Genomic DNA, 230,686 nt, shown 5'->3' on the forward strand with positions numbered 1-230,686 from the left:
TCCCGAAGACCAAAAGCGACAGGGGCAGATGCCGGCTGGTACCTGCAAGCCCCTTGAGCGAGCTTTCACCGGTAGCAAGAATTAGATTACCTGCGGCCAAAAACATCGCCGCCTTGGCCAGGGCGTGGCCGATCAACTGCAGCCAGAAGCCCTGCCAGGCAAGTGCCTGGGGAATCGGCGCGACGTCCGGGCCAAGCAGCAGTGGAAAGGCGACCATCAGATACCCAAGCTGGGCCACCGTGGACGAGGCCACCAGGGTTTTCAGCGAGTCCGCCCGCCAGGCGATCAACCCGCCCCAGACGATCGCCAGCGCCCCAAGCCAGGCGATGAATCGCGGTGCCCAGAAGGTATCGGGCAGCAAAATGCTCCAGAGCAGAATCAGAATATAAAGCGATGCCTTGATGACCAGCCCCGCGTGCAGCGCGCTGACCGGCGTCCAGGCGTTCTCGTGCACCGGGCTCAACCAGCCGTGCAATGGGAAAAGCGCGGCTTTCAGAGCAAGCCCGGCGCCAAGAAGCGACGCCGCCACCCAAGCGACCGCGCCGGGCTCGACCACCTCGGCCAGCTTCATCAGTTCGAGCTGGCCCCACTCCCCCAGAATGAGCGCCACCCCCATCAGATAAGTAAGCGACCCCACCAGGGTGAGCAGTAAATAGCGCATCCCCGCTTCCAGGGCGGCGGGCTTGTTCGATAACAGCAGCATGGCCACGGCCGACAGGCCCACGACCTCCAGGGCGAAATAGAGCGTCAACAGATCCGAGGCGAACCATAAAAGCGACAGCGCACTGATCTCGGCCCCCATGAGCGGCCAGAGCCAGCGCTGATTCGGGCCCGCCTCGGTCAGGCGCAAATAGCCCGGCGCGTAGAGCGCCGCCGCGGCGCCGACGCACTGAGTGAGCAACAGCAAAAGCGCGCCCAGTCCGTTCAAGCGAAGCGACAGATTCACCCCCGCCACCTCGGCCTGCCAGCGCAAAGTGCCCGCCGCCTGGGCATCCACCATTAGCGCCACCCCGGCGCCCAACACGACAAGGCTGACGACGAGCAGCGCACCCACCCGCCTGGGCGGAAAAACCGCCGCTAAAAGCCCCGCCAGTAGCGGCAGTAACAGCACGCACAAAAGCGCCCAGTGGCTAAGTGGCAGCGGCGTAAAGGTACTTTCCAGTAGACCGAAGCGCCAGCTCATTGCGCGCGCTCCGGGTGTTGCAGGTCTTCCTGGTCCGCTTCGCCTTCGTGGGCGCGTAGCTTTCGAATCACCAGCGCCCCCAAAAGCGAACCGAGCCAGGCGATCATCAGCGCCACGCCGACCAGCGCCTGGGCGCCTTCAACGGTACCGGCAAGGCCGGTCATCAATAAAAAAACGCTGGAGCCCAGTACATTGAAGGCAATCAGCCGGCGCAGGCGATGACGATGCAGGGCGAAGGCGCCCATCGCCGTGCCCACGATCAGCACCGCCACCAGCATCAGCGGATGCTCCGAAGGCGCGTAGGCCATGCCGGGCATGACGAGACGAAGCACCGCCCCGACCATGAAACACCAGGCCACGGTCAGCACCGCCCGGGCGAGGCGATGGCTGACCGGGCCACGAAAGGTATCGATGTGGCGGCTTGACGAGGATACGCGGCGAAAAAAGCCAAAGCGTGGCCATAAATCGCTAACGGTGAGTTCGTGAAAGGAGAAATAGCGAGGGTGATAGCCAAAGGCGCCGAGGGCGTAAAACAGGGTAGCGCCGGTTAGTAGTACACCCAGCACGAACTCCACCAGGGCGAGCCAGGGCGCGCCCAACCACCCCCAAACGAGCACCATGAGCAGGGCAAACACGACAAAGGCGCAGGTTGCCCGCGCCACGTGGCGGTCGAACAGGCAGACAAAGGCGGAAAGGCCAAGGCAAAGAGCCAGGCCCATTTCCAAAAGGTCGATAGACGCTAGCATAGGCCTTTGCGGGTACCCCTCGGCTTGAAAAAAACGACTGTGCCTGCCTTTTATTCGCTTGTCGACGTTGGGCTAACCCAGGCGCGCCTGCAGCCATTTTCCGATATCGTTGACCTGCTGCGGGCAGAGCGCGTGCGCCATGGGATATTGGCGGTAGTTAACGCTATAGCCCTTCTCTTTCAGGCGGTCGGCGCCGGCCCGGCCCAGGGTTTCCGGTACCACCGGGTCGAAGTTGCCGTGGTGTACTTCCACCGGCACCGACTGGTTCGCCGCGGCCAATTCGATGCTCTCGCCAGTGGCCAGGTACGTCGACATGGCCAGCAACCCGCCCAACGGCTGATCGAACGTGAGCGCGGCCTGGTAGGCGACCGCCCCGCCCTGGGAGAAGCCGGCCACGATGATCCGGCGGCTATCCATCCCTTGGTCGAGCTGCTCTTGAATCAGCGCCTGGATGCGCTCGGCGGAGTGCTTGAGCTGTGTTTCATCCACCCGGCGCCCCAGGTCCATCGCCAGAATATCGTACCAGGCGGGCATCACCATGCCGCCGTTCACGGTCACCGGCAAGCGCGGTGCGTGGGGCATGATGAAGCGGATATTCAGGTTTTTGGAAAGCCCCATGGCCGGGATCAGCGGCTCGAAATCGTGACCGTCAGCGCCCAGGCCGTGGATGATGAATACGCAGGCATCCGCGGGCTGCCCGTTCTTGGGCTCGACGATCAACTCACCAGGCTCTGACATAGCGTGATTTCCTCGCAAATAAAAGCGACACCCTAGCGCAAAGTGAGGCGCTGGGCGAGTGGTTCGGCTAGAACGGCCACACCAGCGGAATCAACGCAACGGCAATGGCGCCGGTCAGCACGTTCAAACCGCCGCCTACCTTGAGGAAATCGGTGATGCGATAGCCGCCGGGGCCATAGACCATCAGGTTGGTTTGATAGCCAATCGGCGTCAAAAAACTGGCCGAGGCGGCGAACATGATGGTCACCACGAACGGCATGATGCTCACGCCCAGACTCTCTGCCGCCGCCGTCACGACCGGAAAGATGATCACCGCGGCAGCGTTGTTGGTGACCAGCTCGGTCAAAAGCGCCACGACGCAGTAGGTGCCCAGCAGCAAAAGCCAGGGGCTGCCCGCCACCATCGAAAGCACGCCCCCGGCCAGCGCGTCCGCCGCCCCGGAGCTTGTAAGCGCCGCCCCCACCCCGAAGGAGGCGGCAATGGTCAAAAGCACCTGGGTGTCGAGGCCGCGCTTGGCACCGCCCACCGTGCAGCAGCCGGTCAAGAGCACTAGCGCCGCGCCCAGCATCGCCGCACCCAGCATGCTCAGCACGCCCACCGCCGCCAGCAGCACGGCGCCGAGCAGAATCGCCCAGGCCAACGGGGCTTTTTCGTGCACCGGGCGGGCGGCGCCGTTGAGCTCACTGATCAGCAAAAAATCCCGGGATTCCCGGTGGCGCTCGATGAACGGGGGGCGTGCCTCTAAAAGCAGCACATCGGAAGACTGCAAACGCACCTGGCCCAGATTGCCGGTGACCCGCTCGCCGCCGCGACACACCGCCAACACCGCCGCGCCGTAGAGCGTGCGAAAGCGGCCGTCGCGAATCCGCTGGCCAATAAACTGGCACTGGCTGGAGACCACCGCCTCGACCAGGCGGCGCTCCTTGAACTCTTTCTCCAAATTCGAGCCGCGCTCGCTCGAGGGAATCAGCCCGCGAATCTGCTGAAGCTCCACCGCCGCATCGCTGGTGCCGGCGAACACCAGCCGGTCGCCGCCTTTCAGCCGCTCCCCGGGGCCAACGACGCTGACCACGTTGCCCGCGCGCTCGATCTCGACCAGAAACAGCTCCTGAAGATGTCTCAGTCCCGCCTCCTCGACGCTGCGGTCAACCAGTACGCCGCTCGGGTCCACCTCCATTTCGATGGTGAACTCCCGCGGGTTGGCAAAGACTTTGCTCATCCCTTCCCGGCTGGGTAAAAGCCTGGGCGCCACGAAAATCAGATAGGCAAGCCCCGCCACCGCGACCGGTATGCCCACCCAGGCCAGATCGAAAAGCCCCATGGAGACCTCGGGGTAGCGCTCGGTCAAAAGCCCGTAGACCACCAGGTTGGTACTGGTGCCGAAAAGCGTCACCGTACCGCCCAGAATCGACGCGAAACTCAGCGGCATTAGAAGCCGCTGGGGCGAGCGCTTGATACGCCGGCTCCAGCTCATCACCGCGGGAATATAGGTCGCCATGACCGGCGTATTGTTCAAAAACGCGCTGAGCGAGGCGACCGGCAGCACCAGCCGCACCAGCGAACGCCGCTCGGTGGCTGGCGTCCCCAACACAAAGCGGATGATCAGATCGATCCCGCCGGTTTCCCGGATACCCGCCACCAGCACGTACATGAAGGCCACGGTAAAAAGCCCCGCATTGGAGAAGCCACCCAGCGCCTGGCCCGGGTCGATTACCCCCAGGGTCATCAGCACCACTACCGCGCCGAGCAGGATGATATCCGGGCCCAGGCGTGAGAGCGCCATTAACGGAAACACCGTCAATACGACCCCGATTGCAATCCAAGCATCTAGTGACATGACACGCGCCTTAAACAGTAAACGCTGCCATTGTGCCGCTTGGCAAATATTCTAAAAAGTTATTTTTAGAAACACATTAATATCATAAAAGAATAAGCAAACGAACCGCCTCGCCTCGCCGAACGTAACCCTGTTAGTCACATCCACCGTCTTTGGCGATTCAAAACATAGCGCCTGTATCTTATGTAACGAGTAACGGTCCCGGTAAAAAATAACGGTGCTCGTAAAAAGTAACGATCTTTTTAAAAGTAACGGTCTTTTAAAAAGTAACTAAGCTGATAAACGGGTGGCCGTTACCAAAACGAAAACAATGTCACTGGGTCTTGCCCCCCTTCGTCTTACTTCGCAGCTGTTCAATGCGCTGATCGATCGTGGTGTACGGCCAGATCTATCCGTGAATACTGGGAGTACCCCATGAAAACGCGTCATATCTTCGTCGTCGGCCTCAACGACTTCAATCATGAACGCCTCAAGCGGCTTCGAGGCGCCGAGCATTTTCACTTTCACGGGGTCATCGAACCCGCCGAGGTCTACGACACCGAAATATTTCCCATCGAGTCCATGGTCGAACGCGCCACTCAAACGCTCTCGGCCTTCGAGCACGACATCGACGCAATCGTCGGCTACATGGACTTTCCGGTCTCGACCATGCTGCCGCTTCTATGCAGGCGCTTCGCTACCCGCACGACCACCCTGGAAAGCCTTTTGAAGTGCGAGCACAAGTACTGGAGCCGGCTTTGCCAGCGCGAGGTGATCGGCAACTTCATTCCCCGTTTTACCGCTTTCGATCCCTTCGATGACCAGGCGCTGACCGAGATCGGCAAGGCGGGGCTCTACTTCCCGTTTTTCGTCAAACCGATCAAGTCCTCCGGCTCGCGGCTCGGGTTTCGTATCGACAGCCCCGAGGACTTCGAGTCCGCCATCGCAAAACTGCGCAGCGACATCGGGCTCATTTCCGAGCCCTTCAACTATATCCTCGAACAGGCCGAGATCCCCGACGAGGTGCGCAAGGTCGACGGCGGCTTCTGTATGGCCGAAGAGATCATCGGCGGCTGGCAGTGCACCGTGGAGGGCTACGTATTCGAGGGCAAGGTCGTCCCCTATGGCATCGTGGACTCACTGCGCTACCCGCGGGTACTCAGCTTTCTGTGCTACCACTACCCCTCCACCCTGCCGGATAAAATCCAGGACAAGATGCGTGAGCTGACCACCACGCTGCTCGCGCATATCGGGTTTGATAACGCCGCCTTCAACGTAGAGTTTTTCTGGGACGAGGTGCAAAACCGTATCTGGCTTTTGGAGGTCAACACGCGTATTTCCCAGTCCCATTGCGATATCTTCGAGAAAGTCGACGGCGTCAGCCATCAGCAGGTCACCGTCGATTTGGCGCTGGGACAGACACCGAACATGCCCCATCGCGAAGGCGACTACCCGGTGGCCGGCAAGTTTTTCTACCGGGTGTTCTTCGAAGACGCCACGGTCTACCGGGTCCCCTCCCCGTCAGAGATCGAAGCGCTCGAAGCGGACTTCCCCGGCACCCTGATCGACCTTCAAGTCGTGCCCGGCCAGCGGCTGTCGGCGCTGCCCGAGCAGGACGCCTATAGCTACGCGCTGGCCTATATCTGGATGGGCGCACAAAGTAGCCAAGCGCTGGAACAAAACTACTTGGCGCTTGCCCAGCGGCTCACCTTCGACTTCGCCGAGGTCGTCGGGTAACCCATCGCTTGCGCTTGCAAAGGAGTGTGCTGATGCAGATCGTGGATAATTTGCCCCGCCGGGTTTTCGAAGAGGAGACCTGGATCGAAATGAGCGACGGTACGCGCCTGTCCGTGCGCATTTGGCGACCAGAAGATGCCGAGAGCGATCCGGTCCCGGCGATCGTCGAGTACCTGCCCTACCGTAAACGTGACCTGACCGCCCAGCGCGATGCGGGTATGCACCGTTTCTGGGCCGGTCACGGCTACGCCGGAGTGCGAGTGGACATTCGCGGCACCGGCGAGTCCGACGGCGTACTTTATGACGAATACCTGCCCCAGGAACTCGATGACGGCGTGGAAATTCTGGCCTGGCTCGAGCGCCAACCCTGGTGCACCGGTAAGGCCGGCATGGTGGGTATTTCCTGGGGCGGCTTCAACGGCCTGCAGATCGCCGCGCTCCAGCCGCCCCAGCTCAAGGCGATCATCACCATCTGCTCCACCGACGACCGCTACGCCGACGACGTTCACCACATGGGCGGCTGCCTGCTGGTCGACAACCTCTCCTGGGCATCGACCATGTTCGACGGCAACGCCTGCCCGCCGGACCCGGCACTGGTCGGCGAGCGCTGGCGCGAGATGTGGCATGAGCGCCTGGCAGGCAGCGGGCTTTGGCTCAAGCAGTGGCTCGAGCACCAGCGCCGCGACGACTACTGGAAGCATGGGTCGGTGTGTGAGGACTTCAGCGCGATTCGCTGCCCGGTCTACGCCATCAGCGGCTGGGCGGACGGCTACTGCAACGCGGTGTTCCGGCTCATGCAGGGCCTCGACGTGCCCCGCAAAGGACTCATTGGCCCCTGGTCGCACAAGTACCCGCACCTGGGGGTTCCAGGGCCGGCCATTGGCTTTTTGCAGGATGCGCTGCGCTGGTGGGACTACTGGCTCAAGGGCATCGACAACACCATCATGGAGGAGCCCATGCTGCGGGTATGGATGCAGGAGTCGGCGCCGCCTTCGACGCGCTACGACCACCGCCCGGGGCGCTGGGTCGCCGAACCCACCTGGCCATCCGCCAATATCGTGCCCCAACACTTCATGCTGACCGCCGGCCACGACCTGGTGCCGGAGACCGATGCCAACCGGGAAGCGGCAAGCGACACGCCGCTTTCGCTGCGCTCGTCGCTGTCGGTGGGGCTGCACGCGGGCAAGTGGTGCTCCTACAACGCCCCGCCGGACTTGCCCCACGACCAGCGCGACGAGGACGGCGGCGCGCTGATCTTTCAAACCGCCATGCTGGCATCGCCGCTGGAGGTTTGCGGCCAGCCAGTGCTGGAGCTCGAGCTCTCCTCGGACAAGCCAGTGGCCATGGTCGCGGTGCGCCTGATCGACATTCACCCGGACGACAAAGCCACCCGGGTCTCCTACGGGCTACTGAACCTGACCCACCGTGACAGCAACGAGCACCCAAAACCGCTGGAGCCGGGCAAACGCTACCGGGTCAAGGTAGCGCTCAAGCATATCGCCCAGCAGTTCGTCGCCGGCCACGCCATTCGCGTATCGCTTTCGACCAGCTATTGGCCGATCGCCTGGCCCGCGCCGGAGCCCGCCCGGCTCACCTTTCACCCCGAGGCCTGCCGGCTGACCCTGCCCACCCGGGAGCCGCGTGTCGAAGAAGAGGCGGCCCTGCCGGCCTTCGAGCCGCCGGTGTCCGCACCCGGGCTCGCTACCACGGTGCTTGCTCCGGGGAGCGAGAGCTGGCGGGTGATCCGCGATTTGGCGACCGACGTCAACGAGCTCGAGGTGATCAACGATGAAGGGCGCTACCGTTTCGACGATATCGGCCTCGAAATCGGCGGCAAGGTGACCGAGCGCTACCGTTACGCCTACGGCGACTATCGCAGTATCGAGGGGATAACCGACTGGGAACGCATTTTTCGACGCGGTGATTGGGAGGTGCGCACGCTCACCCATACCAGGCTTACGGCCAGCGCCGACGCGTTTCGTATTCAGGCCACGCTGGACGCCTGGGAGGGGGAAACGCGGGTGTATTCGCAAAGCTGGGACGAATTCATACCGCGGGATCTGGTATGAAAAAGCCTTATATGAAAAAAGCTTGTATAAAAACAAAAAACCCCGCGATTGGCGGGGTTTTTTCGTTCCGTTTACCTTAGCGGCAATCGGACAACATCAACGCTGTAAAATTACAGTACTTTGATGTTGGAAGCCTGAAGGCCTTTTTTACCCTGAGTGACGTCGAAGGAAACCTTCTGACCGTCTTGCAGAGTTTTGAAGCCGTCAGCCTGGATTTCAGAGAAATGCGCGAACAGATCGTCGCCATTGTCGTCCGGAGAAATGAAGCCGAAGCCTTTAGTGTCGTTAAACCACTTAACGGTACCAGTTGCCATGATCGAAAATCCTCGATTTAGCTTAATCTAAAGCCGGGTAATACCCGAGTTACAGTGGGTAGAACAAGAAACTTTCACCAGACTCAACGCTAAAGCGTTTCAATGCTGCTGACAACGTTCGACTTGCTAACCTACTGCTTGAAGGATGTGCCCTACCAATGCACATGTCAAATTATATTTGAAAAAAATGTCAATACGATGACGGCCCTTTCAATGCCCCTCTAAAACCCACCGTGCGGCCTTTTCAGCGATCATCAGCGTGGGTGAATTGGTGTTCCCACTGGTGATCGTCGGCATGATGCCAGCGTCCGCTATACGCAGCCCGGCCACCCCGAAAACGCGCAGCCGACTGTCGACTACCGCCATTTCATCCTCCGCTTTACCCATGCGCGTGGACCCCACCGGATGAAAGATGGTGGTGCCGATATCCCCGGCCAAGCGGGTAAGCTCTTCGTCGCTTTGATACTGCACACCAGGCTTGACCTCTTGGGGCTTGTAACGGGCAAACGCCGGCTGCGCGGCAATGTGGCGGGTGACGCGAAGCGAATCCACGGCCACCTTTTGATCCTCTGCGGTGCTCAGGTAGTTGGGGCTGATCAAGGGCGCCGCTTTGGGGTCGCGGCTTTTCAGTCGCACCGTGCCCCGGCTTGTGGGGTTCAAATTGCAGACGCTTGCGGTAATCGCTGGAAAAGGGTGCAGCGGCTGGCCGAAGGCCTCCAAACTCAAGGGCTGCACGTGGTACTGGATATTGGGATGGGCGTAGTCGCTGGAACTTCGCGTAAAGGCACCCAGTTGCGAAGGCGCCATGCTCATCGGCCCGGTTCGCCTGGTCAAATACTCCCAACCGATGCCCATTTTGCCCCATAGCGTGGCGGCGATGGTATTGAGCGTTTGGGCATGGCTGACACGATACACCGAACGGATCTGGAGGTGATCCTGCAGGTTTTCGCCCACCCCGGGGAGCTCCTTTACTACCTTTATACCGACGCTTTCCAGCGGTTTTCGCGGGCCGATACCGGAAAGCTGTAAAAGGTGCGGCGTGCCGATCGCCCCGGCGCAGAGCACCACTTCTTTATCGGCGCTCACTCGCTGCACGCGCCCACCGCGCAGTACTTCAACCCCCGTGCAGCGAAGCGCCACCTCTGATTGATCGACGCAGAGCGTATTGACCTGAGTCGAATACCAAAGCGTCAGATTCGGGCGCTCGAGCGCCGGGCGCAGAAACGCCTTGGCGGTGTTCCAGCGCCAGCCCGCGCGCTGGTTCACATCGAAGTACGCCACCCCTTCGTTGCAGCCGCGGTTGAAATCGTCGGTGGGCGGAATACCCGCCTGCTGGGCGGCCTGGGCGAAATCATCCAGTACGGGCCACTTGAGCCGCTGCTTTTCGACCCGCCACTCGCCGTCTTTACCGTGAAACTTGCGATGCTCGGTATCGGCGCCGCCCGCCTCGTCCATACGGTAGTGGCTTTCATGGCGGATAAAATCCTCGAGGCACGCCTCCCAGCGCCAGGCCGGGTCGCCGGTGACACGGGCCCAGTGGTCATAGTCGCGGGCTTGCCCGCGCATGTAGATCATGCCGTTAATGCTCGAGCAGCCCCCCAAAACCTTACCCCGAGGGTAAATGAGCGAGCGTCCGTTCAAGCCCTGGGCCGGTTCGGTCGTGAAAAGCCAGTCGGTGCGTGGGTTGTTGATGCAGTAAAGGTAGCCCACCGGCACGTGAATCCAGTAGTAATTATCGCGCCCGCCCGCCTCTATCAAAAGCACCCGGTTAGCGGGGTCGGCGCTTAGCCGGTTGGCCATCAAGCACCCGGCGGTGCCGGCCCCGATGACGATGTAGTCGAACGGCTGATCGATTTGGCGTGCACCCTTGTTATTGGTCTTGGCCATAGCGCCTCCCGGACGTTGATTATCTGGCATCGCACCTTTGAAAGCGCCACTGCCAGCTCCTCTTCATCAAGGCTTAAAAGCGCCAAAAACGCAAACGGCGCCCGAACGCGGCGAAGGGGCCAGCCAGGCCTTGCCGGCCAAGCCTTGAGCCTGGAACACCGCCGTCAGGAACCTTCGCGCTTGGTAAATGATCAAAACGAGCTACCTTGAAATCGTCGCTTTAAAAAACAGGTTTTGCCAAAGCAGGATTTCTCTACTAAAGTATCAGGCGAGTCAATTAGACCAGTCGGCTAGTAGTTCTTCATTGCACCGTACTGGTTGCGGTGTCTTCGCCACCGCGACATCAAACAAGCGTTGATCTATAGATAGGAGATCTTATGAGCAACAGCATCACGACAGTCAACCCGGCCACCGGCGAGAACCTTGAAAGCTATCCGTTGATGGATGAAAGCCAGGCCCTCAAGGTGGTCGAGCAGACCCATGAGGCCTTTCTGCAGTGGCGCCTGAAGTCGCTCGACGAGCGTGCCAAGGTCGTCAAGGCGATCGGTAAAGCACTTGCCGACAACAAGGAAGCGTTCGTCAACCTGATGGTCGACGAAATGGGCAAGCCGCCGGAAGAAGCGCGCGGGGAAATCGACCTGTGTGTCGGTATCTGCGACTACACCGCCGAGCAAGGCCCGACCAAGCTTGCCGATGAAGAGCGCAAGCCCGGCAACGGTGAGCGTGGCTTCGTCACCTACTCGCCGATGGGCGTGATCTACGGCATTCAGCCGTGGAACTTCCCCGCCTACCAGGCGGTTCGTTACTCCATCGCCAACATCATGGCGGGTAACGCGGTGCTGCTCAAGCACGCCGAAAACGTCACCGGCAGCGGCCTGCTGCTCGAGAAAATCTACCGTGAAGCCGGCCTGCCGGAAAACGTCTTCCGCACGCTGGTCATCTCCCACGATGTGTCGGACAAGATCATCGAGCACAAATACGTGCGCGGTGTGACGCTGACCGGTAGCGACGGCGCTGGCCGCAAGGTTGCCGCCAAGGCGGCCGAGAACCTCAAGAAAACCGTTCTCGAGCTTGGCTCCAACGACGCCTACCTGGTGCTGGACGACGCGGATATGGATCTAGCCGTCGACACTTGCGTCACGGGCCGGGTGTATAACGGTGGCCAGACCTGCGTGGCCGCGAAGCGCTTCGTGGTGACCGAGAAAAACTACGAGGCGTTCAAAGAGCGTTTCGTCGAGAAGATGAAGAGCCTGAAAGTGGGTGACCCGAAAGAGAGCGGCACCAACGTCGGCCCGATGGCGCGTGTCGATCTGCGCGACGGCCTGCACGACCAGGTAGAGCAAAGCGTGAGCAAAGGCGCCAAAATCCTCTGCGGCGGTGAAAAGCCCACTGGTCCCGGTGCGTTCTACCCGATCACCGTGCTGGAAAACGTCGAGCCCGGCCAGCCGGCTTATGATGACGAGCTGTTCGGCCCGGTCGCAGCGCTGATTCGTGCAAAAGACGACGAAGACGCTATGCGCATCGCCAACGACAGCCGTTACGGCCTCGGCGGCGGTATCATCTCCAAGGACACCAAGCGCGCCGCGGAGCTTGCCAGCAAGTACTTCGATACCGGCATGGTCTTCATCAACGGCTTTGGCGTCGCCACACCGGAAATGCCCTTTGGCGGCGTGAAGGACTCCGGCTACGGCCGCGAGCACGGCGGCTTCGGCATGCACGAGTTCGTCAACGCCAAGGCAGTCATCGTCGTTAGCGAGTAATACCGCAACGCCGTTGGCTGGCCAGTTTGACTGGATAGAAACGAAAAACGCCGCAAGCGCTGCTTGCGGCGTTTTTTTATGCCCTGAAAGCGTGGTTACCTGCTTTCGCGCGCCAGACGCTCGAGCTCGGACGCCTGCTCATTGGAGATACCCATCGCGTTGGCAAGCTGGTCGAGCCACGCGCGCCCCTTGGGATCCCCATCATTTATAACCGCCACACTAATCAAGTACATCTCGCGGGCGGCCTCGGGCGAGTCCGCCTGTTCGGCAAGCGCCTCGGCATCCAGTGAAGCGTTTAGCTGCTGCTCGACCCAGGCGTGCAGCTCATCATCGGCACCCAGGGCGTGCATCTTTCCGGTCATCGAGGCGCGTATCTGCTCGTCGTTTTGAACGGCGGCGCGGGCGGCCATGATCATGGCCTGCAGCAGTGCCCGGCTGCGCTGCTCCTGGCGCTCGCCGCTGAGGGAGTCGACGTGTTCGCCCTTCGCTCGGGCCTCGTCGCTTTCCCACTCGCTGTCCGCTGCACCACCACGGCCATTGCGTAACTGGGAGCTCTGCCACGCGTTCCAGGCATACACGCCTATGCCCGCCACAAGGCCATATTTGAGCGCCTTACCGGTCAGCTTACGGCCAGGCCCGGAGCCCATGAGTATCGCCAGGGCGCCGCCGCCCAGCGCACTCTTCGTATCGAAACCGCTCGAACGGGATGACGGGCCCGATGCATGACGGCCCACGCGGTGATCCGGCTGACCATCCGACCGAAGCGCTGGATCATCCAGCACTCCCTTAATAGCGAATTCGCCGTCATCTTGCTGCATCAACTGCTTAAGAATAGTACTCGCGTTCATCCGTGGACTCCTTGAGCTAATGGAGTGGCAACCCGCCACCCTACCAGCAGATTAGACGCTTTCGGCCCCTTTTACCTCAACCCGGCTTCCCAAGCGGCTGGTACTGACCTCTATACGAACCGGCATTTGCTCTTTAAGTTCGCTCACATGCGAGATGATGCCGATCATGCGCCCGCTCATTTGCAGATCGCACAGCACCGCGATCGCCTGATCCAGCGCGTCCTGGTCCAGGCTTCCAAAGCCTTCGTCGATGAACAGCGTATCGAGCTGGATGCCGCCGGCGTAGGCCTGGACCACGTCCGAAAGCCCCAGCGCCAGCGAAAGCGCCGCCATGAAGGATTCGCCTCCGGAGAGCGTGGCCACCGAGCGCTGCTTGCCGGTGTAGGTATCGGCGACGTCGAGCTCCAGGCCGGACGCCTTGTTGCCTTTCGAGGGGTCTTCGCGGCGCACCAGCTGGTAGCGCCCACGGCTCATGCGCACCAGCCGCTCGGAGGCCTGAATCAGCACGTCGTCGAGCAGCACCCCCAGCACGAAGCGCTGCAGGCTGATGCGGTGGCCGGTGCGCCCGTTGGCGACGTCACTGAGCGTGCCCCAGAGCCGGTACTCCGCCTCGAGCTTTTCCTGAGCCGCGTGGGCAGCCGCGAGTTTTTGACGAATGGCGGCCAGGTTGGCCAGCCGAGCATCGAGGGAGCGCCAGGCTTCGAGCCGGGTGTTCTCCTCGTGCTGAGCGGCCTCGACCGCCGCCTCGAGCTCGGCCACGTCCGGCAGCGCTTGCTCGCCCAGTTGGGCGTTGGCGCCGGCCAATGCCCCTTCCAGTTCGGCCAGGCGATTCCGGTAGCTTTCGACTTGCTCGGCAAGCGCCTGGCGCTGGTGGGCGTCGAGCCTGGCGGCCTCGAAGGCCGCGGCGTCCTCGAAGGGGCTTTGGCCCAGCGCCTCGCGCCAGGCGGCGCTTGCCTTGTCAAGGGCGCTCGTACACTCCTCCAGGCGTTTGTCGGCGCCGCTTAGCCGCTCTTCACAGCGGGCTTTTTGGCTTTCGTGCGCGTTAAACGCCTGCTGAGCCTTTTGGTAGGTGCTTTCGATTTGCGCAATGTCGCTATCAAGTGTGGCCAGGCTCGCCTTGAGTGCCTGGGGGTCGCGGGCATCCGCAGGTAGCGCCTCGCTTAGCTGCTCGTAGTGGCTTGCCAGCCGCAGCGCCTCCTCCCGAGCGGAGTCCATCTCGGCGCGGCGGGTTTTGAGCGCTTTGTCCTGAGCCGCCCACTCCTGGCGCAGCGCATCGCGGCTTTGTTGGTGCTGGGTAATCTCGCTTTCTACCTGGCCACGCCGCGCCGCTTGTTCGCCTTGCGCCCTCACGGCGTGCTCGAGTTCGGCCAGGGTCGCGCTCGCCCACTCGCCCAGTGCCTGGCTCACCTGAGCGTGCTGCTCATCGAGGTTTTGGCGTTTCTGGCGGCTCTCTTGCAGCGCGCGCTCGGCGGCGTTGCTTGCCTGGCGGGCGTTTTCTAGCGCCACCCTAGCCTGTTCCACCTGTTCTTTGGTGACCACGTCGACCTGGCCTTCGGCGGGAGCCGGGTGGTCGGGGCTGCCGCATACCGGGCACGGCGTCTCGGCTTGTAAGGTGCGCGCCAACAGCGCCGCCTGCCCCTGGTGCCAGCGCATTTCCTGCTCGGTGGCGTAGCGCTCGGCGCGCTGGGCCTCCCGCTGGCAGCGCTCGAGGGTTTGTTCGCCACCGCGACGCTGCTCGTCGAGCGCCGGGGCCTGGCGGTCGAGCGCCTCCAGCTCCTGGCGTTTGGCAAGCAGCTCCCGGTGGCGGGCAAGCTCCGAAGGCGCCCCTGCCAGGCGCTGGTACTCGGTTTGCAGCGCCTCCAGCTGCGTACTGAGCGCCTCACCCCGGCGCCGGGTATCCTCGAGGGCTTTCTCGTCGCGCTGAAAATTCGCCTCGGCGGTTTGCTTGTGGGCCGCCGCCGCCTGCACGCGGGCGCTTAGCGCGTGAAGCGCCTGGCCTTTCTCCAGATACTCGCCCAGCTGGCGGCGGCGTTCGGTAAGCTCGCCAAGGTCCTGATGACGCCGGCGGGCCGCCTCGAGCGCGGCGTTGGCGGCTTCCACGCGGGTGCGCTGTTCACTCAAGGCCTCGCTGGCCTGGCGCTGCTCCGCTTGCGCGGCCTGCAGCGCCTGATGCGCCTGATGGCGGGCCTCAAAAGGGGCGCGCAGCGCTTGGGCCTGGCCGTCCTGGCTTAGCCGCGCCTGGGCGCGCTCGATCGCCTCGGCCTGCTCGATGTGCGCGGCCTTGTCGTTGACCAGGGCGTCGCGGGCGGCGAACTGGCGCTCCAACGCGGCACCCACGTCGCGGTTTTTCTCCGCCGCGCGGCGCGCCCGGCCGGCGGCTTCGCGCAGGGCGTGCGCCTGCTCGACCCGGGGCGTTAGCGCACTCGCCTCCTCCTCCAGCGCCGCTTCGCTTTCGAGCTCGCCGCCGGCCAGAATCCCGCTAATGTGCTGATGGTGGCTTTTGACCCTGGCGACGATCTCTTTCGAGCGTTCCAGCAACTGCTCTTCGATGCGCTGAAAAATATGCGTTTGAAAGAGTTTGGCGAAGATCTTCTCGCGATCCTTGGACTCTGCGACCAGCAGCTCACGAAACCGGCCCTGGGGAAGCACCATTACCTGGCGAAACTGAACGGCGTCCAGGCCCAGCAGCGTCTGTACCTGGCCGGTGGCTTCGCTCACGCTTTTGGCGACCAGGCACTTGTCCTCTTGGCGGTCCTCGGTCAGGCGCCAAAGCTGGGCCTCGGTGCTTTGGGTGGTGGTGCCCTCGCCGCGCGCTTTTGGGCGCTCCTGCTGGGGTACGCGACGAATACGGTAGAGCGCGCCGCGTAGGCGAAAATCGAGGGTGACCTCGGTCAACAGCGAAGCGTCGGCCTGGTCGCAGCGCATTTGGCTCGCCGTGCGCTCGTCACCGGTGGTTTGGCCGTAAAGCGCAAAGCAGATGGCGTCGAGAATCGAGCTTTTGCCCGCCCCGGTGGGCCCGTTGATCAAAAAAAGCGGGTGCTCGCCCAGGGCGGTAAAATCGAGGCGCTCGCATCCGGCGAAAGGGCCGAACGCCTGCATGGTCAGCGCCAGCGGGGTCATAAGGCGCCCTCCGCTTTACTCAACTCGCCAATCAAATCGCGCATGTGGGCCTGCTGCTCATGAGTCATCGCCTCGCCGCTGGTCTGCTCGAAAAAGTCGCTGAACATGTCCAGCGCGCTGAACTCGAGCTTCTCGCGGTCGAGCTGCTGGGCGCCGCGCGACTCGAGCATGCCGGGCTTTTCCAGGTGCAGCACGTTGGGATACAGCGCGCGCAGCTTGCTCATGGGGTCGAGAATCGCGTGACGATCAGTAAGGCGCACCAGCAGGTAATCGTCGCGGCCCGCGCTTTCGCCCTGGCCGGCGGCCAGGAGCGCTTCGAGCTCGCCTTCCAGCACCCGCACTTCGCGCCTGGGCGTTAGCACGCGGTGCTCGAAGCTTACCTGGCCCTGCCCGTCGACATCCACCAGGGTGACGCCCTTGCGCTGGCGGGCTTCCGAGAAGCTGTATTTCAAAAGCGAGCCGCTGTAGCGGATATGTTCGCCGCCGCGATACTGCGGGCCGTGCAGATGGCCAAGGGCGACGTAATCAAAGCCCTGCATCGGCTCCCAGGCCACGCTCTCCGCGCCGCCCAGGTTCAGCGGGCGCTCGGAATCCGAGGCGCTGGCGCCGTCGACGAAGCAGTGGCTCATCAAAAACGTCGGTGTACCCCCGCGGCGGGCGGCCTCGATACGTTCGAGCAAGAAGCGGTGGGCGCTGTCGAAATCCCGCACGTCACATTTGAAGTGGCTGCGTACGTGGGCAGGGTCCGCGTAGGGAATGCCGAAAACATCCACCTCGACGCCACCGGCGGTGAGCGTGACCGGCGCATCACACTCCGCCAAATCAGAAAGGATATGCAGCCCCGCCTTTTTGAGATGACGGGCGCCAAAGCGAAGCCGCTCGGCGCTATCGTGGTTGCCGGAGATCATCACGACCGGTAAGCCGCGCTTTTCGCAAAGCTCGAAAAGAATGTCGTCGAGCAGCGTAACGGCGGCGGCCGGGGGAACCGAGCGGTCGAAAACGTCGCCGGCGACCAGCACGACGTCCACCGCGTCCCGGTCGACGATCTCGACGAGCTGGTTCAAAACGAAGCGCTGGTCTTCAAGCAGCGAGACGTTGTGAAACAAACGCCCCAGATGCCAGTCCGCGGTGTGAAGTAGTCGCATGGCAGGCTCGCCGTTGTAAAAAGTGCCCGCATCTTAGCACTCTCTAAAGACCATTCTCCAAAGAGCGCTCTTCAAAATGGCGTTGGCCAAAACGGCGCAGGAACCTGCCACGCTAGCGGCTTTTCAAGGCAAGCCAGGGCTCGACGGGCAGGTTGCGCTTGTGCGCGGTACGCCCATACGTTTGCACGATGGTCGCTCGGGCCGCCTCATTGATATTCTCACCCACCAAAAAGGCGTCGATGTCGGCGTAGGTCACGCCCAAGGCGTCTTCGTCGGCCAGCTGCGGCTTCAGCGTTTCAAGGTCCGCGGTGGGCGCTTTTTTCACCAGCGCGTCCGGCGCGCCCAGCTTTTCGCCGATCCGGCGCACCTGGTGCTTGGTCAAACCGGCGAGCGGCACCACGTCGCAGGCGCCGTCGCCGTGTTTGGTGAAAAAGCCCATGACGGCCTCGGCGGCGTGGTCGGTGCCCACCACCAGCCCACCGTGGGTGCCGGCGACGGCGTACTGGGCCAGCATACGCTGGCGCGCCTTGATGTTGCCCAGCACGAAATCGCGCTGGTGCGCGTCCTTGAACTCAAGCCCCGCTTCTTCAAGCTCTTTTAGGGCCGCGTCGCTGGCCGGTTTGACGTTCACCGTCAGCCGATGGTCGGGTTGGATGAACTCGAGCGCCAGCTGAGCGTCCGCCTCGTCCTGCTGGTCGCCATAGGGCAAACGCAGGGCGTAAAACTGCGCGTCGAGGTACTTCTTGCGCGCTTTTTCGACCGCCATTTGGGCCAGCCGCCCGGCGACGGTGGAGTCCACTCCGCCACTGATGCCCAGCACCAGGCTGTGCTGGCCGGCATCGCGCATCGCGTGGTAGAGAAAATCCACGCGCCGCTCTATTTCCTTATCCTCGTCGATAAAGGGGTTAACCCCCAGCGCCTTACGAATTTGGGCCTGCTTATCGGTGTCCTGCTTCATCCTGGTCTCCTTGAGTCTAAGCGCTGAACGATAAATTTCTTCACAGCGTAGTGGATCGCGCACATTAGCCAAATGGGGTTACTTTAGCGCTCATAGGGGGTAAGCGAATAGCGTCGGTTCAATGGCGAAAGGCGTTCGAAGGTTCATCACATAAAAAAAAGCCCCACAGGAAGTGGGGCTTTGATAGGCGTACTTTTAGCGCTCGGTTGCCAAGCGGCTAGTTACGAAACGCGTCCGGGTAGGTGGTCAAATCGATGCCCCAAAGAACCGGCAGCAGGAAGTAGGTCGCCGCCACGATCAACAAGAGCGCGATGATGTTGAGCCAGAAACCGTTGCGCACCATTTCGACGATGGTGATCTTGCCAGTGGCGAAGATGATTGCGTTGGGCGGTGTACCGACCGGCAGCATGAAGGCGCAGTTCGCCGCCATTGCCGCGGGCACCATCAGCACGAACGGGTGTACGTTCAATGCCAGCGCCAACGAGGCCAGCACGGGCAGGATCATCGTTGCGGTGGCGGTGTTGGAGGTAATCTCGGTGAGATAGAGCACCATGGCCGTGGAGAGCAGAATGACCAGCAGGAAGTTGGCCCCTTCCAGCACGCTCATTTGATCGCCCATCCAGGCCGCCAACCCGGAGGAGTTGAAGCCGGCGGCAATGGCCAGACCACCGCCGAATAGCAGCAAAATGCCCCAGGGCACATCCTTGGCGATATCCCAATCCAGCAGGCAGCCCCCCTTGTTGGGCGAGGGAATCAAAAATAGCGCAACCGCCGCCGCAATGGCGATCATGGTATCGCTGATACCGGGGATGTTGATGATCTGGCCCTGCCAGAGAAACGAGCGGGTAATCCAGAAAAACGCGGCCATCAGAAAGACCGCTAGTACCGCCTTCTCTTCGAAACTGGTACGGCCCAGCGCATCCATCTCTTTTTTGATCAGCGCTTTACCGCCGGGCAGATGACCAAGATTCATCGGGTAGATAAACCGGGTCAGCATCAGCCAGCCGACCACCAGCAAAACCACGACCACCGGGAAAGCAAACATCAGCCAGCCGGCGAAGGAGACTTCGTAGCCGAACAGCTCGCTGACCACCGCCGCCAAAATGATATTGGGGGGCGTGCCGATCAGCGTGCCCAGGCCACCGATCGTGCCGCCGTAACCCACGCCAAAAATCAGCGCCTTGCTGAACTTTTCGATCTCGACGCTATGATCGCCCTCGGTTTTGTTGAGCTCCTGGGTGACCTGGTAAACGATCGCGGTACCGATTGGCAGCATCATCATGACCGAGGCGGTGTTGGAAACCCACATGGACAAAAAGCCGGTTGCGGCCATGAAGCCGAACACGATGCTGTTGATGCTGGTGCCCAGAATCGAAATGATCGTCAGGGCAATGCGCTTGTGAAGATCCCACTTCTCCATGGCCAGGGCGATCATGAACCCCCCCAGGAAAAGGAACACGATCGGATTGCCGTAGGCGGCCGTGACCGCTCCCCCATCGAGGGCGCCGGTAATCGGTAGCAGTATGATCGGCAACAGCGACGTCGCCGGAATCGGAATCGCTTCGGTCACCCACCAAACCGCAACCCAAAGCGTCGTTGCCAGCACCATGCGGGCTTCGAAGCTCAGGTCCTCGGGCTGAAAGAACATGACCGTCAAGGCGAACAGCAGCGGCCCAAGCACGAGCCCCACGGTTTGGGCCTTGTTATAGGCGGGCGGGCGCGGCGGCTGGTTGTCCGGTTCGCCACCTTCGGGTTGCCCGGGCGCGCCTGAACCGCCGTGAGGGGCTCCGGGCGCGCTACTTGTCGGCAGCGCGCAGAGTAAAAGATTTTTGGCCTGGTGGTGATAGTGCCAAAGCTGGCCCCAGAGCGTGTAGGTGGCAGTTCTGAGCATAGAGCAGTACCGCTTGAAGTCGAGTGAGCAAAAAGGCGCGTCGCCTTAGCGAACCTTACGGGATGGTTAAAATAGCGTTGCTGATTGTAGCGGGCCCTTTATTCACTGCAAGCGCCCAATAGTCCAGTTAATTAACCGTTTTTGCGACCAAAGTCTAACAACTTTAGTTGGATAGTAAGCTAACGGTCTTTTGTGCGCCTCGACCCGATCAAACCCCTTCTATACCGTGCCGGTCACCGAGGATACGTGCCAGCCCCTCGAACCGAATGCCCGTAGGAAAGATGAACTTTTTGTATAAGTTTTATGAACCACGCGAGTACGTCTTAGTCTATACTTTCGCCAAGACCCAGAGAATGTCTGTATAAGCATCGGGTTTTGAAAGCCGTACACGTTCGAGGGGATAATGTAAGTTATAGACGCTCAAGGAGTTAAGATGATACGCCAACATCTTTTCAATGGAGCACAGCCCGGAAGTCGCGAACATCTCGAGAAATTCCTTAACGAACAAAGGATTAACCGAGAAAAAGAGAGGAAGAACGACCTGATTTGGTTAACCGCCGCCTCTTTTTTAGCCGGTAGCCTCGCGACGCTGGCCTTTGCCATACCGCTTTAGTACCGCGCTTTTCATAACGAAAACCCCGCCTTACACGGCGGGGTTTTTTTATACAGGCAGCTTTTTGCCCGCCCAGCGAAATTGATGATTGATTCTCCTTGAAAGGTGTATTACTGTGAATTGGTACAAGACGCGTATAAATAAATACTTAAGTTAAGTAATCGCATTCACAAGGAGTGGTGGCATGCATAGATTAAAACTGGAAAACATCTCGGAAGCTGGCCTGAAGCTTGCTATTCAAGAACTACGCGAAGAGATGTACGACACCCCGCAGTGTGATTTCACGATTGCCAAGATGCTGAGCCATTGCGGTCATTTCGAAACCGCAGAGCGTCATCTGGATGAAATGCTGCTGAAATGGGGCTCTTCGCCGGACGTCATCGAACTCACCGACAAGGGCTTTGCCATGGTCGATGCGATGAGCGCTACGGCCCACGCCCAGAAAGTCGGCGAGCGCGCTGCTAAAAAAGCGACTCAAACCGCTAAAACAGCCAAAACCGAATCGGCCGCTGCGCTGGTGTAAGGCGCTCTTCTCTATCGACTAGACCGAACGAGCGTATTCCAAAACGGCTTGCTTTCCTGATGAAAGCAAGCCGTTTTGCGTTGTAACGTTCACGTACACGAGCTTGCCTGCTTTTTCCCCGTATACCGCCGCCCGGCGTACACCGTAACGTTTTTTATCATGAGCCCCCTCGCTCACGCCTCAACTGCTAGAATGCTTCGCTTCTCGCGGGCGCGAGCGACTCGCTTCGGCGCCATTTCCAGTGATTGACCATGAGCTCTGCAATGATTGCGACTGCCCAAACGGTGTTTCGGCCTCTTCTACGGCTGGGCCTTATTTCCCAAATTCTCATTGGCATCGTGGCCGGGGTGCTGCTCGCCCTTTGGGCCCCGGCGGGGGCGGCCCGCGTTGCCCTGCTCGGCCAGCTATTCATTAGTGCGCTGCAAGCGGTCGCGCCCATTCTGGTCTTCGTGCTGGTCATGGCGGCGATTGCCGCGCACCAACGGGGCCGGCCCACCCAGATCCGCTCGGTACTGGGGCTTTATGTGGCCGGTACGTTGATCGCGGCGCTGATCGCCGTGGCCGCCAGCTTCATGTTGCCGACCGAAATCGCGCTCGATACGCCCCAGGCCGACGGGACACCGCCTGGCGATATTCTCAGCGTGCTGCGCGACTTGCTGCTCAACGCGGTGGCCAACCCGGTCAGCGCCCTGATGGAGGCCAACTTTATCGCCATTCTGGTCTGGGCCATCGCACTGGGCTTGGCACTGCGCCAGGCAAGCGACGGCACCCGCCAAGCGCTTGCCGACCTTTCCACGGCGGTCACCCGGCTGGTCACCCTGGTGATTCGTTTGGCCCCGCTGGGGATTTTCGGGTTGGTGGCAGGCACGATTGCGCAGTCCGGCGTGGAGGCGCTTCTCAACTACGCCCAGCTGTTGGCGGTCATCGTGGGCTGTATGGCCGTCGTCGCGCTGATCAGCAACCCGCTGTTGGTTTACTTCGTGACCCGGCAAAACCCCTACCCGCTGGTATGGGCGTGCCTTCGTGGTAGCGCCATCACCGCGTTCTTCACGCGCAGCTCCGCTGCCAACATCCCGGTCAACCTGGAGCTTTGCCGCCGCCTGGAGCTGGACGCCGACACCTACTCCATTTCGATCCCGCTGGGCGCCACCATCAACATGTGCGGCGCGGCGATCACCATTACCGTGATTACCCTGGCCACGACCCATACGCTGGGTATCAGCGTCGACTTCCCCACGGCGCTTCTGCTGTGCATCGTATCGGCGCTGGCGGCCTGTGGGGTTTCCGGCGTGGCGGGCGGCTCCTTGATGCTGATTCCCATGGCCGCCAGCCTGTTCGGTATTCCCACGGAAGTGGCCATGCAGGCGGTCGCCATCGGCTTTGTCATCAGCGTGGTACAGGATGCCACCGAAACCGCGCTGAACTCCTCCACCGACGTGCTGTTTACCGCCGCCGCCTGCCGGGCACGCAGGAAAAACACCTAGCTCTCCGGGTTTATCCCATCGCTTCTTGAACGCCGGGTTGACGACTCGGCGTTCTTTGGTTAAAACGTTCCATATATGGAACGCTTGGTATAAGAACGCTTCGACCATCGTATGACACGCCCGGAGCTTAACCCCTATGAACGAAAACGCTCTGCGGGTACTGGGAGAGCATCTACAGCGCCTTCGCCAGGCACGGGGGCACTCGCTTAGTCAGCTGGCAAGCGCGGCGGGTATGGCGAAGTCCAACCTTAGCCGGCTCGAACAGGGCATCGGCAACCCGACACTGGATACGATCTGGCGGATAGCGGTGCAGCTCGACGTACCGTTCGGGACACTCATAGCCCCGGTCAACGAAGCGCTTGGCGATGGCGGCGTCGAGGTACAGCTTATCGAGCAAAGCAGTGGCCCGCCCCCGACCGATGCCTACTGGATGCGCTGCGCCCCCTATACCGAGCGCCGCGCCGACGCTCATACGCCGGGTGCCCGGGAGACGCTGATGCTGATTAGCGGCCAGCTCGAAGCCGGTGAAGACGGCGCGCTGACTCGGCTGTTACCCGGCGACACCCTGAGCATCGACGCCGACCGACCGCACCTCTACCGCACCCAGCGCGATAGTGCTTCGTTGTTCATTACCATTACGTATCACTAAAGGCCCCGCTTTATGCGCCAGTCAACCGATCACCCCGCGCGCCCCCACTCTTTGTGGCGCGCCGCAAGGCAAGGCGTACTCGACGGTATGCCCTTGCTGGGCGGCTACGTGCCGGTGTCGCTATCCTTCGGCCTGGTGGCTTCTCAGGCCGGGTTCACGACCTGGGAGGCCGCGGCGATTTCGGTGCTGATCTACGCCGGCGCGTCCCAGTTTCTGTTCGTGGGCATGGTCGCGGCCGGGGCGCCCCTCTGGCTGGTGGTGCTACTGACCCTTTTGATCAACGTGCGCCACGTAGTGTACGGCCCCAACCTGGCGGCGCTTTTACCGCGTAGCCGCCACTGGCCCTGGCTAATGCACGGGCTGACCGATCAGGTCTTCGGGCTGGCGCTGACAAAGCTGCCCGGAATCGCAACGCCCGACCGTTTTGGCTGGTTTTTAGGGGCTGCGCTGATGGCCTGGGCGATGTGGGTGTTGGGCACGGTGGTGGGCGCGGTAGGCGGTGAAGCAGTGACCGGCTACTGGCCGCTACTCGGCGACATCATGCCCTTCGCGCTGCCCGCCTTGTTCTTGACCATGACCGCGCCGCGCTTTATCGATCTACGCTGGTCGCTGGCACTTGGCACTACCATCACAGCGGCCATGGTCCTCGCTTTAACCGGCGCGAGCAACGTGGCCATTCCGCTGGCGGCGGCCTGCGGGGCGCTTTGCTATTACGCGGTGCGCTTTTCTTATAGGGGGCGCCCATGAGCGTGGAACTTTGGATCGCCGTCGTGCTCTCGGCACTCGGGACGCTTTTGATTCGCGTGATACCGTTTCTATGGATGCAGCGCCGCCTGGATCAAAGCGAAGGGCCCGCGGCGATGCCGGAGTGGCTGGCTATTCTGGGGCCGCTGATGATCGCCGCGGTCCTTGGGGTGTCGATCATACCGGTCAACCCCAGCGCCGTTTCCTGGCTGGGCACCGCCCTTGGGCTGCTCACGACGTTGCTGGTGTGGCGGCGGCTACGCTCGCTGGGCTGGCCGGTGGCGGCCGGCGTCGCGGTGTTCGGCGCGGTGGTGGTGGCGTTCAACGCGCTTTGAATTGACTGTCAGAGCTCACAAGCGCCTTTTCACACCTTCGGCCTCTTGAAGAAAGTTGCCCGCCGCTTGCTGCATATCGGCGTGATAAAGCTGGCACTGGTGGCGTCCGCTTTGCTTGACGGCGTACATCGCCATATCGGCAAGATGGAGGAGCTCGCTTTCGCTCTGCGCATGGTCCGGGTAAAGACTCACCCCGATGCTGACGCTGATCGCGTGCTCGTGGCCTTCGAGCTGGCAGGGTTTGGCGAGCGCTGCCAGAATTTTATCGCCCACGCCCAGCGCGCTAGAGGCGTCGTCGATTTCGCTCAACAGCACGACGAATTCATCGCCGCCCTGACGGCAGATGGTATCCGTGGTGCGTAAGCAGGCCTTGAGCCGCTCGGCCACGACCTGCAAATAGCGGTCTCCCAGCGCGTGACCAAAGGTGTCGTTGATCGCTTTGAAGTGGTCGATATCCAGATACAAAAGCGCCAACGGCTGCTGACAGCGCCGGGCCAGGCTCATGGCACGCGACAGGCGCTCGGCAAACAAAAAGCGGTTGGGCAGCCCGGTGAGCGGGTCGTGCTGCGCCTGGTAGGCAAACCGGGCAGAACGCGTCAGCGATTGGCAGGCATCGTGAAAAATCACCACCGCGCCGACGACCTCGCCATGGCGGTTATGAACCGGTGCGGCGGAGTCCTCTATTTCCAGCTGGCTGCCATCGCGACGCGTCAAAACGGCGTCGAGGGAGAGTTCTATGGGCCGGTTTTCGGCCATGGCCCGCCCTGCGGGGTTGAGCACGCTGGCGTGGGTCTGGTTATCGACCAATGGGAGCACCCGTTCGAGCGGGTTGCCAAACGCCTCTGCTCGCGTCCACCCGGTGAGCTCTTCGGCCATTTTATTGAGGTAGGTAACGCGACTGTGGGTATCCGTGGTCAACACCGCATCGCAAATCGAATTGAGCGTAATGTAGGCCCACTCTTTCTCGGCGTGTAGCGCGGTATCCGCCTTCTCCCGCTGCTCGCTCACGGCTATCTCGCTTTTGCCCGTGTCCACGTCATCGTCATTGCACTCACCGTTCAGCATGACCCCTTTCTCCATGAGTAAGATTGTCCGGCTGCATCTTCTTGACCACCGCTGTACGCCCGCCGGGCGTTGCTTTTACTGCCCTCGCCTTTTTCGAAACATCATGGCTTCAGCGCCGTCCGAAATACCCGGTACGCGAGTAGGGCGTCATCCCTATAGTGTTTAATCTGCCGGTCAACTCGAAAACATGCCGATTGATTGAATAAGCCTTTTATACTTCTACGTGTCTCGTTGCCCAGTGTATACAAAATATAAAAAAATGACACAAACTGTAAACAAACGCCTATGAGCACCTTTGGCTGCCTTGGGCAGCGGTGCAGGCCCAGGGGGTTGAATGCGCAAGGCGCATCTTATCGAGAACCGTTTGCTTGGCTTGATGGCCCAGGATGAGCTTTATCGTCTGCTCCCAAGCCTGGAGGAGGTCTCGCTGGGGCCTGGTCAGCCGCTCTACGAACCAGGCCAGCCGATGGCGTACGCCTACTTTCCCATCGACGCCAGTGTGTCCCTGCTTGGCGTGATGGAAGACGGCGCCTCGACCGAAATCGCCGGGGTGGGCCGCGAGGGCGTGGTCGGCATTGCGCTTTTCATGGGCGATGGAATCACCACTAACCGGGCGGTCGTTCAAAGCGCGGGACGCGCTTATAGGTTGAGAGGTGAAAGGCTGGTCGAGGCATTTGGCCGGGGCGGCACGCTGCAGCGCGTACTGCTTCGCTACACCCAGGCACTGATGACGCAAATGTCGCAAATCGCAGTGTGTAACCGCCACCACTGCGTCGACCAGCAGCTCTGCCGCTGGCTTTTGCTGAGTCTTGACCGCCTACCAGGCCATGAGTTGATCATGACCCAGGAGCTGATCGCTAACCTGCTCGGCGTTCGTCGCGAAGGGGTCACCGAATCCGCGGGCAAGCTGCAAAAAGCCGGGCTGATCGCCTACCACCGGGGACGTATCCTCGTCCTCGACCGGCCGGGCCTGGAGGCCCGGGTTTGCGAGTGCTACGCGCTCGTCAAAAACGAGTACGCCCGGTTGCTCGCGCTCTTTTGAGGCCACGCGCCTCCTTCAAGCGCCTTTTGAGGGTGGCGGCGCATCCGCGCCGGGTAACGTAAGCGTTAGCTGGTGCTGCCCCCCGTCGAGCGCCAGGACCACCTCCCCTGCCACACTGGCGTGTGTTTCGCCATCCAGGCGGGCCTTCAGGCTACTCGAGCCGGCGCCGCCCGCCTCGACCCGAATAGCGTAATGAGTGGCGTCGACGTTCACGGTGATCTCAAAACCTTGCCAGTGCGCGGGTATACAGGGTTTGAGCACCAGGCTTTGCCCCCGGCGGCGAAGCCCGAGTATGCCCTCGACCCCGGCGCGATACATCCAGCCGGCAGAACCGGTATACCAGGTCCAGCCGCCGCGCCCTTCATTAGGCCCCACCGAGTAGACATCCGCCGCCACCACGTAGGGCTCGACGCGATAACGCGCCGCGGCGTCCAGGGTGAGCGCATGGTTGATCGGGTTCAACAGATTGAAAAGCGCCGCGGCCTCGTCGCCCAGCCCTTGCTCGGTAAAGGCGAGAATGCCCCACATGGCGGCATGGGTATACTGGCCGCCGTTCTCGCGAAGCCCCGGGGGGTAGCCGCGAATGTAGCCCGGATCATGGGGCGTTTTATCGAAAGGCGGCCAGAACAGCAGCGAAAGCCCGGCCTCTTCACGTATGAGTTCGCGTTTGTAGGACGCCAGGGCGATGGCGGCTTTTTTCGGGTCGGCGCCGCCGGACAATACCGCCCAGGTTTGCGCGATGGCGTCGATGCGGCACTCGTCGTCGCCTTCAGCGCCCAGCCAGTGGCCGTTGTCATAGCGGGCGCGCCGGTACCACTGGCCATCCCAGGCAGTGGTGTCCAGGGCGTGCTTGAGTGCCTGGGCGTGGGCTTGCCAACGGCCAGCGCGGGCCGGGTCGTACTGCTCGGCGAAGGGAGTAAACAGGCTGAGCGTACGCAGCAACAGCCAGCCAAGCCAAACGCTCTCGCCCTGGCCTTCGATGCCCACGCGGTTCATGCCGTCGTTCCAGTCACCGCCGCCCATTAGCGGCAGGCCGTTTTCACCGGTCAAGGCAATGCTTTGGTCGAGCCCGCGGGCGCAGTGCTCGAACAGCGTGCCGGTTTCATCGGCGATATGGGGTTGGTAAAAGGCGTCATGCTCCTGGGGCGCCAGCGGTGGGCCCTCCAAAAAGCCGACACACTCGTCAAGAATGGCCGCGTCGCCGGCGGTCTCGATGTAAGTGGCGCAGGCGTAGGCGAGCCACACCCGGTCGTCGGAAATCCGCGTGCGAACGCCTTGGCCGCCTCGGGGCAGCCACCAGTGCTGAACGTCCCCTTCCACGAACTGTTTCAATGCCGCCTCGAGCAGATGCGCCCGGGTGATGTCCGGGGCGGCCAAACTCAGCGACATACCGTCCTGCAACTGATCGCGAAACCCAAACGCGCCGCTTGCCTGGTAAAACGCCGAGCGGGCCGTGATGCGACACGCAAGCGTTTGATACAAAAGCCAGCCGTTGAGCATGATATCCATGGCGCGGTCCGGGGTTTTGACTTGAACCGCCCCCAGCCGCGCCTGCCAGTGCGCCTCGATCGCCAAAAGCTCCGCGTCCAGGTCCGCGCCGCGATAGCGCTCGATGAGTTCACTGACCTCGTCGCTCGAGGGGCACTGGCCCACCAGCGCGATCACCTCGACGGATTCACCCGGGGCAATCTCCAACACGCACTGCAGCGCCGCGCAAGGGTCGAGCCCGGCCCCGAGGGCTCCGGAAAGCGGCGCCTGGCCGGTCAAAGCAGCCGGGGCCGCCAGGTTTCCGCCTACGCCCAAAAACTCCCGGCGGTCCGCGGTCCAGCTACTTTGGCGCCCGCCAAGGTCGGCAAAGGCGACCCTACCGGGGAAGTCGTTGCTCCAGGGGTTGCTTGCCAGCAGCGCGCCGCTTGCCGGGTCGCGCCGAGTGACGACGAACGGGGCGCTTGCGCTACGTGTCGTGCCCAGCACCCACTCCACATAGGCCGTAACCGATAACCGCCGGGGCCGGCTCGTGCGGTTTTCAAGCGTCAGGCGCGAAATACGCACCGGCGCGGCAAGTGGGGTGAAGTGCACAAGCGTCGAGGCGATACCGTGAGCCTGGTGCTCGAAGCGGCTATAGCCAAAGCCGTGGCGGGCCGTATAGCGCCCGCTGCCGCGAATGGGCAGCGCGGTGGGCGTCCAAAGCGCCCCGCTCTGCTCGTCGCGAAGGTAGAAAGTATCCCCCGGCGGGTCGACCACCGGGTCATTGGACCAGGACGTTAACTGATTATCGCGGCTGTTGTCCGCCCAGATATAACCGCTGCCCTCAGCGGAGACCTGAAAGCCGAAGCCGTCGTTGGCGATGACGTTGATCCAGGGCGCCGGCGTGGTGCGGCCTTCGCTGAGTAACGTGACGTACTCGCGGCCCTCGCGGTCGAACCCGCCCAGGCCATTGAAGAACTCAAGCGTTGGCAGCGTCGGCTCCTCGAGGGCGTCTTCTCCCGGTGCGCGCACCTTATCGAGGTACCTGGCCGGTGGCGCAGTGCCTGGCTGGGCCGCGGCAATATGCGCAAGCTGGCTTGCCAGCGGCCCACGGTGGGCCAGCAGCACAACACTAGCCACCGAGCGCAGCAGCGCCTGGCCCTCACTGCTCACCAGGTCCGCGCGCAGCGTGGTCACTGCGCCCTGAACGAAGGCGGCTCGCGGCCCCGGGCGCGCCTGGCTGCTCAGCACCGCCGTCTCGATGGCGATTTGTAGATCCTGAACGTAGGAGGCGCCCCGCTCGTTGATAATCACCAGATCTACACCGAGGCGTTTCATCTGCCAGTATTCATGGGCGCGCAGCAACTGGCGCACCAGCGGCAAATCGTCGATAGAATCGATGCGCAGCAGCACGATCGGCAGGTCACCAGAGATCGCATAGGGCCAAAGCCCCGACTGCGCCCCGGCGCCGCGCTCGATCATTGACGGCGACGCCCTAAAAAGCGGGTCGGGGTATAAAAGCGGCGCCGCCAGGCGTTGGAAGTCCGCCGCCTCGCCGGTCTGCACATCGAGATGGCGCAGTTGCACCTGGGCCTGGGTCCAGGCAAGCGTTCCCGCGCGTTCGAAGGCGCTGTAGTCGTGGTGCTTGTCGATCAGGTCGATCAGCGCCTCTCGCGAGGACGCCACCACGGTCCAGAAAGCCACCTGGGCGCTCTTGCCCGGGGGCACGCGCACCCGGCGGCGTAGCGAAAAGATCGGGTCGAGCACCGTGCCGACGCTGTTCGATAGCGCCTGCCCTTTGGCCAGCCCCTGGGCGGTGGCAAGCGACTGGCCGCGGCCGATGAACCGCGCTCGGTCGGTTTCAAACTGTGCCGGGCCTTCGGTGGCCCCCTGGGTGACGGCGAAATGCGCCGCCCACACCGTGGGCTCGTCCGGCGTACGTTTTCGCCGCGTGGCGATCAGCGCCCCGAACTCGGCAAGGTACTCGGTGACCACGAACAGCTTGGCAAACACCGGGTGGGCGTTGTCCGTGGCCGGGGTGGTCAGCACCAGTTCGGCGTAGCTGGTGATATCGATCTCGCGCGCCCTGGGGCCCGCGTTGGTGAGCGATACGCGCCGCACCTCGCCATCGTCTTCGCTCGAAACGAGCACCTCGAGCCGGCTGGTGAGATCGTCCTGGCGGCGCGTGTAGCTTGCGTAATCCTCGGCGAAGATCACCTCGGCGGGGGCTTGCGGCGTCGCGTTGGCATCCTGCAGCGCACGGCCCGAGGCGTACCAGCCCGCGCCGCTTGCGCAGTCGCGCAGGAATATGAAACTTCCCCAGGGGTCGCAGGTAGGATCGGCGCGCCAGCGAGTGATCGCCACGCCCTGCCAGCGGCTGTAGCCGCCGCCGGTGGCGGTGAGCATCACCGCGTAGCGGCCGTTCGACAGCAGGTGGGTAACCGGCGCCGCCCCCACCACGGGCGTAAACCGGCGAACCGTAGGGGCGTCGCCGGGCAGCGCCAGCGCCCCGGCCTTGACCTCCTCCGCCTGGGGGTAGGCGATCGCGATGGTATGCGAGATCCGCTCCTGAAGCAGCAGCTCGCAGGCCTTGATGATCGGTTCGCGGTGAAAGCGCGCGCGCATCAAGCCGTCGTGGGCCGCGTTGGCCAGCGACACGATGGTCATCCCCTGGTGGTGGGCCATGAAGCTACGTACGAGAGCGACCTTTTCGCCTTCCGGCAGCCGTGTCGGGGTAAAGTCCAGCGCCTCGTAAAAGCCAAAACGCCCGAGCGCGCCCATCTCGGCCAGGCGCATGTAGTTTTGATACGCCGCCAGCGGCTCGACCATGGCGGCAAGGCCCGTGGCGTAAGGGGCGATGACGATATCCGCCGAGAGCCAGCGCTTGAGGCCAAGCCCGGGCACGCCGAAGTTGGAGTACTGGTAGGTGAACTCAAGATCCCGGGCGTTATACGCGGACTCGGAAAGCCCCCAGGGCACGCCGAGCGACAGCCCGTAAGCCCGTTGGCGTTTGACCACCGAGCGCGTGGTCTGCTCGAGCAGGCTACCATCCGGGGCGCGCATCACAAGCGAGGGCATCAGGTATTCGAACATCGACCCGGACCAAGAGATCAGCGCCGAGGCGCTGCCTACCGGGGTGGCGGTTCGGCCCAGGCGAAACCAGTGGCGGGTCGGCGCATCGCCTTTCGCCACGGCCAGCAGGCTTGCAAGCCGCGCCTCCGAGGCGAGCAGGTCATAGCAGCTGGTATCCAGCCGCCCCTGGGCCACATCGAAACCAATCGACAAGAGCTGGCGTTCCGGGTCGAGCAGGAAACGAAAATCCATCGCCAGCGCCATGCTGCGCGCCCCCAGCGCCAGCGCGTCCAACCGGCCTTGCGTATCCGCATGATCGAGTGCTTGCCGGTCGCGCAGGTGACAAGCAACCGTTTGGCCAAGCGCATTGATCCAAAAAAGCGCCTCCTGGCGGGGTGCATCGGTGGCGCTCGAAAGGTTCTCCTGCGCCGTTTGGGTCAGCGCCTCGGTCAGGCGCGCAATGGCGGGTAAATCCAGCGCACCATCGGGGCTTGCAAAGGCCGCTTCGACGTCATCAAGGCGCGGGGTGATCGGCGCGCGGAAGGCGCCATCGACAACGTCGAGCGAGCGGCGAGCGAGCTGGAGGGTATCCTGGAGGCCCGGGCGAAGATCCGCCAGCGGCTCGAGATCGCGCCACATCTCACAGGCGTTGGCCATCGCGATGAGATGACCCGCCAGGTTGCCGCTGTCTACCGAGGAGATATACACCGGCTCGAGCGGGCGCACATCCTGGGTGGCGTACCAGTTGTAGAAATGGCCTTTATAGCGCTCGAGTGTTTGCATCGCCTCGAGTGTCTGTTCGAGACGCTCGATGGTGGCAAGCGTTCCCGCCCACCCGAAGTCTCTGGCGGCAACGGTCGAGAGCAGATAGAGCCCGATATTGGTGGGCGAGGTGCGGTGGGCCACCACCGGCTGGGGGTCTTCCTGAAAGTTATCCGGAGGAAGAAAGTGGCTCTGGGCGGTGACGAAAGTTTCGAAAAACCGCCAGGTGCGACGGGCGATCAGGCGAAGTTCGCTGCTCTGCGCCTGATTGATAGGCCGCTGCAGCCTGGCCGTCAGCGGGCGGCTTAGCAGGCTTGCCAACAGCGGCGCGCCGAGCCATAAAAGCGCGATGGGGACGACGAGCGGCCACACATCGATATCATGGATGAGTGCCGCCGCCGCGACGCCGATACCCGCCGCAAGCCCGGCGGCCATGGCGCGATAAAAGCCCAGCGGCGTCAATTGAGGGCCTTTCGAGCTTTGCGCCGCCGTCGTCCACTCGAGCAGGTGGCGACGGCTAACCCCAAGGCGATAAAGCGTGCGCAGAATGGCATCCATCATGCGCGCGGCCTGGTCGGGCAAAAAGGTGAACAGGGTGAGCGTCTGTAACAGCGCTATCCTTGCCAGCAAACCAACCCGGGCAAAATGCGGGCGAAGCTCGAGACCTGGCCGGGCGGGTACGATCGCGGCCAAAAATGGCAGCAGCGGTGGCGTGGCAATCACCAAAAGCAGCAGTAGCGTGCCCAGTGCCGCCGCGGGCAGCGGCAGCCACCAGCACACCGCCAGGCTTGCGAAGGTGGCCGGTATCAAAAGTGAGCGGCGCAGGTTATCGAGCATTTTCCAGCGCCCGAGCAGCGAAGGCGCTTGCTTCTGCGCGCTGAGCGCGCCCCTGGGCCTGCCCAGAATCCAGGGAATCAGCTGCCAGTCGCCCCGTGTCCAGCGGTGCTGGCGTTTGGCGGCCACATCAAACCGGGCGGGAAAATCCTCCATCACTTCGATGTCCGAGACCAGCCCCGCCCGGGCGAAGAGGCCTTCGAACAGGTCGTGACTCAGCAGCGTGTTATCCGGCACGCGCCCGGCCATGGCGGCCATGAACGCATCGACGTCGTAAATCCCCTTGCCGGCGAAAGAGCCTTCGGCGAACAGGTCCTGATACACATCGGAGACCGCGCCGGCGTAGGGGTCGATGCCGCCGGGAGCCGAAAACAGGCGCTGAAAATGCGAGCCCTCGAGGCCGGTGGGAAGCGCTGGGGTGCTGCGCGGCTGCAAAATGGCGTAGCCCGCGACCACACGCTGGCACTCGGCGCTAAAGCGCGGACGATTGAGCGGGTGTGCCATCTTGGCGATCAGACGCGTGGCGGCGTCCCGGGGTAGGCGCGTGTCGCCGTCCAGGGTGATCACGTAGCGCACGTCCCGCGGCGGTGCCGGGGCATCGATAAAGGCGGTGTTCGCCTCGCCGCGCAACCAGCGGTTGAGTTCACAAAGCTTGCCGCGCTTGCGCTCCCACCCCATGAAGCGCTGCTCTGCGGCGTTGAACGTCCGGCCGCGATAAAGCAGCAAAAAGCGCTCGCTTTGCTCGTTTTCAACAGCGCCGTGGCGCTGATTCAGGCGCGCGATGGCCGCCCTGGCGCCGGCCAAAAGCGGCGCATCACTTTCGAGCACCTGATGATGGGCATCGACACCGTCGAGCAGCAGCGCATAAAAAAGCGCCCCGCCGCCGCTCGCCAGGTGGTGTACTTCCAGCTGCTCGATCTGTTCTTCGAGCTCGCTTGCGCTGGTCAAAAGCGTAGGCACCGCCACCAGGGTGCAAAGCGAAGACGGTACGCCAGCGCTCAGGTCCAGACTCGGCAGCGCCACGGGCCCAAGGCCTCGGGTGATCATGAGATTAACGAGCGCCATGGCCACTTCCGTGGCGGGTAGCCAACCCAACAGCGCTAGAAGCATCAGCAGCGCTGCGACCTCCCCCGTTTGCCCGCCAGGGTGCGTGGCGGCCACGACCCAAAGCGCAAGCCCCAACAGGCAAAGCGATAATAGCCCCACCCCTCCCAAATACCCGGCTATACCGCATTGGCGCAGCCGGCGCCCCAACCGCCGCCCTGGCGGTACGCGGTAACCCAGGGTGTGCTCGAGTGTCTGGACGCCATCGCCAATCAGGTAATAGCCCGGGTCGCCCAGGCGCGCCGCCTCGACCGGGTCATCGATGCCCTTGCTTGCGCGCTGCGCCGCGTCGAGCGCCTGCTCGGCGGCCTCTAGCTCGCTACACCCGGCCCCCCGTGAAAGCCGTTCGATCGCGGTGCGGTAGCGGTTGCGGGTGGCGAAGTCCATGGCGGCAAAGCCGCTTTGCGCGCTGAGTTTGGCATCCACCAGGCTGGCACTTTCGACGATATCCGGCCAGTCGATGCTCGAGATCAGGCGCATGCTGTTGATGATATTGCGCATCGAGACGTTGGCCGCCCCCTGGCGCTGCTGCACGCGGTGCACTACTTCCTCGACGGCGTCGCCCTGGCTTGCCAGCCGGGTTTCGAGCCACCCCAGAAGCGGCATGGTGCGTGGGTCCTGGTCGCGCAGGCGCTTGGCCAGCTGGGCGGTAAACGCCTCGGACAATGGCCCGCTAGCCAGCGGTACTTCATCGGTGCCCGGCATCGCCGTATCGTTTCTGACCGACAGCCGCCGCGCCAACTCATCCGCTTCGCTGCGCGCCTTCTGCTCCTGGGTGATTTGCACCGCCAGTCGACGCAGGTTCTCGATCAAGACGATGCGCAGCGTGATCGCGACCGCCCACAGCTCGCCAATGGTCAGGGGCTGCACGCGCTGGTAGGCCGCCAAAAAGCTCATTAGCACGTTCGGGTCGAAGTAGCTATCGGTGTGCGCCACGTACGCCCAGGTCAGGCCAAACACCCGCGGGTAGCCCGCAAACGGGCCTTCGGCGAGCTTGGGGAGCTGGCGGTAATACCCCGGCGGAAGATCAGCGCGCACCTCGCGTATCTGCGCTTCGACGAGGTGATAGTTATCCAGCAGCCAGGCGGCGGCGGGCATGATGTCCTGGCCGCTGGCGAGCGAGGCGGAGCTACTGCGATAGGCGCTGAAAAGCGCGGCCGCGTTATCGCGCAAGCGCGATTGCAAGGTGGGCACACCAGGCGGAGTAGACGAAATCGACTGCGCGGCGGCCAGGCTCATGGCGTGTTGCTCGAGGCGTTCGACGCTGAAAAGCTCTTCTCGAACGGGCGCCTGGGAGTGCCAGGGCAGGGCTTTTGAAGGATGAAGATGACGCCGTAAAAACAGAGGGAGCATGAACGTTACCTGGGCGCCACGGCTCCACGGCGTAGGCCAATAAGGCGCTATCTGAACATAGGTAGATGGCAAACGTCCGTCTGTGCGCTAGCGCACCAAAGGGGCTTGGGTAAGGGCCTGACGGGCGGGCATAAAAAAACCCCGCTTCGTGGAGCGGGGTTATTGGTTCAGGCTTTTAAAAGGGCCCGGCGGCTCAATGGCGGCGCCGGCGCCAGAGCAAAAAGCCCAGCAGCGCGATGATCGCAACGCCCGCCGCTACCATGCCCGCCCGGGCCAGCAGCAGCAGGTCCGAGTCCGCCCCACCGGCGCGCAGCTCGGACACCCGCGCCGTTTCCATGGTGACGTCGCTTTCGCCGAACTCGCTCATCAGGTAGTTGGTGACCTCGGCCACCTGCCCATCGTCGAGCTCGTCGGCGAAACCGAGCATGCCCTGGCGGTGTTCCGGCCAGACACCCTCGAGAATCACCATGGCGACGTTATCCGCGTTGGGTTTGTCGAGCACCGGGTGACCGGCCAGTGGGGGCAAACCGTTCAAGCCGCTGCCATTGGGGGCGTGGCAGGCCGCGCACTGGTCGCGGTAGATGCGCTCGCCAGGGCCGATATCCGCAAGGGCGGCCGGGGTATCGTCATCCATGAGCTGGCCGATGTTAGAAAAGTCAGCGTTGTCGCTGCCCTCTTCATCCGCTACCCCGGCCTGCGCACTGGCTTCTTCGCTCTCGCCTTCCGGCAACAGGTAGACCGCGATCGCTTCGATGTCGTCCTCCGGCATGCGCGAGAAGCTCAGGTCGATCGCCTCGAGCATCGGGCCGGCGGCGGTGGCGCCGTTGTCGGCGTGGCCGGTGCGCAGGTAGTCGACCAGCTGGCTGCGACTCCAACCGCCAATGCCGCTTTCCGGATCATCGGTGATATCCGGCGCGTACCAGGTACCCAACGAGCCGCCGCTGAGCGCCTGGCCGGACTTCTCGGCCATCAGCAAATTACGCGGCGTATGGCAGGTGCCGCAGTGGGTGGCGCCTTCAACGAGATAGGCGCCGCGGTTCCACTGCTCGGAGCGCTCCGGGTCGGGCTCGAAGGGGCCGCTGTCCAGAAACAGCACGTTCCAGGCCGCCATGGAGAAACGCAGGTTGAACGGGAACGGCAGTTCGGTTTCCGGCGCAACGTCATCGGAGGGCGCTACGTCGTGCATGAAGTAGGCGTAGAGCGCCTCGATGTCGTCATCGGTGAGCTTGGCGTAGGCGGTGTAAGGCATCGCCGGGTAGAGGTGCCCGCCATCGGCGCGCACGCCTTCGCGCATCGCACGGGAAAACTCGTCGAGGGAATAGCCACCGATGCCCGCATCCGACGGCGTGATATTGGTGGTGAAGATAGTACCCAGCGGGCTCTCGATGGGGTGGCCGCCGCTAAACGCCGGCCGGCCCGGCTCCGAGTGGCAAGCGGCGCAGTCACCGGCGATGGCCACCGCTTCGCCGCGCTGGATCAGCTCGCGGCTCGGCTCATCCGTCTGGGCCATGGCGACACTCGCAAAGCCGCTTGCGGCCAACAAAAGCCCTGCCTTGAGGCGATTATCCATGCTGGGTCTCCTCCAGAATGCGGTCCGCCGTGCGTAGCGCCAGCGCCGCCGCGGTCAGGGTGACGTTGCAGGTACCCACCGTGGGCATCACGCCGGTGCCGACCATGAAGAGGTTTTCATGATCGTGGGCGCGACCCCACTGGTCGGTCACGCTGGTGGCCGGGTCATTGCCCATGGAGAGCGTGCCGGTGATGTGCTGGCGGTTGGAGAACGCGCCGCTGCGGCTGTGCTTGATGTTGGTGCCCCCCAGCATTTCGGCGATGCGGTCGTAGTGCTCGCGGGTCACTTCGGTGCCGCGCTGCTCGTACTCGCCGATGCTCCAGTGCATGCGCGGCGTGGGCAGGCCCAGGGCGTCGCGCTTGTCACTCAGGGTGACGCGGTTGTTCGGGTCCGGCAGCTGTTCCATGGCGTTTTTGATCCCCAACCGGCGGGCGGCGCGGTAGCGCACCTGCTCCTGCAGCTCACGGCCGTGGTAGCCCTCGGCGAGCAGCTCCTTGGTGACCGTATCGACCTTGGAGCCGTTGGAGATATCGATACGAAACGGCGCGTACTCCGAGCGGAAATCGCCGTCGCGGAAGTCACCGATAGAGCACGGGCTGACCGGGCCGCGGCCGGGCCAGATCGGCTCGTCGACATCGAAGTTGATGCCAATCGCCGGGTGGTCGCAAAGATTACGCCCGACGTTGTCACGCACGTTGGCGATGCCGCTTTCGAACGTGTCGCTTGACGACATCAACAGCAGCTTGGGCGTCTCGATGGCGTTGGCGGCCAGCACCACGGTCTGGGCGGTGACCTTGTGGCTCACCTTTTCCCAATCGTAATAGTGCACGGCGCTGATCCGGCCTTCGCTATCGTGCTCGAGGTTGTAGACCACCGCCTCGGTGATGATCTCGACCCCTTCCCGCTCGGCTTCCTGGGCGGCGATGCCACCGTGATACTGGGCGTCGATCGGGCAGATCGGCATGCAGTTGTTGTTGCCGCAGCACGCCGGGCGGCCGTCGAAGTTGCGGCTGTTGCGCGCGGTGGAGTCGTCGATGACGCGATAATCCGGCGCCAGCCGCTCGGTGACCCGCTGCTGCAAGTAAGAGGCCGGCACGCGCTCCATGGGGTAGGGCTTGGCCCGCGGCGAGCCGTTATCCGGCTCGCCGCCGGTACCGGTGATCACTTCCACCTGGTAGTAGTAGTCCTCGAGATCGTCGTAGCCGATCGGCCAATCCACGCCGACCCCGTAAAGGCTTTGGGTACGAAAATCGTTGGGCACGAAGCGCCACATCTGCGCCGCCCAGTGCCAGGAGGTGCCGCCCAGCATGCGAATGTACTGGGCGTTGTAGGGGTGCGGCCCGGCCTGGTCCAGGTATTCGTTGGCCGTGGGCGAAAAGCGCGGGTGCGGGGCCATCTCCGAATAGGGGTACGGCGCCATGTAATCGGACTTGAAGGCGGACTCGCGGTAGTTCTGCACCAGCTCGCCGCGGCCCTTGCGGGGGCCGGATTCCAGCAGCAGCACGGAGCGCCCGGCCCGGGCCAGCCGCGTGGCCAGCAAGGAACCACAAATGCCCGCACCGACCACGACGACGTCGGCAACTTTATCGTTACTCATGGGGATCACTTATTCTCTTCAAAAAGCTACGGTCTTTGGAAAGCTTTGGTTTTTAGAAAGCCCTGGTTTTTGGCAAGCGTTCTCTTTGGAAAGCTCTGCCTTTGAAAAAACCTTCTTTAAGGGGCTCGATGCCAGCTGCCGCAGGGGCCGTAGGAGAAACTCGAAGGCACCAGCTTGTCGGCGACAATCTGGTTGGAGAGCGAGTTGAGGTAGGTGACGTAGACCGTCTGCTCGCCGGTACCGACTACGCCGGTGTACCAGCCGCTGAGCATGTAACGGGCCGTGGCCTCTTCCACCGCGTACTCTTCGCCAAAATCGAGGCGCGAGGCCTGAAGCAGCGCCGGCTGCTCATCGAGCAGGTTTTTTAGGCGCGTCAGGTGCTCGGTAAAATCCTCCAGGGCGAGTTTGGAGGCATGCACCAAGGCGCTTGCGAGGTTTTCGTCGAGCTCGTCGCGCGCAATCAGCCGGCGCGAGACGTCGAGAAACTCGCTCACTTCATTGGCGGAGGCGTCTTGGGCCCCGGCCAGGGCTTCGGGCACTGCCAGCCAGCGCCCGGCCACGCCCGTAAGCGCAAAGCCGCCGGCCATCTGGATGACGCGGCGGCGAGTAATAGTTGCCATGTTCGTTCGTTCCCTTGCGTACCCGCCGCCGATCAGCATCGGCGGCAGTGGACCGCTTTGCGGCTAAATCAGCGTGCCGATTACGTCTTAACACGCTATTAATCGGCGCATATTATACCTTAGTCGCGCCACACCGACACTATTAGTTATAAGCGGAATTGACCCCATCAATGGCCCTATAACGAGGTCTAGCATCCGTTTTAGGGCTCGATACGAAGTGATCCCCAGCCCTCGAGCAGTGAGGACGCCCAACACTTTGAAAAGCGGCTTAATGTCTGGGTTCGCTAAACAACACGCCGAGGTCGCTGGCCTTTTACGTCTCCATGTTTGCGCCCGATAGAGGCGCCCGACACCGCAGAATCGATAACGCTTTGCATTCTCTTCTAGCGCGTGCCAACATCGCTTTTTTTGCTCGGATACCCTTCGTGGCCAACACACAGCGTTGTCATAGCGGCCGCTTTCAGCGCCAGCGGCTACTTGCCTTGTGTGGCGGGCTGCTGCTCGTAGCGTTTTGCTGTGCCCCTTCGTTGGCCGCCGAACCGACAGAGGATGCTACGCCGCGCATCGTGACGCTTTACCAGGGCGCCACCGATAGCGCCGTCGCTTTAGGCGTGCCCCCCATTGGCGTGGTCGATTCCTGGCTCGAGCCCCCCATGTACCGCTACCTGCGTGATGCGTTGAGCGATGTAGAACACGTGGGGCTCGAGACCCAGCCCAACCTGGAAAAAATCGCCTGGCTTGCGCCGGATCGGGTGATCGCCAGCGACTTTCGTCACGCGCGCGTCGCGCCGCTGCTACGCGCTATAGCACCGACGGTATTCGCCCCCACGGTGTTTGATTTCAAAACCACGCTCATGCTGGTAGCCGATGCCACCGGGCGCGAGGCCCAAGCCGAAAGGCTTCTACAGCAGTGGGATGCGCGCGTCGCCGATTTCCGCCAGCAGATGGCGACGAAGCTTGGCGAGCAGTGGCCTTTGAGCGCGGCCGTGGTGCGCTTTAAAAGCGACCATCTGCGCATCTACACCAGCGGCTTTGCAGGCTCGATTCTCGACGAGCTGGGCTTCGAGCAGCCGGATACGCTGCAAACCCAGGGCTGGGGCATGAAGCTTACCAACAGCGAAAACATTCCGGTGCTGGAGGCCGACGTGATGTTCGTGCTGCTCGAGCCGGATGACCCGGCCATAGCAGCCAACTACCGGCGTTGGCGCGCTCACCCGCTCTGGCAGCGACTGAGTTCGGTGCGCCATCAACGCGTGTTCGAGGCGGACCCGGTGAGCTGGATGATGGGCGGCGGCATCCTGGCCGCCAACGCCATGCTCGATGACCTTTACCGCCACTACGAACTCACTCTCGCAAGCCCTCAGGCATGTTTGGCGTTGGGCGCTGAAGCGCGGGAAGGCCCGCCGTGTTGAGGCGCAGGTCGAGCAAACTCATCGGCCTGCTGGGCGGCGCGGGTATTCTGCTGCTCGCGTTTATATCGAGCGTCATGCTGGGTACGACGTCTATTGCGTGGGGGACTCTCTGGAGTGCGCTGCTGCACTACGACCCGGGCCAGGTCGACCAGATCATTTTACTGACCGAGCGCCTGCCCCGCGCCGTGGTGGCCACCCTGGTGGGCGCAAGCCTGGCGACCGCCGGGGCACTGATGCAGACCATGACGCGCAACCCGCTCGCCTCGCCGGGCATTTTGGGCATCAACGCCGGGGCGATGTTCTTTGTGGTGGTGTCGGTATCGCTACTCCCGCTGCACGCCCCGGTGCACTATGTGGGGGCCGCGCTACTCGGGGCGCTGGTCGCCGCGGGGCTTGTGATTTTGCTAAGCCGCGGCCGCCAGGGCGAGTTTTCGCCGCTGCGCGTGGTGCTGGCCGGCGTGGCGGTCACGGCGCTGTTCGTTTCGTTCAGCCAGGGGCTTTTGGTGATCGACCAGCAAAGCTTCGAGAGCGTGCTTTACTGGCTGGCAGGCTCGGTGGCCGGGCGCGATCTTGCGCTTATTGCCCCGCTGTTGCCGCTATTTTTCGCGGGCTTCGTGCTGAGCGCGATGCTGGCCGGGCGCGCCAATGCGCTGCTGCTGGATGACGACATGGTCACCCAGCTGGGGCTGCAGGCCAACACCCTGAAGCTGCTACTGGGGCTTTGTGTGATCGTGCTGGCGGGCACTTCGGTGGCGCTGGCCGGTATGATCGGCTTTGTGGGGCTGATCGTGCCGCACATGGCGCGCGGGCTGTTCGGTATCGACCACCGCTGGCTGCTGCCCGCCTGTGCCCTGCTGGGGGGCGCCTTGCTGCTGCTGGCCGATGTCGCCGCGCGCTTTTTGATACCGCCCCAGGAGATCCCGGTGGGCGTCATGACCGCGCTGATCGGCACGCCCTTCTTTATTTACCTGGCGCGACGCAGGCTGACGGCGCGATGAAAGCAGGCATTTCGTGTAGCGCCGAGCGCGCCGCCCCGCACGCCCTCTCCTTTTCGCGATGGCTGCTGCTGTTGAGTTGTTTTCTGGCGGCAAGCGCGCTGCATTCGCTATGTCTGGGCAGTTTTCCCACATCACTACGCCAGGTACTGCGCGCCCTGACCGCACCTTCGAGTAGCGATATCGCTTTTATCGTTTGGGAATTGCGCCTGCCGCGCATTGCGCTTGCGATGCTGGTTGGTGCGGCGCTGGCCATCGCCGGGGCGATTCTTCAGCGTATCGTGCGCAACCCCTTGGCCTCGCCGGATGTCATTGGCATTACCAGCGGCGCCGCCTTTGCCGCGGTGCTGTTTCTGACGCTCTCGAGCACGACGTTAAGCATTCAATTACTCCCCTTGGCGGCGATGCTCGGGGCGCTGGTGTCGGCGCTACTGGTCTCAAGCCTTGCCTGGAGAAACGGCCTGAACCCTTCGCGCATGGTGCTGGTGGGTATCGGTTTGGCGGCGGCGATGGGCGCGGCCACCACGCTATTGATCGTGATGAGCGACGATTCCAGTGCGATGGCGGCCTACGTCTGGTTGACCGGGAGTCTTTACGCCGCGCAGTGGAAGGATACCCTGGGGATGCTGGCGTGGCTGGTGGTGACGCTGCCCGTTTGCCTGGCGTTGGCCCGTCACGCCGACGTCATGGCGCTGGGCGATGGCGTGGCGCAGGGGCTGGGGGTGGCGATCATAAAAAGCCGGCTGGCGCTATTGGCCTGTAGCGTGGTGCTGGCAGGCGCGGCGGTGGCGTTTGCCGGGGGCTTGAGCTTTGTCGGCCTGATTGCGCCCCACCTGGCGGCCAGGCTGGTGGGGCATAAACTGGCAAAGCTCATCCCCGCCTCGGCGCTGGTCGGCGCGTTGATCGTGCTCTACGCCGACCTTTTAGGCCGGGTGGCCTTTCTTCCCAAGGACTTGCCCGCCGGTATCTTCGTGGCCGGCATCGGCGCGCCGTTTTTCGTCTTCCTGCTATACAAGATGCGCTAAACGTCAGGGATACAAGCCGCGCTAACCGTTAGACATTCAGCCGTTAGAAATCCAGCCGGTAGCCTAGCGTCAGCGTGCGGCCACGCCCGGCAAAGTAGCGCTCGTCGTTGACCAGCGCACTTTGCGAATAGTAGGTGACGTACTGCTCGTCCAGCAGGTTAGCCACGCCTACATTCACCTGGCCGACCGGCAGTTGGTAGCCCAGGGCGGCGTCCATCAATAGATAACCATCGAACTCGCGGTCGGCTTCGTCGAAGGTTTTATCGAAGGCGTAGTTGGCCTGTACGAAGGTCGAAAGATCGTCGGTCCAGTTGGCCGACCAGCGAGCCGTCATACGATCCGGCGAAACATCCAGCCCGGACAGTTTGGCGTCCAGGTTTCCGTCTTCGTTGCTGTCATAGCGCCCTTTCATCCGCGAGTAGGCCACACGAGCCGAATGCCGATCGGTGAACTGATAGTCGACCGAGGCCTCGAAGCCCTTGATCTCGGTTTCCTGGCGCTGCATGTAGAACACATCGTCCACTTCGGTCAGGCGGCTGCCAAAGTCCGACGACGACTGGTAATAGCTAAGCTCCGCCGCCAACCGGTCGTTTTCGAAACGCACCCCGGTTTCGACATTATCGGTCACGACCGGGCTTAGGTTGTCGATGCTGCCCACGGACTGGTTGGGCGTGCTGATTCCCCTCAAGGCACGGCCTACGTCGGGGATCGAGAAGCCTTCGGAATAATTGGCAAACAGGCTCCAGTGATCGACCGGATTCCAAACCGCGCCCAGGTTATAGAGCGTTTCGTTGAAGCTTGGCGAGCCGCCTTCGACCGCCACGCCGTTATTGGCGGCCACCGTTTGGTAGTCGTCGATATCGAGCTTGGCATACTCATAGCGCGCCCCGAAGGAGAGCAGCAGCGACTCGACCGGGCGCACATCGGCCTGAACGAACGGCGATAGATCGGTGTAGTCGGTTTGCGGCACGTAGGTGCGATCGCTCTGGTATAGATACTGCTCGGTTTCATCGAACAGGGTATCGAAGCCGACGGTAAGCTTCAGGCGCTCCTCCCAAAAATCATCCCTGGTGAGCGACACCTTGGTACCCCACTTGCTGGTGGCGGCCATGGTCTGGTCATAAAACGTGCCGATCGGGGCGATGCTGGCGTCCTGGAAGGTGGCGGAGTCGGTGGCTCCAAACAGCGCTTCGTAGTCCTGGTAGAACACCTGGGCGCTTAGGTGCATGCCGGCCAGGTCATAGTGGTCGTAGCCAAGCCCGGTCGTCCACACCCGGTTGTAGGGCGCATCGCCTTCTGGCGTACCGCGCTCAGAGGTCGTGACCACGCCGCCCGCGCGGTCGCCGGTCACGCTCACGTAATCGTTATGCCCTTCGATGTTGTAGTGGTTGACGCTGAACTGCAGGCGCTGGTCGTCATCCACCCAGTAGGCCAGCTTGCCCAGAATATCGAAAGAGCGAGAATCCATCAGATCGCCCTGGGTGTTATCCACCCCGACCGCGTCACCGTTACCATCCAGAAATAGCCCCTGGTCTTCATGGCTTGCCGAAAACAGGTAGTCGACATCGCCGCTATTGCCGCTCACGCCGTAGCTGGTTTTATAGCTCAGCGTATCGCTGTCGAGCTCGCGGGTGGGCGTGGTGATCTGCGCTTCCACGTGCTGATTGAACGAGCCGGGCTCGGGACGCTTGGTGACCAGATTGATCACACCGCCCGCCGCCCCGACACCGTTGGTGGCATTGGCGCCCTGGATCACCTCGATCTGCTCGACCATCGAAAAATCGATGGCGTGCGCTTCACGCCCGGTCGGGCGCAGCGGGTTGGACTGGGGAATGCCGTCGATCAATATCAGCGGCGTGCGGCCTCTCAGGGTTTCGCCGCTGCCGCTCATCTTTTGGCGGCTGGGCGAGTAGGACGGCAGCAGGTTGCTGAGTATCTGCGAGGAGTCGCTCGAGAACTGGCGCTGCTGGCCGATCTCTTCTTCGCTGATGATACGCACCGTTTGCGGCGAGTCTTGCGGGGTGGCACTGGTGCGCGAAGCGGTCACCACCATGGGCTGTTCAGCGTTGGCGCGCCCCGTTGCGGTCTGGTCGGTCACCGTTTGTTGGGCGTAGCCCTGAGTAGCTGCGACCAGCCCTGCCAGCGTGACGGTTGGCCACATTACCAAGCGTTTTTTGACCTGCACTGTGTAGTTTCCTTCTGCTCGAACGCGCGCCCAACTAAAACACGCTTACAAATGAGAATGATTGTATTACGCATATTAGGCCTTCGTTATGCGCAAAATGGAACACCACGTTCGGCTAAAATCGAAAATAATTTCCGGTCAATGACGCTCCGCTTTTGATACCTCGCCACTGCCCGCCCCGAGCAACGAGGGTTACCATTGAAAATGAGAATATTTTGCCTTAGGGTCTGGCTATCCTGATCACCCGATGAGCCCGCGAATGCCTTCTTCACCTGCTCTTGAGCCGCGCCTGACCGGCGACGATTTACACGTTGGCTACGAGGCTGCACCGGTTTTGAAGGGAGTCGATATCGCCGTCGAAGAGGGTCGGCTTACCGTGCTGCTGGGGCCCAACGGTTGCGGCAAGTCGACTCTTCTCAAAACGCTTGCCCGCACGCTTAGCCCCACCGCCGGCCACGTCTACCTGGACGGCAAGGACATTCACCGCAGCAATACCCGCGATGTCGCCAAGCGGCTGGGCATTTTGCCCCAGGGGCCGGTGGCGCCGGAGGGGCTAACGGTCAAACAACTGGTCGGTATGGGCCGTTTTCCGCACCAGGGGCTTTGGCAAAAAAACACGCGCCTGGACAGCGCAGCGGTTGACGAGGCCATGGCCTACACCAATGTCGGCGAATTCGCCGAGCGCAGTGTGGATGCGCTCTCCGGCGGCCAGCGCCAGCGCTGCTGGATTGCCATGGTACTGGCCCAGCAAACCGATCTGATTTTGCTCGACGAGCCCACCACCTTTCTGGACTTGAAGGTGCAGGTCGACCTGCTCGAGCTACTTTCCCGGCTGGCCCACGAAAAAAATCGCACGCTGCTGCTGGTGCTTCACGACCTGAACCTGGCCGCCGCCTACGCCGACCACCTGGTGCTGATGCGCGACGGGCAAATCATCACCAGTGGCGCGCCCGGCCAGGTGTTTACGGCGGAAAATCTCGAGCGCGTGTTCAACCTCGATGCCCAAATCCTTTTTGACCCGGAAAGCGGCCGCCCCCTTTGTGTACCGCGCAAAGGGCGCGGCGCCGCTAGCCTGCAAGCGACGAGGCGCGCCTCATGAAACAGACTTTCTGCGCTGACTTAAGCCGTGAGCAGAGCGACCCACTCGCGGGTAGCGCCGCCCACGCCGAGCGCAACCTGCTGCTGAGCTGGCCGCGCGCCAAATGGCAGCGCAACCTGCGCCACGCAAACGATATGAGCGATACGCTGGTCGAGATGCTCGACCAAATGGCGGGCAACGGGCGGCGGGTCAATCTCATCCACCGTCAGGGCCAGGACGCCACTCGGCATACGGTCTTTTTAATGCCCGAAAGGCAACGTTTTAGCGTCGCGCGAGATGAGCTGACGCTGTTTTTGGCCGCGTGGCAGAACGCCGACTCGCTTGAACGGTGGGAGCAGGCCCCGCCCGTGCATGACCTCATACTCTGCTGCACCCACGGTAAAAAGGATAAATGCTGCGCCAAATACGGCTATAAAACCTTCAAGGCGCTAGCGCACACCGTTGCCGAGCATCATCTGCCCTTTGACGTATGGGAGAGCAGCCACCTGGGCGGTTGCCGCCTGGCTGCCAGCGTTATCCTGCTGCCCAACGCGCGCAAATACGGGCGCATCACCCCGGAGCAAACGCTGGATTTTCTGCAAACCGAAGCCAACGGCTTGCGCTTTCTACCCGGCTACCGGGGTGGCTCGCAGCTTACCCCCGCCCAACAAAGCGCCGAGCTTGCGCTGCTCGAGCGTTTGAGCACGCAGGCCTCCCAGCCCCAACTTACCCTGCTGGACGAAAGCGGCGGCGAGCATGAACGCACCCTGCGCTGGCGCTGCGAGCAGCAAGGCGCGCAAAGTGAGGCCCAGGTACACTGTCAGGCTACGCCGCTGATGCGTGTCGATTCCTGCGCCGATCTCGATCAAGGGCCCACCGAAAGCCTGGTGTGGCGAGCCACTCACCTCGACGGCCAGGCCCTTCAGGCCTAAGGCCTTGCGACTTGCATAAAAAAAGCCCGGCGTGCCGGGCTTTTTGCGCTTGATGGCGGGCGTTGGGCTTACCAGCGGTAGCTGACGCTTCCGATCACGCTTCGCGAGTCGCCGTAGTAGCAGTAGAAATCGCAGCCGCTGACGTACTCTTTATCAGTGAGGTTTTTAACGTTCACCTGGGCGGACCAGTTCTCGTCGATCTCATAACGGGCCATGGCGTCATAAAGCGTGGTCGAGGAGACGTTGCCTTCGACGCTGCTGCCGGGGCTGGCTTCGCTTTCGCCCAAATAACGCACGCCAGCGCCAATCGACAGACCCGGCAGCGCCCGGCTCATGTCGTAACCCAGCCACGCGGAAGCCGAGTGGCGCGGAATCAGCGGCACGCGCTCGTCCTGCTGGTCGTCGCTTTCGTCATAGCGCGCGTCGGTGTAGGTGTAGGCGGCGGTCAGCTGTAGTTCATCGGTCAGGTAACCCACGCCCTCTACTTCAAAACCGTTGGAGCGGCGCTCGCCCGCTTGTTCCTGCACCGGGGCATCGGTGGAAATCAGCGTATTGCTTTCCTTGATATCGAAGGCGGCAATGGTGACGTAGCCGTCGACATCGAAGGGCGCGATTTTAACCCCCGCCTCTAGCTGGCGGCCTTCCAGCGGCTCGTAGCTTGAGCCGCTCGGGCCGATGCCCGCCACCGGCGTAAAGGATTCGCTGTAGCTTACGTAGGGCGAAACGCCGTTATCGCCCAGGTACATGGCGCCGGCGGTCAGCGAGAGCTGCTCGTCGTCATAGCCTTCGCTGGAACGGCCGGTGGCATCCGAGAAATCGTCGCTGCTGTCGACATTGTCGTAACGGGCCCCGGCCAAAAATACCCAGCTGTCCGCCACGCGCAGCTGGTCCTGCACGTAAAAGCCGAGCTGGCGGCGGTCGACATCGTGCTCGGTGGGGTCGCCGGTATCCGGCGCGCTAAACGAGGCGTAGTCCGGGTTGTAGAGATCCACGGTGTCGATATTGGAGAACAGCGACGAGCCGTCCCCGGCGGTGCGGAAGCTGTCGCGGTTGGTGTAGTTCAAATCGAGCTTTTGGTAGTCCGCGCCGAACAGCAGCGTGTTTTCGGTGTTTTCGGTATAGGTGCGCGCGATCAGGCGGTTGTCGATCGTGAAGCCGTCGTACTCGCCGTCGCGGTCGATCACGCCCCGCGAGATACCCCGCGGCGGCGTCACGTAGGAGTTGGGGTAGACGTTTCTAAGCTCGAGATCGAGATTGGTGTAGCGCGCGTTCTGCTGAAACTCCCAGGTATCGTTGATCTGGTGTTCAAGCTCGTAACCCAGCGCTACCTGGCGCTGATCCAGATGGTCGTAATCGGGCTGGCCGTAGTTGGTATCGCGGTCGATCTTGCCAAAGGGCGAGTCGTTCACCGTGCCAAAAGCGGGGAAGAAGCCCGAGGTGGGGGTGCCTTCATCTTTCTGGACGCTGGCCAAAAACGTGACCGTGGTGTCGTCGCTAAAATCCACAGCCAGGCTCGGCGCGAAGTAGTAGCGCTCTTTCTCGCTGCCGTTGAGCTCGCCGTCCTGGTCACGATAAAGCGCCACGGTGCGATAACGCATATCGTCACGCTCGCCGACCGGGCCGGACACGTCGATGCCCACCTGGCGGTGACCGTCGTTGCCCGCCTCTACGGTGATGTTGCCTTGGGGCTCATCCGTCGGGCGCTTGCTGATCGCGTTGATCACACCGCCGGGAGGCGCCTCGCCGTAAAGAATCGACGCCGGGCCCTTCAAGAGATCGACCCGCTCCAGGCCAAAGGTTTCGTTCATCCACCAGAAGTAGCCGCCGGTACGAAACAGGCGCAGGCCGTCCTGGTAAGTGGCGTTTTCCGCACTAAAGCCGCGCAGGAAGAACCAGTCCGCGTTGTTGTCGTTGCCGTAGGGCTGCGAGGTGACACCAGAGCGGTATTGGAAGGTTTCGTCGTACTTGTTGACGCCACGATCTTCGAGCTCCTGCTCACTGACCGTGGAGATCGCCCGCGGGGTTTCGATATCCGGCGTTGCGACCTTGAGCGCGGTGGCGGTGACCACCGTCGTGCCCATATCCACCGTTTCCTCTTGGGCCAGTGCGGCCAGGGGCGCCATGCTCAGCGCACTTCCCAACGAGATGAGCATTGAACGGCGAACGGCAAACGATAACGGTGCGGCTGCAAACGGAGGTCGAAGCATGAGGGCAGTCTCATTAAAGAGCAAAATGGGCGGTCAGAAAAGCTGAATGATACGGATTATTATTCACAATCACAATATCGAGGCCGACTCAAGCCGCTTTGCCGGAACAAGGCGTTGCACGATCAAACGCCCGCCAGTCTCCCGGCTTTATCGAGAGCACCAACGGGCCTACTTCCCTGCCCTCACCTTCGGCTACCGGCATGAAAGATATCCGCCAGCCGCCGGCGCTCGTGCTCCTCATAAAAGCTCGGGTCATCGAAGAGGTCCGGCTGCACGGCGTCGAACATCATGCCCAGCACCTCGGCACTGCTCTGCACCATCGGCTCGAAGTGGGCGGTATGAGTTTTCAATGCCCGCACCCGGCGCCGACGATAGATCGCATACACGCCCAGCAAAGTGAAGACGCAGGCAATATAGAGCGGCAAGCCGTGATCGCCCACCGCGTGCATCAGCGAGCCCGCCGCCAAGGGGGCTACCGCGCAGCCGGCGCCGTGCATCACCAGCATATCCGCCGAGCCCGCGACGATCTCATCCGGGTGGAGCTGGTCGATCAACTGCGCCACCGCCAGCGGGTAGAGCGAAAACGCCAGCCCGCCCCACAAGAAGTAGAGCGCCAGGAGCACGTTATGACTGGGCGCAAAGGGTATGGCCGCCGCCACCAGCGCCGCGCTCAGTACTACCCAAATCAACACCAGTGGCCGGTCATGCTGATCGGAAAAACGCCCGATGGGAATCTGCAAAAGCGCCCCACCGACGATGGCCGTACTCATCACCAGCCCCACCCCGGCGATATCGAACCCCAAATGGGTCGCGTAGATCGGCGTCATCGACCAAAACGCCCCCATGGCAAGCCCGGAGAGCGCCGCGGACGCCACCGCCAGCGGCGCAAACCCCAAAAGCGCCCGCAGGCTGCTTTTCGGCCGCTCGGAGATCTTCGGCTGCACGCGGCGCGTCAGCGTAATCGGCAGCACAGCCCAACTGATCAAAATCGCGATCATCACGAACAGCAGAAAGCCCTCCGGCGATGACAGCCGCAAAAACTGCTGCGCCGTCGCCAGCGCCCCCAGGTTGACCACCATATAAACGGCAAAGATGCGCCCCCGCTCGTGGCTTGCCGCCTGGCTATTGAGCCAGCTTTCGATCACCGTAATCAGAGTAATGAACGAGAGCCCATAAATAATACGCAGCGGCAGCCACACCCAAGGGTTGATGAAGACCAGATGCAAAAGCGCCATGGTGGCGCAAATAGAGGCACAAAAACCAAAGGTGCGGATATGGCCCATCCGCTTGATCAACCGCCGGCTCATCCAGGTGCCGCAAATAAAGCCCACGAAATACCCGGACATCACCATGCCCAACAGCGTGGTCGAAAACCCCTCGCTTGTGCCGCGCAGCGTGAGCAGCGTGTTGAGTAGGCCGTTGCCCAGCAGCAGAAGCGCCACGCTTTGGAGGATCGACTTGACCGGTCTGAGCATTGTTAGTGAGCGCATGGGCACCCTCGCCGCTGGGTGATGAGCCCAAGCGTATTAAAGGAAAGGAATCAATCCATGTAATGGGGTATGCATAAAGGGTGCCATGGGGGAACGCTGGTGAGTTGGCTGCCGCCTACATAGGGTCGATTCACCGAGACGCCGTACCTGAGGCTCGATGTAAAAAGTGAGGATTCAACTGGAGGTTGAATATCCCCTAACGCATAATAAAAGAGAGCCTCGTATTGCAAACGCCTTTACTGGGCACAGTAGAGGCAGGCAAAGGAGTCACTTCATGCAAGTTCGCATCAAGAAATATCGCACAGTTCGAGCGATCGGGTCTGTCATGGAAATTTGGCCAATTGGCAACTACAGCGAGCACATGCCCAAAGGTACGCCCCCGCAGCGCATGGCGCAGTGCTGGAGTAATGTAGGCAACCAGCTTCAAAAAGCCATCAAGAGCTACGAGCAGTCTGCGACGTCACACCATCTTCAGTAGCATCCGGGTTTAGAGTCAGAAGTTACTTGGCCAATTTGAGTTTTTCCCCCACCGAATTCCTCTGTGTTCCGTCTCACCTATAGCAACATAAGCTAAGCCCGCCGTGGTGGCGGGCCCAAACAAGGAGGCTCATATGGCCAAGCATGATGATGACAACCGCAGCCGACAGTTAGATCCCGAAAACGACGCATACTGGCAGTCTCGAGGAGAAGACGAACGTCCGGATGATTGGGAAGACCTAATCTAATTACGACACAAGCGGGGGACCGCAATTAGCCGCCCCCTGCTTCGGCTATAGTCTGTGACGCTTTTCTATACTCCGCTTCATATACCGAAAATATCTCTTCAATCATGGGTCTAGGCACATCATACATACTAAGGAATGCTCTAAACTCTCTACATGTTTCAAGAAAAATAAAGGCCTTAGCATAACCTTTTGCTATAACATTAAATGCATGATCGCCAAGTAAAGCATGCCTATAAGCCACTGCTTCGATGAAACCCTCGATGGAGGAATGCTCGGGACGTCCACTGTCTTCCCCTATCCAATTTCTTAGTAGCTTTTGCTTCGAAGATATGTCTGCTCCGCGGCCGCTCCCCTCGACGTCTTTCAGGTATTCATGTTCTGCCCACAACTTGCCCAGAAAAGCGCTAGTTGTGCTATTAGGTGGGCAACCGGAATTGGCCGCGATGTAATCCAGGAAGGACGAGACTGGGTTGCTCCACTCGCCTACTTGAGGGCAGAACTGCGGCAGGAGAGTCTCAAGCGGCACTCTCTCTTTATGGCTGCCAGTCAAGTATTCCCATTCGGCTGCTAGCCATGCAGCAAAGCGAAGCAACATAGACGAGAAAGCGCACAGACGGAAGTGAATCAATTCAGGGTAGGCCTCAAAGCCCCCACTAGGCGGATCGATTGACAGTAGGCCTTCCACGTCTTGTCGAGCCAGTAAGCACCCCGGCTCGGAGGCGAGGTTACACGCCAATAAAACCCGCAATTTATTATGAGCACCCACCGTGTTGAGCAACTCTTTGATCAAATCTCGTTCCGCATCGACTCGAGACTGCCAATACTCCTTGCTGACGGTTTCATGAAGACATTTGCTCGCAATCAAGGCAGACCATTCATTATAAGGCTGCCACAAAAATTCAAGTTCTTGTGGATCTTGGCGGAGCGCCTCTAATTCAGGCTTGTCTTTTAGGATACGCTCTATTTTAGCTTGGGTGCTCGGCCTGATTCCCTTGATATGCGAAGGATTCAAAAACTTTATAAAGGTTCGCCAAGTTACCCAGCCAGGGTTTAGCTTTCGCGCCTCTTCGTACCCATGCTTAGGAGCCGTTGGGGCATTCAGCAATACGCAAAGCTTTTGAATTGGATAAAAAAACAAAAAACCTTTCACATAGGGTATTTGCTTTTTGTCGGCCTCCAAAAGCTTCTTAACCATATCTAAAATGCTCCACTCAATTCTCAGCCTTCATAAACTTTTGCCCCTGTTTTATTGTTAGTTCAGCTAATCAACTGCGCAGTTTCTGGCTCATAAACCACACTCATAATCGACCCATCACGAACCCGCTCTACCGCCTCATCAATCACATGCAATGGCACCAAAAACCACTCGCGTGGTTTAACCGGGTGCCCGAAGCGGTCTTGAATTGTCAGCTCAAGCTGTGCGGGGGCGAAGATGCGATGGAAGAGCGCTTCCAGTTTGCGGCGGTTGATACCGGCCAGCTTGTAAGTAGCGACTACTTCAACATCGGCCAGTAAGTAGGTGGCATCATGAGTGGCGTTGGCGATACGAGCTTCGACCTTGCCACCGGTTACGCCGATTTTGTGGATCAGCTCCCGGTGCTCAGCCACAAAAGAGTGCTCTGAGAGGCTTCGCAGCACGTAGATGGTGCCGCTTTCGATGTCGTCGTCTTCCCAGGTTTCGCTGAAACGGTTTTCAATGGGCTGTTGTTCAGCAAACAGAGGCCCGGCATCCGGCTCAGTAATACGGCGGCTGGCCTCGTCTTTGTAGAGCGCTCTTACCAACGATAAGCGCAGTAGATTGCTTTCCGTGCCGTTGGAGAAAATCACCCGTAAGCGGGCATCTTTCTTGCCTTGGGGTGAATCAAACTCCTCACCCTCCTCGGCCACATAAGCCGTCTGTCCATCCACGATGAACCACTGCCCGACCTCGATAGTGGCGTTCTTACCGAAGCGACGCGTGGTTCTTAGCCCACTTTTCAGTTCGTCTTCTACGTGCTCAAACAGCGGCTGGTAGGTCGCAAAATCTTCGCACTTCTCTCTATTTGCCACCTCTTCAGCAGCCCGTTTCTCGGCGCTTGAGCGCACATGCTTTAGCTCGGTTAGCTCAGACGCCCCAGAAATCCCAGAAAGCTCAGTAAGTAAGGCGTCATCACCCATCGTCTCTGTCGCATCTATTTCGCTGATACTGACGTCATCCAGTAAGCCCTGATGATCAAGCGGCGCTACCAAGGTTCGGCATTCCTCAAGCGAACGAATGCGATCAAGACGCACGGCATAGAGCCGCTCAAAAATATCGTTGTCTTCACCATGCTGCGGGGCATGGCTATGCCGATCAACAAAGCGCTGAATCTCTTCAAACCCGGCAATAATGCGCTCTTCACGTGTCGAAAGACCTTTCTTTTTCTCGGCTTGAGCTAGCTCATCAAGCTCGGCGCGCAAGTCGTCCAGATCAGTCATAACGACCCTCATCTTTAAAGCGTACGAATGCAGAAGCGCCTTCGGCCATGCGCTTTTCCCAAGCATCCTGGGAGCTGATAGAAGGCAAGCGCCCTCGCTCTTTCTTGAATTTGACCGCTCTCATCGCCAGCTCTTTGGCTTCATCAGGCGTCAGATTGGTACGTTTGCCAGAGATGACAGCAGCCACTTGCTTCAAGCTGTCTTCGCTCATGCTCTTGGCCAGAATCGCGTAGGCCTCGCTGAAAGGGTTGATGCGATCAATCAAATCAATATCGAGCTCCCGCACGTCCATGGCGAACTTGCGGACCCCTGCTATTAATGCGGTGTTAGGCCTTGGCTCATTGCTACCAATATCGACGGCCTCACTACCCGCTAGCAGTTGCTTGGCCTGCTGGGTGAGGTTGAGCGCAGCGATGGCATGCTGGCGAACGGCTTCTTGGTCTTGCTCGTCCAGATTGGGATAGCGCTCTTTGATGATCTTGCCCATGCGTACCTGGGTGAGCTCTTCAGGCACCAGTTCTTCATCAAACAAACCACGCTCAATGGTGGTCTTGTCCTGCACAAAACCGGTGATCACTTCATTCAGGTCTTCTTGGCAAATCCGGGTCGCTTCTTCGCTTTTGGGTTCTGCCAGCCCCTTGATTTCGATGTGATATTTACCAGTTTCTTCGTTAACACCTACGTTACATTTGCTGGGATTATAGCCTTCATCACCGTAGTCCAACCCCTCTTGCGGGCCGCTGGTGGGGTGCTTTGGCTTGAACTCAAAGCGCGGTGCTAGCACTTGCTCCATCAATAAGCTGGCAGCGATGGCTTTTAGGGTATCGTTAATGGCTTCGGTTACGGCCTGTTCAGCCGCATCCGGCTCAGCGATCAAATTCGTGAAGCGCGCCCGTGTCTTGCCCGGCGCATCCCGCGTGGCGCGACCGATGATCTGCACAATCTCCGTTAGGCTGGAACGGTAGCCCACCGTCAACGCATGCTCACACCAAATCCAATCAAAGCCCTCTTTCGCCATGCCCAGGGCAATGATGATATCTACATGTTCACGGTTATTTTTCTGCGCAGGGTCTTTCAATGCGCTCGATACATGCTCACGTTTGGTTGAATCATCATCTACCAAATCAGCAATTTTAAGCAGCCGCCCTTCTGGCGTTTTCACCAGTTGAAAACCGGTGGCCGGATCAGCCCCCTGCCACTCCCCCAGCGCTTCGATGATGTGTTCAACCTCGCGAACCTTATCTTTAGAGCTCTCGCGAGAGTTGACATTGGGAATATGGAGTATGGTCTTCTCAGCAGGATCAAGCACCTTGAGGATGTCATCAGCATAGGAGCCTGAGTAGAAGTAGTAGCCGATATCCAGCTGCTTGAGATACTCGTAACCGTTGAGCTGCTCGTAATAGGTGTAAGTCACCGTATCAAAGCGCGACTCATCCTGCGGAGCCAACACCGCTTCGGTGTCGCCTCGGAAGTAGGAGCCAGTCATCGCGACGATGTGGACCTTATCGCGATTGATAAAGCCGCCCAGATGAGCACCCAGCTTGTTATCCGGGTTGGCCGAAACGTGGTGGAACTCATCTACGGCGATTAAGCGGTCATCAAAGGCCGCTAACCCAAACTGATCAATCGCAAAGCGGAACGTCGCGTGGGTACACACCAACACTTTGTCGCTGCTTTCGAGGAAAGCGCCTAACGATTTGACCTTGCCGCCATTGTCCGTGCCTGGTGCGTTGCACAGGTTCCATTTAGGTTCTACCTGCCAATCAGCCCAGAAGCCGTAGTTGCTGAGCGGCTCGTCATTAAAGCTGGAGCCGATAGATTTTTCCGGCACTACGATAATGGCCTGTTTCAGCCCCTGGTTGTGCAGCTTATCCAACGCAATAAACATGAGCGCGCGGCTTTTGCCGGATGCGGGTGGTGACTTAATCAGCAGATACTGCTCGCCTCGGCGCTCATAAACACGCTCTTGCATAGGCCGCATGCCCAGTTCATTGGACGTGGTAGAACTGCCATTGCTAGCGTACGAAACAGAAACTGAAGGTACTCTCTTCGTCATAATGCAATCCCTGTCAGGGCTTCTTGCCCTTGTATTTGAGGTCTTGTTCTAGCTGTTCGATTTCTTTTAGGTCAGCGGCATCAGCTGCTTTTGCCTCCGCCGTGCTCCGTTGCTGGTCGAACACCACATAACGCTCACGGGCAATCTTTTCCATATTTTCACGGCTAACCGAGCCTGCGCCTTCGAGGATGGGCTGGTCATTAAACGCCAGCATCTTATCGACATTATTACGCCAGAAATCCAGAGTAAGTTCTTTCTGGTTCTTGACCCTTAGCTCTGCCTGTTCGAGGAAGATCACCACCAAACGGTTCAGCGTGTCGATTTCGTCAGCCTTTAGGTAGTTTTTAGCCACGATGACATCCTGCTTGCGAACCCGTGAGCCGCTCCAGTTGGTTAACGCCATGTTAGGCATACTGGAGTTTGAACGTTTCAAGATCAGCTCGGCAGCTGTGTGGCCTGTGGCCGCATACAGCAGCTTGTTTTGCACCTCAGCAAAAAACTGTGCTGTCTCTCGCTCACGAGCCTGATAGTCGGAGCTAAGGGCAAAGAGATCGCGGACTTTCTGGTAGAAGCGTTTTTCCGAGGCGCGTATGTCACGGACGCGCTCCAGGAGCTCATCAAAGAAATCCCATCCACTTGGGTTCTTAAGGCGCTCGTCGTCCATCACGAAGCCCTTAATCAGAAACTCCTTCAGGTGAGTGCTGGCCCACTGGCGAAACTGCACGCCGCGAGACGAGCGGACGCGATAGCCGATAGCCAAGATCAAATCGAGGTTGTAGTAACTGATCTTCCGCTTAACCTGACGCTTACCCTCGGATTGAACTGTCAAGGAATCCTTGACGGTTGCCTCAGGATCTAACTCATTGTCTTCGAATATATTTTTGGCGTGCAGAGAGACATTCTGCTTGGTGGTTTGGAACAGCTCGGCAATTTCCAGCTGGCTTAGCCAGATGCTGTCGCATTCTACACGCAGGTGCAGTTGGGTGCGGCCATCGTCCGTAGTGTAGAGAATGAGATCACTCATGCATTCCTCCGTGCTGTCCTATTGGTAGACGCTTGACTAGGAACCTCTGCGATCATCTTGGTATACAGCTCAAACAGCTTTTCCAAACGCTCCGTATCGTTCTTGAAGCGACGCCCGATGTAGATTCGCTCCAACACCTCATCATTGCGTTCATGGGCTTCACGCAGATTGGCGGGCATTTTTTCAGGAACGTAGAGATCAGCAATGGTGGCCGGAAAATGCGTTTCACGAGCCAGCAGAATATTTTCGGCGCAGTGAGTCAGGTCGGCTTTGTTTTTTTCGGTCAGGGCTGGAACGGGGAAAGTGTTCCAGCCTAGGGTGTTCGTATAGGAAAAATCAGTTCGCATTCTTGCACAGACCGCTCCAACCCAAGCAATATTTAAGCGTGAACAGATAATTGAGAAAGGCCACAAAGGACTTCCTGGCAATGTGAACGCTTTATTCGATACTACAGTGCCTTCAGGGAGCAAATCAGCTGGGAGATACCGCCTGTTCTCCGAGCTGATAACTGGAACAACAATAATCGGCAACTTAGATATAGGCTTCCGCTCATCAAAACGGTGTGACCAACTTGCAGCCTTGACTGTTGCTGACTTTTTACTGGCCAGACGAAATTTTTTTACTTTTTGTATGCGATCATTAATTACGTTTATTTTTTTCGCTTCATCAGCTTGATCGTCTTCGATCCAGATGCAATAACGTTTGATGCCATTGATAAGCTCTCTAGATCCAACAAACGGCTTAATAAAATTATTACGATCTGAGTTTTCGAGTACTAAAGATGACATTTCGCTGGAATCAAGAACGAGATTCCCCCCATCTGTGGGTGAATTGCCACGAGCCATCTCAGGGAGCCCACTGATATGAGATGGAGATGAGTGAACAACAATGTCAGCACCTGAAATCAGATATGCGTTTATATTGTCGCAAGCTTTTGAAACAAGTTCGCCATCAGAATCTATAGAGTATAAACGGCGCATAGCTGGTAGTTCTGACGATATTGCAACGATTACCACTGTAACCCCTGCGCTGTTACTAGCTAAATTTGCCCACCTAAAGCTAGTATGTGCAAAGACTATTTTATGACCAGTAGAAAAAATTTCTGGCCATAGAGTCGATACCTGCTTTCCTTGACAGATTGAGTTTGTAGATACAAATGCTGTGGTAGTGGGCGTATGAAGACCATAGTCTGCTGCCTTCATAAACCATCCGGCTACATAGTCAAGTGTTCTCCAGCTTGGTAACCGTTCAGCAAATATTTTTTCGAGATCAGTTTTCTGCTCAGGAGACTGCCATTTAGAACCCAGATAAGGAGGATTTCCGCAGATATAGGTCTCCCCACCTTCGTTCTCAAAATCGATTTGCGCCTGATCCAACGGTGATTCAAACAGGTCATCTGCGTGAAGCTTAACGCCGGTTCCTGTTGGCGGACAAATGCTCAGCCAATCCAGGCGCAAAGCGTTGCCACAGGTAATCCAGTTATCGGAGCTGAGGGGTAAAAACTCGGCCAGCGCTAATTTCTTGCCACGATAGTGCAAGTCACACTGGTACTCGGCAATAATCAGAGCAAGCCGAGCGACTTCTGCCGAAAAGTCGCGTAGCTCAATGCCTCGGAAATTAGTCAGCGGAATGTCAGTTGGCCGGTTTGGCTCGCCTCGACGCTGATTGATCTCTGCTTCGATAGCTCTCATTTGCTTGTAGGCGATAACCAAAAAATTACCCGAGCCGCAGGCGGGGTCAAACACGCGAATTTTGGCCATGCGGTTGCGAAGATTTAGCAGCTTGCGGGCGTTATCGCCTGCTTCCTCTAGCTTTTCGCGCAAGTCATCCAGAAACAGTGGATTCAGTACTTTCAAAATGTTCGGCACGCTGGTGTAGTGCATGCCCAACGCACCGCGCTCTTCGTCGTCGGCCACCGCCTGAATCATTGAGCCGAAAATATCAGGGTTGATCTGTGTCCAGTCCAAGCTGCCGATGTGCAGAAGATAAGAGCGCGCGATCTTGCTGAAGCGCGGTACGTCGACACTGCCGGAAAACAAACCGCCGTTTACATAGGGAAACTTCCCTGCCCAACGGGGGATGTTCGCAGCAGCATGCTCTTCTTGCCGCGTGTTCATGGCGCGGAAGATTTCGCTAATCACTTCATGGGTATTGGCAGAATCTCTGGCGCTCATGTCTGACACGGTATCGGTAAACAGCCCGCTACCGGCGAAGATGTCCGTATCTTCGGCAAAGAAGCAGAAGATCAGCCTAGCCATGAAGTGGTTCATCTCATGGCGCTGCTCTTCTGTGCCCCAGCTTGGGTTATCTTTCAGTAGCTCCACATACAGCCGGTTCAGGCGGCTGGTGGCCCGAATATCAAACGAGCTTTCACGCACCTGCTTAACGGTGGTGATGCCCGCCAAGGGCAAAAAGAAACCGAAGTGATCCGGGAACTCTTCATATTTGCAGGCAACCGTCTCGCCGCTTCCCAGCTCCTCGGCTTCTAGCATCTCACCATCGGTGGCAAGCACGAACTTCGCCTTGGCACGCGTAGTCGCTGTACTCGCCTTCAGAGCAGCTAGGGTCTCGGTAACGACACCGGCCTGCGCCACTGCGATATGGATATTGTTTGTCTGCAATACCCCACCAAGATCCGACTTATTGGACGTACCCGAACGCAACCGCTTGATGGTGGTCGCCTTGTTACCAAAGGCCTCCAGAAAGGCATAGGGGAATTCAGCCGGATCAAAGGGCTGTTGTGCCAAGTCAGAAATGGCAGATTCGATTTCAACTGCGTTCATGGAGTGCCGTCTATTCGGTTCGCCATCTGGCGAGTGCTTGTTTCTTGCTGCCAAGCAGTTTGAGCTATATCGGTGAGCATTTTAAAGGGCGATATAGCTCTGCGCGCTCAAGACATATTAAGGAAAATAAATATTCTTTATTGATAGATATCATACACACCCAGCGGCGCTGCTTCAGCGTCTACCATATGTAATAGAGGTGCGAATAATAAATAGATAAACAAGCGGCGGGGAGCCAAGGACCAAGGGATTCATAACCCCCTGCTTTGAAGAAGCATCTAACATAGAATTGGTGGGCCCAGTCCGACTTGAACGGACGACCAAGGGATTATGAGTCCCCTGCTCTAACCAACTGAGCTATGGGCCCGAAAGGCGTGCATATCATAGCGAATGTGGCCGGGCGAGGCTACCCCTGGGGCGCTATCTTGATCTTATTGCGGCACTTTTGCACTGTGGGCGAGTCTGCTGATGAGTCCTTACTATGGAGACATGCCATGAAAGCCTTGTTTGCTCTTTTACCGCTGGTGCTGGCGATGCCGGTGTCGGCGGATTGGCAGCTGGATTCGAGCCAGTCCCAGGTGCAGGCGAGCATCACCCAGCTCGACGGCGGCTCGCCGCAAACCCATCATCATCAGGTGCGTGACTTGCAGGGCGAGATTTCGCCGGACGGCACCCTGCGCCTGCCGCTGAAACTCAGCCAGACCGACCTGCTCTCGCGCTTTGGCGAGCTGCCGGTATGGGCGCGGCTACTCACTGATTCCACGCTGGTGACGTTGACCGCGCAGATGCCGCCGGAGCGCCTCGATCGTCTGGATATCGGCGAGTCGATGGTCGAAACGCTCACCTTTCGCGTGCAAACGGAGGGCATCAATCAGCAAGAAGACGTGCCGCTGCGCTTCACCCGGGAAGGCTTGAACCAGGTGCGCGTGACCCACGCCGAGCCCATGGCCTTGAATGGCAGCACGCTCATGGCCAACAACACGGTGCGTACGGTGATGTCGCTGCTGGGCTATCAGCAAATTGCCGACCATGTGCCGGTCACCCTCGATGCAGTGCTGATCAACCGCTAGCGCCTAAGTAGCCGCCGCTCGGCGCACGCTGGCAATCAGGGGGCTGCCGGTGTCCGGGTCTTTCAAAAGCGTGCAGTCTACCTGGTAAAGCGTACGTACCAGCGCCGGGGTCACGACCTCGGCGGGCGTACCTTCGGCGACGATACGCCCTTCACACATGGCAATGAGATGGTCGGCGTAGCGGCAGGCGCTGGCCAAATCGTGCAGCACCATCACCACGGTGCGCCCTTCACGGGCAAGCTTTTGCACCAGTTCGAACACCTCGATCTGGTGGCCCAAATCCAGCGCGGAAGTGGGTTCATCGAGCAGTAGCAGCGGTGTTTGCTGGGCGATGGTCATGGCGATCCAGGCGCGCTGGCGCTGCCCGCCGGAAAGCGCCTCGAGCGGCCTGTCCGCCAGCGCCTCCAACCCGGCGGCCTTGAGCGCGTACTCGACGACCTGCTGGTCCTCCGGCGACCACTGGCGCAGCCACCCCTGGTGGGGCTGGCGGCCAAAGCGGATCAGCTCGGTGACGGTAAGCCCTTCCGGCGCCACGGCCTCCTGGGGCAGCAGCGCAAGCTTCTTGGCAAGCGCTTTGGCGGGTAATGCCTGGATATCGGCGCCGTCGAGCAGTACCGCACCGCTTTCCGGCTTGTGCAGCCGGGCAAGCCCCGAGAGCAGCGTGGATTTACCGCAGCCGTTGGGCCCCACAATGGCCGTCACCTGGCCGCTGGGCAGGTGAAGGCCCAGCTCGTTGATCACCCGGCGTGCGCCGTAGTTCATGTTCAGCGCCTGGGTGGCAAGCGTAGGTGTGTCGTGCGAGGTGCTCATGGGTGGCTCCGTTGCGGGCGCATCAAGATCCATAAAAGCCAGGGGCCGCCCACCACGGCGGTCACGATGCCCACGGGAATTTCGATGGGGGATAAAAGCGTTCGCCCGGCCAAATCCGCCAGTACCATGACCAGCGCCCCGGCAAGCGTGGCGGCCAGCACCGGTACGTGGCGTGAGCTTGAAAGCGAACGGGCGATTTCCGGGCCGATCAGCGCGACCATGCCCACCGGGCCTGCCACCGCGACGGCAAGGCCTGTAAGCACCACGGAAAGCGCCAACACTTGTATGCGACAAACCTTGACCTTCACCCCCAGCCCGCTGGCCACGGCGTCTCTAAAGCGCAAAAGCGTGAGCGAGCGCGCCAGCACCATGGCCAGCACGATACCCACCGCCAACCCCAGGGCCAGAAGCAGTACCGCATCGGGTGAACGGGCGTTGAGGGTGCCGACGGTCCAAGGGTAGGCGGCGTTGGCATCGTCGATGGGTACCCGAGCCAAAATGAACTGGGTCAGCGCGCCAAACACCGCGCCCACGCCAATGCCCGCCACGATGAACCGGTACCCTTGGGTGCCGCTGCCTGCGGAAAGGCCAAAGGTAATCGCCGCGGCGGTGGTGGCCCCGGCCAGCGCCATGGCGGGCGGGGCGATAGAAGTCCCAATACCGATGACCGAGGCGACCGCGAACGCCGTCGCGCCGTTATCGATACCGATGATACCAGGCGTTGCCAGCCGGTTGCCGGCCAGCGTCTGCATCAGGATACCCGCCAGTGCAAAGGCCCCGCCGGTCAGGCAGGCGCCAGCCAGGCGAGGCAGGCGAAGCTCCTGCACCATGAAGGTGGTCATGATGTCGCCCTGGCCCGCCAACGCCGGAATCACTTCGCTAATCGAAAGCGGCACGCTGCCAAAGGCCAGATACACGACCCCGGCTACCAATAGCGCGAGGACGAGCGCGCAGTTGACCCATACCGCGCGGCGCTCGAACAGTACGCTGTACGCCTGCCCATTGGCGTGCCAGGCCAGGCGCCAGTAGCCAGGCAGCGCCGGGTCGCTCGCTTTGAGTGCGCGCACGTCGTCCACCGCCTCGTGTTGGGAAGAGAGCTCCGGCATGTACTCAGGGCTCGCTGTCGTTTTGGTTGCCATCGTCACTGTTAACAGTAATTACCGTGTAAATAGTTATCGTGTAAATAGTTACCGTGGTAAAAGACCACGCCGCAAAGGCGCGGGCTCAAAGCATGGGTAAACGGCGGGCGCGTACTACCGCGATCAGCACCGGCGCGCCGCAAAGCGCGGTCAACACACCCAGCGGTAGCTCCGAGGGCGCGACCACGACCCGCGAAATGATATCGGCGCTCAGCACGATCAGGGGCCCGATGGGCAGACAGAACCAGAGCGTGCGGCGAATGTCCGGCCCGGCCAGTGCCCGGGCGACGAACGGTACCACCAGGCCCACGAACGCAATCGGCCCGGCGATTGCCGTAGCCGCGCCGACCAAAAGCGCCACACAGCCGATCACGATCCAGCGGATCAGTGAAGGATGATGGCCAAGCCCGGAGGCGGCGCGTTCGCCCAGCGCCAGCGCCGCCAGCGGGCGGGCAGTGAACACCACCATTACCGCGGCCACGGCCAGGCTTGGCAGCACGGCGGCCAAATCCTCGAGACGCCGCCCGGCCAGGCTACCCACGACCCAGAAGCGGATCTCGTCCGCGGCGCGCTGGTCATAAAGCAAAATCAGCGAGGTCAGCGAGCCCAAAAGCCCGGAAAACGCCGCACCGGCCAGCACCAGGCGCACCGGGTCGTTGCCCACGCCGCGAAAGCGCGCCACGCTCAGCACACAGACACACCCGGCCAGCGCCCCCAGCTGGGCCACGGAAATACGCAGGGTCGCCGCGCTCGCGCCGAGCACCAACGCCAGCGCAACGGCGAACGCCGACCCGGCACTCACGCCCAAAAGCCCCGGCTCGGCCAGGGGGTTACGCGATACCGCCTGTAAAAGCGCCCCGGCCACACCAAGGGCAACCCCCACCACGATGCCGATTAGCATGCGCGGCGCGCGAAGCTCCTGCACCACAAAGCGCGCCTCGCTGTCGGCGCTGCCCTGCAAAAGCGCCAGCACTCGCACCGGCCCTACGCTTCCGGCGCCGATCAACAGGCTCAGCACACTCACCGCCACGAGGGCGGTGAGCAGATACATCATCAGAACACGGGGCGTTTGGCGCGTGACCGCCCCGCTAAGTGCGTGGGCGATTCCGGTCACGGCAGCAAGGCGTTTTCGATACTATCCAGAATGGCCATGGCCGCCAACGGGCCGCTGGCGCTGCTCCAAAGCTGGCCATCGACCGGTATCACTCGGTCTTGCTGTACGACGTTCAGGCGGTTGAAGGCATTGCTCTGTTTGGCGGCGTCCAGCGCCTCCTGGCCGTCTTCGTTGAGCGTGGCCAAAAACAGCCAGTCGCCGTCGACCATGGAAATATTCTCCAGGCTCAGCGCATCGCTGTGGGCGCTGCCCTCTTCGACCAGCCCGGCATCACTCACATCGATACCCACGCGGTTGAGAAGCCCGGTGGCAATCAGGTTTTGCGACATGACCATGGGGCCGCTGGGCATCCAGCGCACCACGAAGGCGTTCTCGTCCGGGTGGTTTTCCTGAATCCTTTGTGAAAGTTCTTCGACCCGCGCTTCCACCGCCTGAATTGCCTCTTCCACCGCCTCCTGGCGGTTGAGCGCTTCGCCAAACAGGCGCGCTTCGGCCTCCCAGTTGTCCGGCTTGAAGGTCTGGGTCGGCGGCACGATGGTGGGCGCAATGCGCGAAAGCAGCTGGTACTGCTCTTCGGGGAGCTGGGCGGCGGCCAGGATCAAATCCGGTTTTTGGGACAGCACGGCTTCGATGTTGATTTCACGTACCACGCCGACCATCTCCGGGCGCTCATCGTCGAAGTACTCGGTCACGTAGTTGGCCACATCCGTGCCACCACGGGTACTGACAGCGCCCAGCGGCATGATACCGGCGGCAATGGCGGTGTCCAGCGCGCCTTCGTAAACTGTCACCACGCGCTCGGGGGTGCCTTCGACATCTACCTCGCCAAAGCCGGTTTCGAGCGTCCGCGCCTGGGCGTGCCCCGCGAAAAGTGCGCTGACCAAAGCACCCGCCATTGCCAAACGGCCTACCGTGTTACCCCGCGCTGTACCCGCCATCGAAACTCTCCTGTTTGTTAGTGCCATTGATAGTAACGATTCTCAAAAGCAATTGCATTACCAATTTATCCTCTCCCCCGCCCCTCTTTGCAAAAATGCCGGAGCGCCGTTAGCGGCGGGCCGGCGATGCAGCGCACTTTTCGCCAAGCGTTCCGTATAAAGCAACACGGTGTTCCTCAATTTTCGCTCGATATCGGGAACTATTATTTTTAGACTTCCAATTACATTTGATAACAAGTCTCATTAACAAGATAACCACTTTCATCGCAAGGGTTCTTCAATGCCTCGTTTTACTCGCACCGCCATTGCCAGCGCCGTCGCCCTGGGCGCTTTTGCTACTGCCGCGCACGCCCAGCAGGTGACCAACAACCTCGACGATATGGTCGTGACCGCCGCCGGGTACGAGCAAACGCTGAACAATGCGCCGGCCAGTATCTCGGTGGTCACCCGCCAGGAACTCGAGCAGAACCAGTTCACCAACGTGGCCGAGGCCATTGCCGATATTCCCGGCGTGGATACCCGCGCCGGTACCGGCAAAACCGGCGGGCGGGAGATTTCGATTCGCGGCATGCCCAGCGACTACACCTTGATCCTGATCGACGGGCGCCGCCAGAACACCTCCGGCGATGTCACGCCCAACGGTTTTAGCTCGACCTCCACCAGTTTCATGCCGCCGCTTTCCGCTATCGAGCGTATCGAAGTCATCCGTGGGCCGATGTCGACACTTTACGGCTCCGACGCCATGGGCGGGGTCATCAACATCATCACCCGCCGGGTGGGGAGCGAATGGGCAGGGTCGGTCAGCGTCGAGACTTCCTTCCAGGAGGACCGCGACGAAGGCAACAGTTCCACCCTCAACCTCTACGCCTCGGGCCCGCTGGTGGAAGACACCCTCGGCGTCCAGCTACGCGGGCGTTTGTTTGACCGCGCAAGCTCCGAGCGCCTGGTCGAGGACAGCGTCGGCCGTGACCCCCGCCCGGCGGAGGCACGCATCTACTCGATCGGCGGCCGGGTGAGCTTTACCCCGGACGACACCCACGAAATCTGGCTGGACGCCGAGCGCGCCCGCCAGACCTACGATAACGACGACTGCCGCCTGGGAAGCCTGGACGGCCTGCGCCGCAGCGACTGCGAGACGCCAGAACCGGACGCCTACTTCGGCTACGAGGACGAGCTGCGCTTCAACCGCGACCAGATCGCCCTGGGCCACTCCGCGCGTTTGAGCGCGGGCACCTGGGACAGCAGCATTACCCGTAACGAAACCGAGTCCCTGGGCCGCACGTTGCCCGCGGGTAACGCCCCGGCTTACGGCTACGTGGCCCAGGGCGGCGAGCCGCGCCAGCTCGAAAACCGCGACATCGTGGTGGATACCAAATTCGTGGCGCCGCTGGATGATCACATGGTCACCGTGGGCGGCCAGTACATCGACGCCGAACTCATCGACGCCACCGCCGGGAACGAAACGTTCAGCCAGTCGAGCTGGGCCGTCTTTCTCGAGGACGAGTGGTTTTTACGCGACGACCTGGCGCTGACCCTGGGCGGGCGCTATGAGCACCACAACGCCTTTGGCGGCCACTTCAGCCCGCGCGGCTATCTGGTATGGAATACCACCGACGAGTGGACGCTCAAGGGCGGCATCAGCCAGGGCTATAAGACCCCGACGCTGAACCAGCTGCACGACGGCGTTAACGGCTTTGGCAACCAGGGGCTCTCGGCGAGTCTGGGCTCACCTAATCTGTCGCCGGAAAAGAGCACCAACTACGAAATCGGCGCGATCTACGACAACCTGGATAACTTCTCCGCCGGGGCGACGGTCTTCTTTACCCAGTTCCGTGACCGTATCGCCAATGGCGACGATCTTCCGAACTGCCAGTTTGTCGATAGCAGCGGCAACCGTCCGTTTGCGGATGCGGCCAACTGCATCAGCGTGGGCGACTTCACCACCCAGGATAGCTTCAATCAGGAAATCAACGTCGACCGCGCCGAAACCCGCGGTATCGAGCTGACCAGCCGCTACCAGTTCGCCCCCCAATGGAGCATCAGCGGCGGCTACACCTACACCGATACCGAAGTGACCTCCGGCGACAACGAAGGCCAGGCGCTGACCAACGCGCCCAAACACAAGCTGACCGCGGATCTCTCCTGGGCGATCAACGCGCGCTGGACCACAACGCTCGAAGGCGAATACTACGCTTCTCGCGACCGCTTTAGCGGCAGCGTCTCGGGGAACTCCGCCGCGCTGGTCGAACAGGTGGGTAACGACCTGGATGGCTATGAGCTATTCAATCTGCGCTCGTCTTACCGCTTCTCGGACAACGTTCGCCTGACCGGCCGGGTCGACAACCTGCTCGACAAGGACTTCTCCGACTACGACACCTACACCTTCGACGGCGATACCTACGTCGCCTACCGCTACACGCAAACCGGGCGCTCGAATACCGGCGTGGCGGTGGATGGCCGCAGCTACTGGCTCTCCGCCACCTATGACTTCTAAGGCTGGTTGCTTTCGATCGATGCTCTCTGATCTCGCTTACTGATTTTAGCCCCGGCAAACACCGGGGCTTTTTTTAGCACGCTACGAACACCCCGCCCCCGGCTCCCCCAACGCAAAAACGGCTACCCGTGGGTAGCCGTTTTCAGCCATACATAAAGGCTGTGAAGCAAGCGCGGAGACGGCGCTTGCGATCAGAGTTCGTCTCAAGGGGAAAGCCATGACGATGTTCCTATGTGATCCATTTTTTAATTGGTTTTTGAATGCTAATTATTAGCATTCACATGGCCACATACTCTCGTGGTGTAGCGGTGGGACACGCCGTTCAACGAGGTGGAACAGGAATGTCTCTTATTTTCATTTACACGGCAAACTGGCACAATGAGCGCAATATCACTGCCCGCGGGCCTTTCTCATGTTTGATTTCGATGAACTTGCCGCCTTTTCGGATGTGATGGCGACCGGCAGTCTAACGCGCAGCGCTCAGAAGATGGGTCTGGCCAAATCCACCCTGAGCCGGCGTATCAGTCAATTGGAAGCACGCTTGAACCAGCCGCTTTTAAGGCGCCAGGCGAACCAGCTGATTCCAACCGAGGCGGGGCTATTATTTCACGGCTACTGCAACGAGCTTTTAGCCTTGGCCGGGCAAAGCCAGGAAGCGCTTTCGGAGCTGCGCGAAGAGATTAGCGGCAAGATCACGCTGGAAGCGCACGGCGTACTGGCAAGGGACTGGGTCGCCGGCGTGGCCGAGACGTTTCTGGCCCGCTACCCCGGGATCGAACTGACCCTGCGCTGCCGTGAAACGCTGTCCGCCAAACTCGATAGCAACAGCGTGCATATTTGGCTTGGCAGCATCGACGACTGCGGCCTGAACCAGGAGCGGCTGGGCCAGCTTACCCGCGGGCTTTACGCAAGCCCGCATTACCTGGCGCAAGCGCCTGCGCTGACCCATCCAAGCGAGCTCTACCAACATGCCTGGATCGACCTGCTCGATACCGCATCGAAGGGGCTGGCGCTTTATCACGCGGATGCGCCGGAATACGTTTTCTCCCCGCCCCGCTCGCGGCTGCGCGTGGATTTGACCGTGATGCATATCAACGCGATCGCCAGCGGCCAGGGCATCGGGCTTTTGCCCCACTGGATAGTCGACCAGCGCGAAGCGCATCACCCGGGCGAGCTGGTGCACTGCCTGGCCGGGTGGGAGCCCAAACCTCTGCCGGTGTCGCTGCTTTACGCCTACGGCCATCATTCGCGCCGGGTCAGCGCGCTGCTAAGCTTTCTGCGCGAGCGCGTGCCTACGCCGTGGCAGGTGCCGCCCCTTTCGGCCTAGCTGAAAAACCGGGCTTTTTGCCGGGCCGCGCCGGGAAACCTTGCCAGCTAACGACCTAATTGCCGACAATAGGCGCTTACGCTCGCCAAGGACGTTCCATGCTCGTTGAACTCTTCGCCGTCATGGCCCCGGTGCTCGCCGGGGCCGGGCTCGGCTTTATGTGGGTCCGTTTGGGCTACCCCTACCCGATCGATTTCGTCACCCGGCTGGTGTTCAATATCGGCACCCCGGCGCTGGTGCTGGCCTCGCTTGCCGGTGCCTCGATCGATGCCCATACGTTCGGTAAAACCATGCTGGCCACGGCCCTGGTGCTGAGTCTCATGGGGCTGATGGCCTTTGGGGCCGCGCGGCTTTTGCGCAAGGACTGGCGGGTCATCCTGGCGCCCATGATGTATCCCAATACCGGCAATATGGGCCTGCCGGTGGTGCTCTACGCTTTTGGCAGTGCCGGGTTTATCTACGGCATCACCATCATGGTGACCGTCTCGCTTTTTCAGTTCACGATCGGCGCGATGCTCTCGAGCCGCGGCAATCCGCTCAAAACCCTGGTCAAAACCCCTACGGTCTACGCGATTTTGATCGCCACGACGCTGCTTTTGACCGACACGGCGCTGCCGGCCTGGCTTGCCAACACCGTGGACCTGATGTCCGGGTTTACCGTCCCGCTGATGCTGATCACCCTGGGGGTGTCGCTTGCCAGCATCCAGGTCAAGAACCTGCGCTCCGGCATTGGCTTTAGCCTGGTCCGCATTCCACTGGCCGCCGGGCTTGCCTGGCTCGTCTCGACGCTTTTGAATCTGCCGCCGCTGGGTCAGAGTATTTTGATTTTGCAGATGTGCATGCCGGTGGCCGTGTTCAATTACCTGTTCGCCCAGCGCGCCAAGCGCGAGCCGGTCTACGTGGCAAGCCTGGTGTTCTGCTCGACCCTGCTGGCGCTTTTCTATCTGCCGGCGCTGCTAGCGCTGATGATGTAGCGTTTAACGGAACCTACCCCGTTGAGCGTAGTCACTGCTAGATTAAGTATAATTCCCAAGCCGGAGATCACGCTCATGACGACAACGCCTGCCTTGGCGCTCACGCACCTCGACCGCCGTGCTTCACCGCTTTTTTCACCGTTACTGGGCGGGCTGTTACTGCTGGGCGGTTTGCATAGCGCCCAAGCCGAGGTCATTACCGACGCCGTGACCACCGATGCCGCCACGTTTTCCATCGAACGCGTGGCCGAGGGCTTTACGCGCCCCTGGGCGGTCGCCTTTCTACCCGACGGGCGGTACCTGGTCAGCGAGCGTAGCGGTCATCTCAACCTGGTGGATAGCGAAGGCCAGGCGCAGGTGCTCAGCGGCATGCCCGATGTGAGTACTCAGGGCCAGGGCGGGCTTTTGGACGTCGTGCTCCACCCGGATTTTGGCGACGGAGAACACGACTGGATCTATTTCACCTGGAGCAAGCCCGACGCCAACGGCACGCGTACCGCACTTTCGCGGGTGCATTGGGAAGGCGAAGAGCTGGGGGATGTCGAGCACCTTTTCGAGCAGGACCGCGCCTCGGGCCCTGGCCGCCACTACGGCTCGCGTCTGGCATGGCTCGATGACGGCACGCTGTTGATGAGCGTGGGTGACCGGGGCTCCGACCCCAGTCGCGCCCAGGCAAGCGATGACCATGCGGGCTCTACCCTTCGCCTGACCGACACCGGCGCCGCCGCCCAGGACAACCCCTTTATCGACGATGCCGACACCCTCGATGAGATCTATACGCTTGGCAACCGCAACATTCAGGGCATGGTGGTGCGCGAAAACGGCCAGGCGTGGGTCTCCGAGCATGGCCCGCGCACCGGCGACGAGCTGAACCTGATCAAGGCCGGCCACAACTACGGCTGGCCCGAGGTAACCCTGGGCAACGACTACGCCACCAATGAGCCGCTGGGCGCGAACTCGGCCCCCGGCATGACGGACCCGGCGGTGGACATGGAGGGGCGCTTTGCGCCCTCCGGGCTTGCGGAAGTCTCAAGCGAAGGCTTTGCCCGCTGGCAGGGCAACCTGCTGGCCGGCGGGCTTGCCAGCGAAAAGCTCGAGCGTTTCGTGATCGACGGCGAGCGCGTGGTCGAAAGCGAGGTCGTACTGGAAGGTCAGATCGGGCGTATTCGCGATGTGCGCCAGGGCCCGGATGGCGGCATCTACCTTTTGACCGATAGCGACCAGGCCGGGCTTTATCGTCTGATGCCGGTCGATTAATCTTTGACACCTTTTCTGGCACGATGGATACCCGATGCGCTTACGTAACTTAATGATTTTAACGGTCATCGTGCCGCTATTTATGGCACTGGTCGTGTTTAGTTTCGTGGCCATCAAAGCGCTCGAGGACAACGTCCGTTCCAAGCTTCAAACCGAGGTCGAAATCATCACCCGGGCGCTGAGCACCTCATTGAGCTACGCAGTCGCCCGCGACAGCGCCGCCCCCCTCGAGGAGGCGCTACAGTCCGCGTTCTCGTTTCACCGTATTTACGGCGCTTACGTATTCGACGTGCAGGGCCGGGAAATTTACGGCCTGGGGCTGGGTAAAAACCTGTTTACCCCGGATGAAATTCAAAGCGTCATCGAGCGCGACGACCTTTACAGCAACTACCGCCAGCACGACGGCTGGACCTACTACTCGGCGCTGATTCCCCTGCGCACCCAGGACGGCAGCGTGTATGGCGTCCTGCAGGTCAACCGGCTCAACACCGGCATCGAAAACTATACGGGCTTTATCAGTATCGTCGCGGTGCTGGTGTTCATCATTGGTGCCGGCGGCATCGTGCTGAGCATCTGGTGGGGCTTCCGCCGCTATATCGAACGGCCTTTGAACCAGCTCTTGCGTGTTATGCTTTTGGTCGAGGACGGGGATCGTAGCCAGCGGGCAAGCGTCGAGGGGCCGGTCGAGTACCGCCGCCTGGCCTCGGGGCTCAACGGAATGCTCGACGCCATGGCCGAAAAGGACCAGGACATCGACGCCCGGCGCCGGCGCGAAATCGAGCTCGAAAAGCGTCTGCGCAAATCCAAAAAGCTTGCCGAACTCGGCGTACTCGCCGCCGGCGTTGCCCACGAAATCGGCGCGCCGCTTACCGTCATCAACGGCCAGGCACAGCGTCTGGCCCGGCGGGATGTGATCGGCGACGACGAGCGGGCAAGGCTTGGCCGCATTCGTGGCGAGGTCGAGCGCATCGTGGAGATCGTACGCCAACTGATGGAGCTTGGCCGCCAGCACAATGTGGAGAAAGACCGACAGTCGCTTGACCACCTGATCATGAGTGCCAGCGAGCTGGTAGAAGAGGAACTGGAGCCGCGCGGCATTCGCCTCGATATCAAGCTCCCCGACCCGTCGCTTTGCGTGCTGGTCGACGGTCAACAGATCGTGCAGGTACTGACCAACCTGCTGCGCAACGCAGCGCAAGCGCCGGATGTCAGCCTCGTGCAGGTACGCGCGCAGCAGCAGGAAGACGAAATAACGCTGATGGTCGAGGACGACGGCCCGGGCATTCCGGCGTCGAATCACCAGCAGGTGTTCGACCCGTTCTTTACGACCAAGCCCGTAGGCCAGGGCAGTGGCCTGGGGCTTTCCATGGTACACCGCATTATCAACGATCACGGCGGGACGATTGGCGTGTTCGATAGCGCCCTCGGGGGGGCCGGGTTTGAAATCACCCTCCCCTTGAGTGAAACCGCATCCGCTTGAGGAAGACGTTTGTGACCGAACAGGACCACCTTTTACCGTTACTGGTCGTCGAAGACGACCCCGCGATCCGTGAGCTCCTGGAAGAGGAGTTGCACGACGCGGGTTATCAGACGCTGGGCGTACCCAGCGCCGAAGAGGCCATGGCGCTTTTGAGCCACACGCCCGTGGCCATGATGATCACCGATGTACGTCTGCCCGGCATGACCGGTATCCAGCTACTACAGCAACTGCGCCAAAGCGGCTCGGAGCTGGGTATCATCGTCATTACCGCCTTTGGCACCATCGACCAGGCGGTCGAGGCGCTCAAACTCGGCGCCGATGATTTTCTCACCAAACCATTGGACCTGGACGCCATACGCGAAGCGGTGTTTCGGGTGCTTGAGCGCCAGCGCCTGGCGCTCAATCACGACAGCGAGCTCAACCACTTCCACGGCATCGTGGGTAAAAGTCACGCCATGCAGGCGCTTTTTCATGATGCCTCTCGGCTTGCCAAAAGCAACGCCCCGATTCTCATTTTAGGCGAAAGCGGCACCGGTAAGGAACTGCTCGCCCGCGCGATTCACCAGGAGAGCCCGCGGGCCGAGGCGCCGTTCGTGCCGGTCAACTGCGCAAGCATTCCCGCCGATCTGATGGAGAGCGAGTTCTTTGGTCACGTGAAAGGCGCTTTCACCGGCGCCAACGAGGCGCGCAAGGGCCTTTTCCAAAGCGCCCAGGGCGGCAGTCTGTTTCTGGATGAGATCGGCGAAATGCCCATCAACCTGCAGGCCAAACTACTGCGCGCGTTGCAGGAGAAAACCGTACGCCCGGTGGGCGGCGAGCGCGAAGAGCCGGTGGATGTGCGCATTATCGCCGCCACTCACCGTCATCTGGAAAAAGAGATCGAGGCGCAGAACTTTCGCAGCGACTTGTTCTACCGCCTGGAGACGTTTTCGCTACGCATACCGCCGCTGCGCGAACGCGGAAGCGACATCGAGCACCTGATTTTCGCCCTGATCGACAAGCACGCCGAAGCCCAGGGCAAGCAGATCGAACAAATCGAACCCGATGCGTTGAACACGCTTTTAAGCTACCCCTTCCCCGGCAACGTGCGCGAACTCGAGAACGCGGTAATGCGCGCGGTCACGCTGAGCGAAGAGGGTTTGTTGAAGCACGGCGACCTGCCCGAACGGCTTCGCGACCATGCGGGCTCGCACTCCGAGGCCGAGCTCTCACCCACGCTAAGCGGCGAGGTACTCCCCGGTATCCAGGCGCCAGCACCGGCGCAGCACCGCTGGCCAAGTCTTGAAGAGGTCGAAAAGCGCTATATCCGCAAGGTGCTGGAAGCAACCGGCGGCAACAAGCGCCGTACGGCGGAAGTACTCGGGATTGCCCGGCGCACGCTATACCGGCGCCTGGAAGACGACAGCTAAACGCCGGGCTGCGCGCAGCCATTCGCTGCGAAACCGGCATTCTCGACGGCAAAGGGCCAGGCAGTGTAACTGCCTGGCCCTTTTGCTTTTTGCCTATCAGCGCTTAATGCCCGAGATTTTAAACGTCGTCGCTGGGTGTTTCCCCTGCGTCATCGTTGGACATGGGCCCGGTCCCCATGGGCTGCTCTTCTTCCGGCTCTGCATCCGGGTTGGGTGCGTCGTTGTCACCACAGCCCGCCAGCCCAAGTGCACCCAGCGCCAGCAAGGCGCTCAACAAAAGCGCCGTAAAGCGATTATTACGTTTTGTCGCCATGTCCTTCTCCTTGACCTTAAGGCAATCCTTGAATCGGTAATCCCGAACGGGGCCTACTAAACGTAGCGCTAGCGCCGGGTTTTTACCAGCTCGATTAGCGCGCTAAACACCCAGCCGGGCAGCGGTTTTCGGTCAATGGGCTTTGAGGCACATTCACCAGGGTAGTAACCAAAAAAACCCCCGCGGGGGGCGGGGGTAATGGTGATGATCCGCTAGTGACAGCCGCAGGGAACAGACAGCCGTGCCGAATCACCACCGTAGGGAGCGGTAAAAAACTTACTGGTTCAGTTGTTCGTCGTCGTTGGTTTCGTCACCCGGCATGGGGTCGGTACCGTCACCAAAACCCGGGTTCTCTTCGGGGTCCTGATCGTTCATGGGCTCGGTCTCATCGCCGGGCATCGGCTCTTGCGACGTGGCGGCGTTGTCGTCAAGACCCGGGTCCGTCGTCGTCGGGTCGTTCATGGCGGGGTCGTTGCCCATCGCCGGGTCGTCGTTCATGGCGGGGTCATCGTTCATGGTACCCGGCTCATTCGTGACGCCATCGTTTTGCTGCATGGTCTCGGGCTGCTGGGTCGGCGGCACTTCTTCGTCATCGTTGCCGCAGCCTGCAAGCGCTAGCGAGCTTACCGTCGCCAACATACCGAGTGCGATGAGCGACTTGCGCTTGAACGGTTTCGCTTGCTTATCCATAAGACCTGTCTCCATTAATTCATCGATTGCTTCATCAACTTTATCGAATCCAGCCAGTGAGTCGTCAAGACTCGATAGGCATTTGAAGCGACGAAAATAGTGTTTGATAAAACTGTTACACATTACGTGCCAAAATCGCTACATAAAAATTAATTAAATAAAAAACAATGACTTAAAAAAATAACTCGCGTATTCCAGGTTTCATCTATGCTGATTGAGGTGGGATCAAAATGACACATGTAGCGTTAGTTAACCGTGTGACCAGGGCGTTGTGACACACCGGCATCGTTTATGTATAATAAAATTTAATAAATCAAAGTGTAATAGTTAATTTGCTTTTATGATCCCTTGGGGTCCGCAGGATCAACGGTTGCTGTGGCGCTTGCGCCACAAGGATGCCCAACGACAAGTCACTTCAATAAAAGGCACGGTCAATGGATGAAACACGTCCTGTTAAAATTCGGGTTCGGAATTTAAGCAAGGTATTCGGGAAACAACCAAAGAAAGCACTCGAGCTTCGCGATCAGGGCCTAAAGCGCCCCGAGATTCTCGAGAAAACCGGTCAAACGCTGGGCCTTTCCAACATTTCTTTCGATGTTTATGAAGGCGAACTCCTGGTCATCATGGGGCTTTCAGGTTCGGGTAAGTCGACGCTCATCCGCTGTTTGAACCGGCTTATCGAAACCACCGAAGGTGAAATCGTCATCGACGACGAGGACATCCCGTCGCTCGGCGAAAAAGCGCTATTGGAGTGCCGCCGGCGCCATTTCTCGATGGTCTTTCAAAATTTTGCGCTCTTCCCTCATCGAACGGTTCAACAAAACGCCGAATTCGGTCTCGAGATTCGCGGTATCGAGAAGGCCAAGCGCCGAGAGCTTGCCCATAGCTCCCTTCAGCAGGTGGGGCTGGGAGGCTGGGAGGACGCCTACCCCAACCAGCTCTCCGGTGGCATGCAGCAGCGCGTGGGCCTTGCCCGAGCGCTTGCCAACGATGCCAGCGTTCTGCTCATGGACGAAGCCTTCTCCGCACTGGACCCCTTGATTCGCAAGGACATGCAGCAAGAGCTTCTTCAGCTGCAGACCCGCATGCAAAAAACCACCGTCTTCATCACCCACGACCTGGACGAGGCGCTAAGCATTGGCGATCGCATCGTGCTATTGAAAGATGGTGAAATCGTTCAGATCGGCACCCCCGAAGAAATTCTGACCAAACCGGCGGATGACTACGTGCGCCGCTTTATCGAAGGCGTGGACCGCTCGCGTATCTTGACCGCCGAAAGCGCCATGCGCCCGGTGCGCACCAGTGCCCGGGACACCGACGGCCCGCGCACTGCGCTTCGCCGTATGCGCGAATACAGCCTCGACTCTATCTACATGACCGGCCGCGACCGCCGCCTGCACGGGCTATTAACCGCAGACGCCGCGGGCAAAGCAATAGAGGCCGGCGCCGACTCGCTCGCCGGGTATCTCACCCAGGACTTCCGTCAGGTCCCCCCCGAGGAGCCCCTGCAGCACCTGTTCGCCATGTTCAGCGAAAAGAGCTTCCCGATTGCCGTGGTCGATGAACAAAAGCGGCTGCTCGGGGTGGTCGTTAAAGGCGCGGTACTCGATGAACTGGCACGAGCAGGAGAGCAGTAATGGATATTCCACGCATTCCCTTGGGTAACTGGATCGAGACGGCGCTGAGATGGCTGACCAGCGAGTACTCGGTCGTTACGCGGGCTATTTCCCGCTTTACCCAAACCGGTATCAATAGTTTGAATGACAGCCTGATGTGGCTACCCGAGTGGGCATTGATGGCGCTGATCGCCCTGCTCTGCTGGCGGCTGGCCAGCACACGGCTGGCCATTGGCGCGGTAGCGGGTCTGGCACTGATCTGGAATCTGGGCCTTTGGAACCCGATGATCGAGACGCTGACGCTGGTGGTGATTGCCACCCTGGTGGCGGTGGTGATCGCGCTACCGATCGGCATTCTGGCAGCGCTCTCGGACCGGCTTTACCGCGTCATCATGCCGATTCTGGATTTCATGCAGACCATGCCCGCGTTCGTCTATTTGATTCCGGCGATCCCGTTTTTCGGCATTGGGGCGGTATCGGCCATTTTTGCCACCGTCATATTCTCCATGCCGCCGGCCATTCGTTTCACGACCCTGGGGATTCGCCAGGTCCCGACGGATCTGATCGAAGCCGCCGATGCCTACGGCGCGACCCGCGCTCAGAAGCTTTTCAAGGTGCAGCTGCCGCTTTCGCTGCCCACGGTCATGGCCGGTATCAACCAGACCATCATGCTGGCGCTCTCGATGGTGGTCATCGCGGCGATGATCGGCGCCGACGGGCTGGGCAGCGAAGTATGGCGCGCCATCCAGCGTCTGCGCCCCGGCGACGGCTTCGAAGCCGGTATCGCGGTGGTCATTCTGGCCATGCTGCTCGATCGTTTGACTCAATCGCTGCGCAAGACGCGTAAGCAGTAGAACCTTCGGCTTATTGCCGGGCTTGAAAGTTGAAGCCCGGCGTATAAGCCACCAGGCTTGAGAGGCCAAAACGGGACGCGTTCCAGTACGTTTTGGCTCTCATCAAGTAGAGGCGTCGACCTCTTATAAAAGCGTCATTCATCAATAAGGGAAACAACATGAAAACACGCATCAATCGTTCGATTCGTCTCGCCACCCTTGGCGCGCTTGCCGGTAGCACCCTGATGACGGGCACGCTTGCCCAGGCCCAGGAGCAGGGCACGATCAATCTGGCCTACGTCGAGTGGTCCTCGGAAGTAGCCTCCACCAACGTGATCGCCGCGGTGCTCGAACAGGCGGGCTTCGAGGTGAACATGACCTCACTGTCCGCGGCGGCCATGTTCCAGGCGCTGTCTACCGGTGATGCCGATGCCATCGTGGCGGCCTGGCTGCCGACCACCCACGCCGAATACATGGAGCGCATCGACGGCGACGTAGAAGACCTCGGTCCCAACCTGGACGGCACCAAGCTCGGCCTGGTCGTCCCCGAGTACACCGATGTGGACTCCATCGACGCGCTAAACGATAACGCAGCCCTTTTCGACAACGAGATCATCGGTATTGACCCGGGTGCTGGCCTGATGGGCCTGGCCGAGGAAGTCGTCGATACCTATGACCTTGAGCTCAACCTGCGTAGCGGCAGCGATGCCACCATGGTCGCCGCGCTCAGCAATGCGATCAATAACGAAGAAGATATCGTCGTCACCAGCTGGACCCCGCACTGGATGTTCGCGCGCTGGGATCTCAAATACCTCGACGACCCGGAAGGCGTCTTCGGCGGTGCCGAACAGATCCACACCGTGGTACGCAACGGTTTCGAAGACGAAATGCCCGAAGCCTACGCCATTCTCGACGCTTTCGAGTGGACGCCGGAGCAGATGGGCGAGGTCATGCTGATGAACCAGGAAGATGGCAGCGACCCCTACGAAACCGCCAAGCAGTGGGTCGAAGAGAACCAGGATGTGGTCGAGCAGTGGCTCGATTCCTAAGCGTTCCCCGCTGCCATGGCCGGGAAGGGCAAGGCTCTTCTCGGCCTGATGCATAAATTGTTCGTAGAAAATCATTCTTTCTGATGCAGTAAAAGTTTCTCGCATGACCTATCTTGCTGGATAGCAACCCGGCCCCATGTCATGAATTCGCTTCAATATGGAGAAAGACCGAGTGGAAAACGAAAAACCCAATCAGTCCCAGGAAGAGCCCGTTGGCGAGGGGATACCCTCGCCCGACGGCCCCGCCAATCTCATCGACACCGATTACGTCATCGGTCAGGACAATATCACCACCAACAAGATGGGGTTCAGCCTCGACCTTCACGGCAAGGTGTTTAGTATCTCGGCGGTGATTATCCTGCTGTTCGTGATTATAACCCTCGCCCTTCAGGACACGATCGAGCCGTTTTATAACGCTATATTCAGCTTTTTGACCGGTAACCTGGCGTGGTTCTTCATCCTTGCCGCCAACCTCTTCGTGCTTCTCTGCCTTGGGTTGATTGTCTCCCCTCTAGGCAAAATTCGCCTTGGTGGAGCCGACGCCAAGCCGGATTTTACCTATATGGGCTGGTTCTCCATGCTCTTTGCTGCGGGTATGGGTATCGGGCTAATGTTCTTTGGTGTCAGCGAGCCGTTGACCCACTTCGGTACCGCTCTGGAAGGGGGCTCCGGCGCTCCCTTGATGGGCGCCCCGGGCGATGAGGCCACCTCGACAGCGCTCGCCATGGCGGCCACTATTTACCACTGGGGCCTACACCCCTGGGCAATTTACGCGGTCGTCGCGCTCTCGCTGGCGCTCTTTTCGTTCAACAAGGGGCTTCCCCTCTCGATGCGCTCGGTGTTCTACCCTATTCTGGGTGAGCGTGTTTGGGGCTGGCCGGGCCACGTCATCGATATCCTGGCGGTATTCGCGACGCTCTTCGGTCTTGCCACCTCGTTGGGGCTGGGCGCTACCCAGGCAGCCGCTGGCCTCTCCTATCTATTTAACGCACCGGAAAGCGACATTACGATGATCCTGTTGATCATCGGTATCACGATGATCGCCATCTGCTCGATCATTGCCGGCGTCGATAAAGGTGTACAGCTGCTCTCCAAGATCAACATCGCCCTGGCGGCGGCGCTGCTCTTCTTCGTGATCGCTGTCGGCCCGACCCTGTTCATCGCCACGGGCTTCTTCGAAAACATGTTCAACTACGTGGTCAACCTGCCTGCGCTCGCTAACCCCTTCGGGCGCGATGACAGCGGCTTTACCCAAGGCTGGACCGCCTTCTACTGGGCCTGGTGGATCTCCTGGTCGCCCTACGTCGGTATGTTCATCGCCCGGGTATCCCGCGGGCGTACGGTACGTGAGTTCCTGATCTCGGTATTGATCGTGCCCACCGTTGTATCGGTCCTCTGGATGACCGCTTTCGGCGGCACCGCCATCGACCAGTTCATAAGCCAGGGCATCGAAGCCGTACGGGAAGGCGACGGCGATCTCCAGCTCTTCTTGATGCTCGAGCAACTGCCGTTTTCGCAGATCACTTCCTTCATCGGTATCGTGCTGGTCATCGTCTTCTTCGTGACCTCCTCGGACTCGGGTTCACTGGTCATCGACTCGATCACCGCTGGCGGTAAAGTGGACGCTCCCAAGCCGCAGCGTGTGTTCTGGGCCATCATCGAAGGGGCCATCGCCATTGCGCTGCTTCTTGGCGGCGGCTTGACCGCACTGCAGACCATGGCAGTCTCTACCGGCTTCCCGTTCACCATCATCCTGTTGGTCGCAAGCTATGCGATCATCAAGGGTCTGATGAGCGAACCCAAGGCGGTTTAAGCCAAACGCGTACAGCGCAGCAACACGAAACGGGCGGCCCTCTGGGGCCGCCCGTTTTGTATGCGTAGCGTATATGGCGAGATAACCGGTTTAGTGGCACCCGTGTCAGCCATTGGACGGTTGGCGCTTTTTATCATCAATTATTTTACAAACAACAATCACCACGACTCACCAATACAATCCTTGTTAATATATGGCGCCGCAAGCACGACACAGCGCTCGAGGGCGTATTTCTAACCAAAACGGAGAGGTACCCGTGGATAAACAAGAACCAAATGATGCCCCGGAGGAACCGGGGTCGGAGGGGATTCCTGCGCCCGAAGGAGCAGCGAACCTGATCGATACCGACTATGTCGTCGGCCAGGACAACTTTACGACCAATAAAATGGGTCTCAACCTTGACCTGCACGGCAAGGTATTCAGTATTTCAGCGATCGTCATATTGCTATTCGTGGTATTGACCTTGTCGCTGCAAGATACGATTTCGCCGATATACGATGCCATTTTTGACTTTTTAACGGGCAAACTGTCCTGGTTCTTTATCACTGCTGCCAATATCTTCGTTATTTTATGTATTGGCTTGATTTTCTCCCCGCTGGGTAAAATACGTCTGGGTGGCACCAACGCGAAACCCGACTACACCTATATGGGTTGGTTTTCGATGCTATTTGCCGCGGGCATGGGCATTGGCTTGATGTTCTTCGCTGTCAATGAGCCCATCACCCACTTCGGAACCTCGTTTGAGGGTGCGAGTGGGGCACCGCTGGGGGGCGCCGCGGGTGACGCTGCCGGTGCTACGTCACTGGCCATGGCCGCCACTATCTATCACTGGGGTCTTCACCCCTGGGCGATTTACGCCATCGTGGCACTTTCGCTGGCCCTGTTTTCGTACAACAAGGGATTGCCGCTTTCGATGCGCTCGGTGTTCTACCCTATTTTGGGCGAGCGCGTTTGGGGGTGGCCCGGCCATTTAATCGATATTCTGGCCGTGTTTGCTTCGCTTTTTGGTTTGGCGACGTCGCTCGGTCTGGGCGCTAGCCAGGCAGCCGCGGGACTGACCTATCTGTTCGGCGCGCCGGAAGGCGACATTACGATGATCCTGTTGATTATCGGCATCACGATGCTGGCCATCGCGTCCCTCGCGGCCGGTGTCGATAAAGGCATGCAGCTGCTTTCCAAGATCAACATCATCATGGCGGCGCTGCTGCTGTTCTTCGTGATTGCCGTTGGCCCTACCCTGTTCATCATGTCGGGCTTTTTTGAAAACCTGTGGAGCTACGCCACTAACTTTACCGCGCTTTCAACGCCCTTTGGCCGCGAGGATGCAAGCTTCAGCCAGGGCTGGACCACCTTCTATTGGGCATGGTGGATCTCCTGGTCCCCGTATGTCGGCATGTTCATCGCCCGTGTATCCCGGGGCCGTACGGTCCGGGAATTCCTGATTTCCGTGTTGATCATACCGTCGCTGGTATCCGTACTTTGGATGACCACCTTTGGTGGCACAGCCATCGACCAGGTTGTGAGTCAGGGTATTGGCGCCGTGCGCGATGCGGGCGTCGATCTTCAGCTGTTCGTCATGCTGGAGCAACTCCCACTGGCACAAATCACGTCCTTCGTCGCGATTTTGTTGGTCATCATCTTCTTTGTGACCTCGTCCGACTCGGGCTCCCTGGTGGTGGACTCCATCACGGCGGGCGGCAAAGTGGATGCCCCCACCTCCCAGCGCGTGTTTTGGGCCATCATCGAAGGCGCCATTGCCATCGCGCTACTGCTGGGCGGCGGATTGACGGCTCTCCAAACCATGGCGGTGTCTACCGGCTTCCCGTTCGCCCTTATTCTTCTGGTGGCGTGCTATGCCATCATCAAGGGCTTGATGAGCGAACCCAAAGCGGTTTAGACAAACGTTTTTAGCACGGCAAAATGAAAACGGGCAGCCCCAGGGCTGCCCGTTTTTTTGCGCTCAACAAATGGCGGCGGCTAGCACCAGAAGTTCTTGAGCGGGGTATCCGGCGAATAACGGTGCGCTACCTGGGCCTGAAAGAGCTCAGCGGTGGCCATGGCGTCGACCAGCGCATGGTGGCCCTGATAGGTGGGCAAACCGTAACGCTGACGGCTGGCATCGAGACGAATCGAGACCGGCGGCCGGCCCAGCCAGCGGCGAAATCGCGACCATAGCGTTTGGCGGTGAAGGCGCGCTTCCAGCGACATGGTATCGATCATGGGAAACAGTACGCCCTCTTTGCGGCGCGACTTTACCGCCGCATCCAGAAACGGCCGCTCGATATTGCGAAAGTGCACCACCACCAGCCGACCGGCCAGCTCGTCCAAAAGATCGCCCAAAATCTCGTCCAGATCCGGGGCGTGGCTGATTTCCGAATGTGTGATGTGGTGATAGGCCACCGACTCCCCGTTAAGCGGCCTCGAGGGTTTGACCAGCCAGTAACGCCGCGTCGAGAGCGGGATACGGTCGAGCGTGAAGTGGATCAAGCCGATGCTGACGATGGCGTGACGGCGCTCATCCAGTCCGGTCGTTTCCATATCCAGCGCGACCATGGGTACGTCTGAGATGGGCGTATCCGGGCCGGGCAACGCGGTATCGAAAAAGGCCTTGAGGGCCGGATCTTTAGCGTGGTTAGCGCGCTTGGCCATATAACCGGCCCAGTCGGCTTGTTTGATGCGCTGGCGTGGCCGTATTCCTTTCATAATTTAGCCTCTAGCGCTGGGTCGGCATGGGGTAGCGGAACTTCAGGAATTTCTGCGCGTTGCTCAACATCTGAAACGCGTCCTTGAGCGTGTGACGCTCGCTATCGTCGACGTTTTCCGGCTCGATGTTGTTATCCGGTTCGCGCTCTTCCTGAAGGTCGATCATTTGGTGGCGAAGCCGCGATATGCACAAAAATTCGAACGCATAGCTGAGCTTGTCGCTCACCCCGGAGGCAAGCAGCTGCGTATTATCGATATCGTTCAAGCGCTGGAAGCTATTTTGGGCCTTGGAGCCACACGCCAGGGCGTGAACGCGTATCAGATCCACCATGGGCGCGGTGCCGCGGCGCTTTAGATTGATCGAGTTGTTGTGCTTGCCATCTTTTTCCATCACGAACGTACGGAAAAACCCGAGCGGCGGCGTGCGATTGAGGGCATTGCGGGCCATTGCGGCCAAAAAGCGCGGGGCCTCCGGCGCTCTTTGGGCAATCAGGTCCTGCAGGGTTTCCACGTAGTGGTCCTCGCCGTAAATGCTGTCCAGATCGAAAAAGATCGAGCTATGTAGCAGTTTCTCCGGCGTAGGGTTGGCGATCCACTCCTCGAAATACTTTTTCCAAACGTGCAAGGGTTGGCGCCACTGCTCGTTGGTGGCCATGATATCGCCCTTGCAGTAGGTATAGCCGCAGGCGTCGAGGCCGTCGCTGACGAAGGTGGCAAGCGCCTTGAAGTAGTCGTCGTGCTGGGCGGGGTCGAACCGGTCCGAAAGTACCAGCGCGTTATCCTGGTCGGTCACGATGCCCTGCTCGTTACGCGCCATGGAGCCGTTGACCATGAAGCAGTACGGCACCGGCGGCGGCCCCAGCTCTTCTTCGGCCAATTCCAAAAGCCGCCGGGAGAAGCTGCGCCCGATCGTCGAGAGCGCGCTTCCCACCATCACCGAGTTGGCGCCCTCCTGCAGCATGCGCACGAACGAGGCGCGAACATCCGACGCCAAGCGGGCCAGGCCCTGAACGCTCGACTGATTGAAAATGTTACTGACCAGGTAAAGCCCGCTATGGGTTTCGTAGCGGATGATGTCGGAGAGATGCACCACGCCCACCGGGCGCTGGCGGTAGAGCACCGGCAAATGGTGCACATTGCTTCGCAGCATGATGAGCATGGCTTCATAAATGGAGGCGTCGGACTGGACCGTAATCAGCTTATCCGACACCACCTCGCCTATCGGCGTCTGCGGTGAAAGACCCTTGGCGACGACCCGGTTACGAAAGTCACTGTCGGTCAAAATACCGCACATCTGCCAGGTCTTGCCTTCGCTATCCTTGAAACTGTAGCGCGGGTTCTCGCTGCCTTCATCGATGACCAGCACGGCCGAGGCCTGGGCCTGGCTGACCTGAACCGCCGCCTGCTGCACGCTGATGGTGGACTCCACCATGACCGGATAGCGCGACACCAGTTTGCGAATCCGCGTGACCATCATGTCGTTGGATTTTTGTTGCTGCTGGGCGGCGCTTTCGAGCCTGGGGCGCTCGAGTTCGACGAAGTCGGCGAAGTCCTCGTCCTCTTCACACAGGCGCTGGAAGATATGCTTGGGAATGAAGTACATGAGCGTATCTTCGATCGCCGTGGCGGGAAAGCGCACGCGATGATTTCTCAACAGGCTGAAATGACCAAAAATATCGCCTTCGCCCAGCCGGTTATAGAGCTCGCCCCGGCGGCGGTACACTTCGACCGCCCCGCTTCGGATATAGCAAAGCTCATCGAGCACTTCGTTGAGCGTTAGCACTTCGCTACCGGTTTTGTAATAGCGAACTTCTACGCATTCGGCAATCGCGTCCAGCAGCTCATCCGACAGTCCATCGAAGGGCGGGAACTGTCCCATGTGCTGGCGTATTTCCCACAATTCCACATCCATAGCGACTCCTTGAGTGCAACGCTCACTTCAGTGGATCAAGTTTGGCGGTATTCAAGCACTCGGTAAAGCAGCGCGCACAAAAAAGCCCGGTGCAAGGCACCGGGCTTTCGGGTAATGCAGCGGCAAGCGAGCGTTAGAGCAGTGTTGATTGCTATACGCCCGCCATGCCAGGCACTTACTCAGTTACGACTGGTTAGCCATTTCCTGAACGCGCTGCATCATTTCCGGATCCTGCTGAATGGATTGGCCGATCGCGTTGAAGGTATCGACATCCAAACCGCTGTCCTCGACGACTTCGAGCATACGGTCATTGGCTTCGGCGCGTACTTCCTGCTGTGCGGACTCGTCTTCTGCTTCCTGCAGACGCTGTGTGTACTCTTGAGAGATCACGGCGATTTCTTGAGAAGCATCGGCGAACTGCTGTAGCTGCTGATCAGAGAAGTCCTGAGCCGGCGCTTGCTGGGTGGCCATCGGGTCTTGCGCCGGGTCTTGCGCTTGCTGGGCGTTGGCAGTACCTGCCATCAGGCCGGTTGCAAGCAGTGCAGCTGAAAACAAAGCAGTCAAACGTTGCATGATAAGAAACCTCTTTGCGCATTATGTATGTGGTGATTCAGACGCGACATGCTTCCACAGGTTCAACTTTTAGTGAAATTATACGCAACAAAGTGTTAATAAATGTAACGAAGCGGCTTGCAGGTCGTGGTGCTTTAGCGTTTTAAGAGGTGACAGCGCAAAGCGTTCCGGCGACGGGCGCCGCCGATGAAGCCTTTAGAGAAGGTTTAGAGCCGCTCGAGGTAGCCCACGCCGCCCAGGTTGCGCATTTGCTGGCGGATCCACTGGCTGCGCCGCTCGACCTGGCCGTCCGGAAGCGAAGCGCTGCGGTTACGGGGGTCGGGCAGGATCGCGGCCAGCAAGCTGGCCTGACGTTCGGTCATGGCACCGCCCGAGGCGCCGAAGTAGTGATCCGCCGCGGCCTCCAGGCCAAATACGCCGGTGTCCCACTCGGCCACGTTCAGGTACACCTCGAGGATGCGCGTTTTACTCCAGAAGGTTTCGATCAATAGCGTAAACCAGGCCTCGAGCCCTTTACGCAGCCAGCTGCGCCCGCTCCATAGAAAGACATTCTTGGCGGTTTGCTGGCTCAAGGTGCTGGCGCCGCGCAGGCGGGATCCTTCCTGGCGGGCCTGCCAGGCACGGCGTAGTTCGACCAAATCGAAGCCGCGGTGCTGGGGGAAACGCTGATCTTCCGCCGCGATCACGGCGAGCTTGGCGTTGCTCGATAGATCCTCGAAGCTTCGCCACTGGCGGGTAATGGTGATCGGCTCGCGGTTGATAATGCTCTGCACCTTGCGCTCGGCCATGATCATCGACCCTGGCGGCGGCACCACACTAAAGAGCAGCACCAGCGCTACGGATAGCAGCACGAAGGCGAGTGCGCCACGCCATACAACGCGCCATAGAAGACGCAAATAGCGGCGAAGCGCACGATTGAGCATTACGACATCCTTAGGGTTTCATGAGGTGCTGCGCATGATAACGCAGATGCTCCTCGATGAACGAGGCGATAAAGAAGTAGCTGTGATCGTACCCTGGCTGGCGGCGCAGCGTTAGCGGATGGTCGTGCTCTTCACACACGGCCTCTAAACGCTCCGGCTTGAGCTGCTCTTCCAAAAACTGGTCCGCGTCGCCCTGGTCGATGAACAAACGCTGACGCGAGGCGCCGTTGGCGACCAGCTCGCAGGCATCGTATTGGCGCCAGCGGGACTCATCCTCGCCCAGGTAGGCGCTAAAGGCCTTCTGGCCCCAGGGGCAGTTCATCGGATTCACGACCGGGGAGAAAGCGGATACCGAACTAAACCGGCCAGGATGGCGCAGCGCCAGAATGAGCGCACCGTGTCCGCCCATGGAGTGCCCGCTGATCGACTCCCGCCCGTTCACCGGGAAGTGCTGGCGCACCACGGAGGGCAGCTCTTCGACCACGTAGTCGTACATGCGGTAGTGGCTCTTCCAGGGGGCCTGGGTGGCGTTGACGTAGAAGCCCGCCCCGGAGCCCAGATCGAAACTTTCGTGCTCGCCGGGCAGGTCGGTGTCCCGCGGGCTGGTATCCGGGCATACGATGGCGATGCCAAGCTCGGCGGCCACGCGGTGAGCGCCGGCTTTTTGCATGAAGTTTTCGTCGTTGCAGGTAAGGCCGGAAAGCCACCAGACCAGCGGCACGCGCTCGTTTTCAGCCTGGGGCGGCAGGTAAACGGCAAAGACCATGTTGCAGTCCAGCGCCCGCGAGTAGTGGCGGTAGCGCTTGTGCCAGCCGCCGAAGCTGCGGTTGGCGGAGACGAGCTCCAGAGTTTCGCTCATGCTCATGAGTAAGCTCCTAAAGATGAAAACGCGGCGGGATAGCCCACCGCGTTTGGTCACGCTTGTGACGATAGCGTTAAATGCATACGGCCGTCTGACGACACGTTAGAAGTGCAAAACGGTGCGAATGCTTTCGCCCTTGTGAAGCAGGTCGAACGCTTCGTTGATCTTCTCGAACGGCATGTCGTGGGTGATGAAATCGTCGATATTGATCTCGCCGTTCATGTAGCTTTCCACGTAGCCCGGAAGCTCACTGCGGCCTTTGACGCCACCGAACGCGGAGCCTTTCCAGACTCGGCCGGTCACCAGTTGGAAAGGCCGCGTGGAGATCTCTTCGCCAGCGCCGGCCACGCCGATGATGATCGACTCACCCCAGCCCTTGTGGCAGCACTCGAGCGCCGAGCGCATGACGTTGACGTTGCCGATACACTCGAAGGAGTAGTCTACGCCGCCGTCGGTCATATCCACGATGACCTGCTGGATCGGGTCCGAGTACTTCTTCGGGTTGACGAAGTCGGTGGCGCCGAACTGCTTGGCCAGTTCGAACTTGTCTTCGTTGACGTCGATGGCGATGATACGGCCCGCCTTGGCCATTACCGCGCCCTGAATCGCCGCCAGGCCGATCGCGCCCAAACCGAAGATCGCCACGGTGTCGCCGGGCTGAACCTTAGCGGTATTGAGCACCGCGCCGATACCGGTGGTCACGCCGCACCCCAACAGGCAAATCTTGTCCATGGGCGCTTCTTTGGAGACCACGGCCAGCGATACTTCCGGTACGACGGTGTACTCACTGAAGGTAGACGTGCCCATATAGTGATGCAGCTTCTGGCCATCCAGCGAGAACCGCGAGGTACCGTCGGGCATGACACCCTTCCCTTGAGTCGCGCGTACGCTGCTGCAAAGGTTGGTCTTGCCGGAAAGGCAGAACTTACACTTGCCGCACTCGGCGGTATAAAGCGGAATGACGTGATCGCCGGGTTTCAGGCTGGTTACGCCCTCGCCTACTTCCTGGACGATACCCGCGCCTTCGTGGCCCAGTACCGCAGGGAAGTTACCCTCCGGATCCTTACCCGACAGCGTATAGGCATCGGTATGACAAACGCTGGTGGCTTCCATCTTGACCAGCACTTCACCGGCCTTGGGGCCTTCTACATCGATCTCGACTAGCTCGAGCGGCTTACCCGCTTCAAGCGCTACAGCAGCGCGTGATTTCATACCATATCTCCTGGGACAAAGAGCAAAGACCTTACTCGATGCGGGTAAGTGTAGTCAGCTAGGCGCCAGGGATAAATAGGGATATACTCACAATATTATTGCTGGACAGCAACAATGGGCTTCGAGGAGTTTCATGCAGCACTGGGATCGTATCGAAGCGTTTGTCGAAGTCGTACGGCTAGGGACGTTTTCTGCCGCCGCGCGCCATCTGAAAGTATCCACTTCGCACACCAGCCGGCTGGTCAGCCAACTGGAAAACCAGCTCGGCGTGCAGCTTCTCTATCGCACCACGCGCCAAATCCGCCTTACCGATGCCGGCTCGCTTTATGTCGAGCACTGCCGCCATCTGTTCGATGGCCTGCGCGATGCCGAGCAGGCCATTAGCGAGCTTCAGGCTAAACCCAAAGGCCTTTTAAAGCTGACCTGCGCGACCACCTTCGGCGAGCGCTTCGTGGCACCGCTGGTCAACGAGTTTCAGTGCCAGCACCCGGAGCTCGAAGTGCACATGCACTTCACCAATCGCGAAGTCGAGCTGATCGACGAAGGTTTCGATATCGCGATCCGCATGGGCGTATTGAAGGATTCCTCGCTGATCGCCAAGCGTCTTTGTGAGCGCCGCGAATATATCGTCGGCGCATCCAGCTACTTTCGCCAGGCGCCCCGCCCCCATACGCTTTCGGAACTCAGCCAGCACCCCTGCCTTTTGGGCTCGCGGCCCTACTGGCTTTTCGAGGTCAACGGCCAGCGCCGCGAGGTTCGCCTGGAGGGTCGCTGGAGCGGCAACTCCGGGCCTGCGCTACTGGACGCCGCCTTGAAAGGGCTCGGCCTTGCCCAGCTTCCCGACTACTACGTGGCGCCTTACCTTGAAAGTGGCGAGCTAATCGCGGTACTGGAGCCGTTTCAACACCACGATACTGCCGTCTGGGCGGTCTACCCCCGCCACCGCCATCTTTCGCCCAAAATTCGTCAGTTGGTCGACTATCTCGCGGCGCATATCGAAAAAAAGCTACCCCCACGCGCGGCGCCAGGTTAAAAAGTGACAACCGGGTGACAAAAGCGCCCATGGAGCGCCTTGACGGCATTATCAGCGTGCGAGCACGAAGAAGTGACGATATAATGAACATTCATCAATGAATGTTTATAGCCGACGCTATGTCTTGTAAGGAAGCTCAATGTCACTCCCCCCACCCAACTGGCCCATCAATTTTAAAACGACTCTCATGCGTGCAACGCTTTATGTTTTGTTCATCGGTGCAATCGCCCAGGGCGCCTACCTGGAAGCGCTCTATATGCCCGTGCTTCGCTTTAGCGAAAACGGCTTTACCGAGCTGACCCAAACCGCGGTGCTGGCGACCTGCTGCCTCATGCTGATTTATGTGCGCCAGGTGTTAAAAGTATGGCCCACGGTCACGCTACTGCTGTTTGCCTTTATTGCCTCGTCGCTGGTCCGCGAGCAGGACTATTTTCTGGACGAGTACATCGCCCGCAATACCTGGAAAATCCTGGTCGCGCTGATCGTGATTCCTTCGATTGCCTGGGTGGTGATCAAGCGCCAACAGTTTTTGGACGAGTTCCGCTACTACAGCAACACCTTCGCTTTCGGCCTTTTCGCCGGCGGAGTGTTGACGACTTACGTCTTTTCGCGCCTGTACGGGCGGAGCATTTTCTGGGAAGCAGTGCTTGGCGAAGGCTACGAGCGCACCTTCAAGGACGCTGCGGAAGAGGTCGTCGAGCTTCTCGGCTATAGCCTGATCCTGTTTGCCACCCTCGAGCTTCTGCTGATGGCGCGGCGGATCTACCTTGCCCGCCAGGCGGCCAAACCCCTGCCCTGATACGCCCTGCCGCCCGCTTTTTAATGCCGCCCTCGAGGCGGCGTTTCATTTTTTATATACCGCTATGCGTAAAGCCATTTGCGAAGGTTTTGGCATGACCGTAGTGTTTTCGTTTAACACTTTTTAAACCTTCCCAATAATCAACCGGATACATTCCTCTCATGGAAAACCCCAACAGCGCCGAAAAGGCATCCAAGCGCAGCGCGTTCACGCGCTTTCTGGATAGCGTCGAGTGGCTGGGCAACCTGCTGCCCCACCCGGTGACGCTATTCGCCATTTTGTGTGTTCTCGTGGTCGTGGCCAGCGGCATTGCCGGCGCTCTAGACGTCTCGGTGGCCGACCCGCGCCCCGCCAACGAAGGCGAATGGATTACGGTCAATTCGCTCTTGAACGCCGACGGGCTTCGCCGCCTGATTACCGAAGTGGTCACCAACTTCACCGGGTTCGCGCCGCTTGGCACCGTGCTGGTCGCCATGCTCGGCGTGGGCGTGGCGGAGCACTCGGGGCTTTTATCCGCCTCCATGCGCGCGCTGGTGCTCAACCGCTCGCCGCGTTTGGTCACCTACGCCGTCGTGTTTGCCGGCATACTATCCAACATGGCCGCCGAACTCGGCTACGTGGTGCTGATTCCGCTGGCCGCGATGATCTTTCACTCCCTGGGTCGTCACCCCCTGGCGGGGCTCGCCGCGGCGTTCTGCGGGGTGTCCGGCGGTTATAGCGCGAACCTTCTGATCGGCACCGTCGACCCGCTGCTCTCCGGCATTACCCAGGAAGCGGCGCGGCTTCTCGACCCGGCCTATATCGTGGGTGCCGAGGCCAACTGGTTCTTCATGTTCGTAAGCACCTTTTTCGTGACCATCATCGGGGGGCTGGTGACCGAGTACATCGTCGAGCCCAAACTTGGCAAGTTCGACCAGGCCTATGCCGAAAGCGATATCGACGACCAGCAAATGGCAGGGCTGGAAGCGGGCGAAAAGCGCGCGCTCAAGGGGACCGGCCTGGCCCTACTCGCCATCGTCGCCGTGCTCCTCGCACTGGTGGTACCGGAAAGCGGTGTGCTGCGTAATCAGGAAACCGGCGCGATTGGTGGCTCGCCCTTTTTGAGCGGTATCGTGGTGATCGTAGCGGTATCGTTTACCCTGCTCGGCTTTGTCTACGGGCGTATGGCGGGCACCATGCACACCGACCGCGACGTAGTGAACGCCATGGCCAAGAGCATGAGCAGCCTCGGGCTCTATATCGTGCTGGTGTTTTTCGCCGCGCAGTTCGTCGCCCTCTTCAACTGGAGCAACTTCGGTACGGTGACGGCGGTCGCCGGCGCAAGCCTTCTGGACTCACTAGGCCTGAGCGGTCCGGGGCTTTTCGCACTGTTCATCTTGATGTGCGCTTTCGTCAACCTGTCGCTGGGTAGCGCTTCGGCCCAGTGGGCGGTGACCGCGCCGATCTTCGTGCCCATGCTGATGCTGATGGGCTACGCCCCGGAAGTCATCCAGGCCGCCTACCGGATCGGCGATTCCACCACCAACCTTATCACGCCAATGATGAGCTACTTCGGCCTGATTTTGGCCGTCGCCTCGCGTTATCGTAAGGACATGGGAATCGGCACCCTGGTCGCGCTGATGCTGCCCTATACCCTGTTCATGCTGGTGGGCTGGAGCATTTTGTTCTTCATCTGGGTGTTCGTATTTGGACTACCGGTCGGCCCGGGGGCGGCCACCTACTACACGCTATAAAAAGCCCACTGCACGAAAAAGCCCGCCGTTCAAAGAACGGCGGGCTTTTGCTTTCCACGACTTACTACTTACTACTTACTACTCACTATTTACCACTTACTACTCACCACTCACTACTTACCAATCACTACTTACCAATCACTACTTACCACTCACGCTTCACTACTCATCGAGAAACGAGCGTAGCGGCTCCGAGCGGCTGGGGTGGCGCAGCTTGCGAAGCGCTTTGGCTTCGATCTGGCGGATACGCTCGCGGGTCACGTCGAACTGCTTGCCCACTTCCTCGAGGGTGTGGTCGGTGTTCATATCGATACCGAAACGCATGCGCAGCACCTTGGCTTCCCGGGCGGTCAAGCCACCGAGCACGTTGCGCGTCGCTTCGATCAAGCCTTCGCCGGTGGCCAGGTCGATCGGCAGTAACATGGTGCCGTCTTCGATGAAGTCGCCCAGGTGCGAGTCGTCGTCGTCACCGATGGGCGTCTCCATGGAGATCGGCTCCTTGGCGATCTTCAGGACCTTGCGTACCTTGTCTTCCGGCATCTCGAGGCGCTCGCCAAGCTCTTCCGGCGTGGGCTCGCGGCCCATTTCCTGAAGCATCTGACGCGATACGCGGTTGAGCTTGTTGATCGTTTCGATCATGTGCACCGGAATACGGATGGTGCGCGCCTGGTCGGCGATCGAACGGGTAATCGCCTGACGAATCCACCAGGTGGCGTAGGTCGAGAACTTGTAACCGCGGCGGTATTCGAACTTGTCGACCGCTTTCATCAAACCGATGTTGCCTTCCTGAATGAGATCCAGGAACTGAAGGCCACGGTTGGTGTACTTCTTGGCGATCGAGATCACCAGACGCAGGTTGGCCTCGACCATCTCTTTCTTGGCCCGGCGCGCCTTGGCCTCACCGATCGAGAGCTTGCGGTTGACCTCTTTGAGATCGGAGACGATCAGCTGGACCATGTCCTCTTCAAAGGCGATCTTGCGCTGGCAGCGGGCGATATCGGCGCGCAGCGGCTCCAAACGATCGGCGTACTTCGGCTGCTCTTCCTGGAATTTATCCAGCCAGCCCTTGTTCGATTCAAAACCGGGGAAGGACTTGATGAACAGCTTGCGCGGTACCTTGGCCTTTTTCACGCAAAGCTGCATGATGGCCTTTTCCTGGGCCCGCACCTGCTCGACGCTGATACGCACCTGGCCCACCAGACGTTCGAAGTGCTTGGGCACGAGCTTGATCGGCGAGAACAGCTCGGCCAGACGCGCCTGCTCGGCCTTGAGCTCGGCACTGCCGCGGCCATGCTTTTTGAACGCGGTGTCCACAGCGGCGTTTTGCTCACGGATCTGCTCGAAGCGCGCACGCGCTTCTTCCGGGTCCGGGCCGCCTTCGCTGGCGGTGCTATCGTCGTCCTCGTCCTCACCGTCGCCGTCGATCTCGGCGTCATCGCCAGGTTCAGGGTCGACTTCGGGCTCGACCACTTCGGCTTCGGCAACGCCTGGAATACCTTCGTCCGGGTCGATGAAGCCGGAAAAGAGATCCGACAGTCGCCCTGGCGCTTCCTCGTCCTGGGTCGCGTCGTAGGCGTCGAGGATGGAGGTCACCGCGCCCGGCAAATAGGCAAGTGACGACATCACTTCCCGCGTGCCCTCTTCGATCCGTTTGGCGATTTCGATTTCGCCTTCGCGGGTCAGAAGCTCGACCGTACCCATCTCGCGCATGTACATGCGCACCGGGTCGGTCGTGCGACCTACGTCGCTTTCCACGGCGGCAAGGGCCGCAACGGCCTCTTCCGCAGCGGACTCGTCCGTGGAGTGATCCGACATCATCAAAGTGTCTTCATCCGGCGCTTCTTCAACGACATTGATACCCATGTCGTTGATCATGCCAATGATGTCTTCCACTTGATCCGGGTCGGCGATATCCTCGGGTAGATGGTCGTTGACCTCGGCATAGGTCAGGTAACCCTGTTCCTTGCCGCGCGCGATCAACTCCTTCAGACGCGACTGCTGCTGCGCATTTCCAGCCATAGAAACCCTATCTCGACGAAGAAGAATGAAACACCTGGGGCGCTGAATCGATTAAACTCAACAAGCCGAACATTATAGCGTAATTTGCTGGTTTTTTCCCAGCGAAACGTATTTGCGCGGTGAATCAGGTGTGTTAGTTTGTTCGGTTAGACCATTTTATGGCCCGTAATACTCCCTATATGGCGCCTGGCGGCGGAAATTCAACCCGCACACTGCGCTCTTTTCAAACGCCCTACCCTGCTCTTCGCTTCGAGCGCTTCTCGATTTCATTTCCTGTTGTGACGCTACTGCTTGCGTGTCAGTTCGACCACCAGGGTGGCCAAACGTTGCCGCTGGGTTTTATCAAGTTTCTGCCCCGAACGCTCGAGCGCCAGCAGCGCGTGGTACTCCTCTTCCGGCGAGCGCTTGCGCTGATGGGCGCTTAGGTGTTCGACCAGCCCTAAAAGCTCGGTTTCGCGCGTAGCCGCCGGAATCAAAAGCTCCCGCCGGGCAAGCTCGGCCAGCACCTGGCCCTCTTCGCTGCCTTGAAAATGCGCCAGCACCACCTGGGGGCTTTTATAGCGCCCGGCGCGCAAAAGCGTGACCAGCTCGCGACAAAGCGGCGTATGGCTGTCGTCTTCCGGCAGCCAGTCGAGCTCGCCCGGTAGTGCTTCGACCAACCGCGGCTCGAAAAGCAGCAATTGATTGATACGCTCGACGCTCGAGAGCACCTTGCCAAGCGCCGATCGGGGCCTGGCCGCTTTCCGGGGGGCGGCGGGGGAAGGCGCGGACTGCGCCGGCTCGTCGACATCGACCTCGGCGGCAGGCGCCGGGGCGCGTTTTTCGAGCATGGCCTGAAGCTGCTCTTTGGCAAGTCCGCTTCGCTTGGCAAGCGCCTCGAACAGCAGCGACTGGAGCATGCCCTCCGGCACCTTACCAATCGCCTGCAGCACCTGGCTTGCGAAGCGTTCGCGCCCCTCGACCGTATTCAAATCGCGCCCCTGGCCGGCCTGCTCGAACAGAAACTCGGACAGCGGCATCGCGCAGGTGACCCGGTCCTGAAAAGCTTTTTCGCCTTCGCGGCGTACCAGTGAATCCGGGTCTTCGCCTTCGGGCAGAAACAAAAAGCGCGCTTCGCGCCCGTCGATCATCTGCGGCAGCGCCGTTTCCAGCGCCCGGCTGGCGGCCTGACGCCCGGCGCGGTCGCCGTCGAAGCAGAACACCACGCGGTTGACCAAGCGAAAAAGGCGATGCAGGTGATCTTCGGTGGTCGCGGTGCCAAGGGTTGCCACGGCGTTGTGAATGCCGTACTGCGCCAGCGCCACCACGTCCATGTAGCCTTCGACCATGATCAGCTGTTCGAGCTTATTGACCGCCCGGCGGGCCTCATAAAGCCCGTAAAGCTCGCGGCCTTTATGAAACACCGGCGTTTCCGGCGAGTTCAGATACTTCGGCTGGCCGTCCCCCATGATGCGCCCGCCAAAGCCCAGCGTGCGCCCGCGCAGGTCGCGGATGGGGAACATCACCCGGTCGCGGAAACGGTCATAGGTGCGCCCGGTATCTTCGCGGTGAATCAAAAGCCCGTATTCGACCTGGACCTCTTCGCTCACGCCCTTGGCGCCGAGGTGCTGCTTGAGCGCCTCCCAGCCGTCCGGGGCGAAACCGATACCGTAGGTACTGATCACCTCGTCGGACAAATCCCGCTTTTTGAGATACGCCCTGGCGGCCTGGCCTTCCTGCATTTTGAGCCGCTCGCGGTAAAAGCTACCGGCAAGCTCCAGAAGGTTCACGCCCTCTTTGCGCTTTTGCTCGCGCTTGCGCTCCCGGGGGTCGTCACCGCCTTCGCGCGGAACCTCGAGCCCCTGGCGTGCGGCCAGCTGTTCGACGGCTTCGGGGAAAGGGAGCTTGTCGTACTCCATTAAAAAGCGCAGCGCGTTGCCGTTGGCGCCGCAGCCAAAGCAGTGGTAGAACTGCTTGTCGGCGCTCACCGTAAATGAAGGGGTCTTTTCCTGATGGAAGGGGCAAAGGCCTGAGTAATTACGCCCGGCCTTTTTAAGCTGCACGCGCTCACCCACCACCTCGACGACGTCGACGCGGTCCAATAGATCGTCAATGAATCGCTGGGGGATCTGTCCGGCCATGGGTGAACGTTTCCTGCGCGGGGCAAGACAAAATAATGTAACCCAAACGGCGTGCTTGGGTTACGCCACTCTCTCTTGTAAACATCGATTTTTTGGGACGCCCTTAAAAACAAACGGCCACCTTACGGCGGCCGCTTGGCATCCCTCTTGAAATATCCACTAAAACCAACGCGGATATTTCTGGGTACGGATCAATAGAGCCGTTCGAAACGCTTTTGCTCACGCTGAATCTTCTTGGCGTGACGTTTTACGGCCGCGGCCGCTTTGCGCTTGCGCTCAGCAGTCGGCTTCTCGTAATGCTCACGACGGCGTACTTCGGAAAGAACACCGGCTTTTTCGCAAGAACGCTTGAAGCGACGCAGGGCGACGTCAAACGGCTCGTTATCACGTACTTTTACAGAAGGCATTAAGCACTCACCACCTTAAGGAGACTTAGTTCGGATAGTGCGTACACCGCTTTATACAACATCTGTAGATACAGTGTACGACCCTTTTTACAGCGCCGAGTAGTCTAGTCGCCACAAGGCAATTTTGCAACCGGCCGCTTTTGGGCCGCCTTCGCCAAACGCCGTGGGCGGCCAGGGTTCAAAGCTGCTCGCGCAGGTGTGAAAGCGAGGCGCCAATGCGCGAGGCGAGCTGCTCTTCGTCCAGGTCCAGAAGCTCGCCGCCGCGTTTGGCGATGCGCCCGCCCACGGCGACCAGCGACACGTTGGCCGGGGTGGCGGCGAATACGATAAAGGCAAAAGGCTCGGTGGGCAGCATGCCAAGGCTTACGCTTTTAGTATCGAGCATGATCAGATCCGCCTGCTTGCCCGGGGTGAGCGTACCGATCTCCTCGCCCATACCGATGGACTCGGCGCCCTGGCGGGTGGCAAGCGAAACCAGCCGCTCGCAGTCGACGCCTTCCTGCTCGCCGCTGGCGCCAATCTCGGTAAGTGCGGCGTGCTTCATCACCGCGAACATATCGCCGCAACCGGCCAGGGCGTTGCCGTCGATACCCAGCCCCAAACGCTCGACGTCTTTGAAGTGGGAAAGACGGGTGAGCCCGTAGCCGACCCGATGCTCGGTGACCGGCGTCAGCGAAAGGCTCGCCCCGGCCTCGGCCAGGGCTGCCAGGTGCTCTTCGCGCGCGTCGGTGGCGTGCACCACCTGAAGCCTGGGTACCAAAAACTCGCCATCGATCAGGTGCTGGAACATCTCGTGGTGGCCTTCGCCGCTTACGTGCACGGCAATCGGCAGGTCAAGTTCCCGCGCGGTGTCGAACTCCCGGCGCTTCATGGTCAGCGCGTCCTGGTTGCCCAGATTATCCGGCAGCCGCCAGGCCAGGCCCAGGGAAAGGCGCCCCTGCTCGCCGTAACGCTCCCAGTTGTCGTGAAGCTCGTTCAGGCGCTCCAGATCGATCTGGCTGCCGTTGGTTTTGCTTTCGTTGCCGAAAAGCAGCCGCACGCGAAGCGGCGAGGCGGACAGCGCCTCAAGTGCCGCCTGGCTATGCTCGGGGCTACGGTTATTGTCGAAAAAGTCATTACTGGTCGTGATCCCGGCGCTAACGTTCTCCATCGCCCCCAGATATTCGCCGACCCAGATATCCGAGGCGCGAAAATGCTCGGCCAGGTGGTTGGTCAGCGGGAAGAACAGGTTGTCCTCGCGCTGACCGAACATACCGCGCATTTGGGTTTGCCACAGGTGGTTGTGAGTATCGACGAGCCCCGGCATGACGATGAAGCCTTCGCCGTTGATGATTTCGCTATCGCCGGTATCGAGATTTTCACCCACCGCTTCGATCTTGCCATCGACGACCCAGACGTCGGCTTTTTCCAGCGGCGCGCGGCCCGGCTCCATGGTCAGCACGGTGGCGCCTTTGATACACCAGCGCTGGGGTGAGGCTTCGGATGCGTCTTCACCGCTCTCGTTTGAGGAGTCGCTTGCGTAGGCGGCGGGGATCAAGCTCGCCCCCGCGACGGCGGACACTGTGCCCAAAAGCCTACGCCGGGTAATACTGAACGGGTCCCGCATTACGATCTCCTCGAAGTGGATAAACGGATCTTCACTAAAGCTAGTCGAGCTTTTCCTGGCGTCAACCGCCGGTGAACGACGAAAGCGCATAACGGCTCGCCGGGTAAGCGTGATAAAATCGCTGCCATCAAGTGATTTACAGAGACCCCCTATGCGTGTGCTTGGCATTGAGACCTCCTGCGACGAAACCGGCGTAGCGATATTTGATACACAAAAGCCCGAGGGCGAAGGGCTTTTGGCCGATGCGCTCTACAGCCAGGTGGCCATGCACGCCGAGTACGGCGGCGTCGTGCCCGAGCTCGCCTCTAGAGATCATACCCGCAAGCTGTTACCGCTGATCGACCAGGTCTTGCACCAGGCAGGTCTTGGCAAACAGGACCTGGACGGTATCGCCTACACCGCCGGGCCGGGGCTCGTCGGCGCGCTGATGGTGGGTGCCAGCACCGCCCACGGCATGGCCCGGGCGCTGGATATTCCGGTGCTGGGCGTGCATCACATGGAGGGCCATCTGCTCGCGCCGATGCTCGAGGAGCACGCCCCGGCGTTTCCCTTCGCCGCACTTTTGGTCTCTGGTGGGCATACCCAGCTGGTCGAAGTGGCCGGGCTTGGCCGCTACCGGCTGCTGGGCGAGTCCGTGGACGACGCCGCGGGTGAAGCCTTCGACAAGGCCGCCAAGATGCTGGGCCTTGCCTACCCCGGCGGCCCGCTAGTCGCCCAACTCGCCGAGCGCGGCGACCCCAAGCGTTTTCGCTTTCCGCGGCCGATGACCGACCGCCCCGGGCTCGACTTCAGCTTTTCCGGGCTCAAGACCCACACCCTGACGACGCTGAAAAAACTCGATGCCGAGGGGGCGCTCGACGAACAAGCCCGCGCCGACGTTGCCCGGGCGTTCGAGGAGGCGGTCGTCGATACCATGGTGATCAAGTGCCGTCGGGCGCTGGACGAAACCGGCCTCAAGCGGCTGGTGATGGCCGGCGGGGTCAGCGCCAACGCGCGCCTGCGCGAGCGCCTGGCCGTGGAGACCCGAAAGCGCGGCGCCGACACCTTCTACCCCCGTGCGCGGTTTTGCACCGACAACGGGGCGATGATCGCTTATGTGGGCGCAATGCGCCTGAACGCCGGCGAGCATGACCAGGTCGGCATCATGCAAGCCACGCCGCGCTGGCCACTGGAGAAGCTCACCCCGCCCGCGCGTTAGCGGCGCCCGCCAAGGTCGGGCTCCTCGCCCCGGCGCAAGCGGCGAATATTGAACGCGTGGCGTAAGAACACCACCAGCGTAAAGGTGCCCACTACATAGACGTAGGCCGGGGAAAACCAAAGCGCCAGCAGCAAAGCGAGCAGCGCGCTTATAAGCGAGGCCGCCGCCGCGGTGCGCAGCCGCCAGGCCAGCAGTGCCCAGCATGCCGCACTTGATAGCGCCACCCAGGGCACCAGCACCAGCAGCGCCCCAAAGGCGCAGGCCACTGCCTTGCCGCCGCGAAAGCCGTGCCACAGCGGGTAGCTGTGGCCCAGCAGCACCGCCAGGCCCACCCCGCCCTGAACCCACACCGGCAGCCCCTGGCCTTTGGCCAGGGCAAGCACGGGCATCGCTTTGGCGGCATCGAGGACAAGCGTCGCGCCCGCCAGGCGGGGCCCGTAAAGGCGCAGCACGTTGGAAACACCGGGATTGCAGGAACCGCACTTCCGCGGGTCCGCCACCCGGGCCAGGCGGCACACGAAAAGCGCGGCGAGCCAGCTACCGCAAAGGTAACCCAACACCACGCAGAGAAGCGCTACCACCCGGCAACAACCCGCTGTTTTGTATCGTTGACCGGCTTGCTCACGTACACTATTTCCTGACTGTGATGGGGATAAGACGCATGGACCGTATTTTAATTGAAGGCTTGGTGATTGAAACCGTTATTGGCGTTTACGATTGGGAGCGCACCATCACCCAGTCGCTGCGCCTGGATCTAACGCTTGCAACGGATATACGCCCGGCCGCGGCGACGGACGATTTACGCCTGACCCTGGACTACGCCGCGATCTGCCAGCGTATTCAGCAGTTCGCCGACGCGCATCAGTTCGCGCTGATCGAAACCTTCGCCGAACGGCTTTGCGAATACCTGCGCCACGAGTTTCCGATTAGCTGGCTACGCCTGGCCGTGCGCAAGCCCGGTGCAGTACCCCAGGCACAAAGCGTCGGCCTTGAAATCGTGCGCGGCGAGATCCCCGAGGTCATCGAGGCATCCACGCCGTGAACCTGGTGTGTTTAAGCCTTGGCAGCAACGCCGAGCCACGACGCCATTTGGCCGCCTGTTTCGAGGCGCTCGAGCAAACCTTTGGCGAGGTCAGCATCTCGCGGGTCTTCGAAAGCGAGCCGGTCGGCTGCGAAGGCGAAGCCAACTTTTATAACGCGGTGGTGGCGTTCAAAAGCGATTGGAGTATCCCGGCGCTCAGCGCCTGGACGAAGGCCCAGGAATCGGCGCTAAACCCGCGCGTCGCCACCCAGCGCCACCAGCCCAAGGCGCTGGATATCGATCTTTTGAGCGTGGGCGACATCTGCGCGCAAATGGGTGAGCTCACGCTTCCCCGGGACGACATCACCCGCTACGCCTTCGTGCTCCAGCCGCTGGCGGAGCTTCTGCCCGACCAGCGCCACCCCCGCTGCCAGACCCCTTACAAAACGCTTTTCGAGCGCGCCGATTTCCAAAACCAGCGCCTCTGGCCGGTGGCCTTCGAGTGGCGCGGCGTGGCGATCTCGCCCTGAGCTTTTTAACCTGACAGCGCCTCAGAAACCGCCCACTGGCGCCGCTCGCGCAGTGCCTGGCCAAGCTCCCCACCGCGAAAGCCCTCGGCTATCAGCGCCTGGGGGTTGACCTGGCGCGCGTGCTCAAACGCCTGGATCAACGGTTCCCGTAAGTCCGGCGCCAGCGTCGCCACCAGCTCGAGCTGTGCTTCGACCTGAGCGGGTTTACGAAAGGCGTCCAGCCGCTCCAGCCAGTTGAATACGCCCTCGGCGCTCAGGGCGGCCTTCAACAGCGCACGGGTGAGCGCCACGTGGCGGCAAAGCGCGGCCACGGCGTTGGGCAGGCGCAACCGCTCGACCAGCGCCTCCCGTTTGGCATCACTGAGGGCACTTGCCAGTAACGCCATGCGCCAGTGGGCCAGCGCCTGACCCTGCCCGGGCGGAGCCAGGCGCATCAGCGCAAGCGCCTCGACAAGCACCGCCGCAAGCCCTGGCCACCAACTCTCAAGCGCCCCGCAATCGTTCAGGGTGGTGAAATACGCCGCCGGGCTCGGCTCGCCCAGCGCCTTTTCGGTTTCCACCCACACCCGCTCGGCGGCCAGGTGTTCGAGCTCGCCGGCGTCGCTCATCTGGCGCATCAGCGCACGCGTTTCATCGGCGATGACAAAACCAAGCTCCGCGTAGCGGGCCAGAAAACGGGCGGTGCGCAGCACGCGCAGCGGGTCTTCGCCAAACGCTGGCGAAACGTGGCGCAGCACGCGTTTTTCGAGATCGCCCTGACCGTCGAACGGGTCGCAAAGCGTGGCGTCCGGGCGCTGGGCGATGGCGTTAATAGTCAAATCCCGGCGCAGCAAATCCTCTTCGAGCGTCACCTGTGGGCTTGCGTGCACCTCGAAGCCGCTATAGCCGTGGCCGGCCTTGCGTTCGGTACGCGCCAGGGCGTACTCCTCGGCCGTTTCCGGGTGCAAAAACACGGGGAAATCACGGCCCACGGGCTTGAAGCCGCGCTTACGCATCGCATCGACCGTGGCACCCACCACCACCCAGTCATTGTCATAAACCGGCCAGCCCAGCAGCGCATCGCGCACGGCGCCGCCCACCCGGTAAACCTCCAGCCCCTCCAGGCGACGATCGTGTTCGGCCACCTCAAGCTCCCTCATTTTGACTGGCCACCGCGATGCGCTCGCCGGTATCCAGGTTCATCGCGGTCAACGCGCCGCCCCATACGCAGCCGGTATCCAGGGCGTGGACGTCGATCTTCGCGCTGGGAGTCTGCCCCTCGAGCGCAGCCCAATGGCCGAATATGAGCCGAATATCGTCCTCCCGGGGGAACTGGAACCAGGGGTAGAAGCCGGCCGGGGCGCTATCCAGGCCCTCCTTGGCAGCGAAATCGAGGGTGCCACCGGCGCTGATAAAGCGCATACGACAGAACACGTTGACCAGGGCGCGCAGCCGGTCCATGCCGTCCAGCGCCTCGGTGAAGCGCGCCGGCTCATTGCCGTAAAGCGTTTCGAGAAAGCGCCCGGAAGACTCGCTTGCAAGCGCAGCCTGCACCTCGCCGCTGTAGCCAAGCGCGGCCTCGGCGCTCCAGCTCGGAAGTATCCCGGCGTGGGCCATCAGCGTGGTTTCTTCTACGACCGCCAGCGGCTGGGCCTGCAGCCAGTCGAGCAGCGCCTCGCGTTGGGGGGCGCCCAGAATATCGTCCAGGGTGTCGCCACGCTTGAGCCGCCCGCCACCCCGGGCGGCCACCAGCAGGTGAAAATCATGATTGCCCAGTACGCAGCGCGCGGCATTTCCCAGCGCTTTAGCCTCTTGCAGGCAGGCAAGCGAGCCGGGGCCACGGTTGATCAGATCCCCCACCAGCCACAGCGTATCGCGGCTCGAGTCGAAGCTGAGCTTATCGAGCAGGGCGACGAACTCCGCGTGGCAGCCGTGCAGATCCCCGATGGCGTATGTACTCATAAAAAAAGCCTTATGGTTGGCTAATAAAGATTAAAACATTAAAGAAAATGCCCCGCTCCCGGCATTCGATCGGCTAATCTGGGGGGACGACCATCACAACGAAAAACGAGCCCTATGCAAGCTATCTCTTTAACGAAGACCGGTCAGCCGTCAACCGCGAAAGACCCTGCACGCCGGGCGCTTTTAAAAGCCGCCTCGCTGGGCGCCGGGAGCGCGCTATTGGCCGGCGCCCCCTGGACCAGCGCCTTTGCCGCCCAAACCGCGGCACCGGTGATCAAAAACGGCTGGCTGCTCGCCCCCGCCGACCTGGACACTAACCATTAATGTATCAGCCATTTGAAGCGCTAAGCGAGCGCCAGCCTTATGATGTCTGCGTGATCGGCGCCGGGGCGGCGGGCATTACCCTTGCCATGACCCTGGCCCAGCAGGGCCACCAGGTGCTTCTATGCGAAGGCGGCGAGGCCTCGCGAAGCGAGCGCTCCCAGGCACTTTACCGGGGTACCAGTGTAGGCGACACCTACCTGGATCTGGCCAGCATCCGGCTTCGCTATATGGGCGGCTCGACCAACCACTGGGGCGGCGTGTGCCGGACGCTTGACGCCCACGACTTCACCGCCAGGACCGCCGCGCCACAAACCGGCTGGCCGATCGGCAAGCAAGCGCTCGCCCCTTATTTCGAAGCCGCCGCGGCGCTTTTGGACCTGGAAACCATCCCACCGGATGCGCCCATCGATGGCGCGGGGCTCGAGCGCGTTTATTTCTCGCTGGGTCATGCCGTGCGCATGAAGGACAAGTTCGCCGCCACCCTGAACGGGCTCGAGACTCTCACCTACTGCCTGACCGCCAACCTGGTCGGGCTCGAGACCGACGGTGACCGCGTGCACGCGGCTACGTTTAGCGACTTCGACGGCGTACGCAAAACCATACGCGCGCGCACCTTCGTGCTGGCCTGCGGCGGCATCGAAAACTCGCGCCTGCTGCTTTGGTGCAATCAACAAAGCGGCGGGCGGCTGGTGCCGGATGACAGAACGCTTGGCCGCTACTGGATGGAGCACCCCCACGCGACCATCGGCCAGGCGCTGTTGTTCGAACCCGCCCGCTTCGGGCTCGACACCGATTACAACGTCTATCTCTCGCCCACCGCCGCCGCCATGGCCGAACGCGGCATCCTCAACTGCGGGCTGCGTCTGCACCGCATGGCCCCGGAAGCCACCGAGGCGCTCATCACGGAGCTTGCCGAGCAGGCGCCCGGGCTTGGCGCCGAACTTGCGGGAAGAGCCGGTGGCCCGGTCATGCACGGGGTGTACCTGCGCGCCGCCTGGGAGCAGGAGCCGCGATTCGACAACGCCGTGGAGCTTTCCAATGAGCGCGATGCGCTGGGCGTGCCGTTGAGTCGGCTGGTGTGGCAGCAGTCGGCACTCGACCGGCATACGATTCGCGAAAGCCTGATGCTTTTGGGCGAGTACCTGCTTAAGCAGAATATTGGCCGCGTGCAGTTCGCCGACTGGCTAGCCACAGAGCCGGTAGCGCTACCCGAAGAGGGGGAAATTGCCGGGCGCCATCACATGGGCGGTACGCGCATGAGTGAGAGCGCCGACCAGGGCGTGGTTGATCGCGACTGCCGACTCTTCGCCCAGCAAAACATGTACGTGGCCGGCTCCAGCGTGTTCGCAAGCGCCGGCCACGCCAACCCCACGCTCACCATCGTGCAGCTCGCCCTGCGCCTTGGTGTTCACCTCGACGAAAAGCTGCGTGGGGAGATACCTGGCTAGTGGAGCTGGCTGGGCGCGGCCAGGCGAAACGGCGCGATGGCGACGTCGAAAGCGCGCTGGGTGTAGGTGTTGAGCAGCGTATAGGCGCCTTCCATGACGCCGACCGGGGTTTGCAGAATCGCCCGGCTGGTGTAGCGAAAGCGCTGGCCGGGGCCAATGAGCGGCTGCTGGCCGACCACGCCCTTGCCGCGTACTTCCTGGGCGTCGCCACTGCCCTGGGTGATCTTCCAGTAGCGCGCCATCAGCTGCACGCTGTGCGGGCTCTGGTTGTGCACCGTCACGGTATAGCTGAACACGTAACGCGACTCGCTTTCGCTGGACTCCTCCGGGCAGTACGCCGGGACCACGCTCACCTCGATCGCTAACTGGCTCACGAATCACCCCGCTCGGCGTCCGGCGAAAGCGCGGCCACGTGGTTGGCGATCGTGACGTACTCTTCTACGGTCAGCGTTTGGGGGCGCCGGCCCGGGTCGATCTCAAGGCTTTCCAGGGTCTCGGCGCTAACCCGCCCCTTGAGGTTGTTGCGCAGCGTCTTGCGCCGCTGGCCGAAGGCGAGCTTGACCAGCTCGAACAAAAGCGCCGGGTCCTTCGCCGTGTGGGGCAGCTCCTCATGGGGGGTCAGCCGCACGATGGCGGAATCCACCTTGGGCTGCGGCACGAACGCCTCCGGCGCCACGACGAAGAGCTGCTCGACCTGGCAGTAGTACTGCGCCATGACCGAAAGCCGCCCCCAGTCGGTGCCGCCGGGTTCGGCGGCCAGCCGCTCGACGACTTCCTTTTGCAGCATAAAATGCATATCCGCCACCGCGGACCCCATGCCCAGCAGGTGGATGATCAACGGCGTCGAGATGTTGTAAGGCAGGTTGCCCACCACGCGCAGCGCCGGGCCGTCGCCCTTGAGCGCGTGAAAGTCGAACTTCAGCGCGTCGCCTTCGTGAATGACAAAGCCCGGGTAGTTGAAAAACTGCACGCGCAGCCCCGGGATCAGGTCACGGTCGAGCTCGACCACTTCAAGGGCGCCGTTGGCGTCCAGAAGCGGCCCGGTCAGCGCGCCCTGACCCGGGCCGATCTCGATCAGCCGGTCGCCCTTCGCCGGCCCAATAGCGCGAATGATGCGCGAAATGGTGCCAGGGTCACGAAGAAAGTTCTGACCGAAGCGTTTTCTAGCTCGGTGTTGAAGGGGCGCTTGAGACATCTAACGAAAGTCCTTGAGTAGGATAGAGCATGTAACGGTGTGGGCGGGCCAGTGACGGCTAAGCGGGCAGCGCGGCGGCGCGGCGACCGCTTAATCGGCGCGCCAGGTTGAGCGCCACCAGAAGGCTATTCGGGTTTGCCACGCCGCGGCCGGCCAAATCGAGCGCGGTGCCGTGGTCTACCGAGGTGCGCACCAGCGGCAGGCCCAGGGTGATATTGGCCGCCTGACCAAAGCCTGCATACTTTAGCACTGAAAGCCCCTGGTCGTGATACATCGCCAGCACCGCGTCGACCTCTTGCAAGTGGCGCGGGGTAAACAGCGTATCCGCCGGGAAAGGGCCGCGCACGTCGATGCCCTGGCCACGCAGATGGGTAAGTGCCGGGGTGATCGTCTCGATCTCCTCGCGCCCCAAGTGCCCGTCCTCCCCGGCGTGGGGGTTCAGCCCGCACACGGCAATGCGTGGGGCGGCGATACCGAACTGGCGGGTTAGGTCGGCGGCAAGAAGCGTTACGATCCGCGTCAGACGCTCGAAGGTGATCGCATCGGCGACGTCGCGAAGCGCCAGGTGGGTGGTCGCCAGCGCCACGCGAAGGTCCCCACTGCCCTGCCAACTGCTTGCCTGAGTATGCAGCGCGCGGTCGGTGGCCAGCATCATCACCACCTCGTCGACCCCACAGGCGTCGCGCAGCCACTCGGTGTGGCCGGTAAAATCCTTGAAGCCGCCGTCGATGATCACGCCCTTGTGCAGCGGCGCGGTGACGATGGCGCCGGCCAGGCCTTGTTGGCAGGCGCGAACGCCCACCTCGAGGGTTTCGATCACGTAGGCGGCGTTGGCCGGGTCGAGAACCCCCGGGGTGCACGGCGCTTTCAGCGCTACCGGCCAAACCCCCAGATGCGGCGTGTCGGGGCGCTCCAAATGCCCGTCCTCGGCGATGACGATTTCCAGGTCCAGGCCAAGGCGCGCGGCGCGATCTTGCAGCATCCCGGGGTCGCCCACCGCCAGCACCTCGGGGCCGAGACGCCCCTGGGCTGCAAGCATCAGGGTCAGTTCCGGGCCGATACCGGCGGGCTCCCCGGTGGTGATCAGCAGCGGAAGAGGAGCGCTTTCAGCCATTACCGGCGGATATCCACGAAGGCCTGGTCACGAATCTCACGCTGCCAGTTTTGCAGCTCTTCGTTGGCACGGCGCTGGAAAATCGCCTGGCGTACCTGCTCGCGACGGCTCTCGTCGGTCACGTCCTGACGGCGGCGGTCGAGCACTTCGATGATGTGGTAGCCGAACTGCGAGCGCACCGGCGCGGAGACCTGGCCGGCGCTTAGGTCGTTCATCGCCTCTTCGAAGGCGGGCACGGTCTGGCCCGGGCGTACCCAGCCAAGGTCGCCGCCGTTCATGGCGCTGCCCCGGTCGTCGCTGAGTTCACGGGCCACCGCACCGAACGCCTCGCCCTGCTGCAGGCGCGCGCGGGCCTGTTCGGCGCGCTCCCGCGCCTGGTCTTCATTGCGGGTGGGCGTAAGCTCCACCAGAATATGGCGCGCCTGGCTCTCTTCGATGAATGCCTGGCCCTGCTGGGCGGGTTGCTGCTCGAGGAATCGCTCGACATCGCGGTCGCTGACGCTGACGCGCTGCTGAATCTGGCGCTGCTGGACCTGGCGCATGAGCATCTCGCGGCGCACGTCTTCGCGCACCTCGGCAAGCGACATACCGTCGGCTTCGACGGCGTCGGCAAAGGCGTCCATGCTCAGGCCGTTGGATTCGGCGATGGTTCTTAGCTGACGATTGAGTTCGGTATCGTCGACGCTCAGATTGGCCTGGCGGGCCATTTGCAGCTGGATTTCGTCGAGCACCATGCGCTCGAGCACCTGCTCCTGGAGCTGGCGGCGCGGCGGCAGGTTCCCGCCCTGGGCCTGGGCTTGCTGCTCGACCTGCGCCATACGCTCGTCGAGCTCGCTTTGCATGATCACGCCGTCGTTGACCACCGCGGCCACGCTGTCCAGGGTTTGGCGTTGGCTATTTTGAAAATCCTGGGCGTGGGCATTAACGCTTACCAGCGCCGCGCTCGCGCCCAGACACAGCGCCAGCGCCCCGGCCGTCGATAGCCACTTTAGCTGCCGTGAAAAACCGCCACCTGCCAGGCTCTTGTTCATCGTCATAGAAAAATCTCTTGTCGTCGCTATTGAATAAAAGCGGGGTATTGGATGGTCATGCGTTACGGGTCATGCGTTACAAAGGTGACGGGGTATAGCCCGGAACCGCCCGGTCGAAATACGTGTTCGCCCCCTGGCCAACGCCGCCCAACCCGCGGAACACGAAGCGCAGAAACAGCCCGCGGTCGCTGAAATCGTCCCCTGCTCGGGCGGTGTCGTTATCGTCGATCCACTCGCGCCAGACCACCTGCACGCCGTAGCAGCAGTCGTTCCACTGCACACCGGCGAGCTGCTCCAGCGCCCGGTCGTTGGTTTGGTCATACAGATAGCGCCCGATCAGGTCGATCTGCGGGGCGGCCTTGTAGCCCACCGAGAGATCCCACTCTTCGCGGCTATAGTCGCGAAAGCCGTCGTCGCCGGGTACCACGCCCGGGTCGAACCCTTCGATCTCCCAACGGTAGCCAAGGTTCACTACGTGGCCCTCGGGATGACGATAAGCTACGTCGACGCTGGAGCGCTCGGTCTGCTCGCGTTGATCATCGTACAGCCACTCGTAGCCGGTGCTCCAGCGATCGCTGATCTGCCAATCGAGCCGGGTGACCAGCGGCGAGCGCTCGCGGGTCGCCTGGTAGCGGCTTTGCGGGTTCACGTTCGGGTTCTCTTCCGGGCGATCCGGCAGCGTATCCGGGTCGCCGTCGCTGTCGATGCGCCGCTCGGCGAAATACACGCTTTGGCCGACGCCGAAGCTCAGCCGGTCCCGCCCGGCACCATCCTCGATCAAACGCGACTGAACGCCTAACGACACGCGGTTGAGATCGCCCACCCGGTCGGCGCCGGAGAAGCGATGGGGCGACCAAAGCTGGTCCCAGGAGAAGGCGCGCTCGCGGCTGTCGAACTCGGGCAAATCCACCTGATCGGTACGTGGAACGTAGGCGTAGTTGAGCCGCGGCTCCAGGGTCTGGCGGTAGTCGCTTTCGCCCAGCGCCAGTTCGCGCTCGAACACCAGGCCGCTGTCGATAGAGGTAATCGCGACGCTGCGCGTCGGCGAGGTGCTGCGGCTGGTGTCACGGTCGCCGTAATCGAGCTCGTAGGCGGTGTTCCAAAACTCGGTGCGCGGCTCGATATACCCCCAGGGCTCCTCGAAACGCCAGCCCACCGCCGGCGAAAGGTGAAGCCGGGAGCCGTTGGCGGCTTCGCGCTCCGGCACCAGGGTTTCATCGACATCGCGCCAGAAGTAGGTGGCGTTGGAGCGCCACTGGCTATAAAAGCCGCCCCCGAGCTGCCAGTTGTTGGTGTTGGCCGTCAAACTCGGTAGCCGGTAAAAGGGCTTGTCGCTGTCGCTTAGCGGGTCTTCCAGGCGCTGAAACCCCTGGGCGCGGGCGTCGAGCTGCCAGCGCTCGCCGCGGTAGTCGACCTGGGCCAAGCGCTCCATGGCGGCGCGGTCGCTGCGACCGAACTCGGCGCCGAAGTCGTCGAAGTAGCGTCCGTCGCTGGCCCCGCCGTAGCGCAGGCTGTAGTTGCTGCGCGGGTTGACGCGGCCGCGGTGGCGGGCGTCGATATACCAGCGATCCTCGCCTTCGAAACGGTTATCGCCGGTGCGCCGACCGCCGTCGTCGGCCAGATAGCCCCCCTCGACCATGCCCTGACTCTCATCGAGCAGGTAGCGGTATTCACCGTTTAAAAGAAGGCCGCGGTCACTCATCAAGCGCGGGGTGATGGTGGCGTCCTGATTGGGCGCGATGTTCCAGTAAAACGGCTGGGCGTAGTCCAGCCCGCTGTTTGAAAAGCCCAGGGTCGGCCACAAAAAGCCGGTTTGGCGGCGCTCATCCAGCGGAAAGCGCACCCAGGGCCAGTAAAACACCGGCACGTCCTTGACCTCGAGGCGGGCGTTGCGCGCGGTGCCAAAGCCCGCGGCCTGATCGAGGCGGATATCGCTACTCACCAACTGCCAGGTATTTTCGCCCGGGTCGCAGGTGGTAAAACGGGCATCGCGCAGCCGGTACTGGTTTTCGCCGGTCTGTTCGAGCTGGCTGGCCTGGCCGCGCAGGTGGGGCTCGTAGAGCACGAAACGGCTGTCGTCGATACGGCCGCGGTCTTCGTTGAGACGCAAGGTGGCCCGGTCGCCGCGCAAAAGCGCCTGGCCGTTGCGCAGTGCCAGTCCGCCTTCGACCTCGACCTGTTCCCGGCTGGACGGCAGAAAAACCTGCGCGGCCTGAAGCTCGCTATCCGCCCGGCGCAGCACTACGTCGCCGCGCAGCAGCGCTTCACCATCCTGGGCGTAGTCGGCTTGTGTCGTTTCGATCGAGAGCGTTTCGGGGTTTTGCTCGGCGGGTAACCGGTAGCCGGGCATGACGTAGCGCCCGCGGCATAGCTGGCCCTCGGCCTCGGCGGGCCGGTACGGTTGCCAGTCCAGCGCCTCGGCAGGCAAGGGTTCACTCTGCGCCATCGCTGAATACGCGGTGAGCGCAAAAATGCCCACCAGCGTGTGTCCTACCGGCGCAGTGCGCGTAAATCGCTTGCCCATGTTCGTTATCCTTGGCATTCAGAATCGGTATTATACAGCTCGCTAGATGTCCGACCAGCAAGGAGCTTGCATGCCCACTTCCAGGATCGACGCCCTCACCCGATGGGTCGCTGAAAAAAACGGTCTCGCGCCGTCCGCTCTCACCCTCGCCCCGGCCGGGGGAGATGCGAGTTTTCGCCGCTATTTTCGCCTGATACTGCCCTCAGGCGAAACACAAATTGTCATGGACGCCCCGCCCGAGCAAGAGGACTCGGCGCCGTTCGTCGCCATCGGCCGGCAATGGCACGCGGCGAACCTCCCCGTGCCCGCCATCTACCACGCCGATCTTGACGCCGGTTTCATGCTGCTCGAAGACCTGGGCGATACCCCGCTTCAGGCGGCGTTTACCGATGCCGCCAGCGCCCGCGCGCGCACCGGTGAAGCGCTCGAGCTGATCGGTCGGCTGCAAAACGCCGCCAGCCCTGACGCTCTGGCGCCGTACGATGCCTCGCTACTACGCCGCGAACTCGAGCTGTTCCCCACCTGGTGTTTAACCCAGTGGCTTGGCCTCGAGGCGCCGGAAAGCCTGGAAGCGCTGAACGACGACCTGAGCGCCCAGGCGCTGGCGCAGCCGGTGGTGAGTGTACACCGGGATTTCGATGCCATGAACCTCATGCCCCACGCCGGAAAGCTCTACATGATCGATTTTCAGGACGCGGTGGCCGGCCCCATCAGCTATGACGTCATCTCGATTCTTTGCGGGCGCTACTGGCGCTTCGAGCCCGCCGAATTCGACGCCCTGGTCAGGCACTTCTACACGCAGGCACGCCGGGACGGGCGCCTCTGCTCGAAAGTCGATGAAACCACGTTTTTGACCCAGTGCCGCGCCATGGCCGCCCAGCGTTCGCTCAAGGTGCTGGGGATTTTCTGCCGCCTGACCCTGCGCGACGCCAAAACCGGGTACCTGGCGCGTTTGCCGCACTTTTTGAACCACCTCGAGGACAGCCTGGCAGCACTTGGCCAGCACGCCGCGTTCACCACCTGGCTGCGTGACACCCTGCGCCCCGCGATCACCGCAAAGCTGGATGAGACTGCATGAAGGCGATGATTCTGGCCGCCGGGCTCGGCACGCGTATGCGCCCACTGACCGACACCTGCCCCAAGCCGCTTTTGCCGGTAGGCGGCAAGGCGCTGATCGAGCACCACCTGGAGCACCTACGCCGGGCCGGTATCGACGAGGTCGTCATCAACGTAAGCTACCGCGCCGATCAGATCATCGAGGCGCTGGGCGATGGCGAGCGCTTCGGGCTTTCGATTCGCTATAGCGTCGAGCCAACGCCTTTGGAGACCGGCGGCGGCATTTTCAACGCGCTACCGCTTTTAGGCGAGGCGCCCTTTTTGCTGGTCAACGGCGATGTCTGGTGCGACTGGCTGCCCACGCCCACCCTTGCCCCGGGCAAGCTGGCCCACCTGGTGTTAGTGGATAACCCGCCCCAGCACCCGGAGGGCGACTTCGCCATCATCGAAGGTTTGGCCCGGATGGCCACACCCGCGCTCACCTATTCGGGCATCGGCGTTCTCCACCCGGCGCTGTTTGAAAACTACAGCGCCGGTGCCTTCGCCCTGGCGCCGCTTTTTAAAGCGGCGATAGCCAAGGGCCTGGTCAGCGCCGAGCACTTTGCCGGCCACTGGGTCGACGTGGGCACGCCGGCGCGGCTTGGCGTGCTCGAACGCCATTTGGCAGCGCGCTAAACTGATTCACCCGTTTGACAGGAGGCCCCGTGAGCCTTGCCGATGATATTGCCCTGACGCCGCTGGTCGCGGTTTACGGCACGCTGAAAAAAGGCCTCAACAACGCCCACGTGCTGGAGGGCGCCGAGTTTTTGGGCGATGACCGGAGCGCGCTCCTTACGCTCTACGACGTCGGCCCCTACCCTGGCGCCAAACGCCGTGACTCCAAAGGGATCGCGCTGGAGATTTACCGCGTCGATCAAGCGACCCTGGCGGCGCTGGATGTACTGGAAGATCACCGCCCACAAGCGCCCTTTGACGGCGAGTATCAGCGCGTCACGCTTGCCACTCGCTTTGGCGACGCCTGGGTGTACCTCTACAACCCGGATACCGCCGCACTGAGCGCTATCGGCGAAGGCGGCTGGCCGGTAGAGGGATAGCGCCGGTTGGCGCAAAGGCGTGTTATGCTGCGCGCCACGTACGAATCGTTGAGAGAGGAGAGCCGCGTGAAAGCACGAGTGAAGTGGACAGACGGCCGCCAGTTCGTGGCGGAATCGGGCAGTGGCCATAGCGTTGTGATCGATGGCCCGCCGGATCACGGCGGGCGCGATACCGGCCCCCGCCCCATGGAAATGCTGCTGATGGGCATGGGTAGCTGCACCGCCTTTGACGTGCTCAACATTCTCGACAAGGCCCGGGCAGACGTCACCGACTGCGTGGCGGAGATCGACGCCGAGCGCGCTGACGAGGTGCCGTCGGTGTTTACCCGCATCCACGTTCATTTCGTGGTGACCGGGCGGGCGCTCAAAGAGAAGCAGGTACAGCGCGCCGTGGAGCTTTCCGCCGAGAAGTACTGCAGCGCCTCGATCATGCTGGTCAAGGGCGGGGTCGACGTGACTCACTCCTTCGAAATTCAGGACGCCGCGGCGGATTAAAATCGCGTCGCTGGATGCAACTCGGGGACCGGGCGGGCATAATACGCCCGCCCGGTCCTCGGGCAATGTAAAATCAGGAACATGTACGGATCCGGTTCCGGCGCTGGCTCGTCGGGGTGTTTTCACTGCTACCAGGAGGCGCGGAATTGCCTGATAATCTCCGACTCCACGGGTTTAACAACCTCACCAGCTCGTTAAGCTTCAACATTTACGATATCTGCTACGCCAAGACCGAAGAGCAGCGCGGCGAATATATCGATTATATCGACGAGCTTTATAACGCCGAGCGTTTGACGCAGATTCTCAAGGATGTGACCAATATCATTGGTGCTCACGTGCTCAATATCGCACGTCAGGATTACGAGCCCCACGGCGCGAGCGTGACGGTTCTGATCGCCGAGCACGAACTGGACGAGCCGCTGCCCGCGCACACCGAACCGGGCCCGGGGCCGCTGCCGGAAACCGTGGTCGGCCATTTGGATAAAAGTCACGTCACGGTGCATAGCTACCCGGAATCCCACCCGGATAACGGCATCAGCACCTTCCGGCTGGATATCGACGTCTCCACCTGTGGTCACATCAGCCCGCTAAAGGCGCTGAACTACCTGATCCACAGCTTCGATTCCGATATCGTCACCATCGATTACCGGGTACGCGGCTTCACCCGGGATGTGGACGGCAAGAAGCTCTTCATCGATCACGCCATCACCTCGATTCAGGACTACCTGGCCGACGATACCAAGCAGGCGTATCAGATGATGGATGTGAACGTGTATCAGGACAACATGTTCCATACCAAGATGTTGCTCAAGGATTTCGAACTGGATAACTACCTGTTCGGTACCTCGCGCCGGGACATCACTTTTGAGGAAGCGCGGGAAATCGAAAACCGCCTGCGCAAGGAGATGCTGGAGATCTTCTACTCGCGCAATATCGATTAGCCTTTGGCGATCGAAGACGAAAAAGCCGACGCCTGCGCGTCGGCTTTTTTGATGGCGGCTCGCTCCGTACCCGGAGGCTCGCGCAACCCTACGCGGGGGCGCTGTGAATACTTCCCTGTACGCTACTTTCGCCTTCCCTGGCGAAAGACCCCCGCGACGGGTTACACGATCCTCCTCCCACTGAGCGCATAGCTTTGCATCGATCCTCGGCTAGTAAACCTTCTCCTCGCCTTCCGGGCGCGTCTTGAAGCGCCGGTGCAGCCACAGATACTGCTCCGGGTGCTTGCGAATCGCCCGTTCGATGAACTGGTTGACCCGGGTGGCATCGGCTACCTCGTCCTTGCTCGGGAAGTTCTCGAAGGCCGGCAGGCACTCGATGGTATAGGTGCGGTTGTCCGGGTTTCTATGGAACATCAATGGCACCACCGGCGCGCCGGTCATACGGGCGATCTTGGAGGTCAAGCGGATGGTCGCCGCCTGTTGACCGAATAGCGGCGCGAAGACGCTGACATCGCGGCCGAAATCCTGATCCGGCGAGTACCAGACGATATGCCCCGCCTTGATACGGCGCACGACCCCGCGCAGGTCGTGGCGGTCGATGGCCTGGCCGAAAATGCGCGAACGGGCACGGGTCATGAAACGCTCGAACAGCGGGTTGTTGTGGGGCCGGTACACCACGTCCGCCGGGAAGAAGAGCGAGTGCAGCGCCCCGCCCAGATCCAGCGTCGAAAAGTGAATGCCGACCACCAGTACGCCCTTGCCCTGAGCCTTCGCCCGGGCCAGGTGCTCCTCGCCGTTATAGGCGACCCGGTGCCTGAAGCCCTGCGCGCTGCGACACCAGCCGGTGGCGGTTTCCACCAGCCCGATCCCGTTGGCGATGAAGGTCTCCTTGACCAGCTGCCGTTGGGCATCAACGCTTTTCTCGGGAAAGCAGAGCGCGATATTGGTCGCGGTAATGTGGCGCCGGCGTTTGATCAGCGCCCAGGCGAGCAGGCCGATCATCTTGCCGATCCAAAGCTTAAGCCGCCAGGGCAGCCAGGCGACGAGATACATCGCGCCAATGGCGACCCAGGTGGGCCAGTAGCGCGGATGCGCGAAAGAGCGGGGAAACGTTTTTTTAGACATACCAGTAACCGTTAAGTGAGCGCGCCGCTGTAAATGCGCGGCACGCGAGGCAAGACCCCGGTCAACAGCGTATAGCTGATCGTATCGCAGTGGCGGGCCACTTCATCGACGCACAGCAACGCCCCGTGGGCACTTTGGCCCCAAAGCACCACCTCGCTGCCAATCCCGGCGTCGATATCGCTCACATCGACCGTGAGCATATCCATCGACACCCGCCCGGCAATAGGGCATCGCTGGCCGTTGACGAGTACCGGCGTGCCGTCAACGGCGTGGCGGTCATACCCATCACCGTAGCCTGCGGCCACCACGGCGATGCGCGAGCGCCGCGGCGCTAACCAGCGCCCCCCGTAGCCCAACGGCTCGCCTTTTTCGACACTGCGCAGGGCGATGATTTCTGAGCGCAGGCTCATGACCGGGCGAAGCGCGCGGGTAAGGGCGTTATCCACCGCGAGCGGATTGCTGCCGTAAAGCATCACACCAGGCCGGTTCCAGGCGCCGTGGGCGGCGCGGTGGGCAAGCGTTGCGGGAGAGTTCGCCAGGCAAAGCGGAGCGCCGAGAGTTTCACCGAGCGCTTTGACCGTCGTCATTTGTCGGTCGAAATAGCCACGCTCGCCGGCGTCCGCCGTGGCGAAGTGGCTCATCAGATGAAGCGCACCCACCTGAGGCGCGGTGCTCAAGCGGTGCCATACCTGCTCCACACGCTCTGGGTCAAAGCCCAGCCGATGCATCCCCGAATCCACCTTCACCCACACGGGGATCGGTTTTTTGGGCGTGCAGGCTAAAAGCGCCTCGACCTGCCAGTCGCTGTGCACGCTGACCCATAGGCCAAGGGTATCCACCAGGGCCAATTCGTCGGCGCTGAAAAAGCCTTCGAGCAGCACGATGGGGCCTTGTATGCCACCCTCGCGCAGGGTGATGGCCTCTTCGATACAGGCCACCGCGAAGGCCGGCGCCTGGGACGCCAGCGCGCGGGCGCAGGCAAGGGCGCCGTGGCCGTAGGCGTTGGCCTTGATGACCGCAACGGACTGGCTTTGGGGCGCGCAGCCCGCGGCTAGCTGATAGTTATGACGCAGCGCGTCTAAATCGATATGGGCCGCTAGCGGGCGCATTTTAACGGTTCTCACTTACAGACGTCTCGCGGCGCCTGACGACGGTCGTTCATGAAATCGGATATTGAAGGCGCCCGAATGGGTAGCCCACTAACATTAACGCACCGGATAGTTAATCCGGTGCGTTAGGTCTTGCCTTTTGTAAGGCTCGCTGGGGGTATTAACTCTCGAAAATAGCGTCGAGAGAAAGACCCTGTTTTTCCAGCGCGCGGCGAAGCTTCTTTAAGGCTTCCACCTGTATCTGACGAACCCGTTCCCGGGTCAGGCCGATTTCAGCGCCGACTTCCTCGAGGGTCGCCGATTCGTGTCCGCGCAGGCCAAAGCGGCGAACCACGACTTCACGCTGCTTTTCACTCAGCTCGTCGAGCCAGTGATCCACGTGCTCGCGCACGTCCCCATCAACCAGAAGCGATTCCGGGCCGGAGACATCGTCATCCGCCAGGGTATCGATCAAGGGCTTGTCACTTTCGCCGCCCATGGGGTAATCCACGGAGGAGACGCGCTCGTTGAGCCCCAGCATCTTCTTGACGGTTTCGACCGGTTTATCCAGGTGCTCGGCGATCTCTTCCGCCGTTGCCTCGTGGTCGAGCTTTTGGGTGAGTTCCCGCGCGGCGCGCAGGTAGATATTGAGTTCCTTGACCACGTGAATGGGCAAACGAATGGTACGGGTCTGGTTCATCAGCGCCCGTTCGATCGTTTGGCGAATCCACCAGGTCGCGTAGGTCGAAAAACGAAAACCGCGCTCGGGGTCGAACTTTTCGACGGCGCGGATCAGACCCAGATTGCCTTCCTCGATCAAATCCAACAGCGTCAGGCCACGATTGAGGTAGCGCCGGGCAATTTTTACGACCAGGCGCAGGTTCGATTCGATCATTCGCGAGCGCCCAAGCGGGTCACCCTTGCGCGCCAAACGGCCGTAATAGACCTCTTCTTCTGGCGTCAGAAGCGGCGAAAAACCGATCTCGTTGAGATAAATTTGCGTAGCGTCCAGGCTTTGGGTCGCTTGACGATCCTCGCGACCCAGCGCTTTTTCGAAGGCGTTTTCCTCTTCGGTGGCGGTGTCTTCAGCGTCGTCCAACGCTTCTTCCACCGTCTCCAGGTCAACCTCCTGTAGGTCCTTCTCCAGCATACTCATGGTCTTACCCCCGTTGTCTTGCCTAACCGCCATGTAGAAAAGTATGGGTGGTCGCACTTCAATGTGCGCGTACACCGTTATTGTTATATGACGCTCTTATCAAGCTATCCGGGTTCTTCCAATGGCGCCGAGCGCCCTTACCAAGCCGTTTAGAGAGAACGCGTTAGCGCGATGGTAAAAATTCCAAGGGGTTTTGGGGCTGGCCATCGCGGCGCACCTCAAAATGGAGTTTGACGCTGTCGGTATCGCTATCGCCCATCGTGGCAATGACTTCTCCCGCTTCGACCACATCGTTTTCGCTGACGCTCAAACTGTCGTTGTGAGCATAGGCGCTTAGATACTGATCGTTGTGTTTGAGCAGTATGAGGTTGCCGTAACCCCGCACACCGCTACCGGCGTATACCACGATGCCAGGACCGGCGGCTCTTACAGGTTGCCCCTTTTGTCCGGTGATATCAATCCCGGCGGTAATCGTACCGCCTTCACCGAAGTTTCCGCTCACCTGCCCATCGGTGGGCCAGCGCCAGTTGACATCGTCGACCGGGGTGAAGCTTCGCGAGGAGCGATCCGGCGCGGAAGCGGCGGGCGCCGGTTCGGGCTCTGGCTCGGCGGCGGGTTCGGGTTCCGGCTCGGGTTCCGGCGTCGGCTCGGGTTCCGGTTCGGGCTCCGGGGGGCGCTCGTCCGCTTGGGGCGACTCGCTTTGCGGGGCGTCCTGTGCCGTTTCGGGCTCGCTGGCGCTCGGGCCATCCGGCGTCTCGCTTTCGCCCCGCTCGGCATTGATGCGCTGATTACGCTCGATCGCGCTTTCATCCGGCAAGAGCCAGTCCATCTGCTGGTCGTCGCTTTGGCTGGCAGCCTGATTGCTGGCCGCTACGGTCGTCGAGTTCAAGCCCGTGGCGACCGCACCGCTTTGACGCGACGCTTGAGCGTCACCGCCTTGATGGGAGGCCTGATTACGCGCCGGCGCGCTTCCCGCCCCCTGGCGCAGCGCAATGGTCTGGCCCGGATGGATCTGGTAAGGCGCGTCGATGTCGTTGAGCGCCGCCAGCTCGCGGTAGTCCAGGTCGTGCTGCCAAGCGATACCGTAAAGCGTGTCGCCCGGGGCGACGGTGTATTGAGGCGAGTCTTCCACGGCGCGCCTCGCCTCGCTCAAGTCCCGTACCTGCGGGGTGTGTGGCTGCTGGTTCGCGCAGCCGCTAACGGCCAGCGCTAACAAAGACAGTGTCAAAACCTTACGCATGCAAACCCTACTCCTTTTCAACGCCGCGCGCTTTATGTCGAACTGCGTGGCCTTTGAGCTGCACGCCGATTGAGTAATACTACCAGAAGCGCCCCAACGAGCATCAATGCGACCACGCCCACCACCTGGGCGGAAGCGCCGGTCAACGCGGCGTACTCGCTTGGCAGTAAGTAGCGGTGAGCCAGTGGAATCATCTGCCCTTCTGGCCCCTGTTGGTAGCTCAGTAGTTCGCGCCAGGGCCATAGCACCGGTAGCGAGCCGACGATGAAGCCAAGCAATAGCTGCATGGTGCCCGCGTGGTAGCGCTTTAAAAGCCAGCCCAAAAACCGTGAAAAAAGCATCAAGCCGACGAGGCATCCCACGCCAAACAGCATGATAATACTCATATCCAGGCTTTTGATAGCCCCCATGATGGTGCCATAAAGCCCCATGGTGAGTAACAGAAAGCTTCCCGAGACCCCGGGCAGCAGCATCGCACTGATGGCGATGGCACCGGCGGTCATCACGATCAGCGCCTCGTTACCCAGTAGTAAAATAAGCGGCATCAGCGCCGGCAGCCCGCGGGCGAGCAGAAAACCGGCCAAAAGCGGCAGTATATAGATAAGCCGCCAACGCCCGGTGGCGCGGCTGACCACCAGCGCCGAGGCGGCCACCAAACCAAAAAAGAAACCGTCGAGCAAGAGCGGATGCGCCTGCATCAGCCAAAGCGCCACATGCGCTACGCTGACCAGACTCACCGCAACGCCCGCCAGTAGCGGTAGCAAAAACCCCAGGTTGAGGTGAGCAAAAAGCCCGCGCCAGCCGCCCCGGCGCCAGGCCCCCCAGGCGCTGGGGCCGAACTGGCGAATGGTATGGATCAGTTCTTCATAGATACCGGTAATGAAGGCGATGGTGCCACCGGAGACACCGGGGACCGCGTCGGCGGCGCCCATCCCCGCGCCTTTGAAAAATACGCCCAAGCGTCGATGCTTCAATCCACCACTCCTTGCAATAAAGGGACAAACCGTACCGGCTCGAGTCTTCGTTTCTCGAAGGCGCCGCCGATACGCTTGACCTGCGTTAACCACTGGCTGCCGTCCGGCGCTTCCAGCGGGGCAATCAGTACGCCGTCGCGGGTTAGCTGCTCCAACAAGGGTTCCGGGAGCGTCTGCGCGCAGGCGGTCAATAAAATCACGTCGAAAGGCCCTTTTTGCGGCCAGCCTTCGCCGCCGTCGGCCAGGGCCAGCTGGACGCGGGCGTCCAGATACTCGAGCCGCTTGGCGGCGCGGCCGGCAAGCGTCGCTATACGCTCGACGGAGTAGAGCGAGGGCACCAGCCGCGCCAGAATGAGCGCCTGATACCCGGACCCGGTACCCACCTCCAGCACGCGCTGCGGCCTGGCCTTTAGCACCAGTTCGGTCATCCGCGCCACGGTAAACGGCTGCGAGAGCGTTTGCCCGCAGCCGATCGGCAGCGCCGTGTCTTCGTAGGCGCGATGGGCAAGCGCTTCGTCGACGAACAAATGGCGTGGCTCGCGGGCCATCACCTCGAGCACGCGGGTATTCGTAATGCCCTGGCCCACCAGACGTTCGACCATACGATTACGCGTGCGCTGGGACGTCATGCCCCGCCCACGGCGCTCTCCTGACGAGAGCTCAGTCAAAAGCATCCAGCCAGGCTTGCACGTCCGCGCGGGCGGGGTGGCGGGTTAAATCGGTCTGGAGCGGGGTAATCGAGACAAAGCCTGCGTTGATCGCGGCAAAATCGGTATCCTCGCCGTCGTCGGCGTTGGCCGCGACCGGGGCGATCCAGTACCGCGTGCGCCCTCTTGGGTCCTGGACCGGCAGCGCTTTTTCCGCCGGCCCCCGATAGCCAAGCCGGGTCACCTTGACGCCCTGTATCTCCTCCCAAGGCAAATCCGGCACGTTGACGTTCAAAAGCGTACGCGGCGGCAGCGAAAGCGCGCCCGCGGCGCCCACCAGCGTGGCCGCCATGCGCGCCGCGGTCTCGAAGTGGCGCCCACCGCAAAGCGACACCGCCATCGCGGTCATGCCCAGGTTGCGCCCCTCCATGGCCGCAGCCACCGTGCCGGAGTAGAGCACGTCGTCGCCCAGGTTGCTGCCGTGGTTGATACCGGCAATGACCAGGTCCGGGCGCTCGTCCCACACGCCGTTGACGCCCAGATACACGCAGTCGGCGGGGGTGCCGTCGACACTGTAAAAGCCGTTATCAAGTGCGGTGAGCGACAGCGGACGCGAAAGCGTCAGCGAGTTGCTCGCCCCGCTGCGGTCCCGGTCCGGGGCGACCACGCGCAGGTGGGCATGATTCACCAGGCCGTCGTGCAGGGCGCGCAAACCCGGCGCATACACGCCGTCGTCATTGGATAGCAGCAGTCGTCGCATGGGCCTCTCCTGGGGCGTTGTCTCGGGCGTAACGCCTGGTTCAAAAGTCCGGATGATCGATCAGCTCGCCGAGAAGCGAGGTGGCAAAGCTTCCCCTGGGCAGCGAAAATTCGAGCACCGCCGCCGCGCTCTCCCAGGTAAGCCGGGGCTCGATGACACGTACGCGCAGCGCCCGGTGGCTCTTTTTCACGCCCGCCTTGACCAGGCCATCGCAAAGTGCCGGGTGGGAGGCGTAAAGCGCCTGCTCGTAGGCCAGCGCCTCGCCGGTTGCCGGCTCGCCGGTGCCCCAAAGCGGGCCGGTCGGGTGCAGGTCGAGGGCGTCGGCCCGCGCCTCGAGCCCCTCGTCCTCGGCCCGGGCGTTAAACACGCTTTGCGTGCCGTCGAGCATCAAGGTATCGCCTAAAAGCGGGGTTCTCCAGCGGCCATCCGCGATCCGCGCGCCTAACACTTCATTGAATAGAAAGCTGCGCGCGGTGGAAAGCAGCATTCCCTGGCGGTCGTCGCGCTTGCGCCAGCCTTTTTGCAAAATGGCCGCCGCTTTTTGCAGGTTGCGCCCCTCATTACCAAAGCGCTGGGGGCCGAAGTAGTTGGCCACCCCCTCACGGCAGAGCGCCTCCCAGCGAGGCAGGAACGTATCTGAGTTGATTGCCTCACCGCTTACCCGCAGGCGAAAGCGATTGGTGCGGTGAACGCCCCGCTTGAGCTTTCTTGGGTGGCGCCCCTGCTCGATCACCTTGATACCCAGCGCCTCGAGCGCGGAATCGAGGGTCGGCGGTGCGCTCGCCCCCGGCAGTTGTACGCTGAGCCACTGGCGCGTGACCGCGGTCCGATCCTTCATACCCGAGTAGCCCACGGCGCGGGGACTCACCTCGCAGAGCCGGCTTAGCGCGTTCACCACGTCGAGGGTGGTCTGGTTGCGCTTTTCGATTCGCAGCCACAGGTGCTCGCCGCTGCCTTCCGGGGTGAAGTCGAGCTGCTCGTCGACCCAAAAATCCTCCGGCGAGGCGCGGTAACTTCCCGGCGCCCGGGGCCCAAAGCGGGCGTCGAGCACGCGCGGCCAAACGGGCAGTGCCCCCATTAGTTGGCTACCGGCTGTAGCAGCACGACCGCCTCGGCGGCGATGCCTTCGCCCCGGCCAGTAAAGCCGAGGCGCTCGGTGGTGGTCGCTTTGACGTTGACCAGGCCCATATCAGCCCCGACATCCTCGGCAATCACACGGCGCATGGCGTCGATATGCGGCGCCATTTTAGGCGCCTGGGCCATGATCGTGGCGTCCAGGTTACCGACCACGAAGCCCGCCTCCCGCACCAGCGCCACTACGTGGCGCAGCAGCTCGCGGCTGTCCGCGCCTTGCCAGGCGGCGTCGGTGTCGGGAAAGTGGCGGCCGATATCGCCCAGCGCGCAGGCGCCCAGCAGGGCATCGCTGATCGCGTGGAGCAGCACGTCGCCGTCGGAGTGGGCGACGAAACCTTGTTCGAAAGCGAGCTTGACCCCGCCGACCATCAAATGGTCGCCGGGGCCGAAGCGGTGTACGTCAAATCCATGGCCAATACGCATCGAGACTACTCTTCGCTGTTGCCTGCCTGTAGCGCCAAAATGGCCGCCGCCAGGGCAAGGTCGTCAGGGTGGGTGATTTTCAGGTTGTCGCGCCGCGCACTGACCAGCCGTGGTGCCTGGCCCAGCGCCTCGACGGCCGAGGCCTCGTCGGTCACCATTACGCCATTCTCGACGGCCTGGTCGAGGGCACGCTTTAAAAGCGCGAAGCGAAAGCCCTGGGGCGTCAGCGCGTGCCAAAGCCCGTCGCGGGGCTCGGTTGTCGCGCTCAAACCAGGCCCGCCTTCACGCTTCATGGTATCCGCCACGGGCATGGCCAGAAGCGCCCCGCCCGGGTGCTCCAGCGCCGCCTGGTAAAGCGCGTGCAGATCCCGGGACGTCACGCAGGGGCGCGCCACGTCGTGCACCATGACGATGTCGTCCGGGGCGGCGGTCATGGCACCGAGCGCGTTTTGTACGCTATCCATGCGCTCATTGCCGCCCTCGACCCGCTGCCACTGGGCAAACGGCACCCAGGCCGGGTCGAACCAGCGATCCGCCGGGTCCAGGCAGAGCACCAGGCGCGCTTCGGGAAAGGCGCGGTAAAGCCGCTCGAGGGTATGCGCCAGCACCGGGCGCGCCGCAATCGGCAGATACTGTTTGGGGGTGGCGCTACCCATGCGCCGCCCCTGCCCCGCCGCGGGCACCACCAGCCACAACGCCTTACTCATCGTCGCTGTCCGGGGCGTTCGCCGCGGGCGCAAGGTTTGGCTGGGTCACCAGTGCCGCGTTCAGGCCGATCAATTCGTTTTGGATCGCCACCCCTGGCACCCAGAAGAACTGCTCGTCGCTTCGCACCATGCCCATATCGCTGCGCGCGCGCTCTTCGATCGCATCCAAACCGGTTTTAAGGTCGGTGACCTCGGCGGCCAGCCGGGCGTTGCGCTCGCGCATGGGCGCATTCGCCGCTTCCTGCACTGTCACGCGCGCCTCGACGCGCTGCAAATCCTGCCAGCCGCCGTTACCCAGCCATAGCTGATACTGTAAAAAACCTAGAACGCCCAGCAAGGCGACGACCAGCCATCGATGCATCTGAAGTTCCTGTAATCAAGTGCCTTTGGGGCAGGCGTGAACGGCGCGCATTATGCCATTTAGCGGGCGAAGCGGCGAGCCGTGTCTTTAGCCTTCGGTTTTAAACGGTAGCGCTTCTAACGCGGCTGCCCGGTACGCCTTTACGTGCTGCCCTTCCTGGGCGCAGAACTCGGCCACCCCGGCGGCAAGACCGGGGTGGGCCACATAGTGAAGCGACTGCGTGGGGGTGGGGGCGAACCCGCGCACCAGCTTGTGCTCGCCCTGGGTGCCGGGATCGAAAAGCGTCAGCCCCCGCGCGAGGCAGAACTCGATACCCTGGTAGTAGCAGGCCTCGAAGTGCAGGCAGTCGGCGACCACTTCACTGCCCCAGTAGCGTCCGTAAAGCGTGGTAGCACCGCGAAAATAGAGCGCGGCGGCCACGGGTCGGCCTTCCACCAGCGCCTGAACCAGCACCAGAGAGGCCGGCATGTCCCGGCGCAGCGCGTCAAAAAATGCCGCGTTCAAGTACGGCGGGCGGCCGCGCTCGTGGTAGGTGATCGTATAGCACTGAAAAAAGTGCGCCATGGCGGCCTCGTCGATCTCGTCGCCTTCCAGACGGCGCAGCGTAATGCCCTGCTCGGCCACCAGACGCCGCTCGCGCTTGATCGTCTTTCGCCGCTTGGCGGTCAGGCTTGCCAAAAAGCCGTCGAAATCCTCGAAGCCCCGATCGTGCCACTGAAACTGCACGCCCTGGCGGGTAATCAGATCAGGGCTTTGCGCCTGCCAGGCGGCCACTTCCTGGTCGTTGGCAAACAGCAGGTGCCAGCTCGAAAGGCCCAATTCATCGCACTGGCGCCGCCACCCCTGGGCCAGCAGCGCGTAGGCGCTTTGCGGGTCGATATCATCTGCGATGAGCGTGCGCTGGCCCGGCACCGGCGTGAACGGAATGGCGCTTAACGCCTTGGGATAGTAGTCGCCGCCGGCGCGCTCGAGGGCCTCGGCCCAGCCCCAGTCGAAGACGTACTCGCCGTTGGAATGACTTTTAAGATACATCGGCAGCGCCGCGACCAACCGCTCACCCTGCCACACGCTTAGATGACGCGGCTGCCAGCCGGTGGCCTCGCTTACCGAGCCGCTTTGCTCCAGCGCGCGCAAAAACGCATGGCGTAAAAAGGGCTGCTCCGGGCTTACCAGCGCATCCCACTGCGCGGGAGTAACGCCGTCGACTGCCGAGAGCGTCACCAGTGTTAGCGCCTGGGAAGACATGCCACCTTGCATGAGCACCTCGCATTGAATCATTAACACTCAAGACGGTCAGTATCGCTCAATCGTTTGCCCACTAGAACCCGGTCGGGCGATTTACCCACTTTGGCCTGTAAAACGCCCCGCTCAGTGCCGGATTATTAAAGCCCGGGCCCAAATGTCCGATAAACAATGAATTGGCTCAATTTTATGGACGACATATGCAAGCCGCCGACATCCCCTATAACGAACCCCAGCGCCTAGCGGCCCTGCATAGCCTGGAGGTGCTGGACACGCTTCCCGACGAAACGCTGGAACGTTTGACCGAGCTTGCTTGCGATATCTTCGAAGTGCCCATTGCGCTGATTTCACTGGTCGATGAGAAACGCCAGTGGTTCAAGTCGCATACCGGATTGGACGTCGATGAAACCCCCAAGGAGTTTTCGTTTTGCGCCCACGCCGTTTACAAAAACGACATTTTGGTTGTCGAAGACACCTTCAAGGACCCGCGCTTTGCCGATAATCCGCTGGTCCTGGAGGCCCCGCACATTCGCTTTTACGCGGGCTACCCGCTGCGCCCGGTCGACAACCAGGTGATCGGCACGCTTTGCCTGATCGACAAAACGCCCCGCCACTTTACCGAGCGCGAACAGCGGCTTCTGGCCAACATGGCAGGCCAGGTCGAAGAGCTTTTACGCCAGCACAAGCTACGGGCCGAGCTTACGCGCACCGCGCGGCGCTTCGAAGCCCTGTTCAGCAAAAGCGCTACCGCCAAGATTCGCATCGACCGCGAAGGCTCTATCATCGCGATCAACCCCTTCGCCCTGAGCCTTTTGGGCTACGAAGCGCACGAGCTTTTGAACCAAAACATCGCCGTTTTGACCCCGCCCCACATTGCCAGCGAACACGACCTGTTCATCTCGCGGTATCTGGACGGGGGCGAGCCCAAGGTGATTGGCCGGGGGCGCGAGGTCGAGGCGATGCACCGCCAGGGCCACCGGGTGCCGGTGCACCTGGCGGTCAATGCCATTCACGACAACCAGGGCAAGGTGGTCGAGTTTTTGGGCGTGCTGACCGATTTGACCACCATTTACGAAGCCAACCGGCGAATCGTAAAGGAGCAGAGCCTTTTGAAGGTGCTGCATCAGGGGATTACCGACTACCAGGCGCTGATGTCCGGCGAGCAGCTCTGGACGTTTCTTTTGGAGGCGCTGCGCGAGCTCACCGACAGCGACTACGCGCTGATTGGCGAGGTACTGCCCACCGATACCACCAATGCCCTCAAGATTCACGCCATTACCGATCTTTCCTGGAGCGCCTCCTCCCGGGAGCTGATGGCGCGCCTGCGCAGTGGCGACATGACACTGACCCATCCCGGCTCGCTCCTTGGCCGGGTATTTGCCCACGGCGAGGTCGTGATGACCGACGACGTGTATGGCCACCGCGAGCGCGGCGGCTTTCCACCCGGGCACCCGCGTCTGGACAACTACCTCGGCGTGCCCATTTACAGCGGCGAACGTCTGATCGGCATGTACGCCATTGCCAACAGCAAGCAGCCGCTCAACCAGGCGCTGCTCGATTGGCTTCAGCCGTTTACCGATACCTGTGCACTGCTGATCAATCTGTACCGGCAAATGGCCGAGCGCGAACAGGTCACCTGCGATTTGGCGACCGCCCGGGACCAGGCCGAAAAGGCCAACCAGGCAAAAAGCGAATTCCTCTCGTCGATGAGCCACGAACTGCGTACGCCGCTCAATGCCATCATCGGTTTTGCCCAGCTGATGAGCAAGGGCCGCCGCGACCCCCTCAGCGAAAAACAGCAGCGCCAGGTCGGCCAGATCGAAACCAGCGGCCAGCACCTTTTAAGCCTGATCAACGAGGTGCTCGATCTTGCCAAAATTGAGGCGGGGCATCTGGCGCTGTCCCTCGAGCCGATCCTGGTCGCCAACGTGCTCGACGACGCCTGCGCCACCCTCGAGGCTAATATCGAAGCGGCAGGCATCACGCTCAAGCGCGCCAGGGTGGAGGCCGGGTCAAGCGTCATGGCGGACTACACCCGCACCAAGCAGGTACTTTTGAACCTGATTTCCAACGCGATCAAGTACAACTGCGACAACGGGGCGATCGAGATCATCGTGACGCCCCAGCAAGACACGTTGAAGATCAGCGTGATCGACACCGGCATAGGCATCGACGAGGCGCGTCAGCACGAGCTCTTTCAGCCCTTCAACCGGCTGGAAGCCGAACACACCACCATCGAGGGTACCGGTATCGGGCTTGCCATCACCCGGGAGCTCGTCACCCGCATGCAGGGCCATATCGGGGTCAGTAGCGTAGCGGGACAAGGCTCGACGTTCTGGTTCACGCTACCACTGGCCGAACACGGCGTGGCGAAAACGGACACGTCCGCGCCCGCCGTGCCAGGCCCGCAAAGCAGCAAGCGGCGCTTTAAAGTGCTCTACGTCGAGGACAACCCCACGAATCAGCAGCTGATGCAGGACATTATCGACGATTTCGACGAGATCGAGCTGCAAACCGTTGCCAGCGCCGAGCTTGCGCTGGATATCCTGCGCCACGCGGTCCCGGACCTGGTGCTGATGGATATCCACCTGCCGGGCATGAACGGTTATCAGGCCCTTAAAGCCCTGCGCCAAACACCAGGACTCGAGGCCATGACGGTGGTTGCGCTGTCGGCCAATGCGCTGCCGCGGGATATAGAAGAAGGCCTGGCGGCGGGCTTTAACGACTACCTGACCAAACCTATCAATATCGAGAAACTCTCGAGCATGCTCAAAGAGTTTCTCCACGTTGCGCCTGGAAGTGATCCATGAAACTAGCCCGCAAACACCTGTTAGTGGTCGATGACAATACGGCCAACGTCGAGCTGCTACTCGATCTTTTGGATGATCACGGCTTTGACAACACCCATGGCATGAGCGACCCGCGGGAGGTGGTGAGCTACTGCCAAAGAAAGCGTCCGGATCTGATGCTGCTCGATATCCGCATGCCGCATATGGACGGCTATGCGGTCATGGAGGCGCTCAACGCGGCGTTTGGCGACCACGCCTTTCCCATCATCGTGTTGACGGCACAAATCGACGATGAGACCCGCCGTCGCGCCCAATCCATGGGCGTGCGCGATTTCATCACCAAACCCTTCAAGCACGACGACGTCATGCAGCGCGTTCACAACGTGTTGGAGGTCGAACACCGCTACCAGCTGCGCACTCAGCAAGCCGAAAACCTGGAGCGGCTAACGGCGCAGCAGCATCAGGCGCTCGACCACCAGGCGCGTACGGACACCATCACCAAGCTGCCCAACCGCCGAGCGATGACCCAGACGCTGCGTATGGCGGCGAACGAAAACACCCCGACCGGGCTTTTGTTTATCGCCATCGACCAGCTCGACGAGGTGGTGCGCTTTCACGGCTACGCGATTGCCGACAAACTCATGCTACACGTAAGCCAACAGCTCTACGGGCAGCTAGGCGACACTGCCAAGCTTGGCATGTGGGGCGGTAGCGAGCTTTTGGTCGTGCTACCCGAAACCAGCATCGATCAGTTGATCGGCCAGGCGGTACAGCTTTTGGAGTGCTTCAACCAGGACCAGACGCTGGACGATTTACTGCTGCCGCTGGCCGTGCGTATCGGCATCAGCAGCGCGGAAGGCGCCTTCGACCCGGAGCGCCTGGTGCACATGGCCGCGCTTGCCTTGCCGCAGAAAAACGGCCCCGTGCGCGTGCAGAGCTACAACGAAGAGCTCGAAACGCTCCAGCGCCACCGCTTGCACTTACAGCAATCGATTCGCGGCGCCACCCAGCGCGGGGAAATGAGCCTGGCCTTTCAGCCCAAGCTGTCGCTTTCGACCAATCAGGTGATCGGCGCCGAGGCGCTGCTGCGCTGGGATCATCCCTCGCTTGGCCGTATATCACCGGCGGAGTTCATTCCGCTGGCCGAAGCCAGCGGCGATATTCTCACCATCGGCGAGTGGGTCATCGAAGAGGCGCTGCGCCACATCGTGGCCTGGCGTGGGCAAGGACTGTTGGAGGATAACTTTCATATCGCGGTCAACGTCGCCGCTCGCCAGCTCGGCCGGCGCGACTTTGCCGAAACGCTTTTAAGCACCCTGGCCGCGTTTAACGTTCCCATGCGCTTTTTCGCTTTGGAAGTGACCGAGTCCGGCCTTTTGAGCGATATGCACAATGCGCGCGCCCAGCTTGCCAAGCTCTCCGAGAACAACATCGCCGTCGCCATCGACGATTTCGGCACCGGCCACTCTTCGCTTGCCTACATCAAGACGCTGCCCTTCTCGACGTTAAAGATCGACCGCGCCTTCGTGATGGACCTCGAAGACATGGAGGTCGACCGCCACCTGGCGCTGGCGATTACCCGGCTGGCCCACGCGGTAGGCTGCGACGTCGTGGCCGAGGGGATCGAGACGAAAGCCCAAGCGGATTACCTGCGCTCCATTGGTTGTGAAGCGGCGCAAGGGTATTATTACTCCCAGCCTCTGCCCGCCGATGAATTTTACGACTTTTGTACTCGGTGGGGCGCCCACTCCCCCACGACGAACGCTCAGGAAACCCAATGGCCCACGACCTCCTTGACCGCTTACGCGAACGGCTCAATGACTTAAACCGCTCCGAGTTCAAGGTGGCCAACGTCATTATGAACGACCCGGCAGCGGCGACGAGCCTGAGCATCGCAAGCCTCGCCCAGGCGGCGGGGGTCAGCGAGCCTACCGTCAACCGGTTTTGCCGCAACTTTGGCGCCAAGGGGTATCCGGATTTCAAGATCAAGCTGGCCCAGAGCCTGGCTGGCGGCACGCCCTACGTAACCCGTGCCGTCGAGCCTGGCGACAACGCCACCCAGTACACCCCGAAAATCTTCGGCGCCACGATTGCGGCGCTAAAAGACGCCGAGCGCCAGGTCGACATGGCCGCGGTCGAGCGCATGGTCGATTACCTCACCCAGGCCAAGCACATTCACTTTTTTGGTTTGGGTGCTTCCGGTGCGGTGGCCCAGGATGCCCAGCACAAGTTCTTTCGCTTCAACCTGCCGGTCATGGCCTACATCGACGTCCTGATGCAGCGCATGGTGGCTGCGGCCTGCCATACCGGGGATGTCGTGGTGATCATCTCCTACACCGGCCGCACTCGGGAGCTCGTCGATATCGCCCAAATCGCCCGAGCGGCGGGGGCGGTGGTACTGGGCATTACCGCGCCGGACTCGCCTTTGGCCCGGGAGTGTACGGCCACCCTGGACGTCGCCACCCCGGAGGACACCGACCACTACATGCCGATGACCTCCCGGGTCATCCAGCTCACCCTGATCGACGCGCTGGCCACCGGCGTGACGCTGCGCCGGGGCGAGGATTTTCTACCCCACCTTAAAAAGATCAAGGAGAGCCTGCGCGACACGCGCTTTCCGCTGGAGTAGCGTTCAAACGGCGCCGCGTGAGCGCTACTCGCCCACCGCAGCGGTTACGGTAATTTCCACTTTGAGCTCCTCGGAAGGCATCGCCGCGCACACGCAGGTGCGCGCCGGGGCGTAGCCTTCCGGCACCCAGGCGTCCCACACCGCGTTCATGGCCGCCACATCACCGCCCTCCTTGAGATACACCGTGGCGCTCAAAAGCTGCTCGCGGCTGGAGCCGATCTCCTTTAGCAGCGCATCGACGCGCTCGAGCATGCTTTGCGTCTGCTCGGTAATATCGCCCTGGCGGGCGTCGGGGCCTGCCACCTGGCCGCACAGATACGCCACCCCTTGATGGATGACCGCGCGGCTCATGCGTGCTTTGGTATCGTGGCGCTCGATCGACATGGTTTTCTCCTTGAAACGGTTTGAGAAGAGTTTGAGAGTAATTGATGACGGCGCCGTCAGGGCCGGGTGGAGACCGGGCGATGCTCGAACACCCGGCGCAGCACGAAGCTCGTATGCGCCCCGGTGACGCCTTCGATGCGGTTGATAACGCGCAGCAGCAGATGCTGGTACTCGTCCATATCGCGAATCAGAATCTTGAGCTGGAAATCCGCGGCCTGGCCGGTGATGATCAAGCACTCGATGACGTTGGGAATCTCGCGGACGTGGCGCTCGAAGTTATCGAAGCGCTCCTGGGTATGCTGGTCCATGGCAATATGCAAAAGGACCATCAGGTCGTACCCGAGCTGGCGGGCATCGACCTCGGCGCGGTAGCCTGTGATCAGGCCGTTTTCTTCCAGCGCGCGTACCCGGCGAAGACACGGCGAAGGCGAAAGCCCGATCCGTTCGGCGAGCAGCTGATTGCTGATGCGCCCCTCCTGTTGAAGCACATCGAGAATATGCCGATCATAGCGATCGAGCTCTAACGGAGTCGGCAACATCGGCTATCTCCTGCCGTAAAATAGAGTTTTAAAAATAGTTTCTGCCAATTATCCGCGCAAGTTCTCTTGATTAGCAATAATCTTCTACGGCTGCAGCGCTATACTGGTGCTATCGTAAAAGCCCGGCGACGGGGCAACTGTGATCCAGAAGCCCAGTGTTCGCCAGGCCTTGCTCATTTTTCCGAACAACCGTCAGGAAGCGTTTATGTCCGCCTTCGATCATCGCAAATACCGCCCTGCCCCCCGCGTTCCCGCGTTCAACCGCACGTGGCCCGACAAGGATCTCGAGCGCGCCCCCATCTGGGTGAGCGAGGACCTGCGCGACGGCAACCAGGCGCTACTCGAGCCGATGAGCGTCGAGCAGAAAAAACGCTTCTGGCACCAGATCGTCAAGGTCGGCATCAAGGAAGTGATGGTCGGCTTTCCTTCGGCGAGCCAGCCGGATTTTGATTTCGTGCGCTGGCTGATCGAGGAGGACCAGATCCCGGAGGATGTGACCATCGCCGTGCTGGTGCAGTGTCGCGAGCACCTGATCGAGAAGACGTTCGAGTCGCTCGTTGGCGTGAAGCGCGCGATCATCCACCTCTACAACTCGACCTCCACCGTTCAGCGCGAGCGGGTCTTCGAGATGGACCGCGGCGGCATTACCGATATCGCCGTGCAGGGCGCCACCTGGGTCAAGACCTACGCCGACAAGTACCCGGGCGTCGACTGGCGTTTTCAGTACTCGCCGGAGAGCTTCTCGAGCACCGAGATCGACTTCTCGCTGGCAATTTGCGAGGCGGTGATGGACGTGTGGCAGCCTACCCCGGACACCCCCTGCATCCTGAACTTGCCCACCACCGTGGAAGTGGCCGGCCCGCATCATCACGCCGACCAGATCGAGTATTTCTGCCAGCACATCAGCCGGCGCGACAGCGTGATTATCTCGGTGCACACGCATAACGACCGCGGCGGCGCGGTGGCCTCGGCGGAGCTTGCGCTGCTGGCCGGCGCCGACCGGGTGGAAGGCACACTACTGGGCAACGGCGAGCGTACCGGCAACATGGATATCGTGACCCTGGCCATGAACCTCTACAGCCAGGGCATCGACCCCATGCTCGATCTCTCCAACCCGGACGAGATCATTCAGGTGGTCCACGAATGCACGGGCATTACCATGCACCCCCGCCACCCCTGGGTCGGCGAGATGGTCTATACCGCGTTTTCCGGAAGCCACCAGGATGCGATCCGCAAGTCGCTCAAGCACCAGAAGGCGGACGAGCCCTGGCAGGTGGCGTATCTGCCCATCGACCCTCACGACATCGGCCGCGACTACCAGGCGGTGATCCGCGTGAACAGCCAGTCCGGCAAGGGCGGCATGGCGTTCTTGCTGGAGCGCGACTACGGCATCAACCTGCCGCGCTGGATGATGCTGGCGCTGGCCCCCTACGTTCAAAAAGAGAGCGAGGTGCGCAACAGCGAACTCTCCAGCGAAATGGTCCGCCAGGTGATGTTCGATCATTTCAGCCACCCGGCGCCGCTGGCCCTGGCGGATTACCGCCTATCCAGGGGCCAAAACGAAGGTATCGAAATCACCCTGTGGGAAGGTTCGCAAACGCTGCGACTGGCGGGTACCGGCAATGGCGCCATGTCCGCCTTTACCGATGCATGGCATCAGCACTCTGGCAGCCACGTGGCGATCGTCGACTACAGCGAACACTCGCTGGGCGGCGACAGCGAAGCTAACGCCATTGCGTTCGTGCAGCTCAATGTCGACGGCCAGCGCATCTGCGCCTTCGCCGAAGATAGCGACACGGTCAGCGCCTCGCTGAAAGCGCTGCTTGCGGGCATCAACGCCTCGCTCGAATCCGGTGCCAACACCCCCGCCCCAGCGGACAACGCTACGGTCTGAACCCATCGCCCAGGGCCCGCCGCCGCGGGCCTGTTATACTCCCTCCGATGACGCCTTGGACGAGAGGAATCGATGGGGCAAGGATTGATCAACGTGACACTGCTGGCCCTGGGCGCCGGGCTTGGCGGCATGGGGCGTTTCGCCGTCGTCAACCTTGCGGCAAGGCGTTGGGGGCCGGGGTTTCCCTGGGGCACGCTGCTGGTCAACGCCAGTGGCGCCCTGGCCGCCGGCGGCCTGCTGGGCCACTACGGCCTGGCGCACCTTTCAAGCTCCCCGCTCGGCCTTATGTTGGTCGCCGGTTTGCTCGGCGGCTACACCACCGTTTCCTCGCTTAGCCTGCAAACGCTTTCGCTTTGGCAAAACCAGCGCCGTCTGGCGGCGGCGGCCAATTTTATGGGCACGCTTGGCCTGGGGCTATTGATGGCGGGAGTGGGCTGGTTTTTGGCGGGAGGCGGCGCGTGGCCGGCGTAAAAGCGTACCTGGCGGTGGGGTTGGGTACAGCGCTTGGCAGCGTTTGCCGCTACGGCGTTTCGCTCTGGGCGCTGGCCGCGCTGGGCAGCGCCTTTGCCTGGGGCACGCTGATCGTCAATGCCTTAGGGTCGCTTTTGATAGGCTGGCTTGCCACCATGGCGTCGCACCGGGGCGAAAGCGTCTGGGCGCGCCTACAACCCTTGCTGGTGACGGGTTACTGCGCAGGCTTTACGACCTTTTCGCTGTTCAGCCTGGAAGTGCTTTCACTGCTTCAAAGCGAGCCCAAGCTCGCCCTGCTCTACGTTTTGCTCAGCCTGGTCATGTGGCTTTGTGGCGTAGCTCTGGGCGAGCGGCTGGCACAGAGGCGTTTAGCGAAGAACCAGAACCGGTAGCTCGCTTTGGCGCAGCATGCGTGTCGTCGTGCTGCCCACCAGCAGGTGGCGGATACGCGAATGCCCGTAGGCCCCCATGACCAGCAGATCGATGCCGTGCTCCCGCTCATAGGTATCGAGCGTCTCATCGACCTCGCCTGCGCGAATGGCACCCAGCGCCTCGTGACCCGCGTCGCGCAGCGTGGTCAGCGCCCAGTCGAGCTGAGAGCGATTTTCCGCCGTCTCGGCCCCGGTGATCAGCACGTGGCACTCGCAGCCGGTAAACAGCGGCGAGCGGGCCAGCATGTCCACCCCCTTGCGGGCCGTCTTGCTGCCGTCAAAGGCGATCAGCACCTTTTGGGGCTTTTTGAAACCGACCGGAACCATGAGGACAGGACGGTGCATCTCGCGCACGACGCGCTCGAGATTGGCGCCCAAATGATGGCTGGCCTGATGCGCGGTTTCGCCGCGTTTGCCCACCACCACCAGCCGCGTCTCGTTTTCGAGCCCGACCAGCGTCTCCACCAGCGTGCCGTTCAACTGACGCACGGCGGGGTCGGTCACGCCCTTTTCAACGGCGCGCGTCTGGGCGGCTTCCAGCATCAGCCGCCCCTGTTCCCGGTTTATTCTGGCGCGCTGCTCGTCGAGGGTAGAGAGCTCTTCCATCAGGTGCTCGCGGGCACCAAAACGCAGGTTGCCGGAAAGATCCTGTTCGCCGGGGGCCGTGGAGTGATTATCGACCACGTGAACGAAACTCAGCGGCGCTTTCAACGCACGGCTCGCCCAGGCGGCGTAATCGCAGACGCCCTCTGAAAATCGGGAGCCGTCGATGGCGGCGACGACGTATTCGGTCACAACGTATTCGGTCATGCTGTTCTCCTTGTTCGTCAGTGGCCGTGCGTCAATGGCCGCCCATCAGTTTTTCGACGGCCTGGGGGTCGTTATGCACCGCGTAACGGTCGACCACCGTGGCGCTGGCTTCGCTCAAGCCTACAAGTTCCACCTCGGTCCCTTCGCGGCGAAACTTGATCACGACGCGATCAAGGGCCTGCACGGCGGTCACGTCCCAGAAGTGCGCACGGGATAGATCGATCGTCACCTTATCCAGGCTCTCTTTGAAGTCGAACGCCGCTAAAAAGCGCTCGGAAGAGGCAAAGAACACCTGGCCGACCACCTGATACTCGCGTGCACGCCCTGCCTCGACCTCGGTCGAGCCGATGTACATGATATTGCCCACCTTGTTGGCGAAGAACAGCGCCGCCAGCAGCACGCCGACGAATACGCCAAGCGCCAGATTGTGGGTACCCACGGTCACGGCCACCGTGGCCAGCATCACAATATTGGTGCTCATGGGATGCTTTTTCAGATCGCGAATCGACTCCCAGCTAAAGGTACCGATCGACACCATGATCATCACCGCCACCAGCGCCGCCATGGGAATCTGCGAGACCCAATCGGAAAGAAATACCACCATTAAAAGCAGCACCACGCCGGCAATCAGCGTGGAAAGCCGGGTACGCCCGCCGGATTTGATGTTGATCACCGACTGACCGATCATCGCGCAGCCCGCCATGCCACCAAGCAGACCCGCGCCGATGTTGGCCGCGCCCTGCCCCTTGCACTCACGGTTTTTGTTGCTCGGGGTATCGGTCAGATCATCGACGATGGTCGCCGTCATCATCGATTCCAGAAGGCCCACGACCGCCAGCATGATGGCGTAGGGGAAAATGATGGTCAGGGTTTCAAGGGTCAACGGTACACTGGGCCACAAGAAGACCGGCAGCGTATCGGGTAGTTCGCCCATATCGCCGACCGTGCGAATATCCATGCCGCTTACCACGTACACGATGGTCAGCACCACGATGCACACCAGCGGCGACGGCAGCGACTTGCCGATAGCGGGTAAGTAAGGAAACAGGTAAATGATGCCAAGCCCCGCCGCGGTCATGGCGTAGACGTGCCAGGTGACATCGGTAAGCTCCGGCAGTTGCGCCATGAAGATCAGAATCGCCAGCGCGTTGACGAAGCCCGTCACCACCGAGCGTGAGACGAAGCGCATCAGCTCGGCAAGCTTCAGATAGCCGGCCGCGATCTGTAGGACACCGGTCAGCAGCGTGGCCGCCAGCAGATACTCGAGGCCATGCTCGCGCACCAGCGTCACCATCAGAAGCGCCATGGCGCCGGTGGCCGCCGAGATCATGCCCGGGCGTCCGCCGGTAAAGGCGATGATCACCGCGATACAAAACGACGCGTAGAGCCCTACTTTCGGGTCGACACCCGCGATGATCGAAAACGCGATCGCCTCGGGGATCAGCGCAAGCGCCACCACTATTCCCGAAAGCGAATCGCCTTTGATGTTTGAAAACCATTCGTGCTTGCTAAAAAGCGCCATACCCATATCCTGGTCAGAAGTGTGCTGAATCATTCACTACCCGCCATAGACACGTGAAAACGCGTCGTCCGGGGGCGACAAAACACGGCTCGAAGCCGCAAGGAGGGGGGGCATAACGCTAGGGTGGAAGGATCTTCCAACGCAGTTTGAAGGACATGGACGGCAACTATCTTGAACTAAAGATTGAGCGATAAGCCCGGATAGAGCTTTCGCCTGGGCGGTGGATTATAGCAAGCAAGCCTTCGATTGCCACCCACTATTAGTCAACTTCTATATCGTATGTAGTAAACCACTATTAGCCAAACGGGGAATAAAGCAGGATCATGGTCACACTCCCCGCCCACCATCGTCTACACACCTGCCCGTGCGCCCTCATCAAAAATAGTTAGACTTTGGCTACTTTCGCACTAATATAATCCGATAAAAGTTGTATACAAGCCGTACAACTCAAAAAAATACTTATACAAATACGCAGCTCACAGGGAAGCCACCATGCTCGCTTACATCACACACTCCGCCCTGCCCGCGGCGCTGCAGGAACACACTGCCAGCATCCGTTTTACGCCGGCGGGCATCATCGAAGACGCAAGCCCCCTGTTTTTGGAGAAGGTCGGTTACTGCCTGGAAGATATCGTTGGCCAACACCACAGTATTTTCTGCGCCCAGGAAGAGGTCGACTCCCCGGATTACCGGCGCTTCTGGGCAGCCCTTGTCAACGGCGAGTCCCAGCAGGGCAGCTTTCGGCGTATCAGCGCGAGCGGTGAGGATGTCTGGCTCGAAGCGATCTACCTGCCGGTGAGAAACCGCCGCCACAAGGTGGTCAAAATCATCAAGATCGCAAGCGACATCTCCAAGCAGCACCAGTCGGCAGAGAGCCACAGCGCGGTATTGAAAGCGCTGGATAGCTCCATGGCGGTTATCGAGTTCACCCCGGATGGCACCATCCTCAATGCCAACGTCAACTTCGAGCGCACCATGGGGTATAAAAGCGGCGAAATCACCGGCCAGCATCACCGTATTTTCTGCACGCCGGACTTCGTTCCCCAACTCGCGGTGTTCTGGGGCGAGCTTGCCAGCGGCCAGTTCAAACAGGGTAAGTTCGAGCGACTCAACAGCCGGGGCCAGAGCATCTGGCTGGAAGCGACCTATAACCCGGTGTTCGACAGCAAAGGCAACGTCATCAAGGTCGTCAAGTTCGCCACCGACATCACCTCGGCCGTTCAAGAGAACGAAGCTGCCCGGCGCGCGGTGCTCAACGCCCAAAGCACGTCCAGCCAAACCGAACAGATCGCCCAAAACGGTTTGACTCACTTGCATAAGGTGGTCGAGGAGTCTCGGCAGGCGTCCAAAACCCTGGAAGATGCCCAGGCATTGATGGCCGCGCTCAACCAGCAGGCGCAAACCATCAATAAAATCACCGCCTCGATCGCCAGAATTGCCAACCAAACCAATTTGCTATCGCTCAACGCGGCGGTGGAAGCGGCCCGGGCCGGCGAACAGGGGCGTGGTTTCGCCGTGGTCGCCAACGAAGTACGCCAGCTGGCCAAGGGCTCGAGCGAAGCCGTGGAAGAGATCACGCGCGTGCTCAAGGAAAACAGCGACCTGGTCGAGCGCACCAGCCTGGCCGTTCAGCAGGTCGTCGAGCAAGGTAAAAACAGCCAGATAAGCGTTGGTGAAATCGAGACCATCGTCAACGAGATCCTTACCGGCGCCCGGGGCGTGTCGAACTCGGTGGATCAGCTCGCTCTACAGTCCGCGTAAGCGACCCTGTGGGTATAGAAAAAGGCGGCTAATCGCCGCCCTTCTTCTTATCAAAGGCCTGGCCTTGCAGGCTTTTTCGTGCCCGTTACTTGAGGCTGGTCTTGCGCAGGTACGGCAGCACCGCATCGAAATCACCAAACTTTTCTTTGGCGTCTTCGTTGGATACGCTGGGCGGAATAATAACGTCCTGACCCACGGTCCAATCCGCGGGGGTGGCAACGCCGTGCTTGGCCGTCGCCTGCAGCGCATCGAGGGCACGCAGGATTTCACCGAAGTTGCGCCCGACCGTCATCGGATAGGTCATGGAGAGCTTCAGCTGCTTGTCCGGGCCAATGATGAACACCGAGCGCACGGTGGCACTATCCGCCGGGGTACGGCCATCGGGCAGGTAAGCATCCTCTGGCAGCATATCGAAAAGCTTGGAGACCGCGAGGCCTTCGTCGGCGATGATCGGAAACTCGACCGAACTTCCGCTGTAGCTTTCGATATCCCCCGCCCAGCGCTTGTGGTCGTCGACGCCGTCGACAGACACACCGATCACTTTGGTGCCGCGCTTTTTCCACTCTTCACTGAGCTTGGCGACCGCGCCGAACTCGGTGGTGCAGACCGGGGTAAAGTCTTTCGGATGAGAGAACAAAATCGCCCAGCTATCGCCAATCCAGTCGTGAAAGCGAATGCTGCCCTGGCTGGTATCGGCTTCGAAATCCGGTACGACTGCATTGATACGTAATGACATCGTTCCTCCTCGGCGGGGCAAGCACCCCTCATAACGAAAATGACTTTTAGCACGCACACTATAGAACATTAAACGCTAATAGACCCACCCCCTGGCCGTCCTGGCGGGCCGATTTTTTCGCTATATCGCTATAGCGTCATACCACTATCAAGCGCTGGTGCCCGCCTGGCTCACCATTCGCTTGGCCAGGTCGTCCAGGCCGGTCACGGTCATATCCGGTTCGATCCCCCAGGGGTCGAAAGGGGCATCCGAGCGACGGCGCACCCAGGCGCTTTTGAGGCCGGCGTGTTTGGCGCCGATCACGTCAAAGGGGTTGCTGGAAATGAGCCAGGTATGCTCCGGGCGGGTATCGAGCCGGCTGCGCAGGTAGGCATAGACCGCGGGGTCGGGTTTGAAGCGCTTGATACGATCGACGCTGACCATGTCGTCCATATAGGCGGTGACCCCGGCCTTGCCGAGTAGCGCCCCCATGGCCTCTTCGGTGCCGTTGGAAAACGCCACGCAGCGTAGCCCGGCCTCTTTTAATTGGCCAAGCGCGCCCGCCACATCATCGAAGGCGGGCAGCTCACCGTACACGGCCATCAGGTGGTCGCAGTCGTTGTCGGAAAGACCGGTTTGCATCGCGCGGTCGGTCAAGACCAACGCCTTTTGCGTGCATTCGGCAAAGTTTACGTAGGCGCCCATCAAACCAAAGCGAAAGCTGTACTCCAGCTGCTTCTCGCGCCAGCGCCGTGCAAACTCCGCGGCCTTTTCTGGCTGGGCCAGGCGGCGCTCGAGCTCCACGACAACGCCCTGGGTATCGATGAGCGTGCCGTATACGTCAAAAGCCAGTACCGGTTGCATGTTCACCTCGCTTGCGGTTTTAAGTCGTCGGTTTCTCGAGTAGCCGGCTTGCCAGCCCCCACCACGTCGCTACTCGACCCGGCGGTACTCGATGGGACTGGCCGCCGTGGGGCCCCAGTATGTTATTTTTCGCTCGCGATCAAAACATCCGGGGGCGGTGGCTGGCTTTTTTCGTTGCGTCTAATGCGCGAAAGCCAGCGCTGCCGGGCGTAATGTCTAAGATTCGCCACGCGGTCGGTTTCATCGACGATGTCCTGACCCAGAATGGTTTCGATGATGTCCTCCAGGGTGATCAAGCCCACGAACGTGCCGTGCTCGTCAAAGACCACCCGCATGTGCATGTGATCCTTCAGCATGGAGACGAAAACGCGCTCGACGTTATGGGCGCCCTCCACTCGCCCGATGGGGTGGGCAAGCTCGCTCATCGTTTTGTCATCGTCGGCGTGGTAGATATCCGCTTTGTGCACGTAGCCAAAGGGCTGCTCGCCGCTATCCATGACCGGAAAGCGAGTAAACGACGCCTTGCCGAACGCCTCGAAAAAGGCCGCGACGGTCATGGCCGGGGCGACCGTGACGCACACCGTACGCGGGGTCATGGCCTGGGATACGGCGATTTCGTGCAGGTTGAGCATATTGATGATGGTGCGCGATTCGTCCTCGTCGAGCACCTTCTGCTCGAGGCCCACCCGCGCCAGCACCTTGATCTCGCCACGCAGGTCGACATCGTGCTCGGCGGTGCCCAAACGGCGCGTGATCTGCTCGGAGAGCCAGATAAAGGGTAAAAGCCCCAGAATCATGGGCCTTAAAAGGCGCGGCAGAAACGGCGCCAGCCCCCGCCAGTAGGTCGCCCCGATCGTCTTGGGAATGATTTCGGAAAGCACCAAAATCAACAGCGTCATCACCGCGGAGACGATCGCGATCGAGCTTTCACCGAACACCACCGCCGCCTGGGCGCCGACCGCCGTCGCCCCGACCGTATGGGCAATGGTATTGAGCGTGAGAATCGCCGCCAGCGGCCGGTCGATGTGGGTCTTCAAACCCTCGAGGGCGTCGTGAAGCCCGGGGTCATCATCCTTGAGCCGGCCAATGTAGCTGGGCGTAATGGACAACAGTGCAGCTTCGAGGATGGAGCATACAAACGAAAGGGCAATGGCAAGCGTTGCGGTAACGACGAGCAGGAACATGAGTGCCTGGCGACCTGAGAGTGAGGGAGGGCTTGAATGCTTATAGGTGGTGGATGAGACGGCGTCAATGGCACGCGAGCTCGAAACGACGGCAAGCACGAAACAAAAGCGCCGCTACAGGGCGTAGCGGCGCTCTAACCTTGCCGGTAATGAAGACTCAGCGGCTCAAACGGTAAACGCCGCTTCCTGGTTGCCGGTTTTGAGATCCCCCGAGCGGGTCAGCTCGTCGGTCACCCGGTCGACGGCGCGTTTGGTGCGCTCGATCACCTCATCCACCTCCTGGCGGTTGATGGTCAAAGGCGGTGCGAAGCCCAAGATATCGCCCTGGGGCATGGCCCGGGCGATCAGATTCTCTTCAAGCGCCGCGGCGGCGACCCGCGGGCCGACTTTCAACGCCGGGTCGAAGTGCAACCGCTCCCGGGCATCCGGGGAGAACTCGAGGGCGGCCATCAGGCCCACGCCGCGCACGTCGCCCAAAAGCGGGTGGCCTTCGAACGTGGCCTTGAGCTGTTGCTGGAAGTAGCTGCCGGTTTCTGCGGCGTTACCCACCAGGTTCTCGCGCTCGATGATATCCAGATTGGCAAGCCCCGCCGCACAACCCAAAGCGTGGCCGGAGTAGGTCCAGCCGTGGCCGATCGGGCCAAACTCGCCGGTGCCCTGTTCGAGCACTTTCCACACCTTGTCGCCGACGATCACCCCGGAAAGCGGCTGGTAGGCGCTGGTCAGTCCCTTGGCGATGGTGACCAGATCCGGCTTCATGGCGTAGTGGTGGCTGCCGAACTCCGAGCCGGTACGGCCAAAGCCACAGACCACTTCATCGGCGATCAAAAGCACATCGTACTTAGCGAGCACCGCCTGAATGGCTTCCCAGTAGCCTTCCGGCGGCGGCACGATACCGCCGGTGCCGAGTACCGGCTCACCGATGAAGGCCGCCACGGTTTCCGGGCCCTCTTCGAGAATCATCGTCTCGAGCTTCTCGGCGCAGTACGCCGAGAATTCGCGCTCGGTCATGCCGTGCTGCTCCGCGGCGCGCAGGTAGTAATGCGGCGCTTCGGTGTGGCGAATGGTGTCGATGGGCAGATCGAAATGGTCGTGAAACGCCTTCAAGCCGGTCAGCGATCCGGAGGCGATGCCGGAGCCGTGGTAGCCGCGCATCCGCGAGATCACCTTTTTCTTCTGTGGGCGGCCCAACACATTGTTGTAGTAGCGCACGATCTTGAGCTGGGTTTCGTTGGCATCTGAGCCTGACATGCCGTAGTAGACCTTCGACATGTTCATGCCAGCGGCTTTCAGGATGCGCTCGGAGAGCTCGATCTGCGGCTCGTTGGCGTGGCCCACGTAGGTGTGGTAGTAGGAAATTTCCATCGCCTGCTTGTAGATCGCCTCGGCGATTTCGGTGCGCCCGTAGCCGACATTCACACAATATAGCCCGGCGAAGCCGTCGATGAACTCGCGGCCATCCTTGTCGACGATGTTGATGCCCTGACCACCGGTGATGACCCGGCCCGGAGCGTCGCCCTGGGCGAAATCCCTGAGGTGGGTGGAGGCGTGAAACGTGACCTTACGGTCACGCTCGATCAGATCCTGGTGCAAGCTCATGGCGTTCTCTCTGAAAAAAATAAACCTCCCCACAAGGGGAGGGTCTTGTCGATGGGTCGTAGCCGGCACTTAGCTTCCGGAAACCGAGCCCAGCGCCCCGAGGCAGTAGTATTTGGTTTCGAGGTACTCGTCGATACCGGTGGCCCCGCCCTCGCGGCCAAGACCGGACTGCTTCACACCGCCGAAGGGCACCGGCGGGCCGGTCATCTTGACCGAGTTGACGCTGACCATACCGTACTCGAGCGCGCGCATCAGTTTCCAGATGCGGCGGATATCGTGGGTATAGACGTAGGCCGCCAGGCCGTACTCGGTGTCGTTGGCCATGGCGATGACCTCGTCGTCGCTGGCGTAGGCCGTGATACCGGCCACCGGGGCGAAGTTCTCCTCGCGCCAGACCTTCATCTTCGGCGTGACGCCTTTGAGCAGTACCGGCATGAAGTAATTCTCGCCCGGCGCATCTTGCTGGTCGCCGGCCACCAGGGTAGCGCCCTGGGAGATCGCGTCGTCGACGATGGCGGCGGCTTTCTCCACCGCCTGGCGGTGAATCAGCGGGCCCAGATCGCTCTCGCTGTGCAGGCCGTTACCCACGGTAAGTGAGGCCATGCGCTCGGCAAACTCGGCAACGAAGGCGTCATGGATCGATTCGTGGACCAGAATGCGGTTGGCGGCCAGGCAGTCCTGCCCGGCGGTCTGGAACTTGGCGTTCACCGCGGCATAAGCCGCCTCTTTCGGGTCCATGTCCGGGCCGACGATGAACGGCGCATTGCCCCCAAGCTCCAGGGAAAGCCGCTTGACGGTGTGGGCGCTTTGCTTGATGAGCAGCCGCCCGACCCGGGTGGAGCCGGTAAACGAAAGCGCGCGAATGCGCGGCTCGCTGCACAGTATTTTGGAAACCTCGGCGGGCTCGCCCAGCACCACGTTGAAAATGCCCGCGGGAATGCCGGCGCGCTCGGCAAGCTCCGCCAGCGCCAGCGCGGAAAACGGTGTCTCGTTGGCGGGTTTGATGATCACCGGGCAGCCCGCCGCAAGCGCTGCGGCGGCCTTGCGGGTGATCATCGCAAGCGGGAAGTTCCAGGGGGTGATCATCGCCGCGATTCCCACCGGCTCCTTGATCGTGCCAAGCGTTGCGTTAGGAATATGGCTCGGGATGGTCTCGCCGTAGGTGCGCTTGCCCTCTTCGGCGAACCAGCGTACGAAACTGGCCCCGTACTCGACCTCGCCCCGGGCGTCCGGCAGCGGCTTGCCCTGCTCCAGGGTCATGATCATCGCCAGGTCTTCGCGGTGCGCCTGGATCAGATCATACCAGGCAAGCAGCCGCTCGCAGCGCTCGTCGGCGCGCAGCAGGCGCCACTGGCCGAAAGCATTTTCCGCCGCATCGACGGCGGCGGTGACCTGGCGGGCCTCGAGAAGCGGGATATGGCCAATGACCTCGTTGGTGGCCGGGTCGACCACGGCCTCTTCGCGCCCGCCCTCGCCGTGGGTCCATTGACCGTTCACGTAGGCGTACTGGCGGAAAAGACGCGGGTCCTCCAGTCGTTTGGCAAGCGTTGTCGATAGCGTGGTCATGAACATTTTCCTTAAGCCGTCTCGTTTAAAGCACGGCCTGGCTGCGCGTGAACGATCGGCAGACGACGCAAAACGTGTCGCCTGCCCTTATTTCAGCCTAAGGAAAAGCGCGCACGAAGTGTTTTTGAAAACCCGCACAACGAGCGGCCCTTTTTTTGCCAGCCCCGCTATTAACGCTACTTTTTTTGGCGAGCACACTTCGCGAAGGACCGAAAGCGATTAAAACGCAGGTTTCACGGATATGACCAAGCCATGGTCAGCGCTCTTTGGTGCTAATATCCTCCCAAGGGCTTTCAGGCAAATTTACCAGCCCTTGAATTAGGAATTTCCCTTTCTCTTCGCGCAGTAGCTCAGAAAAGCGATAACCTACGAGATCACTGTGTACCGACTGCCCTACTTCCAGCTGCTGGCCCAGACCAATGGCACCTCCACGGTCAAGGAGCGCTACGATATCGACCGCCATGACCGGCGGCTTCGCACGTTGCGCCTGCTCAGCGCGCTGCTGACGGTTTTTTATTTCTCCTACATTCCCGTGGACATCTATCTACTGTCGGACACCGGCCTGCACTCGGCGATAATGCGCTTTGCCGTGGCCACACCGCTTGCCACCTTCATGTTCTGGTATCTAAAACGCCCCGTTCCCATTCGTCATAAGGAGCTTGCCAGCACCATCATGGTCAGCCTGGCCCTGCTGGTATGGTGTTTGGGCCTGCTGGGCACCAGCGACCCGCGCGTACTGCACTACTTCTACGCGGGCCTGGTGTTTCAGCTCGCGCTGGCCATCGTGCTGGCCCACCCGTTCGAGTACACCCTGGTCGCCTCGCTCTTCAATTGCGTATGCATTTACACCGTCATCTGGTTTTTACCCGGCGCCAATACGGAGTACGTGATCAATCACCTGGTGGTGGGCGTGCCCACCTTGATATTGACCCTGTTGGCGAACTACCGCTTCTCGACGGAATCGCTGCAGCTCTATTTACAGCACGCCAACGCCGAAGAGCTTCGCGTCGAGCTTGCCAAGCGTAACGAGACGCTGGACCGCCTTTCTCACCTGGACCCGTTGACCGGGCTCGCCAACCGCCGGGGTCTGAACCGACACGCCGCTTCGCTGACGCGCAATCGGCGCGTACCGGACAAGTTCGCGGCGGTCATTTTGATCGACGTGGATCATTTCAAGGCGTTCAACGACGCCTACGGCCATGACGAAGGCGACGCCTGTCTGCAACAAATCGCTCGGGCCATTCAAAGCGCCTGTGGCCGGCACGATACGGCCTGCCGATACGGCGGCGAAGAGTTTTTGGTCCTTCATACCGATAGTTCGGACAGCGCCAAAGCGGGGGCCTTGCTGGCCGAGCAGATACGGGCCGGCGTCGAAGCGATCGCGATCGTCCACCAGGCCTCCCACACGGGGTACGTGACGGTCAGTGTGGGCGTCTGCACGGGGAGTCTGGAGCACGGTGAGGGGTTACCGCGTTTGATCAAAGCTGCGGATCAAGCGCTTTATACCGCGAAAGGCGCCGGGCGCAACCGGGTGGGCGAAGGCCCTTACGGCGCCCCGGACGATATTCAGCTGTCGCTTCTAAGCGACGATTAGAGGATATCCGCGGCGTCGATCTCGACCGCGCTTTTCTTCACCGTCTTGGTGACGATGTAGGTAAAGTAGCGCTCGATACCGGCATCGGAGACCAGCCATCGATCCATCAGCCGCTGGTAGCTATCGATCGAGCGCGCCTCGAATTTCACCAGGTAATCGACGCCGCCGCCCACCGCGACACACTCGGTGGCCTCCGGGGTTTCCTGCACCAGCGCCTCGAAGCGCGTAAAGCTCTCCGCGTTATGCGCTTTTAGCTCGATCTGCACCCAGACCGTATTGCGCGGCACCAACACGTCCGGATTGATGCGCGCGGTATAGCCCTCGATCACCCCCGCCTGCTCCAGGCGCTTGACCCGCTCCCAGCAGGGGCTGATCGAAAGATTGATCGCCTCGGCCAGTTTGGACTTGGTGATGCGCCCATCCCGGCCGAGGATATCGAGAATTTTCAAATCGAAGCGGTCGAGTTTTAGCACGCGCTGACTCACGCCTCCAAACGGTCGACGACATCGGCGATCACCGCCAGCGTGTCTCCCATATGGATCAGCGACGGGGCGCGCCGGGCCATCAAAATGCCGTCGCGCTCGGCCTGGTAGGCCACGGGCTCGGTACCGCTTCGCGCCATATCGTAAACGTAAGCGATGGTTTGGCCTTTTTTCACGGCGTCGCCCAGCGCCACGGTCAGCTCCAACACGCCTTCATGCTGGCTCTGTACGTAGCAGCTCGCATCGGGCATATCGAGATAGACCTGGCCATCTTTGGGCATGGCGACCTCGCCCGACACCAACCCGTAGTGAATCAGAAAGTTGCGCACGCCCTGCTCGGTGATCGCCATGCTCTGCGGGGTCGAGGTGCCGCCGCCGCCAAGTTCGGTGGCCACGAACGTTTTGCCCTGGCGCTCGCAGGCGGTATCGAAGAGTTTCTCGGCGTCGAGCTCGAACATCACCATGGCGTAGGGCGCGCCAAACGCCTTGGCGCCCTCGAGTGCCGCCTGCTGCTGCGCTTTGTCATCCAACACGTGGGAGGCGGCGAAGGGCAGAATGTCCAGCGTGCGCCCGCCGGAGTGAAGGTCCAACACCACGTCGCTCATCGGTACCAGCACCCGGGTAAAGTAGTCGGCAATTTGCGCGGTCACGCTACCATCCGGGTTGCCGGGGAAGCTTCGGTTCAGATTTCCCTTGTCCATCGGCGAGGTCCGCGTGCCCGCCATCACCGCCGGCGTATTCATGCAGGGCACGATGATGACCCGGCCGGTGACGTCTTGCGCTTTCAGCGCGTTGGAAAGCTTGAGCAGCGAGGTAATGCCTTCGTATTCGTCGCCGTGGTTACCGCCGGTCAAAAGCGCGGTGGGGCCATCCCCGTTTTTCACCACGGTCACCGGGATCATCACTGCCCCCCAGGCCGAGACGTCCGTCGAGATCGGCAGTTTCAAGAAACCGTGCTGAACGCCGTCGGCCTCGAAGTCGACGGTGGCGGAAACCGGGCTTGGCCGTTGCGTGTTAGTCTCAGAGCTCATCACTGTATCCTTGGTCGATTCGTTCATCGGCGGCGTTACTTGACGAACAGCTGGCGAGGGAAGTTCGCCAGTGTCTCGCAGCCGGTTTCGGTAATCAGAATGCTTTCGGTGATCTCCAGGCCCCACTCGTCGACCCAGAGACCAGGCATGAAGTGAAACACCATGCCGGGCTTTAGAATCGTTTCATCCGAGGGGCGCAGGCTCATGGTGCGCTCACCCCAGTCCGGCGGGTAGGAGAGCCCGATCGAGTAGCCGCAGCGCGCCCCGCCCCGGTCGAAGCCGTACTTGTCCATCGCCGCCCCCAGCGCCATCGCGATATCCGCGGTGCGGTTGCCGGGCTTGGCCACCGCCAGGCCGTTTTCGATTCCTTCCAAAAGCGCGGATTCGGCGCGGATGAAATCCGTCGGCGGTGTGCCCAGAAACACGGTGCGCGACATCGGCGCGTGGTAGCGCTTGAACACCCCGGCGATCTCGAAAAAGGTGCCCTCGCCTTTACGAAACGGCGTGTCGTCCCAGGTCAGGTGCGGGGCGGCGGCGTCCTTGCCGGTGGGCAGCATCGGCACGATGGCCGGGTAGTCGCCGCCGAAGACCTTGCCGGTTTCGTCCACGAACCCTTCGATACCCACCCGATAGATTTCGGAGACCAGCTTGCTTTTGGGAAGCCCGGGCTCGACGACTTCGATGATCCGCGAGTGCATGCCCTCGACGATTTTACCCGCCACGCGCATGTAGGCGATTTCCTGGGGGGATTTGATGGCCCGACACCAGTTGACCAGCGCGTTGGCGTCCATGAAACGCGCGTGGGGCAGCTCGCGCAAAAGGCTCTGGTACGCTTTGGCGGAGAAGTAGTAGTTGTCCATCTCCATACCCACCACGCCGGTGTGCCAGCCGCGCCCGGGCATCACCGATTGGGCCAAATACTCCATCGGGTGCATGTCCGGGTTTTGCACGTAGTAGTCGGGGTAATAGGTGATGTTGTCCGGGTCGATCCAGCAGGTGCGAAGCGCCCCGTTGGCGTCCATACGGCGGCCGAACCAGACCGGCTCCCCTTCCAGGCCCACCAGCACGCACTGATGCACGTAGAACGACCAGCCGTCATAGCCGGTCAGCCAGGCCATATTGGAGGGGTCGCTGACGATCAGCACGTCGATGCCGCGGCCGGCCATTTCTGCACGCACCTTCCAAAGGCGATTGGCATACTCTTCGCGAGTGAAAGGCAGGGAAACCTCATTCATCGAGTAACTCGCCCTTTAAAATCACTAAAAACCAGCTTGCTGGGCCAATGCAGCGACGCTTTGGCGCGAGCGCCGCCAAAACGTCGTCTTTAGCCGATACTAGCACCCACCCTTGGCTACTGGTCAAAGCCTTTATCAAAAACCCCTTTGGGGCGCGAATCGATGCCCACCAGGGGGTTAGAGAAGACGTCCACCGCTTGGCGCTACTTTTTACGCGCAAGGCGGCTCTTCAAAAGTTCGAGTACGGCGCGCTCGTCCGGGCCGGTCAGATCGTCGTTTTCGAGCTTGACGTCGACCAGCTGACGAAAGTTTTCCAGCGTCTGGCCGTCCAGGTAGCTCTCCACGACCCGCGGGTCGATATAGCTCGCCTTGGCGATACTCGGCGTATTGCCCAGCGACTTGGCGACCTTTTCGACGGCCTGACGCACGTTCTTTTCGCTGATCTTTTCATCGTCGTCGAAGCCCAGCTCCTCCAGCGCCAGGGCGGCAATCGAGGTGCCCGCCCAGGTGCGAAAATCCTTGGCGCTAAAGGCTTCGCCCATCACCTCGTGGATATAGTCGTTGAGATCCTGGCTATCCACGCGCACCTTGTTGCCGTTTTCGTCGAAGTATTTGAAGATTTCATAGCCTGGCGTGTCGTCGAGCTCGGCCACCACGCTTGCCAGGCGCGCGTCCTCGACCACCCGGTGCTGGTCCTGGCCACTTTTCCCCCGGTAGTCGAAAATCAGCTCGTCGCCATCGATGGTCAAGTGCTTGGAGCGCATGGTGGTGAGCCCATAAGAGTCGTTTTGCTGACGGTAGCGCTCGCTGCCCGGGCGAAAGTAGGCGCTGTCGATAAGGCGCACCATGCAGGCCAAGACTTTCTCCCGGGGAAGGCCTTTTTGGCGCAGGTGCTGGCCGGTCACCCGGCGCATCGGCGTAAGCTTTTGGGCGAAGGCGATCATCCGATCGAATTTCTTCGCCTCGCGCTTCTCGCGCCACTTGGGGTTGTAAACGTACTGCTTGCGTCCGGCGTCGTCGCGGCCGGTAGCGTAAATGTGATGGCGCTTGTCGAGCGTGATCTCGACGTCCCGCCAGGCCGGTGGAATGGCAAGCGATTTGATCCACTCGCGCCACTGGGTGTCCTTGAGCGTTTCACCGTCTTCGGTGCGGTAGGTAAATCCCTTGCCACTGCGTTGGCGGGTGACTACTTGGGCGCTGGTCGTCATGCTGGATCTCCTTTCCCGATGGCGAAAGCGCGTCTTTGGGCGCGCGCCGGGGCACGGCCGCCTCCTTGCAGCCCTTACCCCACTTAACCCATGATAGCTGGTAACCCGCAACATGCGATTTCGAGGAGCGCTTCATGAAAATAGTGGTACATACCGACCAGGCCCAGCAGTGGCAAGCCGCCCTTTTAGAGGCGTTCCCGAAGGCCACCGTGCTCACAAGCGACGCCCCAGAGGCGGATCGGCTAGGCGCCGACTACCTGGCGGTCTGGAAAGCGCCGGGCTATTTACTGGCCGAGCAAACGGCGCTCAAGGGCATCATCAACCTGGGCGCCGGCGTGGATCATCTTTTGAACACCCCCGAGCGCCCCGCCAATGTGCCGATCGTCAAACTGCGCGATGCCGGCATGGGCGAGCTGATGGCCGACTACGTGCTTTACGGGGTGCTGCACTTTTACCGCAGCATGGACCGCTACGCGGCCCAGCAGCCCAGCGCGCAGTGGCAAACCCAGGAAGTCGTGGAGAAATCGCAGTGGCCGGTCGGCGTTTTGGGCCTGGGGGCGATCGGCCGTTCGGTGGCGGCGGCGCTTTATCAGTCGGGCTTTCCGGTGCTCGGCTGGAGCCGCTCGCCAAAGGAGTTGAAAAACGTTCGTTGCCTGCATGGCGAGGCGGGGCTCGATGAGCTTTTAAGCCAGGTACGCAGCGTGGTGACCATTTTGCCGGACACCCCGGCGACCCGGCATATTTTAAACGCCGAGCGCCTTCATCGACTGCCAAAAGGCGCCAGCGTGATCAACCCGGGCCGGGGCAGCTTGATCGACGAAAACGCGCTGATCGAGGCGCTGGGCGATGGCCAGGCGCCGGGGCATTTACGCGGAGCGCTACTCGATGTGTTCGAGCAGGAGCCGCTGCCCGCCGAGCATGCCCTGTGGCAACACCCGCGTGTTATTATTACGCCGCATATGGCGGCCCCCACGCCGCTTGTGGATGCCATCGACCAGGTCATCTCCTACCTTCACGCCTTCGAGGATGGAGAGTCACTTGCCACGGTCAACCCGGAAAACGGCTACTAGCGCACGCCAGATGCTCATGATGAAAGGGCCTGACGTGAACGAAGTGCCTGGTTCGAGGCTCTTAGGGACGATTTGCACACAAAGGAGTGGAACCTGTGCCCCGTATTTTGAAAGCGATGTCCAAACCCCGACGACTCGGCGCGTTGCTGCTCGCCGCCCTGGGTATGGGAAGTGCCCATACCGCCGTCTCCAGCGAAGAGACGGGCTTCAACGATCCGCGCCCTTTTGAAGCGCGCTACCGCCTCGAGGTTCGCAACTGGCCCGGCGCCACCGTGCGCCATACGCTGAGCCAGGAAGGAAGCCACTGGTTGAGCAGCATGCGCTTCTCCGTCGCCGTTGCCAAAGGCGAGGAGCGAAGCCGTTTTACCGTTGACGATGACACCACCCGTTCGCTTTTGTACTCGAGCAGCTACTCGCTGTTCGGCGTGGGCGATAGCTACCAACTGGGTGAAAGTGAACTCACGGCACTCGACCGCCAGGCCGCGCTGTTCGACCTTTCCCGCCGCGCCGGTTCTGAAGAGTGCACCCAACGGGCGCCCTGCGAACTCGAGTTTCTCGACCATCGCGGCCGCGACGAACATTTTCAGTACTATACCAACGATACCGCCACCGTTGACGTACCCGCTGGCGAGTTCGATACCCAGAGCGTGACGCTTACGGATGTCGAGAAACCCGACCGCCATATGGAAATCAGCTTCGCCCCCGAGTGGCCTGGGCTGATTCTCTCGGTGGAGTACTTCAAGGACGGCCGCCGGGATACCGCCATCACGTTGACCGAGTTCACCCCAAGCGATGGCGCCGCCCCCTAAATGCTCACGGGTTTATTGATCGTTCTACTGCCCCTGATCGGAGGCTACCTGGTGCGCGTTCGCTCACCCTACCTCCAGCACCTGATCAACCGAGGCGTTAGCGCTTCGGTGTATCTCATTTTGCTGCTGATGGGCATAAGCTTGGCCGGGCTCGAAAACCTGGCCGGCGAGCTTTCGCGCCTGGGCGCAAGTGCCCTGATACTTTTCAGCCTTACCGCCGTGTTCAACCTGGCAGCCCTGGGGTGGCTATCACGCCGGATGGCCCTCAAGGCCGGCACCTCACCGGTGGTCAAGGATGCGCCGGCCAGCAAGCTTGCCGCTATGCAAGGGTCGCTGTTGTTGCTGGTCACGGTGGTGGCCGGGGTGGCCGCCGGGCTTTTGCTCGCCCCGGTTCTGGGCCGCGGCGTATTTGCCACGGCGGATACGCTGGCCGAGTGGGCGCTTTACGCGCTGCTTGCGCTGATTGGCTGCCAACTGCGCAACTCCGGCATGGCGCTCAAGCAAATTCTGCTCAACCGGCTGGGGCTTGCCATCGCGGTGACGCTTGCCGCAAGCTCGCTGCTGGCCGGCGCTGTCGCCGCGCCGCTTCTCTCGCTAAGCGTGAGCGAAGGCCTGGCCCTGGCCTCGGGGTTTGGCTGGTATTCGCTGTCCGCCATTTTGATCGGCGACCAGTTGGGGCCCCTGCTCGGCGGCGTGGCATTTTTCAACGACCTGGCCCGGGAGCTTCTGGCGTTTATCTTGATCCCGCTGATCATCCACCGCCACGCCGCCCTGGCCATCGGGTTCGGCGGCGCCACCTCGATGGACTTCACTCTGCCGGTCATCCAGCAGCACGGCGGCGTGGCCTGCGTGCCGGTCGCGGTGGTCAGCGGATTCATTTTGTCGCTTCTGTCCCCTCCGCTGATACTCTTTTTTCTCTCGCTATCCCCTTAGGGTCTGTGACACACGGCGCCCCGCCGCCGTGTGTCAAAGCCTCGGTATCTTTCAAATCGAGCTTTTCGCATCAGACCTTCCCATCGAACATTGCAAATCAACGCCCTGCTTAACTCTCTTACTTTCCTTTCTACCCTCGAATCATTTTGTTCTCGATTTAAAAAAACAAAAACTTCAGCCTCTATCGAATGCTAACCGGTGTTATAAAAAGCACTCTAACGTCATGCATTAAAAGCATTTGTTTTAACTCAACCCAAGAGATTGCTAAGTATAAATCAACAAAACAATAAAAATATTGGTTAACCAACGTTATGGATAGCCAAAAGCTTACAGCTTTATTATTTTTTTCGACTAAAGTAATAGAGAAAACCCGCCACAGTGCTTGGCGCGGGCGGTCGACAGGAACGTCGCCGAGATAATGAGTTATCTAATCCAACAGTATCTACCATGATAACCGGGGAGGTTGAGCATGGACGAGGGGGTATTGGGCAATAAAAGCAGTCATAAAGCCGATTCTAAAGGGAGTTTAAAAAGCAACTATAAAACGCCAACACCTTATAAAATCAACACTTCCTTGAATGCCCGCTTGAAGACGACGCGTTATAACTCAGAAAAAAACGTCATCGGACGACACCGGACAACTTCAGATAACACTTCGATTACCCGCCGCCCACCGTTTGAAGATTCGCCCTCCAAATCAATTCTTTTCGTTACTACCGAGATGAGCGACTTCGTCAAGGTGGGTGGGCTGGGTGACGTTTCGTCGGCCCTCCCTCGGGCCCTATCGGCACACCACGATGTCCGCGTACTGATTCCGGGTTACCGCGATATCCTCACCGCCGATGTCGTGATCACGCCGGTCGGCGAGCTTGCCGCCTTCGCCGACTTGCCGGCGTGCAAGATCGGCCAGATCACCTGCCGCGACGGTCTGATCGTCTACGTCCTGCTCTGCCCGGAACTCTTCGATCGCGAAGGCACGCCCTACGGGCGCGGCTCCAGCGGCTACGGCGATGGCCAGGACACCGGCTGGGCGGATAACGACATCCGCTTTGCCCGGCTCTCCAAGGCGGCGGCGGATATTGCCCAGGGCCTGGCGGGGCTCGATTGGCAGCCCAAACTGTTGCACCTGAACGACTGGGCCTGCGGCCTCGCCCCGGCTTATCTGCATTGGCAGAACGCGCCGATGCCCTGCATCTTTACGATTCACAACCTGGCCTATCAAGGGCTTTTCGACGGCTCCCGGCGGGCGGCGCTGGGCATTCCAGAACACGCCTTCAATATCGATGGCGTCGAGTACTACGGCGATCTCTCCTTCATGAAAGCCGGCATCAACTACGCCTCCCGGGTCACCACGGTGAGTGCCACCTACGCCCAGGAGATCACCACGCCCCAATTCGGCTGCGGGCTGGACGGCCTTCTTCGCTGCAAGGCCGACCAGGGGCGCTTGAGCGGTATCCCCAACGGTATCGACGACTCCTGGGACCCGCGCACCGACAGCCATCTGATTCAGGCGTTCTCCTCCAACGATTGGCGCGGCAAACGCGCCAACGCCGACTACGTACGCCTGCGCTACGGGTTATTACCGGGTGCCGGGCCGCTGTTCGTGGTGATCTCGCGCCTGGTTCATCAAAAGGGGCTGGATCTTACCATCGAGGCCACCAAGGCGATCGTCGAGGCCGGGGGGCAAATCGTTTTCATGGGCTGCGGTGAGCATGACGTGGAGCAGGCGCTTCGCGCGCTGGCGCGGCGCTATCAAGGCGCCGTGGCCGCCTATATCGGCTTCGACGAGTACCAGGCGCGCTGCCTCTTCGCCGGCAGCGATTTTCTGCTCATGCCTTCGCGTTTCGAACCCTGCGGGTTGAGCCAGATGTACGCCCAGCGCTTTGGCTCGTTGCCCATCGCCCACCGCACCGGCGGGCTTGCCGATACCATCGAGGACGGTGTGACCGGTTTTCTGTTCGACGACATGCAGTTCGGCAGCTACATGCGCGCCATCCAGCGCGCCTTCGCCGTGCATAAGTGCACAGACCTTTTTAACGCCATGCGCGGCGCCGCCATGACCGGACGCTACCACTGGCGCCAGTCCATCATTCCCTATACCAGGCTCTATCAGCAGGCCATCGAGGCCGAACGCATCACGACGCAGCGTCTTTGAAGGAGTCGAAGCGATGCAAGAACGCAGTCAGCGCCCCGCCCTGGGGGCCAACGTGCTCGACGACGGTCGAACGCGGTTCGTTCTGTGGGCACCGGATGCCGAACAGGTCGAACTCGAGGTACAAGGATTCGAGCGGGTCACCATGGCAAAAGAGGCCAATGGTTGCGTCAGCGCCGAGCTTGCCTGTGGTCACGGCGCGCGCTATAGCTACCGGGTCGTCACACCGGCAGGCACGCTGAACGTACCCGACCCGGCCGCCCGGGCTCAGGCAGGGGATATTCATGGGCCGAGCGTGGTGATCGACCCGGCCCACTACGTCTGGCGCCACACACAATGGCGGGGCCGGCCCTGGCGAGAAACCGTGCTTTACGAGCTTCATGCGGGCGCACTCGGTGGGTTCGACGGCGTGCGCGCGCACTTGGGCCACCTGCAGACGTTGGGCGTCACCGCCATCGAGTTGATGCCGGTGGCCGCCTACCCCGGCACGCGCAACTGGGGGTATGACGGCGTGCTGCCCTACGCGGTTCAGGCAAGCTACGGCACACCCGACGAGTTGAAAGCGCTGATCGACGAGGCCCACGGCCTGGGGCTCTCGGTCTTTCTCGACGTGGTGTACAACCACTTCGGCCCGGACGGCAACTACCTGGCCCACTACGCCGCCGGCTTCTTTCGCGACGACGTCGACACGCCCTGGGGCCCCGCCATCGACTTTCGCGAGCCCATGGTGCGCCGCTTTTTCATCGACAACGCCCTGATGTGGCTCACGGAGTACCGCCTGGACGGGCTGCGCTTCGACGCCGTGCACGCCATCGGCGAGCAGGATTTTCTGGTGGAACTCGCCGAGACGATTCGCCGCGTGATCCCCACTGATCGCCACGTGCACCTGGTGCTCGAAAACGAGGCCAACAGCGCCTCGCTGCTCGAAGCGCCGCTATTCACCGCGCAGTGGAACGACGACTGGCACAACGTGATGCACGTTCTGCTAACCGGCGAAAGCGAGGGCTATTACGGCGACTTCACCGAGGCGCCCACTCAGCGCCTTGCGCGGTGTCTGAACGAGGGGTTCATCTACCAGGGCGCGGCCTCGCGCCACGGGCGGCCCCGCGGCGAGCCCAGCGCTCACCTTGCCCCCACCGCGTTCGTGGCGTTTTTGCAAAACCACGATCAGACCGGCAACCGGGCGCTGGGCGAGCGCCTGAGCGTGCTCGCCGACCCGGATGCGCTGGCCGCGGCCACCCTCTTGCTGCTGCTGTCGCCCATGGTGCCGCTTTTGTTCATGGGCGAAGAGTGGGGCTCGAAGCACCCGTTTCTCTTTTTCACCGATCACAACGAAACCCTGGCCGAGGCGGTGCGCGAAGGGCGCCGGGCGGAGTTCGCCGACTTCGCCGCGTTCAAGGACGCCAAGGCTCGCGAGCACATCCCCGACCCCAATGCCCCCGACACCTTCGATGCCTCGCTGCCGGATTTCCAGGCGCGAACGCTACCGCCCCACCACGCCATCCTCGAGCGCTACCGCACGCTTTTATCCCTGCGCCATCTCCAGATCGTACCGCGCCTGGAAGGGGCAGGATCGCTGGGGGCGGATGTTCTGGGCGACAAAGCCGTACTCGCCCGCTGGCGTCTGGGCGACGGCGCACAGCTGGTGATCGCGATCAATCTAAGCGAGACCGACGTGGAGAGCACAATGCTTAAAAGCCAGTCGCTGTGCCTGGAAACGCATTTATGCGAAAGCCGCGACGGCGTGGCAAGCACCGCCGAGACGGGCCGGCTGCCACCGCGCTCGGCGGCGGCGTGGCTGATGACCGGCGAACACGGAGACACGCCATGAATACGCCCCTTCAGGATCTTGCTCAGGCGGCCGGGCTGCTGCTCGAGTGGGAGGACAGCGATGGCGCCGCCTGCCGGCTCTCCCTGGATGCCCAGCACCGTCTGCTCGATAGTCTTGGCTTTGCCACCGACTCCGCCGCCGCGATCGCCGAAAGCCACCAACGCCTGGCTCGAATGAGTGCCTGGCGAAGCCCGGATGACTGGCCGGCGCTGATTACCGCAGATGTCGACGCCCCCACCCCGCTCCCTTCGCCGCTTGCCCCGGGCACACCGTTCGCCCTCGTTCTGGAAAGCGGGGAGCGCCGTGAGGGGACACTCGATGAGGCCTCTCGCGTGCCCGCCATCGACGCGCCGGGCTACCACCGGCTGACGATCGAGCGCGCCACGCTCACCCTGGCCGTAGCGCCGCCGCGCTGCTTCACCCCGGCGGATGCGGCCCAAAGCGCACCGCCACGGCTTTGGGGTGCGGCGGTTCAGCTCTACGCACTGCGCCGGCCCGGCGACGGCGGGATCGGGGATCTCGAGGCGCTCGCCCAAAGTGCTGCTCAGCTCGGGGAGCTGGGGGCGGACGCCCTGGCGATCAGCCCCACCCACGCCATGTTCAGCGCCAATGTGCATCACTACAGCCCCTACTCCCCCTCCAGCCGGCTGCTTTACAACGTGCTTCACTGCGCCCCGGAGACGCTGCTGGGCGAGACCGCGGTCGCACGCGCCAAGGCGCATGGTCACACGCAGCAGAAACTTGCCGCCCTCGAAGCCGAGGCGTTCGTTAACTGGCCGGAGGCGGCCCGGGCCAAGCTTGGCTGGCTGCGTTTTCTGTACGATGACGTCATCAACGGCGATGACCCGCAAGCGCGGCAATGGCGCGACCAGTTGCAGGCGTTTCGCCAGGCCGGCGGCGAGGCGCTCGAACATCACTGCCGCTTCGAGGCCCTTCAACAGATCAACGGCCCCGGCGACTGGCACGCCTGGACAGAGGCCTTGCGCGACCCCCAAAGCGAAGCGGTCACGGCGTTTGCCCAACGCCATACCCTCGAGATCGGCTTTCACGCCTTTCTCCAGTGGCTCACCGCCGAAGGGCTCGAACGCGCGCACCGTAGCGCCCGGCAAGCGGGCATGAGGGTCGGGCTGATCGCCGATCTGGCGGTCGGCGTCGATCCGGCGGGCAGCCAGACCTGGAGCCGCCCGGGGGAAATGCTCGACGGCCTTTCGATCGGCGCGCCGCCGGATCTGTTCAACGCCGACGGGCAGGACTGGGGCCTTGCGGCCTTCTCGCCCTGGGGGCTCGTGCACTCGGGCTTTCAAAGCTTCATCGACATGCTGCGCTGCGGTTTCGCCCACGCCGGCGGGCTTAGAATCGATCACGTTTTGGGCCTGCAGCGCCTGTGGCTGGTGCCCGCGGGTGCTTCACCAGGCGCCGGTGGCTATCTGCGCTACCCGCTAAAGGATCTGCTGCGCCTGGTCGCGCTGGAGTCCTTTCGCCACCAGGCGATCGTCATCGGCGAGGACCTGGGGACCGTGGCACCGGACTTTCGCGAGGCCCTCGCCGCCCGGGGCATTCTCGGCATGCAGGTGCTTTGGTTCGAGCAGGACGACCAGCAGCGCTTTTTGAGCGCTGACCAGTGGTCCGACGCCGCGCTTGCCACCACCACGACCCACGACCTGCCCACAGTAGCGGGCTGGTGGGCGGGCCGCGACATCCAGTGGCGAAGCAAGCTTGGGCTCTTGAAGCCCGACCAGAGCAGCGCAACCGAAGAGGCTGCCCGCAAGCTCGAGCGGGTGCGCCTGGCGAGTACTATCGGGCTTCTCAGCGCCTCGTCCGCCCCTGACGCGCTTGCCGCCGCCGACATTCCCGCCTCGCGGGTGATCGATGCCTGCCTTGACCACCTGGCCGTCACCTCGGCACCGCTGGTGCTGATTCCCGTCGAGGACATTCTGGGTCTGGAGGAGCAGCCGAACCTGCCCAACAGCGGCGAGCAGCACCCCAACTGGCGCCGCCGCTTGACCGCCGACAGCCCGTCGCTTTTCTCCTGCCCACAAACGCGCCAGCGTCTCGAGCGTTTTGCCAGGGCCAGGCGCCAGCGCCCCATCGATTCGCTTTCGTCCGAAGCCGAGCCTAAAACCGCGCCCAACAAGGGGCCTGCCCATGAATGAGATTCGCGCAACGCTTCGGCTCCAGTTTCACAAGGGCTTCACGCTTTGGGATGCCGAGCGTTTGGTGGCGCACTTCGCCGCGCTCGGGGTGAGCCACCTCTACGCCTCGCCGCTTCAGGCCTCGCGGGCGGGCTCGCCTCACGGCTACGACGGCGTCGACCCCACGCGTATCGACGACGAAGTCGGTGGTGAAGCGGCGCTCATGGCGCTGGTCGAAACACTTCGCGCCCACCAGATGGGGCTGGTACTGGATATCGTGCCCAATCATCTCGCCGTGGGCGGCTCGGAAAACCCCTGGTGGCAGGACGTGCTGACCTGGGGTGAGCAGAGCGCCTATGCCGGGTTTTTCGATATCGACTGGGATTCCCCCGACCCGCTGTTGAAAGGCAAGCTGCTGGCGCCGTTTCTGGGCGCGCCCTATCAAGAGACGCTGGCCGCCGGCGAGCTTAGCCTGCGCTTTGACCAGGGCGGCTTTCACGTTGCCTACCACGAGCACCGCTTTCCCATCGACCCGCGCCATTACGGCGACATCCTGCGCTTCGCCGAGCACAGCACGCTTCATGAGCAGGCCGCGTTTTTCGACTCCCTGGCCCACAAAGCGCCCCCGGCCCTGCAGGCGGGCCAGGCCTGTGCTCAGTTGAACCACGTGCTCGACGCGCCGGACGCCCGCGCCTGTCTCGAGGGCGTACTGGGGTTATTCAAGGCAAGCGACCCGCATGGCATCACCCGGCTGCACGCGCTGCTTTCGCGCCAGCACTACCGGCTGGCCTACTGGCGCACCGCCAGCGACGAGATCAACTGGCGGCGCTTTTTCGATGTCACCGAGCTTGGCGGGCTACGCATCGAAAACCCTGCGGTCTTCGACGCCGTGCACGCCCTGCCGCTTCGCCTGGTAAAAGAAGGCTGGGTGGATGGCCTGCGCATCGACCATGTCGACGGGCTGGCCGACCCACGGGGCTACTGCCTGCGCCTGCGCAGCCGGCTGGACGCGTTGGAGGCGAGCCGACCCACCGAGGCGCCGCGGCGGGTGGCGCTGTATGTCGAGAAAATTCTCGGCGTCGGTGAAACGCTGCATACGGATTGGGGGGTGGACGGCACCAGCGGCTACGAGTTCATGAACGAGGTGTCGGGGCTCATGCACGACCCGGCGGGGGAGCAGCCCTTTCGCGCATTGTGGCGCGACGTCAGCGGCCGCGCGCTTACGTTCATGGAGGAAGTCCGCCGCGCCCGGGGCGAAATCCTCACCTCGTTGCTGGCAAGCGAATACGCCGCCTGCGCCCGGGCGCTTCACGCGGTGGCCCGCGCCGGTCTTTCGCACCGCGACATCACGCTGGGCTCTATCCGCCGGGCGCTGTACGCCCTGGTGGTGCACTTTCCCATCTACCGCAGCTACGCCGATGACAGCGGCCGCCCCCCGGCGGACGAGGCGTTTTTTCAGGAGGCGATGGCCGGGGCCAGACGCGCGCTGAGCCCGCCGGATCGCGACACCCTCGAGGCGCTGGCGCGCTGGCTGGGGGGCGAGGCGCCCCGGGACTGCGCCGACAAGGCCGAGCGCGCGCTCAGAAACCGCGCCATCGTGCGCTTTCAACAGCTCACCTCGCCGGTGGCCGCCAAGGCGGTGGAGGATACGGCGGGGTATCGCAGCGCCGCGCTGATATCGCGAAACGACGTGGGTTTCGACGGCGAACACTTCCACCATACGCCGGCGCGCTTTCACGCCGCCAACGCGCTGCGCGCCCAGGCGTTTCCCTCGGCCATGGTGACCACCGCCACCCACGACCACAAGCGCGGCGAGGACGTTCGCGCCCGGCTTGCCGCATTGAGCGAACACGCCCCGCGCTTCGCGCGTCTTGTAGGCGAATGGCGCGCCCTGGCCGCGCCCTTGCGCCAGACGTTAGAGGACGGTGTGGCGCCTTCGCCCGGCGATGAACTGCTGCTTTACCAGATCATTGTCGCCGCCTGGCCGCCCACCCTCGCCCCCCGGGACACCCAAAACACACAGGAGACCCAGGCCATGGCGACGTTCATCCAGCGCCTGGGCGAGTGGCAGCAAAAGGCGCTGCGCGAGGCGAAGCTTAAAAGCCACTGGCTCTGGCCCAACGACGCCTACGAGCAGGCGTGCCGGCGCTTTTTGGAGGGGCTTCTCACCATGCCCGAGCTACGCGACGGTCTTCACCGCGCGGCGCGAATGCTCGATCTGCCCGGCGCGGTTAACGGCCTGACACAAACGGCGCTGCGCCTGAGCGTGCCCGGCGTCGCCGACCTTTATCAGGGCAACGATTTCTGGGATTACAGCCTGGTCGACCCGGACAACCGCCGCCCGGTGGATTACGCCGCGCGACAGGCCGCGCTTTCAAGCGCCCCGCCGCTAGAGCAGGCGCTAAAAAGCTGGCCGGACGGGCACATCAAGCAGTTGGTGACGGCCAGGCTTTTGGCCCTTCGGGGCCGCTATCCGGCGCTGTTTTTAAAGGGCCGCTATCAGCCCCTTGCGGCCAGCGGCGAGCACGCCGAGCGCGTGGTGGCGTTTCTTCGCCGCTATAACGGGCAAACGCTGCTGGTGGTGGTTCCGCGCCTGAGCGCGGCGCTGCTGGATTCGAGCGACCAGCCCCTGCCGCACTGGGGCGACACGCGCCTCGAGGGCGTGCCGGGGCGCTGGCGTAGCGTACTGACCATGGCAAGCGTGGCATCCCAGAGCGAGGCGATCCCGCTTGGTGAGCTGCTGTCCACGCTGCCGGTGGGGGTATTTCTGAATGAAGATAGTTCGGGGGGTGACGGCGACGCGAACGCTTTCACCCCCGATGAGCAATGACAGCGCGCAAGGCGCAGGGAGAGTTGAAATGATCGATGAAGAACGTGTCCGGCAACTGGCCTACAGCATCTGGGAAGCCGAAGGGCGCCCGGAGGGCCAGCAACAGCAGCACTGGGAGCGGGCGCGAAAGATCGTCGCCGCCGAACAACACGCCGAAAGCGATGCCCAGGACGAGCTGCTCGCCCCCCTGGACGAGCCGCCGATCATGGAAGAGGACCTGCCCCTGGAGGAAGACGAGCGCGGCATCGAAGAAAGTCGTCTGCCGCTGGATGAGCCGGAAGACGATTTCGATGCCATCTCCCCCCAGGACGAGGCCCGCTTAACGGATATAAGCGACGACCTGCCGGTTCAGGATCGTGGCCACGCCCCGGGCGTCGAGCCAGTGCCCGCCCCGGAGCGCTCGCGCGTGAGTGCCGGGGCCAAACAGAGTGACAAAGCCGGAGCGACACCGCCGGCCAAAAAGGCGGCGCCGCGTAAGCGCTCGCCCAAGACTGAAAAATAGCCACTTTCCCCCGTGTTGGGCCGGGGCGGCCTACACCGCCCCCTGCGAGCCACCAGGGCTCAAGGAATGAAGACGATGACGATAAGCCAGACGCCGCGGGATGGCGACAGCACCGTAGCCGCCGATGAATCGCCTAGCGTGATGCGCCGCTCCCGCGTGCACGAAGGGTGGTCTTTTCCGCTGGGCGCGACCTGGGATGGGCTGGGGGTGAATTTCGCGCTTTTCTCCGCCCATGCCACCCGGGTAGAGCTTTGCCTGTTCGACGCTACCGGCGAGCACGAGATCGAGCGCATCGAGCTTCCCGAATACACCGACGAGGTATGGCACGGCTATCTACCGGACGCGCGCCCGGGCCTGCTTTACGGCTATCGGGTGTATGGCCCCTACGCGCCGCAACAGGGCCACCGCTTCAACCATCACAAGCTTTTGCTCGACCCCTACGCCAAGCAGATCGTCGGCGAAATCCAGTGGGACGACGCGCTATTTGGCTATACCATCGGCCACGAAGAGTCGGACCTGAGCTTCGACGAGCGCGACAGCGCCCCGTTCATGCCCCGCTGTAAGGTGGTCGACCCGGCCTTCACTTGGGGGCGCTCGCGTGAGGTACAGCTGCCCTGGGATCACACCATCGTCTATGAGACTCACGTGCGGGGCTACACCATGCGCCACCCCGCCGTGCCCGAGGCACTGCGCGGTACCTTCGCCGGGTTGATGGTCAATGACGTGGTGGGCTACATCCGTTCGCTGGGGGTCTCATCGATCGAGCTTTTGCCCATCCACGCCTTCGTCGACGACCAGCGCCTGCAGGAGCAGGGGCTGCATAACTTCTGGGGTTACAACACCCTGGGGTTCTTCGCGCCGCACTCGCGCTATCTCTCCGGCGAGAGTGTCAACGAGTTCAAGGAGATGGTGGCACGTTTCCACGCCGCCGACATGGAAGTGATTCTCGATGTGGTCTACAACCACACCGCCGAAGGCAACCAGCTCGGCCCGACGCTCTCACTCAAGGGGATCGATAACGCCTCCTACTACCGGCTGATGCCGGAAGAGTCGCGCTACTACATCGACGACACCGGTACCGGCAACACCCTGAACCTGAGCCATCAGCGCGTGCTGCAAATGGTCACCGACTCGCTGCGCTACTGGGCCACCGAAATGCGCGTGGACGGTTTTCGCTTCGACCTGGCAACGATTTTGGGCCGCGAGCCCCATGGCTTCGACGAAGGCGGCGGCTTTCTCGACGCCTGCCGCCAGGACCCGGTGCTCGGCCGGGTGAAGCTGATCGCCGAGCCCTGGGACTGCGGCCCCGGCGGCTATCAGGTAGGCGGCTTTCCCCCGGGCTGGGCGGAGTGGAACGATCGTTACCGCGACTGCGTGCGCGCCTTCTGGCGCGGCGACGAAGGCCAGCTTCAAGAGCTTGCCGCCCGGCTGATGGGCTCGGCGGATATCTTCAAGCGCCGGGGGCGGCGCCCGTTCGCCTCTGTGAATTTCGTCACCGCCCACGATGGCTACACCCTGTATGACCTGGTGGCCTACAACGACAAGCACAACGACGCCAACGGCGAAAACAATCAGGATGGCCACGGCCACAACATCTCCTTTAACCACGGCGAGGAAGGCCCCACCGAGGATAGCGAGATCAAGGCGCTGCGCCTGCGCCAAATCCGCAACATGATCGCCACGACGCTGTTTTCCCAGGGCACGCCGATGCTGCTGGCCGGCGACGAACTGCTGCGCACCCAGCAGGGCAACAATAACGCCTACTGCCAGGACAACGAGATCAGCTGGCTCGACTGGAACCTCGAAGGCGACGCCCACGCCATGATCGAGTACGTCCGTCGGGTGAGTGCCCTTCGCCTTCGCTACCCGATTCTGCGCCGCGGCCGCTTTCTCAGCGGCGAGTACAACGAGGAGCTGGGCCTCAAGGAAGTGACCTGGCTTGCCGCGGACGGCGACGAGATGAGCGTGGAGCGCTGGGAAGACCCGAGCCTGCGCGTGCTGGGGCTTCTGCTCGACGGCCGCGCCCAGCCAAGCGGCATCCGCCGGGCCGGGGCCGATGACACCCTTTTGCTGCTGTTCAACGCCGGCGATGAGGACGTGCGCTTCACCCTGCCCGAGCAAGCCCTGGGCCGCTGGCACTGCCGTCTGGACAACGCCCGACCGGATGATCTGGAACTCGACGCCCCCGGCGAGGCGTTTGCCCTGGCCAGCCATTCGCTGGCGCTTCTGGAACTCGTCAGCGCCACCGGCCCCCGCGCGCCTGGCCGTTAGGTCCATCCGACATGCCTTTGAGCAAGGAGAGCTACGCTATGGCTTCGATACATCATGACGTCCCCCGCGAAAGCGATGCGCTGTCCCGGGCCGTTCACGCACCGCGCATCGCCATCGAGGCCGTCGCCCCGGCCCTGGAGGATGGCCGTTTCGCCGCCAAGGCCACCGTCGATGAGCCGGTGCGCGTCTCGGCGACTATCTTTGCCGACGGCCACGACGTGCTGGCCGCCGAAATCGGCTGGGTCGACGATCAGGGCCAGGAGCAGCGTGCCCCGATGCAGCTCGCCAAGCCCTTGGGGCTCGACCGCTGGGAGGGCCACTTCACCCCCACTCGGGTAGGCCGCCACGTCTTTTATATCGAAGCCTGGTGGGACGTTTTCGCCACCTACCGCTACGAGCTTTCCAAAAAGCACGCTGCCGGCGTGCCCATCGCCCTGGAGCTCGAGGAGGGCCGCCTGCTGCTCGAGCGCGCCGCCGCCCGGGCAAGCGCCCCGCTATGCCAAGCCCTCGAGCAGCGCCTGGACGCCTTGGCCCAGGCGGCGGACGAAGGCGCCCGGGTGGCGCTGCTGCTCGAACGCGATACCGCGCGGCTGATGAGCGATGCCGACCCGCGCCCCCACCTGACCCGCACCCATGCCGACTACCCTATGGAGGTGGAGCGCCTGCGGGCACGCTTCGCCAGCTGGTACGAGCTTTTTCCACGCTCGGAGACGCTGGATGCCGGCCGCCACGGCACGTTCAAGGATGTACACCGGCGCTTGCCGTTGATCCGCGACATGGGCTTCGATGTGCTCTACTTCCCGCCCATTCATCCTATCGGGCGAAAGCACCGCAAAGGGCCCAACAACAGCCTCGAGGCCGGCCCGACGGATCCAGGCAGCCCCTACGCGATCGGAAGCGACGAGGGCGGCCACGAGGCCATTCATCCGGAGCTTGGCAGCCGTGAGGATTTCCGCGAACTGGTGCGCGCAGCGAGCCTACACGGCCTGGAGATCGCGCTCGATTTCGCCATTCAGTGCTCCCCGGATCACCCCTGGCTTGCCGAGCATCCGGGTTGGTTCTCCTGGCGGCCCGACGGCACGATTCGCTACGCCGAGAACCCGCCCAAAAAGTATCAGGACATCGTCAACGTCGACTTCTACGCCGAGGACGCGGTGCCCGGGCTTTGGCGCGAGCTGCGTGACGTGGTCCAGGCGTGGGTCGATGAAGGAGTAAAAATCTTTCGCGTCGATAACCCGCACACCAAACCGCTGCCCTTTTGGGAGTGGCTGATCGCCGATATCCGCGCCCGCGACCCCGACGTGATGTTCCTGGCGGAAGCCTTTACTCGCCCAACCATGATGCTGCGCCTGGGCAAGCTTGGCTTCACCCAGAGCTATACCTACTTTACCTGGCGTCATACCAAGGCCGAACTGACCGAATATTTCACCGAGCTCAATGAAGCGCCGCTGCGTGACGGCTACCGTCCCAACTTCTTCGTCAATACGCCGGATATCAACCCCTACTTCCTGCAGTCGTCCGGACGTGCTGGCTTTTTGCAGCGTGCAGCGCTTGCCACCATGGGGTCGGGGCTTTGGGGCATGTATTCCGGGTTCGAGCTTTGTGAAGGCGCCCCGGTGCCCGGCAAGGAAGAGTATCTCGATTCCGAGAAGTACGAGATTCGCCCCCGGGATTACCAGGCGCCCGGCAATATCGTCTACGAGATTACTCAGCTCAACCGGATCCGGCGCGAAAATCCGGCCCTGCACACCCACCTGAACCTCGACGTTCAAAGCGTTCTTAACGACCGGGTGCTGCTTTTCAGCAAGCACACCGACGCGCTCGATAACGTCATTTTAGTGGCCGTCAATCTGGACCCGTTCGAACCTCAGGAGGGCGCCCTTGAACTGCCGCTGGCGTTACTCGGCCTGGCCGACGATGCCACCCTTCATGTCGAAGACCTGATGAGCGGCCGGCGCTGGACCTGGCAGGGCAAGTGGCAGTCGATTCGACTCGACCCCGCGGTGCTGCCGTTCGCCATCTGGCGCATCCGGGCGGCGGACTAGCCGTTTAAACGCCAAAGATTTCTTATTGATTTATACCTATTGAAGACAGCGGAGAGGGTAAGCCAATGATGGATGCCAGTAGCGAAACACACGCCGTCGAGGCGATGGATTTCCTCGATGACCCACTCTGGTACAAGGACGCCGTGATCTATCAGGTGCACGTCAAGTCGTTCTTTGACGCCAACGACGACGGCATCGGCGATTTTGAAGGTCTGATCCAGAAGCTCGACTATATCGTAAGCCTGGGCGTCAACACGATCTGGATACTGCCGTTCTACCCGTCGCCCCGGCGCGACGACGGCTACGATATCGCCGAATATACCGGCGTCAGCCCCGACTACGGCACGCTCGACGATGCCAAGCGCTTCATCGAACAGGCGCACCAGCGCGGGCTGCGCGTGATTACCGAGCTGGTCATCAACCATACTTCCGACCAGCACGAGTGGTTCCAGCGTGCGCGCAACGCCCCTGCCGGCTCGCCGGAGCGCGACTTCTACGTCTGGTCGGACACGGATCAAGCCTACCAAGGCACACGCATCATCTTTCTGGACACCGAATCCTCCAACTGGACCTGGGACCCGGTGGCCGGCGCCTACTTCTGGCACCGTTTCTACTCCCACCAGCCGGATCTCAACTTCGACAACCCCGTGGTACTCGACGAGATTCTCAAGGTCATGGCGTACTGGCTGGACCTGGGGGTCGACGGCCTGCGCCTCGATGCCATTCCTTATCTTGTCGAGCGCGAAGGCACCAATAACGAAAACCTGCCGGAAACCCACGTGGTGCTCAAGAAGATCCGTGCGGTGCTCGACGAGCGCTACCCGGACCGTATGCTGCTCGCCGAGGCCAACCAGTGGCCCGAGGACACCCGCCCTTATTTTGGCGATGGCGACGAGTGCCACATGGCGTTTCACTTCCCGCTGATGCCGCGCATGTACATGGCGCTGGCCCAGGAGGATCGCTTCCCGATCACCGACATCCTGCGCCAGACGCCGGACATTCCGGCCAACTGTCAGTGGGCGATTTTCTTGCGCAACCACGACGAGCTAACGCTTGAAATGGTGACCGACAAGGAGCGTGACTACCTGTGGAATCACTACGCCTCTGACCGCCGGGCGCGTATCAACCTGGGGATTCGGCGGCGCCTGGCACCGCTTTTACAACGTGACCGGCGGCGCATTGAGCTACTCAACAGCTTGCTGCTTTCAATGCCGGGTACGCCGGTGCTGTATTACGGCGACGAGATCGGCATGGGGGACAATATCTACCTGGGCGATCGTGACGGCGTACGCACACCGATGCAGTGGTCGGTCGACCGCAACGGCGGCTTCTCCCGCGCCGACCCGGCCCAACTGGTACTTCCCCCGGTCATGGACCCGCTCTACGGTTATCAGACCGTTAATGTCGAGGCCCAGACCCGCGATGCGCACTCGCTGCTCAACAACCAGCGCCGCCTGCTGGCGGTGCGCAGCCAGCACCGCGCTTTCAGCCGCGGCGCCATGCGCCCGCTCTATCCGGCCAACCGGCATATTCTCGCCTACCTGCGCGAGATGACCCTGGATAACGGCGAGTCCGAAACCCTGCTGTGCGTGGCCAACGTGGCCAGCACTGCCCAGGCGGTCGAGCTCGATCTTTCCGCTTTTGCAGGGCAAGTGCCGGTAGAGATGGTCGGCGGCAGCGCGTTTCCGCCGGTGGGCAGCTTGCCTTATCTGCTCACACTGCCACCCTACGGTTTCTTCTGGTTCCTGCTGGCCCCGGCAACCGCCATGCCCGCGTGGCATACGCCGGTACCCGCGCCGATGCCGGATTTTGTCACCCTGATCATCAAAAAGCGTCTCGAGGAGATTTTCGAAGGCGCCTCAAGGCAGCTTCTCGAGCGCGAGACCTTGCCGCACTACCTGACCAAGCGGCGCTGGTTTGCGGCCAAGCAGGCGCGCGTCGAGGCGATTCATCTGCACGCGCTTGCAAGTTTTGAGCACAGCGGCCATACCCTGCTACTCAGCGAGCTCGAGATCACCCATGCCCAGGGAAGCGAGCGCTATCAGCTACCGCTGGCGTTTCTGGCTGAGGATGAGCAGAGCAGTCCTCTTGCCCAACAGCTTGCCATGGCGCGGGTACGCCGCTTCCATGAAGTGGGTCTGCTCACCGATGCGCTGACGCTGGACGCCTTTACCCTGGCCGTTCTGGATGCCCTGCGCCAGTCCGTGGTATTGCCAAGCGCGAGAGGCGCTATCCACTTTCTGCCAACGCCGGCGCTTGTCGAGCTTTCGCTGCCCGAGCACCCGGAGATTGCCCAGCAGGGCGCCGAGCAGTCCAATAGCTCAGTGGTGATCAACCATCAACTGGTGCTCAAGCTGTTTCGTCGTCTGGAATCCGGCGTTCACCCGGAAGCCGAGATCGGCCGTTACCTGACCGAGCGGGGCTTTATCAACACCGCCCCGCTACTGGGGGAAGTGACCCAGGTCGATGAGCAGGGCACGCCGCAGACCCTGATGATTGTGCAAGGGTTTATCGATAACCAGGGCGATGCGTGGTCATGGACCCGCTCGACCCTCGAGCGCGCGATTCGCGAAGCCCTGGCGGACGAGCAGTCCCATGAACTCGTGAAGGATAAGGCACGTTACGGCGCGTTCGATGAGCTGGAAGCCTTTTCCGCTACCCTGGGCCAGCGCCTGGGCGAGCTGCATAGGGTGCTGGCGCTACCTACCGGTGACCCGGCGTTTGCCAGCGAAGTAGCCGGGCCCGCCCAGGTCACACACTGGAAAGAGCGCGTGACGCAGCGCGTCGAAGAAGCGCTGGCGCTGCTTGAACGGCACATGGGCGCCGCCGATGCTGCCGACCAGCAGCTTGCCGCAAGCGTTCTGGCCAAGCGTGACGAACTCCTCTCTTCCATCGACTACATGGCCGCGCTTGCCGAGGGAAGCCTCGTCACCCGTATCCATGGCGACCTGCATCTTGGCCAGGTACTGGTGGCCCACGACGATGCCTATATCATCGATTTCGAGGGTGAGCCGGCAAGGCCGCTTGAAGAGCGCCGCGCCAAGGACAGCCCGCTGCGCGATGTGGCCGGTATGCTGCGCTCCTTCGATTACGCCTACGCCAGGATCGAAGAGGCCCAGGGGGGCCACAGTGAAGCCGACAGCGCCGGCAAGGGTCATCAGGTGGTGGAGCAGTATCTGCTTAAAGGGCGCCAGGTGTTCTTGAATGCCTACTGGCAGGCCACGCTGGAGCTTCCCCACGCGTGGCAGAAAGCCAACGGCGCCGCGGCGGCCGTTGACCTGTTCGTGCTCGAAAAGACTGCCTACGAAATCGCCTACGAAGCCGCTAACCGCCCGACCTGGCTTGGCGTGCCGCTGCGCGGCCTGGCGGCCATTGTTAACCAGCTAAGTCCAGGAGAGCCCAATGAATGATGTTACGACTACCCGGCCCGTGCTGGATGACACGCTGCGGCTGAGTGAAGACGACGCCACTGCCCTGGTCGAAGGCACCCACCGCGATCCTTTTTCGGTATTGGGGATGCATACCGACGAACAGGGCGAATACCTGCGGGTCTACCTGCCCGGCGCTGTCGGGGTGGATGTGCTGGACCGGGATGGCGGCGTGCGCTGCTGCCTGACGGGCCTGCAGATCCCCGGCCTGTTCGCCGCGCGGCTGCCCCACGCCGCGCCCTATCAGTTGCACATCCGCTGGCCCCAGGGCGAGCAGATCACCGAGGACCCGTACAGCTTCGACCTGCTCCTGGGTGAGACGGATCTTTACCTGCTGGGCGAAGGCAACCATCGCAACCTGGGGCACTGCCTGGGCGCCCAGCCCATGACGGTAGAGGACATCCAGGGCGTGCGCTTTGCCGTCTGGGCGCCGAATGCCCGGCGGGTCTCGGTGGTGGGTCACTTCAACAGCTGGGATGGCCGGCGCCACGCAATGCGCCTGCGCCACCCAGCCGGGGTGTGGGAGCTTTTCATCCCACGCCTTGGCCCGGGGGAGGCGTACAAATACGAGATTCTGGAGGCCCATGGCGCGCTTGGCCTGCGCGCGGACCCGGTGGCGCTGGCCACCGAAGCCCCGCCCTCCACCGCCTCGGTGGTCGCCGACACCACGCCGTTTACCTGGCATGACGATGAGTGGATCGAAAAGCGGGAAAAGGCGCACGCGCCCTCTGCCCCCATGAGTATTTATGAGGTGCATGCCGCCTCCTGGCGCAAGCACGGTGGCGACAACGGCGAACTTTACAGCTGGCGGGACCTGGCCGAGCACCTGATCCCCTACGTGCTCGAGCTGGGCTTTACCCACGTGGAGCTGCTGCCCATCATGGAGCATCCTTTCGGCGGCTCCTGGGGTTACCAGCCGCTTGGCCAGTTTGCCCCCAGCGCCCGCTTTGGCACACCCGCCGACTTCGCCTACTTCGTCGATGCGTGCCATCGTGCCGGGCTTGGCGTGATTCTTGACTGGGTGCCGGCGCACTTCCCCACCGACCCCCACGGCCTGGCACGCTTTGACGGTACCGCCCTGTATGAGTACGAACACCCCTTTGAAGGGTTTCATCAGGACTGGAACACCTATATCTACAACCTGGGCCGACGGGAAGTGCACGGTTTCATGCTGGCCTCGGCGCTACATTGGCTGAAGCACTTTCATATCGATGCGCTGCGCGTGGATGCAGTGGCCTCCATGCTTTACCGCAACTACTCGCGCAACGAAGGCGAGTGGATCCCCAACCGCCACGGCGGCCAGGAGAATCTCGAGACCATCGATTTCCTGCGCCATCTCAACGATGTGGTCAGCGAAGAAGCGCCCGGTACCATCGTGATCGCCGAGGAGTCCACCGCTTGGCCGGGGGTGACCCAACCAACGGCGGAAGGCGGGCTGGGGTTTGCCTACAAGTGGAACATGGGCTGGATGCACGACACCTTGACCTATATCGCCAAGGACCCGATCTATCGCTCTCACGCCCATCATGAGATGACCTTTCCCATGGTGTACGCGTTCTCCGAGCACTACGTGCTGCCGATTTCCCACGACGAAGTGGTGCACGGCAAGGGCTCGCTGATCGGCAAGATGCCCGGCGACGAGTGGCAACAGTTCGCCAACCTGCGTGCCTATCTATCACTCATGTGGTCGCAGCCGGGCAAGAAGCTTTTGTTCATGGGCTGCGAGTTCGGCCAGTGGCGCGAGTGGAGCCACGACCGTGAGCTGGATTGGGCACTGCTGGATGAGCCACGACACGCCGGCATTCATCGCCTGGTGGGCGATCTCAACCGCCTCTACGCGACGCTCCCCGCCCTTCACGAGCAGGACAGCGAGCCGCGCGGCTTCACCTGGGTGATGAGCAACGACGAGACCCATAGCGTCTTCGCTTGGCTTCGCACCAGCGCCGGCGGCGAGCCGGTGCTGGTGGTGGCCAACATGACCCCCGTCCCCCACCACGGCTATCGTTTGGGCGTGCCGGTCGCGGGTCGCTGGGAAGAGCGGCTCAACAGCGACGCCGAGTGCTACGGCGGCTCCAACCTGGGCAACCTGGGCCATATCGTTGCCGATGATGCGCCGCTGCACGGCCAGAGCGCGAGCCTTGCACTCACCCTGCCGCCGCTGGCGGTACTAGTGCTGAGTCCGGCAGGGTCTGAGCGCGTTCGCACCTAAAATCGCGCTTGGCCCGATAAAGGCCTCGTTTGGCGGATAAAGCCAGCTCGGGGCCGATTCGTTACGCCGGCGCGAAGTGCGCCAGCTTGCTTTCGAGATGGCGGCGCACCGCCGGCCACTCGGCGGCGATGATCGAGTAGACCACGGTGTCGCGCAGCGAGCCATCCGGCATGATCTGGTGGGATCTCAATATGCCGTCCTGCTTGGCGCCCAGACGCTCGATGGCCGCGCGGGAGGCGTGGTTGAAAAAGTGGGTGCGAAACTCCGCGGCCACCGCATTCGATGCCTCGAACAGGTTGGCCAGCATCAACAACTTGCATTCGGTATTCACCGGCGTACGCCGCACGCTTTGGGCGTACCAGGTGTAGCCCAGCATCGCCCGGCGGTTGGCGGCATCGACCTCGTAGAACCGCGTGGTGCCGACGATGTCACCGCTGGCAATATGGCGCACGGCGTAGGCGAGGTTGCCCGCCGCCGCCGCGTCCATCCCGCGCTCCACGTAGGCGGCCATATCCTCCGGGTGGGGCACGCTTGCGTACCAGAGCTTCCAGGCCTCGCCGTCGCTGACCGCGCGCGCAAGCCCTTCGATATGACCGGCATTGAGTGGCTCGAGCACGATGTGCTGGCCTTCCAACTGCTGCTCCTTGATGAACACGAGCGCCTCCTTGGGATGAACGGGTGGGTTGAACTACCTGGCTTGCGCCTCGCCCAGCGGGCCAGGCGTTGCAACCGGATTACTCTACTCGCCGGCCAGGTGATCGCTCAGCGCGTGGAAGAATTCGGTGATCGGCACGATTTCCATGGCTTCCGCCTTGGGCTGGGCGCTGGTCATACTGATCACCATGTCGTTGTCCGGGTCGATGAAGATCCACTGGCCAAATATCCCCACCGCCGAAAACGCGCCCTCGCCTTCCGGCCACCAGGAGTAGCCGTATTCAATCTCTTCACCGCCGATCTCATGGGGCCTTGCCGACTCTGCGACCCAGCCTTCGGGCAGCACGTTGGGCGCGTTATATTCATCCAGCACGAACTGGCCAAAGCGAGCGTAGTCGGCAAGCGTGATCAAAAGCCCACTGCCGCCAATTTCCTGGCCGTCTTCGCTATCGAGCCACCACTTGGCATCCGTCTCCATGCCGTAATCGGCCCAGATTTTCTCGGACAGATATTCGGAGGCGCTTTTACCCACCGCGCCGTTGATGATCGCCGAGAGCAGCTGGGTTTCGCCGGTGCTGTAGTTCCACACCTCGCCGGGCGGCCCCGCCCGCTCTAAACCGCCCATGAAATCCAGCAGTGCACCGGGCTCTTGGGAGAGTTGGAGTTCGAGCATGTGGCGCCGCTCCGAGTTCGGGTCGGCGTAGGTTTCATCCCAGGCCACCCCGGAGGCCATGAGCAGAATATGCTCGACGCTGACATCGTCGTAGACACTGCCGACGAGTTCGGGCACGTAGGTGCTGACCGCGTCATCGAGGCTTTCGATATGGCCATCCTTGAGTGCGGCGCCGATCAGCGTCGAAGAGATCGACTTGGCGATCGACATCGACATCCAGGGGGTCTCGGCGCTGTTGCCGAGGGCGTACTGTTCGAACACCACGTCGTTGTCGTGCACCGCCATCAGGCCGCTCACCCGGTTGAGCGCCATGAAGTCATAAATATCGTAGGTGACGCCTTCATGGATCAGCGAGAAGTTCTCTAATGAGGCGTCGCGCTGGCCGAACTGATGCGGGGAGCTTGCCGCCTTCACCGTACGGGTCGGGAACAGCCGGTCGATATGGCGCGAAAGCGCCACCTGCTCATCGGGCATCATTTGGCCGCTGTAGAGCTTTCGCACCTCGCTTTGGCTCTGCTCGGCGCTTTGGGCGAAGCTCGCGCCGGAGACGAGCGTCAGGGCGGCAGCGATTGAAGTCAGGCTCATCGGTGTCATGGCATTTCCGGTCAGTTAATCAGGTTCAAGAGGCCCGACGCGCGCGGGCGGCGTGAAGTTTCTTGTAGCTTTCGATCAGGCGCTGGTGGCGCTCGAGACCGTCGAGCTGCAGGTTGGTCGGCGTGAGGCCATAAAAGCGTACATCGCCGGTTATCGACCCAACCACCGCCGCCATGGTCTCTTCGCCGAACATGCGGGTCAGATTGGGCAGGTAGTCGTCGCGTTCCAGCTCGTCGTCGAGCTCGATTTCGAGCACGGCGTTGAGGGCCTGGTAGAAGAGCCCGCGCTCGACGGTATTGTCGTTGTACTGCTGGAACATCTCCACGCAGTCCAGCGCCTCTTCGAAGCGGCCCAGCGCCAAAAAGATCAAAAGCTTGAGCTCCAAAATAGTGAGCTGGCCCCAGACCGTGTTCTCGTCGAACTCGATGCCGATCAGCGTGATGATATCGGCGTGATCGTCCATCTGGCTCTCTTCCAGACGCTCGACCAGATCCGTCAGCTGCGCGTCATCCAGGCGGTGCAGGTTGAGGATGTCCTCGCGGTAGTCCAGCGCCTTGTTGGTGTTGTCCCAGATGAGATCCTCGATGGGGTACACCTCGGAGTAGCCCGGCACCAGAATACGACACACCGGCGCGCCCAAATCTTCGTGCACCGCCATGTAGACTTCGGCGTCGAGCTCGGCAAAGATCGCGAGGAGCGTGTCGGCTTCTTGTTGCGAGGACCTGGTGCCGCCTTCAGAAAAGTCCCACTCGACGAACTCGAAGTTCGACTGGGCGCTGAAAAAGCGCCAGGACACCACGCCCACGGAGTCGATGAAGTGCTCGACGAAGTTGTTGGGCTCGGCCACGGTCTGGGAGTTGAAGGTCGGCAGCGGCAGATCATTGAGGCCTTCGAAACTGCGGCCCTGCAGAAGTTCGGTGAGGCTTCGCTCCAGCGCCACCTCGAAACGCGGGTGGGCGCCGAAAGAAGCGAACACGCCGCCGGTGCGCGGGTTCATCAATGTGACGCACATCACCGGGAACTGGCCGCCCATCGAGGCGTCCTTGACCAGCACCGGAAAGCCCTGGGCTTCGAGTGCGGCGATGCCTTCCTTGATGCCCGGATACTTCGCGATCACCTCTTGCGGCACGTCCGGCAGTGCCAGTTCCTGCTCCAGAATGTCGCGCTTGACCGCTCGCTCGAAAATCTCGGAAAGACACTGCACCTGGGCTTCTGCCAGGGTGTTGCCCGCGCTCATGCCGTTGCTTAAAAACAGGTTCTCGATCAAATTCGACGGGAAATAGACCGTCTCGCCGTCGCTTTGACGTGTAAAGGGCAAGGAGACGATGCCGCGATCCACGCGTCCGGAGTTGGTGTCATAAAGGTTCGAGCCGGCAAGCTCGCCTTCCGGGTTGTAGATCGCCAGGGTATGCGCGTCGAGGATCTCCTCGGGTAGCGCGTCGTCCGGGCCCGGCTGGAACCACTTTTCATTCGGATAATGAACGAACTCGCTGCCCGCGATCTCTTCGCCGAAGAACTGGTCGTTGTAGAAGAAGTTGCACGACAAACGCTCGATGAACTCACCAAGCGCCGAGCAGAGTGCGCTCTCTTTGGTCGCGCCCTTGCCATTGGTGAAGCACATGGGCGCGGCGGCGTCGCGAATGTGCAGCGACCAGACGTGGGGCACGATGTTGCGCCAGGAGGCGATCTCGATCTTCATGCCGAGATCACTGAGAATGCCGCTCATGCGGGCGATGGTCTGCTCCAGCGGCGCATCCTTGCCTTCGATGAACGTCTCGCCGCCTTCAGGGGCGCCCATCAGCAGGGCCTGGGCGTCCTCGTCGATGTTCTCGACCACCTCGATTTGAAACTCCGGGCCGGTCTGCACGACCTTTTTCACCGTGCAGCGGTCGATGGAGCGCAGCATGCCCTCGCGGTCTTTTTCGGAAATATCCTCGGGAAGCTCGACCTGGATCTTGAAGATCTGCTTGTAGCGGTTCTCCGGGTCGACGATGTTGTTCTGGGACAGGCGAATGTTGTCCGTGGGGATATTGCGCGCGTTGCAGTACACCTTCACGAAATACGCCGCGCACATGGCGGACGAGGCCAGAAAGTAATCGAACGGCCCCGGGGCGGAGCCGTCGCCCTTGTAGCGAATGGGCTGGTCGGAGACGACGCTAAAGTCGTCGAACTTCGCCTCGAGGCGCAGGTTATCGAGGTAGTTAACTTTGATTTCCATGGGGGGACGTCCGAATCAATGAGTGTGCCCTACTCGATTTACGAGGCTGGGCGATGGCGCCCATTATCCAGTTTTTCGTCCGCCCCGTCTTGCCTGCGTTAAGTGAGTGTTTTGATCAGCACCTTGGATTTGCGGGCGTGGTTGTAGGCGTCGCGCTTGAGCGGCGGCAGATCCTCGAGGCTTGCGCTCTGAAAGCCGCGCTCGACGAACCAGTGGGCGGTATGCGTGGTGAGCACGAAAATCGAGGCCAGCAGACGCCGGCGCGCGCGCTGCTCGGCGGCTTCGACCAGCCGCTCGCCGCGCTCGCCGCCGCGGTAGTTTTCGTGCACCGCCACGCAGGCCAGCTCGCCAATCGCCGCATCGGCAAAGATGTGCAGTGCCGCGCAGCCGATCACCATGCCGTCGCGCTCGATCACCTGGTAGTCGTCGATCTCGTGCTCGAGGCGCTCGCGGGAGCGCGCCACCAGCATGCCGCGCCGCTCAAGCGGTTCCAAAAGCTCTAAAAGCCCCCCCACGTCGTTAAGCGTCGCCGGGCGCAGTTGCTCGTAGTGCTGTTCGGTAATCATCGTGCCCACGCCATCCCGGGTGAAGAGCTCGCCCAGCAGCGCGTCCTGGTCGTGCCAGCAGAGCAGGTGGGTGCGCGCCACGCCCTTGCGCGCCGCGCTGCACGCCGCGCTCAAATGGCGGGCAAGCTCGCTTCCCGGCGCGGCGCTCTCGAAGCGCGGCGCGGCCTCGTCCGGGCTTAACTGGCGCAAAAGGCCGCCCTGCTCGTCCTTGAGCCCTTCGGAGTCGCCCAATAAAATCAGTTTGTCGGCATTGAGCGCGACCGCGGCGTGCTGGGCGATTTCCGAGGCGTCCAGGTCGAACACCTCGCCGGTGCTGGAAAACCCCAGCGGCGGCAACAACACCAGCGACCCCTGGGCCAAAAGCTCCTCGATGGCCCCGCCGCGCACCCGGCGCACCTCGCCGCTGTGATCGAAATCCACGCCCTCGCGCACGCCCAGGGGCTTGGCGGTGACCAGGTTGCCGGATACCACGCTCAGTTCCACGCCGTGCAGCGGCGAGCTTGGCAAACCAAGCGACAAGCGCGCCTCCAGCCAAAGCCGCTGGTGCGACGCCACCTGCTCCACCTGGGCCATCACCGCGCGGTCGGCGACCCAGCGCCCGCCCACGTGCACCGGTTCGACGCCGCTCTCTCTCAGCGCCTTTTGCACCTGGGGGCGCACACCGAACACCACCACCAGCCGAACGCCAAGAGTGTGCAAAAGCGCCAGGTCCTGGATCAGCTGCTCGCCGCGACTGGAGGCCATGGCATCGCCTTCGACCAGGATAACGAAGGTTCGCCCTCGGTGAGCGTTGATGTAGGGCGAGGCGTTGCGGAACCAGTCGACAAAGGGGAAGCGTGTATCCAAGGGGCCGCTCTCCGGCAGCAGGTGAATGGGAAACTTGCGTCACGACAAAGGACTTACTTTACCAGAGCCCAAAAAGCGCGGCACCGTTTTGCCTATCTTGCCGCAGGGCAAGGAGCAAAACGGTGCCGCGCTAGAGGGTGGGGCCCTTTTAGCCGAACATGCCCTTGAACGTGAAGAAGAACAATATGGCCAAACCCGCACCGGCGGGCAGCGTGATGAGCCAGGAGATCACGATGGTGCCGATAACGCGCAGGTTGAGGGCGGCCATACCGCGGGCCAGGCCCACGCCGAGCACCGCGCCCACCAGCGTATGGGTAGTCGAGATGGGAAGACCGGTGGCGGAGGCCAGTACCACGGTACTCGCCGCGGCAAGCGTTGCCGCAAAGCCGCGGCTCGGGGTGAGCTCGGTAATACCAGTACCCACGGTTGCGATCACCCGGTGGCCGTAGGTCACCAGGCCAAACACGATGCCGCCGCCGCCGAGTACCAGCACCCACCAGGGCACCAGCGCGGCGCTGTCGATCACGCCCTGGCTTCTGACCACGCTGATCACCGCGGCAAGCGGGCCCACCGCGTTGGCCACGTCGTTGGAGCCATGAGCGAAGGCCATGGCGCAGGCGGTGAAGATCATCAGCACGCCGAACACCCGCTCGACGTTGGCGTAGCCGAAGTGGTCGCTGGCACTTTGCTCGAACTTGATGCGCCGCTGCATCAAGACCCCCAGGCCCATGATCAGCGCGCCGATCAGAATCGAAAGCAGCAGGCTCTGGCTAAAGCTCAAATCGAGCCCCACGTGGGAAAGCCCCTTGGTGAGCGTGACCATGGCGACGATAAAGCCGACCAAAAACACGTAGCCTGGCACGTAGCGCTTGGCCGCGGTGAAGGGGTCGCTGTTTTCAAAAATCAGGTGATGAACGGACTTGAACAGCACATAGCCGATGGTACCGGCCAAAAGCGGCGAGACCACCCAGCTCGAGGCGATCTGGCCCACCTTGCCCCAGGCCACTGCGTCCACCCCCAGGCCCACCGCGGCGAAGCCGACGATCGCGCCGACGATCGAGTGGGTGGTGGAGACCGGCCAGCCCCGGGCCGAGGCGACCATCAGCCAGATACCCGCGGCCAAAAGCGCCGAGAGCATGCCGTAAACCAAAAACTGCGGATTCGCCTCCAAAAGGTTCGGGTCGATGATGCCGCCGCGAATGGTAGAGGTCACCTCACCACCGGCAAGCCAGGCGCCCAAAAATTCGAAAATTACGGCGATGATGATGGCCTGCTTGATGGTGATCGCCTTGGACCCCACCGAGGTTCCCATGGCATTGGCGACATCGTTGGCACCGACCCCCCAGGCCATGAAAAAGCCAAAAACACAGGCGAGAATGATAAATACATCGCCATATTGGGCAATAATCTGCATGCGGTCCCCTTAACGCGCGGTCAAAATCTGCAGTCGGCTACCCACGCGTTCTGCGCGGTCCGATACTTCGCCCACCCACTCGATGATCTTGTAGAGAAAGATCACATCGACCGGGGGAAGCTGGCTTTCGAGCTCGAAAAGCTGGCGGCGGATCGCCACCTGCTGATCGTCCGCCTGGTGTTCCAGGGTATGCAGCTCACGGATCATGGTATGCATTACATCCGACACGTTGCGCCCAAAGCCGGACTCCAAAAGCTCCTTGAGCTCTTCGAGGGCCTGGCGCGCCTGGGCCACGCAGGCAACGCTGGTCATCATGTAGTCACGCATGGGCGTGGCCAGCTCGTCGGGCACGCGCATTTTACGTCCCAGCATAATGCCGGTAATGTCACGCACCTTGTTGGCGATCTTATCCTGCACGCTGATCAGATCGAGTAGATCCGAGCGCGAGACCGGCAGGAACATGGTGTTGGGCAGGTTGAGCCGCAGCTCGGTTTTCAACGTATCCGCGTCGTGCTCGAGGCAGGTAACCTTTTCGCGAAGGGTGGCGGCCGTTTCCCAGTCACCGGCAAGCGAGGCCTCGAAAAAGGGCAACAGTTGGTCGGCGCACTCGTTGGCTTTAACGATATGGGCCAAAAGCGGCTGGAATGGCGAGCGGCCAAACATGGCGGAAAAAGGATTGGAGGTAACCATAGTGCCTTTCATCCTGAGTGTGGAAAGCCTGAAAATGGCGGCGCCAGTATAAAGAGTGCGCCCGCCCCCGTCATGAAAAGTTCATAAAAGACGTCAAAATTTAACGCAATGTTCACAAAAGCAAGGTAGCTATTGTCATGGAAAATCACGCCCCGCTTGAAGTCGAGCTTAAGCTAGCGCTGCCTGCGGCGTCCATCGATGCCCTTCTAAGCTTTCCGGCCCTTTCCCAGGAGCCGGTGAAAAAAAAGCTCAAGAATACCTACTTCGATACCCCCAAAGGGGATTTGGCTGGCGCCGGGATCGCGTTGCGGCTTCGCCAGAGTGATACCCAAACCCTTCAAACGGTGAAAACCAAAGGCCACGGCGGCGGCGGGCTCTCGACGCGCAACGAGTGGGAGATGACCGTGGAAAACGGGCTGGATACCCAGGCGCTTGCGACCCTTCCCCCTTTCGAAGGCCCACTGGGCGAGGCGCTTTCTGCGCTGACACCGAGTTTGAGTACCGACTTCGACCGGCGCAGCTGGTTGATCGACTGGAGCGATAGCCGCATCGAGCTGGTGCTCGATGAAGGCCAAATCGAGTGCAACGGCGCCGGCGCCACCATTTGCGAAGTCGAGCTCGAACTCAAGGCGGGCTCGCCCACAGCGCTTTGGTCGCTGGCGCTGTCGCTTTCGGCTCAAACCGCGCTTCGCCCGAGCGATTCGAGCAAGGCCGCCCGGGGCAATGCGTTGGGCCACGGGCAGTGGTCGCTCCCCGAAGCCGAAACGCCCGGCGAGTGGCTTCACCGCGCCACCGTTGCCCTGGACGCCTACAAGGACAGCGGGCAAAGCCAGCATTTCGAAAGCGCCGCGCACGCCTACAAAACCCTGGCCGATCACAAGGACCTGGACGAGACGCTTCGCCCGACCGCCGCGGCGCTTTACCGGGCGCTCGATCCCAACGTGCCCAGCATTACGTTTGGCTATAACGCGCTGAGTCTGGCGCATCGCCTGGCCCTTGAAAGCGCGCTAAGCTAAGCGGGCTCGTTACTTAAGGATATCGCCATGAGTTTTCATCTCGCGCCGGGACCGGAAGGCATCCGCTCGCAGCTTTTCCACATCATTTTCGAATCCGACACGCCCGCCGCCAAGGCCTTCGACCTGGTGCTGATCGTCATGATCCTGATGAGCGTCTCGGTGATTTTGCTCGGCAGCGTCGAGGGTTACGCCCAGCGCTATGGCGATATCTTCCTCTACATGGAGTGGTGCTTCACCGCCGCCTTTAGTATCGAGCTTTTGGTGCGCCTTTACTGTCTGGAACGCCCAACGGTCTATATCAAGAGCTTTTACGGCGTAGTGGATTTGGTCGCCATCCTGCCTACCTGGCTTGTGCTATTGGTGCCCGGCGCCCACGCGCTGGTCATCGTGCGGCTTTTACGGGTGCTGCGGATTTTCCGTATTCTGCGACTGATGGAGTTCGTCGGCGAGGGGCGTATGCTCTTGGAGGCGCTGCACCGCAGCCTGCGCCAGATCCTTTTGTTTTTCAGCAGCATCCTGATGGTGGTCACGCTCTTCGCCGCGCTGATGTACACCATCGAATCCGAAGAGGCGGGTTTTACCAGCATCCCGATCGCGATGTACTGGGCCATCGTGAGCATGACCACGGTGGGCTACGGCGACATCGTGCCGGTCACCCCGGTGGGTAAGACGATCACCATGATTTTGATGCTGATCGGCTACTCGGTGATCGCCGTGCCCACCGGGGTGTTCTCCGCCCAGGTGATCCGCTCGATTCGTGAAGACCGCTACTCGGAAGAGGCCTGCCCGGGTTGCGGCCACGACCGCCACGAGAAGCGCGCCCGCTATTGTCTGCGCTGCGGCACCTGGCTCGACGAATTCAGCGAGGACCCACGCGAGGAAAAAGAGGAGAAAAAGCGCAAAAAGGACAAGGCGCATCAGGACGCTGACCGTGAGGGCGATGAGCCAGCAAAGGATAGCAATGGAGATGAAAATGGAGACGGGGACGAGGACGGCGCCGGGTCCTAACGCTCGGCGCCCCTCGTCAGGGCCGACCGCCCCTAGCTTTCAAAGGGGGTCGTGTCGCCACGCCCTTCCCGCACGATCTTCGGTGGCAGCTCGCGCAGGTCGATCACGCTGGTCGGGTCCAGGTGGCAGGCCCCGCCATCGATGATCAAATCCAGGTGGGCACTGTAGCGCTCACGAATCTCCTCGGGCTCGTTCAGCGGGAGCGCTTCGTCCACCGGAATGAGCGTGACGCTCATCATGGGCTCACCCAGCGCCTCGAGCAGCGCGTGAGTGATCTGATGATCCGGCACGCGCACGCCGATCGAGCGCCGTTTGGGATGCAGCAAAAGCCGGGGCACCTCGGTGGTGGCTTCCAGAATATAGGTATAGGGGCCGGGCGTGTGCGCCTTTAGAAGGCGAAACACCGCGTTATCCACTTTGGCGTAGGTGCCTATCTCGGAGAGATCCGAGCACATCAGCGTAAAGTTATGCTTGTCATCGAGCGAGCGCAGCCACTTGATCTTCTCGATCGCCTTTTTCTCGCCCAGGTGACAGCCCAGCGCATACCCGGAGTCCGTCGGGTAGGCAACCACGCCGCCTTTTCGAATGATCTCGACCGCCTGGTCGATCAAGCGCTTTTGCGGATTTTCCGGATGTATCTGAAAGTACTGGCTCATTACTCGCTCCTTGGCTGTTGAAACGCCCGGATGGGCCTACCTCAAGCATAGCGGTTAGTGAGGCCTTACGCTCTGGATGACGCTACTGGCTTGCGCCGAGCAGCCCGCCGGGCGCCTGGTGCATGTGGACAAGCCGTGGGTGCTGCCAGATGGGTAGCGCCGCGGTACGCGGAATTTCGCTCATGCTGCCGGGGGCAGAGTGGCTGCCGGGAAAGTGAAAATCGCTGCCGAGCGAAGCGTAAAGTCCGCGCTCGTCGAGCTGGCGGGCCAGATCCCGGGTGCTGTCCGGGTTCTGTTGGCCGCTGACCAGCTCCACCGCCTGCCCGCCGGCGGCGGTAAACGCATCCATCAACTGGCCGCGCTTGCGCCGGGTCAGCCCGTAGCGCAGCGGGTGGGCGATCGCCGCCACGCCACCGGAGGCCACGACCCACTCCACCGCCTCACTAATCTCCGGCCAGTGCGCTTTGACGTCGCCCTTCTTGCCGCTGCCCAGGTAGCGCTTGAACGCTCCGGCCCAGTCTGGCGCCAGGCCCTCGGCCACCAGCGCCCGGGCAAAGTCCGGCCGTCCCAGCGGCCGGTCGCTTCCGGCCTGGGCCTGCGCCTTGGCCAGGGCGTCACGCAGGCCAAGCTTTTCGAGGCGCTCGGCGATCACCTCGGCGCGCTTGATGCGCGCCCGGCGCTGAAACTCGAGCCCCTCGACCAGCGGCCCCTGAACGCCGCCGGGCATCAGCGCTACCACGTGAATATTGATGCCCTGCCAGCGGGTGGAAAGCTCGCAACCTGCGACCAGGCAGAGGCCTTCGCGCTCGGCGGCGCGGGCGGCCTCGTCGACCCCGTCCATGGTGTCGTGGTCGGTCAGCGACATGAAGGAGAGCCCGCGACTTGCGCACAGCGCCACCAGCTCGGAGGGCGATAGCGCCCCGTCGGAGGCGGTGGAGTGCATGTGCAAATCGACCGGGTAGCGGTGATCGGCATCGAAGGTAGTGGGCAGCACGGTGACGGGCAGTCGAGGCATAGGCATGACGTCGCAGGGGGAGTTTGTCAGAATAGGGGCGCTTCACGTATAAGTACGTGTGCAGCGTTCACACAGCGCATGTTACACGGCGCGCAGCGGTCATACGACCCGCCGCCGTGCCCCATTCGCGGCTTACAAGCGCGCTATAGTGAGCGCTTGGCCCCGCCCGGTCAACGGGCCCATCCATCATGGCCTGGTCGAAAACCAGCCCATTCGCTTACGTTCAAGGAAGCCCCATGCTATATGCCATTATCAGTCAAGACGTGTCCGAGAGTCTGGAAAAGCGCCTGACGGCGCGCCCGGACCACCTTGCCCGCCTGGAAGCGCTGCGCGACGAGGGGCGTTTGGTACTGGCCGGGCCTCACCCGTCCATCGACAGCGAAACCCCGGGGGACACCGGCTTTAGCGGGAGCCTGGTCGTTGCCGAGTTCGAAAGCCTCGACGATGCCCAAACCTGGGCGGATCAAGACCCCTACGTGGATGCCGGCGTCTACGCTACCGTAACGGTGAAGCCTTTCAAAAAAGTATTACCTTGATTTTCAAAGGCAGCTATGCGGCACCGCCGGGTTTTGCACAGAGGCTGTGGAAAACTCTGTGAAAACATGGCGGACGCTTTTCTTAAAGCGAGAGATAACGCCCGTATTAACAAATTGGTCATTTTTTAATCGCTTTCCCCTACGCCCCGACAACGGATACCCGTGTGACCCAGCGCCACCCTGCTTTACCACCCCTAAAAGCGTTAACCGCCCCCCAGCTCACCTGGGATGACGCCGCCCCGCACTCCACGCGCTTTGACGACGTCTACTTCTCTCGCGAGGATGGCCGCGCCGAGACCGAGCATGTCTTTTTGAACGCCAACCGCCTGCCGGAGCGCTTCGCCGGCTGGGCGCCGGGTCGTCCCTTCGTGATCGGCGAAACCGGCTTTGGCACCGGGCTCAACATGCTCTGCGCCTGGGCCTGCTTTGAAGAACACGCCGCCCCCGATGCTCGGCTTCATCTGTTATCCACAGAAATGTACCCGCTCGAGCGCGGGGCGCTCGAGCGGGCGCTAAGCGCCTGGCCCTCGCTTGCGCGCCACGCAAAGGTGCTTTGCGCCCAGTGGCCCGAGCCGGTCAGCGGTATCCACCGGCTGCACCTTTCTGAGCGCGTCACCCTCGACCTGCACTTTGGCGACACCACCGAGCGGCTGGCGCTGCTGGATGGCCAGGTCGACGCCTGGTTTCTCGACGGCTTCGCCCCATCGAAAAACGAGGCCATGTGGCAACCCGCGCTTTTCGAGGCCATGGCGGCGCGCTCGCGCCCCAACGCGACCTTTGCCACCTTTACCTGCGCCGGCATCGTCAAGCGCGGCCTGAAGGCCGCCGGGTTTACGATCAGAAAGGTGCCGGGCTTTGGGCGCAAGCGCGAGATGCTGGCCGGTGAGATCGAATCTCCCCCGGTGGATAACCGCCGCGCCGCGACGCCCTGGTTTACCCCGCCCGCGGTACAAAAAGCCGAGCGGGTCGCGGTGATTGGCGCAGGGCTTGGCGGAACGAGCGTCGCGGCAGCACTTGCCCGGCGCGGGGTGGAGGTGACGGTGTACGAGGCCGAGGCGCCCGGCGCTGGCGGCTCGGGTAACCGCCAGGGCGCGCTTTACGTCAAACTCGCCGCCGAGACCAACGACCAGAGCCGTTTTTATTTAGCCGGGCTTTTGTACAGCGCGCGCTGGCTGGGCGGGCTGCCCAAAAACGACGCGTTTTGGGCGCCCTGCGGCGTGGTGCAGATTGCGCAAAGCGACAAGGAGGCGGGCCGCCAGCGGCGCTTTTTAAAGCGCCACCCGCTGGGCGAGGCGGTGGTGAAGGCGCACGAAGGCTCACTCGCTCCCCTTACGGGCGTGCCGGGCAGCGTCGAGCACGCTTTGGTTTACCCGCAGGCGGGCTGGGTGCGCCCTGCAGCGCTTTGTCAGGCGCTACTGGCGCACCCGGGTATCGAGTACCGCCAGGCCCAGGTCACGGCGCTGACCCCGACCCCCGGCGGCTGGCAGCTTACCCTCGATAACGCCACGAGCGCCGAGGCCGACCAGGTGGTCATCGCCAACGCCCACCTGGCCAATGCACTGGAACAGACCCGCCCACTCCCCTTTCAGCAGGTGCGCGGCCAGGTGAGTTCGCTGGCGCTGCCCGACGGCGTCAACGCGCCGACGCGGGTGGTGTGCGCCGGCGGCTATCTCTGCCCGCCGGTGGACGGCGTGCTCACCTTCGGGGCGAGTTTCATCCCCAACGACGGCGAGCGCGATATTCGCCTGGCGGACCACCAGCGCAATATCGATGAGCTACGCGCGGCCCTGCCCGAGTGGGTCGATGAACTCGAACGAATGAGCGGACCGCTTACGCCGGAACGCCTTACCGGGCGCGCGGCGGTACGCGCAGCGAGCCCGGACAAAACGCCCTACGCCGGGCCCGTGCCGGTGTTCGAGCAGTGGCGCCGCGACTACGCCGCGCTCACCAAGGACGCCTGCCGTGTAGCGCCAATTCCCGGCGCCCACCACCCGGGGCTTTGGATCACCGCCGCCCACGGCAGCCGTGGGCTTGCAAGCACGCCTCTGTGCGCCGAGGTGATCGCCTCGAGCATGTGCGATGAGCCGCGGCCGCTGGAGTATACGCTCGTCGATCATCTACACCCGGGAAGGCGACTGATCAGCGAGCTGATCCGCGCCCAGTCCGCGTGACTCAGTAGTCGCCTTCTTCTTCGTCGTCGGCGATATCGCGCCCGAAGGCGCGCCACTGGGCAAGCGTCATGACCTCGGTCTGCTCGAGTTCGATATCGTGGGCGATCAAGAGCTCGCCGCGCTCGAGCTGGCGCTTGAGCTCGATGACCCAGCCGTGCATGCCTTCACCGCTGGTGTCGGTGGTGTCGTAGCCCTGGCGGGTCACGAACGCCTGAAGCAGCGCGTCGAGGGTCTCCGGCGGTAGCATCCGTGCGGGTACTTCGATGAATCGGCTCATGACATTTGCTCCCACTCGGCAAGTCGTTGAATAAAGGCGTCCTCACTGAGTACGTCCACCTCCAGCTCCTCGGCTTTGGCAAGCTTGCTGCCCGCCGCCTCGCCGGCGACCACGCCGGTGGTCTTTTTGGACACGCTACCCGCGACCTTGGCGCCCAGCGCTTGCAGGCGCGCCTTGCCCTCGTCGCGGGTCATGGTTTCCAAACTGCCGGTCAGTACCCAGGTCTGGCCTTCGAGCGGCCTGGGGCCCTGGGTGATTTCCGCCTCTTGCCAGGTAACGCCCACCCGGATCAAATCGGCGATGGTGTTCTGGTTATGCGGCTGCTTGAAAAACGTATGTACGTGGGCGGCGACGATCGGGCCGACATCGTTGACCGCCTCGAGCGCGGCCTGCTCGGCGCCCGCCAGCGCCTGTAGCGTGCCGAAGTGGCTCGCCAGGTTGGCGGCGGTGGCCTCGCCCACCTCGCGAATACCGAGGGCATAGATAAAGCGCGCGAAGGTGGTGCTTTTAGCCTTTTCGAGCGACTGCACCAGGTTTTCCGAGGACTTTTGCGCCATGCGTGGCAGCGTCGCCAGCCGCTCGACGCCGATTTCGAAAAGATTCGCGGGGGTCTGCACCCAGTCGCGCTCGACCAGTTGGTCGATGATTTTCACGCCCAGGCCGTCGATGTCCAGCGCCTTGCGACTGGCGAAGTGCTTGAGCGCCTCCTTGCGCTGGGCGGGGCAAAAGAGCCCGCCGGAGCAGCGCGCGACCGCCTCGCCCTCGACGCGCTCGATCTGTGAGCCGCATACCGGGCAGGCGTCGGGAAACACGATCGCTTTCGCCGAGGTCGGGCGCTTGTCGGTATCCACCCGAACCACCTGGGGGATGACATCGCCGGCCCGGCGAATCGCCACGGTGTCGCCGATCATGACGCCCAGCCGAGTGATTTCATCGGCGTTGTGTAGCGTCGCGTTGGAGACCGTCACGCCGGCCACCGTGACCGGTTCGAGCCGCGCAACCGGCGTAATGGCGCCGGTGCGCCCGACCTGGAACTCGACGTCGTTGAGGGTCGTGATCTCCTCCTGGGCCGGAAACTTGAACGCCACCGCCCAGCGCGGGGCGCGGGCCACGAAGCCAAGCTCACGCTGAGCGCGCAGATCGTTGACCTTGATCACCACGCCGTCGATATCAAACCCCAGGGCCAGGCGCTTCTCGCCGAGCCGTTCGCAGTAGTCAGCGACCGCCTGGGGGCCCTTGAGTGTGGCAAGCTCCGCGCTCAAGCGAAACCCGAGCGTTTTCAGCCGCTCCATCAGCGCGCTGTGGGTGGTATCGCCGCTATCCGGCTCTAACCTGGCCACCTGATAGCCGTGAAACTCCAGCGGGCGCTTGGCGGTAATCCGCGGGTCGAGCTGACGAAGACTCCCGGCGGCGGCGTTGCGCGGGTTGGCGAACACGCGGCTCTCCTCCTCCCGGGCGCGCTCGTTGAGCGCCTCGAAGCCTTTGTGCTGCATGATGACTTCGCCACGCACTTCCAAAAGCTCGGGAACATGGTCGCCGCGCAATTTGAGCGGCACCGAGCGCAGCGTGCGCAAATTCGACGTAATGCCTTCGCCGGTGCGCCCGTCGCCCCGGGTGGCGCCGCTTACCAATACGCCCTGCTCATAGACCAGCGACACCGCCGCGCCGTCGAGCTTGGGCTCGCAACTGAACTCGAGCTCGTCAGGGGTTCGCTCCAAACGCTCGGCCACGCGCTCGGCGAAAGCGACGACGTCGTCGCGATTGAACGCGTTGTCCAGCGAGAGCATGGGTAGCGCGTGGGTCACCGCGGGAAAGCCCTCCGCCGGGGCAGCGCCGACGCGCTGGGTGGGCGAATCCACCGTCACCAGTTCCGGGTAGTCCGCTTCGATGTTTTTGAGCGCCTGGAGCTTGCGGTCGTAGTCGGCATCGGTCAGTGCGGGCTCGTCGAGTACGTAGTAGCGGTGGTTGGCGTCGTCGAGCTCGGCGCGCAGCGCGGCGATTTCCTCACGCACCTGGGGGGAAGGCTGGCTCATGCAATAGGGTTCCGTAAAACAGTACGTAGTGGCGCTATCCTAAAGCCTGGCGGCGTTAGGCTCTAGTAACAAAAACACCCGCCTGGCGAGGCGGGTGTTTTGAGACGCTTAAAAAGCCGATTAGCGGGCGGTGTGGCGCTGCAGGCGGTGGCGGCGCTCGAACTCGTGCACGCGCTGGCGAGCAAACTCGATGGTCTGCGCCGTCATGACGCTGTGGTTTTCGTCCTTGAGCTCGCCGCCCATGTGACGTACGACCACCATGGCGGTCTCGACCATCGCTTCGAACGCAGCGGAGCTATCGAGCGCCCCGGGTAGCGGCATCAAAAACGAGATACCCGGGGTGGCGAACTCGTCCATCTCTTCGATGGGGAAGGTGCCGGGCTTGACCACGTTCACCATGGAGAACTGCAGCTCGCTATCCGGGCTTTCGGTTTCGAAGCGGTGGAAAACGCCCATTTCGCGGCTAAAGCGCAATCCGCAGGCCATCATCAGTTCCAAAAGCTTGCCGCCGTCAAAGCCCTCTTCGTCCCGCGAGAGCACGCTGATCACCACCATTTCCGAGGCATCGGTCAGCGTCTCTTTGGCGCGCGCACCCGATACATCGTGGCGCAGCGCTTTTTCGAGCGCGGGATGGGGGCGTACGACGTTTTCGTCAAAAGCCGGTGCATCGTAGGCCTCATCGAACGCTGCCTCGTCTTCGTCGAAGCGCGCGTCTCTCGCGCGTTGGCCGCGAAGCGCACTCATCGAAGGCTCGGCGCTATAAAGGTCGTCGTCATTGTACTGCGCCGTTGTGTGGGCGGCCTCGGTTTCGCGGGCCCGGGCGTGCTCCTGGGCAATACGCGCCTTTTCGGCTTCGGCGGCTTCCCGGGCCTCGCGGCGCTGCTCGGCTTCCAGCGCCTTACGCTCGGCTTTCTGCTTGGCAAGCGCCTTGACGCGTTCGGCTTTTTCCGCCTTTTTACGCGCGCGCTCCTGACGACGCTCGATCAGGCGGCGCTTGAAGGAGCGGCCCATACCCTCGAAATCGACCAAGCGGTACTCGTCTATGGCGTCGTCATCGAGCTCACCGGCGGTGTTGGAGCGCAGCTGGCGCCGCTGACGCGACTCGCTGGTTTTGGCAAAGGCGGCGTCTTCGGGCTCGGCGCGCAGCACGGGCTCGTCGGTCGCGGTATCGCCTTTTTCGCTCTCATTAGGCGCTGCGGCTTCCACGGGCTCAGGGCCAACCGCCTGAGTAGAAAAGCCAGGTTCGGTGGGGGTCACGCCAGGTGAGTGCGGCGTATCGAGGGGTGTTGACAGTGTGGATGCGCCGCCGCTGGTAGGCTCGGCCGCCGAAGGCGCTTCATCGGCAAAAAGGCTCGGCTCGCGACGCTCTTCAGTAGGGGCATGTTTAACGGGGCTTTGACCAGCCGGGCGCTCGCTCGGGTTCGCCGCGCGGGCTGGTTCGGCGGTGCTTGTCGGGGCGCTCGCTTTAGGGGCAGCGCGGGAAGCGTCGGGGCTTTCTTCTTCACGCTCGCTGAAACCGCCCTGATAGGCGAAGCGCTGGCCGGTGGCCGCGCTTTTCGAGCGGGCCGCCACTTTGGAAAACGAACGTTTGAAATCGGAGAGTACCCTGGAGGGGCCGGGATGGTCCTGACGCTCGAGCTTGGGCTTTTTACCCAAACCGCTGTAGTCGGCGGGCTTGACGACCCGGGCACCGCCGTTGGGCAGCTCCCAGCTTAGCTCGGCCTCTTTGGCCTCGTCATCGAGCTCGTTCACCGATGCCTTGGGCAGGTTGTCGACCGCTTGGTCAAGACGCGGTACCCGACGCTGACGCTGGAGCCTTCGCACTCCATCGACCACGATAAGCGACACCAACGCCAATCCTAGAATGATTAACCACTCTCTTAATTCCATGTCGAGCATTCCACGGGTCATTTTAACCGATTTAAGGCGCTACCCCTGATGATATCCGCGTCCATCCAAACGCTATATTTACCACCAGGCATAGTGCGTCTGCTACAAAAAAGGGCAACCTGCTGCTCTATCTAATAAAGCTTACCCCGCTACTCGCCAGCCATCGACGTAGCAAGCCCCGCTTTTCGACAAGCCCAACGGCCAAAAGTGCCATCCTGGCGCTTGATTGGGTCGGCCACCTTCGTGCAACAACGCCCTTTTACTTTTGCTTCAGCGCTTCTTTATTCATGGCTAACGCCCTGGGCTAGCAATGAAGTAAAGTTCGCCGAAAAGCTTACTAGTGCGACAATTGTAGAAGCATTAACGCTAGATGACAAAATCTTACAACCATATTCGATCATTAAACAAGCACAACTAAGCATTATCGCAACAGGAGTTCGTTAGTTCTTGCGAGTTTGAACACACAACACTCTTCGTTTTCTACTGTGACCATTAATGTTTTTACTATATGTATTTCCAGTAGTAGAGCGCTCACCTTAATCGTAACGGGACCCAATAACTCGTTTGCAATCCCCTGTTATCAAAGACTTTCGACTGCGCCTTCGCGACTTTGGCGATTGAACCTGGCCGGCTCGAAGCCCGCCGGCCAGCTGCTTATGAAGTGTCGTGCTGAAACGAATAGCAAGAGGCGGCGATTAATCGATCACCGGCAAGCGTTGTAGCCCCTTTTGCGCCGGGTTACTGACAAAAGAGCGCCCATTTCACGCTTGGCTAACACTTATTCGGACCCGGGGATGAATAGGGCACTTATCTTCGCCGGGCTAAAATCATGAACAATGCGTAATAGCCGCCAACGGTCGATCTCGTATTAACGGGTCAGTCGACTAGCGCGGTGGCCTCTTCGATACCCACGGACACCAGCCGCGAAACGCCAGGCTCCTGCATGGTCACGCCCATCAGGCGCTCGGCGGCCTCCATGGCGATCTTGTTGTGGGTGATGTAGATGAACTGCACGCTCTCGGACATTTCCTTGACGAGCTTTGCGTAGCGGCCGACGTTGGCGTCGTCCAGCGGCGCGTCGACTTCGTCGAGCATACAAAACGGCGCCGGGTTGAGCTGGAAGATCGCGAACACCAGCGACAGCGCCGTTAGCGCCTTCTCGCCCCCGGAAAGCAGGTGAATGGTGCTGTTCTTCTTGCCCGGCGGGCGCGCCATGATGGCAACGCCGGTTTCCAGCAGGTCGTCGCCGGTCAGCGTTAGCCACGCCGCGCCGCCGCCGAATACCCGCGGGAAAAGCGCCTGCAGCCCGGCGTTGACCTGATCGAAGGTTTCGCGAAAACGCACCCGCGTCTCCTGATCGATACGCTTGATCGCCCGCTCCAGGGTTTCCAGCGCCTCGGTAAGCTCGGCATGCTGCGCCTCTAAATAGTCGCGTCGCTCGGCCTGCTGGTCGTACTCCTCGATCGCGGCGAGGTTGATCGCGCCAAGACGGCGTATCTTCTCGGTCGTGCCTTCCAACAGCGACTGCCAGCGCGACTCCTCGGCATCATCGGCAAGCCCGGCGGCCAGCGCCTCGGCGTCGTGGCCAAGCTCGGCCAGTGCCTCGTCCTGGGTGGTGGCCTTGAGCGCCAGCGCCTGGACTTCCATACGCAGGGTTTGCAGCTGCTCCCGGCTTTGCTCGAGGGTGCGCTCGTGATTTTGCCGAGCGAGCTCATCGTTTTTGAGCTGCTCGGAGATCACCTGGGCTTGCTCTCGGGTTTCGCTCAGCCGTGCCTGGCGCTGTTCACGCTCGTGGAGAAGCTCCTCGAGCTCTTCGGCGGCCAGCTCGTCGGGCTCCAAAAGCGTCTCGCGCGCCTCTTCGAGCTCTTCGATGCGTAGCTTCAAGCGCTCTTCGCTTTCGCTCGAGCGGCTCTGCTGGGCACGCAGGCTATCGCGCTCGGTGTTGAGCCGCTCGCGCTCCAACGCCAGCGCCTGCTGGCTCGCCTTGAGCGGCGCTTGCTCCCGGGTGAGGCGATCAGATTCTTCCCGTGCCCGGGTGCGCTGTTCGACGCTCTCTTCCCGGGCGGTAGCCGCCTCTTCCAGGCGCGTCATCGCTTCACCCCAGCGCTCGCGCTGCTCCTCGAGGGTCAGGGCAAGGCTCTCCTCGTCCTCTCTTAGCGTGGCAAGCTCTTCGTCGATCTCCGCGGCGCGGCCCTGCAGGTGCTCCAGACGCTGGGCCAGGCGCTGCTCCTTCACCGCCAGTTGCTGGCGAAGGCTACCGTGCTCGCGCTCCTCTTCGCCACGCTGCTCGCGCTCGCTCTCGAGCGCTTCGAGGGTTCGGGCCAGCGTCTCGCAGCGCTCGTCGAGTTCCGCCAGCGCCTGCTCGACGGCCTCGCGCTGCTGGCTTAGCTCGTCAAAGCGTCGCCGGGTCATCAACAGCGCATCGACGCCTTCACCGCTGGCCTTTTGATGCAGCCAGCCGCGCCCGCACCAAAGGCCCGAACGGCTAACCACGCTCTCGCCCGGGGCGAGGTGCGCTACTTGTGCCTGGGCCTGGTCGTCGCTCTCGACAAAGTGAATGCGCGAGAGCCACTCCCCCAGCGCCCCGGCGCCGCTGACCAAAGAGTCGAGCCGGGCGTCGCTCGCCGCGGCGCTCGCCTCGCTTTGAATCAAACACCAGTCGGTGGCCAGCGCCTCGGGCAGCGCCTTGAGCGTAGCGCCACTGACCATGCGGGCATTGAGCCAGGGCGCGAGCAGCCAGGACACCACCGATTCCCAACCAGGCGAGGCGCTGAGCGTCTCGCCAAGGCGTGGGGCGTTTTCGAGCCCCAGGGCTTCGAGGTGGGAGTGTAGATCCGGGTCGTGGTCGGCAAGCGCTGCGTCGATCAACGCCTTGAGCGAGGCGAGCTCGCCCTGGCACTGGCTGAGCTCGCCGCGCTTTTCTTCGCGCACGCTCAGAGCACTCTGATGGGCGGTGCGCGCCTCGCTGTAGCGGGCCTGGCGCTGTTCGCGCTCGGTTTGAAAGTGTTCGGCGCGGCGCTCGGCTTCCTTCAGTTCGGCCAGGCTCTGGGCATGTTCTTTTTGCAGCGAAGCGGTGTCGTCGAGCTCACCGCGCTGCTGCTCGCGGCGGGCCCGTTCGGCCTGCTGGCGCTTGATGCGCTGTTCCAGATCGACGATCTGGTCCTGGCAGCGCTCGGCGTCGCGGCTGACATCGCGCCAGCGCGCATCGATATCGGCGAAGCGCTGCTCGGCGGCCTCGAGCGCCGGGGCGGCCTGCGCCAGCGTCTCTTCGAGTACTTCGAGCTGCTTCTGCTGAGCTTCGAGCTCGGGCAGTAATGTCTCCCAGCGCGCCTCGATCTCGGCCAAACGGGTCTGGTCGCCTTCACTGACCCGGCGCTGCTCGTCAAGGTCGCGCCGGGCGGTGTCGATGTCGCTTGCCAACTGGCTTTCGCGGCTTTTGCGGTGGGCCTGATCCTGCTCGAGGCGCGCAATGCGCGTGGTGGTTTCGAAAAACTGCTGCTGATGACGCTCGAGTACCTCAGAGAGCTCATCGTGCTGAGCGCGGGCCTGCTCGAGGCGGGTTTCGCAGGCGCGCACGCCGAAAACGTCTTTTTCGACGCTGATTTCGAGCTCGCGCACCCGGCTCTCCTGGCGGGTCTGCTCAGCGCGCAAGGCGCGGCCGCGAATCAGCGCAAGCTCGCCCTTGAGCTGGTACTCCTGGGCTTTCAAGGTCTGGTAGCGCTTGGCGGACTCGGCCTGGCGCTTCAAGCGTTCGAGCTGCTTGTCGAGCTCTTCGCGGATATCGTCGAGGCGCTCCAGGTTCTCCTGGGTGCGGCGCATGCGGTTTTCGGTCTCGCGACGGCGCTCCTTGTATTTGGAGATCCCCGCCGCTTCTTCCAAAGTCGCGCGCAGGTCGTCCGGGCGCGCCTCGATCAGCCGCGAGATCATGCCCTGGCCGATCAGCGCGTAGGAGCGCGGGCCAAGCCCGGTGCCCATGAAGAGATCCGCGATATCCCGACGGCGACACTTTTGGCCGTTGAAAAAGTAGTTGGACTGGCCGTCCCGGGTGACCAAACGCTTGACGACGATTTCCGCGTACTGGGCGTAGGCGCCGCCCATACCGCCGTCGCGGTTATCGAATTTTAATTCGATCGCCGCCTGGCCGACCGGCTTGCGCCCGGTGGAGCCGTTGAAGATGACGTCCGCCATCGACTCGCCGCGCAGCGTCTTGGCCGAGGACTCGCCCATCACCCAGCGCACCGCGTCGATGATATTGGATTTGCCGCAGCCGTTGGGCCCGACGATCGCGGTCATGTTGCCATCGAAGGGCACCGTAATGGGGTCGACGAAGGACTTGAACCCGGTGAGGCGTATGGACGTTAAGCGCATTGCGGCTCTTTATAAAGCAGATAAAAATCGAGCGGGCTATTCAAACACACCGTCGGTCGAAACGTTAGCGCTATCGGCGTCCTCCAGCCGGGCGCTTGCCGTGCGAATCCCCTCACGAAGCGCCTCCACCGTGGCGCTGTCCTCCAGACTCGCCAGTGCCCGGCGCCAGCGGTCGATGGCGAGCGCGTAGTCGCCTTCGTCGAAGGCGTGAACGCCGAGAAGGCTCAGCACCTTGGGCTGGCGCGGGTCGGCTTCCAGGGCTTCGTCAGCCAGCGCCCGAACGTCCGGGGTGAGCCTGCGCCCGGCCATGAAAAAGCGAAGCTCGGCGAGCTCGCCCAAAAGCGCCGGGGCGCGTCCGTCGATCTCGATGAGCCGGGTCAGTGCCTCATCCGCTTTTTCGAGCTCGCCGCTTTGGCGGTAAAAGCTAAACAGCATGCCCCACACGTTGGCGTTTTCAGGCTGGCGTTCGGCCTCGCCCTTCAAACGCTCGAGGTAGCGCTCCATGGAGGGGTTGGGGTCGTTTTCCACCGACTGTTGCAGCGCGTAGAGGGCAAGGTCACCCTCGGCGCCGTTTTGTTGATAGATAAAAACCCCCGCCGCCAGTGCCGCGACCACCACCACGGGAATGGCCAAGCGCCCCGACCCCGGGGCCTTGAGCGCGCGCCGGGGCGTAGCCGCGGTGTCGTCGAGCAGGCTGCGCTCGAGCTCGAGTTTGGCCTCGTCAAAGCGCGCCTGGTCGATGTCGCCATTCGCCTGCGCATTTTCGAGCGAGGCGAGGCGGCGTTTGAAAATGGCCACGTTCTGCTGGTTGGCGCCGTCGGCTTCCTCGAAGCGGCGCTGGGCCTCATGGAGCGCCCGGGCTCGCCAAAGCGGGGCGAGCAGCAGCCAAAGCGCGGGGAGTGCGGCGAGCGCAATCGCAATCCAAAGCGGCGTCATGGTGACCTCTCGCGGTTGATCAACGTGTCCAGGCGTTCGCGCTCCGCCGCGCTCAGCGCCTGGCTCGAGGCCTGGCGTCGGGCGCGCACGATCAGCGCCAGAATCACCATCGCCAGCAGCACCAGCGCAATGGGCACGCCCCAAAGCAGGTAGGTGCGGTTTTCCAGACGCGGGTTATAAAGAATGTACTCACCAAAGCGGGCCACCATATGATTGACGATTTCGCTGTCCGACTGGCCCTGCTGGAGAAGCTCGAACACGCGCTGGCGCATGTCCGCGGCAATCGGCGCGTTGGAGTCGTCGATGGCCTGGTTTTCGCACAGCGGGCAGCGCATGGAGGCGGTCAGGTCCGCATAACGCTGCGCGAGCACCGGGTCGTCGAACTCGCGCACCTCGATAGCGGCCAGCACTAAAGGGCTCGCCAGTAGCAGCATCAGAACGAAAAGAGACCTCAACGCCATTTCTCGACCTCCGGTAGAATGCGCGCATCGACATCGTCGGGGCCGATGTAGCCCTTGTGGTGATAGCGGATCACGCCGTCGCGGTCGACCAGAAAGGTTTCCGGGGCGCCGTAAACGCCAAGGTCGAATCCCAAACGGCCCTCCGGGTCGAAAATGTTTACCTCGAAAGGGTCGCCGTACTCGCTCAAAAACTGCCCACCCTTTTCCCGGGTGTCGCGGTAGTTCACGCCGACCATGCGAATGCCGTGCTCGGCGAGCGTCAAGAGCTGGGGCATCTCCTGCTTGCAGGCCGGACACCACTCGCCCCAAACGTTGACCAGCGTGAGCTTGCCGCGCAAAAGCGATTCATCCACCTGGGACGCCGGGTCGCGCAGCGTGCTCGCTTCAAACGCGGGGAACGGCCGGGCCATCAGCGCCGAGTCGCGCTGGGAGGGGTCGCGGGAAAGGCCCTGGTAGAAGAAAAGCGCAATGCCGACAAAACCAAGCGGTAACAGCAGCAACAGCCAGCGTCTCATGATAGCGCCTCCACAGGGGTTTCGAGGGCGCGGGGGCGCGCTTTAGAGCGCCGGTAGCGCTTGTCGATCACCGCCAGCACCGCCCCCGCCGCCATCAACAGTGCCCCCAGCCAAAGCCAACGTACGAAGGGCTTGTACTGAATGCGCATGGCGTAGCTGCCGTCCTCCAGGTCCTCGCCCATCGCCACGTAAAGGTCGCGAAAGAGCCCCGGGCGCAGCGCGACCTGGGTCATCGGCATACGGGTGGCGATGTAAAGGCGCTTCTCCGGTTGCATCATGAACGCCCGGCCGTCGTCGCCCTTGCGCACCTCGATCAGCGAGGTGTCGGCCAGAAAATTCGCCCCGCGCCGGCTGATCAGTTCCTGCATGGTGAACTGATAACCCGCCACCTCGACCGTGGTGTCCGGCGCCATGCGCACGTTACGCTCGATGTTGTAGTTCGAGACCACCGTGACGCCGATGATCGTAACCGCCATGCCGACGTGGCCCAGCACCATGCCCCAGTAGGCGAGCGAGAGCTTGCCAAGCCCGCGGGTGACCGAACTTGCCCGGCGGCAGGTATCGAAGACATCCCGGACCAGCGGCAGCACGATCCAGAGCGCGATTAAAAGCCCCAGGCTCACCCACAGGTTCCACTCGCCCGCGTACAAAAGCGGCGCCACCGCGCTAATGACCAGGGCGGCCAGCCCCGACAGCCAAAGCTTCGCCTTGAGCTCCCCCGCGCCCATGTGCTTCCAGCGCGCCAGCGGGCCAAGGCCCATGAACAGGCACAGCAAAACGGTCAGCGGCACGAACAGCGCGTTGAAATACGGCGGGCCCACGCTGATTTTACCCAAATTCAGCGAATCGAGAATCAAGGGATAAACGGTACCGAGCAGCACGGTGACGGTCATGATCACCAGCAGCAAATTGTTGACCAGCAACAGCGAATCCCGGGATAGCCAGCCAAAGCCGACCTGGTGACTGACCCGCGGGGCGCGCAGCGCAAAAAGTAAAAGCGACAGCGTCACCGTCACGCTTAGAAGCACCAAAATGAAAAATCCGCGGGCCGGGTCGTTGGCGAAGGCGTGCACCGACGTTAGCACGCCGGAGCGCACCAAAAACGTGCCCATCAGCGACAGCGAAAAGGTGGTGATGGCCAAAAGCACCGTCCAGCTTTTGAACGAGCCCCGCTTTTCGGTCACGGCCAGGGAGTGCAAAAGCGCGGTGCCGGTCAGCCAGGGCAAAAGCGAGGCGTTCTCGACCGGGTCCCAGAACCACCAGCCGCCCCAGCCAAGCTCGTAGTAGGCCCACCAGCTGCCCAGCGCAATGCCGACGGTCAAAAACGCCCAGGCGATATTCGCCCAGGGGCGCGCCCAACGGGTCCAGGCCGCGTCCAGCCGCCCGCCGATCAGCGCGGCGATGGCGAAGGCGAAGACCACCGAAAAACCGACGTAGCCCATGTAGAGCATGGGCGGGTGGATCACCAGGCCGAAATCCTGCAAGAGCGGGTTCAGATCGGCGCCGTCGCTTGGCATATTGAGCAACAGGCGCTCGAAAGGGTTGGAGGTGAGCAGGATGAAGGCCAAAAAGCCAACGCTGATCATGCCCATCACGCTCTGCACCCGGGCGGCCATATCCCGGGGCAGCGGCTTCGAAAAGTGGGAAGCGGCAAAGCCCCAGCCGGCCAGCATCAAGCTCCAAAGCAGCACCGAACCTTCGTGATTACCCCAAACGGCGCTGGCCTTGTAGTACCAGGGCAGCATCGAGTTGGAGTTGTTGGCCACGTTGGCCACGCTGAAGTCGTCGAGCAGGTAGCTTGCGCTCAGGCAGGCGTAGGCAAGACCGACGAACAGAAACTGCCCCGTCGCCATGGGGCCACCATAGGCCATCCAGAGCGGGCGGCGGGTTAGCGTGCCCGCCAGTGGCAGCGTGGCCTGAACGAGCGCCAGCATCAGCGCCAGAATCAGCGCGAAATGGCCCACTTCGGGAATCATCTTTACCCACATACGTTAATTCCCGTCCGTTTGAGGGCGGCCCGGCCCTTCCAACTGTTTGACGACCCGTTCGGCCTTTTGCTGATAGTCCGCCGGTGAGTAGCCCGCCTCCTCAAGCGCCTGGGCGACCTCCGGCGGCATGTAGTTTTCGTCGTGACGCGCCAGCACCTTGTCCGCTCTCAGGCGTCCGTCGGCCTGTAACTCGCCGACCACGACCACGCCTTGGCCTTCGCGAAACAAATCCGGCAGGATACCGCTGTAGTAAACGCTCACCTCGTCCACGTAGTCGGTGACCACGAAGGCGACGTCCAGACTTTGCGGGTCGCGAGCGACGGAACCCGCCTTGACCAGCCCGCCGGCGCGGATCTGGCGCTCCAGGGGCGCCTGGCCCTGGGCGATTTGCACCGGACTAAAGAACAAATTGATGTTGGCGCGCAGCGCAAAGAGGGTCAGCCCCACGGCCACGCCCGCCAGCGCCACCACGCCAATGAGCGCGAAAAGCCGCTGCTTGCGTTTAGGCGTCATCATTACCCCCCGGGTGTGAAGAAGAGCGCGGGCCGTTTTGCGCGCGGGCCCGCTCGCGGCGGGCGCGGCGCCTTACCGCTTTGACCAGCCCGCGGCGCTCCAGGCGCGCCTGTAAAAGGCACAGTAATAGCAGCAAGGCCGTGACGCCCCAGGCCGACCAAACGTAAACGCCGTGGCCGCCCATCGCGAAAAATTCCGTCAGCGAAGTGAACGCCATCATGTCTCTCCGCTTAGGAGCGCGCGAACCCAGCGCTTGTCGCCTTCCCGGCGCAGAATTTCGCTGCGCGTGCGCGCAAGCGTGATCGCGGCGAAAAAGCTATAAAAACCGACCAGCATGACGAGCAGCGGCAACCACATGGCCGCCGGCATCGCCGGGCGCGAGGTCAGCGTAAAGGTGGCGGACTGGTGCAGGGTGTACCACCACTCGACCGAGTACTTGATGATCGGGATATTGATCACGCCGACCATGGCGAGAAGCGCCGCGGCCCGGGCGCCGCTGTCCCGGCGATTGAACGCACCGCGCAGGGCGATCACGCCCAGGTACAAAAAAAGCAGAATCAGCATCGAGGTCAGCCGCGCGTCCCACTCCCACCAGGTCCCCCAGGTAGGCACGCCCCACACCGCGCCGGAAAACAGCGCCGTAAACGTCATGGCCGCGCCGAACGGTGCCATCACCTTGGCGGCCATGTCGGCCACCTTGATCTTCCACACCATGAACACCAGGCTTGCCAGCGCCATGGAAACGAACACCGACTGGGCCAGCAGCGCAGCGGGCACGTGAACATAAATGATGCGAAAGCTCTCGCCCTGCTGGTAGTCCGCTGGCGCCACCGCCAACCCCCACACTGAGCCTGTGACAAGCGCGAGCGCCGCAAGCGCCCAGCACCAGGGCTCGAGCCGGGTGCTCAGGCTATAAAACCACTTGGGTGAACCAAACTTATGAATGAAAGCCCACATGGCGCGCATCCTTAGCCGTTGATACTGATACGAAGCGAGGCGACAATCGCCGGCGGCGCCAGCAAAAGCGCCACCGCCAGCAGCGCCCCTAACATGGCAAGCTGTGGCGCGGCGCTTTCGAGCGCGATGGCGGTCTGCACCGCGCCGGTCCCAAACACCAGCACCGGAATATAAAGCGGCAGAATCAAAAGCGAGGTCAGCACGCCGCCCCGTGCCAGGCCCACCGTTAGCGCGGCGCCAATCGCGCCCACCAGGCTCAACGTAGCGCTGCCCAGCAGTAGTGAAAGCGTAAGCACCGCATAGCTTCCCGCCGGAAGTGCCAGCATCGCGCCCAGCACCGGCGCCATGAGCGCAAGCGGCAGCCCGGTTAAAAGCCAGTGTACGCCCACCTTGGCCACCACCTGCGCCAGTAGCGGCTGCGGGGCGATCAGCAGTTGCTCGAGACTGCCATCCTCGAAATCGCTGCGAAAAAGCGTATCGAGCGAGAGTAACGCCGCCAACAGCGCCGCTACCCATAAAAGCCCGGGGGCTATCACCGATAAAAGCGCGGGGTCCGGCGAAATACCGATTGGGAACAGCGTGATCACCAGCGCGTAAAACACCAAGGGATTGAGCGCCTCGCCGCGACGGCGAAAGGCCAGGGTGAGATCCCGGGTAAGCGTCGCCTTGAACGCCCGAAAAGCGCCGCCGGGGGCGGTTCGAAGTAACGTCTTTTGATCAGCCGGCGTCACGTTCCACCCTCTCGCCAAGCGTGATACGCCGCACCCGGGGTTGTTCCGCCAGGGCGTGGTGGGTCGTGATCACCACGCTGCCGCCTTTGTCGGCGTGGGCCCAAAGTGTTTGCTCCAGCGCCTTTACCCCTTCCCGGTCGATCGCGGTGAACGGCTCATCGAGTATCCAAAGCGCCCGGGGTGTCAGATTCAGTCGGGCAAGCGCTACGCGCCGCCCCTGGCCTGCGGACAGCTGCCCTACCGGCACGTCTTCGAATCCGGCCAGGCCGATGTCACCCAGCGCGCGCTCGCAGGCCGCCTCGCTTACCGGTCCGCCATCCAACGCCTGGTACCAGGCAAGGTTTTCCAACGGCGTCAGCCCCGCTTTGACGCCCGGCGCGTGGCCCAGATACACCAGATTGGCGAGAAAATCATCGCGGCATTGGCCCATGGGCTTTTCGTTGAAATAGAGCGTGCCCTCGTAATCGTTGAGCTGGCCCGCCAGTATCTTTAAAAGCGTGGTTTTGCCGCTGCCGTTGGGGCCTTCGACACGCAGAAGCTCACCTGCGTTGATCTCGACATCGAGCCCCTTGAATAGAAAGCGTTCATCGCGCTCGCAGGCAAGCTTTCGGGCTTGAAGGCGCAGACTCAAAGCGGTCTCCCAAGGCGTGGATATCGCGCGCACTCTACACAAAAAGGCATTTTTTCGCCAGCGTAGCGCCGCCTCGAGCATCACGCCCCTTTACTAAAGCCCACAGCCACGGGGCCCTGCCAAAAAGAAGAGCGCGATACGACACAGAAGTCTGTATACAGGGCTAGCACTGTATGCAAAAACAGGTTTATACTCCAACCACTGTATGAAAAGACATGCACCCGCGTCGCTTTTCACTTGTTCACGCCCAGGGAGCGGGCGATTGCTGGAGAGAAACAAATGATCGCATCACGACCGCTTGAGACCTCGAACGCTCTGCGCCCCAAAGCCCCGAGCACCAGAGAGTACGCTACGCCCCGCGCCGCCAGCGCCGAGCGCGACGTGACCCGGCGCAATACCTATGCCCTGCGCGTTCGCGGCAATCGCATGCAGCAGTACAACCTGTTCGACGGCGACGTGATCGTGATCCACCGCCACCAGCGCGGCCCGCACCGGGAAACCGCCACGGCCACCATCAACCAGCACGAAGTGGTGCTCAAGGAGCTCTCGATCAACAGGCTTGGCGTGCATCTGTGTCCCGAGGACCAGGCGATGCCGGCGGTTTTCCTGCATAATGGCGATATCCAGGTGCTGGGCATGGTAATGGGCAAAAGCCCCGCCGCTGCCGAGAAGCGCCACTAATCGCCTTCAGGAGCCCCGTTTGCGCTACCGAGCCCCGAATCTTTCCCCGGACACGCACTTCGAGGCCGAAATCGTCGTCGAAAAAAGCCAGTTCATCACCTGGCTTTGCCACGCCCCGACGCCGGATGCATTCGAAGCGCTTCTAAAAGCCGCCCGCGCCGCCCACCCTGGCGCCAGCCACCACTGCACTGCCTTCATTGCCGGCCCGCCGGGTGAGCAAACCGCGATTGGTTTTTCTGATGACGGCGAACCCGGCGGCACCGCAGGCCGGCCGATGTACCAGGCGCTTCTGGGCAGTGCTCTGGGCGAAGTCGGTTGCGTGGTGATCCGCTACTTTGGCGGCACCAAGCTCGGCACCGGCGGACTCGCCCGCGCCTACGCCCAGGCCGTGAACAAGGCGCTCGAAACCCTACCCACCCGGGAAATCGTCGAGCGTGAACACTACCTTTTGAAAGTCGCTTTCGCCCAGGAGGCCCTGGCCCGCGCCTATTTCGAAGAGCAGCGCGCGCCGATTGCCGCCGCCGACTACGACGGCCAGGGCGTCACGCTCACCGTGGCCTGGCCCAAAGACGAGGCCGCGGACTTCACGACGCTTGAGAACCGGCTTAAAAGCACGCTGGATATTCAAAAGCGTTAAAGCTGAATGGGTCAGCAGGTGGGCTGGTCTCGAGCAGCCCTACGCGAGGGCGCTGTAAATACCTCCTTGTACGCTACTTTCGCCACCCCTGGCGAAAGACCCTCGCTACGGGCTACTCGAGACCGTGGAAATTTCAGACATGGACAAACCAAAACGCCCCGCTCATGCGGGGCGTTTTGATTACTAACAGCGCCTACCCCAAATACTTGATCATCACCCCGGCGGCCACCGCCGAGCCGATCACGCCGGCCACGTTCGGCCCCATGGCGTGCATCAAGAGGAAGTTGTGCGGGTTGGACTCGAGCCCCACCCGGTTGGCCACCCGCGCCGCCATCGGCACCGCGGAGACCCCGGCGGCGCCAATCAACGGGTTGATCGGCATTTTGCTGACCAGGTTCATCAGCTTGGCCATCAACACGCCTGCGGCGGTGCCGATCCCGAAGGCCACGATACCGAGCCCCAGAATGCCCAGCGTCTCGAAGGCCAGAAAGCTTTCGGCCATCAGCTTGGAGCCCACCGAGAGCCCTAGCACGATAGTGACGATATTGATCAAGGCGTTCTGGGCGGTGTCCGCCAGGCGCTCGACCACGCCGCACTCGCGCATCAGGTTACCAAAGCAGAACATGCCCAAAAGCGGCGCGGCGTCCGGTAGAAACAGCGCCACCAAAATCAACAGCATGAGCGGAAACACGATCTTCTCGAGTTTCGACACCGGGCGCAGCTGCGTCATGGCGATCTTGCGCTCTTTATCGGTGGTCAGAAGACGCATGATCGGCGGCTGGATCAACGGTACCAGCGCCATGTAGGCGTAGGCTGCCACCGCAATCGCGCCCAATAATTCGGGGGCCAGCACGCTCGAGACGTAGATCGAGGTCGGCCCGTCCGCCCCGCCGATGATCCCGATCGCCGCCGCCTGATTGAGCGAGAAGTCCATCACTCCCATCGAGGTGAGCAGGACCGCCCCAAAGAGCGTGGCGAAAATGCCGAACTGCGCCGCCGCGCCCAGAAACAGCGTGCGCGGATTGGCAAGCAAAGGACCGAAATCGGTCATCGCGCCCACGCCCATGAAGATGACCAGTGGCGCGATGCCCGAGCCAATGGCCACGCTGTAGAAGTTATACAGCACACCGTTGCTGTAACCCGCCCCCACGGCAATATCGCGGGCGGCACGCATCTGCTCTGGCGCGGCGTTATGCGCCACCGCTTTGAGCGCTTCCCGCCAGGCCTCCGCCCCGGCAACCGGGTCGAGCGCCACGCCAAGTGCCGCACCGATTTGCTGCAAAATCGCCGGGCGCGCTACTTCGATCGCCTGGTCGAGCGCGGAGATCGCAAGGCCCGCCTCGGGGATGTTGGCCAAAATGCCGCCAAAGCCGATTGGCACCAGCAAAAGCGGCTCGAACTTCTTGTAGATGGCGAGATACAAAAGCACCAGCGCCACCAGGATCATGACGGCCTGGCCGAGCGCGAGGTTATAAAGCCCCGAGCCCTCCCATAGGGTGATTAATTTATCCATTACCGTATGCCCTTAAAGCTCGACCAGGGAGTCACCAACGGCGACGCTATCGCCCTCGCTCACGTTGACACTGGACACCGTGCCGGCGCTTTGGGCGCGCACTTCGGTCTCCATCTTCATGGCTTCTAGAATCACCACCACGTCGCCTTCCGCGACCTGGTCGCCCACCTTCACGTTGACCTTGAAGATGTTACCCGCAAGCGGCGCATCGACCCCCTCGCCGCTGGGCGCGGCGGGTTGGCTGGCAGGCTGCTCGGCTGGCGCGCCGCTGGCCGGCGTCTCGCTTACCTGGCTGATATCGCCGCCTTCGGCGACCTCGACCACGTAGGCCTTGCCGTTGAGCTTGACGGTGTAGGTCTCGGGCCCCTGGGCGGGGGCGGTCTTGACCGGCGCTTTGGTTTTTTCTTCGCTTACGGCCACGCTTTGCGGGTCGGCCTGGGGGGCAGGCTCGAAGACGTCCGGGTTGTCGCGGTTTTTCAAAAACTTGAGGCCGATCTGCGGGAACAGCGCATAGGTCAACACGTCGTCGATGCGCGACTCACCTTCGGCCAGGCGGATGTTCTCGGCCTGGGCTTTTTCTTCAAGCTCACTGGCCAGGCGCTCCATCTCCGGGGCGAGGTTGTCCGCCGGGCGGCAGGTGATCGGCTCACCGCCGTCCAACACGCGCTTTTGCAGCTCCGAGCTAAACGGCGCGGGGGCAGCACCGTACTCGCCTTTGAGTAGCGCCTGCACCTCTTTGGAGATCGACTTGTAGCGCTCCCCCATCATTACGTTCATTAACGCCTGGGTGCCCACGATCTGCGAGGTCGGGGTGACCAGCGGAATGAAACCGAGATCCTCGCGCACCCGCGGAATTTCGCTGAGCACGTCGTCGAGCTTGTCGCCGGCGCCCTGCTCTTTTAGCTGGCCTTCCATATTGGTCAGCATACCGCCGGGCACCTGGGCGACCAGAATCCGCGAGTCGATCCCCCGGAGAGAGCCCTCGAACGCCGCGTACTTTTTGCGCACCTGGCGGAAATAGCCCGCGATATCCTCGAGCGCTTCCAGATCCAGCCCCGTGTCGCGGTCGGTATCCTTGAGCATGGCGACCACGGACTCCGTCGGGCTATGACCGTAGGTCATCGACATCGACGAAATTGCGGTATCGACGTTATCCACGCCCGCTTCGACCGCCTTCAAAATGGTCGACGTCGAAAGCCCGGTGGTCGCGTGGCAGTGCAAATGCACGGGAATCGAGAGCGTCTTTTTGAGTCGCGTGACCAAATCAAAAGCGGTATAGGGCGTCAAAAGCCCGGCCATGTCCTTGATCGCCAGCGAGTCGGCGCCCATGTCCGCGATGGTGCTGGCAAGCTCGACCCAGCTGTCCAGGGTGTGTACCGGGCTCACCGTGTAGGAGATGGTGCCCTGGGCGTGACCGCCAACCTTCCGCACAGCCTTGATCGCGCGCTCCAGGTTGCGCGGGTCGTTCATCGCATCGAAAACGCGAAACACGTCGACGCCGTTGGTTTTGGCCCGCTCGACGAATTTGTCGACCACGTCATCGGCGTAGTGGCGATAGCCCAGCAGGTTCTGGCCGCGCAGAAGCATTGCCTGAGGCGTGTTGGGCATCGCCTCTTTTAGCGCGCGAATACGCTCCCAGGGGTCTTCTCCCAGGTAGCGAATACACGAATCAAACGTCGCCCCACCCCAGGTTTCGAGCGACCAGAAGCCGATGTTGTCGAGTTTTTCGGCGATGGGGAGCATGTCGTCCAGGCGCAGGCGAGTAGCGAACAGCGACTGGTGGGCATCGCGAAGGACGACATCGGTAACCCCTAGAGGGCGTTTGTTCTCGTTCATGCTCTATTCTCAAAAATGGGTGTTGTGTTAGTAAACTTAACAAAATACAGCGCTGCGCTTTTGTAAAGTTCGCTAGGGTTTCCTGTCGTTACCGAGTACTTGATGTGCGGTAACGATGCACGGCAGCCGAGATAACGGCCAGGGTTTCGTCATCTTGGCCCGCCGACACCGGTGAGGCCGTGCGCCCGGCGGGTTGGGTGGCGGCTTGCGGGACGGGCTGAAAGCGCCGTATGAGCGCCGACATCAGCGTGACGCTGATCACCAGGATGGTAAGAAAAACAAAGACGAACCCCATCCCCATCGCCATTAGGGCCAGCCCTTCCTGGAGCAATTCTCCTTCTTGCATACTTCCCCCATCTGGTCATGTCATTGAGTGGCACACCAAACGCCTCTAAAGGCGCTTGGCGCAGTGAGGACAATCCTCTAACCTGCCACATTCAGAATAGAATGCAATGACGCTAAAGTGGAAGCCATGGTTGTTAATTTACTACAAAAGGGGGAGATCGGCCTGGCGCCGATGGAAGGTGTGATCGACGCCCTCACCCGCGATCTACTGACGCGTCAGCCCGGTTTCGACTGGACAGTCACCGAGTTTGTCCGCGTGGTGGACGCCCGCCTGCCTCCCCGCGTGTTTTACAAGCACTGCCCCGAACTCGAGCTCGAGCACGTGGCCACGCCCAGCGGCGTACCGGTCCATCTGCAGCTTTTGGGATCCAGCCCCGAGGCGCTGGCCGAAAACGCGCGCCAGGCGGCTTCTTTGGGCGCAGTAAGCGTGGATCTGAACTTTGGCTGCCCGGCCAAACTGGTCAACCGCCACGATGGGGGTGCCTCGCTATTGCGCCGGCCCGAGCGCGTCTACCAGGCCGTCGATGCGGTCTACCAAGCGCTCGAAGGGCAAATACCGGTGACGGCGAAGATTCGTCTGGGCTTTTCGGACCGGCGTCTGGCCGTTGCCTGCGGCCAGGCCGCCGAGGCAGGTGGGGCCTCGCGGCTGGTCGTACACGGGCGCACCCGCGACGAGGGCTATCGCCCACCGGCCCACTGGGAGTGGATTGGCAAAATTCGCGCACGCCTTGGCATCCCCGTCGTTGCCAACGGCGATATCTGGACGCTGGAGGATTACTGGAAAGCGCGCACGCTCTCGGGCTGCCAGGACGTCATGCTGGGACGCAGCGCCCTGGCGGACCCTTGGCTTGCGCCGCGCATTCGCCACTGGCTCGACACTGGCGAGCGCCTGGGCGAGACGACCTGGGCGATGCGCGCCGGCGTTATTGCCGACTACGCCAGGCGCCAGCGCGAAACGCTACCGGACCGCGTGGTCGTATCGCTGGTCAAGCAGTGGCTTGCCCAAATGCGCCAATCAAGCCACGCGGCCGATCAGCACTTTCAGCGCTTAAAGCGGGTGACCGATCTCGACACGCTCTTGAGCGCGCTCGCCCCGGCGACACCACAACCCACCGACCCCACCCCCGCCTAGCCCAAAAGCGCCCGGCCAAAAAAAACGCCTGACCACGTAAAGTGGCAGGCGTTTTAAACGACCGCAGAGCGCGCGAGCCGCCCTCTTGCGTCAGGTTCCATCCATTTGAACCGACTCGATACCCGGCGCCCAAGCAGCCGCGTTACGCGCACTGACTCAGGCCACCAACGCAGAAAACCCGCCTTTGAAAAGGCGGGTTTTCCTGGAATCTGGCGCGCCCGGGAGGATTCGAACCTCCGACCCTCTGATTCGTAGTCAGATACTCTATCCAGCTGAGCTACGGGCGCTCGATCATCGTTAATCGACGAAAAACATTGTAACATCAATCACTTGGCAACGAAAGGCTTGTTAGAACAGAACATCGAACTAAAAGCACTGAAGGCTTACAAGATGGCGCGCCCGGGAGGATTCGAACCTCCGACCCTCTGATTCGTAGTCAGATACTCTATCCAGCTGAGCTACGGGCGCTTATCTTAAAGCAACGGCTCTTCAAGCAATCATGTTACGGGTTATGCGGTTGGCGGAGAGAGAGGGATTCGAACCCTCGATAGGGCTATAAACCCTATACTCCCTTAGCAGGGGAGCGCCTTCAGCCACTCGGCCACCTCTCCTCAACGGCACGGCGCGAATATTACCGATAATACTGAGGCTTGTCCAGACTTAAGCAGAAATTTTTTCGCGCCGGCTTTGGGTTAGCGCTTAAACGCCCTTTAGTGGACGTGGTATAAGGCGCCATTTATTCGGGTTCGCTTTCAGTATCGCGCTCGCGCTGGATTCGCTGATAAATCTCTTCGCGATGAACGGCGACATCCTTGGGGGCGTTAACACCAATTCTAACTTGATTACCTTTTACACCTAACACCGTGACGGTGATCTCATCACCTATCATCAGTGTCTCGCCTACGCGGCGCGTTAGGATGAGCATGGCTGATCTCCTTCTCAGACGTTTGTACAACGGTTCGTGTCCGCCAGAGGCGTCAACGCCGCCATTATGCGGCAAAGCGGCACCAGTCACCAACGACTGATGCCTCTGGCTCCATGACACTTGAACTTCCGTTGCAAGAAAGCTCACCACCTACGGTAGCAAGTTACCTCTTAGCGTAGAAGGTTTGGAGCACAAATGTTATTCGGATTCTACATTTGCATTATCCAGCCCAAACGCCTTATGCAGTGCGTTGACCGCCAGTTCCATGTGCTTTTCGTCGATGACCACCGAAATTTTGATCTCCGAGGTGGAGACCATACGGATATTGACGTTCTCGTCGGCCAGCACACGAAACATTTTCGAGGCCACCCCAGCGTGGGAGCGCATACCCACACCGACCAGCGACACCTTGGCGATATTGTCATCGCCGCGCAGCTCGCCGCCGCCGAGGTCCGGGATCACGGTCTCTTCCAAAAGCCTTTTGGTCGCCTTGTAATCGCCCTTGGCCACGGTAAAGGTGAAATCGGTGTAGTCGCCGGCCGGCGCCACGTTCTGCACGATCATATCGACTTCGATATTGGCATCGGCAATGGGGCCGAGAATGCGCGAGGCAACACCGGGAACGTCCGGGGTGTGCAAAAGGGTCAGCTTGGCTTCGTTTTTGGTAAAGGCAATACCGGAGATCAGCGGTTCTTCCATGGAATCCTCGTCTTGGTCAGCATCTGCAATAATCAGGGTACCGGGGCCGTCCTCGAAGCTCGAGAGCACCCGTAGCGGAACGTTGTACTTGCCGGCAAACTCCACCGCGCGAATCTGCAGCACCTTGGAGCCCAGGCTTGCAAGCTCCAGCATCTCTTCGACGGTGATGCTTTCAAGGCGCTGTGCGCGAGAGCATACGCGGGGGTCGGTGGTGTAAACGCCGTCGACGTCGGTATAGATCTGGCACTCGTCGGCGCCGAGCGCGGCCGCCAGCGCCACCCCGGTGGTGTCCGAGCCACCGCGGCCCAGGGTGGTGATGTTGCCCTCGTCGTCCACCCCCTGAAAACCGGCCACGACCACCACCTTGCCGGCATCGAGATCGCTTTTCAGGTCGTCGGTTTCGATGCGCTGAATGCGCGCCTTGGTATAGGCGCTATCGGTATGGATACCGACCTGGGCGCCGGTGTGCGACGTCGCCGGGACACCCAACTGCTGAAGCGCCATGGCAAGCAGCGAGATGGTCACCTGCTCGCCGGTGGAGAGCAGCATATCCATTTCCCGCGGCGTCGGGTCGTCGTTCAAGGCCTGGGCCATCTCGGTGAGACGGTTGGTCTCGCCGCTCATGGCAGAAACGACCACGACGACCTGGTGGCCCTGGTCGCGAAAGCCTTTTACTTTTTCCGCCACGGCCTTGATACGGTCGACCGAGCCGACCGACGTACCGCCGAACTTTTGTACGTATAGTGCCATATGCCATTTTCCCTATGGGTTCGGAGTAAAAGAGTAATAGTAGACTAGCCCGGCATTGGCGTTGGAAACCCGCGCCAGCTACTACGCCGATGAATATAAAAAAGGCCGGTGGCAACGCTGCCACCGGCCCCTTGCTTAGAGCACGCTTTCCAACCAGGCCGGTACGCTCTCGAGCGCCCCCGGCAAGGCATCGGGTTGGCTACCCCCGGCCTGGGCCATATCGGCCCGTCCGCCGCCTTTGCCGCCTACCTGGGCGGCCACGTGATTGACGAGCTCGCCGGCTTTCACGCGGTGGGTCAAATCGTCAGTGACACCGGCGATCAGGCTCACCTTGCCCGCCGCCTGGTCGGCCACCGCCAAAAGGATCACCCCGGAACCCAGCTTGTTCTTGAGCTGGTCGAGCATACCGCGAAGATCCTTGCCGGAAACGCCCTCGAGCTGGGTGGCCAGCAGCTTCACGCCGCCGACTTCCTGCGCCTGGCTCAACATATCGCTGCCCGCCGAGCTTGCCAGCTTCGCCTTGAGCTGCTCGAGCTCTTTTTCGAGGGTGCGGTTGCGCTCGAAAAGCGATTCGATGCGGGATTCGACCTGCTCGGGCTTGGTCTTGAGCCGCGCCCCCAGCCGCTCCAGGGCGGCCTCTTGCTGGTAGAAGTACGCCAGCGCGTTTTCGCCCGTGATCGCCTCGATACGGCGAACGCCGGCGGCGGTGCCCGCTTCCGTCACGATATGGAAGCAGCCGATATCACCGCTTCGCGCCACGTGGGTGCCGCCGCAGAGCTCGATGGAGAAATCGTCAGCGCCGATGGTCAACACGCGGACGTTATCGGCGTACTTCGCCTCGAACAGGGCCGCAGCCCCTTTGGCTTTCGCCTCATCGAGGCTCATCTGCTCGGTTTTGGTCGGCGCGTTGGCCAGCACCTGCTCATTGACCAGCCGCTCGACTTCCTTGAGCTGCTCCGCCGTCAAAGCCTCGAAGTGGCTGAAGTCGAAGCGCAGCCGCTCGGCGTTGACCAGCGACCCCTTCTGCTGGACGTGGTCGCCCAGCACCATACGCAGCGCTTCGTGCAGCAGGTGGGTGGCCGAGTGGTTGCGCACGGTGGCTGCACGCAGGCCAGTGTCGACCTCGCCGCGTACATCCGCCCCCACGCTGAGCGTGCCTTCGACCATCACGCCCTGATGCAGATGGTGACCACTTTGCTTTTGCGTATCGTTGACCTGAAAACACCCGCCCTCGACATGCAAATAGCCGGTATCGCCTACCTGGCCGCCGGACTCGCCGTAAAACGGCGTGCGGTCCAGCACCACGATGCCCTTCTGGCCTGCCTCGAGCGCGGCGAGCGCGTTGCCTTCGCTATCCACCAGCGCGGTGACTTTGGCGTCATCGGCCAAAAGCTCGTAGCCGGTGAAGTCCGTGGTGCCGTCGAGCTCGATATTGGCGCTGTAATCGGCGCCGAACTGGCTCGCGGCGCGGGCACGTTCGCGCTGGGCCTCCAGTGCCTGCTGAAAGCCCTCTTCGTCGAGTTTGACGCCGCGCTCGCGGCACACGTCGGCGGTCAAATCGAACGGGAAGCCGTAGGTGTCGTAAAGCTTGAAGACCGTCTCGCCGGGCAGCGTATCGCCTTGTAAAGACTCAAGCGCCTCACTCAACAGCCCCATACCGTGATCCAGGGTGCGCGCGAACTGCTCTTCTTCCTTGAGCAATACCCGGGCGATTTGATCGCTGGATTCGCGAAGCTCCGGGTAGGCGTCCCCCATCTCGGCGTCGAGGGCGGCGACCAGCGTATGGAAAAACGCGCCGGTCGCACCGAGCTTGTGGCCATGGCGCACCGCGCGGCGGATGATCCGGCGCAGTACGTAGCCGCGGCCTTCGTTGGACGGCAGTACGCCGTCAGCGATCAAAAACGCGCAGGAGCGGATATGGTCGGCAATGACGCGCAGTGACGGCGCTTCCAGGTCGCTGTAGCCGGTGGCCTTGGCCGCCGCCTCGAGCAGGTTCTGAAAAAGGTCGATCTCGTAGTTGGAGTGCACGCCCTGCATGACGGCCGCCACGCGCTCGAGCCCCATGCCGGTGTCGATCGACGGCTTGGGTAGCGGGTTCAGCGTGCCCTGGGCGTCGCGGTCGAACTGCATGAAGACCAGGTTCCAGATCTCGATGTAGCGGTCGCCGTCCTCTTCCGGGCTTCCCGGCGGGCCACCCCATACGTCAGCACCGTGATCGAAGAAGATTTCCGAGCTCGGGCCACAGGGGCCGGTATCGCCCATCTGCCAAAAGTTGTCTTCGTCGAGACGCGAGAAACGCGCCGGGTCGATGCCGATCTCGTCTTTCCAGATCCGTTCGGCTTCTTCATCGCTTATGTGCACGGTGACCCAAAGTTTCTCTTTGGGTAGCCCCAGGGTCTCGGTCAAAAAGCGCCAGGCAAAGCGGATGGCGTCTCGCTTGAAGTAGTCGCCGAAGCTGAAGTTACCCAGCATTTCGAAGAAGGTGTGGTGGCGCGCGGTATAGCCAACGTTATCCAGGTCGTTGTGCTTGCCGCCGGCACGCACGCAGCGCTGGGCCGAGGTGGCGCGCACGTAGGGGCGCGGGTCACGACCCAGAAACACGTCCTTGAACGGCACCATGCCCGCGTTGGTGAACAACAGCGTCGGGTCGTTGCCCGGTACCAGCGAGCTCGAGGGAACCACGGTATGTCCGTGCTCCTCGAAATAGGTTAGAAAGGCCTGCCTGATCTCTGCGCTTTTCATAGGGGTTCCGTGACAATAAAACGTGATGCCTCGGGGCGCTGTCGCCACCACCCTGGGGCACGCAAAACATCTATTATAACGAAGTTGCCCCACGACTAAAGCCACGATGGGCGTGGCCGGGTCAAACAGAGGGAATTAGGCGAAAACCAGAGGGAATTAAGGAAAGACAGAGGGACTGAATGCGCGCTTCAAGTGTCCAGCCGGGACAGCGCGTAGCGAATTTGATCGAAGTCGAAGCCACGATTGGCGAGAAAGCGTTCGCGTTTGGCGCGCTCTTTAGGGGGAACGAACGATTCACCGGCCGGCGCCCCGGAATCGCTGAAGCGCCTTGAAAGCGTCTCGAAGGCAAGCTCGAACCAGTCGATTCGCTCCTGGGCCTGAACCAATTCGAAAGCCTCGGCTTGAAGGTCGCTTTCCACACCGCGGCGCCTAAGCTCCATTTTGATACGCACCGGGCCCTGCCCGCGCAGAATGCGTGAGCGCACGAAACTTTCGGCGAAACGGCTGTCGCTTTGAAGCCCCTGCTCCTGCAGGGCGTCCAGACAGCTTTCGATCTCCCCGTCCTCGAAACTCTTTTGGGTGAGTTTCTCGAAAAGCTCGGCGCGAGAGTACTCGCGCCGCGCCAGAAGATCCATGGCGACCCCGCGCGGGGTCGCGTTTTTAGTGCCAAACACGGACGTCTCCGAAGCTTTGCATTGCCAGCACTTAGATCAGGCTATCTTCGCCGTCGGCATCGGCTTCCGCCGGTGCCGCAACCTCTTCCTCTTTTTTCGGGTCGGGCTTGGCAAGAAGCTGCTCGCGAATCTGGCTTTCGATCTCTTCCATGATCTCCGGATGCTCTTCCAGGTACTGGGAAGCGTTGGCTTTACCCTGGCCGATTTTGCTGCCCTTGTAGCTGTACCAGGCGCCGGCTTTATCCACCAGGTTGCACTGCACGCCCAGGTCGATCACCTCGCCGGCGTGGTAGATCCCCTTGCCGTAAAGAATCTGGAACTCGGCCTGGCGGAAAGGCGGCGCGACCTTGTTCTTCACGACCTTGACGCGGGTTTCGTTACCGGTGACTTCGTCGCCGGACTTCACCGAGCCGGTACGGCGAATATCCAAACGTACGCTGGAGTAGAACTTCAGCGCGTTACCGCCGGTGGTGGTTTCGGGGCTGCCGAACATAACGCCGATTTTCATGCGGATCTGGTTGATGAACACCACCAGGCAGTTGGCGTTTTTGATGTTGCCGGTGATCTTACGCAGCGCCTGGGACATCAAGCGGGCTTGAAGGCCCACGTGGGTGTCGCCCATTTCGCCTTCGATCTCGGCGCGCGGCGTAAGGGCGGCGACGGAGTCGATGATGATGACGTCGACGCCGCCGGAGCGTACCAGCATGTCGGTGATTTCGAGCGCCTGCTCACCGGTATCCGGCTGGGACACCAGCAGGTCGTCCAGGTTGATACCCAGCTTTTCCGCGTAGCTTGGGTCGAGGGCGTGCTCGGCGTCCACGAAGGCACACACCTTGCCCTGTTTCTGCGCCTGCGCAATGACCGACAGCGTCAGCGTCGTTTTACCCGAGGACTCCGGCCCGAAGATTTCCACCACGCGCCCATAAGGAAGCCCGCCGATGCCGAGGGCGATATCGAGGCCGAGCGAGCCGGTCGATACCGATGGCATGACCACCCGCGGCGCATCGCCCAAACGCATGACGGTGCCCTTGCCGAACTGACGATCGATCTGGCCGAGCGCGGCGTTCAGTGCTTTTGTGCGGTTTTCATCTTGAGCCATTTAAAGCGTCCTCGTAACAACCTGTATAATTAGCCAGTATTATGCCAAATAATAGCGCTAAAACCTATCCCTGACACGCTATTTATTTACGCCAAACCAGGCCATGTTGGGTACTTCCAGCGCCTTTCGATTACCGCCTCGTTAGTCCGATAGGCGCAAAATCAGGGCCACCAGCGCCTCGCGTACCGCCTGCTCGCGCACCGCTTGACGGCTACCGGGAAAGACGAAGCGCTGGGCGTATTGGCGGGCTTCATCGCCCACGCTAAGCCAGACGAGCCCGACGGGCTTATCGGTGCTGCCTCCCCCCGGGCCTGCCACGCCGCTCACCGCCACGCCAAGGCTTGCACCGCTTTCCCGGCACGCCCCCTTGACCATTTCATTGACCACCGCCTCGCTCACCGCGCCGTGGGCGGCAAGGGTCTCTTCTGCGACACCCAGCAGGCGGGTCTTGGCGGCGTTGGAGTAGGTGACCACGCCGGTTTCAAAGTAGCCGGAGCTACCTGGCGCGGCGGTAATCGCCGTAGCAATCCCACCGCCGGTGCAGGACTCCGCGGTGGTCAGCGTAACGTTTCGAGCAAGGCAAAGCCTGCCCAGGCGCTTCGAAAGAAGCGCCAGATCGAGATTTTTCAAACCAGACGCGTCAGCGGCCATGCAGACTCCTTCATGTAAGCGCTCCGTTCAGCGTAGAATACTGCGTTTCACTTGCCCATAGAACATGGCGCAATACGTTTGCGCCACGCTCAATCAGGACGCCCATGTCACAGGCCAGCCCCGCGCACACGCCAATGATGGCGCAATACCTCAAAATCAAACGCGAACACCCCGAGGTCCTGCTTTTTTACCGGATGGGGGATTTCTACGAGCTCTTCTTCGATGATGCCAAGCGTGCCGCCACGCTTTTGGATATCACCCTGACCGCCCGCGGCCAAAGCGGCGGCAAGCCGATTCCCATGGCCGGTGTACCCTACCACAGCGCCGAAGGCTATTTGGCCCGACTGGTAAGCGCCGGCGAATCGGTCGCGATCTGCGAGCAGATCGGCGACCCGGCCACCAGCAAGGGCCCGGTGGAGCGCCAGGTGGTGCGCATCGTCACCCCCGGCACGCTGCACGACGAAGCGCTGCTCGATGCCCGCCGCGACAACGTGCTGGTCGCGCTGTGCCCGGGCAAGGAGCGCTTTGGCCTGGCCTGGCTCGAGCTCTCCAGCGGGCGCTTCAACGTGCTCGAAGTCGAAAGCGAAGCGGAGATGCTGGCCGAGTTGACCCGCCTGGCGCCGGCGGAGCTTTTAGTGCCGGAGAACCTGACCCTGCCCGAGGCGTGGTCGCAAAAGCGCAGCCTGCGCCGCCAGGGCGAATGGCTTTTCGACCTGGAAAGCGCCACGCGCAGCCTTTGTGATCAGTTCGAGGTGCAGGATCTGCGCGGCTTCGGCTGCGCCCACCTGACCACCGCGCTGGTCGCCGCCGGCGTGCTGGTCGACTACGCCCGGGACACCCAACGCTCGCGCCTGCCCCACGTGACCGCCATTACCGTGGAAAACCGGGACGACGCGGTGGTGATCGACGCCGCCAGCCGGCGTAATCTGGAAATCGACCTCAATCTGGGTGGCAGCACCGATAATACCCTGGCAAGCGTTCTGGACACCTGCGCCACCGCCATGGGTTCGCGGCTTTTAAAGCGCTGGCTCAACCGCCCGCTGCGCCAAACCCAAGTCGTTCAGGCGCGCCAGGCGGGGGTGGCACTGCTTACCCTGGACGGCGCCTATATGGCGCTGCGCGAAGCGCTTTCCGAACTGGGGGATATCGAGCGTATTTTGGCCCGCGTGGCGCTCTACAGCGCCCGCCCCCGCGATCTGGCCAAGCTGCGCGATGCGCTCAATGCCCTGCCCACGCTGCAGGGGCTTTTAGAAGAAATCGAGAGCGGCAGCGCCATCGATAGCCTCAAGCCGCATATTCGCCCCTACCCGGAGATGGCCGATACGCTGAGCCGGGCGATCATCACCAACCCGCCGGTGGTGATTCGCGACGGCGGTGTAATCGCCCAGGGCTTCGATAGCGAGCTCGACGAGCACCGGGGGCTTGCCGAGAACGCCGGTGATTATTTGATCGAGCTCGAACGGCGTGAGCGCGAACGCACCGGCCTTTCCCACCTGAAGGTGGGCTACAACCGGGTTCACGGCTACTTCATCGAACTACCCCGCGCCCAGGCCCAGCAAGCCCCGGCGGAGTACATTCGCCGCCAGACGCTGAAAAACGCCGAGCGCTTCATCATCCCCGAGCTCAAGGAGTTCGAGGACAAGGCGCTGTCGGCCAAGTCCCGGGCGCTCTCGCGAGAAAAATGGCTCTACGAGCGGCTTCTGGGCGAGCTCAACACTCTGCTCCACGAGCTCCAGGGCACCTCTCAGGCGCTGGCGGAACTCGACGTGCTGTGCGCCTTTGCCGAGCGCGCCGAGGCGCTGGACTGGGTACGCCCGACGCTCACCGCCCACACCGGCATTCACGTAAGCGCCGGGCGCCACCCGGTGGTCGAGCACGTAAGCCAAACGCCCTTCGTGCCCAACGATATCGACCTCTCCCCTCAACGGCACATGCTGATCATTACCGGCCCCAACATGGGCGGTAAATCGACCTACATGCGCCAGACCGCGCTGATCGCCCTGCTCGCCCATAGCGGCAGCTTCGTGCCCGCCCAATCCGCGGAAATCGGCCCGCTGGATCGCATCTTCACGCGTATCGGCTCCTCGGACGACCTGGCCGGCGGGCGCTCAACCTTTATGGTGGAGATGACCGAAACCGCCAATATCTTGCACAACGCCACCGAGCAGAGCCTGGTGTTGATGGACGAGATCGGCCGCGGCACCAGCACCTTCGACGGGCTGTCGCTGGCCTGGGCAAGCGCCGAGCAGCTGGCTGCGACCAAGGCGCTGACGCTTTTTGCCACCCACTATTTCGAGATGACCGGGCTAACCGACCAGACCCAGGGCGTGGCCAACATCCACCTGACCGCCACCGAGCACGGCGACAGCATCGTATTCATGCACCGCATCGAGGCCGGCCCGGCCAGCCAAAGCTACGGCCTGCAGGTCGCCCAGCTGGCCGGAGTGCCCGCCGGGGTGATTGCCCGGGCGCGCCAAAAGCTCGTGGCCCTTGAGCAACGCGATATAGACGAGCAGCAACGCGATACAGGTGAGCCGCAACGAAACGTGCAGGGGCAACCGGTTGATGGGGGCGAGCGCCAGCCCGGCGCCAGCCAAACGCCCCAGCAAAACGACCTGTTCGCCAGTGCGCCGCACCCGGTCGTGGAAGCGCTCAAGGGCATGGAGGTCGACGCGCTGTCGCCCCGCGAGGCCCTCGAGCTTTTGTATCAGTGGCGCGAGCTTCTATAAGCGGTGCAGTTGGCGCTTGCCGCGGGGCATAGGCACCTCTAGAATACGGCCCATATTTTTTAGCTTCTAAAAAACGGCTGATTTATAACCATTCACGATTAACTATCATTCACGACACGCCATGGCCATACCGTGCGGTGGCCATGCAAGAGGGGTAAACCGATGACGTTTGTCGTTACCGAAAACTGCATTCAGTGCAAATATACCGACTGCGTAGAAGTCTGCCCGGTCGACTGCTTTTACGAAGGTCCGAACTTTTTGGTGATTCACCCGGACGAGTGCATCGACTGCGCGCTGTGTGAGCCGGAGTGCCCCGCCGAGGCAATCTTCTCGGAAGACGAGCTACCGGAGGGTCAGCAACCCTTCATCGAGATCAACGCCGAGCTTGCCGAAGTGTGGCCCAATATCAGCGAGAAGAAAGACCCGCTGCCCGACGCCGAAGAGTGGGACGGCAAAACCGGCAAGATGGACAAGCTCGAGCGCTAGGTTCGAGTATCGCCCATAAAAAAAGCCACCCGAGGGTGGCTTTTTTGGGCCTAAAAGAAAGCGCTTTAGACCGCCTTGGGCTCGCCAAGCTCCTCGGAGTCCGCGGCGAAGACCGCGCCGTCGTGCTGCTTGAGCAGGCGGCTGGTGACCGTGCCCGCGGTCATCGAACCGTTGACGTTGATCGCCGTGCGGCCCATGTCGATCAGCGGCTCGATGGAGATCAAAAGCCCGGCCAGCGCAATGGGCAGATCCAGCGTCGAGAGCACGATGATCGCGGCGAAGGTCGCCCCGCCGCCGACCCCGGCAATGCCGAAGGAAGCAAGCGTAACCACCAGCACCAGGGTACCCAAAAACTCGAGCGAGAGTGGATCGACCCCTACCGTGGGGGCGATCATCATGGCGAGCATCGCAGGATAAAGACCCGCGCAGCCGTTCTGGCCGATGGTCGCGCCGAAGGAGGCGGCGAAGTTGGCAATCGCCGGCGGCACGCCGATGCGGTCCACCTGGGCTTCGATATTGAGCGGAATGGTCGCAGCACTCGAGCGCGAGGTGAACGCGAAGGTGAGCACCGGCCATACTTTCTTGAAGTAGCGCAGCGGATTGACGCCCGCCCCGGACAAAAAGAGCGCGTGCATGACCAAAATGAGCGCCAGGCCCACGTAGGAGGCCACCACGAAACCGAGCAAGCCCAGGATGTCGTCGAGATTCGAGGTCGCCACCACCCGGGTCATCAGCGCCATGACCCCGTAAGGCGTGAGGCGGATCACCATACGTACCAGGCGCATGATCCACTTCTGCACCACGTCGATGCCCTCGATCAGCTTGTCGCCGAGCGCGGCGTTTTCGCGCTTGATACCCAGTGCGGCCAGACCCAAAAAGGTCGCGAAGATCACCACGCTAATGATCGAGGTGGGCCGCGCGCCGGCCAGGTCCTGGAACGGGTTACTGGGAATGAACGACAGCAGCAGCTGCGGCACGGTGAGATCCGACACCTGGGCGCTGCGCTCGATGATGTCCTGGCCGCGCTCGAGTTCCCGCGCGCCCTGCACCAGACCTTCCGCGGAAAGGCCGAACAGCTGCGTCATGCCGATACCGATCACCGCTGAAATCGCGGTGGTCAGCATCAAAACGGCCAGCACCCCGAAGCTGATCTTGCCAAGCGAGCTTGCGTCGTGAAGGCGCGTGACCGCCGAAAGGATCGTCACCAGTACCAGCGGCATGATGATCATCTTCAAAAGCTGCACGTAGCCGCCGCCGACCAGATTCACCCAGTCGAGGGTGCCGGTCAGCGTGGCGGTATCGGCGAAAAGCGCCTGCAAAATGGCGCCCAGCACGACACCCGCGACCAGCCCCACCAGCACCACGCGGGAAAGACTCGCTCCGCGGCGCTGCCAGCGCGCCAAAAGCGCGATCGCTAACGCCAAAACCAATACGTTGATAACAACTAACCAGGGCATAGTAGCCGCCTCCTGATAGCGAGTGCGGTGCAAAAGCGCACCGGGAAAGCAGCGCTAAATTGATAGTCTGCTAATTCAGGCGCGCAATGGTAATTAATAGAGGAAAGGAATAACAATGCGTTTTTCTTATAACTACTGATAGATTTAGCGATTAGCCCACCGCCGGTGCTCATACGGGCATAAAAAAGGCGGCCCATAGGCCGCCCGCTCCAAGCACTTTCTCTGACCACTCCCTGTGTCGAACTTCCTGGGTGCTTTTCCCTGCCGAGGCCACGATCGTCTGGTCACTCGGCGCACCTTCAACATTACGCTCTATACTGCCTAAAGCATCCTTGCCTCCCCTTGTCCTGATCACAGTGTGCCAGAGATCCAGCGCTGCACAAAAAGCGCCAACCGCCCAAAAAAAAGCGGGCCCGCAGGCCCGCCTTAATGACAAAAAACTTACATTTCAAATACTTGGATAAATCGCGGTCGATAAAAGCGCTCGAATCCTAACGCTTATAAGCGGATATCGACGGCCTAAGTAAGCGATCTCTTACAAAATCTTAAGACAATGCTTACACCAGAGGCCTGGACTTTACTGTCCTTTGATCGCTTTCAAGCCCGGGTATTCGACATTACCAAGCTCGGCTTCGATCGCCAGCAATCGGTTGTACTTGGCGACCCGGTCCGAGCGGCAAAGCGAGCCGGTCTTGATCTGGCCCGCCGCGGTGCCCACGGCCAGGTCCGCAATGGTGGTGTCTTCGGTTTCGCCGGAGCGGTGGGAGATCACGGCGGTAAAGCCGGCATCCTGGGCCATCTGGATCGCATCGAGGGTCTCGGAGAGCGAGCCGATCTGGTTGAACTTGATCAAAATCGAGTTGCCGATCTGCTCATCGATGCCGCGCTTGAGGATACGCGTGTTGGTTACGAACAAATCGTCGCCGACCAGCTGGATTTTGTCGCCGAGCTTGTCGGTCAGTGCTTTCCAACCGCCCCAGTCGGACTCGTCCATGCCGTCTTCGATCGAGACGATCGGGTAGTCATCGCAAAGCCCTGCCAGGTAGTCGGTGAAGCCCTGGGCGTCGAAGCTTTTGCCTTCGCCGGAAAGATTGTACTGGCCATCCTTGTAAAACTCGGAGGAGGCGCAGTCCAGTGCCAGAGTGACGTCCTGGCCCAGGGTGTAGCCGGCATCACTCACCGCCTGCTTGATCACCGCCAGCGCCTCGGCGTTGGAGGAAAGATTCGGCGCGAAGCCGCCTTCGTCGCCAACGGAGGTGGAGAGCCCCTTGGCAGCGAGCACCTTTTTCAGCGCGTGGAAGATTTCCGCGCCGACCCTAAGCCCCTCGGAGAAGCTGGAAGCCCCCACCGGCTGAACCATGAACTCCTGGATATCGACGTTGTTATCCGCGTGCTCGCCGCCATTGAGAATGTTCATCATCGGCACGGGCATGCTGTAGTGGCCAGGCTTGCCGTAAAGCTCGGCAATGTGGGCGTAAAGCGCGACGCCCTTGGCGTTCGCCGCCGCCTTGGCCGCCGCCAGCGATACCGCAAGAATCGCATTGGCGCCCAGGTTCGCCTTGTTGTCGGTGCCATCGAGTTTCAGCATGGCGTTGTCCAGACCGCGCTGATCCCGGGCGTCCATACCGACGAGTGCCTCGCGGATACTGCCATTGACCGCGCCCACGGCTTTCAAAACGCCCTTGCCCAGGTAGCGCGTCTTGTCGCCATCGCGAAGCTCGAGCGCCTCGCGGGAGCCGGTCGAAGCGCCGCTGGGGGCGCACGCCTGGCCTACCGCGCCGCTTTCCAAACGCACCGTGGCGCTTACGGTGGGGTTACCGCGGGAATCCAGCACTTCAAGCGCGGTGATATCCACAATTTTGGTCATGACAGCGTCCTTTGATTGTCGGTTTACTGAATAGCGATGTTTCCCGTTGACGCACGCGTGCGTCAGTTCAGGTACTCGAACCTGATATCAGGGCCTGGCCGGCCGGTTAGCGAATGGCGAGCGGCTCGAAGCCCTTCACCAGCGCATCGAGCTTTGAAAGCTGGGTCAAAAACGGCGCGAGTTGATCCAGCGGCAGCGCGCAGGGCCCGTCGCACTTGGCGTTGTCCGGGTCCGGGTGCGCTTCCAAAAAGAGCCCGGCCAAGCCTACGGCAACGCCGGCCCGGGCGAGTTCCGCCACTTGGGCGCGGCGCCCGTCGGCGCTGTCAGCACGCCCGCCCGGGCGCTGCAGCGCGTGGGTGACATCGAAAAAGAGCGGGTAGCCGGTCTGTTTCATGTCGCCAAAGCCGAGCATGTCCACCACGAGGTTGTTGTAGCCAAAGCTCGAACCACGCTCGCAAAGCATCAGGCGGTCGTTCCCGGCCTCCTGAAACTTGGTGATGATATGGCGCATCTCGTGCGGGGCGAGAAACTGCGGCTTTTTGATATTGATCGCCGCCCCGGTTTCGGCCATGGCCACGACCAGATCGGTCTGGCGGGCCAAAAACGCGGGCAGCTGGATGATATCGGCCACTTGTGCAGCGGCGGCGGCCTGGTGGGGCTCGTGCACGTCGGTAATGATCGGCACGTTATAGCGCGCCTTGATATCGGCCAGGATCTGGAGGCCCTTCTCGAGCCCCGGCCCCCGGTAGGAGTGCACGGAGCTACGGTTGGCCTTGTCGAAGCTGGCCTTGAACACGTAGGGCATGGCAAGTGCCGTGGTGGCCTCGACGTAGGCGGCGGCCACCTCATCGGCAAGCTCGGCAGACTCCAGCACGTTCATGCCGCCCAACAGCATCAGCGGCAAAGAATTGCCGGCGGTGAGGCCGGCAACGGAAATATGACGCTCGCTGGAAGTGGACGGCGAAGAGTCGTGTGAGGTCATGATCGTCCCTTAATCGTGGTCGTGGGGCGCGGCGTGAGCGCGCGTACGTTGCGCCTTGTGTTCGACCGCGGCGTTCACGAAGCCCGAGAACAGCGGATGGCCGTCCCGCGGGGTGGAGGTGAATTCCGGGTGGAACTGACACGCCACGTACCAGGGGTGGTCAGAAAGCTCGACCATCTCGACCAGCGACTGATCCACGCTCTTGCCGGAGATCACAAGGCCCGCTTTTTCCAGCTCGTCGATGAACTGGTTGTTCACCTCGAAACGGTGGCGGTGGCGCTCGACGATTTCATCCGAGCCGTAGGCCTCGCGGGCGCGGCTATTCGGCGCCAGGTGGCATACCTGCCCGCCCAGGCGCATGGTGCCGCCCAGATCCGAGGCCGCATCGCGCAGCTCGATCTTGCCCTCGGCGTTGATCCACTCGGTAATCAAACCGACCACCGGGTGCTGGGTGTCGTGGGTGAACTCGGTAGAGTTGGCATCCGTCCAGCCCGCCACGTTGCGCGCAAATTCGATGACCGCGACCTGCATCCCCAGACAAATCCCCAGGTAAGGCACGTTATTTTCGCGGGCGAACTGGGCGGTCTTGATCTTGCCTTCCACACCGCGCTCGCCAAAGCCGCCGGGCACCAGAATGGCGTCTTTACCCGCCAGACGCTCGGTGCCGTGGCGCTCGATGTCTTCGGAGTCGATGTAGTCGATATTGACCTTGATACGCCCCTGGATACCGGCGTGAATCAGCGCTTCGTTGAGCGACTTGTAGGCGTCCAGAAGCTCCATGTACTTGCCGACCATGGCGATGCTGACCGACTTCAGCGGGTTGAGCTTGGCGTCCAGCACCTTCACCCACTCGGTGAGATCGGCGGGCTCGGCTTCAAGGCGCAGCTTGTCGCAGACGATGTCGTCGAGGCCGTGCTCGTGAAGCATCAGCGGAATGCGATAGATGGTATCGGCATCCTGCAGCGGCACCACCGCGCGCTCTTCGACGTTGGTGAACAGCGCGATCTTGCGCCGCTCGCTCTCTTCGAGCTCGACTTCGCTACGACAAATCAGGATATCCGGCTGGATACCGATGGAGCGAAGCTCCTTCACACTGTGCTGGGTCGGCTTGGTCTTGGTCTCGCCGGCGGTCTTGATGTAGGGCACCAGCGTCAGGTGCATGAACAGCGCCCGGTTGGCGCCCTGCTCGCTACGGATCTGGCGGATCGACTCCAAAAACGGTAGCGACTCGATATCGCCGACGGTGCCGCCGATCTCGACCAGCGCCACGTCGAAGCCTTTACCGCCGTCGTAGACGCGCTGTTTGATTTCGTCGGTGATATGCGGAATCACCTGCACCGTACCGCCCAGGTAGTCACCGCGGCGCTCCTTGCGCAGCACGTGCTCGTAGACCCGGCCGGTGGTGAAGTTGTTGCCCTGGGTCATCCTGGTTCGAATGAAGCGCTCGTAGTGGCCAAGGTCCAGATCGGTTTCAGCGCCATCCTCGGTGACGAACACCTCGCCGTGCTGGAAGGGACTCATGGTGCCCGGGTCCACGTTAATGTACGGGTCGAGCTTGAGCATGGTGACCTTAAGGCCGCGGGCCTCTAGAATCGCCGCCAGCGAGGCCGACGCGATGCCCTTGCCAAGAGAGGACACAACGCCGCCGGTCACGAAGATATATCGTGTCATGGAAAACCTGTAAGAACGTGATCAATGGGTGTTGCAGAAAGCCACACCAGGATGGGATGGCAGAATAACAGAGTACGCCTAAAGGCTCAATTTGAACTGTCGGGTCAGCGGGACTCCCGCCGCCTCAAACAGGTCGCTGACCAAAGCCTGCTCCTACAACAGAAGTGCCACCGCCACCCTTGTAGGAGCCCAATTCCATTGGGCGATGGAAGGCGCCAGCCTTCCCCGGCCGAGCCACCCTTTTCAAGACACCATTTTCAAAACACCATAAAAAAGCGGCCCGTGTCGCCACGGCCCGCTTTTGGTCACACGAAAACGTCAAACTCAAACGCCCAGGTAATCCAGCATCCCCTCGGCGGCCTGGCGGCCCTCAAAAATGGCGGTGACCACCAGATCCGAGCCGCGCACCATGTCGCCGCCGGCAAAGATCTTTTCGTTGGTGGTTTGGAAGGCGTACTGGCCGTGCTCCGGGGCCTTGACCAGGCGACGCTCGTCGACGTCCACACTGGCGCCTTCGAACCAGGGAATGGAGCTTGCCTGGAAACCAAAGGCGACGACCACGGCGTCTGCGGGAATCACTTCCTCGGAGCCGGGCACGATTTCCGGGCGGCGGCGGCCGTTTTCATCCGCCTCGCCCAGGCGCGTGCGCACGACTTTCACGCCCTCGACCTGCTCGTCCCCCACCACCGCGACGGGCTGGCGGTTGAACAGAAACTCCACGCCTTCTTCGCGGGCGTTGGCCACCTCGCGCCGCGAGCCGGGCATGTTCTCTTCGTCCCGGCGGTAGGCGCAGGTCACGCTTTCGGCGTTCTGGCGAATCGAGCTGCGGTTACAGTCCATCGCCGTGTCGCCGCCGCCGAGTACGACCACGCGCTTGCCTTCCATCGAAATGTAGTCCGCCGGGTCTTTCTCGAAGCCCAGCCGGCGATTGACGTTGGCGATCAGAAAATCGAGCGCCTTGTAAACGCCGGGCAGGTCTTCGCCGGGAAAGCCGCCTTCCATGTACTGGTAGGTGCCCATGCCTAGAAAGACCGCGTCATACTCTTGCACCAGCGTATCGAACTCGATGTCCACGCCGATTTCGACGTTCAGGCGAAACTCGATGCCCATTTCCTCGAATACCGAGCGGCGGCGCTCCATGACGTTCTTTTCGAGCTTGAACTCGGGGATACCGAAGGTCAAAAGCCCGCCGATCTCCGGGTGGCGGTCGAACACCACGGGTTTGACGCCGTTGCGCGCGAGAACATCCGCCGCACCGAGCCCCGCCGGGCCCGCGCCGATGATCGCGACCTTTTTATCGGTCCATACCACCTTGGACATGTCCGGGCGCCAGCCCATGGCAAAGGCGGTATCGGTGATGTACTTCTCAATCGAGCCGATGGTCACCGCGCCGAAACCGTCGTTGAGCGTGCAATCACCTTCGCAGAGCCGGTCCTGGGGGCAGACCCGCCCGCACACTTCCGGCAGCGAATTGGTCTTGTGGGAAAGCTCGGCGGCTTCGATGATGTTGCCTTCCACCACCAGCTGCAGCCAGTTGGGAATGTAGTTGTGCACCGGGCACTTCCACTCGCAGTACGGGTTACCGCAATGCAGGCAGCGGTGGGCCTGGCTTGCCGCGTCCACGGGCTTGAACGGCTCGTAGATTTCGGCGAACTCTTTGGCGCGGGTGTACGCCTCTTTTTTCTGCGGGTCTTTACGACCCACATCGATAAACTGGAAATCGTTGTTCAAACGGTTGGGCATGATCTCTCTCCTCTCGGCGATGGACACATTGGATTACTGCGGCTGACGCCGAGATTGATCCAGCAAACTACCCAGGCTTGCCGCCTTCGGCTTCACCAGCCAGAAGTGGCGCGCATAGTCGCTAAAGTCTTCCAAAATGGCCGCGCCGCGTTTTGAACCGGTCTCGGCAACGTACGCCTCGATCATCTCACGCAGGTGGCGGCGGTACGCTTCCATCGCTTCGGTGTTCACGCGGTGGATTTCCACCAGCTCATGGTTGTACTTATCCACGAAGTTACGCTCTTCGTCGAGCACATAGGCGAAGCCGCCGGTCATACCCGCGCCGAAATTCACGCCGGTTTCCCCCAGTACGCAGACGATACCGCCGGTCATGTATTCGCAGCAGTGATCGCCGGCGCCCTCGATGACCGCCATGGCGCCGGAGTTGCGCACGCCAAAGCGCTCGCCGGCCACGCCCGCGGCATACAGCGTGCCGCCGGTGGCGCCATAAAGGCAGGTATTGCCGACGATCGAGGTCTTGTGGCTTTCGAACTCGCTCACCCTGGGCGGCACGATCACGATACGACCGCCGTTCATGCCCTTGCCCACGTAATCGTTGGCATCACCTTCCAGATAAAGGTTGAGACCTCGGGCATTCCATACGCCAAAGCTTTGGCCGGCAACGCCGGTAAAGCGCGCGGTGACCGGTGCCTCCTCGAGGCCCTCTTCGCCGTAACGCTTGGCAATGGCACCAGAGGAGCGCGCGCCTACGCTACGGTCGCAGTTGGTGATATCGAAGCTGAACTCACCCCCCGAGCGATTTTCGATCGCTTCCGCCAACGCATCGAGAACCTCCTGGTTCTTGGCCCCCGGGTCATGGGGTTCGTTGCGGTTCACCGTGCAAAACTGCGGCGCGTCCGCGGGCACGTAGTCGTTTTTCAAAAGCGGCGTCAAATCCAGCTGACGCTGGGCGGGCGTACGCCCTTCGATCACTTCCAAAAGGTCCGTACGGCCGATCAGGTCGGTCAACTTGCGCACGCCGATCAGCGCCATCAGCTCGCGCACCTCTTCGGCGATGAAGCGGAAGTAGTTTTTGACCATGTCGACGGTGCCGCGAAAGTGCTCACCGCGCAGGTAGTCGTCCTGGGTGGCGACACCGGTGGCGCAGTTATTGAGATGGCAAATACGCAGGTATTTACAGCCCAGCGCGACCATCGGCGCGGTGCCAAAGCCAAAGCTCTCGGCGCCCAGAATCGCCGCCTTGACGACGTCCAGACCGGTTTTCAAGCCGCCGTCGGTCTGCAGGCGGATCTTGTCGCGCAGCCCGTTGATGCGCAGCGCCTGATGCACCTCCGGCAGGCCCAGCTCCCAGGGGGAGCCGGCGTGCTTGATCGAGGTGACCGGGCTTGCCGCGGTGCCGCCATCGTAGCCGGAGACGGTAATCAGGTCCGCGTAGGCCTTGGCAACGCCGGTGGCGATGGTACCGATGCCCGGCTCGGAGACCAGCTTGACCGACACCTGAGCCTCGGGGTTGACCTGTTTGAGATCGAAAATCAGCTGCGCGAGATCCTCGATCGAGTAGATATCGTGGTGTGGCGGCGGTGAAATCAGCGTGACACCGGGCACCGCGTAGCGCAGCCGGGCGATGAGTTCGTTCACCTTGCCGCCGGGCAGCTGGCCGCCCTCGCCGGGCTTGGCGCCCTGGGCCACCTTGATCTGGAGCACCTCGGCGTTGACCAGATACGAGGGCGTAACGCCGAAGCGGCCCGAGGCGATCTGCTTGATTTTCGAGCTTCTGATGGTGCCGTAGCGGGCGTGGTCTTCGCCGCCTTCGCCGGAGTTGGAGCGCCCGCCGGCTTCGTTCATCGCCTGGGCCAGCGCCTCGTGGGCCTCCGGCGAGAGCGCGCCCAGCGACATACCGGCGCTATCGAAGCGCGGCAGTAGACCCTCGACGGACTCTACCTCGTCGAGTTCGATCGAATCGCCGGTGAGCTTGAGCTTCAACAGATCGCGAATGGTCGCGACCGGGCGCTCGTTGACCAGCTGGGCGAACTTCTTCCACTTGGCGTAGCTGCCCTCCTGCACCGCCGCTTGCAAGGTCATGACCACGTCCGGGTTGTAGGCGTGGTACTCAAACCCGTGGACGTACTTGAACTGGCCGCCCTGGGAGATTCCCTTGCGCGGTGTCCAGGCGTCCTTGGCCACCAGCGTCTGCTGCATCTGCAGCTCATTAAAGCCCGCACCCTGAATGCGCGAGGCCATGCCCACGAAACAGGTATCCATCACTTCGTCATTCAGACCGACGGCTTCGAACAGCTGTGAGCCGCGGTAGGAGGCGAGCGTCGAAATTCCCATCTTGGAAAGGATTTTGAACAGCCCTTTCTGCAGCCCCTTGCGGTAGTTTTCGCGACCATCGGCGGGGTTGCCGGTCAGCTCGCCGACCCGGTGCATATCCGCCATGACCTGGTAGGCAAGCCAGGGGTAGACCGCCGTGGCGCCCACGCCAAAGAGCACCGCCATCTGGTGGGCGTCCCGGGCGTAGCCGGTTTCCACGATGATGTTGGCGTTGGGGCGCAGCGCCAGCCTTCCCAGGTGGCTGTGCACCGCGCCGACGGCCAACGCCGCCTGGATCGGCACTTCGCCTTTGGGAAGCTCGGCATCCGAGAGCACCAGCAGCACGCAGCCCGCTTTGACCTGCTCTTCGGCCTTTTGGCAAAGCGCGGTCACGGCCTGCTTGAGACTCGTTTCCTCCGGGTTATAGCCAAGCGGCAGCGGGCAGCTGGCAAAGGCCGGATCGTCCTGACTGACCAGCGCGGTGAACTTGCGCGGCGAGAGGATCGGCGTGGTCAGAATCAGACGGTGCGCGTGCTCGGGGGTGGCCTTGAACACGTTGAGCTCCGCGCCGCAGCAGGTTTCCAGCGACATCACGATCGCCTCACGCAGCGGATCGATCGGCGGATTGGTCACCTGGGCAAACTTCTGACGGAAGTAGTCGGTGAGCAGGCGCGGGCGGCTGGAAAGCACCGCCATGGGCGTATCGTCACCCATCGAGCCCACCGCCTCCTGGCCGCTTTCGGCCAGCGGGCGCAGCAGCTGGTCGCGCTCTTCACTGGTCACCTGAAACATCTTTTGCTGCACGTTGAGCGAATCGGTATCCATGCTCTGAAAACGTGCAAGCTCGGTCAGCGCCGACTCCAGGTAGCTGGCCTGCTCCTTGAGCCAGCGCTTATAGGGGTAGGCAGACTTCAGGCGGTTGTCGATATCGTCGGTGTGCAGTACTTCACCGGTTTGGGTATCCACGGCGAGCATCTGCCCTGGCCCCACGCGCCCCTTGGCGACCACGTCCTCGGGCTTGTAGCCGTAGGTGCCGGTTTCGGAGGCAAGCGTAATGTAGCCGTTTTTGGTCATCACCCAGCGCGCCGGGCGCAGGCCGTTACGGTCGAGCATGCACACGGCCTGGCGGCCATCGGTCATGACCACGCCAGCCGGGCCGTCCCAGGGCTCCATGTGCATGGAGTTGTACTCATAAAAGGCGCGCAGCTCCGCGTCCATGGTCTCGACGTTCTGCCAGGCCGGCGGCACCATCATACGCACGGCGCGGTGCAGCTCCATGCCACCGGTGAGCAGTACTTCGAGCATGTTGTCCATGCTCGAGGAGTCGGAACCGGTCGTGTTGACGACTTCGTCGAGCTCGGCGATGTCCGGCAGGTGCTCGCTTGAGAAGTTGGCCTTACGCGAGTTGGCCCAGCCGCGGTTGGCCTCGATGGTGTTGATCTCGCCGTTGTGGGCGAGCAGGCGAAACGGCTGCGCCAGCGGCCAACGCGGCGCGGTGTTGGTCGAAAAGCGCTGGTGGAAGACGCAGATAGCGGTTTCAAGGCGCGGGTCGTTCAGGTCCTTGTAGAACGCCGGCAGATCTTCCGGCATGACCAGGCCTTTATAGGAGACCACCTCGGAGGAGAGCGAGGAGACGTAAAAGTCCTCGTCACCCTTGAGCGCCTGCTCGGCGTAGCGCCGGGCCATGAAGAGATCCACGGCGAAATTGCTGCTATCGCCGGGCTCGATGAAAACCTGCTCGATGCGCGGCAGACAATCCAGCGCCATGGGACCGCATACGCTGGCGTCGGTGGGGACTTCGCGCCAGCCAAGGCGCTTGAGTCCGCGCTGGTCGAGCTCGCGCTCCAGGGTTTCGCGGGCACGCTGGGCGCGTGTTTCGTCAACGGGTAGAAAGATCACGCCCACGGCAAAGTGTTCGCCAAGCTCGACGTCCAGCGCCTCTTTGGCGGTTTCACGCATGAACCGGGTGGGCATTTTTAAAAGCAGCCCACAGCCATCGCCGGTTTTGCCGTCAGCGGCGATACCGCCGCGGTGCGTCATGCACGTCAGCGACTCGATGGCCGTCTTTAAAAGATCGTGACTGGCGTCCCCTTGCATATGAGCAATAAGCCCAAAGCCGCAGTTATCACGAAACTCGCCAGGCTGATGAAGACCTTTGTTCATGGGCGTGCCTCTAGTCAAGGTGTTTTACTGGCAGCGACTCTATGCTTTAATAGCGGGTTTTCTTTTTATTATGCTACGTATTTCCCGCCCGAGCCCCCTGCTCTGATGCGTTCGCTGCCGCAGGAAAATGGCCGCTCAGCATAGCCACTCGCCCCCATCCGGCGCAATCGCCCGACCGCCTGAAATTTCTCAAAACCCTTGCCAAATCCTGCATTTGCATTAACACCCGACTAAAAAATATAGCCCGGTCAATCACTTAACCCCAAAAGCGACGTCGTCCTACAAGCCTCAAATGGCGCATAGACTTTAGTCTAACCATGGCGCAACACCCCATGCCGATAGCGCATACGGCATACCGATTAACATGGGTAATGCAGATTCGGGCCCTCTGAAACGACAAGACCCGCCATCCTGGCGGGTCCTGAACGTGGGAGCAGACGACTAACGCGGCTCGGCGGCGCCTTGATTGATGGCTCGGGGGTAGCGCTGGAGCAGCGCTTCGAGGGTCGCGGGGGGTGTCTGGTCGCTGATCACCGCCTGGCCCAGGGCCTCGAGCAGTATCAGGCGAAGCCGGGAATCGATGTTTTTCTTGTCCAGGCGCATACGGCTCAAAAAGTCTTCGACCTGCATGCCCTCGGGGGCGGCAAGCGGCAGCCCGGCGCTTTCGATCACCGCTTTGGTACGGGCCAGATCCTCGGCGCTGAGCATGCCAAGCGTGTGAGAAAGCGCGGCGGCCATGGCCATGCCGGCGCCCACTGCCTCGCCGTGCAGCCAGTTACCGTAGCCCTGGTGCGCCTCGATGGCGTGGCCGAAAGTGTGCCCCAGGTTCAAAAGCGCCCGCACCCCCTGCTCGGTTTCGTCATCGGCGACGATATCTGCCTTGGTCTGACAGCTTCGCGCAA

At 61.8% G+C, this 230,686-nt stretch carries 180 protein-coding genes and 4 tRNA genes (2 of these 184 running past the window's edge); 70 read left to right on the top strand and 114 right to left on the bottom strand.

Translation table 11 applies throughout. The features are described from left to right. From ACWHVV_RS13050 to ACWHVV_RS13065, 4 genes are all read right to left on the bottom strand, one after another. On the bottom strand, window positions 1–1,183 hold the 5' portion of the coding sequence (locus tag ACWHVV_RS13050; protein ID WP_447926627.1) for a complex I subunit 5 family protein. The gene continues 308 nt to the left of window position 1, outside the view; 1,183 of the gene's 1,491 nt are visible here — the first part of the coding sequence; its start codon is at window positions 1,181–1,183; its stop codon lies beyond the left edge, outside the window. Next, on the bottom strand, window positions 1,180–1,929 hold the full coding sequence (locus ACWHVV_RS13055) for a DUF4040 domain-containing protein (RefSeq protein ID WP_447529490.1): 750 nt from the start codon (window positions 1,927–1,929) through the stop codon (window positions 1,180–1,182). The genes ACWHVV_RS13050 and ACWHVV_RS13055 overlap by 4 nt, the downstream gene beginning before the upstream one ends. Window positions 1,930–2,001: 72 nt before the next feature. Further along, window positions 2,002–2,667 carry an alpha/beta hydrolase gene (locus tag ACWHVV_RS13060; protein ID WP_447893938.1) on the bottom strand — a complete coding sequence of 222 codons (666 nt, stop codon included), beginning with the start codon at window positions 2,665–2,667 and terminating at the stop codon, window positions 2,002–2,004. 67 nt (window positions 2,668–2,734) lie between these two features. After that, window positions 2,735–4,504, bottom strand: a complete 1,770-nt coding sequence (locus ACWHVV_RS13065; RefSeq protein ID WP_447926628.1) for an SLC13 family permease — start codon at window positions 4,502–4,504, stop codon at window positions 2,735–2,737. 414 nt (window positions 4,505–4,918) lie between these two features. On the opposite strand from ACWHVV_RS13065, the gene ACWHVV_RS13070 reads away from it, so the two are divergent. Together ACWHVV_RS13070 and ACWHVV_RS13075 are read left to right on the top strand one after the other, a co-directional pair. Continuing rightward, window positions 4,919–6,220 carry an ATP-grasp domain-containing protein gene (locus ACWHVV_RS13070; protein WP_447926629.1) on the top strand — a complete coding sequence of 434 codons (1,302 nt, stop codon included), beginning with the start codon at window positions 4,919–4,921 and terminating at the stop codon, window positions 6,218–6,220. A gap of 32 nt (window positions 6,221–6,252) precedes the next feature. Next, on the top strand, window positions 6,253–8,289 hold the full coding sequence (locus ACWHVV_RS13075; protein WP_447926630.1) for a CocE/NonD family hydrolase: 2,037 nt from the start codon (window positions 6,253–6,255) through the stop codon (window positions 8,287–8,289). Between the two features lie 110 nt (window positions 8,290–8,399). Here the strand turns inward: ACWHVV_RS13075 and ACWHVV_RS13080 are convergent, their stop codons facing one another. Together ACWHVV_RS13080 and ACWHVV_RS13085 are read right to left on the bottom strand one after the other, a co-directional pair. Beyond that, window positions 8,400–8,603 (bottom strand): cold-shock protein, encoded by a 204-nt coding sequence (locus ACWHVV_RS13080; protein ID WP_009101184.1) that lies wholly within the window; start codon window positions 8,601–8,603, stop codon window positions 8,400–8,402. 210 nt (window positions 8,604–8,813) lie between these two features. Beyond that, the gene (locus ACWHVV_RS13085; RefSeq protein WP_447926631.1) at window positions 8,814–10,490 is read right to left on the bottom strand and encodes a GMC family oxidoreductase; all 1,677 of its coding nucleotides are present in this window, start codon (window positions 10,488–10,490) and stop codon (window positions 8,814–8,816) included. 377 nt (window positions 10,491–10,867) lie between these two features. On the opposite strand from ACWHVV_RS13085, the gene ACWHVV_RS13090 reads away from it, so the two are divergent. Continuing rightward, entirely contained in the window at window positions 10,868–12,250 is a 1,383-nt protein-coding gene (locus ACWHVV_RS13090) for an NAD-dependent succinate-semialdehyde dehydrogenase (protein WP_447893942.1), read from the top strand. Window positions 12,251–12,345: 95 nt separating this feature from the next. On the opposite strand, the gene ACWHVV_RS13095 is transcribed toward ACWHVV_RS13090, so the two are convergent. The 5 genes from ACWHVV_RS13095 to ACWHVV_RS13115 form a co-directional block, all read right to left on the bottom strand. Continuing rightward, window positions 12,346–13,098 (bottom strand): tellurite resistance TerB family protein, encoded by a 753-nt coding sequence (locus tag ACWHVV_RS13095; protein ID WP_447926632.1) that lies wholly within the window; start codon window positions 13,096–13,098, stop codon window positions 12,346–12,348. A gap of 51 nt (window positions 13,099–13,149) precedes the next feature. Continuing rightward, window positions 13,150–16,218: an AAA family ATPase gene (locus tag ACWHVV_RS13100; protein ID WP_447926633.1), complete on the bottom strand. Its 3,069-nt coding sequence runs from the start codon at window positions 16,216–16,218 to the stop codon at window positions 13,150–13,152. After that, entirely contained in the window at window positions 16,215–17,363 is a 1,149-nt protein-coding gene (locus ACWHVV_RS13105; RefSeq protein WP_447926634.1) for an exonuclease SbcCD subunit D, read from the bottom strand. Before ACWHVV_RS13105 ends, ACWHVV_RS13100 begins: the two co-directional genes overlap by 4 nt. Window positions 17,364–17,475: 112 nt before the next feature. Further along, window positions 17,476–18,321, bottom strand: coding sequence for an ammonia-dependent NAD(+) synthetase (nadE, locus tag ACWHVV_RS13110; protein WP_447926635.1), 846 nt, complete (start codon window positions 18,319–18,321; stop codon window positions 17,476–17,478). A 217-nt stretch (window positions 18,322–18,538) separates the two neighbouring features. Continuing rightward, a complete protein-coding gene (locus ACWHVV_RS13115; RefSeq protein WP_447926636.1) occupies window positions 18,539–20,212 on the bottom strand; it encodes an SLC13 family permease in 1,674 nt (557 codons plus the stop codon). A gap of 433 nt (window positions 20,213–20,645) precedes the next feature. Here ACWHVV_RS13115 and ACWHVV_RS13120 point away from each other — a divergent pair, with 433 nt between their 5' ends. The 6 genes from ACWHVV_RS13120 to ACWHVV_RS13145 all read left to right on the top strand — a co-directional run bounded on the left by ACWHVV_RS13120 (window position 20,646) and on the right by ACWHVV_RS13145 (window position 24,560). Next, the gene (locus tag ACWHVV_RS13120) at window positions 20,646–20,825 is read left to right on the top strand and encodes a hypothetical protein (RefSeq protein ID WP_447926637.1); all 180 of its coding nucleotides are present in this window, start codon (window positions 20,646–20,648) and stop codon (window positions 20,823–20,825) included. 184 nt (window positions 20,826–21,009) lie between these two features. Further along, complete coding sequence (locus ACWHVV_RS13125) at window positions 21,010–21,348, top strand: hypothetical protein (protein WP_447893951.1); 339 nt, start codon at window positions 21,010–21,012, stop codon at window positions 21,346–21,348. A 263-nt stretch (window positions 21,349–21,611) separates the two neighbouring features. Beyond that, entirely contained in the window at window positions 21,612–22,832 is a 1,221-nt protein-coding gene (gene sstT, locus ACWHVV_RS13130) for a serine/threonine transporter SstT (protein WP_447926638.1), read from the top strand. 136 nt (window positions 22,833–22,968) lie between these two features. After that, window positions 22,969–23,481 (top strand): helix-turn-helix domain-containing protein, encoded by a 513-nt coding sequence (locus ACWHVV_RS13135; RefSeq protein WP_447926639.1) that lies wholly within the window; start codon window positions 22,969–22,971, stop codon window positions 23,479–23,481. A gap of 12 nt (window positions 23,482–23,493) precedes the next feature. After that, window positions 23,494–24,228: an AzlC family ABC transporter permease gene (locus tag ACWHVV_RS13140; protein WP_447926640.1), complete on the top strand. Its 735-nt coding sequence runs from the start codon at window positions 23,494–23,496 to the stop codon at window positions 24,226–24,228. Next, on the top strand, window positions 24,225–24,560 hold the full coding sequence (locus ACWHVV_RS13145) for an AzlD domain-containing protein (RefSeq protein WP_447926641.1): 336 nt from the start codon (window positions 24,225–24,227) through the stop codon (window positions 24,558–24,560). The genes ACWHVV_RS13140 and ACWHVV_RS13145 overlap by 4 nt, the downstream gene beginning before the upstream one ends. A 15-nt stretch (window positions 24,561–24,575) precedes the next feature. Here ACWHVV_RS13145 and ACWHVV_RS13150 read toward each other — a convergent pair whose 3' ends face one another. Then, on the bottom strand, window positions 24,576–25,625 hold the full coding sequence (locus ACWHVV_RS13150) for a diguanylate cyclase domain-containing protein (protein WP_447926642.1): 1,050 nt from the start codon (window positions 25,623–25,625) through the stop codon (window positions 24,576–24,578). A gap of 334 nt (window positions 25,626–25,959) precedes the next feature. Between ACWHVV_RS13150 and ACWHVV_RS13155 the strand changes: the two genes are divergently transcribed. After that, window positions 25,960–26,667, top strand: coding sequence for a Crp/Fnr family transcriptional regulator (locus tag ACWHVV_RS13155; RefSeq protein ID WP_447926643.1), 708 nt, complete (start codon window positions 25,960–25,962; stop codon window positions 26,665–26,667). A gap of 15 nt (window positions 26,668–26,682) precedes the next feature. On the opposite strand, the gene ACWHVV_RS13160 is transcribed toward ACWHVV_RS13155, so the two are convergent. From ACWHVV_RS13160 to ACWHVV_RS13175, 4 genes are all read right to left on the bottom strand, one after another. Continuing rightward, window positions 26,683–35,259 carry a GH36-type glycosyl hydrolase domain-containing protein gene (locus tag ACWHVV_RS13160; RefSeq protein WP_447926644.1) on the bottom strand — a complete coding sequence of 2,859 codons (8,577 nt, stop codon included), beginning with the start codon at window positions 35,257–35,259 and terminating at the stop codon, window positions 26,683–26,685. Window positions 35,260–35,452: 193 nt separating this feature from the next. Then, on the bottom strand, window positions 35,453–36,829 hold the full coding sequence (locus ACWHVV_RS13165) for a c-type cytochrome (RefSeq protein ID WP_447926645.1): 1,377 nt from the start codon (window positions 36,827–36,829) through the stop codon (window positions 35,453–35,455). After that, a complete protein-coding gene (locus tag ACWHVV_RS13170; RefSeq protein WP_447926646.1) occupies window positions 36,822–38,426 on the bottom strand; it encodes a GMC family oxidoreductase in 1,605 nt (534 codons plus the stop codon). Before ACWHVV_RS13170 ends, ACWHVV_RS13165 begins: the two co-directional genes overlap by 8 nt. Window positions 38,427–38,542: 116 nt before the next feature. After that, window positions 38,543–39,046, bottom strand: a complete 504-nt coding sequence (locus tag ACWHVV_RS13175) for a sugar dehydrogenase complex small subunit (RefSeq protein ID WP_447926647.1) — start codon at window positions 39,044–39,046, stop codon at window positions 38,543–38,545. Window positions 39,047–39,540: 494 nt separating this feature from the next. Between ACWHVV_RS13175 and ACWHVV_RS13180 the strand changes: the two genes are divergently transcribed. Genes ACWHVV_RS13180 through ACWHVV_RS13190 form a run of 3 tightly spaced genes read left to right on the top strand, consistent with a single transcriptional unit; the run spans window position 39,541 to window position 42,478 of the window. After that, on the top strand, window positions 39,541–40,458 hold the full coding sequence (locus ACWHVV_RS13180) for an ABC transporter substrate-binding protein (RefSeq protein WP_447929152.1): 918 nt from the start codon (window positions 39,541–39,543) through the stop codon (window positions 40,456–40,458). After that, window positions 40,452–41,456, top strand: a complete 1,005-nt coding sequence (locus ACWHVV_RS13185) for a FecCD family ABC transporter permease (protein WP_447926648.1) — start codon at window positions 40,452–40,454, stop codon at window positions 41,454–41,456. The genes ACWHVV_RS13180 and ACWHVV_RS13185 overlap by 7 nt, the downstream gene beginning before the upstream one ends. Then, window positions 41,453–42,478 carry a FecCD family ABC transporter permease gene (locus tag ACWHVV_RS13190; protein ID WP_447926649.1) on the top strand — a complete coding sequence of 342 codons (1,026 nt, stop codon included), beginning with the start codon at window positions 41,453–41,455 and terminating at the stop codon, window positions 42,476–42,478. The genes ACWHVV_RS13185 and ACWHVV_RS13190 overlap by 4 nt, the downstream gene beginning before the upstream one ends. A 43-nt stretch (window positions 42,479–42,521) precedes the next feature. Here ACWHVV_RS13190 and ACWHVV_RS13195 read toward each other — a convergent pair whose 3' ends face one another. Then, window positions 42,522–44,663 carry a TonB-dependent receptor gene (locus ACWHVV_RS13195; RefSeq protein ID WP_447926650.1) on the bottom strand — a complete coding sequence of 714 codons (2,142 nt, stop codon included), beginning with the start codon at window positions 44,661–44,663 and terminating at the stop codon, window positions 42,522–42,524. Window positions 44,664–44,922: 259 nt separating this feature from the next. Here ACWHVV_RS13195 and ACWHVV_RS13200 point away from each other — a divergent pair, with 259 nt between their 5' ends. Together ACWHVV_RS13200 and ACWHVV_RS13205 are read left to right on the top strand one after the other, a co-directional pair. Then, complete coding sequence (locus ACWHVV_RS13200; protein WP_447926651.1) at window positions 44,923–45,762, top strand: ABC transporter ATP-binding protein; 840 nt, start codon at window positions 44,923–44,925, stop codon at window positions 45,760–45,762. After that, on the top strand, window positions 45,759–46,673 hold the full coding sequence (locus tag ACWHVV_RS13205; protein WP_447926652.1) for a sucrase ferredoxin: 915 nt from the start codon (window positions 45,759–45,761) through the stop codon (window positions 46,671–46,673). Before ACWHVV_RS13200 ends, ACWHVV_RS13205 begins: the two co-directional genes overlap by 4 nt. A gap of 68 nt (window positions 46,674–46,741) precedes the next feature. On the opposite strand, the gene ACWHVV_RS13210 is transcribed toward ACWHVV_RS13205, so the two are convergent. Further along, the gene (locus ACWHVV_RS13210; protein ID WP_447926653.1) at window positions 46,742–48,880 is read right to left on the bottom strand and encodes a TonB-dependent siderophore receptor; all 2,139 of its coding nucleotides are present in this window, start codon (window positions 48,878–48,880) and stop codon (window positions 46,742–46,744) included. A gap of 182 nt (window positions 48,881–49,062) precedes the next feature. Continuing rightward, window positions 49,063–50,370, bottom strand: coding sequence for an MFS transporter (locus ACWHVV_RS13215; RefSeq protein WP_447926654.1), 1,308 nt, complete (start codon window positions 50,368–50,370; stop codon window positions 49,063–49,065). Between the two features lie 274 nt (window positions 50,371–50,644). On the opposite strand from ACWHVV_RS13215, the gene ACWHVV_RS13220 reads away from it, so the two are divergent. Continuing rightward, a complete protein-coding gene (locus ACWHVV_RS13220; protein WP_447926655.1) occupies window positions 50,645–50,848 on the top strand; it encodes a hypothetical protein in 204 nt (67 codons plus the stop codon). Window positions 50,849–51,120: 272 nt separating this feature from the next. On the opposite strand, the gene ACWHVV_RS13225 is transcribed toward ACWHVV_RS13220, so the two are convergent. From ACWHVV_RS13225 to ACWHVV_RS13250, 6 genes are all read right to left on the bottom strand, one after another. Further along, entirely contained in the window at window positions 51,121–52,290 is a 1,170-nt protein-coding gene (locus tag ACWHVV_RS13225; protein WP_447926656.1) for a hypothetical protein, read from the bottom strand. 62 nt (window positions 52,291–52,352) lie between these two features. Further along, a complete protein-coding gene (locus tag ACWHVV_RS13230; protein ID WP_447926657.1) occupies window positions 52,353–53,552 on the bottom strand; it encodes a GIY-YIG nuclease family protein in 1,200 nt (399 codons plus the stop codon). Then, the gene (locus tag ACWHVV_RS13235; protein ID WP_447926658.1) at window positions 53,545–55,608 is read right to left on the bottom strand and encodes a DEAD/DEAH box helicase; all 2,064 of its coding nucleotides are present in this window, start codon (window positions 55,606–55,608) and stop codon (window positions 53,545–53,547) included. The genes ACWHVV_RS13230 and ACWHVV_RS13235 overlap by 8 nt, the downstream gene beginning before the upstream one ends. A 13-nt stretch (window positions 55,609–55,621) precedes the next feature. Further along, complete coding sequence (locus ACWHVV_RS13240; protein ID WP_447926659.1) at window positions 55,622–56,632, bottom strand: virulence RhuM family protein; 1,011 nt, start codon at window positions 56,630–56,632, stop codon at window positions 55,622–55,624. Further along, the gene (locus ACWHVV_RS13245) at window positions 56,629–59,415 is read right to left on the bottom strand and encodes a class I SAM-dependent DNA methyltransferase (protein ID WP_447926660.1); all 2,787 of its coding nucleotides are present in this window, start codon (window positions 59,413–59,415) and stop codon (window positions 56,629–56,631) included. Before ACWHVV_RS13245 ends, ACWHVV_RS13240 begins: the two co-directional genes overlap by 4 nt. A gap of 290 nt (window positions 59,416–59,705) precedes the next feature. Further along, window positions 59,706–59,782: transfer RNA gene (locus ACWHVV_RS13250), tRNA-Ile, on the bottom strand. Between the two features lie 127 nt (window positions 59,783–59,909). Here ACWHVV_RS13250 and ACWHVV_RS13255 point away from each other — a divergent pair. Next, window positions 59,910–60,485 carry a hypothetical protein gene (locus ACWHVV_RS13255; RefSeq protein WP_447893972.1) on the top strand — a complete coding sequence of 192 codons (576 nt, stop codon included), beginning with the start codon at window positions 59,910–59,912 and terminating at the stop codon, window positions 60,483–60,485. A gap of 3 nt (window positions 60,486–60,488) precedes the next feature. Here the strand turns inward: ACWHVV_RS13255 and ACWHVV_RS13260 are convergent, their stop codons facing one another. From ACWHVV_RS13260 to ACWHVV_RS13275, 4 genes are all read right to left on the bottom strand, one after another. After that, complete coding sequence (locus ACWHVV_RS13260) at window positions 60,489–61,295, bottom strand: ABC transporter ATP-binding protein (RefSeq protein WP_447926661.1); 807 nt, start codon at window positions 61,293–61,295, stop codon at window positions 60,489–60,491. Further along, window positions 61,292–62,401, bottom strand: coding sequence for a FecCD family ABC transporter permease (locus tag ACWHVV_RS13265; protein WP_447929153.1), 1,110 nt, complete (start codon window positions 62,399–62,401; stop codon window positions 61,292–61,294). The genes ACWHVV_RS13260 and ACWHVV_RS13265 overlap by 4 nt, the downstream gene beginning before the upstream one ends. 118 nt (window positions 62,402–62,519) lie before the next feature. Then, window positions 62,520–63,488 carry a FecCD family ABC transporter permease gene (locus ACWHVV_RS13270; protein WP_447929154.1) on the bottom strand — a complete coding sequence of 323 codons (969 nt, stop codon included), beginning with the start codon at window positions 63,486–63,488 and terminating at the stop codon, window positions 62,520–62,522. 56 nt (window positions 63,489–63,544) lie between these two features. Then, window positions 63,545–64,486, bottom strand: a complete 942-nt coding sequence (locus ACWHVV_RS13275) for an ABC transporter substrate-binding protein (RefSeq protein ID WP_447926662.1) — start codon at window positions 64,484–64,486, stop codon at window positions 63,545–63,547. Between the two features lie 280 nt (window positions 64,487–64,766). On the opposite strand from ACWHVV_RS13275, the gene ACWHVV_RS13280 reads away from it, so the two are divergent. From ACWHVV_RS13280 to ACWHVV_RS13305, 6 genes are all read left to right on the top strand, one after another. Next, a complete protein-coding gene (locus ACWHVV_RS13280; RefSeq protein ID WP_447926663.1) occupies window positions 64,767–66,980 on the top strand; it encodes a TonB-dependent receptor domain-containing protein in 2,214 nt (737 codons plus the stop codon). A gap of 412 nt (window positions 66,981–67,392) precedes the next feature. Next, window positions 67,393–68,307 carry a LysR family transcriptional regulator gene (locus ACWHVV_RS13285; RefSeq protein WP_447926664.1) on the top strand — a complete coding sequence of 305 codons (915 nt, stop codon included), beginning with the start codon at window positions 67,393–67,395 and terminating at the stop codon, window positions 68,305–68,307. Window positions 68,308–68,405: 98 nt separating this feature from the next. Then, window positions 68,406–69,281, top strand: a complete 876-nt coding sequence (locus tag ACWHVV_RS13290) for an AEC family transporter (protein WP_447926665.1) — start codon at window positions 68,406–68,408, stop codon at window positions 69,279–69,281. 75 nt (window positions 69,282–69,356) lie between these two features. Then, window positions 69,357–70,538 carry a PQQ-dependent sugar dehydrogenase gene (locus tag ACWHVV_RS13295; protein ID WP_447926666.1) on the top strand — a complete coding sequence of 394 codons (1,182 nt, stop codon included), beginning with the start codon at window positions 69,357–69,359 and terminating at the stop codon, window positions 70,536–70,538. 34 nt (window positions 70,539–70,572) lie between these two features. Continuing rightward, window positions 70,573–72,018, top strand: coding sequence for an ATP-binding protein (locus ACWHVV_RS13300; RefSeq protein ID WP_447926667.1), 1,446 nt, complete (start codon window positions 70,573–70,575; stop codon window positions 72,016–72,018). 11 nt (window positions 72,019–72,029) lie between these two features. Then, window positions 72,030–73,427, top strand: coding sequence for a sigma-54-dependent transcriptional regulator (locus tag ACWHVV_RS13305; RefSeq protein WP_447529531.1), 1,398 nt, complete (start codon window positions 72,030–72,032; stop codon window positions 73,425–73,427). 118 nt (window positions 73,428–73,545) lie between these two features. Here ACWHVV_RS13305 and ACWHVV_RS13310 read toward each other — a convergent pair whose 3' ends face one another. Both ACWHVV_RS13310 and ACWHVV_RS13315 read right to left on the bottom strand, forming a co-directional pair. Further along, window positions 73,546–73,740 (bottom strand): hypothetical protein, encoded by a 195-nt coding sequence (locus tag ACWHVV_RS13310; RefSeq protein WP_447926668.1) that lies wholly within the window; start codon window positions 73,738–73,740, stop codon window positions 73,546–73,548. A 276-nt stretch (window positions 73,741–74,016) separates the two neighbouring features. After that, a complete protein-coding gene (locus ACWHVV_RS13315) occupies window positions 74,017–74,430 on the bottom strand; it encodes a hypothetical protein (RefSeq protein ID WP_447926669.1) in 414 nt (137 codons plus the stop codon). Window positions 74,431–74,864: 434 nt separating this feature from the next. Here ACWHVV_RS13315 and ACWHVV_RS13320 point away from each other — a divergent pair, with 434 nt between their 5' ends. From ACWHVV_RS13320 to ACWHVV_RS13340, 5 genes are all read left to right on the top strand, one after another. After that, window positions 74,865–76,067: a quaternary amine ABC transporter ATP-binding protein gene (locus ACWHVV_RS13320; protein ID WP_447926670.1), complete on the top strand. Its 1,203-nt coding sequence runs from the start codon at window positions 74,865–74,867 to the stop codon at window positions 76,065–76,067. Next, the gene (locus ACWHVV_RS13325) at window positions 76,067–76,900 is read left to right on the top strand and encodes an ABC transporter permease (RefSeq protein WP_447926671.1); all 834 of its coding nucleotides are present in this window, start codon (window positions 76,067–76,069) and stop codon (window positions 76,898–76,900) included. Before ACWHVV_RS13320 ends, ACWHVV_RS13325 begins: the two co-directional genes overlap by 1 nt. A gap of 158 nt (window positions 76,901–77,058) precedes the next feature. Continuing rightward, window positions 77,059–77,928, top strand: coding sequence for a glycine betaine ABC transporter substrate-binding protein (locus ACWHVV_RS13330; protein WP_447926672.1), 870 nt, complete (start codon window positions 77,059–77,061; stop codon window positions 77,926–77,928). A 157-nt stretch (window positions 77,929–78,085) separates the two neighbouring features. Continuing rightward, on the top strand, window positions 78,086–79,741 hold the full coding sequence (locus tag ACWHVV_RS13335) for a BCCT family transporter (protein WP_447926673.1): 1,656 nt from the start codon (window positions 78,086–78,088) through the stop codon (window positions 79,739–79,741). Window positions 79,742–79,934: 193 nt separating this feature from the next. After that, a complete protein-coding gene (locus ACWHVV_RS13340) occupies window positions 79,935–81,638 on the top strand; it encodes a BCCT family transporter (protein ID WP_447926674.1) in 1,704 nt (567 codons plus the stop codon). A gap of 80 nt (window positions 81,639–81,718) precedes the next feature. Here the strand turns inward: ACWHVV_RS13340 and ACWHVV_RS13345 are convergent, their stop codons facing one another. From ACWHVV_RS13345 to ACWHVV_RS13370, 6 genes are all read right to left on the bottom strand, one after another. Next, window positions 81,719–82,444, bottom strand: coding sequence for a 3'-5' exonuclease (locus tag ACWHVV_RS13345; protein WP_447926675.1), 726 nt, complete (start codon window positions 82,442–82,444; stop codon window positions 81,719–81,721). Between the two features lie 10 nt (window positions 82,445–82,454). Further along, window positions 82,455–84,356 (bottom strand): DUF294 nucleotidyltransferase-like domain-containing protein, encoded by a 1,902-nt coding sequence (locus tag ACWHVV_RS13350; protein WP_447926676.1) that lies wholly within the window; start codon window positions 84,354–84,356, stop codon window positions 82,455–82,457. 183 nt (window positions 84,357–84,539) lie between these two features. Beyond that, entirely contained in the window at window positions 84,540–84,929 is a 390-nt protein-coding gene (locus ACWHVV_RS13355) for a DUF4168 domain-containing protein (protein WP_447926677.1), read from the bottom strand. 206 nt (window positions 84,930–85,135) lie between these two features. Then, the gene (gene mtgA / locus ACWHVV_RS13360) at window positions 85,136–85,852 is read right to left on the bottom strand and encodes a monofunctional biosynthetic peptidoglycan transglycosylase (RefSeq protein WP_447926678.1); all 717 of its coding nucleotides are present in this window, start codon (window positions 85,850–85,852) and stop codon (window positions 85,136–85,138) included. 10 nt (window positions 85,853–85,862) lie between these two features. Next, window positions 85,863–86,717: an S-formylglutathione hydrolase gene (fghA, locus tag ACWHVV_RS13365; protein WP_447926679.1), complete on the bottom strand. Its 855-nt coding sequence runs from the start codon at window positions 86,715–86,717 to the stop codon at window positions 85,863–85,865. Between the two features lie 99 nt (window positions 86,718–86,816). Further along, on the bottom strand, window positions 86,817–87,926 hold the full coding sequence (locus ACWHVV_RS13370) for an S-(hydroxymethyl)glutathione dehydrogenase/class III alcohol dehydrogenase (protein WP_447926680.1): 1,110 nt from the start codon (window positions 87,924–87,926) through the stop codon (window positions 86,817–86,819). A 133-nt stretch (window positions 87,927–88,059) separates the two neighbouring features. On the opposite strand from ACWHVV_RS13370, the gene ACWHVV_RS13375 reads away from it, so the two are divergent. The 3 genes from ACWHVV_RS13375 (at window position 88,060) to ACWHVV_RS13385 (ending at window position 91,491) form a co-directional block, all read left to right on the top strand. Next, the gene (locus tag ACWHVV_RS13375) at window positions 88,060–88,959 is read left to right on the top strand and encodes a LysR family transcriptional regulator (RefSeq protein ID WP_447926681.1); all 900 of its coding nucleotides are present in this window, start codon (window positions 88,060–88,062) and stop codon (window positions 88,957–88,959) included. Between the two features lie 139 nt (window positions 88,960–89,098). Beyond that, on the top strand, window positions 89,099–89,758 hold the full coding sequence (locus ACWHVV_RS13380; protein ID WP_447926682.1) for a hypothetical protein: 660 nt from the start codon (window positions 89,099–89,101) through the stop codon (window positions 89,756–89,758). 161 nt (window positions 89,759–89,919) lie between these two features. Further along, window positions 89,920–91,491, top strand: coding sequence for an AbgT family transporter (locus ACWHVV_RS13385; protein WP_447926683.1), 1,572 nt, complete (start codon window positions 89,920–89,922; stop codon window positions 91,489–91,491). A gap of 162 nt (window positions 91,492–91,653) precedes the next feature. On the opposite strand, the gene rpoD is transcribed toward ACWHVV_RS13385, so the two are convergent. From rpoD to ACWHVV_RS13405, 4 genes are all read right to left on the bottom strand, one after another. Next, the gene (gene rpoD, locus ACWHVV_RS13390; protein WP_447529548.1) at window positions 91,654–93,510 is read right to left on the bottom strand and encodes an RNA polymerase sigma factor RpoD; all 1,857 of its coding nucleotides are present in this window, start codon (window positions 93,508–93,510) and stop codon (window positions 91,654–91,656) included. A 284-nt stretch (window positions 93,511–93,794) separates the two neighbouring features. Continuing rightward, window positions 93,795–95,630, bottom strand: a complete 1,836-nt coding sequence (dnaG, locus tag ACWHVV_RS13395) for a DNA primase (protein WP_447926684.1) — start codon at window positions 95,628–95,630, stop codon at window positions 93,795–93,797. Between the two features lie 191 nt (window positions 95,631–95,821). Then, a complete protein-coding gene (gene rpsU / locus ACWHVV_RS13400) occupies window positions 95,822–96,037 on the bottom strand; it encodes a 30S ribosomal protein S21 (RefSeq protein WP_007113641.1) in 216 nt (71 codons plus the stop codon). 178 nt (window positions 96,038–96,215) lie between these two features. Then, window positions 96,216–97,643, bottom strand: coding sequence for an amidohydrolase family protein (locus ACWHVV_RS13405; protein ID WP_447926685.1), 1,428 nt, complete (start codon window positions 97,641–97,643; stop codon window positions 96,216–96,218). A gap of 151 nt (window positions 97,644–97,794) precedes the next feature. Between ACWHVV_RS13405 and tsaD the strand changes: the two genes are divergently transcribed. After that, window positions 97,795–98,841, top strand: a complete 1,047-nt coding sequence (tsaD, locus tag ACWHVV_RS13410) for a tRNA (adenosine(37)-N6)-threonylcarbamoyltransferase complex transferase subunit TsaD (RefSeq protein ID WP_447926686.1) — start codon at window positions 97,795–97,797, stop codon at window positions 98,839–98,841. On the opposite strand, the gene plsY is transcribed toward tsaD, so the two are convergent. Beyond that, entirely contained in the window at window positions 98,838–99,422 is a 585-nt protein-coding gene (gene plsY, locus ACWHVV_RS13415; protein WP_447926687.1) for a glycerol-3-phosphate 1-O-acyltransferase PlsY, read from the bottom strand. The genes tsaD and plsY overlap by 4 nt on opposite strands. A gap of 80 nt (window positions 99,423–99,502) precedes the next feature. On the opposite strand from plsY, the gene folB reads away from it, so the two are divergent. Then, window positions 99,503–99,883 carry a dihydroneopterin aldolase gene (gene folB / locus ACWHVV_RS13420; protein WP_447529553.1) on the top strand — a complete coding sequence of 127 codons (381 nt, stop codon included), beginning with the start codon at window positions 99,503–99,505 and terminating at the stop codon, window positions 99,881–99,883. Further along, window positions 99,880–100,392, top strand: a complete 513-nt coding sequence (folK, locus tag ACWHVV_RS13425) for a 2-amino-4-hydroxy-6-hydroxymethyldihydropteridine diphosphokinase (RefSeq protein WP_447926688.1) — start codon at window positions 99,880–99,882, stop codon at window positions 100,390–100,392. The genes folB and folK overlap by 4 nt, the downstream gene beginning before the upstream one ends. Window positions 100,393–100,397: 5 nt before the next feature. Here the strand turns inward: folK and ACWHVV_RS13430 are convergent, their stop codons facing one another. Continuing rightward, window positions 100,398–101,516 carry a polynucleotide adenylyltransferase gene (locus ACWHVV_RS13430; protein WP_447926689.1) on the bottom strand — a complete coding sequence of 373 codons (1,119 nt, stop codon included), beginning with the start codon at window positions 101,514–101,516 and terminating at the stop codon, window positions 100,398–100,400. A gap of 1 nt (window position 101,517) precedes the next feature. Then, complete coding sequence (locus tag ACWHVV_RS13435) at window positions 101,518–102,333, bottom strand: symmetrical bis(5'-nucleosyl)-tetraphosphatase (RefSeq protein ID WP_447926690.1); 816 nt, start codon at window positions 102,331–102,333, stop codon at window positions 101,518–101,520. Between the two features lie 114 nt (window positions 102,334–102,447). On the opposite strand from ACWHVV_RS13435, the gene ACWHVV_RS13440 reads away from it, so the two are divergent. Beyond that, entirely contained in the window at window positions 102,448–102,657 is a 210-nt protein-coding gene (locus tag ACWHVV_RS13440) for a hypothetical protein (RefSeq protein WP_447926691.1), read from the top strand. Further along, window positions 102,657–104,105 (top strand): FAD-dependent oxidoreductase, encoded by a 1,449-nt coding sequence (locus tag ACWHVV_RS13445; protein WP_447926692.1) that lies wholly within the window; start codon window positions 102,657–102,659, stop codon window positions 104,103–104,105. Before ACWHVV_RS13440 ends, ACWHVV_RS13445 begins: the two co-directional genes overlap by 1 nt. On the opposite strand, the gene apaG is transcribed toward ACWHVV_RS13445, so the two are convergent. The 5 genes from apaG to ACWHVV_RS13470 form a co-directional block, all read right to left on the bottom strand. Beyond that, on the bottom strand, window positions 104,102–104,479 hold the full coding sequence (gene apaG / locus ACWHVV_RS13450) for a Co2+/Mg2+ efflux protein ApaG (RefSeq protein WP_447529559.1): 378 nt from the start codon (window positions 104,477–104,479) through the stop codon (window positions 104,102–104,104). The two genes, ACWHVV_RS13445 and apaG, sit on opposite strands and share 4 nt — an antisense overlap. After that, window positions 104,476–105,300 carry a 16S rRNA (adenine(1518)-N(6)/adenine(1519)-N(6))-dimethyltransferase RsmA gene (rsmA, locus tag ACWHVV_RS13455; RefSeq protein ID WP_447926693.1) on the bottom strand — a complete coding sequence of 275 codons (825 nt, stop codon included), beginning with the start codon at window positions 105,298–105,300 and terminating at the stop codon, window positions 104,476–104,478. Before rsmA ends, apaG begins: the two co-directional genes overlap by 4 nt. 58 nt (window positions 105,301–105,358) lie before the next feature. Further along, window positions 105,359–106,414, bottom strand: coding sequence for a 4-hydroxythreonine-4-phosphate dehydrogenase PdxA (gene pdxA, locus ACWHVV_RS13460; RefSeq protein ID WP_447926694.1), 1,056 nt, complete (start codon window positions 106,412–106,414; stop codon window positions 105,359–105,361). After that, on the bottom strand, window positions 106,414–107,451 hold the full coding sequence (locus ACWHVV_RS13465) for a peptidylprolyl isomerase (protein ID WP_447529562.1): 1,038 nt from the start codon (window positions 107,449–107,451) through the stop codon (window positions 106,414–106,416). The genes pdxA and ACWHVV_RS13465 overlap by 1 nt, the downstream gene beginning before the upstream one ends. A gap of 70 nt (window positions 107,452–107,521) precedes the next feature. Then, window positions 107,522–109,969, bottom strand: a complete 2,448-nt coding sequence (locus tag ACWHVV_RS13470; RefSeq protein WP_447926695.1) for an LPS-assembly protein LptD — start codon at window positions 109,967–109,969, stop codon at window positions 107,522–107,524. A gap of 70 nt (window positions 109,970–110,039) precedes the next feature. Between ACWHVV_RS13470 and ACWHVV_RS13475 the strand changes: the two genes are divergently transcribed. The 5 genes from ACWHVV_RS13475 to speD all read left to right on the top strand — a co-directional run bounded on the left by ACWHVV_RS13475 (window position 110,040) and on the right by speD (window position 113,555). Further along, the gene (locus tag ACWHVV_RS13475) at window positions 110,040–111,047 is read left to right on the top strand and encodes an aminoglycoside phosphotransferase family protein (protein ID WP_447926696.1); all 1,008 of its coding nucleotides are present in this window, start codon (window positions 110,040–110,042) and stop codon (window positions 111,045–111,047) included. Beyond that, window positions 111,044–111,700 (top strand): N-acetylmuramate alpha-1-phosphate uridylyltransferase MurU, encoded by a 657-nt coding sequence (gene murU / locus ACWHVV_RS13480; RefSeq protein ID WP_447926697.1) that lies wholly within the window; start codon window positions 111,044–111,046, stop codon window positions 111,698–111,700. Before ACWHVV_RS13475 ends, murU begins: the two co-directional genes overlap by 4 nt. 29 nt (window positions 111,701–111,729) lie before the next feature. Then, window positions 111,730–112,119: a gamma-glutamylcyclotransferase family protein gene (locus ACWHVV_RS13485; protein WP_447926698.1), complete on the top strand. Its 390-nt coding sequence runs from the start codon at window positions 111,730–111,732 to the stop codon at window positions 112,117–112,119. Window positions 112,120–112,185: 66 nt separating this feature from the next. Further along, a complete protein-coding gene (locus ACWHVV_RS13490) occupies window positions 112,186–112,614 on the top strand; it encodes an OsmC family protein (protein ID WP_447529567.1) in 429 nt (142 codons plus the stop codon). Between the two features lie 146 nt (window positions 112,615–112,760). Then, window positions 112,761–113,555 (top strand): adenosylmethionine decarboxylase, encoded by a 795-nt coding sequence (speD, locus tag ACWHVV_RS13495; protein WP_447926699.1) that lies wholly within the window; start codon window positions 112,761–112,763, stop codon window positions 113,553–113,555. Window positions 113,556–113,765: 210 nt separating this feature from the next. Here speD and lpxL read toward each other — a convergent pair whose 3' ends face one another. The 12 genes from lpxL to ACWHVV_RS13555 all read right to left on the bottom strand — a co-directional run bounded on the left by lpxL (window position 113,766) and on the right by ACWHVV_RS13555 (window position 124,415). Beyond that, window positions 113,766–114,680, bottom strand: a complete 915-nt coding sequence (gene lpxL / locus ACWHVV_RS13500) for an LpxL/LpxP family Kdo(2)-lipid IV(A) lauroyl/palmitoleoyl acyltransferase (RefSeq protein ID WP_447926700.1) — start codon at window positions 114,678–114,680, stop codon at window positions 113,766–113,768. Between the two features lie 11 nt (window positions 114,681–114,691). Continuing rightward, entirely contained in the window at window positions 114,692–115,789 is a 1,098-nt protein-coding gene (gene alr, locus ACWHVV_RS13505) for an alanine racemase (RefSeq protein ID WP_447926701.1), read from the bottom strand. A gap of 160 nt (window positions 115,790–115,949) precedes the next feature. Beyond that, complete coding sequence (rpoS, locus tag ACWHVV_RS13510; protein ID WP_447529570.1) at window positions 115,950–116,924, bottom strand: RNA polymerase sigma factor RpoS; 975 nt, start codon at window positions 116,922–116,924, stop codon at window positions 115,950–115,952. A 163-nt stretch (window positions 116,925–117,087) separates the two neighbouring features. Beyond that, window positions 117,088–118,164, bottom strand: a complete 1,077-nt coding sequence (locus ACWHVV_RS13515; RefSeq protein WP_447926702.1) for a peptidoglycan DD-metalloendopeptidase family protein — start codon at window positions 118,162–118,164, stop codon at window positions 117,088–117,090. A gap of 32 nt (window positions 118,165–118,196) precedes the next feature. Beyond that, on the bottom strand, window positions 118,197–119,138 hold the full coding sequence (locus ACWHVV_RS13520) for a DUF368 domain-containing protein (RefSeq protein ID WP_447926703.1): 942 nt from the start codon (window positions 119,136–119,138) through the stop codon (window positions 118,197–118,199). Continuing rightward, window positions 119,135–119,812 carry a protein-L-isoaspartate(D-aspartate) O-methyltransferase gene (locus ACWHVV_RS13525; RefSeq protein WP_447926704.1) on the bottom strand — a complete coding sequence of 226 codons (678 nt, stop codon included), beginning with the start codon at window positions 119,810–119,812 and terminating at the stop codon, window positions 119,135–119,137. The genes ACWHVV_RS13520 and ACWHVV_RS13525 overlap by 4 nt, the downstream gene beginning before the upstream one ends. Further along, a complete protein-coding gene (gene surE, locus ACWHVV_RS13530) occupies window positions 119,799–120,545 on the bottom strand; it encodes a 5'/3'-nucleotidase SurE (protein WP_447926705.1) in 747 nt (248 codons plus the stop codon). Before surE ends, ACWHVV_RS13525 begins: the two co-directional genes overlap by 14 nt. A 40-nt stretch (window positions 120,546–120,585) precedes the next feature. Further along, the gene (gene truD / locus ACWHVV_RS13535; protein WP_447926706.1) at window positions 120,586–121,623 is read right to left on the bottom strand and encodes a tRNA pseudouridine(13) synthase TruD; all 1,038 of its coding nucleotides are present in this window, start codon (window positions 121,621–121,623) and stop codon (window positions 120,586–120,588) included. Beyond that, the gene (gene ispF / locus ACWHVV_RS13540) at window positions 121,623–122,102 is read right to left on the bottom strand and encodes a 2-C-methyl-D-erythritol 2,4-cyclodiphosphate synthase (protein WP_447926707.1); all 480 of its coding nucleotides are present in this window, start codon (window positions 122,100–122,102) and stop codon (window positions 121,623–121,625) included. Before ispF ends, truD begins: the two co-directional genes overlap by 1 nt. Window positions 122,103–122,107: 5 nt before the next feature. Beyond that, on the bottom strand, window positions 122,108–122,809 hold the full coding sequence (gene ispD, locus ACWHVV_RS13545) for a 2-C-methyl-D-erythritol 4-phosphate cytidylyltransferase (RefSeq protein ID WP_447926708.1): 702 nt from the start codon (window positions 122,807–122,809) through the stop codon (window positions 122,108–122,110). After that, window positions 122,802–123,170: a cell division protein FtsB gene (gene ftsB / locus ACWHVV_RS13550; protein ID WP_447926709.1), complete on the bottom strand. Its 369-nt coding sequence runs from the start codon at window positions 123,168–123,170 to the stop codon at window positions 122,802–122,804. Before ftsB ends, ispD begins: the two co-directional genes overlap by 8 nt. A gap of 87 nt (window positions 123,171–123,257) precedes the next feature. Further along, on the bottom strand, window positions 123,258–124,415 hold the full coding sequence (locus tag ACWHVV_RS13555) for a GNAT family N-acetyltransferase (protein ID WP_447929155.1): 1,158 nt from the start codon (window positions 124,413–124,415) through the stop codon (window positions 123,258–123,260). Window positions 124,416–124,612: 197 nt separating this feature from the next. Between ACWHVV_RS13555 and ACWHVV_RS13560 the strand changes: the two genes are divergently transcribed. Genes ACWHVV_RS13560 through hexR form a run of 3 tightly spaced genes read left to right on the top strand, consistent with a single transcriptional unit; the run spans window position 124,613 to window position 129,830 of the window. Beyond that, window positions 124,613–127,222, top strand: coding sequence for a GAF domain-containing protein (locus tag ACWHVV_RS13560; protein ID WP_447926710.1), 2,610 nt, complete (start codon window positions 124,613–124,615; stop codon window positions 127,220–127,222). Continuing rightward, entirely contained in the window at window positions 127,219–129,027 is a 1,809-nt protein-coding gene (locus tag ACWHVV_RS13565; protein ID WP_447926711.1) for a GGDEF/EAL domain-containing response regulator, read from the top strand. Before ACWHVV_RS13560 ends, ACWHVV_RS13565 begins: the two co-directional genes overlap by 4 nt. After that, a complete protein-coding gene (gene hexR, locus ACWHVV_RS13570; protein ID WP_447926712.1) occupies window positions 128,979–129,830 on the top strand; it encodes a transcriptional regulator HexR in 852 nt (283 codons plus the stop codon). The genes ACWHVV_RS13565 and hexR overlap by 49 nt, the downstream gene beginning before the upstream one ends. A gap of 24 nt (window positions 129,831–129,854) precedes the next feature. Here hexR and ACWHVV_RS13575 read toward each other — a convergent pair whose 3' ends face one another. After that, complete coding sequence (locus ACWHVV_RS13575; RefSeq protein WP_447529582.1) at window positions 129,855–130,214, bottom strand: RidA family protein; 360 nt, start codon at window positions 130,212–130,214, stop codon at window positions 129,855–129,857. A gap of 56 nt (window positions 130,215–130,270) precedes the next feature. Continuing rightward, window positions 130,271–130,753, bottom strand: a complete 483-nt coding sequence (locus ACWHVV_RS13580) for an Lrp/AsnC family transcriptional regulator (protein ID WP_447529583.1) — start codon at window positions 130,751–130,753, stop codon at window positions 130,271–130,273. A gap of 205 nt (window positions 130,754–130,958) precedes the next feature. Between ACWHVV_RS13580 and ACWHVV_RS13585 the strand changes: the two genes are divergently transcribed. The 3 genes from ACWHVV_RS13585 to ACWHVV_RS13595 all read left to right on the top strand — a co-directional run bounded on the left by ACWHVV_RS13585 (window position 130,959) and on the right by ACWHVV_RS13595 (window position 133,510). Continuing rightward, window positions 130,959–132,647 (top strand): 2-isopropylmalate synthase, encoded by a 1,689-nt coding sequence (locus ACWHVV_RS13585; RefSeq protein ID WP_447926713.1) that lies wholly within the window; start codon window positions 130,959–130,961, stop codon window positions 132,645–132,647. A gap of 93 nt (window positions 132,648–132,740) precedes the next feature. Continuing rightward, complete coding sequence (locus tag ACWHVV_RS13590) at window positions 132,741–133,118, top strand: fluoride efflux transporter FluC (protein ID WP_447926714.1); 378 nt, start codon at window positions 132,741–132,743, stop codon at window positions 133,116–133,118. Next, window positions 133,106–133,510, top strand: a complete 405-nt coding sequence (locus ACWHVV_RS13595; protein ID WP_447926715.1) for a fluoride efflux transporter FluC — start codon at window positions 133,106–133,108, stop codon at window positions 133,508–133,510. Before ACWHVV_RS13590 ends, ACWHVV_RS13595 begins: the two co-directional genes overlap by 13 nt. On the opposite strand, the gene ACWHVV_RS13600 is transcribed toward ACWHVV_RS13595, so the two are convergent. Next, window positions 133,487–134,344: a universal stress protein gene (locus ACWHVV_RS13600; protein WP_447929156.1), complete on the bottom strand. Its 858-nt coding sequence runs from the start codon at window positions 134,342–134,344 to the stop codon at window positions 133,487–133,489. The genes ACWHVV_RS13595 and ACWHVV_RS13600 overlap by 24 nt on opposite strands. A 46-nt stretch (window positions 134,345–134,390) precedes the next feature. Then, window positions 134,391–135,881, bottom strand: a complete 1,491-nt coding sequence (locus tag ACWHVV_RS13605; protein ID WP_447929157.1) for a SulP family inorganic anion transporter — start codon at window positions 135,879–135,881, stop codon at window positions 134,391–134,393. 492 nt (window positions 135,882–136,373) lie between these two features. Between ACWHVV_RS13605 and ACWHVV_RS13610 the strand changes: the two genes are divergently transcribed. Further along, the gene (locus ACWHVV_RS13610) at window positions 136,374–137,642 is read left to right on the top strand and encodes a methyl-accepting chemotaxis protein (protein ID WP_447926716.1); all 1,269 of its coding nucleotides are present in this window, start codon (window positions 136,374–136,376) and stop codon (window positions 137,640–137,642) included. 85 nt (window positions 137,643–137,727) lie between these two features. Here the strand turns inward: ACWHVV_RS13610 and ACWHVV_RS13615 are convergent, their stop codons facing one another. From ACWHVV_RS13615 to ACWHVV_RS13635, 5 genes are all read right to left on the bottom strand, one after another. Beyond that, a complete protein-coding gene (locus ACWHVV_RS13615; RefSeq protein ID WP_447926717.1) occupies window positions 137,728–138,378 on the bottom strand; it encodes a peroxiredoxin in 651 nt (216 codons plus the stop codon). A gap of 147 nt (window positions 138,379–138,525) precedes the next feature. Next, window positions 138,526–139,221 carry a haloacid dehalogenase type II gene (locus ACWHVV_RS13620; RefSeq protein WP_447926718.1) on the bottom strand — a complete coding sequence of 232 codons (696 nt, stop codon included), beginning with the start codon at window positions 139,219–139,221 and terminating at the stop codon, window positions 138,526–138,528. 122 nt (window positions 139,222–139,343) lie between these two features. Further along, window positions 139,344–140,405, bottom strand: a complete 1,062-nt coding sequence (locus ACWHVV_RS13625) for a CNNM domain-containing protein (RefSeq protein WP_447926719.1) — start codon at window positions 140,403–140,405, stop codon at window positions 139,344–139,346. Between the two features lie 165 nt (window positions 140,406–140,570). Continuing rightward, on the bottom strand, window positions 140,571–142,004 hold the full coding sequence (locus ACWHVV_RS13630; RefSeq protein ID WP_447926720.1) for an aminotransferase: 1,434 nt from the start codon (window positions 142,002–142,004) through the stop codon (window positions 140,571–140,573). Between the two features lie 69 nt (window positions 142,005–142,073). Further along, the gene (locus ACWHVV_RS13635) at window positions 142,074–143,570 is read right to left on the bottom strand and encodes an NAD-dependent succinate-semialdehyde dehydrogenase (protein ID WP_447926721.1); all 1,497 of its coding nucleotides are present in this window, start codon (window positions 143,568–143,570) and stop codon (window positions 142,074–142,076) included. 379 nt (window positions 143,571–143,949) lie between these two features. Here ACWHVV_RS13635 and ACWHVV_RS13640 point away from each other — a divergent pair, with 379 nt between their 5' ends. Next, window positions 143,950–145,164, top strand: coding sequence for a GGDEF domain-containing protein (locus ACWHVV_RS13640; protein WP_447926722.1), 1,215 nt, complete (start codon window positions 143,950–143,952; stop codon window positions 145,162–145,164). Here the strand turns inward: ACWHVV_RS13640 and ACWHVV_RS13645 are convergent. From ACWHVV_RS13645 to ACWHVV_RS13660, 4 genes are all read right to left on the bottom strand, one after another. Continuing rightward, window positions 145,161–145,637, bottom strand: coding sequence for an Lrp/AsnC family transcriptional regulator (locus ACWHVV_RS13645; protein WP_447926723.1), 477 nt, complete (start codon window positions 145,635–145,637; stop codon window positions 145,161–145,163). The two genes, ACWHVV_RS13640 and ACWHVV_RS13645, sit on opposite strands and share 4 nt — an antisense overlap. A gap of 8 nt (window positions 145,638–145,645) precedes the next feature. Continuing rightward, window positions 145,646–146,677, bottom strand: a complete 1,032-nt coding sequence (gene doeB, locus ACWHVV_RS13650) for a N(2)-acetyl-L-2,4-diaminobutanoate deacetylase DoeB (RefSeq protein WP_447926724.1) — start codon at window positions 146,675–146,677, stop codon at window positions 145,646–145,648. A gap of 35 nt (window positions 146,678–146,712) precedes the next feature. Continuing rightward, complete coding sequence (gene doeA, locus ACWHVV_RS13655; RefSeq protein WP_447926725.1) at window positions 146,713–147,912, bottom strand: ectoine hydrolase DoeA; 1,200 nt, start codon at window positions 147,910–147,912, stop codon at window positions 146,713–146,715. A 203-nt stretch (window positions 147,913–148,115) separates the two neighbouring features. Continuing rightward, window positions 148,116–149,120 carry a DNA topoisomerase IB gene (locus ACWHVV_RS13660; RefSeq protein ID WP_447926726.1) on the bottom strand — a complete coding sequence of 335 codons (1,005 nt, stop codon included), beginning with the start codon at window positions 149,118–149,120 and terminating at the stop codon, window positions 148,116–148,118. 134 nt (window positions 149,121–149,254) lie between these two features. Here ACWHVV_RS13660 and ACWHVV_RS13665 point away from each other — a divergent pair, with 134 nt between their 5' ends. The 12 genes from ACWHVV_RS13665 to glgB all read left to right on the top strand — a co-directional run bounded on the left by ACWHVV_RS13665 (window position 149,255) and on the right by glgB (window position 171,332). Next, the gene (locus ACWHVV_RS13665; protein WP_447926727.1) at window positions 149,255–150,190 is read left to right on the top strand and encodes a 2-hydroxyacid dehydrogenase; all 936 of its coding nucleotides are present in this window, start codon (window positions 149,255–149,257) and stop codon (window positions 150,188–150,190) included. A gap of 95 nt (window positions 150,191–150,285) precedes the next feature. Continuing rightward, window positions 150,286–150,999 (top strand): hypothetical protein, encoded by a 714-nt coding sequence (locus ACWHVV_RS13670; protein ID WP_447926728.1) that lies wholly within the window; start codon window positions 150,286–150,288, stop codon window positions 150,997–150,999. Continuing rightward, complete coding sequence (locus ACWHVV_RS13675; protein ID WP_447926729.1) at window positions 151,000–151,932, top strand: lysine exporter LysO family protein; 933 nt, start codon at window positions 151,000–151,002, stop codon at window positions 151,930–151,932. A 469-nt stretch (window positions 151,933–152,401) separates the two neighbouring features. Further along, the gene (glgA, locus tag ACWHVV_RS13680) at window positions 152,402–154,087 is read left to right on the top strand and encodes a glycogen synthase GlgA (protein ID WP_447926730.1); all 1,686 of its coding nucleotides are present in this window, start codon (window positions 152,402–152,404) and stop codon (window positions 154,085–154,087) included. 13 nt (window positions 154,088–154,100) lie between these two features. Next, entirely contained in the window at window positions 154,101–155,915 is a 1,815-nt protein-coding gene (treZ, locus tag ACWHVV_RS13685; RefSeq protein ID WP_447926731.1) for a malto-oligosyltrehalose trehalohydrolase, read from the top strand. After that, window positions 155,912–158,068, top strand: coding sequence for a 4-alpha-glucanotransferase (gene malQ / locus ACWHVV_RS13690; RefSeq protein ID WP_447926732.1), 2,157 nt, complete (start codon window positions 155,912–155,914; stop codon window positions 158,066–158,068). Before treZ ends, malQ begins: the two co-directional genes overlap by 4 nt. Then, on the top strand, window positions 158,061–160,877 hold the full coding sequence (gene treY / locus ACWHVV_RS13695) for a malto-oligosyltrehalose synthase (RefSeq protein WP_447926733.1): 2,817 nt from the start codon (window positions 158,061–158,063) through the stop codon (window positions 160,875–160,877). The genes malQ and treY overlap by 8 nt, the downstream gene beginning before the upstream one ends. Window positions 160,878–160,905: 28 nt before the next feature. Then, a complete protein-coding gene (locus tag ACWHVV_RS13700) occupies window positions 160,906–161,379 on the top strand; it encodes a DUF2934 domain-containing protein (RefSeq protein ID WP_447926734.1) in 474 nt (157 codons plus the stop codon). 75 nt (window positions 161,380–161,454) lie between these two features. Next, window positions 161,455–163,650, top strand: a complete 2,196-nt coding sequence (glgX, locus tag ACWHVV_RS13705) for a glycogen debranching protein GlgX (protein ID WP_447926735.1) — start codon at window positions 161,455–161,457, stop codon at window positions 163,648–163,650. Between the two features lie 38 nt (window positions 163,651–163,688). Next, window positions 163,689–165,695 (top strand): alpha-1,4-glucan--maltose-1-phosphate maltosyltransferase, encoded by a 2,007-nt coding sequence (locus ACWHVV_RS13710; protein ID WP_447926736.1) that lies wholly within the window; start codon window positions 163,689–163,691, stop codon window positions 165,693–165,695. Between the two features lie 65 nt (window positions 165,696–165,760). Further along, entirely contained in the window at window positions 165,761–169,105 is a 3,345-nt protein-coding gene (gene treS, locus ACWHVV_RS13715; protein ID WP_447926737.1) for a maltose alpha-D-glucosyltransferase, read from the top strand. Further along, the gene (gene glgB, locus ACWHVV_RS13720; RefSeq protein WP_447926738.1) at window positions 169,098–171,332 is read left to right on the top strand and encodes a 1,4-alpha-glucan branching protein GlgB; all 2,235 of its coding nucleotides are present in this window, start codon (window positions 169,098–169,100) and stop codon (window positions 171,330–171,332) included. Before treS ends, glgB begins: the two co-directional genes overlap by 8 nt. Window positions 171,333–171,393: 61 nt before the next feature. Here glgB and ACWHVV_RS13725 read toward each other — a convergent pair whose 3' ends face one another. The 6 genes from ACWHVV_RS13725 to ACWHVV_RS13750 form a co-directional block, all read right to left on the bottom strand. Further along, on the bottom strand, window positions 171,394–171,987 hold the full coding sequence (locus ACWHVV_RS13725) for a GNAT family N-acetyltransferase (protein ID WP_447926739.1): 594 nt from the start codon (window positions 171,985–171,987) through the stop codon (window positions 171,394–171,396). An 84-nt stretch (window positions 171,988–172,071) separates the two neighbouring features. Continuing rightward, entirely contained in the window at window positions 172,072–173,244 is a 1,173-nt protein-coding gene (locus ACWHVV_RS13730; RefSeq protein WP_447926740.1) for a serine hydrolase domain-containing protein, read from the bottom strand. A gap of 34 nt (window positions 173,245–173,278) precedes the next feature. After that, a complete protein-coding gene (locus tag ACWHVV_RS13735; RefSeq protein WP_447926741.1) occupies window positions 173,279–175,471 on the bottom strand; it encodes an OsmC domain/YcaO domain-containing protein in 2,193 nt (730 codons plus the stop codon). A 98-nt stretch (window positions 175,472–175,569) separates the two neighbouring features. Then, the gene (gene argA, locus ACWHVV_RS13740) at window positions 175,570–176,883 is read right to left on the bottom strand and encodes an amino-acid N-acetyltransferase (protein WP_447926742.1); all 1,314 of its coding nucleotides are present in this window, start codon (window positions 176,881–176,883) and stop codon (window positions 175,570–175,572) included. 148 nt (window positions 176,884–177,031) lie between these two features. Then, on the bottom strand, window positions 177,032–178,297 hold the full coding sequence (locus tag ACWHVV_RS13745; protein WP_447926743.1) for an inorganic phosphate transporter: 1,266 nt from the start codon (window positions 178,295–178,297) through the stop codon (window positions 177,032–177,034). Window positions 178,298–178,306: 9 nt separating this feature from the next. Next, a complete protein-coding gene (locus ACWHVV_RS13750) occupies window positions 178,307–178,987 on the bottom strand; it encodes a TIGR00153 family protein (RefSeq protein WP_447926744.1) in 681 nt (226 codons plus the stop codon). A gap of 137 nt (window positions 178,988–179,124) precedes the next feature. Here ACWHVV_RS13750 and ACWHVV_RS13755 point away from each other — a divergent pair, with 137 nt between their 5' ends. Continuing rightward, entirely contained in the window at window positions 179,125–180,003 is an 879-nt protein-coding gene (locus ACWHVV_RS13755; protein WP_447926745.1) for a CYTH domain-containing protein, read from the top strand. A gap of 27 nt (window positions 180,004–180,030) precedes the next feature. Then, on the top strand, window positions 180,031–181,011 hold the full coding sequence (locus ACWHVV_RS13760) for an ion transporter (protein ID WP_447926746.1): 981 nt from the start codon (window positions 180,031–180,033) through the stop codon (window positions 181,009–181,011). Window positions 181,012–181,043: 32 nt separating this feature from the next. Here ACWHVV_RS13760 and ACWHVV_RS13765 read toward each other — a convergent pair whose 3' ends face one another. Beyond that, the gene (locus ACWHVV_RS13765; protein WP_447926747.1) at window positions 181,044–181,667 is read right to left on the bottom strand and encodes an L-threonylcarbamoyladenylate synthase; all 624 of its coding nucleotides are present in this window, start codon (window positions 181,665–181,667) and stop codon (window positions 181,044–181,046) included. 82 nt (window positions 181,668–181,749) lie between these two features. Next, a complete protein-coding gene (locus tag ACWHVV_RS13770) occupies window positions 181,750–182,682 on the bottom strand; it encodes a PHP domain-containing protein (protein ID WP_447929158.1) in 933 nt (310 codons plus the stop codon). Between the two features lie 236 nt (window positions 182,683–182,918). Here ACWHVV_RS13770 and ACWHVV_RS13775 point away from each other — a divergent pair, with 236 nt between their 5' ends. After that, window positions 182,919–183,218: a YciI family protein gene (locus ACWHVV_RS13775; protein ID WP_447926748.1), complete on the top strand. Its 300-nt coding sequence runs from the start codon at window positions 182,919–182,921 to the stop codon at window positions 183,216–183,218. A gap of 164 nt (window positions 183,219–183,382) precedes the next feature. After that, window positions 183,383–185,389, top strand: a complete 2,007-nt coding sequence (gene mnmC, locus ACWHVV_RS13780) for a bifunctional tRNA (5-methylaminomethyl-2-thiouridine)(34)-methyltransferase MnmD/FAD-dependent 5-carboxymethylaminomethyl-2-thiouridine(34) oxidoreductase MnmC (protein ID WP_447926749.1) — start codon at window positions 183,383–183,385, stop codon at window positions 185,387–185,389. Window position 185,390: 1 nt separating this feature from the next. Here mnmC and ACWHVV_RS13785 read toward each other — a convergent pair whose 3' ends face one another. The 13 genes from ACWHVV_RS13785 to ccmA all read right to left on the bottom strand — a co-directional run bounded on the left by ACWHVV_RS13785 (window position 185,391) and on the right by ccmA (window position 200,689). Beyond that, window positions 185,391–185,666, bottom strand: a complete 276-nt coding sequence (locus tag ACWHVV_RS13785; RefSeq protein WP_447529625.1) for a YheU family protein — start codon at window positions 185,664–185,666, stop codon at window positions 185,391–185,393. Continuing rightward, the gene (gene ligA / locus ACWHVV_RS13790; protein WP_447926750.1) at window positions 185,663–187,699 is read right to left on the bottom strand and encodes an NAD-dependent DNA ligase LigA; all 2,037 of its coding nucleotides are present in this window, start codon (window positions 187,697–187,699) and stop codon (window positions 185,663–185,665) included. Before ligA ends, ACWHVV_RS13785 begins: the two co-directional genes overlap by 4 nt. A gap of 120 nt (window positions 187,700–187,819) precedes the next feature. Continuing rightward, entirely contained in the window at window positions 187,820–189,589 is a 1,770-nt protein-coding gene (gene zipA, locus ACWHVV_RS13795; protein ID WP_447929159.1) for a cell division protein ZipA, read from the bottom strand. Between the two features lie 876 nt (window positions 189,590–190,465). Further along, entirely contained in the window at window positions 190,466–193,957 is a 3,492-nt protein-coding gene (gene smc / locus ACWHVV_RS13800) for a chromosome segregation protein SMC (RefSeq protein ID WP_447926751.1), read from the bottom strand. A gap of 36 nt (window positions 193,958–193,993) precedes the next feature. Next, on the bottom strand, window positions 193,994–194,893 hold the full coding sequence (gene ccmI, locus ACWHVV_RS13805; RefSeq protein WP_447926752.1) for a c-type cytochrome biogenesis protein CcmI: 900 nt from the start codon (window positions 194,891–194,893) through the stop codon (window positions 193,994–193,996). Beyond that, entirely contained in the window at window positions 194,890–195,354 is a 465-nt protein-coding gene (locus ACWHVV_RS13810) for a cytochrome c-type biogenesis protein (protein WP_447926753.1), read from the bottom strand. The genes ccmI and ACWHVV_RS13810 overlap by 4 nt, the downstream gene beginning before the upstream one ends. After that, window positions 195,345–195,872: a DsbE family thiol:disulfide interchange protein gene (locus tag ACWHVV_RS13815; protein WP_447929160.1), complete on the bottom strand. Its 528-nt coding sequence runs from the start codon at window positions 195,870–195,872 to the stop codon at window positions 195,345–195,347. Before ACWHVV_RS13815 ends, ACWHVV_RS13810 begins: the two co-directional genes overlap by 10 nt. Beyond that, window positions 195,866–197,857 carry a heme lyase CcmF/NrfE family subunit gene (locus tag ACWHVV_RS13820; protein WP_447926754.1) on the bottom strand — a complete coding sequence of 664 codons (1,992 nt, stop codon included), beginning with the start codon at window positions 197,855–197,857 and terminating at the stop codon, window positions 195,866–195,868. Before ACWHVV_RS13820 ends, ACWHVV_RS13815 begins: the two co-directional genes overlap by 7 nt. A 3-nt stretch (window positions 197,858–197,860) precedes the next feature. Then, window positions 197,861–198,370 (bottom strand): cytochrome c maturation protein CcmE, encoded by a 510-nt coding sequence (gene ccmE, locus ACWHVV_RS13825; protein WP_447529631.1) that lies wholly within the window; start codon window positions 198,368–198,370, stop codon window positions 197,861–197,863. Further along, complete coding sequence (gene ccmD / locus ACWHVV_RS13830) at window positions 198,360–198,590, bottom strand: heme exporter protein CcmD (protein WP_447529632.1); 231 nt, start codon at window positions 198,588–198,590, stop codon at window positions 198,360–198,362. The genes ccmE and ccmD overlap by 11 nt, the downstream gene beginning before the upstream one ends. Then, window positions 198,587–199,327: a heme ABC transporter permease gene (locus ACWHVV_RS13835; protein ID WP_447926755.1), complete on the bottom strand. Its 741-nt coding sequence runs from the start codon at window positions 199,325–199,327 to the stop codon at window positions 198,587–198,589. The genes ccmD and ACWHVV_RS13835 overlap by 4 nt, the downstream gene beginning before the upstream one ends. Window positions 199,328–199,338: 11 nt before the next feature. Further along, the gene (gene ccmB, locus ACWHVV_RS13840; RefSeq protein ID WP_447926756.1) at window positions 199,339–200,058 is read right to left on the bottom strand and encodes a heme exporter protein CcmB; all 720 of its coding nucleotides are present in this window, start codon (window positions 200,056–200,058) and stop codon (window positions 199,339–199,341) included. Next, window positions 200,045–200,689 carry a cytochrome c biogenesis heme-transporting ATPase CcmA gene (ccmA, locus tag ACWHVV_RS13845; RefSeq protein ID WP_447926757.1) on the bottom strand — a complete coding sequence of 215 codons (645 nt, stop codon included), beginning with the start codon at window positions 200,687–200,689 and terminating at the stop codon, window positions 200,045–200,047. The genes ccmB and ccmA overlap by 14 nt, the downstream gene beginning before the upstream one ends. A gap of 279 nt (window positions 200,690–200,968) precedes the next feature. Here ccmA and ACWHVV_RS13850 point away from each other — a divergent pair, with 279 nt between their 5' ends. Further along, complete coding sequence (locus ACWHVV_RS13850; protein ID WP_447529635.1) at window positions 200,969–201,370, top strand: LexA family protein; 402 nt, start codon at window positions 200,969–200,971, stop codon at window positions 201,368–201,370. 19 nt (window positions 201,371–201,389) lie between these two features. Then, window positions 201,390–202,007 (top strand): IMPACT family protein, encoded by a 618-nt coding sequence (locus ACWHVV_RS13855; protein ID WP_447926758.1) that lies wholly within the window; start codon window positions 201,390–201,392, stop codon window positions 202,005–202,007. 193 nt (window positions 202,008–202,200) lie between these two features. Here the strand turns inward: ACWHVV_RS13855 and ACWHVV_RS13860 are convergent, their stop codons facing one another. The 3 genes from ACWHVV_RS13860 to ACWHVV_RS13870 form a co-directional block, all read right to left on the bottom strand. Further along, on the bottom strand, window positions 202,201–203,520 hold the full coding sequence (locus ACWHVV_RS13860) for a sodium ion-translocating decarboxylase subunit beta (protein ID WP_447926759.1): 1,320 nt from the start codon (window positions 203,518–203,520) through the stop codon (window positions 202,201–202,203). Window positions 203,521–203,532: 12 nt separating this feature from the next. After that, window positions 203,533–205,356 carry a sodium-extruding oxaloacetate decarboxylase subunit alpha gene (oadA, locus tag ACWHVV_RS13865; protein WP_447926760.1) on the bottom strand — a complete coding sequence of 608 codons (1,824 nt, stop codon included), beginning with the start codon at window positions 205,354–205,356 and terminating at the stop codon, window positions 203,533–203,535. A gap of 88 nt (window positions 205,357–205,444) precedes the next feature. After that, on the bottom strand, window positions 205,445–205,702 hold the full coding sequence (locus tag ACWHVV_RS13870) for an OadG family protein (RefSeq protein ID WP_447926761.1): 258 nt from the start codon (window positions 205,700–205,702) through the stop codon (window positions 205,445–205,447). Window positions 205,703–205,828: 126 nt separating this feature from the next. Between ACWHVV_RS13870 and ACWHVV_RS13875 the strand changes: the two genes are divergently transcribed. Continuing rightward, entirely contained in the window at window positions 205,829–206,833 is a 1,005-nt protein-coding gene (locus tag ACWHVV_RS13875; protein ID WP_447926762.1) for a tRNA dihydrouridine synthase, read from the top strand. A 210-nt stretch (window positions 206,834–207,043) separates the two neighbouring features. Here the strand turns inward: ACWHVV_RS13875 and ACWHVV_RS13880 are convergent. The 9 genes from ACWHVV_RS13880 to ACWHVV_RS13920 form a co-directional block, all read right to left on the bottom strand. Beyond that, window positions 207,044–207,120, bottom strand: a tRNA-Arg gene (locus ACWHVV_RS13880). A gap of 104 nt (window positions 207,121–207,224) precedes the next feature. After that, window positions 207,225–207,301: transfer RNA gene (locus tag ACWHVV_RS13885), tRNA-Arg, on the bottom strand. A gap of 50 nt (window positions 207,302–207,351) precedes the next feature. Then, a tRNA-Ser gene (locus ACWHVV_RS13890) sits at window positions 207,352–207,444 on the bottom strand. 125 nt (window positions 207,445–207,569) lie between these two features. Further along, window positions 207,570–207,758, bottom strand: a complete 189-nt coding sequence (csrA, locus tag ACWHVV_RS13895; protein ID WP_252106858.1) for a carbon storage regulator CsrA — start codon at window positions 207,756–207,758, stop codon at window positions 207,570–207,572. Window positions 207,759–207,956: 198 nt separating this feature from the next. After that, entirely contained in the window at window positions 207,957–209,207 is a 1,251-nt protein-coding gene (locus tag ACWHVV_RS13900) for an aspartate kinase (RefSeq protein ID WP_447926763.1), read from the bottom strand. Window positions 209,208–209,342: 135 nt separating this feature from the next. Further along, window positions 209,343–211,949: an alanine--tRNA ligase gene (gene alaS / locus ACWHVV_RS13905; protein WP_447926764.1), complete on the bottom strand. Its 2,607-nt coding sequence runs from the start codon at window positions 211,947–211,949 to the stop codon at window positions 209,343–209,345. Window positions 211,950–212,137: 188 nt separating this feature from the next. Further along, a complete protein-coding gene (locus tag ACWHVV_RS13910; protein WP_447929161.1) occupies window positions 212,138–212,584 on the bottom strand; it encodes a regulatory protein RecX in 447 nt (148 codons plus the stop codon). A gap of 70 nt (window positions 212,585–212,654) precedes the next feature. Next, complete coding sequence (gene recA / locus ACWHVV_RS13915; RefSeq protein ID WP_447926765.1) at window positions 212,655–213,722, bottom strand: recombinase RecA; 1,068 nt, start codon at window positions 213,720–213,722, stop codon at window positions 212,655–212,657. Window positions 213,723–213,863: 141 nt separating this feature from the next. Beyond that, a complete protein-coding gene (locus tag ACWHVV_RS13920; RefSeq protein ID WP_447926766.1) occupies window positions 213,864–214,373 on the bottom strand; it encodes a CinA family protein in 510 nt (169 codons plus the stop codon). Window positions 214,374–214,477: 104 nt separating this feature from the next. Between ACWHVV_RS13920 and mutS the strand changes: the two genes are divergently transcribed. After that, complete coding sequence (gene mutS, locus ACWHVV_RS13925; protein WP_447926767.1) at window positions 214,478–217,102, top strand: DNA mismatch repair protein MutS; 2,625 nt, start codon at window positions 214,478–214,480, stop codon at window positions 217,100–217,102. Between the two features lie 162 nt (window positions 217,103–217,264). Further along, the gene (fdxA, locus tag ACWHVV_RS13930; protein ID WP_447926768.1) at window positions 217,265–217,588 is read left to right on the top strand and encodes a ferredoxin FdxA; all 324 of its coding nucleotides are present in this window, start codon (window positions 217,265–217,267) and stop codon (window positions 217,586–217,588) included. A 65-nt stretch (window positions 217,589–217,653) separates the two neighbouring features. Here fdxA and ACWHVV_RS13935 read toward each other — a convergent pair whose 3' ends face one another. The 7 genes from ACWHVV_RS13935 to aroB all read right to left on the bottom strand — a co-directional run. Further along, window positions 217,654–219,045: an L-cystine transporter gene (locus ACWHVV_RS13935; RefSeq protein ID WP_447926769.1), complete on the bottom strand. Its 1,392-nt coding sequence runs from the start codon at window positions 219,043–219,045 to the stop codon at window positions 217,654–217,656. A gap of 577 nt (window positions 219,046–219,622) precedes the next feature. Beyond that, window positions 219,623–220,912 carry a phosphopyruvate hydratase gene (gene eno, locus ACWHVV_RS13940; RefSeq protein WP_447926770.1) on the bottom strand — a complete coding sequence of 430 codons (1,290 nt, stop codon included), beginning with the start codon at window positions 220,910–220,912 and terminating at the stop codon, window positions 219,623–219,625. Between the two features lie 106 nt (window positions 220,913–221,018). Continuing rightward, the gene (kdsA, locus tag ACWHVV_RS13945; RefSeq protein WP_447926771.1) at window positions 221,019–221,894 is read right to left on the bottom strand and encodes a 3-deoxy-8-phosphooctulonate synthase; all 876 of its coding nucleotides are present in this window, start codon (window positions 221,892–221,894) and stop codon (window positions 221,019–221,021) included. 9 nt (window positions 221,895–221,903) lie between these two features. Continuing rightward, on the bottom strand, window positions 221,904–223,565 hold the full coding sequence (locus ACWHVV_RS13950) for a CTP synthase (RefSeq protein ID WP_447926772.1): 1,662 nt from the start codon (window positions 223,563–223,565) through the stop codon (window positions 221,904–221,906). Between the two features lie 324 nt (window positions 223,566–223,889). After that, window positions 223,890–225,308: an FAD-dependent oxidoreductase gene (locus ACWHVV_RS13955; protein ID WP_447926773.1), complete on the bottom strand. Its 1,419-nt coding sequence runs from the start codon at window positions 225,306–225,308 to the stop codon at window positions 223,890–223,892. A 33-nt stretch (window positions 225,309–225,341) separates the two neighbouring features. Then, complete coding sequence (gene gltB / locus ACWHVV_RS13960; RefSeq protein ID WP_447926774.1) at window positions 225,342–229,784, bottom strand: glutamate synthase large subunit; 4,443 nt, start codon at window positions 229,782–229,784, stop codon at window positions 225,342–225,344. 441 nt (window positions 229,785–230,225) lie between these two features. Beyond that, window positions 230,226–230,686 carry the final stretch of a 3-dehydroquinate synthase gene (gene aroB / locus ACWHVV_RS13965; protein ID WP_447926775.1) on the bottom strand. It continues 667 nt past the right edge of the window, so 461 of the gene's 1,128 nt are visible here — the last part of the coding sequence; the start codon falls outside the window, past its right edge — the gene reads right to left on this strand; it ends in the stop codon at window positions 230,226–230,228.

Source organism: Vreelandella sp. EE27 (assembly GCF_968206495.1).

What these genes read in the sequence shown, in the direction of transcription:
- recA (WP_447926765.1), bottom strand. Translation starts at nt 213,722, where the DNA reads ATGGCTCAAGATGAAAACCGCACAAAAGCACTGAACGCCGCGCTCGGC.
- ACWHVV_RS13160 (WP_447926644.1), bottom strand. Translation starts at nt 35,259, where the DNA reads ATGCTCCCTCTGTTTTTACGGCGTCATCTTCATCCTTCAAAAGCCCTG.
- ACWHVV_RS13515 (WP_447926702.1), bottom strand. Translation starts at nt 118,164, where the DNA reads ATGCGTAAGGTTTTGACACTGTCTTTGTTAGCGCTGGCCGTTAGCGGC.
- ACWHVV_RS13470 (WP_447926695.1), bottom strand. Translation starts at nt 109,969, where the DNA reads ATGGGCAAGCGATTTACGCGCACTGCGCCGGTAGGACACACGCTGGTG.
- ACWHVV_RS13765 (WP_447926747.1), bottom strand. Translation starts at nt 181,667, where the DNA reads ATGAGCCAGTACTTTCAGATACATCCGGAAAATCCGCAAAAGCGCTTG.
- ACWHVV_RS13675 (WP_447926729.1), top strand. Translation starts at nt 151,000, where the DNA reads ATGCTCACGGGTTTATTGATCGTTCTACTGCCCCTGATCGGAGGCTAC.
- ACWHVV_RS13225 (WP_447926656.1), bottom strand. Translation starts at nt 52,290, where the DNA reads ATGGTTAAGAAGCTTTTGGAGGCCGACAAAAAGCAAATACCCTATGTG.
- glgA (WP_447926730.1), top strand. Translation starts at nt 152,402, where the DNA reads ATGGACGAGGGGGTATTGGGCAATAAAAGCAGTCATAAAGCCGATTCT.
- ACWHVV_RS13910 (WP_447929161.1), bottom strand. Translation starts at nt 212,584, where the DNA reads ATGGATCTTCTGGCGCGGCGCGAGTACTCTCGCGCCGAGCTTTTCGAG.
- ACWHVV_RS13120 (WP_447926637.1), top strand. Translation starts at nt 20,646, where the DNA reads ATGATACGCCAACATCTTTTCAATGGAGCACAGCCCGGAAGTCGCGAA.
- zipA (WP_447929159.1), bottom strand. Translation starts at nt 189,589, where the DNA reads ATGGAATTAAGAGAGTGGTTAATCATTCTAGGATTGGCGTTGGTGTCG.
- ACWHVV_RS13435 (WP_447926690.1), bottom strand. Translation starts at nt 102,333, where the DNA reads ATGAGTACATACGCCATCGGGGATCTGCACGGCTGCCACGCGGAGTTC.
- ACWHVV_RS13125 (WP_447893951.1), top strand. Translation starts at nt 21,010, where the DNA reads ATGCATAGATTAAAACTGGAAAACATCTCGGAAGCTGGCCTGAAGCTT.
- ACWHVV_RS13565 (WP_447926711.1), top strand. Translation starts at nt 127,219, where the DNA reads ATGAAACTAGCCCGCAAACACCTGTTAGTGGTCGATGACAATACGGCC.
- fghA (WP_447926679.1), bottom strand. Translation starts at nt 86,717, where the DNA reads ATGAGCATGAGCGAAACTCTGGAGCTCGTCTCCGCCAACCGCAGCTTC.
- ACWHVV_RS13760 (WP_447926746.1), top strand. Translation starts at nt 180,031, where the DNA reads ATGAGTTTTCATCTCGCGCCGGGACCGGAAGGCATCCGCTCGCAGCTT.
- malQ (WP_447926732.1), top strand. Translation starts at nt 155,912, where the DNA reads ATGAATACGCCCCTTCAGGATCTTGCTCAGGCGGCCGGGCTGCTGCTC.
- ACWHVV_RS13730 (WP_447926740.1), bottom strand. Translation starts at nt 173,244, where the DNA reads ATGAGCCTGACTTCAATCGCTGCCGCCCTGACGCTCGTCTCCGGCGCG.
- ACWHVV_RS13835 (WP_447926755.1), bottom strand. Translation starts at nt 199,327, where the DNA reads ATGTGGGCTTTCATTCATAAGTTTGGTTCACCCAAGTGGTTTTATAGC.
- ACWHVV_RS13465 (WP_447529562.1), bottom strand. Translation starts at nt 107,451, where the DNA reads ATGACGATGAACAAGAGCCTGGCAGGTGGCGGTTTTTCACGGCAGCTA.
- glgB (WP_447926738.1), top strand. Translation starts at nt 169,098, where the DNA reads ATGAATGATGTTACGACTACCCGGCCCGTGCTGGATGACACGCTGCGG.
- ACWHVV_RS13920 (WP_447926766.1), bottom strand. Translation starts at nt 214,373, where the DNA reads ATGGCCGCTGACGCGTCTGGTTTGAAAAATCTCGATCTGGCGCTTCTT.
- csrA (WP_252106858.1), bottom strand. Translation starts at nt 207,758, where the DNA reads ATGCTCATCCTAACGCGCCGCGTAGGCGAGACACTGATGATAGGTGAT.
- fdxA (WP_447926768.1), top strand. Translation starts at nt 217,265, where the DNA reads ATGACGTTTGTCGTTACCGAAAACTGCATTCAGTGCAAATATACCGAC.
- ACWHVV_RS13090 (WP_447893942.1), top strand. Translation starts at nt 10,868, where the DNA reads ATGAGCAACAGCATCACGACAGTCAACCCGGCCACCGGCGAGAACCTT.
- lpxL (WP_447926700.1), bottom strand. Translation starts at nt 114,680, where the DNA reads ATGTCTAAAAAAACGTTTCCCCGCTCTTTCGCGCATCCGCGCTACTGG.
- ACWHVV_RS13370 (WP_447926680.1), bottom strand. Translation starts at nt 87,926, where the DNA reads ATGAAATCACGCGCTGCTGTAGCGCTTGAAGCGGGTAAGCCGCTCGAG.
- ACWHVV_RS13200 (WP_447926651.1), top strand. Translation starts at nt 44,923, where the DNA reads ATGCCTTCTTCACCTGCTCTTGAGCCGCGCCTGACCGGCGACGATTTA.
- rpsU (WP_007113641.1), bottom strand. Translation starts at nt 96,037, where the DNA reads ATGCCTTCTGTAAAAGTACGTGATAACGAGCCGTTTGACGTCGCCCTG.
- ACWHVV_RS13665 (WP_447926727.1), top strand. Translation starts at nt 149,255, where the DNA reads ATGAAAATAGTGGTACATACCGACCAGGCCCAGCAGTGGCAAGCCGCC.
- alaS (WP_447926764.1), bottom strand. Translation starts at nt 211,949, where the DNA reads ATGAAAAGCGCAGAGATCAGGCAGGCCTTTCTAACCTATTTCGAGGAG.
- ACWHVV_RS13145 (WP_447926641.1), top strand. Translation starts at nt 24,225, where the DNA reads ATGAGCGTGGAACTTTGGATCGCCGTCGTGCTCTCGGCACTCGGGACG.
- sstT (WP_447926638.1), top strand. Translation starts at nt 21,612, where the DNA reads ATGATTGCGACTGCCCAAACGGTGTTTCGGCCTCTTCTACGGCTGGGC.
- nadE (WP_447926635.1), bottom strand. Translation starts at nt 18,321, where the DNA reads ATGAAGCAGGACACCGATAAGCAGGCCCAAATTCGTAAGGCGCTGGGG.
- ACWHVV_RS13205 (WP_447926652.1), top strand. Translation starts at nt 45,759, where the DNA reads ATGAAACAGACTTTCTGCGCTGACTTAAGCCGTGAGCAGAGCGACCCA.
- ACWHVV_RS13235 (WP_447926658.1), bottom strand. Translation starts at nt 55,608, where the DNA reads ATGACGAAGAGAGTACCTTCAGTTTCTGTTTCGTACGCTAGCAATGGC.
- ACWHVV_RS13750 (WP_447926744.1), bottom strand. Translation starts at nt 178,987, where the DNA reads ATGGTTACCTCCAATCCTTTTTCCGCCATGTTTGGCCGCTCGCCATTC.
- ACWHVV_RS13345 (WP_447926675.1), bottom strand. Translation starts at nt 82,444, where the DNA reads ATGAAAGGAATACGGCCACGCCAGCGCATCAAACAAGCCGACTGGGCC.
- ACWHVV_RS13375 (WP_447926681.1), top strand. Translation starts at nt 88,060, where the DNA reads ATGCAGCACTGGGATCGTATCGAAGCGTTTGTCGAAGTCGTACGGCTA.
- doeA (WP_447926725.1), bottom strand. Translation starts at nt 147,912, where the DNA reads ATGAATGAGGTTTCCCTGCCTTTCACTCGCGAAGAGTATGCCAATCGC.
- glgX (WP_447926735.1), top strand. Translation starts at nt 161,455, where the DNA reads ATGACGATAAGCCAGACGCCGCGGGATGGCGACAGCACCGTAGCCGCC.
- ACWHVV_RS13355 (WP_447926677.1), bottom strand. Translation starts at nt 84,929, where the DNA reads ATGCAACGTTTGACTGCTTTGTTTTCAGCTGCACTGCTTGCAACCGGC.
- mutS (WP_447926767.1), top strand. Translation starts at nt 214,478, where the DNA reads ATGTCACAGGCCAGCCCCGCGCACACGCCAATGATGGCGCAATACCTC.
- smc (WP_447926751.1), bottom strand. Translation starts at nt 193,957, where the DNA reads ATGCGCTTAACGTCCATACGCCTCACCGGGTTCAAGTCCTTCGTCGAC.
- ACWHVV_RS13285 (WP_447926664.1), top strand. Translation starts at nt 67,393, where the DNA reads ATGTTTGATTTCGATGAACTTGCCGCCTTTTCGGATGTGATGGCGACC.
- gltB (WP_447926774.1), bottom strand. Translation starts at nt 229,784, where the DNA reads ATGAACAAAGGTCTTCATCAGCCTGGCGAGTTTCGTGATAACTGCGGC.
- ACWHVV_RS13700 (WP_447926734.1), top strand. Translation starts at nt 160,906, where the DNA reads ATGATCGATGAAGAACGTGTCCGGCAACTGGCCTACAGCATCTGGGAA.
- ACWHVV_RS13295 (WP_447926666.1), top strand. Translation starts at nt 69,357, where the DNA reads ATGACGACAACGCCTGCCTTGGCGCTCACGCACCTCGACCGCCGTGCT.
- ispD (WP_447926708.1), bottom strand. Translation starts at nt 122,809, where the DNA reads ATGAGTAAGGCGTTGTGGCTGGTGGTGCCCGCGGCGGGGCAGGGGCGG.
- ACWHVV_RS13085 (WP_447926631.1), bottom strand. Translation starts at nt 10,490, where the DNA reads ATGGCCAAGACCAATAACAAGGGTGCACGCCAAATCGATCAGCCGTTC.
- ACWHVV_RS13735 (WP_447926741.1), bottom strand. Translation starts at nt 175,471, where the DNA reads ATGGAAATCAAAGTTAACTACCTCGATAACCTGCGCCTCGAGGCGAAG.
- alr (WP_447926701.1), bottom strand. Translation starts at nt 115,789, where the DNA reads ATGCGCCCGCTAGCGGCCCATATCGATTTAGACGCGCTGCGTCATAAC.
- ACWHVV_RS13170 (WP_447926646.1), bottom strand. Translation starts at nt 38,426, where the DNA reads ATGAGTAACGATAAAGTTGCCGACGTCGTCGTGGTCGGTGCGGGCATT.
- doeB (WP_447926724.1), bottom strand. Translation starts at nt 146,677, where the DNA reads ATGAGCTCTGAGACTAACACGCAACGGCCAAGCCCGGTTTCCGCCACC.
- treY (WP_447926733.1), top strand. Translation starts at nt 158,061, where the DNA reads ATGAATGAGATTCGCGCAACGCTTCGGCTCCAGTTTCACAAGGGCTTC.
- ACWHVV_RS13190 (WP_447926649.1), top strand. Translation starts at nt 41,453, where the DNA reads ATGAAAGCAGGCATTTCGTGTAGCGCCGAGCGCGCCGCCCCGCACGCC.
- ACWHVV_RS13560 (WP_447926710.1), top strand. Translation starts at nt 124,613, where the DNA reads ATGCAAGCCGCCGACATCCCCTATAACGAACCCCAGCGCCTAGCGGCC.
- ACWHVV_RS13080 (WP_009101184.1), bottom strand. Translation starts at nt 8,603, where the DNA reads ATGGCAACTGGTACCGTTAAGTGGTTTAACGACACTAAAGGCTTCGGC.
- hexR (WP_447926712.1), top strand. Translation starts at nt 128,979, where the DNA reads ATGGCCCACGACCTCCTTGACCGCTTACGCGAACGGCTCAATGACTTA.
- ACWHVV_RS13575 (WP_447529582.1), bottom strand. Translation starts at nt 130,214, where the DNA reads ATGTCGATCGAGCGCCACGATACCAAAGCACGCATGAGCCGCGCGGTC.
- ACWHVV_RS13440 (WP_447926691.1), top strand. Translation starts at nt 102,448, where the DNA reads ATGCAAGCTATCTCTTTAACGAAGACCGGTCAGCCGTCAACCGCGAAA.
- ACWHVV_RS13280 (WP_447926663.1), top strand. Translation starts at nt 64,767, where the DNA reads ATGCCTCGTTTTACTCGCACCGCCATTGCCAGCGCCGTCGCCCTGGGC.
- ACWHVV_RS13300 (WP_447926667.1), top strand. Translation starts at nt 70,573, where the DNA reads ATGCGCTTACGTAACTTAATGATTTTAACGGTCATCGTGCCGCTATTT.
- ispF (WP_447926707.1), bottom strand. Translation starts at nt 122,102, where the DNA reads ATGCGTATTGGCCATGGATTTGACGTACACCGCTTCGGCCCCGGCGAC.
- ACWHVV_RS13095 (WP_447926632.1), bottom strand. Translation starts at nt 13,098, where the DNA reads ATGAACGCGAGTACTATTCTTAAGCAGTTGATGCAGCAAGATGACGGC.
- ftsB (WP_447926709.1), bottom strand. Translation starts at nt 123,170, where the DNA reads ATGCATCGATGGCTGGTCGTCGCCTTGCTGGGCGTTCTAGGTTTTTTA.
- ACWHVV_RS13580 (WP_447529583.1), bottom strand. Translation starts at nt 130,753, where the DNA reads ATGTTGCCGACTCCGTTAGAGCTCGATCGCTATGATCGGCATATTCTC.
- ACWHVV_RS13335 (WP_447926673.1), top strand. Translation starts at nt 78,086, where the DNA reads ATGGAGAAAGACCGAGTGGAAAACGAAAAACCCAATCAGTCCCAGGAA.
- ACWHVV_RS13620 (WP_447926718.1), bottom strand. Translation starts at nt 139,221, where the DNA reads ATGCAACCGGTACTGGCTTTTGACGTATACGGCACGCTCATCGATACC.
- ACWHVV_RS13215 (WP_447926654.1), bottom strand. Translation starts at nt 50,370, where the DNA reads ATGCGCTCACTAACAATGCTCAGACCGGTCAAGTCGATCCTCCAAAGC.
- ACWHVV_RS13870 (WP_447926761.1), bottom strand. Translation starts at nt 205,702, where the DNA reads ATGCAAGAAGGAGAATTGCTCCAGGAAGGGCTGGCCCTAATGGCGATG.
- ACWHVV_RS13165 (WP_447926645.1), bottom strand. Translation starts at nt 36,829, where the DNA reads ATGGATAATCGCCTCAAGGCAGGGCTTTTGTTGGCCGCAAGCGGCTTT.
- ACWHVV_RS13630 (WP_447926720.1), bottom strand. Translation starts at nt 142,004, where the DNA reads ATGAGCTTGCACCAGGATCTGATCGAGCGTGACCGTAAGGTCACGTTT.
- ACWHVV_RS13850 (WP_447529635.1), top strand. Translation starts at nt 200,969, where the DNA reads ATGATCGCATCACGACCGCTTGAGACCTCGAACGCTCTGCGCCCCAAA.
- ACWHVV_RS13075 (WP_447926630.1), top strand. Translation starts at nt 6,253, where the DNA reads ATGCAGATCGTGGATAATTTGCCCCGCCGGGTTTTCGAAGAGGAGACC.
- ccmI (WP_447926752.1), bottom strand. Translation starts at nt 194,893, where the DNA reads ATGACGCCGCTTTGGATTGCGATTGCGCTCGCCGCACTCCCCGCGCTT.
- treS (WP_447926737.1), top strand. Translation starts at nt 165,761, where the DNA reads ATGATGGATGCCAGTAGCGAAACACACGCCGTCGAGGCGATGGATTTC.
- ACWHVV_RS13610 (WP_447926716.1), top strand. Translation starts at nt 136,374, where the DNA reads ATGCTCGCTTACATCACACACTCCGCCCTGCCCGCGGCGCTGCAGGAA.
- ACWHVV_RS13935 (WP_447926769.1), bottom strand. Translation starts at nt 219,045, where the DNA reads ATGCCCTGGTTAGTTGTTATCAACGTATTGGTTTTGGCGTTAGCGATC.
- folB (WP_447529553.1), top strand. Translation starts at nt 99,503, where the DNA reads ATGGACCGTATTTTAATTGAAGGCTTGGTGATTGAAACCGTTATTGGC.
- ACWHVV_RS13245 (WP_447926660.1), bottom strand. Translation starts at nt 59,415, where the DNA reads ATGAACGCAGTTGAAATCGAATCTGCCATTTCTGACTTGGCACAACAG.
- eno (WP_447926770.1), bottom strand. Translation starts at nt 220,912, where the DNA reads ATGACCAAAATTGTGGATATCACCGCGCTTGAAGTGCTGGATTCCCGC.
- ACWHVV_RS13315 (WP_447926669.1), bottom strand. Translation starts at nt 74,430, where the DNA reads ATGGATAAGCAAGCGAAACCGTTCAAGCGCAAGTCGCTCATCGCACTC.
- ACWHVV_RS13065 (WP_447926628.1), bottom strand. Translation starts at nt 4,504, where the DNA reads ATGTCACTAGATGCTTGGATTGCAATCGGGGTCGTATTGACGGTGTTT.
- mtgA (WP_447926678.1), bottom strand. Translation starts at nt 85,852, where the DNA reads ATGCTCAATCGTGCGCTTCGCCGCTATTTGCGTCTTCTATGGCGCGTT.
- ACWHVV_RS13140 (WP_447926640.1), top strand. Translation starts at nt 23,494, where the DNA reads ATGCGCCAGTCAACCGATCACCCCGCGCGCCCCCACTCTTTGTGGCGC.
- truD (WP_447926706.1), bottom strand. Translation starts at nt 121,623, where the DNA reads ATGGGGGCACTGCCCGTTTGGCCGCGCGTGCTCGACGCCCGCTTTGGG.
- ACWHVV_RS13660 (WP_447926726.1), bottom strand. Translation starts at nt 149,120, where the DNA reads ATGACGACCAGCGCCCAAGTAGTCACCCGCCAACGCAGTGGCAAGGGA.
- ACWHVV_RS13325 (WP_447926671.1), top strand. Translation starts at nt 76,067, where the DNA reads ATGGATATTCCACGCATTCCCTTGGGTAACTGGATCGAGACGGCGCTG.
- ACWHVV_RS13445 (WP_447926692.1), top strand. Translation starts at nt 102,657, where the DNA reads ATGTATCAGCCATTTGAAGCGCTAAGCGAGCGCCAGCCTTATGATGTC.
- ACWHVV_RS13255 (WP_447893972.1), top strand. Translation starts at nt 59,910, where the DNA reads ATGAAAGCCTTGTTTGCTCTTTTACCGCTGGTGCTGGCGATGCCGGTG.
- ACWHVV_RS13475 (WP_447926696.1), top strand. Translation starts at nt 110,040, where the DNA reads ATGCCCACTTCCAGGATCGACGCCCTCACCCGATGGGTCGCTGAAAAA.
- ccmE (WP_447529631.1), bottom strand. Translation starts at nt 198,370, where the DNA reads ATGACGCCTAAACGCAAGCAGCGGCTTTTCGCGCTCATTGGCGTGGTG.
- ACWHVV_RS13635 (WP_447926721.1), bottom strand. Translation starts at nt 143,570, where the DNA reads ATGACCACGCTATCGACAACGCTTGCCAAACGACTGGAGGACCCGCGT.
- ACWHVV_RS13270 (WP_447929154.1), bottom strand. Translation starts at nt 63,488, where the DNA reads ATGATGTATCTGCTCACCGCCCTCGTGGCGGTGAGTGTGCTGAGCCTG.
- ACWHVV_RS13405 (WP_447926685.1), bottom strand. Translation starts at nt 97,643, where the DNA reads ATGCGGGACCCGTTCAGTATTACCCGGCGTAGGCTTTTGGGCACAGTG.
- ACWHVV_RS13555 (WP_447929155.1), bottom strand. Translation starts at nt 124,415, where the DNA reads ATGTCTTCCCAGGCGCTAACACTGGTGACGCTCTCGGCAGTCGACGGC.
- oadA (WP_447926760.1), bottom strand. Translation starts at nt 205,356, where the DNA reads ATGAACGAGAACAAACGCCCTCTAGGGGTTACCGATGTCGTCCTTCGC.
- surE (WP_447926705.1), bottom strand. Translation starts at nt 120,545, where the DNA reads ATGCGACGACTGCTGCTATCCAATGACGACGGCGTGTATGCGCCGGGT.
- rpoD (WP_447529548.1), bottom strand. Translation starts at nt 93,510, where the DNA reads ATGGCTGGAAATGCGCAGCAGCAGTCGCGTCTGAAGGAGTTGATCGCG.
- kdsA (WP_447926771.1), bottom strand. Translation starts at nt 221,894, where the DNA reads ATGACCTCACACGACTCTTCGCCGTCCACTTCCAGCGAGCGTCATATT.
- ACWHVV_RS13775 (WP_447926748.1), top strand. Translation starts at nt 182,919, where the DNA reads ATGCTATATGCCATTATCAGTCAAGACGTGTCCGAGAGTCTGGAAAAG.
- ACWHVV_RS13585 (WP_447926713.1), top strand. Translation starts at nt 130,959, where the DNA reads ATGTCCGCCTTCGATCATCGCAAATACCGCCCTGCCCCCCGCGTTCCC.
- ACWHVV_RS13860 (WP_447926759.1), bottom strand. Translation starts at nt 203,520, where the DNA reads ATGGATAAATTAATCACCCTATGGGAGGGCTCGGGGCTTTATAACCTC.
- ACWHVV_RS13070 (WP_447926629.1), top strand. Translation starts at nt 4,919, where the DNA reads ATGAAAACGCGTCATATCTTCGTCGTCGGCCTCAACGACTTCAATCAT.
- ligA (WP_447926750.1), bottom strand. Translation starts at nt 187,699, where the DNA reads ATGAGCCAGCCTTCCCCCCAGGTGCGTGAGGAAATCGCCGCGCTGCGC.
- ACWHVV_RS13710 (WP_447926736.1), top strand. Translation starts at nt 163,689, where the DNA reads ATGGCTTCGATACATCATGACGTCCCCCGCGAAAGCGATGCGCTGTCC.
- ACWHVV_RS13320 (WP_447926670.1), top strand. Translation starts at nt 74,865, where the DNA reads ATGGATGAAACACGTCCTGTTAAAATTCGGGTTCGGAATTTAAGCAAG.
- ACWHVV_RS13380 (WP_447926682.1), top strand. Translation starts at nt 89,099, where the DNA reads ATGTCACTCCCCCCACCCAACTGGCCCATCAATTTTAAAACGACTCTC.
- ACWHVV_RS13100 (WP_447926633.1), bottom strand. Translation starts at nt 16,218, where the DNA reads ATGACCCCGCTGGCGCTGACCATGCAGGCGTTCGGCCCTTTCGCCGGA.
- ACWHVV_RS13950 (WP_447926772.1), bottom strand. Translation starts at nt 223,565, where the DNA reads ATGACACGATATATCTTCGTGACCGGCGGCGTTGTGTCCTCTCTTGGC.
- ACWHVV_RS13115 (WP_447926636.1), bottom strand. Translation starts at nt 20,212, where the DNA reads ATGCTCAGAACTGCCACCTACACGCTCTGGGGCCAGCTTTGGCACTAT.
- treZ (WP_447926731.1), top strand. Translation starts at nt 154,101, where the DNA reads ATGCAAGAACGCAGTCAGCGCCCCGCCCTGGGGGCCAACGTGCTCGAC.
- ACWHVV_RS13265 (WP_447929153.1), bottom strand. Translation starts at nt 62,401, where the DNA reads ATGCCGGAGCTCTCTTCCCAACACGAGGCGGTGGACGACGTGCGCGCA.
- murU (WP_447926697.1), top strand. Translation starts at nt 111,044, where the DNA reads ATGAAGGCGATGATTCTGGCCGCCGGGCTCGGCACGCGTATGCGCCCA.
- ACWHVV_RS13385 (WP_447926683.1), top strand. Translation starts at nt 89,920, where the DNA reads ATGGAAAACCCCAACAGCGCCGAAAAGGCATCCAAGCGCAGCGCGTTC.
- ACWHVV_RS13745 (WP_447926743.1), bottom strand. Translation starts at nt 178,297, where the DNA reads ATGCAGATTATTGCCCAATATGGCGATGTATTTATCATTCTCGCCTGT.
- ACWHVV_RS13290 (WP_447926665.1), top strand. Translation starts at nt 68,406, where the DNA reads ATGCTCGTTGAACTCTTCGCCGTCATGGCCCCGGTGCTCGCCGGGGCC.
- ACWHVV_RS13785 (WP_447529625.1), bottom strand. Translation starts at nt 185,666, where the DNA reads ATGAGCCGATTCATCGAAGTACCCGCACGGATGCTACCGCCGGAGACC.
- ACWHVV_RS13605 (WP_447929157.1), bottom strand. Translation starts at nt 135,881, where the DNA reads ATGGCGCTTTTTAGCAAGCACGAATGGTTTTCAAACATCAAAGGCGAT.
- ACWHVV_RS13900 (WP_447926763.1), bottom strand. Translation starts at nt 209,207, where the DNA reads ATGGCACTATACGTACAAAAGTTCGGCGGTACGTCGGTCGGCTCGGTC.
- ACWHVV_RS13260 (WP_447926661.1), bottom strand. Translation starts at nt 61,295, where the DNA reads ATGAGCACCTCGCACGACACACCTACGCTTGCCACCCAGGCGCTGAAC.
- rsmA (WP_447926693.1), bottom strand. Translation starts at nt 105,300, where the DNA reads ATGTCTCAAGCGCCCCTTCAACACCGAGCTAGAAAACGCTTCGGTCAG.
- ACWHVV_RS13310 (WP_447926668.1), bottom strand. Translation starts at nt 73,740, where the DNA reads ATGGCGACAAAACGTAATAATCGCTTTACGGCGCTTTTGTTGAGCGCC.
- ACWHVV_RS13135 (WP_447926639.1), top strand. Translation starts at nt 22,969, where the DNA reads ATGAACGAAAACGCTCTGCGGGTACTGGGAGAGCATCTACAGCGCCTT.
- ACWHVV_RS13625 (WP_447926719.1), bottom strand. Translation starts at nt 140,405, where the DNA reads ATGTTCCTGCTCGTCGTTACCGCAACGCTTGCCATTGCCCTTTCGTTT.
- ACWHVV_RS13220 (WP_447926655.1), top strand. Translation starts at nt 50,645, where the DNA reads ATGCAAGTTCGCATCAAGAAATATCGCACAGTTCGAGCGATCGGGTCT.
- ACWHVV_RS13155 (WP_447926643.1), top strand. Translation starts at nt 25,960, where the DNA reads ATGCGCAAGGCGCATCTTATCGAGAACCGTTTGCTTGGCTTGATGGCC.
- ACWHVV_RS13240 (WP_447926659.1), bottom strand. Translation starts at nt 56,632, where the DNA reads ATGAGTGATCTCATTCTCTACACTACGGACGATGGCCGCACCCAACTG.
- ACWHVV_RS13150 (WP_447926642.1), bottom strand. Translation starts at nt 25,625, where the DNA reads ATGCTGAACGGTGAGTGCAATGACGATGACGTGGACACGGGCAAAAGC.
- ccmD (WP_447529632.1), bottom strand. Translation starts at nt 198,590, where the DNA reads ATGATGGCGTTCACTTCGCTGACGGAATTTTTCGCGATGGGCGGCCAC.
- ACWHVV_RS13525 (WP_447926704.1), bottom strand. Translation starts at nt 119,812, where the DNA reads ATGCTTTTGACTGAGCTCTCGTCAGGAGAGCGCCGTGGGCGGGGCATG.
- ACWHVV_RS13275 (WP_447926662.1), bottom strand. Translation starts at nt 64,486, where the DNA reads ATGGCGGGTACAGCGCGGGGTAACACGGTAGGCCGTTTGGCAATGGCG.
- ACWHVV_RS13755 (WP_447926745.1), top strand. Translation starts at nt 179,125, where the DNA reads ATGGAAAATCACGCCCCGCTTGAAGTCGAGCTTAAGCTAGCGCTGCCT.
- ACWHVV_RS13340 (WP_447926674.1), top strand. Translation starts at nt 79,935, where the DNA reads ATGGCGCCGCAAGCACGACACAGCGCTCGAGGGCGTATTTCTAACCAA.
- rpoS (WP_447529570.1), bottom strand. Translation starts at nt 116,924, where the DNA reads ATGAGTATGCTGGAGAAGGACCTACAGGAGGTTGACCTGGAGACGGTG.
- ACWHVV_RS13175 (WP_447926647.1), bottom strand. Translation starts at nt 39,046, where the DNA reads ATGGCAACTATTACTCGCCGCCGCGTCATCCAGATGGCCGGCGGCTTT.
- ACWHVV_RS13615 (WP_447926717.1), bottom strand. Translation starts at nt 138,378, where the DNA reads ATGTCATTACGTATCAATGCAGTCGTACCGGATTTCGAAGCCGATACC.
- tsaD (WP_447926686.1), top strand. Translation starts at nt 97,795, where the DNA reads ATGCGTGTGCTTGGCATTGAGACCTCCTGCGACGAAACCGGCGTAGCG.
- ACWHVV_RS13770 (WP_447929158.1), bottom strand. Translation starts at nt 182,682, where the DNA reads ATGCCTCGACTGCCCGTCACCGTGCTGCCCACTACCTTCGATGCCGAT.
- ACWHVV_RS13060 (WP_447893938.1), bottom strand. Translation starts at nt 2,667, where the DNA reads ATGTCAGAGCCTGGTGAGTTGATCGTCGAGCCCAAGAACGGGCAGCCC.
- ACWHVV_RS13820 (WP_447926754.1), bottom strand. Translation starts at nt 197,857, where the DNA reads ATGTGGGTAAAGATGATTCCCGAAGTGGGCCATTTCGCGCTGATTCTG.
- ACWHVV_RS13810 (WP_447926753.1), bottom strand. Translation starts at nt 195,354, where the DNA reads ATGGCGTTGAGGTCTCTTTTCGTTCTGATGCTGCTACTGGCGAGCCCT.
- dnaG (WP_447926684.1), bottom strand. Translation starts at nt 95,630, where the DNA reads ATGGCCGGACAGATCCCCCAGCGATTCATTGACGATCTATTGGACCGC.
- ACWHVV_RS13875 (WP_447926762.1), top strand. Translation starts at nt 205,829, where the DNA reads ATGGTTGTTAATTTACTACAAAAGGGGGAGATCGGCCTGGCGCCGATG.
- ACWHVV_RS13330 (WP_447926672.1), top strand. Translation starts at nt 77,059, where the DNA reads ATGAAAACACGCATCAATCGTTCGATTCGTCTCGCCACCCTTGGCGCG.
- ACWHVV_RS13055 (WP_447529490.1), bottom strand. Translation starts at nt 1,929, where the DNA reads ATGCTAGCGTCTATCGACCTTTTGGAAATGGGCCTGGCTCTTTGCCTT.
- ACWHVV_RS13105 (WP_447926634.1), bottom strand. Translation starts at nt 17,363, where the DNA reads ATGCGACTACTTCACACCGCGGACTGGCATCTGGGGCGTTTGTTTCAC.
- ACWHVV_RS13230 (WP_447926657.1), bottom strand. Translation starts at nt 53,552, where the DNA reads ATGACTGATCTGGACGACTTGCGCGCCGAGCTTGATGAGCTAGCTCAA.
- ACWHVV_RS13350 (WP_447926676.1), bottom strand. Translation starts at nt 84,356, where the DNA reads ATGGATGTGGAATTGTGGGAAATACGCCAGCACATGGGACAGTTCCCG.
- pdxA (WP_447926694.1), bottom strand. Translation starts at nt 106,414, where the DNA reads ATGGCTGAAAGCGCTCCTCTTCCGCTGCTGATCACCACCGGGGAGCCC.
- ACWHVV_RS13210 (WP_447926653.1), bottom strand. Translation starts at nt 48,880, where the DNA reads ATGCTTCGACCTCCGTTTGCAGCCGCACCGTTATCGTTTGCCGTTCGC.
- ACWHVV_RS13955 (WP_447926773.1), bottom strand. Translation starts at nt 225,308, where the DNA reads ATGCCCAACCGTTTGAACAACGATTTCCAGTTTATCGATGTGGGTCGT.